The sequence below is a fragment of the Streptomyces sp. NRRL S-1022 genome (genome assembly GCF_000720135.1).
Lineage (GTDB): Bacteria > Actinomycetota > Actinomycetes > Streptomycetales > Streptomycetaceae > Streptomyces.
This window is the reverse complement of record NZ_JOIU01000012.1, coordinates 1-230,686: the sequence shown is the minus strand read 5'-3', so window position 1 is coordinate 230,686 and position 230,686 is coordinate 1. Positions and strand designations below refer to the sequence as shown.

Annotated in this window: 202 protein-coding genes, 7 tRNA genes, 2 pseudogenes and 1 riboswitch (1 of these 212 cut by a window edge); of the genes and pseudogenes, 149 read left to right on the top strand and 62 right to left on the bottom strand. The window is 72.7% G+C overall.

Going from position 1 to position 230,686, the window contains the following annotated elements; genetic code table 11:
• The 10 genes from IG05_RS0118845 to IG05_RS49985 all read left to right on the top strand — a co-directional run.
• A protein-coding gene (locus IG05_RS0118845) for a YfhO family protein (RefSeq protein WP_030344021.1) crosses the window boundary here: on the top strand, positions 1-1,744 show its 3' portion. 818 nt of this gene lie to the left of the window's left edge; the window shows 1,744 of its 2,562 coding nt (coding positions 819-2,562); the start codon falls outside the window, past its left edge; the stop codon is at positions 1,742-1,744.
• Positions 1,745-1,767: 23 nt separating this feature from the next.
• Complete coding sequence (locus IG05_RS0118840) at positions 1,768-2,718, top strand: glycosyltransferase family 2 protein (RefSeq protein WP_030344019.1); 951 nt, start codon at positions 1,768-1,770, stop codon at positions 2,716-2,718.
• The gene (locus IG05_RS0118835) at positions 2,718-3,086 is read left to right on the top strand and encodes a GtrA family protein (RefSeq protein WP_030344018.1); all 369 of its coding nucleotides are present in this window, start codon (positions 2,718-2,720) and stop codon (positions 3,084-3,086) included. Before IG05_RS0118840 ends, IG05_RS0118835 begins: the two co-directional genes overlap by 1 nt.
• 45 nt (positions 3,087-3,131) lie before the next feature.
• A complete protein-coding gene (gene argC, locus IG05_RS0118830; protein ID WP_030344016.1) occupies positions 3,132-4,160 on the top strand; it encodes an N-acetyl-gamma-glutamyl-phosphate reductase in 1,029 nt (342 codons plus the stop codon).
• A complete protein-coding gene (argJ, locus tag IG05_RS0118825) occupies positions 4,157-5,311 on the top strand; it encodes a bifunctional glutamate N-acetyltransferase/amino-acid acetyltransferase ArgJ (protein ID WP_030344015.1) in 1,155 nt (384 codons plus the stop codon). The genes argC and argJ overlap by 4 nt, the downstream gene beginning before the upstream one ends.
• Complete coding sequence (argB, locus tag IG05_RS0118820) at positions 5,308-6,213, top strand: acetylglutamate kinase (RefSeq protein WP_030344014.1); 906 nt, start codon at positions 5,308-5,310, stop codon at positions 6,211-6,213. Before argJ ends, argB begins: the two co-directional genes overlap by 4 nt.
• Positions 6,210-7,418: an acetylornithine transaminase gene (locus tag IG05_RS0118815; RefSeq protein WP_030344012.1), complete on the top strand. Its 1,209-nt coding sequence runs from the start codon at positions 6,210-6,212 to the stop codon at positions 7,416-7,418. Before argB ends, IG05_RS0118815 begins: the two co-directional genes overlap by 4 nt.
• A 7-nt stretch (positions 7,419-7,425) precedes the next feature.
• Complete coding sequence (locus IG05_RS0118810; RefSeq protein ID WP_030344011.1) at positions 7,426-7,971, top strand: arginine repressor; 546 nt, start codon at positions 7,426-7,428, stop codon at positions 7,969-7,971.
• Between the two features lie 108 nt (positions 7,972-8,079).
• Complete coding sequence (locus IG05_RS0118805) at positions 8,080-8,667, top strand: RNA polymerase sigma factor (RefSeq protein WP_030344009.1); 588 nt, start codon at positions 8,080-8,082, stop codon at positions 8,665-8,667.
• Positions 8,657-9,415 (top strand): hypothetical protein, encoded by a 759-nt coding sequence (locus tag IG05_RS49985; protein ID WP_030344007.1) that lies wholly within the window; start codon positions 8,657-8,659, stop codon positions 9,413-9,415. The genes IG05_RS0118805 and IG05_RS49985 overlap by 11 nt, the downstream gene beginning before the upstream one ends.
• Positions 9,416-9,426: 11 nt before the next feature.
• On the opposite strand, the gene IG05_RS0118795 is transcribed toward IG05_RS49985, so the two are convergent.
• The 8 genes from IG05_RS0118795 to IG05_RS0118760 all read right to left on the bottom strand — a co-directional run bounded on the left by IG05_RS0118795 (position 9,427) and on the right by IG05_RS0118760 (position 17,370).
• On the bottom strand, positions 9,427-10,335 hold the full coding sequence (locus IG05_RS0118795) for a serine/threonine-protein kinase (RefSeq protein ID WP_037814189.1): 909 nt from the start codon (positions 10,333-10,335) through the stop codon (positions 9,427-9,429).
• Positions 10,332-12,146: an ABC transporter ATP-binding protein gene (locus tag IG05_RS0118790; protein ID WP_030344004.1), complete on the bottom strand. Its 1,815-nt coding sequence runs from the start codon at positions 12,144-12,146 to the stop codon at positions 10,332-10,334. Before IG05_RS0118790 ends, IG05_RS0118795 begins: the two co-directional genes overlap by 4 nt.
• A gap of 72 nt (positions 12,147-12,218) precedes the next feature.
• Positions 12,219-12,398, bottom strand: coding sequence for a hypothetical protein (locus tag IG05_RS47875; RefSeq protein ID WP_030344002.1), 180 nt, complete (start codon positions 12,396-12,398; stop codon positions 12,219-12,221).
• A gap of 119 nt (positions 12,399-12,517) precedes the next feature.
• Positions 12,518-13,258: an FAD:protein FMN transferase gene (locus IG05_RS0118780; protein ID WP_199808344.1), complete on the bottom strand. Its 741-nt coding sequence runs from the start codon at positions 13,256-13,258 to the stop codon at positions 12,518-12,520.
• 52 nt (positions 13,259-13,310) lie between these two features.
• Positions 13,311-14,072, bottom strand: a complete 762-nt coding sequence (locus IG05_RS0118775) for an FMN-binding protein (protein ID WP_030343998.1) — start codon at positions 14,070-14,072, stop codon at positions 13,311-13,313.
• Positions 14,073-14,088: 16 nt separating this feature from the next.
• On the bottom strand, positions 14,089-15,471 hold the full coding sequence (locus IG05_RS0118770) for a ferric reductase-like transmembrane domain-containing protein (RefSeq protein WP_030343997.1): 1,383 nt from the start codon (positions 15,469-15,471) through the stop codon (positions 14,089-14,091).
• Positions 15,472-15,530: 59 nt separating this feature from the next.
• Complete coding sequence (locus tag IG05_RS0118765; RefSeq protein WP_030343996.1) at positions 15,531-15,983, bottom strand: FMN-binding protein; 453 nt, start codon at positions 15,981-15,983, stop codon at positions 15,531-15,533.
• Positions 15,984-16,011: 28 nt separating this feature from the next.
• Positions 16,012-17,370, bottom strand: a complete 1,359-nt coding sequence (locus IG05_RS0118760) for a ferric reductase-like transmembrane domain-containing protein (RefSeq protein WP_030343994.1) — start codon at positions 17,368-17,370, stop codon at positions 16,012-16,014.
• 154 nt (positions 17,371-17,524) lie between these two features.
• Between IG05_RS0118760 and IG05_RS0118755 the strand changes: the two genes are divergently transcribed.
• On the top strand, positions 17,525-18,265 hold the full coding sequence (locus IG05_RS0118755) for a response regulator transcription factor (protein WP_030343992.1): 741 nt from the start codon (positions 17,525-17,527) through the stop codon (positions 18,263-18,265).
• Positions 18,262-19,746 carry a sensor histidine kinase gene (locus tag IG05_RS0118750; protein WP_030343990.1) on the top strand — a complete coding sequence of 495 codons (1,485 nt, stop codon included), beginning with the start codon at positions 18,262-18,264 and terminating at the stop codon, positions 19,744-19,746. Before IG05_RS0118755 ends, IG05_RS0118750 begins: the two co-directional genes overlap by 4 nt.
• Here the strand turns inward: IG05_RS0118750 and IG05_RS0118745 are convergent.
• From IG05_RS0118745 to IG05_RS0118735, 3 genes are all read right to left on the bottom strand, one after another.
• Positions 19,733-20,437, bottom strand: a complete 705-nt coding sequence (locus IG05_RS0118745) for a L,D-transpeptidase family protein (protein ID WP_030343989.1) — start codon at positions 20,435-20,437, stop codon at positions 19,733-19,735. The genes IG05_RS0118750 and IG05_RS0118745 overlap by 14 nt on opposite strands.
• A gap of 3 nt (positions 20,438-20,440) precedes the next feature.
• The gene (locus IG05_RS0118740; RefSeq protein WP_030343987.1) at positions 20,441-21,028 is read right to left on the bottom strand and encodes a pyridoxamine 5'-phosphate oxidase family protein; all 588 of its coding nucleotides are present in this window, start codon (positions 21,026-21,028) and stop codon (positions 20,441-20,443) included.
• A 127-nt stretch (positions 21,029-21,155) separates the two neighbouring features.
• Entirely contained in the window at positions 21,156-22,013 is an 858-nt protein-coding gene (locus tag IG05_RS0118735) for a hypothetical protein (protein ID WP_030343982.1), read from the bottom strand.
• A 210-nt stretch (positions 22,014-22,223) separates the two neighbouring features.
• On the opposite strand from IG05_RS0118735, the gene IG05_RS0118730 reads away from it, so the two are divergent.
• From IG05_RS0118730 to IG05_RS0118710, 5 genes are all read left to right on the top strand, one after another.
• Positions 22,224-23,417: an argininosuccinate synthase gene (locus IG05_RS0118730; RefSeq protein WP_030343980.1), complete on the top strand. Its 1,194-nt coding sequence runs from the start codon at positions 22,224-22,226 to the stop codon at positions 23,415-23,417.
• Positions 23,418-23,517: 100 nt separating this feature from the next.
• Positions 23,518-24,945 carry an argininosuccinate lyase gene (gene argH, locus IG05_RS0118725; RefSeq protein ID WP_030343978.1) on the top strand — a complete coding sequence of 476 codons (1,428 nt, stop codon included), beginning with the start codon at positions 23,518-23,520 and terminating at the stop codon, positions 24,943-24,945.
• Positions 24,946-25,145: 200 nt separating this feature from the next.
• A complete protein-coding gene (locus IG05_RS0118720) occupies positions 25,146-26,117 on the top strand; it encodes an aldo/keto reductase (protein WP_030343977.1) in 972 nt (323 codons plus the stop codon).
• 84 nt (positions 26,118-26,201) lie between these two features.
• Entirely contained in the window at positions 26,202-26,753 is a 552-nt protein-coding gene (locus tag IG05_RS0118715) for a TetR/AcrR family transcriptional regulator (RefSeq protein ID WP_030343975.1), read from the top strand.
• A complete protein-coding gene (locus IG05_RS0118710) occupies positions 26,750-28,273 on the top strand; it encodes an MFS transporter (RefSeq protein WP_030343974.1) in 1,524 nt (507 codons plus the stop codon). The genes IG05_RS0118715 and IG05_RS0118710 overlap by 4 nt, the downstream gene beginning before the upstream one ends.
• 32 nt (positions 28,274-28,305) lie before the next feature.
• Here IG05_RS0118710 and IG05_RS0118705 read toward each other — a convergent pair whose 3' ends face one another.
• Together IG05_RS0118705 and IG05_RS0118700 are read right to left on the bottom strand one after the other, a co-directional pair.
• Complete coding sequence (locus IG05_RS0118705) at positions 28,306-29,934, bottom strand: multicopper oxidase family protein (protein ID WP_030343972.1); 1,629 nt, start codon at positions 29,932-29,934, stop codon at positions 28,306-28,308.
• Between the two features lie 124 nt (positions 29,935-30,058).
• Positions 30,059-30,748 carry a lysophospholipid acyltransferase family protein gene (locus IG05_RS0118700; protein WP_078894321.1) on the bottom strand — a complete coding sequence of 230 codons (690 nt, stop codon included), beginning with the start codon at positions 30,746-30,748 and terminating at the stop codon, positions 30,059-30,061.
• 327 nt (positions 30,749-31,075) lie between these two features.
• Here IG05_RS0118700 and IG05_RS0118695 point away from each other — a divergent pair, with 327 nt between their 5' ends.
• The 3 genes from IG05_RS0118695 (at position 31,076) to IG05_RS0118685 (ending at position 33,392) form a co-directional block, all read left to right on the top strand.
• The gene (locus IG05_RS0118695; protein ID WP_030343969.1) at positions 31,076-32,251 is read left to right on the top strand and encodes a glycerophosphodiester phosphodiesterase; all 1,176 of its coding nucleotides are present in this window, start codon (positions 31,076-31,078) and stop codon (positions 32,249-32,251) included.
• Between the two features lie 91 nt (positions 32,252-32,342).
• Positions 32,343-32,849 (top strand): sigma-70 family RNA polymerase sigma factor, encoded by a 507-nt coding sequence (locus IG05_RS0118690; protein WP_030343967.1) that lies wholly within the window; start codon positions 32,343-32,345, stop codon positions 32,847-32,849.
• 45 nt (positions 32,850-32,894) lie between these two features.
• Complete coding sequence (locus IG05_RS0118685; RefSeq protein ID WP_030343965.1) at positions 32,895-33,392, top strand: GNAT family N-acetyltransferase; 498 nt, start codon at positions 32,895-32,897, stop codon at positions 33,390-33,392.
• A gap of 16 nt (positions 33,393-33,408) precedes the next feature.
• Here the strand turns inward: IG05_RS0118685 and IG05_RS0118680 are convergent, their stop codons facing one another.
• Together IG05_RS0118680 and IG05_RS0118675 are read right to left on the bottom strand one after the other, a co-directional pair.
• Positions 33,409-33,828, bottom strand: coding sequence for a hypothetical protein (locus IG05_RS0118680; RefSeq protein WP_030343963.1), 420 nt, complete (start codon positions 33,826-33,828; stop codon positions 33,409-33,411).
• A gap of 1 nt (position 33,829) precedes the next feature.
• On the bottom strand, positions 33,830-34,189 hold the full coding sequence (locus IG05_RS0118675; RefSeq protein ID WP_030343961.1) for a hypothetical protein: 360 nt from the start codon (positions 34,187-34,189) through the stop codon (positions 33,830-33,832).
• Positions 34,190-34,258: 69 nt separating this feature from the next.
• Between IG05_RS0118675 and IG05_RS0118670 the strand changes: the two genes are divergently transcribed.
• The 9 genes from IG05_RS0118670 (at position 34,259) to IG05_RS0118630 (ending at position 47,137) form a co-directional block, all read left to right on the top strand.
• On the top strand, positions 34,259-34,909 hold the full coding sequence (locus IG05_RS0118670; RefSeq protein WP_030343959.1) for an HAD family hydrolase: 651 nt from the start codon (positions 34,259-34,261) through the stop codon (positions 34,907-34,909).
• Between the two features lie 298 nt (positions 34,910-35,207).
• Positions 35,208-36,299, top strand: a complete 1,092-nt coding sequence (locus tag IG05_RS0118665) for a methionine ABC transporter ATP-binding protein (RefSeq protein ID WP_078894319.1) — start codon at positions 35,208-35,210, stop codon at positions 36,297-36,299.
• Positions 36,296-37,033, top strand: a complete 738-nt coding sequence (locus IG05_RS0118660; protein ID WP_030343956.1) for a methionine ABC transporter permease — start codon at positions 36,296-36,298, stop codon at positions 37,031-37,033. The genes IG05_RS0118665 and IG05_RS0118660 overlap by 4 nt, the downstream gene beginning before the upstream one ends.
• 65 nt (positions 37,034-37,098) lie before the next feature.
• Positions 37,099-37,929 (top strand): MetQ/NlpA family ABC transporter substrate-binding protein, encoded by an 831-nt coding sequence (locus IG05_RS0118655; RefSeq protein WP_030343954.1) that lies wholly within the window; start codon positions 37,099-37,101, stop codon positions 37,927-37,929.
• A gap of 211 nt (positions 37,930-38,140) precedes the next feature.
• Complete coding sequence (locus IG05_RS0118650; RefSeq protein WP_030343953.1) at positions 38,141-38,779, top strand: GNAT family N-acetyltransferase; 639 nt, start codon at positions 38,141-38,143, stop codon at positions 38,777-38,779.
• 92 nt (positions 38,780-38,871) lie between these two features.
• Entirely contained in the window at positions 38,872-40,095 is a 1,224-nt protein-coding gene (gene cbiE / locus IG05_RS0118645) for a precorrin-6y C5,15-methyltransferase (decarboxylating) subunit CbiE (RefSeq protein ID WP_030343951.1), read from the top strand.
• Positions 40,096-40,438: 343 nt separating this feature from the next.
• Entirely contained in the window at positions 40,439-44,827 is a 4,389-nt protein-coding gene (gene cobT, locus IG05_RS43760; RefSeq protein WP_030343949.1) for a nicotinate-nucleotide--dimethylbenzimidazole phosphoribosyltransferase, read from the top strand.
• 141 nt (positions 44,828-44,968) lie between these two features.
• Positions 44,969-46,201 carry a uroporphyrinogen-III C-methyltransferase gene (gene cobA, locus IG05_RS0118635; protein ID WP_030343948.1) on the top strand — a complete coding sequence of 411 codons (1,233 nt, stop codon included), beginning with the start codon at positions 44,969-44,971 and terminating at the stop codon, positions 46,199-46,201.
• A 117-nt stretch (positions 46,202-46,318) separates the two neighbouring features.
• Positions 46,319-47,137 carry a TrmH family RNA methyltransferase gene (locus IG05_RS0118630; protein ID WP_030343946.1) on the top strand — a complete coding sequence of 273 codons (819 nt, stop codon included), beginning with the start codon at positions 46,319-46,321 and terminating at the stop codon, positions 47,135-47,137.
• Positions 47,138-47,367: 230 nt separating this feature from the next.
• Here the strand turns inward: IG05_RS0118630 and IG05_RS0118620 are convergent, their stop codons facing one another.
• Positions 47,368-48,846, bottom strand: a complete 1,479-nt coding sequence (locus IG05_RS0118620) for a serine/threonine-protein kinase (RefSeq protein WP_030343944.1) — start codon at positions 48,844-48,846, stop codon at positions 47,368-47,370.
• Between the two features lie 1,290 nt (positions 48,847-50,136).
• Between IG05_RS0118620 and IG05_RS0118610 the strand changes: the two genes are divergently transcribed.
• Together IG05_RS0118610 and IG05_RS0118605 are read left to right on the top strand one after the other, a co-directional pair.
• Entirely contained in the window at positions 50,137-51,129 is a 993-nt protein-coding gene (locus IG05_RS0118610) for a phosphotransferase family protein (protein ID WP_030343940.1), read from the top strand.
• Between the two features lie 80 nt (positions 51,130-51,209).
• Positions 51,210-51,491, top strand: a complete 282-nt coding sequence (locus tag IG05_RS0118605; protein ID WP_078894317.1) for a zf-TFIIB domain-containing protein — start codon at positions 51,210-51,212, stop codon at positions 51,489-51,491.
• A gap of 52 nt (positions 51,492-51,543) precedes the next feature.
• On the opposite strand, the gene IG05_RS0118600 is transcribed toward IG05_RS0118605, so the two are convergent.
• The 5 genes from IG05_RS0118600 to IG05_RS0118580 all read right to left on the bottom strand — a co-directional run bounded on the left by IG05_RS0118600 (position 51,544) and on the right by IG05_RS0118580 (position 52,012).
• A tRNA-Val gene (locus IG05_RS0118600) sits at positions 51,544-51,615 on the bottom strand.
• A 29-nt stretch (positions 51,616-51,644) separates the two neighbouring features.
• Positions 51,645-51,716: transfer RNA gene (locus tag IG05_RS0118595), tRNA-Val, on the bottom strand.
• A 38-nt stretch (positions 51,717-51,754) separates the two neighbouring features.
• Positions 51,755-51,826, bottom strand: a tRNA-Val gene (locus IG05_RS0118590).
• A 1-nt stretch (position 51,827) separates the two neighbouring features.
• A tRNA-Cys gene (locus IG05_RS0118585) sits at positions 51,828-51,901 on the bottom strand.
• A gap of 38 nt (positions 51,902-51,939) precedes the next feature.
• Positions 51,940-52,012, bottom strand: a tRNA-Gly gene (locus tag IG05_RS0118580).
• Positions 52,013-52,190: 178 nt separating this feature from the next.
• Here IG05_RS0118580 and IG05_RS0118575 point away from each other — a divergent pair.
• The 3 genes from IG05_RS0118575 to IG05_RS0118565 are packed head-to-tail and all read left to right on the top strand — an operon-like array spanning position 52,191 to position 54,926.
• Positions 52,191-53,234: a chorismate-binding protein gene (locus tag IG05_RS0118575; protein WP_030343936.1), complete on the top strand. Its 1,044-nt coding sequence runs from the start codon at positions 52,191-52,193 to the stop codon at positions 53,232-53,234.
• Entirely contained in the window at positions 53,231-54,052 is an 822-nt protein-coding gene (locus IG05_RS0118570; RefSeq protein WP_030343932.1) for an aminotransferase class IV, read from the top strand. Before IG05_RS0118575 ends, IG05_RS0118570 begins: the two co-directional genes overlap by 4 nt.
• Positions 54,053-54,101: 49 nt before the next feature.
• On the top strand, positions 54,102-54,926 hold the full coding sequence (locus tag IG05_RS0118565) for a GNAT family N-acetyltransferase (protein ID WP_030343930.1): 825 nt from the start codon (positions 54,102-54,104) through the stop codon (positions 54,924-54,926).
• Positions 54,927-55,031: 105 nt separating this feature from the next.
• Here IG05_RS0118565 and IG05_RS0118560 read toward each other — a convergent pair whose 3' ends face one another.
• Complete coding sequence (locus tag IG05_RS0118560) at positions 55,032-55,565, bottom strand: DsbA family protein (RefSeq protein ID WP_030343929.1); 534 nt, start codon at positions 55,563-55,565, stop codon at positions 55,032-55,034.
• Between the two features lie 193 nt (positions 55,566-55,758).
• On the opposite strand from IG05_RS0118560, the gene IG05_RS0118555 reads away from it, so the two are divergent.
• Positions 55,759-56,199, top strand: a complete 441-nt coding sequence (locus IG05_RS0118555) for a hypothetical protein (RefSeq protein ID WP_030343927.1) — start codon at positions 55,759-55,761, stop codon at positions 56,197-56,199.
• Positions 56,200-56,339: 140 nt separating this feature from the next.
• Positions 56,340-56,507, top strand: coding sequence for a hypothetical protein (locus IG05_RS47870; protein ID WP_158838957.1), 168 nt, complete (start codon positions 56,340-56,342; stop codon positions 56,505-56,507).
• Between the two features lie 104 nt (positions 56,508-56,611).
• Here the strand turns inward: IG05_RS47870 and IG05_RS0118545 are convergent, their stop codons facing one another.
• A complete protein-coding gene (locus IG05_RS0118545; protein WP_030343925.1) occupies positions 56,612-57,172 on the bottom strand; it encodes a CGNR zinc finger domain-containing protein in 561 nt (186 codons plus the stop codon).
• 398 nt (positions 57,173-57,570) lie between these two features.
• On the bottom strand, positions 57,571-57,984 hold the full coding sequence (locus IG05_RS0118540; protein ID WP_004002642.1) for an SsgA family sporulation/cell division regulator: 414 nt from the start codon (positions 57,982-57,984) through the stop codon (positions 57,571-57,573).
• A gap of 191 nt (positions 57,985-58,175) precedes the next feature.
• On the opposite strand from IG05_RS0118540, the gene IG05_RS0118535 reads away from it, so the two are divergent.
• The 10 genes from IG05_RS0118535 to IG05_RS0118490 all read left to right on the top strand — a co-directional run bounded on the left by IG05_RS0118535 (position 58,176) and on the right by IG05_RS0118490 (position 67,577).
• A complete protein-coding gene (locus IG05_RS0118535; protein WP_030343924.1) occupies positions 58,176-58,640 on the top strand; it encodes a TIGR02611 family protein in 465 nt (154 codons plus the stop codon).
• 84 nt (positions 58,641-58,724) lie between these two features.
• Positions 58,725-58,796, top strand: a tRNA-Val gene (locus IG05_RS0118530).
• Between the two features lie 123 nt (positions 58,797-58,919).
• Positions 58,920-59,228, top strand: coding sequence for a hypothetical protein (locus IG05_RS49365; RefSeq protein ID WP_030343918.1), 309 nt, complete (start codon positions 58,920-58,922; stop codon positions 59,226-59,228).
• Positions 59,229-60,325: 1,097 nt separating this feature from the next.
• On the top strand, positions 60,326-61,609 hold the full coding sequence (locus IG05_RS0118520) for an ABC transporter substrate-binding protein (protein ID WP_030343916.1): 1,284 nt from the start codon (positions 60,326-60,328) through the stop codon (positions 61,607-61,609).
• Between the two features lie 11 nt (positions 61,610-61,620).
• Complete coding sequence (locus tag IG05_RS0118515; protein ID WP_030343914.1) at positions 61,621-62,580, top strand: carbohydrate ABC transporter permease; 960 nt, start codon at positions 61,621-61,623, stop codon at positions 62,578-62,580.
• A complete protein-coding gene (locus IG05_RS0118510; RefSeq protein ID WP_030343912.1) occupies positions 62,577-63,455 on the top strand; it encodes a carbohydrate ABC transporter permease in 879 nt (292 codons plus the stop codon). Before IG05_RS0118515 ends, IG05_RS0118510 begins: the two co-directional genes overlap by 4 nt.
• Before the next feature lie 3 nt (positions 63,456-63,458).
• Entirely contained in the window at positions 63,459-64,049 is a 591-nt protein-coding gene (locus IG05_RS0118505) for a hypothetical protein (protein WP_030343911.1), read from the top strand.
• Positions 64,050-64,149: 100 nt separating this feature from the next.
• Positions 64,150-66,894, top strand: coding sequence for a hypothetical protein (locus tag IG05_RS0118500; RefSeq protein WP_030343909.1), 2,745 nt, complete (start codon positions 64,150-64,152; stop codon positions 66,892-66,894).
• A 125-nt stretch (positions 66,895-67,019) separates the two neighbouring features.
• Positions 67,020-67,466 carry an SRPBCC family protein gene (locus IG05_RS0118495; RefSeq protein WP_030343906.1) on the top strand — a complete coding sequence of 149 codons (447 nt, stop codon included), beginning with the start codon at positions 67,020-67,022 and terminating at the stop codon, positions 67,464-67,466.
• Between the two features lie 39 nt (positions 67,467-67,505).
• Positions 67,506-67,577: transfer RNA gene (locus IG05_RS0118490), tRNA-Val, on the top strand.
• 55 nt (positions 67,578-67,632) lie between these two features.
• On the opposite strand, the gene IG05_RS0118485 is transcribed toward IG05_RS0118490, so the two are convergent.
• Positions 67,633-68,358 (bottom strand): 3'-5' exonuclease, encoded by a 726-nt coding sequence (locus IG05_RS0118485; RefSeq protein ID WP_030343904.1) that lies wholly within the window; start codon positions 68,356-68,358, stop codon positions 67,633-67,635.
• 167 nt (positions 68,359-68,525) lie between these two features.
• Here IG05_RS0118485 and IG05_RS0118480 point away from each other — a divergent pair, with 167 nt between their 5' ends.
• The 3 genes from IG05_RS0118480 (at position 68,526) to thrS (ending at position 72,417) form a co-directional block, all read left to right on the top strand.
• Positions 68,526-69,092 (top strand): DUF4365 domain-containing protein, encoded by a 567-nt coding sequence (locus tag IG05_RS0118480; protein ID WP_030343903.1) that lies wholly within the window; start codon positions 68,526-68,528, stop codon positions 69,090-69,092.
• The gene (locus IG05_RS0118475) at positions 69,089-70,306 is read left to right on the top strand and encodes a hypothetical protein (protein WP_030343902.1); all 1,218 of its coding nucleotides are present in this window, start codon (positions 69,089-69,091) and stop codon (positions 70,304-70,306) included. The genes IG05_RS0118480 and IG05_RS0118475 overlap by 4 nt, the downstream gene beginning before the upstream one ends.
• A 134-nt stretch (positions 70,307-70,440) precedes the next feature.
• On the top strand, positions 70,441-72,417 hold the full coding sequence (thrS, locus tag IG05_RS0118470; protein WP_030343901.1) for a threonine--tRNA ligase: 1,977 nt from the start codon (positions 70,441-70,443) through the stop codon (positions 72,415-72,417).
• A gap of 28 nt (positions 72,418-72,445) precedes the next feature.
• Here thrS and IG05_RS0118465 read toward each other — a convergent pair whose 3' ends face one another.
• Complete coding sequence (locus IG05_RS0118465; protein WP_030343900.1) at positions 72,446-73,120, bottom strand: potassium channel family protein; 675 nt, start codon at positions 73,118-73,120, stop codon at positions 72,446-72,448.
• 67 nt (positions 73,121-73,187) lie between these two features.
• Here IG05_RS0118465 and IG05_RS0118460 point away from each other — a divergent pair, with 67 nt between their 5' ends.
• Entirely contained in the window at positions 73,188-73,745 is a 558-nt protein-coding gene (locus IG05_RS0118460) for an HIT family protein (RefSeq protein WP_030343899.1), read from the top strand.
• A gap of 29 nt (positions 73,746-73,774) precedes the next feature.
• Here the strand turns inward: IG05_RS0118460 and IG05_RS0118455 are convergent, their stop codons facing one another.
• Positions 73,775-75,421: a hypothetical protein gene (locus IG05_RS0118455; RefSeq protein WP_030343897.1), complete on the bottom strand. Its 1,647-nt coding sequence runs from the start codon at positions 75,419-75,421 to the stop codon at positions 73,775-73,777.
• A 200-nt stretch (positions 75,422-75,621) separates the two neighbouring features.
• On the bottom strand, positions 75,622-77,823 hold the full coding sequence (locus IG05_RS0118450; RefSeq protein ID WP_030343896.1) for an elongation factor G-like protein EF-G2: 2,202 nt from the start codon (positions 77,821-77,823) through the stop codon (positions 75,622-75,624).
• 250 nt (positions 77,824-78,073) lie between these two features.
• Here IG05_RS0118450 and pgsA point away from each other — a divergent pair.
• The 15 genes and pseudogenes from pgsA (at position 78,074) to IG05_RS0118375 (ending at position 93,557) form a co-directional block, all read left to right on the top strand.
• A pseudogene (gene pgsA / locus IG05_RS0118445) lies at positions 78,074-78,794 on the top strand (phosphatidylinositol phosphate synthase).
• A complete protein-coding gene (locus IG05_RS0118440; protein ID WP_030343893.1) occupies positions 78,791-79,699 on the top strand; it encodes a phosphatidylinositol mannoside acyltransferase in 909 nt (302 codons plus the stop codon). The pseudogene pgsA and the gene IG05_RS0118440 overlap by 4 nt, the downstream one beginning before the upstream one ends.
• On the top strand, positions 79,696-80,859 hold the full coding sequence (locus tag IG05_RS0118435; protein WP_030343891.1) for a glycosyltransferase family 4 protein: 1,164 nt from the start codon (positions 79,696-79,698) through the stop codon (positions 80,857-80,859). Before IG05_RS0118440 ends, IG05_RS0118435 begins: the two co-directional genes overlap by 4 nt.
• 335 nt (positions 80,860-81,194) lie before the next feature.
• Positions 81,195-81,737 carry a membrane protein gene (locus tag IG05_RS0118430; RefSeq protein WP_030343889.1) on the top strand — a complete coding sequence of 181 codons (543 nt, stop codon included), beginning with the start codon at positions 81,195-81,197 and terminating at the stop codon, positions 81,735-81,737.
• Positions 81,738-81,861: 124 nt separating this feature from the next.
• Complete coding sequence (gene pdxS, locus IG05_RS0118425) at positions 81,862-82,767, top strand: pyridoxal 5'-phosphate synthase lyase subunit PdxS (RefSeq protein WP_030343887.1); 906 nt, start codon at positions 81,862-81,864, stop codon at positions 82,765-82,767.
• 13 nt (positions 82,768-82,780) lie between these two features.
• Entirely contained in the window at positions 82,781-83,380 is a 600-nt protein-coding gene (pdxT, locus tag IG05_RS0118420) for a pyridoxal 5'-phosphate synthase glutaminase subunit PdxT (protein ID WP_030343886.1), read from the top strand.
• A gap of 65 nt (positions 83,381-83,445) precedes the next feature.
• A pseudogene (locus IG05_RS0118415) lies at positions 83,446-84,096 on the top strand (YebC/PmpR family DNA-binding transcriptional regulator); the annotation flags it as partial.
• Positions 84,097-84,188: 92 nt separating this feature from the next.
• Entirely contained in the window at positions 84,189-84,728 is a 540-nt protein-coding gene (gene ruvC / locus IG05_RS0118410) for a crossover junction endodeoxyribonuclease RuvC (protein ID WP_030343883.1), read from the top strand.
• Positions 84,725-85,330: a Holliday junction branch migration protein RuvA gene (gene ruvA / locus IG05_RS0118405; protein WP_030343881.1), complete on the top strand. Its 606-nt coding sequence runs from the start codon at positions 84,725-84,727 to the stop codon at positions 85,328-85,330. The genes ruvC and ruvA overlap by 4 nt, the downstream gene beginning before the upstream one ends.
• A 26-nt stretch (positions 85,331-85,356) precedes the next feature.
• Complete coding sequence (ruvB, locus tag IG05_RS0118400; RefSeq protein WP_030343879.1) at positions 85,357-86,451, top strand: Holliday junction branch migration DNA helicase RuvB; 1,095 nt, start codon at positions 85,357-85,359, stop codon at positions 86,449-86,451.
• Between the two features lie 178 nt (positions 86,452-86,629).
• A complete protein-coding gene (gene yajC / locus IG05_RS0118395) occupies positions 86,630-87,133 on the top strand; it encodes a preprotein translocase subunit YajC (protein WP_030343878.1) in 504 nt (167 codons plus the stop codon).
• 142 nt (positions 87,134-87,275) lie between these two features.
• The gene (secD, locus tag IG05_RS0118390; RefSeq protein WP_199808340.1) at positions 87,276-89,072 is read left to right on the top strand and encodes a protein translocase subunit SecD; all 1,797 of its coding nucleotides are present in this window, start codon (positions 87,276-87,278) and stop codon (positions 89,070-89,072) included.
• A gap of 2 nt (positions 89,073-89,074) precedes the next feature.
• Entirely contained in the window at positions 89,075-90,175 is a 1,101-nt protein-coding gene (secF, locus tag IG05_RS0118385) for a protein translocase subunit SecF (RefSeq protein ID WP_030343875.1), read from the top strand.
• Complete coding sequence (locus tag IG05_RS0118380; protein ID WP_030343873.1) at positions 90,172-90,711, top strand: adenine phosphoribosyltransferase; 540 nt, start codon at positions 90,172-90,174, stop codon at positions 90,709-90,711. Before secF ends, IG05_RS0118380 begins: the two co-directional genes overlap by 4 nt.
• Positions 90,712-91,022: 311 nt before the next feature.
• The gene (locus tag IG05_RS0118375) at positions 91,023-93,557 is read left to right on the top strand and encodes a RelA/SpoT family protein (RefSeq protein WP_030343872.1); all 2,535 of its coding nucleotides are present in this window, start codon (positions 91,023-91,025) and stop codon (positions 93,555-93,557) included.
• An 83-nt stretch (positions 93,558-93,640) separates the two neighbouring features.
• Here IG05_RS0118375 and IG05_RS0118370 read toward each other — a convergent pair whose 3' ends face one another.
• Together IG05_RS0118370 and IG05_RS0118365 are read right to left on the bottom strand one after the other, a co-directional pair.
• The gene (locus IG05_RS0118370) at positions 93,641-94,870 is read right to left on the bottom strand and encodes a DUF349 domain-containing protein (protein ID WP_030343870.1); all 1,230 of its coding nucleotides are present in this window, start codon (positions 94,868-94,870) and stop codon (positions 93,641-93,643) included.
• Positions 94,871-95,040: 170 nt separating this feature from the next.
• Positions 95,041-95,862 carry a peptidylprolyl isomerase gene (locus tag IG05_RS0118365; RefSeq protein ID WP_030343868.1) on the bottom strand — a complete coding sequence of 274 codons (822 nt, stop codon included), beginning with the start codon at positions 95,860-95,862 and terminating at the stop codon, positions 95,041-95,043.
• Positions 95,863-96,033: 171 nt separating this feature from the next.
• On the opposite strand from IG05_RS0118365, the gene IG05_RS0118360 reads away from it, so the two are divergent.
• From IG05_RS0118360 to rpsD, 5 genes are all read left to right on the top strand, one after another.
• Positions 96,034-96,738: an MBL fold metallo-hydrolase gene (locus IG05_RS0118360; RefSeq protein ID WP_030343866.1), complete on the top strand. Its 705-nt coding sequence runs from the start codon at positions 96,034-96,036 to the stop codon at positions 96,736-96,738.
• 13 nt (positions 96,739-96,751) lie between these two features.
• Entirely contained in the window at positions 96,752-98,014 is a 1,263-nt protein-coding gene (gene hisS / locus IG05_RS0118355; protein ID WP_030343864.1) for a histidine--tRNA ligase, read from the top strand.
• A 208-nt stretch (positions 98,015-98,222) separates the two neighbouring features.
• Positions 98,223-98,879, top strand: a complete 657-nt coding sequence (locus IG05_RS0118350) for a vitamin K epoxide reductase family protein (RefSeq protein WP_030343863.1) — start codon at positions 98,223-98,225, stop codon at positions 98,877-98,879.
• A gap of 66 nt (positions 98,880-98,945) precedes the next feature.
• Complete coding sequence (locus tag IG05_RS0118345) at positions 98,946-100,301, top strand: replication-associated recombination protein A (RefSeq protein WP_030343861.1); 1,356 nt, start codon at positions 98,946-98,948, stop codon at positions 100,299-100,301.
• Positions 100,302-100,601: 300 nt separating this feature from the next.
• On the top strand, positions 100,602-101,216 hold the full coding sequence (gene rpsD / locus IG05_RS0118340; protein ID WP_030343860.1) for a 30S ribosomal protein S4: 615 nt from the start codon (positions 100,602-100,604) through the stop codon (positions 101,214-101,216).
• A gap of 21 nt (positions 101,217-101,237) precedes the next feature.
• Here the strand turns inward: rpsD and IG05_RS0118335 are convergent, their stop codons facing one another.
• The gene (locus tag IG05_RS0118335) at positions 101,238-103,409 is read right to left on the bottom strand and encodes an ATP-binding protein (protein ID WP_030343858.1); all 2,172 of its coding nucleotides are present in this window, start codon (positions 103,407-103,409) and stop codon (positions 101,238-101,240) included.
• Between the two features lie 172 nt (positions 103,410-103,581).
• Here IG05_RS0118335 and IG05_RS0118330 point away from each other — a divergent pair, with 172 nt between their 5' ends.
• From IG05_RS0118330 to nusB, 13 genes are all read left to right on the top strand, one after another.
• A complete protein-coding gene (locus IG05_RS0118330; protein WP_030343856.1) occupies positions 103,582-104,007 on the top strand; it encodes a DUF948 domain-containing protein in 426 nt (141 codons plus the stop codon).
• 16 nt (positions 104,008-104,023) lie between these two features.
• Positions 104,024-104,371 carry a hypothetical protein gene (locus IG05_RS0118325; RefSeq protein WP_030343855.1) on the top strand — a complete coding sequence of 116 codons (348 nt, stop codon included), beginning with the start codon at positions 104,024-104,026 and terminating at the stop codon, positions 104,369-104,371.
• Entirely contained in the window at positions 104,371-107,043 is a 2,673-nt protein-coding gene (alaS, locus tag IG05_RS0118320) for an alanine--tRNA ligase (RefSeq protein ID WP_030343853.1), read from the top strand. The genes IG05_RS0118325 and alaS overlap by 1 nt, the downstream gene beginning before the upstream one ends.
• Positions 107,044-107,058: 15 nt before the next feature.
• The gene (gene ruvX / locus IG05_RS0118315) at positions 107,059-107,523 is read left to right on the top strand and encodes a Holliday junction resolvase RuvX (RefSeq protein WP_030343852.1); all 465 of its coding nucleotides are present in this window, start codon (positions 107,059-107,061) and stop codon (positions 107,521-107,523) included.
• 122 nt (positions 107,524-107,645) lie between these two features.
• Positions 107,646-109,304: an endolytic transglycosylase MltG gene (mltG, locus tag IG05_RS0118310; RefSeq protein WP_199808339.1), complete on the top strand. Its 1,659-nt coding sequence runs from the start codon at positions 107,646-107,648 to the stop codon at positions 109,302-109,304.
• 380 nt (positions 109,305-109,684) lie between these two features.
• Positions 109,685-110,524: a shikimate dehydrogenase gene (locus IG05_RS0118305; RefSeq protein ID WP_030343848.1), complete on the top strand. Its 840-nt coding sequence runs from the start codon at positions 109,685-109,687 to the stop codon at positions 110,522-110,524.
• A gap of 164 nt (positions 110,525-110,688) precedes the next feature.
• Positions 110,689-111,873 (top strand): chorismate synthase, encoded by a 1,185-nt coding sequence (gene aroC, locus IG05_RS0118300; RefSeq protein WP_030343846.1) that lies wholly within the window; start codon positions 110,689-110,691, stop codon positions 111,871-111,873.
• Between the two features lie 5 nt (positions 111,874-111,878).
• Positions 111,879-112,388, top strand: coding sequence for a shikimate kinase (locus IG05_RS0118295; protein WP_030343844.1), 510 nt, complete (start codon positions 111,879-111,881; stop codon positions 112,386-112,388).
• Complete coding sequence (gene aroB, locus IG05_RS0118290) at positions 112,385-113,476, top strand: 3-dehydroquinate synthase (RefSeq protein WP_030343843.1); 1,092 nt, start codon at positions 112,385-112,387, stop codon at positions 113,474-113,476. Before IG05_RS0118295 ends, aroB begins: the two co-directional genes overlap by 4 nt.
• 188 nt (positions 113,477-113,664) lie before the next feature.
• Positions 113,665-114,537 (top strand): Pro-rich N-terminal domain-containing protein, encoded by an 873-nt coding sequence (locus IG05_RS0118285; protein ID WP_030343841.1) that lies wholly within the window; start codon positions 113,665-113,667, stop codon positions 114,535-114,537.
• 488 nt (positions 114,538-115,025) lie between these two features.
• Positions 115,026-116,132: an aminopeptidase P family protein gene (locus IG05_RS0118280; protein ID WP_030343839.1), complete on the top strand. Its 1,107-nt coding sequence runs from the start codon at positions 115,026-115,028 to the stop codon at positions 116,130-116,132.
• A 50-nt stretch (positions 116,133-116,182) separates the two neighbouring features.
• Complete coding sequence (gene efp, locus IG05_RS0118275) at positions 116,183-116,749, top strand: elongation factor P (protein ID WP_009187601.1); 567 nt, start codon at positions 116,183-116,185, stop codon at positions 116,747-116,749.
• A 2-nt stretch (positions 116,750-116,751) separates the two neighbouring features.
• Positions 116,752-117,186, top strand: coding sequence for a transcription antitermination factor NusB (nusB, locus tag IG05_RS0118270; RefSeq protein ID WP_030343837.1), 435 nt, complete (start codon positions 116,752-116,754; stop codon positions 117,184-117,186).
• A gap of 168 nt (positions 117,187-117,354) precedes the next feature.
• On the opposite strand, the gene bldD is transcribed toward nusB, so the two are convergent.
• The gene (gene bldD / locus IG05_RS0118265; RefSeq protein WP_020938842.1) at positions 117,355-117,858 is read right to left on the bottom strand and encodes a transcriptional regulator BldD; all 504 of its coding nucleotides are present in this window, start codon (positions 117,856-117,858) and stop codon (positions 117,355-117,357) included.
• Between the two features lie 297 nt (positions 117,859-118,155).
• On the opposite strand from bldD, the gene pyrR reads away from it, so the two are divergent.
• The 14 genes from pyrR to IG05_RS0118195 all read left to right on the top strand — a co-directional run bounded on the left by pyrR (position 118,156) and on the right by IG05_RS0118195 (position 134,839).
• On the top strand, positions 118,156-118,737 hold the full coding sequence (pyrR, locus tag IG05_RS0118260) for a bifunctional pyr operon transcriptional regulator/uracil phosphoribosyltransferase PyrR (protein WP_030343835.1): 582 nt from the start codon (positions 118,156-118,158) through the stop codon (positions 118,735-118,737).
• Between the two features lie 109 nt (positions 118,738-118,846).
• Positions 118,847-119,824, top strand: a complete 978-nt coding sequence (locus IG05_RS0118255; protein ID WP_030343833.1) for an aspartate carbamoyltransferase catalytic subunit — start codon at positions 118,847-118,849, stop codon at positions 119,822-119,824.
• Between the two features lie 5 nt (positions 119,825-119,829).
• Positions 119,830-121,116 carry a dihydroorotase gene (locus IG05_RS0118250; RefSeq protein WP_030343832.1) on the top strand — a complete coding sequence of 429 codons (1,287 nt, stop codon included), beginning with the start codon at positions 119,830-119,832 and terminating at the stop codon, positions 121,114-121,116.
• Positions 121,113-121,673 carry a hypothetical protein gene (locus tag IG05_RS0118245; RefSeq protein ID WP_030343830.1) on the top strand — a complete coding sequence of 187 codons (561 nt, stop codon included), beginning with the start codon at positions 121,113-121,115 and terminating at the stop codon, positions 121,671-121,673. The genes IG05_RS0118250 and IG05_RS0118245 overlap by 4 nt, the downstream gene beginning before the upstream one ends.
• Positions 121,670-122,827 carry a glutamine-hydrolyzing carbamoyl-phosphate synthase small subunit gene (gene carA / locus IG05_RS0118240; RefSeq protein WP_030343829.1) on the top strand — a complete coding sequence of 386 codons (1,158 nt, stop codon included), beginning with the start codon at positions 121,670-121,672 and terminating at the stop codon, positions 122,825-122,827. Before IG05_RS0118245 ends, carA begins: the two co-directional genes overlap by 4 nt.
• Positions 122,820-126,128 (top strand): carbamoyl-phosphate synthase large subunit, encoded by a 3,309-nt coding sequence (carB, locus tag IG05_RS0118235; protein WP_030343827.1) that lies wholly within the window; start codon positions 122,820-122,822, stop codon positions 126,126-126,128. The genes carA and carB overlap by 8 nt, the downstream gene beginning before the upstream one ends.
• Before the next feature lie 51 nt (positions 126,129-126,179).
• A complete protein-coding gene (locus IG05_RS0118230) occupies positions 126,180-127,286 on the top strand; it encodes a quinone-dependent dihydroorotate dehydrogenase (RefSeq protein WP_030343825.1) in 1,107 nt (368 codons plus the stop codon).
• The gene (gene pyrF / locus IG05_RS0118225) at positions 127,283-128,128 is read left to right on the top strand and encodes an orotidine-5'-phosphate decarboxylase (RefSeq protein WP_030343824.1); all 846 of its coding nucleotides are present in this window, start codon (positions 127,283-127,285) and stop codon (positions 128,126-128,128) included. Before IG05_RS0118230 ends, pyrF begins: the two co-directional genes overlap by 4 nt.
• A 298-nt stretch (positions 128,129-128,426) precedes the next feature.
• Positions 128,427-128,750 carry an integration host factor gene (locus tag IG05_RS0118220; RefSeq protein ID WP_003977346.1) on the top strand — a complete coding sequence of 108 codons (324 nt, stop codon included), beginning with the start codon at positions 128,427-128,429 and terminating at the stop codon, positions 128,748-128,750.
• Positions 128,751-128,810: 60 nt separating this feature from the next.
• The gene (gene gmk, locus IG05_RS0118215; protein ID WP_051790040.1) at positions 128,811-129,404 is read left to right on the top strand and encodes a guanylate kinase; all 594 of its coding nucleotides are present in this window, start codon (positions 128,811-128,813) and stop codon (positions 129,402-129,404) included.
• 53 nt (positions 129,405-129,457) lie between these two features.
• On the top strand, positions 129,458-129,730 hold the full coding sequence (rpoZ, locus tag IG05_RS0118210) for a DNA-directed RNA polymerase subunit omega (protein ID WP_003982715.1): 273 nt from the start codon (positions 129,458-129,460) through the stop codon (positions 129,728-129,730).
• A gap of 126 nt (positions 129,731-129,856) precedes the next feature.
• Positions 129,857-131,059 (top strand): bifunctional phosphopantothenoylcysteine decarboxylase/phosphopantothenate--cysteine ligase CoaBC, encoded by a 1,203-nt coding sequence (gene coaBC / locus IG05_RS0118205; RefSeq protein WP_030343820.1) that lies wholly within the window; start codon positions 129,857-129,859, stop codon positions 131,057-131,059.
• Between the two features lie 250 nt (positions 131,060-131,309).
• Positions 131,310-132,518 (top strand): methionine adenosyltransferase, encoded by a 1,209-nt coding sequence (gene metK / locus IG05_RS0118200; RefSeq protein ID WP_030343818.1) that lies wholly within the window; start codon positions 131,310-131,312, stop codon positions 132,516-132,518.
• A gap of 155 nt (positions 132,519-132,673) precedes the next feature.
• Positions 132,674-134,839, top strand: coding sequence for a primosomal protein N' (locus IG05_RS0118195; protein ID WP_030343817.1), 2,166 nt, complete (start codon positions 132,674-132,676; stop codon positions 134,837-134,839).
• A 62-nt stretch (positions 134,840-134,901) separates the two neighbouring features.
• On the opposite strand, the gene IG05_RS0118190 is transcribed toward IG05_RS0118195, so the two are convergent.
• Positions 134,902-135,435: a hypothetical protein gene (locus IG05_RS0118190; protein WP_030343815.1), complete on the bottom strand. Its 534-nt coding sequence runs from the start codon at positions 135,433-135,435 to the stop codon at positions 134,902-134,904.
• Between the two features lie 216 nt (positions 135,436-135,651).
• Here IG05_RS0118190 and fmt point away from each other — a divergent pair, with 216 nt between their 5' ends.
• From fmt to IG05_RS0118135, 11 genes are all read left to right on the top strand, one after another.
• Complete coding sequence (gene fmt / locus IG05_RS0118185) at positions 135,652-136,584, top strand: methionyl-tRNA formyltransferase (protein ID WP_030343813.1); 933 nt, start codon at positions 135,652-135,654, stop codon at positions 136,582-136,584.
• A 389-nt stretch (positions 136,585-136,973) separates the two neighbouring features.
• Positions 136,974-138,392 carry an RsmB/NOP family class I SAM-dependent RNA methyltransferase gene (locus IG05_RS0118180; protein WP_030343812.1) on the top strand — a complete coding sequence of 473 codons (1,419 nt, stop codon included), beginning with the start codon at positions 136,974-136,976 and terminating at the stop codon, positions 138,390-138,392.
• Between the two features lie 129 nt (positions 138,393-138,521).
• A complete protein-coding gene (rpe, locus tag IG05_RS0118175; RefSeq protein WP_030343810.1) occupies positions 138,522-139,208 on the top strand; it encodes a ribulose-phosphate 3-epimerase in 687 nt (228 codons plus the stop codon).
• Between the two features lie 90 nt (positions 139,209-139,298).
• Positions 139,299-140,342, top strand: coding sequence for a sugar-binding transcriptional regulator (locus IG05_RS0118170; RefSeq protein ID WP_030343809.1), 1,044 nt, complete (start codon positions 139,299-139,301; stop codon positions 140,340-140,342).
• A gap of 40 nt (positions 140,343-140,382) precedes the next feature.
• Entirely contained in the window at positions 140,383-140,793 is a 411-nt protein-coding gene (locus IG05_RS0118165) for a ribonuclease domain-containing protein (protein ID WP_030343807.1), read from the top strand.
• Entirely contained in the window at positions 140,790-141,119 is a 330-nt protein-coding gene (locus IG05_RS0118160) for a barstar family protein (RefSeq protein ID WP_030343805.1), read from the top strand. The genes IG05_RS0118165 and IG05_RS0118160 overlap by 4 nt, the downstream gene beginning before the upstream one ends.
• Positions 141,120-141,251: 132 nt before the next feature.
• The gene (locus IG05_RS0118155; protein WP_030343803.1) at positions 141,252-142,694 is read left to right on the top strand and encodes a GuaB1 family IMP dehydrogenase-related protein; all 1,443 of its coding nucleotides are present in this window, start codon (positions 141,252-141,254) and stop codon (positions 142,692-142,694) included.
• Between the two features lie 384 nt (positions 142,695-143,078).
• On the top strand, positions 143,079-144,566 hold the full coding sequence (locus IG05_RS0118150) for an amino acid permease (protein WP_030343801.1): 1,488 nt from the start codon (positions 143,079-143,081) through the stop codon (positions 144,564-144,566).
• A gap of 28 nt (positions 144,567-144,594) precedes the next feature.
• Positions 144,595-145,047 (top strand): Lrp/AsnC family transcriptional regulator, encoded by a 453-nt coding sequence (locus tag IG05_RS0118145; protein ID WP_030343799.1) that lies wholly within the window; start codon positions 144,595-144,597, stop codon positions 145,045-145,047.
• 1,307 nt (positions 145,048-146,354) lie between these two features.
• The gene (locus IG05_RS0118140) at positions 146,355-147,143 is read left to right on the top strand and encodes a carbon-nitrogen hydrolase family protein (RefSeq protein ID WP_030343798.1); all 789 of its coding nucleotides are present in this window, start codon (positions 146,355-146,357) and stop codon (positions 147,141-147,143) included.
• Between the two features lie 61 nt (positions 147,144-147,204).
• Positions 147,205-148,902 carry a flavin monoamine oxidase family protein gene (locus IG05_RS0118135; protein WP_030343796.1) on the top strand — a complete coding sequence of 566 codons (1,698 nt, stop codon included), beginning with the start codon at positions 147,205-147,207 and terminating at the stop codon, positions 148,900-148,902.
• A gap of 75 nt (positions 148,903-148,977) precedes the next feature.
• On the opposite strand, the gene IG05_RS0118130 is transcribed toward IG05_RS0118135, so the two are convergent.
• Positions 148,978-149,664: a DUF5995 family protein gene (locus IG05_RS0118130; RefSeq protein WP_030343795.1), complete on the bottom strand. Its 687-nt coding sequence runs from the start codon at positions 149,662-149,664 to the stop codon at positions 148,978-148,980.
• Between the two features lie 77 nt (positions 149,665-149,741).
• The gene (locus tag IG05_RS0118125) at positions 149,742-151,157 is read right to left on the bottom strand and encodes a uracil-xanthine permease family protein (RefSeq protein ID WP_030343793.1); all 1,416 of its coding nucleotides are present in this window, start codon (positions 151,155-151,157) and stop codon (positions 149,742-149,744) included.
• 135 nt (positions 151,158-151,292) lie between these two features.
• Between IG05_RS0118125 and IG05_RS0118120 the strand changes: the two genes are divergently transcribed.
• Complete coding sequence (locus IG05_RS0118120) at positions 151,293-151,502, top strand: hypothetical protein (protein WP_030343792.1); 210 nt, start codon at positions 151,293-151,295, stop codon at positions 151,500-151,502.
• 68 nt (positions 151,503-151,570) lie between these two features.
• Complete coding sequence (locus tag IG05_RS0118115; RefSeq protein ID WP_030343790.1) at positions 151,571-152,029, top strand: acyl-CoA thioesterase; 459 nt, start codon at positions 151,571-151,573, stop codon at positions 152,027-152,029.
• On the opposite strand, the gene IG05_RS0118110 is transcribed toward IG05_RS0118115, so the two are convergent.
• Positions 151,989-153,203: an MFS transporter gene (locus IG05_RS0118110; RefSeq protein WP_030343789.1), complete on the bottom strand. Its 1,215-nt coding sequence runs from the start codon at positions 153,201-153,203 to the stop codon at positions 151,989-151,991. The genes IG05_RS0118115 and IG05_RS0118110 overlap by 41 nt on opposite strands.
• A gap of 116 nt (positions 153,204-153,319) precedes the next feature.
• Between IG05_RS0118110 and IG05_RS0118105 the strand changes: the two genes are divergently transcribed.
• Entirely contained in the window at positions 153,320-154,585 is a 1,266-nt protein-coding gene (locus IG05_RS0118105; RefSeq protein WP_030343787.1) for an ROK family transcriptional regulator, read from the top strand.
• A gap of 22 nt (positions 154,586-154,607) precedes the next feature.
• Here the strand turns inward: IG05_RS0118105 and IG05_RS0118100 are convergent, their stop codons facing one another.
• Complete coding sequence (locus tag IG05_RS0118100; protein ID WP_030343785.1) at positions 154,608-154,979, bottom strand: hypothetical protein; 372 nt, start codon at positions 154,977-154,979, stop codon at positions 154,608-154,610.
• Entirely contained in the window at positions 154,976-155,740 is a 765-nt protein-coding gene (locus IG05_RS0118095; RefSeq protein WP_030343784.1) for an SDR family oxidoreductase, read from the bottom strand. The genes IG05_RS0118100 and IG05_RS0118095 overlap by 4 nt, the downstream gene beginning before the upstream one ends.
• 343 nt (positions 155,741-156,083) lie before the next feature.
• Positions 156,084-156,214, top strand: a riboswitch (FMN riboswitch).
• A gap of 162 nt (positions 156,215-156,376) precedes the next feature.
• On the opposite strand from IG05_RS0118095, the gene IG05_RS0118090 reads away from it, so the two are divergent.
• The 9 genes from IG05_RS0118090 to IG05_RS0118050 all read left to right on the top strand — a co-directional run bounded on the left by IG05_RS0118090 (position 156,377) and on the right by IG05_RS0118050 (position 163,732).
• Positions 156,377-156,985, top strand: a complete 609-nt coding sequence (locus IG05_RS0118090; RefSeq protein WP_030343782.1) for a riboflavin synthase — start codon at positions 156,377-156,379, stop codon at positions 156,983-156,985.
• Complete coding sequence (locus IG05_RS0118085) at positions 156,982-157,623, top strand: nicotinamide mononucleotide transporter family protein (protein WP_030343780.1); 642 nt, start codon at positions 156,982-156,984, stop codon at positions 157,621-157,623. Before IG05_RS0118090 ends, IG05_RS0118085 begins: the two co-directional genes overlap by 4 nt.
• The gene (locus IG05_RS0118080; protein WP_030343779.1) at positions 157,620-158,933 is read left to right on the top strand and encodes a bifunctional 3,4-dihydroxy-2-butanone-4-phosphate synthase/GTP cyclohydrolase II; all 1,314 of its coding nucleotides are present in this window, start codon (positions 157,620-157,622) and stop codon (positions 158,931-158,933) included. The genes IG05_RS0118085 and IG05_RS0118080 overlap by 4 nt, the downstream gene beginning before the upstream one ends.
• 23 nt (positions 158,934-158,956) lie before the next feature.
• Positions 158,957-159,442 carry a 6,7-dimethyl-8-ribityllumazine synthase gene (ribH, locus tag IG05_RS0118075; RefSeq protein ID WP_030343777.1) on the top strand — a complete coding sequence of 162 codons (486 nt, stop codon included), beginning with the start codon at positions 158,957-158,959 and terminating at the stop codon, positions 159,440-159,442.
• A 34-nt stretch (positions 159,443-159,476) separates the two neighbouring features.
• Entirely contained in the window at positions 159,477-159,749 is a 273-nt protein-coding gene (locus IG05_RS0118070; protein WP_019983911.1) for a phosphoribosyl-ATP diphosphatase, read from the top strand.
• A gap of 49 nt (positions 159,750-159,798) precedes the next feature.
• A complete protein-coding gene (hisG, locus tag IG05_RS0118065; protein WP_030343774.1) occupies positions 159,799-160,647 on the top strand; it encodes an ATP phosphoribosyltransferase in 849 nt (282 codons plus the stop codon).
• A 15-nt stretch (positions 160,648-160,662) separates the two neighbouring features.
• On the top strand, positions 160,663-161,133 hold the full coding sequence (locus IG05_RS0118060) for a PH domain-containing protein (RefSeq protein ID WP_030343773.1): 471 nt from the start codon (positions 160,663-160,665) through the stop codon (positions 161,131-161,133).
• Between the two features lie 164 nt (positions 161,134-161,297).
• Positions 161,298-162,632 (top strand): hemolysin family protein, encoded by a 1,335-nt coding sequence (locus IG05_RS0118055; RefSeq protein WP_030343771.1) that lies wholly within the window; start codon positions 161,298-161,300, stop codon positions 162,630-162,632.
• Positions 162,629-163,732, top strand: coding sequence for a hemolysin family protein (locus IG05_RS0118050; RefSeq protein WP_030343770.1), 1,104 nt, complete (start codon positions 162,629-162,631; stop codon positions 163,730-163,732). Before IG05_RS0118055 ends, IG05_RS0118050 begins: the two co-directional genes overlap by 4 nt.
• On the opposite strand, the gene IG05_RS0118045 is transcribed toward IG05_RS0118050, so the two are convergent.
• Both IG05_RS0118045 and IG05_RS0118040 read right to left on the bottom strand, forming a co-directional pair.
• On the bottom strand, positions 163,729-165,603 hold the full coding sequence (locus tag IG05_RS0118045; RefSeq protein ID WP_030343768.1) for an AAA family ATPase: 1,875 nt from the start codon (positions 165,601-165,603) through the stop codon (positions 163,729-163,731). The two genes, IG05_RS0118050 and IG05_RS0118045, sit on opposite strands and share 4 nt — an antisense overlap.
• Positions 165,604-166,031: 428 nt before the next feature.
• Positions 166,032-166,652 (bottom strand): uridine kinase family protein, encoded by a 621-nt coding sequence (locus IG05_RS0118040; RefSeq protein ID WP_078894313.1) that lies wholly within the window; start codon positions 166,650-166,652, stop codon positions 166,032-166,034.
• A 247-nt stretch (positions 166,653-166,899) separates the two neighbouring features.
• On the opposite strand from IG05_RS0118040, the gene IG05_RS0118035 reads away from it, so the two are divergent.
• The 5 genes from IG05_RS0118035 (at position 166,900) to IG05_RS0118015 (ending at position 171,962) form a co-directional block, all read left to right on the top strand.
• Positions 166,900-167,856, top strand: coding sequence for a hypothetical protein (locus tag IG05_RS0118035; RefSeq protein WP_030343765.1), 957 nt, complete (start codon positions 166,900-166,902; stop codon positions 167,854-167,856).
• 40 nt (positions 167,857-167,896) lie between these two features.
• Positions 167,897-169,435 (top strand): amino acid permease, encoded by a 1,539-nt coding sequence (locus IG05_RS0118030; RefSeq protein ID WP_030343764.1) that lies wholly within the window; start codon positions 167,897-167,899, stop codon positions 169,433-169,435.
• 173 nt (positions 169,436-169,608) lie between these two features.
• The gene (locus IG05_RS0118025) at positions 169,609-170,976 is read left to right on the top strand and encodes a peptidase C39 family protein (protein WP_030343763.1); all 1,368 of its coding nucleotides are present in this window, start codon (positions 169,609-169,611) and stop codon (positions 170,974-170,976) included.
• Between the two features lie 119 nt (positions 170,977-171,095).
• A complete protein-coding gene (locus IG05_RS46975) occupies positions 171,096-171,236 on the top strand; it encodes an SCO1431 family membrane protein (protein WP_107051379.1) in 141 nt (46 codons plus the stop codon).
• Positions 171,237-171,308: 72 nt separating this feature from the next.
• Positions 171,309-171,962 (top strand): TetR family transcriptional regulator, encoded by a 654-nt coding sequence (locus tag IG05_RS0118015; protein WP_030343761.1) that lies wholly within the window; start codon positions 171,309-171,311, stop codon positions 171,960-171,962.
• Between the two features lie 19 nt (positions 171,963-171,981).
• Here the strand turns inward: IG05_RS0118015 and IG05_RS0118010 are convergent, their stop codons facing one another.
• Positions 171,982-173,214: a glycoside hydrolase family 18 protein gene (locus tag IG05_RS0118010; protein WP_030343759.1), complete on the bottom strand. Its 1,233-nt coding sequence runs from the start codon at positions 173,212-173,214 to the stop codon at positions 171,982-171,984.
• 331 nt (positions 173,215-173,545) lie between these two features.
• On the opposite strand from IG05_RS0118010, the gene IG05_RS0118005 reads away from it, so the two are divergent.
• The 3 genes from IG05_RS0118005 (at position 173,546) to IG05_RS0117990 (ending at position 177,273) form a co-directional block, all read left to right on the top strand.
• Positions 173,546-174,718 (top strand): acyl-CoA dehydrogenase family protein, encoded by a 1,173-nt coding sequence (locus tag IG05_RS0118005; protein WP_030343757.1) that lies wholly within the window; start codon positions 173,546-173,548, stop codon positions 174,716-174,718.
• Positions 174,719-175,060: 342 nt separating this feature from the next.
• On the top strand, positions 175,061-176,161 hold the full coding sequence (locus IG05_RS0117995; RefSeq protein ID WP_030343754.1) for a hypothetical protein: 1,101 nt from the start codon (positions 175,061-175,063) through the stop codon (positions 176,159-176,161).
• A gap of 14 nt (positions 176,162-176,175) precedes the next feature.
• Entirely contained in the window at positions 176,176-177,273 is a 1,098-nt protein-coding gene (locus IG05_RS0117990) for a phosphotransferase family protein (protein ID WP_030343753.1), read from the top strand.
• Between the two features lie 5 nt (positions 177,274-177,278).
• On the opposite strand, the gene IG05_RS0117985 is transcribed toward IG05_RS0117990, so the two are convergent.
• Positions 177,279-177,713 carry a hypothetical protein gene (locus tag IG05_RS0117985; RefSeq protein WP_030343747.1) on the bottom strand — a complete coding sequence of 145 codons (435 nt, stop codon included), beginning with the start codon at positions 177,711-177,713 and terminating at the stop codon, positions 177,279-177,281.
• 235 nt (positions 177,714-177,948) lie between these two features.
• Between IG05_RS0117985 and IG05_RS0117980 the strand changes: the two genes are divergently transcribed.
• The 4 genes from IG05_RS0117980 (at position 177,949) to fxsA (ending at position 182,098) form a co-directional block, all read left to right on the top strand.
• Entirely contained in the window at positions 177,949-178,389 is a 441-nt protein-coding gene (locus tag IG05_RS0117980; protein WP_030343745.1) for an Lrp/AsnC family transcriptional regulator, read from the top strand.
• 90 nt (positions 178,390-178,479) lie between these two features.
• Positions 178,480-180,087 (top strand): amidohydrolase, encoded by a 1,608-nt coding sequence (locus tag IG05_RS0117975; protein ID WP_030343741.1) that lies wholly within the window; start codon positions 178,480-178,482, stop codon positions 180,085-180,087.
• Between the two features lie 535 nt (positions 180,088-180,622).
• On the top strand, positions 180,623-181,417 hold the full coding sequence (locus IG05_RS0117970) for a polyprenol monophosphomannose synthase (protein ID WP_030343738.1): 795 nt from the start codon (positions 180,623-180,625) through the stop codon (positions 181,415-181,417).
• A gap of 126 nt (positions 181,418-181,543) precedes the next feature.
• Positions 181,544-182,098, top strand: coding sequence for an FxsA family membrane protein (gene fxsA / locus IG05_RS0117965; RefSeq protein ID WP_030343735.1), 555 nt, complete (start codon positions 181,544-181,546; stop codon positions 182,096-182,098).
• 105 nt (positions 182,099-182,203) lie between these two features.
• Here the strand turns inward: fxsA and IG05_RS0117960 are convergent, their stop codons facing one another.
• The 4 genes from IG05_RS0117960 to IG05_RS0117945 all read right to left on the bottom strand — a co-directional run bounded on the left by IG05_RS0117960 (position 182,204) and on the right by IG05_RS0117945 (position 185,715).
• Positions 182,204-182,578 (bottom strand): RNA polymerase-binding protein RbpA, encoded by a 375-nt coding sequence (locus IG05_RS0117960; protein ID WP_003977404.1) that lies wholly within the window; start codon positions 182,576-182,578, stop codon positions 182,204-182,206.
• Positions 182,579-182,856: 278 nt separating this feature from the next.
• On the bottom strand, positions 182,857-184,200 hold the full coding sequence (locus IG05_RS0117955; RefSeq protein WP_030343732.1) for an MFS transporter: 1,344 nt from the start codon (positions 184,198-184,200) through the stop codon (positions 182,857-182,859).
• A gap of 55 nt (positions 184,201-184,255) precedes the next feature.
• Positions 184,256-185,032 carry a glycerophosphodiester phosphodiesterase gene (locus tag IG05_RS0117950; protein WP_030343731.1) on the bottom strand — a complete coding sequence of 259 codons (777 nt, stop codon included), beginning with the start codon at positions 185,030-185,032 and terminating at the stop codon, positions 184,256-184,258.
• On the bottom strand, positions 185,029-185,715 hold the full coding sequence (locus IG05_RS0117945) for a YczE/YyaS/YitT family protein (RefSeq protein WP_051790038.1): 687 nt from the start codon (positions 185,713-185,715) through the stop codon (positions 185,029-185,031). The genes IG05_RS0117950 and IG05_RS0117945 overlap by 4 nt, the downstream gene beginning before the upstream one ends.
• 102 nt (positions 185,716-185,817) lie before the next feature.
• On the opposite strand from IG05_RS0117945, the gene IG05_RS0117940 reads away from it, so the two are divergent.
• Complete coding sequence (locus IG05_RS0117940) at positions 185,818-187,326, top strand: PLP-dependent aminotransferase family protein (protein ID WP_030343727.1); 1,509 nt, start codon at positions 185,818-185,820, stop codon at positions 187,324-187,326.
• A 232-nt stretch (positions 187,327-187,558) separates the two neighbouring features.
• Here the strand turns inward: IG05_RS0117940 and IG05_RS0117935 are convergent, their stop codons facing one another.
• Together IG05_RS0117935 and IG05_RS0117930 are read right to left on the bottom strand one after the other, a co-directional pair.
• The gene (locus IG05_RS0117935; RefSeq protein ID WP_030343726.1) at positions 187,559-189,163 is read right to left on the bottom strand and encodes a membrane protein; all 1,605 of its coding nucleotides are present in this window, start codon (positions 189,161-189,163) and stop codon (positions 187,559-187,561) included.
• 40 nt (positions 189,164-189,203) lie between these two features.
• Positions 189,204-189,398: a hypothetical protein gene (locus tag IG05_RS0117930; protein ID WP_014671463.1), complete on the bottom strand. Its 195-nt coding sequence runs from the start codon at positions 189,396-189,398 to the stop codon at positions 189,204-189,206.
• 283 nt (positions 189,399-189,681) lie between these two features.
• On the opposite strand from IG05_RS0117930, the gene IG05_RS0117925 reads away from it, so the two are divergent.
• From IG05_RS0117925 to IG05_RS0117910, 4 genes are all read left to right on the top strand, one after another.
• Positions 189,682-190,074, top strand: coding sequence for an ankyrin repeat domain-containing protein (locus IG05_RS0117925; RefSeq protein ID WP_030343723.1), 393 nt, complete (start codon positions 189,682-189,684; stop codon positions 190,072-190,074).
• A gap of 298 nt (positions 190,075-190,372) precedes the next feature.
• Positions 190,373-191,791 carry a hypothetical protein gene (locus IG05_RS0117920; RefSeq protein WP_030343721.1) on the top strand — a complete coding sequence of 473 codons (1,419 nt, stop codon included), beginning with the start codon at positions 190,373-190,375 and terminating at the stop codon, positions 191,789-191,791.
• Between the two features lie 291 nt (positions 191,792-192,082).
• Entirely contained in the window at positions 192,083-193,210 is a 1,128-nt protein-coding gene (locus IG05_RS0117915; protein WP_030343720.1) for a glycosyltransferase family 4 protein, read from the top strand.
• Positions 193,207-194,382, top strand: coding sequence for a glycosyltransferase (locus IG05_RS0117910; RefSeq protein ID WP_030343718.1), 1,176 nt, complete (start codon positions 193,207-193,209; stop codon positions 194,380-194,382). Before IG05_RS0117915 ends, IG05_RS0117910 begins: the two co-directional genes overlap by 4 nt.
• Positions 194,383-194,491: 109 nt before the next feature.
• On the opposite strand, the gene IG05_RS0117905 is transcribed toward IG05_RS0117910, so the two are convergent.
• The 4 genes from IG05_RS0117905 to IG05_RS0117890 form a co-directional block, all read right to left on the bottom strand.
• Positions 194,492-195,361 carry a biotin-dependent carboxyltransferase family protein gene (locus IG05_RS0117905; RefSeq protein WP_030343717.1) on the bottom strand — a complete coding sequence of 290 codons (870 nt, stop codon included), beginning with the start codon at positions 195,359-195,361 and terminating at the stop codon, positions 194,492-194,494.
• The gene (locus IG05_RS0117900) at positions 195,358-195,975 is read right to left on the bottom strand and encodes a 5-oxoprolinase subunit B family protein (RefSeq protein ID WP_030343716.1); all 618 of its coding nucleotides are present in this window, start codon (positions 195,973-195,975) and stop codon (positions 195,358-195,360) included. The genes IG05_RS0117905 and IG05_RS0117900 overlap by 4 nt, the downstream gene beginning before the upstream one ends.
• Positions 195,972-196,784 (bottom strand): LamB/YcsF family protein, encoded by an 813-nt coding sequence (locus IG05_RS0117895; protein WP_078894311.1) that lies wholly within the window; start codon positions 196,782-196,784, stop codon positions 195,972-195,974. The genes IG05_RS0117900 and IG05_RS0117895 overlap by 4 nt, the downstream gene beginning before the upstream one ends.
• Before the next feature lie 178 nt (positions 196,785-196,962).
• Positions 196,963-198,291: an MFS transporter gene (locus tag IG05_RS0117890; protein WP_030343712.1), complete on the bottom strand. Its 1,329-nt coding sequence runs from the start codon at positions 198,289-198,291 to the stop codon at positions 196,963-196,965.
• 127 nt (positions 198,292-198,418) lie between these two features.
• Between IG05_RS0117890 and IG05_RS0117885 the strand changes: the two genes are divergently transcribed.
• The 4 genes from IG05_RS0117885 (at position 198,419) to IG05_RS0117870 (ending at position 206,397) form a co-directional block, all read left to right on the top strand.
• Positions 198,419-199,126 (top strand): GntR family transcriptional regulator, encoded by a 708-nt coding sequence (locus IG05_RS0117885; RefSeq protein WP_030343710.1) that lies wholly within the window; start codon positions 198,419-198,421, stop codon positions 199,124-199,126.
• Between the two features lie 132 nt (positions 199,127-199,258).
• On the top strand, positions 199,259-200,788 hold the full coding sequence (locus IG05_RS0117880; protein WP_030343708.1) for a hypothetical protein: 1,530 nt from the start codon (positions 199,259-199,261) through the stop codon (positions 200,786-200,788).
• Positions 200,789-200,819: 31 nt separating this feature from the next.
• Positions 200,820-201,698, top strand: coding sequence for a hypothetical protein (locus IG05_RS0117875; RefSeq protein ID WP_030343705.1), 879 nt, complete (start codon positions 200,820-200,822; stop codon positions 201,696-201,698).
• Positions 201,699-201,768: 70 nt separating this feature from the next.
• On the top strand, positions 201,769-206,397 hold the full coding sequence (locus IG05_RS0117870; protein WP_030343702.1) for a hypothetical protein: 4,629 nt from the start codon (positions 201,769-201,771) through the stop codon (positions 206,395-206,397).
• A gap of 117 nt (positions 206,398-206,514) precedes the next feature.
• Here IG05_RS0117870 and IG05_RS0117865 read toward each other — a convergent pair whose 3' ends face one another.
• Positions 206,515-207,048 carry a hypothetical protein gene (locus tag IG05_RS0117865; RefSeq protein WP_030343700.1) on the bottom strand — a complete coding sequence of 178 codons (534 nt, stop codon included), beginning with the start codon at positions 207,046-207,048 and terminating at the stop codon, positions 206,515-206,517.
• A gap of 420 nt (positions 207,049-207,468) precedes the next feature.
• Here IG05_RS0117865 and IG05_RS0117860 point away from each other — a divergent pair, with 420 nt between their 5' ends.
• The 5 genes from IG05_RS0117860 to IG05_RS0117840 are packed head-to-tail and all read left to right on the top strand — an operon-like array spanning position 207,469 to position 215,397.
• Positions 207,469-210,276, top strand: a complete 2,808-nt coding sequence (locus IG05_RS0117860; RefSeq protein WP_030343698.1) for a nitrate- and nitrite sensing domain-containing protein — start codon at positions 207,469-207,471, stop codon at positions 210,274-210,276.
• Complete coding sequence (locus IG05_RS0117855; RefSeq protein WP_030343695.1) at positions 210,273-210,707, top strand: roadblock/LC7 domain-containing protein; 435 nt, start codon at positions 210,273-210,275, stop codon at positions 210,705-210,707. Before IG05_RS0117860 ends, IG05_RS0117855 begins: the two co-directional genes overlap by 4 nt.
• Before the next feature lie 9 nt (positions 210,708-210,716).
• Entirely contained in the window at positions 210,717-211,112 is a 396-nt protein-coding gene (locus tag IG05_RS0117850) for a DUF742 domain-containing protein (RefSeq protein WP_030343692.1), read from the top strand.
• A 24-nt stretch (positions 211,113-211,136) separates the two neighbouring features.
• Complete coding sequence (locus IG05_RS0117845; RefSeq protein WP_030343690.1) at positions 211,137-214,811, top strand: hydantoinase B/oxoprolinase family protein; 3,675 nt, start codon at positions 211,137-211,139, stop codon at positions 214,809-214,811.
• Positions 214,792-215,397, top strand: coding sequence for a GTP-binding protein (locus IG05_RS0117840; RefSeq protein ID WP_030343688.1), 606 nt, complete (start codon positions 214,792-214,794; stop codon positions 215,395-215,397). Before IG05_RS0117845 ends, IG05_RS0117840 begins: the two co-directional genes overlap by 20 nt.
• 81 nt (positions 215,398-215,478) lie before the next feature.
• Here IG05_RS0117840 and glpK read toward each other — a convergent pair whose 3' ends face one another.
• The 5 genes from glpK to IG05_RS0117815 form a co-directional block, all read right to left on the bottom strand.
• A complete protein-coding gene (gene glpK / locus IG05_RS0117835) occupies positions 215,479-217,008 on the bottom strand; it encodes a glycerol kinase GlpK (RefSeq protein ID WP_030343685.1) in 1,530 nt (509 codons plus the stop codon).
• A 63-nt stretch (positions 217,009-217,071) separates the two neighbouring features.
• Complete coding sequence (locus IG05_RS0117830) at positions 217,072-217,821, bottom strand: MIP/aquaporin family protein (RefSeq protein ID WP_030343683.1); 750 nt, start codon at positions 217,819-217,821, stop codon at positions 217,072-217,074.
• 345 nt (positions 217,822-218,166) lie between these two features.
• Complete coding sequence (locus IG05_RS0117825; protein ID WP_030343681.1) at positions 218,167-219,819, bottom strand: GGDEF domain-containing protein; 1,653 nt, start codon at positions 219,817-219,819, stop codon at positions 218,167-218,169.
• Between the two features lie 132 nt (positions 219,820-219,951).
• Positions 219,952-221,142: a lipid-transfer protein gene (locus IG05_RS0117820; protein WP_030343679.1), complete on the bottom strand. Its 1,191-nt coding sequence runs from the start codon at positions 221,140-221,142 to the stop codon at positions 219,952-219,954.
• A complete protein-coding gene (locus IG05_RS0117815; protein WP_199808338.1) occupies positions 221,139-221,591 on the bottom strand; it encodes a Zn-ribbon domain-containing OB-fold protein in 453 nt (150 codons plus the stop codon). Before IG05_RS0117815 ends, IG05_RS0117820 begins: the two co-directional genes overlap by 4 nt.
• Positions 221,592-221,815: 224 nt before the next feature.
• On the opposite strand from IG05_RS0117815, the gene IG05_RS0117810 reads away from it, so the two are divergent.
• Positions 221,816-222,352, top strand: coding sequence for an NUDIX domain-containing protein (locus tag IG05_RS0117810; RefSeq protein ID WP_030343675.1), 537 nt, complete (start codon positions 221,816-221,818; stop codon positions 222,350-222,352).
• A 10-nt stretch (positions 222,353-222,362) separates the two neighbouring features.
• On the opposite strand, the gene IG05_RS0117805 is transcribed toward IG05_RS0117810, so the two are convergent.
• Positions 222,363-224,723 (bottom strand): glycoside hydrolase family 31 protein, encoded by a 2,361-nt coding sequence (locus IG05_RS0117805; RefSeq protein ID WP_030343673.1) that lies wholly within the window; start codon positions 224,721-224,723, stop codon positions 222,363-222,365.
• Positions 224,724-224,938: 215 nt separating this feature from the next.
• Between IG05_RS0117805 and IG05_RS0117800 the strand changes: the two genes are divergently transcribed.
• Positions 224,939-226,915: an acetoacetate--CoA ligase gene (locus IG05_RS0117800; RefSeq protein WP_030343671.1), complete on the top strand. Its 1,977-nt coding sequence runs from the start codon at positions 224,939-224,941 to the stop codon at positions 226,913-226,915.
• Positions 226,916-227,081: 166 nt separating this feature from the next.
• Entirely contained in the window at positions 227,082-227,975 is an 894-nt protein-coding gene (locus IG05_RS0117795; RefSeq protein WP_030343669.1) for a hypothetical protein, read from the top strand.
• Positions 227,976-228,061: 86 nt separating this feature from the next.
• On the opposite strand, the gene ptsP is transcribed toward IG05_RS0117795, so the two are convergent.
• The 3 genes from ptsP to IG05_RS49360 form a co-directional block, all read right to left on the bottom strand.
• The gene (gene ptsP / locus IG05_RS0117790) at positions 228,062-229,732 is read right to left on the bottom strand and encodes a phosphoenolpyruvate--protein phosphotransferase (RefSeq protein ID WP_030343668.1); all 1,671 of its coding nucleotides are present in this window, start codon (positions 229,730-229,732) and stop codon (positions 228,062-228,064) included.
• Positions 229,733-229,809: 77 nt separating this feature from the next.
• A complete protein-coding gene (locus IG05_RS0117785; protein WP_030343665.1) occupies positions 229,810-230,259 on the bottom strand; it encodes a PTS sugar transporter subunit IIA in 450 nt (149 codons plus the stop codon).
• Positions 230,260-230,416: 157 nt separating this feature from the next.
• On the bottom strand, positions 230,417-230,686 hold a 270-nt coding region (locus tag IG05_RS49360; RefSeq protein ID WP_234335918.1), incomplete at its 5' end, for a hypothetical protein.

Here is a 230,686-nt window from a genome sequence, read left to right as displayed (position 1 = left end):
GCCCGCCGAGGACCTCGCCGCCCGGCTGCTGCCCGCGACCTACGGCTTCGGCTCCCCGGCCCTCTACGTCGGCCTGACCGCCCTGCTCCTGGCCCTCGCGCTGCCCTTCCACCGGGCGGTCCCGGCCCCGGTGCGCACCGGCTGGACGGCACTGGTGCTCACGGTGGCCCTGTCCCTCCAGTGGGGCCCCACCCACCTGGTCTGGCACGCCTTCGCCACCCCGCAGGGCAGCCCCTACCGGCAGGCGTTCGTGCTGTGCGGCCTGCTGGTCATCGCCGCCTGGCACGCCCTGGCGTACGGCGTCCCCGACCGGCGCGCGCTCGGCGCCGCGGCCGCGCTGCTGGCGCTGGCCGTCCTCGCCGCCGGCCGCAGCGCGCTGGTCGGCTGGTACACCTGGCCGGTCCTGCTGCCCGCCCTCGCGGGCGCCCTCGGCGGACTCGTCCTGCTGGGCCGCGCCGGGCGGCGCACCCGGCTCGCCGGACTGGCCGTCGTCCTGCTGCTCGGCGTGCAGGTGGGCGAGAGCGCCGCCACCTCCGCCCTGGCCACCCGGATGCGCCTCGCGCACATGGACGACTACGCGCCCTGGGGCGAGCGGCAGGCCGCGCAGGCGGCGGCGATCGCCGGCGCCGACGGCTGGCCCCGGTACCGCACCGACCCCGGCCGCGAGCAGACCGTCGGCAACGACCCGCTGCTGGTGGGCGGCGAGGGCGCCCAGTACTACAGCAGCCTGACCCCGGACGTCCTCAGCCGCACCCTCACCGCGCTGGGCGACGGCTGGACCTCGCGCGGCCGGAGCGTGCAGAGCCTGGACAACGCCGTCACGGACGTCGTCTTCTCGGTCGGCGCCCGGGTGCACTCCCCGCCCGACCCGCACCAGAAGCACGTGCCCCCGGGCGGCGGGCCGGTCACCGTCACCCGGCGGGCCGTACCGCCCCTGGTCACCGTCCGGGCCGCACCCGACGGCAGGCCCTTCGGGCCGTCGCCGTACCGCAACCAGGAGCTGCTGCTGGGCAGCCGCGTCTACACCCTGCCCCGGGTCACCGTGCACGACGACGGCGGGCGGCCGGTCCCGAGCCGCCGGGTCGGCACCGGGAACGCCCTGGCCCGGCCCGTGATCACCGCCCGGTGCCCGGCCGGCACCCAGGTCCACCTGTGGGCCCCGCACTTCTCCGGCACCGCACGGCTCGCGGGCGCCGGCGCACTTGCCCGGTACCGGTACGTGTTCCCGCGCAACCGCGCCGCCATGGAGCCGCTCGGCCCGGCCCCCGCATCCGGGCGGCTGCGCATCGAGCTGACCCCGGACCGGCCCGGCCGCATCCCGCCCGGCGCCGTCGGCTGCCTGGACACCGCGAGGCTGGACGCCGCCGCGGCCCGGCTGAAGACGACCGGAGCCACCCGGGTGACCGTTTCCGACGGCACCCTGCGGGCCCGGCTGCCCGCCGGCAGCAGGGGCACCGCGGTCGTCGCGGTGCCCCGGACCGCCGGCTGGCGGTGCGCCACCGGGGACGGGCCCGAGCGCCCCGCCGGGGACTTCCACGGTCTGATCGCCGTCCCCCTGGACGGCACCGCCACCACGCTGACCTGCACCTTCCATCCACCCGGCCTGCGTCTGGGCACGACCGTGGGGGCCGCCTCGCTGCTCGCCCTCGTCCTGCTCACCGCCGTCGGCGCCGTCCGTCGCCGGCGTGGCCCGGTGCCGCCCACGACCACATCACCGCGCGAGCGCGTGACCACCGCTTCCTGACCGCGCCCAGGGGGGATTTCCGCATGCTGATATCGATCGTCGCGCCCTGCTACAACGAGGAAGACGTCCTCACCCGCTTCCACCGGGAGGTCCAGAAGGTCGCCGAGGAACTGCTGCCCCTCGGCCACGACATGGAGTTCGTGTACGTGGACGACGGCAGCCGGGACCGTACCCTCGCCGTCCTGAAGGAGCTGGCGGACCTCGACTCCCGGGTGCGTTACGTCTCCTTCAGCCGCAACTTCGGCAAGGAGGCGGCCCTGCTGGCCGGCCTGCGGCACGCCTCGGGCGACTCGGTGATCGTCATGGACGCCGACCTCCAGCACCCGCCGGCGCTGATCAAGCGCATGGTCGAGCTGCGCGAACAGGGCCACGACCAGGTCATCGCCCGGCGCACCCGCACCGGTGACCGGCTCACCAGGACCTTCACCGCGCGCCTGTACTACCGGCTCGTCAACCGCCTGGTCGACGTCGAACTCGTCGACGGCGTCGGCGACTTCCGGCTGCTGTCGCGCCGGGTGGTGGACGCGGTGCTCGCCCTCACCGAGTACAACCGCTTCTCCAAGGGCCTGTTCGCGTGGGTGGGCTTCCCGAGCACCACCTTCGAGTACCGCAACGCCGCGCGCGAGGCCGGCCGCAGTTCCTGGAACCTGCGCGGCCTGCTCAACTACGGCCTCGACGGCCTGCTGTCCTTCAACAACCGCCCGCTGCGCGCCGCGCTCTGGCTCGGGGTGGGCCTGCTGCTGTGCGCCGGCCTCTACACCGCCTGGATCGTGGGCGCCGCGCTCGTGAACGGCGTCCAGACCCCCGGCTATGTGACCATCATCACCGCCGTGACCGCGCTCGCGGGCGTCCAGATGGTCATGCTGGGAGTCATCGGGGAGTACACCGGCCGCATCTACTACGAGGTGAAGGGGCGCCCGCACTTCCTGGTGAAGGCGACCAATGTGGAACGGACGAAAGATCTCATTCCCTGATGCGGCAGATCCTGACCTTCGCGGCGGTGGGCGTCGTCAACACGGCGGCCTATTACTGCCTCTACCTCCTCTTCCTGACCGGCCTTCCCTATCTCGCGGCGCACGTGCTGGCCTTTCTGCTCAGCATGGTCGGATCCTTCTTCCTGAACGCTCGCTTCACCTACCGGATCCGGCCCACCTGGCGGAAGTTCCTGCTGTTCCCGCTGACGAACGTGACCAACCTCGTGATCACCACGGCCGGGGTGTACCTGATCGTGGACGTCCTGCACGCCGGCAGCCGCTTCGCCCCGCTGCTCGCCTCGGCCGTGGCCGTCCCCGTCACCTTCGTCGTCTCCCGCTGGGTCATGCTCCCCAAACCCATTGCATAAACGTGCAGCGATACGTATAGTCATGCCATCCAGAGGAGGGTGGACATGGCGGTACGTGCGGCGGTGGCCGGAGCGAGCGGATACGCGGGCGGAGAGGTCCTGCGCCTGCTCCTCGCGCACCCCGAGGTCGAGATCGGTGCCCTGACCGGCAACTCCAACGCCGGACAGCGGCTCGGCGCGCTCCAGCCGCACCTGCTGCCGCTGGCCGACCGGGTGCTGGCCGAGACCACGCCGGAGGCGCTCGCCGGGCACGACGTGGTCTTCCTCGCGCTGCCGCACGGGCAGTCCGCCGCCGTCGCCGAGCGGCTCGGCCCCGACGTCCTCGTGATCGACATGGGCGCCGACTTCCGGCTGAAGGACCCGGCCGACTGGGAGAGCTTCTACGGCTCCCCGCACGCCGGCACCTGGCCCTACGGCCTCCCCGAACTTCCGGGCGCCCGCGCCGCGCTGGAGGGGTCCAAGCGCATCGCGGTGCCCGGTTGCTACCCGACCGCCGTCTCCCTCGCCCTGTACCCGGCCTACGCGGCCCACCTCGCCGGTCCCGAGGCGGTGGTCGTCGCCGCCTCCGGCACCTCCGGCGCGGGCAAGGCGCCCAAGCCGCACCTGCTCGGCAGCGAGGTCATGGGCTCCATGTCGCCGTACGGCGTCGGCGGCGGCCACCGGCACACCCCCGAGATGATCCAGAACCTGAGCGGGGTGGCGGGCGAGCGGATCGCGGTCTCCTTCACACCGACCCTCGCGCCGATGCCCCGCGGCATCCTCGCCACGTGCAGCGCCAGGGCCGTCGCGGGGGTCACGGCGGACACGGTCCGCGCCGCCTACGAGAAGGCCTACGCCGACGAGCCCTTCGTCCACCTGCTCCCCGAGGGCCGGTGGCCCGCGACGGCGTCCGTGCACGGTTCCAACGCCGTTCAGGTGCAGGTCGCGTACGACGCGTCCGTGGGCCGCATCATCGCGATCAGCGCCATCGACAACCTGACCAAGGGCACCGCGGGCGGTGCCGTCCAGAGCATGAACATCGCCCTGGGTCTCCCCGAGACCACCGGGCTTTCCACGATCGGAGTCGCACCGTGAGCGTCACGGCAGCCAAGGGATTCACGGCGGCGGGCATCGCCGCCGGGATCAAGGAGAACGGCAACCCCGACCTGGCCCTCGTGGTCAACAACGGGCCCCGCCGTGCCGCCGCGGGCGTCTTCACCTCCAACCGTGTGAAGGCCGCACCGGTGCTCTGGTCCGAGCAGGTGCTCAAGAGCGGCCAGGTCTCGGCCGTCGTCCTGAACTCGGGCGGTGCCAACGCCTGCACCGGCCCCAAGGGCTTCCAGGACACCCACGCCACCGCCGAGAAGGCCGCCGAGGCGCTCGGCCGCGGCGCCATCGAGGTCGCCGTCTGCTCCACCGGCCTGATCGGCGTGCCGCTGCCCATGGACAAGCTGCTCCCGGGCGTCGCGACGGCCGCCGCCCAGCTGTCCGAGCACGGCGGCGAGAAGGCCGCCATCGCCATCAAGACCACCGACACCGTCCACAAGACGTCCGTCGTCAGCAGCGGGGACGGCTGGACCGTCGGCGGCATGGCCAAGGGCGCCGGCATGCTCGCCCCGGGTCTCGCCACCATGCTCGTCGTCCTCACCACCGACGCCGACCTCGGCAACGAGGAGCTGGACAAGGCGCTGCGCGCGGCCACCAAGGTCACCTTCGACCGCGTCGACTCCGACGGCTGCATGTCCACCAACGACACGGTCCTGCTGCTCGCCTCCGGTGCCTGCGGCGTCACCCCCGGCTACGACGAGTTCGCCGAGGCCGTCCGGCAGGTCTGCGACGACCTCGGCCGGCAGCTCATCGGCGACGCCGAGGGTGCCAGCAAGGACATCAAGGTCGAGGTGGTCAACGCGGCGAGCGAGGAGGACGCGGTCGAGGTGGGCCGCTCCATCGCCCGCAACAACCTCCTGAAGTGCGCCATCCACGGCGAGGACCCCAACTGGGGCCGCGTGCTCTCCGCCATCGGCACCACGAAGGCCGCCTTCGAGCCGGACCGGCTGAACGTCGCCATCAACGGCGTCTGGGTGTGCAAGAACGGTTCTGTCGGCGAGGACAGGGAACGGGTGGACATGCGCTACCGCGAGGTCCACATCGTGGCCGACCTCGCGGCGGGCACCGAGACCGCGACCATCTGGACCAACGACCTGACCGCCGACTACGTCCACGAGAACAGCGCCTACTCCTCATGAGCACTCGCAAGCACACGGCCCTGCCGAAAGCCCAGATCCTCATCGAGGCGCTGCCCTGGCTGGTCAGGCACAACGGCCGGACGGTCGTCATCAAGTTCGGCGGCAACGCCATGGTCGACGAGGACCTGAAGGCCGCGTTCGCCCAGGACGTGGTGTTCCTACACCACGCCGGCCTCAAGCCGGTCGTCGTGCACGGCGGCGGCCCGCAGATCAGCGCCGCCCTCGACAAGCACGGCATCGTCAGCGAGTTCAAGGCGGGCCTGCGCGTCACCACCGAGGACGCCATGGACGTCGTACGGATGGTGCTCGCGGGGCAGGTCCAGCGCGAGCTGGTCGGCCTGCTCAACCGGCACGGCCCGCTCGCCGTCGGCCTCACCGGCGAGGACGCGCACACCATCACCGCCACCAAGCACCAGCCCCGGATCGACGGCGAACCGGTCGACATCGGCCGGGTCGGCGAGATCACCGCGATCGACACGGGCGCCATCGAGGCGCTGCTCGCCGACGGCCGCATCCCGGTCGTCTCCTCGATCGCCCGTTCCCAGGACGACGGACATGTCTACAACGTCAATGCTGATACGGCTGCTGCGGCACTCGCTGCGGCACTGGGCGCCGAAACCCTCATGGTCCTCACCGACGTCGAGGGCCTCTACGAGGACTGGCCGAACAGCGACGAGGTGATCAGCCGCCTCACCGCATCCCAGCTGGAGAAACTCCTGCCGGAGCTGAGCTCCGGCATGGCGCCGAAGATGGAGGGCTGCCTGCACGCCGTGCGCAACGGCGTGACGACCGCCCGCGTCATCGACGGCCGGGTCCAGCACTCGATCCTGCTGGAGATCTTCACCGACGAGGGCATCGGCACCATGGTCGTGCCCGACAAGCCTGAGGGGGACGCACAGTGACGGGCAATCAGGAGCTGACCCAGCGGTGGCAGGGCGCGCTCATGAACAACTACGGCACCCCGCGCCTGCCCCTCGTCCGCGGCGAGGGCACCCGGCTGTGGGACGCCGACGGCAAGCAGTACCTCGACTTCGTCGGCGGCATCGCCACCAACGCCCTCGGCCACGCGCACCCCGCGATCGTGGAGGCCGTGAGCGGTCAGATCGCCTCCCTCGGCCACATCTCCAACCTCTTCCTGGCCGAGCCCACCGTCGCCCTCGCCGAACGGCTGCTCCAGCTCTTCGGACGGGAGGGGCGGGTCTTCTTCTGCAACTCCGGCGCCGAGGCCAACGAGGCCGCGTTCAAAATCGGCCGGCTCACCGGGCGCACGCACATGGTCGCCGCCGACGGCGGCTTCCATGGGCGCACGATGGGCGCCCTCGCCCTCACCGGCCAGCCCGCCAAGCAGGAGCCCTTCCTGCCGCTGCCCGGCGAGGTCACCCACGTCCCCTACGGCGACGCCCAGGCGCTGGCCGCCGCGGTGACGGAGGAGACGGCCCTCGTCGTCATCGAGCCGATCCAGGGCGAGAACGGCGTCGTCGTGCCCCCGGCCGGCTACCTCAAGGCCGCCCGCGCGATCACCGCCGCCACCGGCGCCCTGCTGGTCCTGGACGAGGTGCAGACCGGCATCGGCCGGACCGGCACCTGGTTCGAGTACCAGGCCCACGAGGGCGTGCTGCCCGACGTCGTCACCCTCGCCAAGCAGCTCGGCGGCGGGCTGCCGCTCGGCGCGACCGTCGCCTTCGGCCGTGCCGCGGAACTGCTCCGGCCCGGCCAGCACGGCACCACCTTCGGCGGCAACCCGGTCGCCTGCGCCGCCGGACTCGCCGTGCTCGACACGATCGCCGGCGAGGACCTGCTCGACAACGTCAAGCGGCAGGGCGAGCGGCTGCGGGCGGGAATCGAGGCGCTGGACCACCCGTTGATCGATTATGTCCGGGGCGCGGGCCTGCTCCTGGGTATCGTGCTCACCGGGCCGCGCGCACCGCAGGTGCAGCAGGCGGCCCAGGAGGCCGGGTTCCTGGTGAACGCGCCCGCCCCCGACGTCGTACGGCTCATGCCGCCGCTCAATCTCCGCGACGACGAGGCGGGTGCGCTGCTCCGGGCGCTGCCCGGCATCCTCGACGCAGCTGGCCCTGTGGATGGGGACGGACGATCCGGAGAATGAGACGACGATGAGCCAGGCGCAGGACCACGAGCAGGCGGCAGGGGCCGGACCCGCCGTACCGCAGACCCGCACCGCACGGCACCGGCGGATCGTGGACATCCTCAACCGGCAGCCGGTGCGGTCGCAGAGCCAGCTGGCCAAGCTGCTCGCCGACGACGGGCTGAACGTCACGCAGGCGACGCTCAGCCGGGACCTCGACGAGCTGAACGCGGTGAAGATCCGCAACACCGACGGCGACCTGATCTACGCGGTGCCGAGCGAGGGCGGTTTCCGCACCCCGCGCGCCCCGCTGGGCGGGTCGGCCAAGGAGGAGCGGATGCGGCGGCTCTCCCAGGAGCTGCTGATCTCCGCGGAGGCCTCGGCGAACCTCGTGGTCCTGCGCACCCCGCCGGGGGCCGCGCAGTTCCTGGCCTCCGCCATCGACCAGGCGGAACTGCACGACATCCTGGGCACCATCGCCGGCGACGACACCCTGCTGCTGATCAGCCGGAACCCCACCGGGGGGCAGGCGCTGGCGGACCATCTGCTGCGGCTGGCGCAGAACGGCCACTGACCGCGTGCGGCGGCCGCCGGGCCGACGCAGAATGGGCATGTGATCTTCCGCGGCGAGCGGGCCGGGGGACGGGCAATCCCCTGGCGGCCGTCGACCGTATACAGAGGTGTGTCGGGAAACCGGTTCCCCGTCGGCCGCCTCCCGGACGAGGCTCTGCTGTCCGGGCTGGCCGCCGGAGATCCGCAGCTGGCCGTGCTCTTCGTACGGAGGTTCCAGCACCGGGTCTTCGGTGTGGCCATGGCGGTCACCAGGGACCAGCAACTCGCCGAGGACGTCGCCCAGCAGACGTTCGAGCGGGCGTGGCGTCACGCGCAGATCTACGACTCGCGCCGCGGCTCGGTCATGACCTGGCTGACGAGCATCGCGCACAACCTGGCCATCGACGTCGTCCGTGCCCGGCGGACACAGCCGATGGCACCCGAGGATCTCGAGGACCTGCTGGACGTGGTCACCGAGACCCCCGAGCGGTGGGCGCTGGCCGACGAGGCCTCCGCCCAGGTCCGGGCCGCCCTGGCACGGCTGCCACGGGAGCAGGCCAGGGCGCTGCTGCTGGCCGGGATCTACGGCATGACGGCCCGGCAGGTCGCCGACGCGGAACGGATCCCGCTGGGCACCGCCAAGACGCGGATCAGGACGGCGATGGCAAAGCTGCGCACCACCGTCGCGTCTGTGAAACGAGGCGACCATGTCCGGTGACATGCACTGCGAGAAGCTGCGGGAGATCGGCCCCGAGCTCGCGCTGGGCGTGCTGCCCGCCCGGGAGCGCGCCGAGGCGGTCGCCCACCTGGACCGGTGCGCGGACTGCCGGGAGTACGTCGGGCAGCTGACCCAGGTCGGTGACCGGCTGGTCGGCCTGCTGCCGGACCGCGAGCCGCCCCCCGGGTTCGAGAACCGCGTGGCGCGCAGCCTCGCCCGGCAGGCGACCGCGTCCGAGGCGCAGCGGCCCGCCCGCGCCCGCTCCCGCCCGGGCCCGCGCCGCGGCGCCCGGCGGATCCGGACCCGGGTCGCGGTGGCCGGGGCCACGCTCGCCGTCGCCGTCGGGTTCGCCGGCTGGGCGATCGGCACCGCCGTCGAGCAGGTCGTCGCCTCGCCGCCCGCCGTGGCGACCGAGCCGGTGATGGTCGGGGACATGACCCCGGCCGGGCGCGGCGGGCAGCCCGTCGGCGAGGTCTACGCCCACCCGGGCCCGCCCGGCTGGATCTTCGTGTCCGTCGCCCTCACCGGCACCCGGTACGACGGCACCGTCACCTGCTTCCTCGACCGCCCCGACGGCACGAGCCTGCGCGCCGGCGACTTCGCCCTGCGCAACGGGCACGGCAACTGGGGCGTGGCGGTGCCCGGTGACCTCACCCAGTACTCCAGCGCCCGCCTGACGTCTCCCGACGGCACCCTCCTCGCCACCGCCCAGCTGGAGAAGGGGCAGGTGACGACCCCGGTGACGTGAGCCGCCCGCGCTCACCGGCCGCGGCGCGGCACGGGCAGGACGGCCTCCAGGGCGGCGGCCAGTGCGGCGACGGTGGGCCGCGCGGCCGGATCGGGCCGCAGGCAGCCGTCGACGGCGGCGGCGAGCACGGGCGGCAGCCGCCGCCGGGAGCCGGCCGGCGGCGCGGTCCGCTCCGGCGGCGGACACCGGTCCTCCGGGGCACCGGTGCCGGTCCCGGTGCCCGGCTCGTCCCCGGCGTACGGCCGGCCGGCCGTCCCGCCGGTCGCGCGGCAGTCGAACGGCAGGTCACCGCAGGCGGCCTCGAACAGGGTGACGCCGATGCCCCACACGTCGGCGGCGGCCGTGAGCGGCCCGCCGCGGGCCTGCTCCGGGGCGAGGTAGCAGCAGGTGCCCACGCCCGCCGGGGCGGGGCCCGGCGGCCGGGCCACGCTCAGGTCCAGCACCTTCGCCAGCCCCCGCTCCACCACCACGTTCGACGGCTTGAGGTCCAGGTGCAGCAGGTCCCGGCCGTGCAGGTAGTGGGCCGCGGAGCACAGCTGCACCCCGAGGAGCGCCACGTCGGCCGCGGACGGCCGGTGCCGCAGCCGGTGCAGCAGGTGGGACAGCGTCTCACCGGTCAGGGTTTCCAGGACGACGAGCGGCTCGGGTTCCGTGCGGACGTCGTAGCCGCGGACCAGGTGGGGATGGGTGAAGTCGCGCAGCCACCGTCCCTCGCGCAGCAACCGCTCGCCCAGCCGCCGCTCGCCGCGCCGGTCGGCGCGCACCACCTTGATCACGCACCGGCAGTCCCGTTCCGCGCTCCAGGCGTCGTAGACGTCCAGCCAGCCGGTGCGGGCCAGGCCCGCGAGGATCTCGTAGCCCGGGGCCGGTTCCGTGCCCGGGGGCAGGGGCGGGGTGTCGGGTTCGGCGGGGGCGCTCACGACAGCACCGCTCCGGTGTGCAGCCGGTGCAGCCGGGCGTAGGTGCCGTCGTGTCCGAGCAGGTCGTCGTGGGCGCCGTGCTCCACGATCCGGCCGTGGTCGAGGACGGCGATGCGCGTGGCGTCGCGGACGGTCAGCAGGTTGTGGGAGATGACGACCGTGGTCCGCCCGGCCATGAGCCGCCGCAGCGGGTCCATGATCCGCCGGCCCGACCGGACGTCGAGCCCGGCGGTCGGCTCGTCCAGGAGCAGCACGGGTGCGTCCCGGATCATCGCGCGGGCGATCGCCAGCCGCTGGCACTGGCCGCCGGACAGGGTGCGGCCGCGCTGGCCGACCAGGGTGTCGTAGCCCTCGGGGAGCAGCTCGATGAACTCGTGCGCGTCCGCGGCCCGCGCCGCCGCGACGATGTCGGCGTCCGTGGCCCCCGGCCGGCCGTAGGCGATGTTGTCCCGGACGGTGCCGTGGAAGACGAGGGTCTCCTGGAGCACCACCGCCACGCTCTCCCGGACGTCGGACAGGCTCAGCTGCCGCAGATCGGTGCCGTCGAGGCGGACCGCGCCCCGGTCGGGGTCGTAGAAGCGCAGCTGGAGCTTGGCGACGGTCGACTTGCCCGCCCCGCTGGCCCCGACCAGCGCGAGCGTCTCCCCGGGCGCCACGTGGAAGGACACGTCCGACAGCGCCCAGGACGGGCCGCCGGGATAGCGGAACCACACCCCGTCGAACTCCAGCTCGCCCCGTGCGCGGCCGGTCCGCCGGGCGCCGGGTGCCTCGGTCACCTGGGGCCGCTGGTCCAGCAGCTCGATGATCCGTTCCGCCGAGGCGGAGGCCGCGTAGAAGGTGGTGCCGAGGCGGGACAGCCCGCGGACCGGGCCGTACAGCTTGCCGATCAGCGCCAGGAAGACCAGCAGTCCGCCGAGCGTGAGCTGGCCCTGGGCCAGTTTCCAGGTGCCCAGGCCCATCACCGTGAGACCGCCGGCCACCTCGATGGTCTCCACGACGGGTCCGTAGACGGCACGGATCCGTGCCGAGGCCATCGCCGCCCGGAACCGGCCGAGGTTCTCCCGGTCGAACCGGCGCTCCTCCCAGCCCTGCCGGTTGTACGCCTGCACCAGCACGACGTTGCCCAGCGACTCCTCGGCGACGGCGCTGAGCGAGCCGCTGCGCCTCCTGCGCTCCCGGGACGCCTCCTTGATCAGCCGCGAGAAGTGCCGGGCGGCGCCCCAGAACAGCGGCACGATGGCCAGGGCGAGCAGGGTCAGGTCCCAGCGCAGGTAGCACAGCAGGCCGAGGAAGACACCGAGGCGGACCACGTAGTAGAGGGCGTCCGCCACCCCGGAGAGCAGGAACGTCTCCACCGCGTCGACGTCGCCCGTGACCCGGGACAGCACGTCCCCGAGCCGCCGGCGCTCGAAGAAGCCGAGCGACAGCCCCTGGACGTGCCGGAAGACGTCGGAGCGCAGGGCGAGCAGGAAGCGCTCGCCGACCCAGGTGGAGGTGACGTCGTCGGCGAAGCCCAGGATGCCGGAGCAGAGGACCAGGCCCAGGTAGGCCGGCGCGATCCACAGGAAGGGGCGCAGATCGCGGGGGACGAGGACGTCGTCCACGACGATCTTGAAGAGCCACAGCTCGGCCGCGTCGACGAGGGGACCGGTCAGGCTGAACACGACGACGGGCACGAGCCAGCGCCGGCCGCCGCGGGTGTACGGCCAGAACCGCCGGAACACCTCGCGCGGGGGCAGCGGGGGAGCGGCCGCCACCACGGCGTCGGAGGCCTCGGCCGGCGGGAGCAGACGCCGCAGGACATGCGCCATGGCGTGCGTTCCTCGGGGGCCGGCCGAGCGGACCGGGTCCTTCGGCCTCCGGTCCGCTCAGCCGCGTGGGTGTCAGTAGTTGTCGTGGCCGTGGCCGTGACGGTCGCCGTGGCCGTGGTCGCCGTGGTCGCCGTGGTCGCCGTGACCGTGGTCGCCGTGGTCGTGCCCGTGCCCGTGTCCGGAGCGGTCGTGCCCGGACGAGTCGCCGCCGCGGTCATGCCGCGCCGGCATCAGGCTGCTGAAGATGGCCATGTCGTTGCCTCCTGAAACTTGTCTCACAGGAGATACGTCCCGAGGCCGGTATCGGATGGGGTCCCGGCGGAAAAAAACTGCATTTCGTGCGAAACACCGACATTCGCCGCCCGGGTGGATCAGCCCAGCCGCGCCGCCAGCCCCCCGGTGCACCGCACCTCGTCGCCCGCGGTGATCAGCAGGGCCTCCACGTCCGGCAGGGTCTCCAGCCAGGCCAGACCCGCCCGGGAACCCATCGCGAACGCGGCCGTGGCCCAGCAGTCCGCCCAGGTCAGCCGGGGTCCGACCACCGTCACCGCCACCAGGTCCGTCACCGCGGGACGCCCGGTGCGCGGATCCACGATGTGCGCCCCCCGCTCGGCCGTACCGGAGGTGGCCACCGCCAGTTCCGGCGTGCCGGCCGCCGAGATCACCGCCGCCAGGCCGCCGGGCCGCAGCGGATCGGCCACCCCCACCCGCCAGGCGCGCTGCGGCTCCGGCGCGCCCAGCAACTGCACGTCCCCGCCCCCGTTGACGCTCACCCCGCGCACCCCGGCCACCGCCGCCAGCACCCGGGCCGCCCGCTCGGCCGCCCAGCCCTTGACGATGCCGGTGGGATCCAGCGAGCCCTGGTAGCGCGGGCTGAACCAGCCCTCGCTCACCCGCTCCGCCTCGGCCGCCAGCTCCAGCACCTCGGCCACCTCGGGAGCGCACCGCGGGACGGTCAGCTCGCCCCGGGCCAGCCGGGACACCTCGCTGTCCTCGCAGTACGTGCTGAACAGCGCGTCCGCCCGGTGCAGCCCGGCGACGGCCTCGGTGAGCGCCGCCCGCACCGCGTCCGGTTCCCCGCCGCGGACGTCGAAGGAGAAGACCGTCCCCATGACCTCCTCGGCGTGACGCACCGCGGGCGCCTGAGCCTCCTCGGCCACGGTGTCAGCCACCGGCCTGGTCCAGCGCCGACTGCAGGGACTGCCGGTAGCCGGTGCTGGTGTAGGTGGCGCCGGAGACCGCGTCGATGTCCGCCGTTCCCGCCGCCACCGCTTCCTGGTTGAGCCGGGGGACGGCGAGCTGGGTCTTCTGGTCGCTCAGGCCGCCCTTGGGCGCCTGGACCGCCTCCGCCTTCGTGATCTTCCCACCGCTGACCGTGATCCGGACCTGCACCGGCCCGTACTGGGTCTGCACGGCCTTCCCGGTGACCGTCCGGGCCTGCGCCGAGCCGGCCGCGCCCGGGGTGCCCGACGACGCCGGCTTCATCCGGTCCAGCGCGGACTGCAGCGACTTCTTGTAGCCCTCGCTGGTGTAGGTGGCGCCGGAGACGGAGTCGATGTCCGCCGTTCCCGCGGCCACGGCCTCCTGGTTGAGCCGGGGGACGGCGAGCTGGGTCTTCTGGTCGCTCAGGCCGCCCTTGGGAGCCTGGACCGCCTCCGCTTTCGTGATCTTCCCGCCGCTGACGGTCAGCCGCACCTGCACGGCCCCGTACTGGGTCTGTGCCGCGTCACCGGTCACCGTGCCGGAGCCCGTCTGGGTGCCGCCCTGCGGCGACCGCTGCCCGGCCGCCGTCTGCTGCGGGGCCGCGCCCGCCGCCGACGCGGCGGCCGGGTCCGACGCCGGCTTCAGCGACAGCAGCAGCACGACACCGGACACGGTCGCGGCGGTGGCCAGCACGACCCGCCGCACGGGGTGGCTCTTCCTCATGGCTTCGCAGCTCCGCTCACATCTCGAACGACTCGTGGTGGATACGGCGGGCGGGCACCCCCGCCTCCCGCAGGGCCTCGTACACCGACTGCGCGAACCCGGGCGGGCCGCACATGAAGACGTCGTGCGTCTCGATGTCCGGGATCTTCCGCCGGAGGTTCTCCGCGGAGATGTCCGGCCGCTCGCCCTCCGGGCTGTTCACCGCGTACATCAGCCGCGCGTCCCGCTCGTCGGCGATCGCCGCCAGCTCGTCCCACAGCGCCAGGTCCTGGGTGGTGTTGGCCCGGTACAGCAGCGTGATGTCACCGGCGGCCCCGGGCAGCGTCTCGAACAGCGCCCGCATCGGCGTGATGCCGACCCCGCCCGCGACCAGCAGCACCTTGCCGCGGCTGCGGCGCTGCGCGGTGAGCGCGCCGTACGGGCCCTCCGCCCACACCTTCGTCCCGGGCTCCAGCTCGCGCAGCCGGGCGCTGTGGTCGCCGATCGCCTTCACCGTGATCCGCAGCAGGCCGGGGCGCGGGGCGGCCGACAGGGAGTACGGGTGCGAGCTGAACCGCATGCCGGGGGCGAGGAAGCGCCAGCGGAAGAACTGGCCGGCCTCGGCGCCCATCCGGTGCAGCCTCCGCCCGCCGATCAGCACCGACACGATGCCCGGCGTCTCCTCGACGACCGCCTCCACGCGCATGCGGTGGCGGAGGTTCAGCCGGATCGGGCTGAGGATCCGGTACCAGAGCACCAGCGCGGTGACGGCGCCGTACAGGCCGTACCAGAAGGTCTTGGCGGCCGGCTCCACCGCGAAGTCGTTGCCGGTGGTGATCTGGTGCCAGAACGTCAGGAACACCGCCGCGTACGTCAGCAGGTGGACGTGGTACCAGGCGTCGTACGGCAGCCGGCGGCGGACCGGGCCGACCGACGTCAGCCCGATGACCACGAACAGGCCCGTGCCGATGGCGGCCTTGCCCAGGTCCGGCAGCTGGTCGACGGAGTCGACGGTCTGCTGGACGATGTCGCCGAGGGACTTGCCGGCCTGCAGCGCGTACCCCCACATGGTGAGGAAGACGTGCGCGACGATCAGGCACAGCGTGTACCGGCCGCTCATCGCGTGCCAGCGGGCCACCCGGTCCGAGCCGACCCGCCGCTCCAGCGCCGGGACGCGTGCCATCTGGAGCACCACCAGAGCCATCAGATAGCCCGCCAGCAGGCCGGTGATCCGGCCCGCGCCCAGGACCTGGCCCGTCATGTCGGCGATGGCGGGGGTGTTGTGCCACCACAGCCACAGCACGGCCGCCGCGCCCGCCCAGACGGCGAGCAGCAGCGGGACGGCCGGGGAGCGGCGCGGACGGATGCGGCGCATCGTCTGTCGGCGGGCGGCGCGTCCGCCTGCGAGCGTGGTGGTCACGGTTCCTCCGTGGGGACTTGACCCTTGGCCCTCAGATACGTGCCGCACGCGCCGGGTGTTCAGAGGCCGGCCGAGTCCAGCGCGGACTGCAGCGACTGCCGGTATCCGTCACTGGTGTACGTCGCCCCGGAGACGGAGTCGATCTGCGCGCTCTGCGCCGCCAGCGCCTCCCGCCGCAGCTGGGGGAGGGCGTAGCCGTTGATCTCCCGGTCGCGCGGATTGTCCTCGGGGTAGGACACGGCCGTGACGTCGGTCAGCCGGCCGTCCTCCACCGTCACCCGCACCCGGACCGGACCCCAGCGGGTCTGGACGCTGTCCCCGGTGGCCGTCCGGCTCCCGCCGGCCCGGCCCGGCGCCGAACCGCCCGCCGCGGCGGGCGACTTGGTGCCCGCCGTCACCAGCGGGGGAGGCGTGTGCGGCTTCAGCGCCAGCAGCAGCACCATCCCGGAGACGGTCGCGGCACTCGCCAGCACGATCCGGCGCAGCGGGCGGCTCTTGTTCAACGCGTGCATGGTGCAGGCCTCTCTACGCCTCGGTGCGTCACAGCTCGAAGGACTCGTGGTGGATGCGGCGGTCGGGCACGCCGGCCGCCCGCAGCGCCCGGTACACGTCCCGCGCGAAGCCCGGCGGGCCGCAGACGAAGACGTCGTGCCCGGCCAGCCCGGGGAAGGTCGCGCGCAGCGCCTCCGCGGTCAGGGACGGGCGCTCCCCGCCGGGCCCGTTGAGCGCGTACAGCACCCGTGCGCCCCGCCGGCGGGCGATCGCCTCCAGCTCGCCGCCCAGGGCCAGGTCCTCGGCACCGCGCGCCCGGTACAGCAGCGTGACCTCGCCGGGCAGCGTCTCGAACAGCGCTCGCAGAGGGGTGACGCCGACGCCGGCCGCGATCAGCAGGGCGTGCCGGCCGGCGGCCCGGTCCGCGGTCAGGGCGCCGTAGGGGCCCTCCGCCCACACCCGGGTGCCGGGGCGCAGCAGGGACACGGCCGCGCTGTGGTCGCCGAGCGCCTTGACGGTGATGCGCAGCAGGTCGGGGCGCGGCGGCGCCGACAGCGAGTACGGCGTCGACGTCCAGGCCATGCCCTCGGTGAGGAACCGCCAGCGGAAGAACTGCCCCGGCCGTGCGGCCAGCTCCTCCAGCCGCCGCCCCCGTACGGCCACCGAGTACACCCCCGGTGCCTCCCGGTGGACCGAGTCCACGGTCAGCCGGTGGCGCCGGTTGAGCCGGACCGGGGCGAGGACCCGGAACCACAGCACCAGGGCGGCCACGCCCAGGTACAGCGCGTACCAGGCGGCGGTCGCCACCGCGTCGCCGTTGAACTGCTCGCCCAGCGCCAGCTGGTGCCCGAACGCCAGGAACACGGCCGCGTAGGTCATCAGGTGGACGTGGTACCAGAACTCGTGCCCGGTGCGGCGGCGCACGGCCCGGGCCGAGGTGATGCCGGCCGCGCACAGGATCACCGTGCCCGCGGTGGCCTTCAGCATCTCCGGGTAGTCGAGGACGACGGTGACCGCCTCGTGCCACAGCGAGGCCCGGTCCTGAGCCGCGTACCCGGCCAGGACCAGCACGACGTGCACCGGCAGCAGGCAGATCGTGTACCGGCCGGCCTGCGCGTGCCAGCGCGCCACCCGGTCCGAGCCGACCCGCGTCTCCAGCACCGGCACCCGCGCCATCAGTCCGACCAGCACGGCGCAGGCGTACCCGCACAGCAGCCCGGCGATCCGTCCGGCCCCGGTCAGCCAGCCCGCCGCCCCGACCACGGACCCGGTGTCCGCCCACCACAGCGCGAGGACGGCCGCCGCCCCCGCCCACAGCAGGGCCTGAACGAGTCCGGCGAGGGAGCGCCGGCCGGTCCCGGGCAGCGGCGGGACCGGGGCCGCCCGTCGCGCATCCACGGTGGTCATCAGTGATCCGTCCCTTCGTCCGTCGGCCCCGCCACTGTGCGGGGCGAACCTCTGAGGCAGCTCTGAGCGACCGCTCCGCCGGGCGGACTCAGAGGAAACTCACAGGTGCGCGGGGCACCCCGGGCCACCTGGACCGACGATGCTGGTAGACGCCATGAACACCACCCGCTCCGGCCGCCCCGCCCTCACCCGCCCCGACGGCACCCCGCTGCGCGTCCTCGTCGTCGACGACGACCCCGACCTCGCCGAAGTGCTCACCGGGGCCCTGCGCTACGAGGGCTGGCAGGTGCGCGCCGCCGGCGACGGCGCCGCCGCGCTCGCCGCCGCCCGGGAGCTGCTGCCGGACGCCGTCGTGCTGGACGTGATGCTCCCCGACACCGACGGCTTCGCGGTGCTGCGCCGGCTGCACGCCGTGCAGCCCGAGGTGTGTGTGCTCTTCCTCACCGCCCGGGACGCGGTCGAGGACCGCATCACCGGGATCACCGCGGGCGGCGACGACTACGTCACCAAGCCTTTCAGCCTGGAGGAGGTCGTCGCCCGGCTGCGCGGCCTGCTGCGCCGCGCCGGGATGGCCCGCGTGCAGGAGGAGGGCCCGCGGCTGACCGTCGGCGACCTGGTGATGGACGAGGACGCCCGGGAGGTGACCCGGGGTGGCGAACTGGTCGAACTCTCGCCGACCGAGTTCGAACTGCTCCGCTTCCTCATGCGCAACCCGCGCCGCGTGCTCAGCAAGGCGCAGATCCTCGACCGGGTCTGGTCGTACGACTTCGGCGGCCGGGCCCATGTGGTCGAGCTGTACATCTCCTACCTGCGCAAGAAGGTCGACGCGGGCCGCGAACCCATGATCCACACCGTGCGCGGGGCCGGGTACGTCCTGAAGCCGGTGCCCCGGTGAGGCCGCCGCGCCCCCGCACCCTGCGCGCCCGGCTCACCGTCGGGCTGGTGGCACTGCTGGCGGTGAGCTGCGCGGCCGTCGGCCTGGCCGCGGTCGTGGAGCTGAACGGCTTCCTCACCCAGCGCCTGGACGAACAGCTCGCCCAGGTCGGCACCCGGTTCCCGGAGAGCCTGGAACACGAGGGCCGGCTGCCCGACGACCACGACGGCGACGAGCACGCCGACACCCGCCGCACGGCCACCGGCACCTTCGGCGCCCGCCTGCTGCACGGCACGGTCACCCACAAGGGGCTGATCCGTTCCGGCGACCCCGCCGCCGACCTGGACGTGGACCTGACCGCGCGGGACGCGAGCCGGCTGACCCGGGTGCCGGTCGACGCCCGGCCCCACACCGTCGACCTGTCCGCCCTGCACGACTACCGGGTCGTCGCCTCCGCGGGCCGGGACGGCGACGTGCTGATCGTCGGCCTCCCGCTGGAGCCGGTGCAGGCCACCGTCCACCGCCTGGAACTGGTGGCCGGCGCCGTCTTCGGCCTCGCCCTGGTCGTCACCGGTGTCGCCGGCGCCTGCTGGGTCCGCTGGTCGCTCCGGCCGCTCAGCCGGGTCGCCGCCACCGCCACCCGGGTCAGCGAACTCCCGCTGGCCAGCGGCGAGGTCGTGCTGCCGCCGCGGGCCCCGGACACCGACCCGCACGGCGAGGTCGGCCAGGTGGCGGCCGCCTTCAACCGCATGCTGGGCCATGTCGAGGACGCCCTGACCAAGCGCCACGCCGGCGAGGAGCGGCTGCGCCGCTTCGCCGCCGACGCCAGCCACGAGCTGCGCACCCCGGTCGCCTCGGTCCGCGGCCACGCCGAACTGGCCCTCCTGCACCCGGGCCCGGTGCCCCCGGAGGTGACCCGCGCCCTGCACCGCATCACGGCCGAGTCCGCCCGCATGGGCGAGATGGTGGACGACCTGCTCCTGCTCGCCCGCCTGGACGCGGGCCGCCCGCTGGAGCGCCGCCCCGTGGACCTGACCCGCCTGGTCCTGGACGCGGTGACGGACGCCCGGGCCGCGGGCCCCGGCCACCGCTGGACCCTGGACCTGCCGGCGGAGCCGGTGACCGTGCCGGGGGACGCGCACCGCCTCCACCAGGTGGTGGCCAACCTGCTGGCCAACGCCCGTGTGCACACACCCGTGGGCACCGAGGTGACGGTCACCCTGGTCACCGGCCCCGGCGAGGCCCGCCTCACCGTCCACGACGACGGTCCCGGCGTCCCCGAGGACATCCGCCCGACCGTCTTCGAACGCTTCACCCGCGCCGAACACCGCCGCCTGGCCGGCGCCCCCGGCGGCGGAGCGGGCCTGGGCCTGTCGATCGTCGCGGCGGTGGCCGAGGCGCACGGGGGCGGCGTGTCCCTGGACAGCGGGCCGGGATCCACGGGCTTCACGGTGCGCCTGCCCGCCGTGGAGACCGCGCACGGCGCCCTCAGTACCGGGTGACCGCCGTGTCCCCGCCCACCGTGCCGATGGCCATGTGCGGCCGGGCCGCCGGATCGGTCCAGGCGAGGATCCGCCGCATGGCGTCCTCCGGCACCGACACACAGCCGGCCGTCGCCGCCTTCCCGTCGACGTGCAGGAAGATGCCGGCGCCGCGCCCCCGCACCGGCCGGTCGTAGTTGAAGCCGATGACCAGGCCGTGGGCGTACTGCGCCTGGTAGTCGACCAGGTGCTCGGACTCGGCGGCGCGGCAGTCGGCGGGCAGGGGGTCGACCCAGCGGTTGTAGGAGGCGGAGTCGTTGTCCTGGCACCACCAGGAACTCGCCTTCACCGCCCGGTACTCGACCGTCGTACCGGCCGGCGCCGCCTTGATCCCGAAGCCGAAGGGCAGGTCGTACAGCCCGGTCGGTGTCGTGTTCGTGCCCTGCGTGCGGGTGCCGCCCTCCACCAGCCCGCCGGCCCCGAACCGGGCCGGTGCGGATCCCGCCTGGACCCACTGCCCGTCCCGCAGGTCCCACCAGCCGACCGTGCCCGTCGTGGCGCCGGTGTCCGGGGCCCGGGCGACGATCAGCTGGCGGCCCCCGCCCGTGTCCGCCATCGTCGCGGGCAGCGGCACCGGTTCGGAGCCGGGCGCCGTGCCCAGCAGGGCGAGACAGGAGGCGGGGACGAGGGCGAGGACCACACCGGGGCGCATGGCTCAGACGGTAGACGGCGGCAGCGGCAGTGGCAGGCCGGGCAGTCCGTCCAGGCTGGTCGCGATGTGCTCCTTCTTGGTGAAGTACGCGTCCAGGGAGGCGTCGTCCTCCCGGGAGAAGCGCCTCGCGTGCAGATCGCGTTCCGCCTCGTACGCCATGTAGGGGATGGCGTACCCGCAGGTGTCCCGGACCAGTTCGGCGTGGACGACGATGACCGCGCGCAGCCCGTGCGGGGCCGGGTCGATGTCCGGGAAGCGGGCGAGCAGCTCCGGGAAGCGCGGGTCGTCACGGAAGACCGGCTCGCCCCGGCCGTGCACGCGCACGATGGTGGGCGGGCCCTGGAAGGCGCACCACATCAGCGTGATCCGCCCGTTCTCCCTGAGGTGGGCGACGGTCTCGGCGTTGGAGCCGGCGAAGTCCAGGTACGCCACGGTGCGGTCGTCCAGCACGGCGAAGGAGCCCTTGAGGCCCTTGGGGGAGAGGTTGACCGTGCCGTCACCGGAGAGCGGGGCGGTCGCGGTGAAGAAGAGGGGCTGTTCCTCGATGAACGTGCGCAGCCTGCCGGTTATGCGCTCATACGTCTTTCCCATGGCTAACGATTGTGGGTGACAACTACTTCGGCTGTCCGGGCAACGGCCGGATCGGGCCGGAACCGGCGGTGCCGTGGCCGCCCCCGAACCTGCGCGTCCCAGGGGGCGGCCACGGCGGTCCGTCACCTCACTTGGTGAGGGTGCAGGCGGCCAGCGAGTCCAGGCCCGTCGGCTTGGCCGCGGTGCGGCCGATGGAGATGGCGATGCGGTCGATGGTCGAGGCCCGCTTGTCCTTCAGGGGGCCGAGGATCGCGTTGTTCACGAAGTTGGGTCCGCCCTGGCCGACCGTGTCCCTCAGCCGCTTGTCGGCCTCCTGGACCTGGGTCTGGAGCAGTGTGAGGTTGCGGTCGACCTCGGCCTTCGCGGAGGCGGGCACGGCGGGCAGCTTGGAGGCGACGTCCGGGCAGCTGATCGTGCCCGCCGCGGTGCTCCCGCCCGCCGCCGCGCCGGCGCCCGACTGCTGGTTCGCGGCGCCGCCCGGGGCCGTCGTGGCGGAGGCCCGCCCGCCGCCCGCGTTCGCGCCGGTGCCCGCGGTCCCGCCGCCGAGCGTGCAGGGCGCCAGCGCGTCCAGCCCGGTCGGCTTGGCCGCCGTACGCCCGATCGCGGTGGCGATGCGGTTGACGGTGGCCACGCGCTTGTCCTTCAGGGGGCCGAGGATCGCGTTGTTCACGAAGTTGGGTCCGCCCTGGCCGACCGTGTCCCTCAGCCGCTTGTCGGCCTCCTGGATCTGGGTCCGGAGCAGTGCGAGGTTGCGGTCGACCTCGGCCTTCGCGGAGGCGGGCACGGCGGGCAGCTTGGAGGCGACGTCCGGGCAGCTGATCGTCCCGGGGCTCGCCAGCGTGCGGGCGCCGGCCGCGTCGTCGCTCTTGGCGGGGGTGCCGGCGAGGGCGGAGCCGGCGATCACCGCGCCGGACAGCACCACGGCGGCGGCACCGCCGATGATCGCCACGCGACGCTGGTTGTACTTCGGAAGAGCCCTGGACATGCGGATGCCTCACTTGGGTCAGGAGCGGATCTGGTCGACCCCGGTCGGGGGGTGGGCAACGCGGCGCCTGCGTTCGGGGAGGAGTACGCGAAAGCGGTTTCCCGTGTTCAGTGCCGCCGCGAATTTCCCGCCCGGCCGATGCTGATTGACGAATCATGCGGAACCCTGCATACTCATGCATGTCAGCGAATGCACTGTGAGGAGAAACCCGTGACCGAGCGCGTCGTACTCGCCTACTCAGGCGGTCTGGACACCTCCGTCGCCATCGGCTGGATCGCCGAGGAGACGGGCGCCGAGGTCATCGCCGTTGCGGTCGACGTCGGCCAGGGCGGCGAGGACCTGGACGTCATCCGCAAGCGCGCCCTCGCGTGCGGCGCCGTCGAGGCCGAGGTCGCGGACGCCAAGGACGAGTTCGCCGACGAGTACTGCCTCCCGGCGATCAAGGCCAACGCCCTCTACATGGACCGCTACCCGCTGGTCTCCGCGCTGTCCCGGCCGACGATCGTCAAGCACCTCGTCGCCGCCGCCGAGAAGCACGGCGCCACCACGGTCGCCCACGGCTGCACCGGCAAGGGCAACGACCAGGTCCGCTTCGAGGCCGGCATCGTCGCCCTCGCCCCCGACCTGAAGTGCATCGCCCCGGTCCGCGACTACGCGATGACCCGGGACAAGGCGATCGCTTTCTGCGAGGAGAAGCAGCTCCCGATCGCCACCACCAAGAAGTCCCCGTACTCCATCGACCAGAACGTCTTCGGGCGCGCGGTCGAGACGGGCTTCCTGGAGGACATCTGGAACGCCCCGATCGAGGACATCTACGAGTACACCTCCAACCCGGCCGTCCCCCGCGAGGCCGACGAGGTGGTCATCTCCTTCAAGGAGGGCGTCCCGGTCGCCATCGACGGCAGGCCCGTCACCGTCCTCCAGGCCATCCAGCAGCTCAACGAGCGCGCCGGCGCCCAGGGCATCGGCCGGATCGACATGGTCGAGGACCGCCTGGTCGGCATCAAGTCCCGCGAGGTCTACGAGGCTCCCGGCGCGATCGTCCTGATCACCGCCCACCAGGAGCTGGAGAACGTCACCGTCGAGCGCGAACTCGCCCGCTACAAGCGGCAGGTCGAGCAGCGCTGGGGCGAACTGGTCTACGACGGCCAGTGGTTCTCCCCGCTCAAGCGCGCCCTGGACGGCTTCGTCAACGAGGCCAACCAGCACGTCACCGGCGACATCCGGATGACCCTGCACGGCGGCCGCGCCGTCGTCACCGGCCGGCGCTCGACGGAGTCCCTGTACGACTTCAACCTCGCCACCTACGACACCGGCGACACGTTCGACCAGTCGGCTGCCAAGGGCTTCATCGACATCTACAGCCTGTCGTCCAAGATCGCGGCCAAGCGCGACCTCGCGTAACACGCGCGGGTCACCTCGCACGCAATGACCTGACAGCCGCCTCCTCACTCGACGAAAGTGGGGAGGCGGTCGCACATCCCCACCTCCGAGGAGCAACGCAGTGAGCAGCAACAGCGGTGACGTACGGCTCTGGGGCGGCCGTTTCGCCGACGGCCCGGCCGAGGCCCTGGCGAAGCTGTCCGCGTCCGTCCACTTCGACTGGCGGCTCGCGCCCTACGACATCGCCGGCTCGCGTGCCCACGCGCGCGTCCTGCACAAGGCGGGCCTGCTCACCGAGGACGAGCTGACGCGCATGATCGCGGGCCTGGACCGGCTCGAAGCCGACGTCGCCGACGGCTCCTTCGTGGGCACGATCGCCGACGAGGACGTGCACACCGCCCTGGAGCGGGGCCTGCTGGAGCGCCTCGGCCCCGACCTCGGCGGCAAGCTCCGCGCCGGCCGGTCCCGCAACGACCAGGTGGCCACGCTGTTCCGGATGTACCTGCGTGACCACGCCCGGATCGTCGGCGGACTGATCGCCGACCTCCAGGACGCCCTGATCGGCCTGGCCGAGGCCCACCCGGACGTGGCGATGCCCGGCCGCACCCACCTCCAGCACGCCCAGCCGGTGCTCTTCGCCCACCACGTGCTCGCCCACGTCCAGTCCCTGTCCCGGGACGCCGAGCGGCTGCGCCAGTGGGACGAGCGGACGGCCGTGTCGCCGTACGGCTCCGGCGCCCTCGCCGGCTCCTCCCTGGGCCTGGACCCGGAGGCGGTGGCCGAGGACCTCGGCTTCGAGCACGGCAGCGTCGGCAACTCCATCGACGGCACGGCCTCCCGGGACTTCGTCGCCGAGTTCGCCTTCATCACGGCGATGATCGGCGTCGACCTCTCCCGGATCGCCGAGGAGATCATCATCTGGAACACGAAGGAGTTCTCCTTCGTGACCCTGTACGACGCGTTCTCCACGGGCTCGTCGATCATGCCGCAGAAGAAGAACCCGGACATCGCCGAGCTGGCCCGGGGCAAGAGCGGGCGTCTCATCGGCAACCTCACCGGTCTGCTCGCCACCCTCAAGGCCCTCCCGCTCGCCTACAACCGCGACCTCCAGGAGGACAAGGAGCCGGTCTTCGACTCCTGCGACCAGCTGGAGGTGCTGCTCCCCGCCTTCACCGGCATGATCGCCACCCTCACCGTCCACCGCGAGCGCATGGAGGAACTGGCCCCGGCCGGCTTCTCGCTCGCCACCGACATCGCCGAGTGGCTGGTCAAGCAGGGTGTGCCGTTCCGCGTGGCGCACGAGGTCGCGGGGGAGTGCGTCAAGGTCGCCGAGGCCGAGGGCAAGGAGCTGGACGGCCTCACGGACGAGCAGTTCGCGAAGATCTCCCCCCACCTCACGCCCGAGGTCCGCTCGGTCCTCAACGTCCCCGGCGCCCTCGCCTCCCGCAACGGGCGGGGCGGTACGGCCCCGAGCGCGGTCGCGGTCCAGCTGGCGGAGGTCAAGGCCAACGTGGCGGCCCAGCACTCCTGGGCGACGGCCCGGCAGTAGGCCGCAGGGGGCGCGGGGCGTTGTCGGTGTACGGCTCCGCCGCGTGGGCGCGAGCCACCACGAAGCACCCGCACCCGCACTGGCACCCGCACCCGCACTCGCCGAACCGCCGGGCAGCGCGAGCCGTCGGTCGGACCCGAAGGTCATCGCGGGTTACGTTGGTCGAAAGCCGAACCGGAGCCGACCCGACGGAGCCCGTGATGCCCTTCGCCCGACTGGCAACAGCAACCACGCCCACCTGCCACATCGGCCTGGGCCTCGCCGCCGTCGGCCGCCCCGGCTACATCAACCTCGGCCGGGACGAAGACCTCGGAGCGGACCGCAGCGCGGACGCGCTGCGCACCCGCACCCACGAACTCCTCGACGCGGCCTACGCCCAGGGCGTCCGCTATTTCGACGCCGCCCGCTCCTACGGCCGCTCCGAGGAGTTCCTGGCCGACTGGCTGAAGGCCCACCCCGACCTGGACGACGTCGTCATCGGCAGCAAATGGGGCTACACCTACACCGCCGACTGGTCGGCGGACGCCGAGACGCACGAGGTCAAGGACCACGGCCTCGCCACCTACGAACGGCAGCGCGCCGAGACCGACGCCCTGCTCGGCGAACGGCTCGACCTCTACCAGATCCACTCGGTGACCCCGGACAGCCCGGCCCTCACCGACAAGGACCTCCACGCCAGGCTGGCGGAGGCCGCCGCCGGGGGCCTCACCATCGGCTTCTCCACCAGCGGCCCCGCCCAGGCCGACGCGATCCGCGCCGCCCTCGCCGTCACGGTCGACGGCGAGCCCCTCTTCCGTACCGTCCAGTCGACGTACAACGTCCTGGAGCCCTCCGCCGGCCCCGCGCTCGCCGAGGCGCACGACGCCGGGCTCACCGTGATCGTCAAGGAGGGCATGGCCAACGGCCGGCTGGCCGCACCGCACGCCCCGGACGCGGTGCGGGCCGTGGCCGCCGCGACCGGGCTCGGCTGCGACGCGGTCGCCCTCGCCTGGATCCTGAGCCGGCCCTGGGCCGGGGTCGTCCTCTCCGGCGCCGCGACCGTCCCCCAGCTCATGTCCAACCTGCACGCCCCCGCCGTCGACCTCGACGCGGACCGGATGACCCGCCTCGCCGCTCTCGCGGAGGAACCGCGCGCCTACTGGGAGCGGCGCGGGCAGCTGCCCTGGCACTGAGGCGTCACCCCGCACGACCAGCGGAAATGAGTCACTCATGCCTTCAATGAGACATCAATGTCTCATGTGGGCTATTCTTGTCTCATGGCTCTCGACCGTGACCACGTGCTGCGCAGCGCAGCCGCCCTGCTGACCCGCAGATCCACCGCGACCATGGACGAGGTCGCGAAGGCCGCCGGGATCAGCCGGGCCACCCTGCACCGGCACTTCGCCGGCCGGGACGCGCTCGTGCGTGCGCTGGAGCAGCTCGGCATCGCCGAGTGCGAGGCGGCGCTGGACCGGGCCCGGCCGGAGGAGGGGCCCGCCGCCGAGGCCGTACGCCGGCTGGTGCGCGAGCTCCAGCCGGCCGCCGGACTGCTCGCGTTCCTGTACGGCGAGAACCAGCTGTGGGAGGGCGACCGGCAGCACGAGGGCTGGCAGCGCCTGGACACCCGGATCGGCGCCCTGTTCCAGCGTGGACAGCGCGACGGCGCCTTCCGGATCGACCTCAGCCCGGTCTGGCTCACCGAGGCCCTGTACGGGCTGATCGCCTCGTGCGCCTGGGCCACCCTGGACGGCCGCGTGGCCGCCCGGGACTTCCCGACCATGATCGCCGAGCTGTTGCTCGGCGGCGCTCTGCGAAGAGAGGAACCATGACCCGCACCCTGCAGCCGGCACCGGCGACCGAGGCGGTGAAGCGCCCGGGCCGCTGGCTGGCGCTGTCCGTCCTCGTCCTGGCCGTGCTGCTGGTGGCCGTCGACGCCACCGTCCTCGGCCTGGCGACCCCCTACCTCAGCGAAGACCTCCACCCCTCCGGCACCCAGCTGCTGTGGATCGGCGACGTCTACTCCTTCGTCATCGCCGGTCTGCTCGTCTCCATGGGCAGCCTCGGCGACCGCATCGGGCGCAAGCGCATCCTGCTCGTCGGTGCCACGGCGTTCGCCGCGCTGTCCGTGCTGGGCGCCTACGCGACGACACCGGAACTGATGATCCTGGCCCGGGCGCTGCTCGGTGTCGCCGGCGCGACCCTGATGCCGGCCACCCTGGCCCTGATCCGCAACATCTTCCACGACGCGCGCGAGCGCAGCCTCGCCGTCGGCATCTGGGGCGCCACCGCCTCCGCCGGTATGGCCGTCGGCCCGATCGCCGGCGGATTCCTCCTGGAGCACTTCTGGTGGGGCTCGGTCTTCCTGATCAACCTGCCGGTGATGGCCGTCCTGGTCCTGGTCGGCATCCGCACGCTGCCCGAGTCCCGCAACCCCAGTCCGGGCCCCTGGGACCTGAGCAGCGTCCTGCTGTCGCTGGTCGGCATGATCGCCCTGGTCTACGGCGTCAAGGAGGCCGCGGCCCACGGCGTGGGCGCAACGAGCCTGGGCGCCGGACTGCTGGGCGCGGCGGCCCTGTACGGCTTCGTCCGCCGCCAGCTCACCATGCCGGTCCCGCTGCTGGACATGCGGCTGTTCCGGCGCCGCGGTTTCAGCGGAGCGGTCCTCGCCGACCTGCTGACCGTGCTCGGCATGTCCGGCCTGGTGTTCTTCCTCTCCCAGTACCTGCAACTCGTCCAGGGCCGACGCCCGTTCGAGGCGGGCCTGGCCGAACTGCCCGCGGCGGTGGGCGCGGTCGCGGCCGGCCTGGTCGCGGGCCGCGCCGCCCGGCGGTTCTCGGTCCGCGCGGTGGTCTCGGGCGGGCTGGCCGCGGTCGGCGTCGCCCTGGCCGCCCTGACGACGCTCGGCCAGTCCACCGGCTACCCTGTGCTCGGCGCCGCCCTGCTGGTCGTGGGCGTGGGCGCGGGCTTCTCCTTCACGGTGACCGCCGACGTCATCCTCTCCAGCGTCCCCAAGGACCAGGCGGGTGCGGCCTCCGCGGTCTCCGAGACGGCGTACGAACTGGGCGCCGCCCTGGGCATCGCCCTGCTCGGCTCCATCGTGACGGGCGCCTACCGTGACTTCACGGGCCCGGCGGGCACCCCGGCCGGCGCCCACGAGTCCCTGGGCGCGGCGGTGGAGACCGCGGCGGACATGCCCGCGCTCCAGGGGGAGGCACTCCTCGACGCGGCCCGCGACTCCTTCGTGCACGGCCTCCACCTGGCCTCGGCGGCAGGCTCGGCGGTCCTCCTGGCGGCCTCGGCGGTGGCCTGGTCCCTGCTGAAGAAGCAGGAACTGGACAGCACGGGCTGAGACGGCCGGGGCGAGCCGGACCGCCCCGCGTCTCAGCGCTTGTACCCCAGCACGGTCATCATCCCGCTCTCCGAGTGGTACTGGTTGTGGCAGTGCAGCATCCACAACCCGGGATTGTCCGCATCGAAGTCGATCACCAGCTTCCGGTGCGGCAGCACCAGCGCGGTGTCCTTGCGCGCCCCCACGGAGTCGAGACCGCCCAGCGAGAACGTGTGCCCGTGCAGGTGCATCGGGTGCCACATGCCCGTGGCGTTGATGAGCGTCAGCCGCACCCGTTCACCCGCGCGCACCGCGTGCCGCTGGGCCACGGAGTAGGGCTTGTGGTCGAACCCCCAGTCGAACTTCGCCATGGTCCCGGTGATCCTGATGCGCATCTCGCGGTCGGGGTGACGGTCCGCCAGGGCCACGGAGTCGTCGGGCAGCAGACGGCGCGCCGGGACGGTGTTGCCGTCCAGCTCGCGCGGGCGGACGTCGGCGGGCGGCAGCTTCCTGCCCCCCTTGGCGGTGCTCAGCACGGCGAGGGCCCGGCCCTTCTTCCCCTCGGCCAGGGCGACCAGGGGGAAGACCCCGTCCTTGACGGTGACGAGCACGTCGTAGCGTTCCGCCATGCCGACGAGCAGCGCGTCGGTCTTCTTGTGCTTCACCGGATAGCCGTCGGTGTGGGTGACGGTCATCGGGTGGTCGCCCAGCGCGACCCGGAAGGCGGTCTCGGAACCGGCGTTGATGATGCGCAGGCGCACCCGGTCGCCGGGACGGCAGCGGAACACCGAGGGATTGCCGGGCAGCCGCCCGTTGATCAGGTAGTGCGGGTAGGCGACGCTGCCGCCCTCCCCGTGCAGCATGCGGCTGTAGGAGTCGTGCAGCACCCGGACGGGGCCGGCGGACTTCCGGTGCGGTGACGGGTGCGCGGACGTCTGGCGGCCGGGGCTCGCACTCCCGTGGCCGGGACCCATGGCCATCGTCCCCATGTCCATGGCTCCGCCGGGCTTGAGCTGCTCCAGGACGTTCTCGGGGGTGGAGCCCTCCACGCCGTCCAGCCAGTCGTCGACGACGACGACCCATTCCTTGTCGTAGGAGAGGGGCTCCTTGGGGTCGTCCACGACGAGCGGTGCGTACAGGGCCCGGTCGGGCTGCATCCCCACGTGGGAGTGGAGCAGGTAGGTTCCCGGGTGCTTCGCGACGAAGTGGTAGCGGAAGTCGTCCCCCGAGGCGATGGCCCGCTGGGTCAGGTCCGGCACGCCGTCCATGTCGCAGCGCAGCCGCACCCCGTGGGAGTGCAGCGTGGTCGAGGCGGGCAGCCGGTTGGCGAGCGTGAGGTCGAGTACGTCACCGGCCGTGACCCGCACCAGCGGGCCCGGCACCTCCTCGTTGTACGCCCAGGTGCGGACCGATCTGCCGCCCAGGTCCAGCTTGGTTTCGGCTGCGGTGAACCGGAACGTGCGGACGTGCCCGGAGCCCCGTTTCCGCTCGGCCGCCAGGACCTCCGGATCCGACGGGTTGACGTACCCCCGGGGTCCGGCCGGCACGAACTTCCCGCCGCCGTCCGCGTGTTGCAGGCCGGAACTGGGGTCGGACCCCGAGCCGGTGCAGGCTGCCAGGAGTCCCGCGCCGGCGGCGGCGATCGGGGTACGGAGCAGAGTACGCCGAGAAGGTTTGTACATGTCTGAATCAGACATGTTGTGTGGTGATAAGGCCGCTTTCATACGGCCGAATGCCCGATGTGTCGGCGGAGATTCCACCGGCAGGCGGACGGACGGCCGCGGAGCGCCGGTCCGTCGGACGGCCCTAGGCGGCCTTCGCCTTGGTGGCGTACATGTCGACGTACTCCTGACCGGACAGCCGCATGACCTCGGCCATGACGGAGTCCGTGACCGCCCGCAGCACGTACCGGTCCCGGTCCATGCCCTCGTAGCGCGAGAACTCCATGGCCTCGCCGAACCGGACGGTGACCCGGCCGGGCCGCGGGATGCCCCGGCCGCCCGGCTGCAGCTTGTCCGTCCCGATCATGGCGAACGGCACCACCGGCGCGCCGGTCATCAGGGTCAGGCGGGCGATACCCGTACGGCCCCGGTACAGACGCCCGTCGGGCGACCGGGTGCCCTCGGGGTAGATCCCGAAGATCTTGCCCTCCTCCAGGATCCTCCGGCCCGTCATCAGCGCGGCCACGCCGCCGTTCGCCCCGTCCCGGTCCACCGGGATCATGCCGACGCCCGTGAAGAACCACGCCATCAGTCGGCCCTTGAACCCCTTGCCGGTGACGTACTCGTCCTTGCCGATGAAGCACACCTGCCGCTTGGTGACCACCGGCAGCACGATGGAGTCGATGAAGGTGAGGTGATTACCGGCCAGGATCACCGGGCCGTCCCCCGGGATGTTCTCCACGCCTTCCACCTGTGGGCGGAACATCAGGCGCATGATCGGTGCGAGCACTGCCTTGATGAGCGCGAAGCGGGACAACGGGTCCTCCGATGTCAAGGGGGGCGATATGAGTCTGTGCAGGTGAGGACATTACTCGCGGTGCCGGTCCGCGCGCACATCGGGGACGCCCGGTTCACCGAGGCCTTACGAAGTGTTGACGCGGGTTTACCTGCGGTGGTGTCCGCAGGACGGCCCGTAACAGCCTTGCGAGGGTGTGACGGACATCGCTCGGAACAGCCGCCCGCGCCCGACGAACCGTCACCTTCCGCCGTTCGCAGGACACCCGACCGCACCCGGGTGTTCGATCCGGGGCCTCCCGTCGGCCATGTGTACGACCCTACGATCGGGCCGCACCGACGAACGAACGCGGCAGGAGGGGCGCTCATGGACAGCGACCAGGGGAACGGGCAGGCGCAGACGACGGGACGGCGGGCGCTGCTCGGCGCCGCGGTGCTCGGTGCGGGCGGAGCGGTCCTCGGACTGCCCGGCGCGGCCCGGGCCGCCGGCACCCGGACGGCCGGACACGGCGGGCGCGGGCTGAAGAGCCTGCCGGTGCCGACGATCATCGGCCACCGGGGCGCCAGCGGCTACCGCCCCGAGCACACCTTCGGCTCGTACGACCTGGCCCTGGACCTCGGCGCCGACGTGGTCGAGGCCGGCGACCTGGTGCCCACCAGGGACGGCCACCTGGTCTGCCGGCACGAGCCGGAGATCGGCGGCACGACGGACGTCGCCTCCCGCCCGGAGTTCGCCGGCCGGAAGACCACCAAGGTCGTGGACGGCGTCGCCACCACCGGCTGGTTCACCGAGGACTTCACGCTCGCCGAGCTGAAGACGCTGCGCGCCGTCGAGCGCATCCCGGCCAACCGGCCGCACAACACCCTCTACAACGGCCGTTGGGAGATACCCACCTTCGAAGAGGTCCTCGCCTGGCAGGACGAGCAGACCCGCAAGCGCGGCCGGCAGGTCTGGATCTACCCGGAGACCAAGCACCCCACCTACTTCCGCAAGCTGGGCCTCGGCCTGGAGGAGCGGGTGGCCAAGCTGCTGCGCAAGCACGGCAAGGACGGCCGCGACGCACCGGTCATCCTGCAGTCCTTCGAGCCCACCAGCATCCAGCGGCTGAACCGGCTGGTCGACAACCCGCTCGTCGTCCTGCTTTCCTCGGCCGACAGCCGTCCGTACGACTTCGTCGAGGCGAAGGACCCGCGGACGGTCGCCGACCTCATCACGCCCAAGGGGCTGCGCGAGATCGCCGGCTACGCCCAGGGCATCGGCCCGACCCTGGACCTGGTCATCCCCAAGAAGGCGGACGGCACCCTCGCCGAGCCGACCACCCTGGTCGCCGACGCCCACAAGGTCGGCCTCGTCCTGCACCCTTACACGATGCGCAACGAGAACCCCTTCCTGCCGGCCGAGTACCGCAAGGGCGGCGCCGCCGACGCCTACGGTGACGTCTTCGGGGCCTTCAAGCGGTACTTCGCCACCGGGATCGACGGCGTCTTCACCGACAACGCCGACACCGGACTGCTCGCCCGCGCCGACTTCCTGAAGGGCTGACGGCGTCAACCACCGCGCCGCCCGGCACCCGTTCGGGGTGACTGTGCGCCGCCCCGGCAACCCCCCGCCGGGGCGGCTCGTCGTTCCGCATATGACGCACGACCTGGTGGCCACCCTGCATCCCCTGCTCACCGCCGAGGCCTCCGCCGAGGCATATGCCGCCGGAGGGGAGCCGGGTGATCTGGAGCAGGCCGTGTGGCTGCGGCTCCTGGAACGGCTGGAGACCGAGGGGCCACCGCTCGATCCCGAGGGCTGGCTGCGCAGGGCCGTGCGCGCCGAGGCCCGCCGCAGCCGCCGCACCAGCCGCCTGGAACGGCCGTACCAGGGTGAGCCGGCCGACGACCTCCGCCCCGGACCCGAGCAGCACGTCCTGACCGCCGCCCGGTACCGCGCGCTGCGGGACGCGGTCCGCCGGCTGCCCGGCCGCTGTCCCCGGCTCCTGGAGGCGCTGCTCTCGCCGAAGGACCTGACATACCGGGAGATCGCGGGGGAGTTGGGTATCTCACAGGGCAGTCTCGGCCCGGAACGCTCCAGATGTCTCGGATGTCTGCGCCGATTGCTCCCCCCGGAGGTTGCGGCCTGTGAAGCGCGGGGATAGGAGTAGGCGACGACAGGTGATCAGGTGAGCGGGAGGCGTGCGCACATGGGCATGAGCGTGACCATCTCGGTGGCGACCGAGCAGGACGCGGAGCAGATCTTCCGGCTCCAGTACCTGTGCTTCCAGAGCGAGGCGGCGCTGTACGGCAACTACCGCATCGACCCGCTCGTGCAGACCCTGGACTCCGTCCGCCAGGAGGTCGCCTCCGACTGCGTCTTCGTCGCCCGGCTCGGCGAGGAGGTGGTCGGCTCGGTGCGCGGCAAGGTCACCGAGGACGGCGCGGCGGCCATCGGCAAGCTCTGCGTCCACCCCCGCCTCCAGGGCCACGGCATCGGCGCGCGCCTGCTGCGCGCGGCGGAGACGGCGCTGGAGTCGGAGCGCGGCGCCAAGCGGTTCCGTCTCTTCACCGGTCACCGCAGCGAGGGCAACCTCCGCCTGTACCGCCGGGTCGGCTACCAGACGGTGGGCCGGGCCAAGGGCGACGACGGGGTGGAGCTGATCATCCTGGAGAAGCAGGCGGGGGCCTTCGTCCAGACGGCCTGACCGCAGCCGCAGGCCCTCAGGAGGACCGCTGGTCGCGCGCCTTCCGCAGCCAGTACACCGCGGAGAGCGGCAGCAGGACCGGAATGAAGACGTACCCGGCCCCGTAGTACGACCACACGGTCGCGTCCGGGAACGCCGACCGGTCGACCAGGGTCCAGGTACCGACGAGCAGCACACCCGCGAGCTCGGCGGCGCAGCAGAACAACGCCGCCCGCCGGGCCCTCTCCCCGCCGCGGACCAGCGTGTAGGTGATGAACGCATACACCAGCCCCGCCACCGCCGACAGCGAGTAGGCGAGCGGCGCCCGGTCGAACTCCGTGCTGATCTGGAACGCGGAACGCGACACCGCGCCGACCACCATCACGCCGTAGAACCAGACGAGCAGCATGCCCGGTCCGCTGATCAGCCGGGCCGGCTTCTCCTCCACCGCGGTCACCTCAGCCTCCCCAGATGTCGTAGAGCCGTACTTCCAGGACGGCCAGCACCACCCCGCCGGCGGCGACCGTCACCGAGCCCCAGCGGGTCCGCTCGGCCAGCGACATCAGGCCCGCCGCCGGCACGCACGCGAACGCGCCCAGCAGATACGCCACGAAGATCGTCGTGCCCTGCTCCGGCTTCTCGCCCCGCGCCAGCTGCACGATCCCGATCACCAGCTGGACGACGGCCAGCAGCGACACGACGGCCATGCCGATGAAGTGCCAGTCCTTCGTCGGCTGGTCGCGGTACGCGGCCCAGCCGCACCACGCGGCGAGCAACAGCGCGGCGACCCCGGTCACCAGCGTCAGGACGTTGAGCATGCCGCGACCTTATTACGGCGCAAACGGGCCGGAGCCGCCGCCCCCGCCGTACGCCGTAGGGTCTGGACCATGACGATCCACGCGCACGCCCTCCTGTTCGACAACGACGGCACCCTGGTCTCCTCCCTCGACTCCGTCGAGCGCTGCTGGTCCCGCTGGGCCCGGGAGTACGGGATCACCGCCGAGGAGTTCGCCCGCGTGGAACTGCACGGGCGGACCGCCGTCCAGATCGTCGGCGACCTGCTGCCCGCCCGTCTGGTGCCGGAGGCGGTGGCCCGGGTCGAGCAGCTGGAGGTCGAGGACGTGCCGAACGGCGGTGTCCGGCTGCTGCCCGGGACCCGCGCCCTCCTGGACGCCCTGCCCGCCGACCGCTGGGCCGTGGTCACCTCCGCCACCCGGCGCCTGGCCGAGGCGCGGCTGGGCGCCGTCGGGATATCCCCGAAGGCCCTGGTCTCGGCCGACGAGGTCACCCGCGGCAAGCCCGACCCCGAGCCCTACCTGCTCGCCGCCCGGCAGCTCGGCGTGGACCCCGCCCACTGCGTGGTCTTCGAGGACGCCCCCGCCGGACTGCGCGCCGGCCGCGCGGCCGGCATGACCACCGTGGCGTTGGCCACAACCCACCGGGCGCAGGAGCTGGACGCCGACCTGGTGGTGCGGGACCTGTCGGCCTTGTCGGTACTGGTCACCGAAGGGGGCCTGGAGATCGCCGTCCGCGGCTGAGCGCCCGCCCGGTCCCGTCCACCGCTGTCCGCCGCTGTCCACCATGCGGACAACGGCGGCCGGTCAGGACCGTCCGTCTGGTTTACTGATCGCATGACCACGACGAGCAGCCGCACCCGCGCGACCGAGGCGACCATGACGCCCGGTGCTCGTTGTATGTGTCGCCTGATGTGCCGAATGTGCGCCTTCTAGAGGGCCCCCGCATCAGCTGAGCCTCGCGCCCCGAAGCGAGACCCGTGGCATGTCCGTGCGCCGCAGACCGCACGAGGCGAAGACCCACCCTCCATGCCGGAACCGCATGCACCCGTGCCCGGGCACACCCACGCCCGCGCACTCGACAGTGACGGAAACCCACGTGATCACCACCTCGGGCCTGACCAAGGTCTACCGCTCCCGCGGCCGTGAGGTCACCGCCCTCGACGGCGTCGATCTCCACGTCCGCGAAGGCGAGGTCTACGGCGTCATCGGCCAGTCCGGCGCCGGCAAGTCCTCCCTGATCCGCTGCGTCAACCTGCTGGAGCGCCCCACCTCCGGGACCGTGACCGTCGCCGGGCAGGACCTCACCGCCCTGGCCGGCCGCGGCCCGCGCGCCGGCAAGGAACTGCGCCGGGCGCGCAGCCGGATCGGCATGGTCTTCCAGCACTTCAACCTGCTGTCCTCGCGGACCGTGCAGGACAACGTCGAGCTGCCGCTGGAGATCCTCGGCCAGGCGGGCCGGGCCCGCTCCCGCAAGGCGCTGGAACTGCTCGACCTGGTCGGCCTCGCCGACAAGGCCAAGGCATACCCCGCCCAGCTCTCCGGCGGCCAGAAGCAGCGCGTCGGCATCGCCCGCGCCCTCGCCGGCGACCCCAAGGTGCTGCTCTCCGACGAGGCCACCAGCGCCCTCGACCCCGAGACCACCCGCTCCATCCTGCAGCTGCTGCGCGACCTGAACCGGCAGCTGGGCCTGACCGTCCTGCTCATCACCCACGAGATGGACGTCGTGAAGTCGATCTGCGACTCGGCCGCCCTGATGGAGAAGGGCCGGATCGTGGAGTCCGGCACGGTCAGCGAGCTGCTCGCCACCCCCGGCTCCGAGCTGGCCGCCGCGCTGTTCCCGGTGAGCGGTGAGCGCACGGGCGCCGACCGGACCGTCCTCGACATCACCTTCCAGGGCGAGGCCGCCACCCAGCCGGTCATCTCCCAGCTCTCGCGCACCTACAACATCGACATCTCGATCCTGGGCGCGGCCATCGACACCGTCGGCGGCCTCCAGATCGGCCGCATGCGCATCGAACTGCCCGGCCGGTACGAGGACAACGTGGTGCCGGTCGGCTTCCTGCGCGAACAGGGCCTGCAGATCGACGTGGTGGGCCAGGAGAACCTGCTGGTGAAGGAAGGTGCCAAGTGACCTGGTCGGAGATGCAGCCGCTGCTGTCCCAGGCGTGTTGGGACACGCTCTACATGGTCGGCTGGTCCACCCTGATCGCCGTCCTCGGCGGCCTCCCGCTCGGCATCCTCCTGGTCCTCACGGACCGGGGCGGCCTGCTGCAGAACGTCGTCGCCAACAAGGTCATCGGGCAGGTCGTGAACGTCGCCCGCTCCATGCCGTTCATCATCCTGATGGTCGCGCTGATGGGTGTCACCCGCTCGATCACCGGGACGACCATCGGCCGCGAGGCCGCCATCGTGCCGCTCGCCATCGGCGCGATCCCCTTCTTCGCGCGCCTGGTCGAGACGGCCGTCCGTGAAGTGGACGGCGGGCTCGTCGAGGCCGTCCAGTCGATGGGCGGCAGCACCTGGACCATCGTGCGCAAGGTGCTCGTACCGGAGTCCCTGCCCTCGCTGATCGCCAGCACCACGACCACGATCGTCGCCCTCATCGGCTACTCGGCCATGGCGGGCACGGTCGGCGCCGGCGGCCTCGGCGACATCGCCATCCGCTACGGCTACCAGCGCTTCGAGACCCAGATGATGTGGATCACCGTCGGGATCCTCGCCGTCGTCATCTCGGTCATCCAGTTCGCCGGCGACTTCGCGGCCCGCTCCCTGCACCGCAGGGGAGGCCGGTCCGGCCCCGCGCCCAAGCTCCGCCTGCTGAAGGCCAAGGAGCCCGCGGCGGCCGACGTCGGCAAGGTCGCCTGAAGACACCCAGACTCCCCGTTTACCCGTACACGGGGTCGCACCACCCTTAAGGAAAGGCACTTTTCGTGCGTAACACCGCCAAGCTCACCACCGCCGTCCTCGCCACCGGAGCCCTCACCCTCGGGCTGACCGCCTGCGGCTCCGGCAAGGACTCCGGCTCCTCCGACGGCAACGGCCCGCTGGTCGTCGCCGCGAGCCCCACCCCGCACGCGGAGATCCTCGACTTCGTCAAGGACAAGCTGGCCAAGAAGGCGGGCCTCGACCTGGAGGTCAAGGAGTTCACCGACTACATCACGCCGAACACGGCGACCGAGGACGGCTCGGTGGACGCCAACTACTTCCAGAACCAGCCGTACCTGGACGACTTCAACAAGAAGCGCGGCACCCACATCGTGCCCGTCGTCACGGTGCACCTGGAGCCGCTCGGCCTCTACTCCCACAAGGTCAAGAAGGCCGACGCCCTCAAGAGCGGTGCGACCATCGCCGTCCCGAACGACGCCGTCAACGAGGCCCGCGCCCTGAAGCTGCTCGCCGCCAACGGGCTCATCACCCTCAAGGACGGCGCCGGCAACGAGGCCACCCCGCAGGACATCACCAAGAACCCCAGGAACCTCAAGTTCAAGGAGGTCGAGGCGGCCCAGACCGCCCGCTCCCTGGACGACGTGGACGCGGCCGTGATCAACGGCAACTACGCCATCTCGGCCGGCCTCAAGCCCGCCAAGGAGGCGCTGGTCCTGGAGTCCCCGAAGAACAGCCCCTACGGCAACTTCCTCGCCGTGAAGAAGGGCAACGAGTCGGACCCGCGGGTCAAGAAGCTCGCGAAGCTCCTCACCTCGCCCGAGGTCAAGAAGTTCATCGAGGACAAGTACCAGGGTTCCGTCATCCCCTCGTTCTGAGCCGCCAGGGGGAGTACCACGGGTCCGTCCCGCCGGTGACCGGCGGCTGACGGGCCGCACCCGGAGTTCCGCCACGCACGGGGTCCGCTCCCTCACCGGGAGTGGACCCCGTTGTGCGGTTCGGTGGTTTCATGCTGCATGCTGGGCAGTTCAGCAGGCCTGACGGCCCGTACGGTCTTTCGAGGAATCACCGAAGCTTACGGAGCGGCGCATGACGAGCACCTTCCCCAACATCTCCATCAGCACGGAGCGGTTGGTGCTGCGTCCCCTCGACGAGGACGACGTGCCCGCCCTGGCCGACATGATGAACGACGAGCAGGTCGTCGCCTGGACCACCGTCGCCCATCCCTACACCGAGGCCGACGCCCGCGAGTGGATCACCCGGCTCGCTCCCGGGGAACGCACCGCGGGCCGCGGCATCGTCCTCGCCGTCACCGAGTTCCTCACCCAGCGGCTCGTCGGCATCGTCCACCTGAGGAACACCGACTGGCGCGTCCGGTCCAGCGAGCTCGCCTACGTCGTCGCCCCCTGGGCCCGCGGCGAGGGCTACGCCTCGGAATCGGCCTTCGCCATCGCCCAGTGGCTCTTCCACGACCGGAAGTTCGAGCGGCTCGAACTGCGCACCGCCGCCGACAACACCGCCTCCCAGCAGGTCGCCCAGAAGATCGGCTGCATCAGCGAGGGCGTCCTGCGCAACGCCTGGATAGCGCGCACCAGAACCGAGGACGGCGCCTGGACCGAGGTGCGCACCGACGTCATCGTCTGGAGCCTGCTCCCGGAGGACCTCGCCGGGGTCGGCGAGCAGCTCGCCGACACGGGTGGTTTCACCTCGTACTCGGACTGGAACTGAGCCCTCCGGGCTCCACCAGGTACCCTCACGGAGCCCGCCTCGGGCCCCTTCGTTCCCGAAGACCCGCGCAGAACCCCAGGAGACTGACGACGATGGCCGACCGGGTCACGGTGATCGGCTGGGACGGCTCGCCGCTGACCGCCGCGGCACGCGCCGCCCTCGGCGCCGCCACCCTCGTGGCCGGTGCCGCCCACCACCTGGCGCTGCCCGAGGTGCCGCCCTCCGCCGAACGCATCCGCCTCGGCAGCCTCGCCCTGGCCGCCCGCCGCATCGCCGCCCACCGCGGCACCGCGGTCGTGCTCGCCGACGGCGACCCCGGCTTCTTCGGCGTGGTACGCACCCTGCGCGCGCCGGAGTTCGGCCTTGAGGTGGAGGTCGTCCCCGGCGTCTCCTCGGTCGCCGCCGCCTTCGCCCGCGCCGGCATGCCCTGGGACGACGCCCAGGTCGTCGTCGCCCACCCGCGCACCCTGCGCCGGGCCGTCAACGTCTGCCGCGCGCACACCAAGGTCGCCGTCCTCACCTCGCCGGGCGCGGGCCCCGCCGAACTCGGCCTGCTGCTGGAGGGCGTGCACCGCACCTTCGTCGTCTGCGAGGAGCTGGGCACCGAGCGGGAACAGGTCGGCATCGTCACCTCCGACAAGGCCGCCGACCACACCTGGCGCGACCCCAACCTCGTCATCGTCATCGGCGGACCCGCCGGCGCGGGCGAGAGCGGCGGCTGGATCGCCGGCCGCGACCCGGGCACCGGCCCGCGCGGCTGGGTACAGCCCGACGAGAGCTACGGCGCCGGACCGGGCGGCGGCCTCGGCGAGGGCGAGACGGAACTGCTGCGCGCCGCCCAACTCGCCCGCCTCGGGCCCCGGATCGGCGACCTCGTGTGGGACATCGGCTGCGGCAGCGGCGCGTTCGCCACCGAGGCCGCGCGCGCCGGCGCCGCCGTCATCGCCGTCGACCACGACCCCGCCGCCTGCGCCCGCACCGACGACGCCGCACGCCGCTTCGGGGTCCAGCTCCAGATCGTCCACGGCAGCGCCCCCCACGTCCTCGAAAGCCTGCCCGAACCGGACGTCGTACGGGTCGGCGGCGGGGGACCGGCCGTCGTCTCCGCGGTCGCCGACCGGCGCCCGCAGCGCATCGTCACGCACGCCGCGACCCGTGACGCCGCCGAACGCGTCGGCCGCGACCTGACCGAGCACGGGTACCGCGTCGAATGCGCCCTGCTCCAGTCCGTCGAACTCGACACCCGGGCCTGGACGGAGACCGAGCGGAACGTAGCGTTCCTGCTCAGCGGGGTACTACCGGATCGCGCCCCGTGATCCTGTTGTCGTACCGCGCGCGGTAGGCTGGCCGATCGTTGTACCGCACCGGTGGCCCGAACTTCGTTCGCCAATGTCCGGATCGCACGCCCGTTTTGGGGCGGGTGCGGTACTGCGGAACCGGAGGACGCGCAACGTGGCGCAGTCCACAGCGGGCTGTCGCGGATCATGCTGTCGTGACGGCGGAACGACCGGGACAATGCCACTGAATGGCTTTGTCGCCTTTTCCGGCGGGTCGTTCGTGCCGCTGGGCACGGACGCTCGTTCTTCACTGCGGGGCGGTCGGTGCGCCGTTCCGGGTGAGCTGGTCGTAGGAGCACAAACCGATGGGCGAGGGGTACGCATGACCGACACCGGCCAGGTCCCGGGCGAGGGGCAGCCGGAGAGCGCAGGCATGGTGGAGCAGCCGGGCGTTCCCACGCACGGTGCGTACACCTACCTCTCCGAGGCACCCGCCGAGGACGAAGACCTGCTGCTGCCGGGTGCCCAGGGCGCGTGGGGCAACGAGGTGCCGCCACCCGCTCCGGAGCCGGTGGTGGAAGCCGTCCACGAGCCGGGCCCGCACGAGACGGCCGGCCGCGACAGCGGCTCGGTCGACCTGAACGGTGTCCGACTGCCCGACTCGGGCCCCGTCTCCGTCACCCCGTCACCCATCCTCTCGGCACCGCACGACCCGGGGGCCGCCCCGCAGCCGCCGCGCCGGCCGCTGCACCTCGGCCCGCCGATCCCCGACGCCTCCGCGAGCCCGGTCCGCTCCCTCGCCGACCGCGGCCCCGCAGGAGCGCCGGTACGGCAGCCCGCCGGCCCCGAGTACCTCGACGCCCAGCCGCTGCGCGAGATGACTCCGCAGAGCGCGGCCCCCTGGGGCTCCGCCCCGGGCCAGGTCGGCGCCCAGGCACCGGCTGCCGAAACGGTTAGTCCGCCCGCGCCCGCCGAGCAGGCCGACGCCGCCCAGACCGACGCCGCCCAGGCCGCGATGGCCCGCCTCGCGAGCCAGGCGGCGGCCCAGGCCCCGGTCGGCGACACCGGCCAGGTGCCGGTCGTGCACGGCCACGACGGGGTCCAGCCGGTGCACGCCCATGACGGCGTGTACACCGCGCCGGGCACCGAGGGCGCTCCCGCCGCCGAGGCGCCGGCCGCACCGGTTGCCGTCGCCGCTCCCGAGGGGGCGCAGGTCGCCGAGGTGCCGGGCGGCGCGCAGGGAGCCGAGGCCGGCGCAGGCCAGGCCCAGCCGATGCCGGAGGCCGCCGCGGTGGAACAGTTCGTCCCGGTCGAGCCGGCGCCGGAGCGGGCCGTACCGGCCGGCGCACAGAGCGCGGAGACTCCTGAGGCCGCCGGTTCGGAGGCGGGTCCGGAGCCGGTCGTCACCCCCGTCGCGCCCGCAGGGCCGGTAGACGGCGCGCTCCCGGCCGAAGCCGTTCAGCTGGCCGAAGCCGTTCAGCCGGCCGAAGTGATGCAGCCCGACACCGCGCAGCCCGCCGAAGCGCCGGAGGCCGCCGCCGTGCAGGCCCCGGACGCTGCGCAGCCGGCCGGTGTCGCCCAGCCCGCCGAAGCGCCGGAGGCGACCGGTGCGGAGGCGGTTGCTGCCGCCGCGCAGGCCCCGGATGCCGTGCCGGCCCCGGCTGCGGAGCCCACCGGTGTTGTCCAGCCCGCCGAAGCGCCGTCGGCTGTGGTCCCCGCGCCGGCCCCGGACGCTGTGCAGCCGACCGGTGTCACTCAGCCTGTCGAGGCGCCGGAGGCGGTTGCCGTCGCCCCGCAGGCTGCTGATGCCGTGCAGGCCCCGGTTGCGGAGCCCACCGGTGTTGTCCAGCCCGCCGAAGCGCCGTCGGCTGTGGCTCCCGTGCAGGCCCCGGCTGCGGAGCCCACCGGTGTTGTCCAGCCCGCCGAAGCGCCGTCGGCTGTGGCTCCCGAGCCGGCCCCGGACGCCGCGCAGCCGCCCGGTGTCGCCCAGCCCGTCGAGGCGGCGGAGGCGACCGGTGCCGAGCCGGCTGCAGTCGCCCCGCAGACCGCCGACGCCGTGCCGGCCCCGGTCGCGGAGCCCACCGCTGCCGCCCAGCCCGTCGAGGCCCCGGAGGCTGCCGCCCCCGCGCAGGCCCCGGATGCCGCGCAGCCGGCCGGTGTGGCTCAGCCCCTCGAAGCACCGGAAGCTGCCGTCCCCGTGCAGCCCACCCCCGTTGCCCAGCCCCTCGAAGCGCCGCAGGCGACCGGTGCCGAGCCGGCCGCCGCCGTCGTGCCGCCCCAGGCTCCCGCCGAGGTTCAGCCTCCCGCCGGCCCTCAGGGCGCGCCCGAGGTCACCGAGCCGGCCGCCGCCCAGGGTGTGCCGCTGCCCGCCGAGGCAGCCGCCCCCCTCCCGGAGTCGGCCCGGCAGACCGACCCGGCTCCCGCCCCGGCGGCGGCCGACGTCGCCCAGCCGGCCGTCCAGGCCGCGGAGCCCGTCGCGCCTGAGGCCCCGGCCGTACCGACCGCCCCGGCCCAGCCGGCCCCCGACGCCGTACCGGCCGCCGCCCCCGTCACGGCGGAGCAGCCCGCCGTACCCGGTGCCGCGGAGGCGACCGAGGCCGCCGTGCTCCAGGCCGCCCAGGGTCCGCAGCTCGCCGAGGGCGCCGCGCAGCAGCCGGTGCCGGACGCCGCCGCGCCGGGGCAGGGCGCGGAGCAGCGACTGCCCTCCGGGCTGCCGGTGGAGCCGGACCCGGAGCAGCCGCTCGGTCAGTTCGTGCCGGTGGAGGGCCAGGTGCCCACCACGCCGCACCTCGCGCCCACCCCGCCCCAGCCCCTGATCCTGCCCTTGGAGGACCCGCAGGTCCCGCAGGGCCCGCAGGAGCAGCCGGAGGAGGTCGCCACGGTGCCCGCGCCGCGCGAGGGCGAGCCGGACCTCGTGCCGGCCGCGCCCGAGGCCGAGCCCGCCCCCGACGTCGTCCAGCACGCGGAGGACCTGCAGACCAGGGCCGCCGACCAGGAAGAGAGCACGGCCACCGTGGCGGAAGCACGACAGTCCACCGGTCCGGCCGCGCCCGGATACGCCGACGCCGAGCGTGAGGCCGTCCTGAAGGTCATGCGCGAGCGCCGCGACATCCGCAACGGCTTCCGCAGCGACCCCATCCCGCACGAGGTGCTGCTCAGAGTCCTGGAGGCCGCGCACACCGCGCCGTCCGTGGGCCACTCGCAGCCCTGGGACTTCGTCGTCATCCGGTCCGCCGAGACCCGGCGGACGATGCACGAACTGGCGATGCGGCAGCGCGAGGCGTACGCCAAGTCGCTGCCGAAGGGCCGGGCCAAGCAGTTCAAGGAACTGAAGATCGAGGCCATCCTCGACACCCCGGTCAACATCGTCGTCACCGCCGACCCCACCCGCGGCGGCCGGCACACCCTCGGCCGTCACACCCAGCCGCAGATGGCGCCCTACTCCTCGGCGCTCGCGGTGGAGAACCTCTGGCTCGCCGCCCGCGCCGAAGGCCTCGGCGTCGGCTGGGTCAGCTTCTTCGACGAGCGGGAGATGGTCCGCGCGCTCGGCCTGCCCGAGCACCTGGAGGTCGTCGCCTACCTGTGCGTCGGGTACGTCGACGAGTTCCCGGACGAGCCCGAGCTGATGCAGGCCGGCTGGTCCAAGCGACGCCCCCTGTCCTGGGTGGTGCACGAGGAGACGTACGGCCGCCGCGCCCTGCCCGGAGAGGAACCCCACGACCTGCTCGCCGAGACCGTCGCACAGATCCGCCCGCTCGACGCCAAGGCGCTCGGCGAGGCATGGGAGCGCCAGAAGCGCATGACCAAGCCGGCCGGCGCGCTCGGCATGCTGGAGATCATCTCCGCGCAGCTGTCCGGGCTGTCCCGGCAGTGCCCGCCGCCGATCCCGGAACCCGCCGCCGTCGCCATCTTCGCCGGCGACCACGGAGTGCACGCCCAGGGCGTCACCCCCTGGCCGCAGGAGGTCACCGCCCAGATGGTGGCCAACTTCCTCGGCGGGGGAGCCGTCTGCAACGCCTTCGCCGCCCAGGTCGGCGCCGAGGTGTGCGTCGTGGACGTGGGCGTGGCCGCCGACCTGCCGGCCACCCCCGGCCTGCTGCCGCGCAAGATCCGCGGCGGTACGTCCGACATGACCACCGGCCCCGCGATGACCCGCGAGGAGGCCAAGGCGGCCATCGAGGTCGGCATCGAGACCGCCCGCGACCTGGTGGCGGCCGGCAACAAGGCGCTGCTCACCGGTGAGATGGGCATCGCCAACACCACCTCGTCCGCCGCGCTGATCTCCGTCTTCACCGGCGCCGACCCGGCCGAGGTGACCGGGCGCGGCACGGGCATCAACGACGAGACGCTGGCCCGCAAGACCGAGGTGGTCCGCCGCGCGCTGGAACTGCACCAGCCGGACCCGGCCGACCCGATCGGTGTCCTCGCGGCGATCGGCGGCTTCGAGCACGCGGCCATCGTCGGACTGCTCCTCGGCGGGGCGTCGCTGCGTACGCCGGTGATCCTGGACGGCGTCAGCGCCGGTGCCGCGGCCCTGGTCGCCCGCGCCATCGCGCCCGAGGTGCTCGCGGCCTGCATCGCCGGCCACCGCAGCGCCGAGCCCGGCCACGTCGCCGCCCTGAACAAGCTGGGCCTGCGCCCCCTGGTCGACCTCGACCTGCGCCTCGGCGAGGGCACGGGCGCCCTGCTCGCCCTGCCGCTGGTGCAGAGCACCGCGCGGGCGATGCACGAGGTGGCCACGTTCGATTCGGCGGGGGTCACGGAGAAGTAGGTCCCGCGATACGGGTGGTCCGGTGTTCAGCTGTCGGACCACCCGTGTCCCGTGCCCTGCCCACCGCTTAAAATCTGCACGTCAGGGCCGCTCCGAAGGTGCAGCGCGCCCATCGCACAGCTGCACGAGGAGCCGCCCCTCATGGCCGAACACCCCGCCTACCCCGTAGGCCTCCGCCTCTCCGGCCGCCGCGTGGTCGTCCTCGGCGGCGGCCAGGTCGCCCAGCGCCGCCTCCCGGCGCTCATCGCGGCCGGCGCGGACATCGTCCTCGTCTCCCCGCATGCCACCCCCTCGGTCGAGGCCATGGCGGACGCGGGGGAGATCACCTGGGTGCGGCGCGCGTACCAGGACGGCGACCTCGCCGAGGCCTGGTACGCCCTCATCGCCACCAGCGACCCCGAGGCCAACGCCGCCGCCTCCGCGGAGGGGGAGCGCCACCGCGTCTGGTGCGTGCGCTCCGACGACGCCGACCAGGCGACCGCCTGGACCCCGGCGACCGGTCACAGCGAGGGCGTCACCGTCGCCGTACTCACCACGCACGCGCGGGGCCGCGACCCCCGGCACACAGCCGCCATCCGGGACGCGGTCGTGGAGGGCCTGCGCGACGGCACCCTCGTCGCCCCGCACCACCGCACCCGCACCCCCGGCGTGGCCCTGGTCGGCGGCGGCCCCGGCGACCCCGACCTGATCACGGTCCGCGGCCGGCGCCTGCTCGCCGAGGCGGACGTCGTCATCGCCGACCGGCTCGGCCCGCGCGACCTGCTCGCCGAACTCCCGCCGCACGTCGAGGTGATCGACGCGGCGAAGATCCCGTACGGGCGCTACATGGCCCAGGAGGCCATCAACAACGCGCTCGTCGAGCACGCCAGGCAGGGCAAGGCGGTGGTCCGGCTCAAGGGCGGCGACCCGTTCGTGTTCGGCCGGGGCATGGAGGAGGTGCAGGCGCTCGCCGAGGCCGGCATCCCGTGCACGGTGGTGCCGGGCATCTCCAGCTCGATCTCGGTGCCGGGCGCGGCCGGCATCCCGGTCACGCACCGGGGCGTCGCCCACGAGTTCACGGTCGTCAGCGGCCATGTCGCCCCGGACGACGCTCGCTCGCTGGTCGACTGGGCCTCCCTGGCGAAGCTCACCGGCACCCTCGTGATCCTGATGGGCGTCGACAAGATCGGGAAGATCGCCGAGACGCTCGTCGCGCACGGCAAGTCCCCGAAGACGCCGGTCGCCCTGGTGCAGGAGGGCACGACGGCCGCCCAGCGGCGCGTGGACGCCACCCTGGACACGGTCGCCGAGACGGTACGGACCGAGGACGTGAAGCCCCCGGCGGTCATCGTCGTCGGCGAGGTCGTCCGGGTCGGCCCCGAGACCTCGGCGTGAGACCGCGCACGAGCCCCGCGTGACCGCCGACGACCTTGGCTCGATCACGCGTAACCCGGGGTAACCCACCCCTTCCCAGCCGTTGGCACCACACCCAGGACAAGGCAGTATCACCCTGTGGCCGATCTCATCACCGTCGAGGATCCCGACGACCCGCGCCTGACCGACTACACGGGCCTGACCGACGTGGAGCTGCGCCGCAAACGCGAGCCCGCCGAGGGCCTGTTCATCGCCGAGGGCGAGAAGGTCATCCGCCGGGCCAAGGAGGCCGGCTACGAGATGCGGTCGATGCTGCTCTCGGCGAAGTGGGTCGACGTCATGCGCGACGTCATCGACGAACTCCCCGCCCCGGTCTACGCCGTCAGCCCGGAACTCGCCGAACGCGTCACCGGCTATCACGTGCACCGCGGCGCCCTCGCCTCGATGCAGCGCAAGCCGCTGCCGACGGCCGGCGAGCTGCTGCAGACCGCCCGCCGGGTCGTGATCATGGAGTCCGTCAACGATCACACGAACATCGGGGCCATCTTCCGGTCGGCGGCCGCCCTCGGCATGGACGCGGTGCTGCTGTCGCCCGACTGCGCCGACCCGCTGTACCGACGCAGCGTCAAGGTGTCCATGGGCGCGGTGTTCTCGGTGCCGTACGCCCGCCTGGAGAGCTGGCCCAAGGGCCTGGACTCGGTCCGCGAAGCCGGCTTCACCCTGCTCGCGCTCACCCCGGACGAGAAGGCCCGCCCCCTGGACGAGGCCGCCCCGCACCGGATGGACCGGGTCGCCCTGATGCTCGGCGCCGAGGGCGACGGCCTGTCCACGCAGGCGCTCGTCGCGGCCGACGAGTGGGTGCGCATCCCGATGTCCCACGGCGTCGACTCGCTCAACGTCGGCGCGGCGGCGGCGGTCGCCTTCTACGCGGTGACCTCGGGCCGGCCGGAAGCGTGACCGGGAGTCCGGGAGACAGGACGCCCGGTGCCGGAAGTGACGCCCGGTGCCGGGGACGAGGCTCTGTCCGTGCAGCCGCCGATCAGGGCCGGCGAATGTCCCACGGCGTCGACTCGCCCGACGCCGGCACGGTGGCAGCCGCCTTCTACGCGGTGACCACGGGCCGGCCGGAAGCCTGACCCGGACACTGCCGGGGGCTGGGACCGCCAGGGGCTGAGACCGCCGGGGGCTCAGTTCCCGGCGTCGTGGCTCATTGCCGACCCGTGCTGGTCGGACATGACCTTGCCGTCGACCGACGGCGGATAGCTCGGCTGGGTGAGCCGCTGCCGCTGGATCCCGCCATCGTCCCCGAGCCCGCGCGCCGGGCCCTGGCAGCCCTGGGCCACCGCGATACCGAGGGCGACCAGCAGCGTCACCACCACGAACACGAACAGCCGCTGCCGCAGCAGCCGCGGATTGGCCGGCCGCCGGATGATCCCCACCGCCCGCCGGACCGGCCGTCCGGCACCGCCGCGCGGAGCGGGACGGCCGTTGCCGGAGCGTGGACCGGCGCCGCGCGGTGCCGGGGTCGGGCGCGCGGCACCCGGTCTCGCGGCGCCGCCACCCCGGGGGCCACTGCCGCCGCGCGAGGCGACCCCGCCACGGGAGGGCGCCTCGCCCCGCGGGGACATCCCGCCGCGGCCCGGCACGTCACCGCGCGCGCCCTGACCGCCACGCGAGGGCGCACCGCCCCGGGCCGGCGTCCAGCCACGCGGCAGCGGCGTCCCCGGAGAGGTGCGCCGCTGGAGACGCTGCTGCTCGGGGTAGGTGTCGACGAGCCGCCCGGTGGGCCGGTCCGCCTCGGCCGCACGCGGCGCGGGCGGCCGTACGCCGTCCAGGCCCTGCGCCTCCCGGGCGGCGATCTCCTTGAGCCGCAGCGACAGCTGCAGCGTGCTCGGCCGCTCCTCGGGGTCCTTCGCCAGGCAGGCCCGGATCAGCGGGGCCAATGCGTCGGGTACCCCGTGCAACTGCGGCTCCTCGTGCACCACCCGGTACAGCATCACCTCGGAACTGCCCTGCCCGAAGGGCGAGTCGCCGGTCGAGGCGTACGCCAGGGTCGCGCCCAGGGAGAACACGTCGGTGGCCGGGGTGACCGCGGCGCCGCGCACCTGCTCCGGGGCGAGGAAGCCGGGGGAGCCGACCGCGGTGCCCACGTGGGTGAGCGTGGAGGCGCCGGTGGCCCAGGCGATGCCGAAGTCGATGATCCGCGGCCCCTTGGGGGACAGCAGGATGTTGGAGGGCTTCAGGTCCCGGTGCACGACTCCGGCCTCGTGCACGGCGACCAGCCCCTCGGACAGGGCCGCGCCGACCGCCGCGGTGTCCGCCGCGCCGAGAGCGCCCTCGTCGGCGACCTTGTCGTGCAGGGACGGCCCCGGCACGTACTGGGTGGCGAACCAGGGACGCTCGGCCTCCAGGTCCGCGGCGACCAGCCGGGCCGTGCAGCCACCGCGGATACGCCGGGCCGCCGACACCTCGCGCGCGAACCGCGACCGGAACTCCTGGTCCTCCGCCAGATCGGGCCGGATCACCTTCAGGGCGACCCGCTGCCCCTTCTTGTCGGAGCCGAGATAGACCACGCCCATCCCGCCCGCGCCGAGCCGTCGGTGAAGCCTGAACGAGCCGACGACGCGCGGGTCCTCGCGCCTCAGGCGCATCATCGCCATGTTCATCCCCGCTGCCCGGTCCCTGTGACGTGGCACAGCTTACGTTTCCACGGCCGCCTGCGCGCAGAGGCCGCGCCCTCTCGGGCGGACGGATTGTGTGGGCCGTCCGGGGGAGGTGAAACGCGGTCAGGAACCCACGGCATACGGCGACTTCCGGTCACCGGTACCGTCAACCGGCCAGCGCGGAAGGCAGGTTGGGCTTTTCGGTGGACCGGCCTGACCGGGCCGTACGCCCGTCGGCCGGCCGTCGGCGGCGGCCCGCGGCCCCGCCCGCCGCCCGGATCGCGATCCGCCCGTGGCACCCCTCCCGACCCCGTCCCCAGTGATCGAAGTCACTCGCCGAGACCCCTCGGACGCTTCCGAAATGACCGGACAGAGCGGGCGGCCCCTCAGGGAAGACCCCGAGACCCGGGCCCGCGTCTCCACCCAGGGGAGTACTTACCAGGTCATGGCTCATCCTCCGGGAGGCCCGGCAATCGGTACGAGGGCATGACGTCCGGTGTGCGCCGCGCGCCTAGATTTGAGGTCAAGCGGCGGGTGCAGCACTCGTCCCCCGAGGTCAGGCACCCGCCGCTGCCGATGACAACAGAACGGTCAGGAGAGGGACCATGGCCCACACGGCACCGCGACGCCCCGCGTTCGCCCCACGCCGGACGGGACGTCGCCACCCCTTGGTGGCGACGCTCATGGCCCTTCCCCTGGCGGCCCTGCTCCTGCTCGTCTTCGACGGCTGGGAGACGGTGGCCACACAAGCGTCGTCCGTGGGTGCGATGCTGGGGCGCTGAGCGGCGACCCCAGGCCCGGAAGAGCGGTCCGGGCGGGGACATCGATCCATGAAACCCCGTGGGGACGGGGGTGCGGCGGACGGCACCGATGCCGGCGCAGCTGGGGAGCTGCGCCGGCATTAGCCGTTTGGCCGCCGTGCGCGTACGGCCGCGCCGTGCCGGCCGTCAGGCGGCAGAGGGAACGCCCGCCGCTGGCCCGCGGTTGCCCGCGCCCGCCGGTCGCGCCGTGCGGCAGGTGGGACCGCAGCACTTCGGTCACCCGGACGCCGGGCACCCGGTGCCCCGCCGTCGAAGGGCCCGGGGACGAGGACTTATCCGGGGCCGGCAGCGCGGCGATCGCCTTGTTTCCAGGCGGGGCTGCGCACGATGGAGGCCGGCGGGGCGGTCGACAGCAGGGGGCCGGCCGGGGACCCCGCAGTGCCGTCGGCCGTGCGGCGCCGTCCCCGCCGCCGTCCCCGCCGGGCCGGCCCCGATACCCTCGGCCGGACAGCCCACCCCGCCCGAGGCAGCCTTGACCGCAGACACCGGTACCGACACCCCCGCCCGCTCCCTCGTGGCCGCGCTGGCCGCCGAGGCCAGGGCGGCCGCGCACCCCCGTACCCCCACCGCGCCCTGCACCTGCGACAGCACCCCCCTCGCCGACCGCGAGGACGCCACCGTGGTCCGGCACGCCGGCACCGTCGCCAAGGCCCACGCCCCGGACACCGACCCCGCCGCGCTGGCGCTGCGCACGGCCACCGCCGCCCGCCTCCCCGAGGTGCTCCTGCCCCCGCTCACCCGCGCCCCGGCCCCCCTGCACGGCCGCCTGGTGACCTGCTGGCCGTACGGCCTCCCCGTGGACCCGGACGACCCGGACGCCGCCCCCTGGGAGGCCGCCGCCACCCTCCTCGCCCGGCTGCACCGCACCCCCGTCCCCGCCGGCCTCCCCCCGATGCGCGGCCCCGCGAAAGCCGCCCGCGCCCTCGGCAGGCTCCGCACCGCCCTCCGCGGCGCGCCCCACGCGGCCGCGCGCCCGGTCCTGGACGCCTGGGCCACCCTGCCCGCCTGGGCCCGCGCCGAGGCGCCGATGCCCGGCCCGGCCCGCCTGTGCCACGGCGACCTCCACCTCGGTCAGCTCGTGCGGCACCCGGCGCCGGACGGCCCGTGGAAGCTGATCGACGTGGACGACCTCGGGGCCGGCGTCCCGGCGTGGGACCTGGCCCGCCCCGCCGCCTGGTACGCCTGCGGGCTCCTCCCGCCCGACGAGTGGACGCGGTTCCTGACCGCCTACCGGCAGGCCGGCGGCCCGGCCGTACCCGCCGACGGCGATCCCTGGCCCGCCCTGGACGTCCCGGCCCGCGCGCTCACCGTGCAGACGGCCGCGCTGGCGGTCGCCAAGGCGCTCGCCGCCGACCGCGCCCCGGACGAGGTGGAGCAGGCCGTGGTCGACGCCTGCGCACGGATGCCGTCCGTCCCGCACCAGGCCTCCCGCCCCCCTCGGCCCGCGCCCGGATTCCCGGACTAGGCTGCAACCGCCCGGGGCCGGACGGAGTCTGTCCTGGGGAAACACGAAGCAGGACCGACCGGCGAGGAGTTGAGCCGAGCATGCAGTGTCCGAAGTGCCATGCACCGATGCACACCTACAACCGCAACGGCGTACAGATCGAGCAGTGCAGCGGCTGCCGCGGCATCTTCCTCGACTACGGCGAGCTGGAGGCGCTGACCCGTCTGGAGTCCCAGTGGTCGCAGCCGGCCCCGCCGCCTCCCGCGGCCCCGCAGGCCTACCCGGCCCCGCCGGCGCCCGCCTGGGGCGCCCCGCACGGCGGCCACGGTCACCACGGCCACCACCGCCACAAGAGCTTCGGCCACATGCTCTTCTCCAGCTGAGCCCACGAAGAAGCCCCCGGCCGTACGAGACGGCCGGGGGCTCCTTGCTGTGTGGACGATACTGGGATTGAACCAGTGACCTCTTCCGTGTCAGGGAAGCGCTCTCCCGCTGAGCTAATCGTCCGCGGACCGTGACCCACGGGTCACAGGCAGTGCGCGATACTGGGATTGAACCAGTGACCTCTTCCGTGTCAGGGAAGCGCTCTCCCGCTGAGCTAATCGCGCGAGGGATCTTCGAGAAGACCCAGGATCCGAGGATCCGGTGGACGATACTGGGATTGAACCAGTGACCTCTTCCGTGTCAGGGAAGCGCTCTCCCGCTGAGCTAATCGTCCTTGGAGGTGGAGACGGGATTTGAACCCGTGTAGACGGCTTTGCAGGCCGTTGCCTCGCCTCTCGGCCACTCCACCAGGAGTGTAGGGGATCGGGACGACCCCTTCTTCCTTCGAGCGGACGACGAGGCTCGAACTCGCGACCTCAACCTTGGCAAGGTTGCGCTCTACCAACTGAGCTACGTCCGCCTGTCGTTTCGGTCCGCTTCCGCGTCCCGGCGACGTGTTGAACTCTAGCGGATTCCCGGGCCAGCACAAAAACGCGTTTGCGCAGCGTGCTGCGGTGCACCCGGCGGACCCGGTGGCCGGGGCCCGCTCCGGGACATCCCGGAGCCACCTCCCGGACACCCGCCCTAGACTCGACCACGTGCTCCACCATGCTCCTCTCGCCCGCTTCGGCGACCGCGTCGCCACCGGTCTCCTCGACGTCACCAGTGATCCGGCCGCGCTGGACTCGACCGGCTTCTGGGCCGTCTGCGCGGACTTCGAGGGCCGGCTGACCTGCGCCCGCTTCGCCGACGTGCGCGAGGAGCCGGTGCCCGCGCCGGTGCCCGGCGCCTGGCGGGGCCCGGAGCCGGAGGACTGGACCTCGTCCCTGGACCGCGCCGCGTACACCGCGGCCGTCCGCCGCATCCGCGCGTACATAGCGGCCGGCGACGTCTACCAGGCCAACCTCTGCCGGGTGCTGAGCGCGCCCGTCGCCCCCGGCGCCGACGTGGACGCCCTCACCGCCCTGCTGGCCCGGGGCAACCCGGCCCCGTACGCGGGAACGATCCGGCTGCCGGAGCACGGCGTGGAGATCGCCACCGCCTCGCCCGAGCTGTTCCTGCGCCGGGACGGCCGTACCGTCGAATCGGGTCCGATCAAGGGCACCGGGCGCACCGAGGCGGACCTCCTGGAGAAGGACTACGCCGAGAACGTGATGATCGTGGACCTGGTCCGCAACGACATCGGCCGCGTCTGCGCGACCGGCAGTGTGACGGTCCCCGACCTGTGCGTCGTGGAGAAGCACCCGGGGCTCGTCCACCTCGTGTCCACCGTCCGCGGCGAGCTGCGCGCGGACGCCGGCTGGCCGGAGCTGCTGGCCGCGGCCTTCCCGCCCGGCTCGGTCACCGGCGCCCCCAAGTCCAGCGCCCTCAGGATCATCGAGGCGCTGGAGACGGCACCGCGCGGCCCCTACTGCGGCGGCATCGGCTGGGTCGACGCCGACCGGGGCACCGCCGAGCTGGCCGTGGGCATCCGTACCTTCTGGATCGACCGCGCCGCGGGCGCCCTGCGCTTCGGCACCGGCGCCGGCATCACCTGGGGGTCCGACCCCGAGGGGGAGTGGCGCGAGACCGAGCTGAAGGCGTCCCGGCTGCTCGCCGTGGCGTCGGGAGCGTACGAGGCGACCGAAGGGGCGCTCACATGAGGATCTGGCTGGACGGCGAGCTGCGGGACCTGCGATCCGCCCGGGTCTCCGCCCTCGACCACGGACTGACCGTCGGCGACGGCGTCTTCGAGACCGTCAAGGCGGTCGACGGCGCGCCGTTCGCGCTCACCCGGCACCTCGACCGGCTGACCCGCTCGGCCCGCGGCCTCGGCCTGCCCGACCCCGACCACGACGAGGTGCGCCGCGCCTGTACGGCCGTCCTGGCGGCCGACCCGGTGCTGCTGGGCCGGCTGCGGATCACCTACACCGGTGGCCACGGCCCGCTCGGCACCGGCCGCGGCGAGAACGGCCCCACCCTCATGGTCGCCGTCGGCGAGACCAGCCGCCGCCCGGACTCCACCGCGGTGATCACCGTCCCGTGGACCCGCAACGAACGCGGTGCCCTCGCCGGCGTCAAGAGCACCTCGTACGCCGAGAACATCGTGGCCCTCGCCCGCGCCCACCAGAACGGCGCCTCCGAGGCCCTGTTCGGCAACACGGTCGGGCGGCTCTGCGAGGGCACCGGGTCCAACGTCTTCGTCGTCCTGGACGGCGAGGTCCACACCCCGCCGGTCACCTCCGGCTGCCTGCCCGGCGTCACCCGGGCCCTGGTGATCGAGTGGACGGGCGCCAAGGAGACCGACCTGCCGCTGGACGTCCTGCGGCGCGCCGACGAGATCTTCCTGACCTCCACCCTGCGGGACGTCCAGGCCGTGCACCAGGCCGACGACCGCGAACTGCCCGGCGCCCCGGGCCCGGTGACCGCCGAGACCATGCGGATCTTCGACGAGCGCTCCGGACAGCACCTCGACCCCTGAGCCGGAAAACAGGCTGACGCGGGCGGCCGCCCTGGGTAGAACACCTGTGATGACCACGACCCTGCGGCCGGCCGAGCCGCTCCAGCAGCACCCCGACGGAACCCGTTCCCGCCGCTACGCGGTCTGCGTGAACAGCCGTCCCGTCGGCGAGGTGCACCTCGGCACCTCCCCGTCGCTCGGCGACTCGGTGGCCCGCGTCATCGACCTCACGATCGCCGAGCCGGACCGGCGGCGCGGCCGGGGCACCGTCGCCGCGCTCGCCGCGGAGGAGGTGGCCCGCGGCTGGGGCTGTGTCCAGATGGAGACCGTGGTGCCCACCGCCGCGGCCGCCGCGCTGCGCCTGTTCGGCGCCCTCGGCTACACCGTGCGCAACCGCGGCATGGAGAAACACCTCGGCGGCACACCGCCCGCGCTGCCGGCGGACAGCCGGGCACGGCCCATGACTCCGGCCGAGTTCGACACCTGGCAGGAGAAGGAGAGCGAGCGGTACGCGCGCTCCTGGACCGAGCGGGGCCTGTCCGAGACCGCGGCCCGTGCCAAGGCCCGCAACGACCACGCCCGGCTGCTGCCGGACGGGCTCGCCACCGACGGCATGCTCTTCAGCGTGCTGGAGCACGCGGGCGGCCCGGTGGGCACCCTGTGGCTGGCCTTGGAGGAGACCCGGGCGTACGTGTTCGACGTGGAGACCGGCGCGGCCCACCGCGGACGCGGGCACGGCCGTACGCTCATGCTGCTGGCGGAACGCCAGGCGATCGAGGCCGGCCGCCCGGTGCTCGGCCTCAACGTGTTCGCGGGCAACACCCCGGCCGAGCGGCTCTACACCTCACTCGGGTACGAGGCGGTGACCCACTCGCTGACCAAGCCCCTGCTGTGAGGCAGCCGGCCCGTCTCGTCCTCAGGCCGGCCGGCCGCACCCTCAGGCCGGCCGGCCGCGTCCTCAGGCCTGCCGGTCGCGTCCTCAGGCCTGCCGGTCGCGTCCTCAGGCCTGCCGGTCGCCCTGGCCGGCCAGCAGGCGGTCCGCGATCTCCTCGATGCGCGCGCGCAGCCCCTCCTGGCTCTTGCCGCCGTCGAGGCGCTCGCCCCCGATGACGTACGTCGGGGTGCCCGTCACCCCGATCGCCTTGCCCTCGGCCTGGTCGGCGTCCACGATCAGGATGTGCCGGCCGTCGATCAGCGCGGTGTCGAACTCCTCGGCGTCCAGGCCGAGTTCGCGGGCCACCTCGACCAGGAAGGGTTCGCCCGCCCGGTCCAGCTCCTCGACCCGCTCCAGCACGGCCTCCACGTACGGCCAGCCGTTGCCCTGTTCCAGCGCCTCCTCGACGGCCTGCGCGGCGGCGAAGGCGTGCTTGTGCTTCTCCAGCGGGAAGTGCCGCAGCCGCAGCTCCAGCCGGTCGCCGTAGCGGGCGCGCAGGGCGCGGACGTCGTCCAGGGCGGTGCGGCAGTCGGGGCACTGCAGCTCGCACCAGACGTCGAGGACGAGGGCATCGGTGCGTGCGGGAGAGGTGTCGCTCATGCCCACCAGTCTTCCAGGCCGGACGCGGGCGGACCCAATCGGGATCTCGCGGGCGCCGGAGCCCGGGGCGGGTGGCGAGGGCCCCGAGACGACCCGGAGATGTCCCTGATGTCCGGCCGGATCATGGCATCGCGGGGCGTCGGCGGTGCACGATGGAAGCGACGAGATCGAGCCCGCCCGCCAGGAGGACCGGATGATTGCCGAGACAGTCTGCTCCGCCGTGTCCGCGGCGGGCCTGGGTATCGCAGTGGTCACGGCCTACCGCAGGCGTTTCCTGGCGGCGGCCCGCCTCGCGGCCTACTCGCTGGTGCCGGTCGGTCTGGTGATGACCGGAGTCGTCGGCTGGCTCGCCGACACCGCCCTGAGCCCCACCGCCTGGGCGGGCTTCGGGGTGCTGGGCGCGGCCTGGCTGCTGTTCGCCGGCACCCGTGCCGTGGAGCGCCGGCGGGCCGGCGCCGGTGCGGGGGACAGGGCGGCCGGGCGGGACGCGGTGGCGCCCGCCGCCCCGGCCCCGTCCCTCGGCGGGACGGCGGCCCGTCCCGCAGCCGCCCCGCGGGCGGCCTCGTCCCGGGGGACCGACCCGGCCGAGGACTTCAGCGACATCGAGGCCATCCTCAAGAAGCACGGCATATGACAGTCACATGACTGACTGAAACGACACAGTGGGTCCGTAGGCGTCCGGAATCGTTCACCAGCCGGACGAGACCTCACGGTATTCGGCGAACTAGCGCAAGATCCCTGTGCGTTGATCGCGGACGGGGTGCCGGGTGCGTCATGATCTGCGACGAGATGCTGGACACGTCACAGAGCGAGGCCGCGCCGCCGAAGGACAAGCCGCGCGGGTGCCTCTTCGCCCTTTCCCAGCCACCGCTGATGATCTTCCTGGCGGTGATCGGGTGCCTGATCCTCATGGCTGCGCTGCACGACCTGCTGTTGCTGTGAGCCGTACACGTCCGTCCCGGCGCCACCCGCCGGGACCGACGTCGCACCCAGGCGAGCGCTGTCGCTCCGGACGAGCGCCGCCGCTCCGGACGAGCGCCGCCGCCTCAGCCCGCCGCTTCCTTGCGCCGGGCCCGGTACGCGGCGACGTGCAGCCGGTTCCCGCAGGTGCGGCTGTCGCAGTAGCGGCGCGAGCGGTTGCGCGACAGGTCCACGAAGGCGCGCCGGCAGTCCGGGGCCTCGCAGCGCCGCAGCCGTTCCTGCTCGCCGGCCACCACGAAGAAGGCGAGCGCCATCCCGCAGTCGGCGGCGAGGTGGTCGGCCACCGAGGCGCCCGGCGCGAAGTAGTGCACATGCCAGTCGTAGCCGTCGTGGTCCGTCAGGCGGGGCGTGGTGCCCGCCGCGGCGACCAGCTCGTTGATCATCATGGCGGCGGACCGGGGGTCCGGGGCCGCGAAGATCGCAGCGAACCGTCCCCGGACCCGGCGGACGGCCGAGAGGTCGAACTCGGACAGCACACCGACGTCGCTCATCTTGTGGCTTCGCACGAAATCCGCGAGAGCCGGGACATCGGACAGTCCGTCCGCCTCCGCGTCGTCTTCCGGCGCGGTGTTCACCAGATCCACCACGGTGTCGAGGGCGCACCGGGTGTCGTGGGTGATCAGCACAGTTCGCTCCCTGGCCTGGGGGTCGGGCGGGCGCCCGCCGATGCTGGCCGATGGTAGCGACAACAGCGCCCGCCGCACCCGTCCGCGACCGACCTCACTTGCCGGGAGAACGCCACGGAACCGCCGGCGGTTCCCGGGCCCCACGCCCGGAGCCCACCCCGGCGTCCCGCTCGCGCGTCGGGCCGACCGCTCCCCGGCCCACCCGTCACGGACGCGCTCCGGCAGGCGTCCGTCACCCGGCGGCGGACGCCCGTCAGTCGGCGCAGTGGGACGGCGCAGCTCGACGCCGTCTCCGTGAGCACTCACGGTGACGGCGTGGAGCTGCGCCGTAGGCGGTTGTCCTGGCCCGAGCCGTCTCCCCGAGTGGACGGCGCCGGGCTGCTTCGAAGGGCGGCGACCTAGCTCTCCGCCAGAATGTGCGACAGCTCCTGATCCAGATCGAAGTGCCGGTGTTCCGTGCCGGGCGGCACGGCGGCGTCCGTCCGCTTCAGGAAGGACTCCAGGGCCCGCGCAGGGGCCTCCAGCAGCGCCTCCCCCTCCGGGGAGCTGAGGGCGATGCAGACGACGCCCTGACCATGACTGCGCGACGGCCAGACGCGGACGTCGCCGGTGCCGGTGGGCCGGTGAAGCCCCTCGGCCAGGAGGTCGCGGGCGAACACCCACTCGACGGTCTCTTCGGCTCCGGTGTGGAAGGTGGCGTGCACGGCGTAGGGGTCGGCCGTGTCGTACCGCAGGCCTGCGGGGACAGGCAGGGAGGACTCGCTCGACACAACGAGGCGCAGGTGCAGCTCGCAGCTGACCGTGGTGTTCATAAGCGCCAGGGCCTTTCGCTCAGTGTGCGCTCGGGGATTCGCACGTCGGCGAAATCGACATGCCACCTACGGTGCCGTTGTAAACCCCTCTGAGGGTTTTGCGTGTCTTTACGTACCTCTTCCGGCCGAGAACTCGTACCAGTCCTGCCGCCATTCCGGTGACTGGATTCACTCCGGTAGGGTTTGTCTGTATGAATACGGGGAGTGACGAGCCGGGCGAGGTCGCCGTGGCAGCGGACGAGGCGAGGACCGAGGAACCCGAGACGGGCCGGGAGGCCGAGCGCGGGCTCGGCTCGCGGGCGCCGGAATTCATCAAGTCCCGCCGGCTCCTGCACCTGAGCTGGCAGGTCGGCGTCTTCGTGGTCGGCCTCGCGGTGGTCGGGGCGGGCATCGTCATGCTGCCCCTGCCCGGACCCGGCTGGGTGGTGATCTTCGGCGGCATGGCGATCTGGGCGACCGAGTTCGTCTGGGCCCAGCTCGTGCTCCGCTGGACCAAGCGCAAGGTCACCGAGGCGGCCCAGCGGGCCCTCGACCCCAGGGTGCGCCGCCGCAACATCACCCTGACCGCGATCGGGCTGGTGATCATCGGCGTCCTCGTCGGGATCTACCTGTGGAAGTTCGGCCTCGTCATGCCCTGGAAGATCAAGGACCAGTGACGCGGCCCGCGGGGCCGGGGGCTCGCGCCGCCCGGCCCTGGTCGGAAGCACCGCCTGACATGGGGTAATGTTCTTCCTGCGTCCGGGCGATTAGCTCAGTGGGAGAGCGCTTCGTTCACACCGAAGAGGTCACTGGTTCGAACCCAGTATCGCCCACCCGGACCGACGGCCCATCTGCGATCAGCAGGTGGGCCGTCGTCGTGCGAGCGAGGCTACGGCTGCGGATGGGGCAGACCCGGCCCCCTCGCCCGCACCGGCCTGCTCGCCCTCTCCGCCTGCGTGTCCGCCTGCGAGTTCGCCGGCGGACACGGCCCCGGCGACGAGGGCCGCCGCCTCGACATGTTGAAGTCGTTCCCGCTGAACGCCCACGTTCCCGACGCGACGACCCGCGACGGCAGGGTGGTCGGCATGGCGCAGTGGATCCTCGCCGGGAGGTGCATGGTCCGGCTCGGCGGCCGCCGAGTACCCACCCGCCTGTCACCCGGACCGGTGGGGCGGCCGGGCGCCACCGCGTCCCGCCCGGCCGCCTTGCTGCCGAACCGGCACCCCCCTCGGTGCCTCCCGGCCACCCACCGGATCATCGCCTGAGGCCCCCGGCCGGTCCCTCCCGCACCGAGCCTCACCAGCGGTTCCGGGCGCCGGGGCCTTCCGGTTCGGTCCCGGGAGGGACCGCCGGACTGTGGTGCCTCAGCATGCGTGTGGCCCTGGAGGCGGCCCGGCGAGGCGTGAGGCCGCACTCCGTCGATGGAGCTCCCAAGGCCCCCGACGGCACACCCGCCCGACAGCCCGCCCGCCGCGGCGCAGCACTCGCCTCACCGCCGGACCCCACGCGTACCCGGCCCTCGCCCACGCGGCCTCTACGCCCCTCCGCGCCCCTCTGGGCGCCCTGTCACCCGAGTAGGCCCGCCCACCCGCACCGGGCACGCCTCCGGCCCCATCAGCCGCCATCCCGGGCCCACCGGGCAGCGAGGGCCGGCGCGAAGACGCCGAGCGCGACGAGAAACGCCTGGCACCGGCCGAGCAGGTCGCCGGTCCGGCCACCGAGGAGGCAACAGGCCGCCGAGCCCCCGGGAAGTCGCCGGATCCGCGTCCGTCCGCAGGCCCCCGCCGGCCCTGCCCCGGTTCGTAGCCTCCTGCCGCTCGCCCCGGCCCCCATGCACCCCAGGCCTCCGCCCGCCCCCGCACCCCACCACCACCTCCGCCCCACCCCGGCCACATCCGCGTCGTGGTCACGCAGCCCTCGCCGGGAGGTGCGGGACGCACCCCTCCGCGCCTGGCCGGCCCACGCCACGAAGGCTGCGCCGGCCCCGTTGCCGGAGCCTGCGCGGCTCGCGTGCCCTGGTCGGTTGCGGGCACTTCGTCCAGCCGGAACGCCCGGAGGAGACGAACCGATCCCGTCCAGCCGGCTGGCGTCCCTGCCGGCGTGACGCCCTGTCCGGCCGGTTCGCCTGTCCGCCTGCTCGGGCTGTTCGGCCCGTTCGGCGTATTCGGCCTGTTCGGCCTGTCGGTCGCGGCCCCTCCGACCAGGGGGAACGGTCGGCAGGCCGGTCCGTCGCCCGGGCGCCCCGCAAGAAAATCCTGTCCGAATCATTGACGCACCCCGGACCCCTCCGTACCTTGTGCCAGCAAGCGCTTACTTGAAACGATTCATGGCGCGGCGACGGCACCGCGGGGAGGGCCCGACTGTGGGAACCAGGAATCTTGACAGGCGTACGATCCTGAAGGCTGCGGGGGCCTCGGCGGCCACGCTCGGGCTCGCCGCGACGACCGGCTGCGGGGGTGAAAGCGGTTCCGGGAACGGAACGGTGACGATCCGTTATTCATGGTGGGGTGCCGAGGAGCGGGCCAAGAAGATCAACCGGTCCATCGCGCTCTTCGAGGAGAAGTTCCCGAAGATCAAGGTCAAGACGGACTTCCAGACGTACCAATCCTTCTGGGAGAAGTTCCAGACGCAGGCGGCCGGCGGAAATCCCCCGGACGTTTTCCAAAACGCCGTCACTTTCCTTAGGAAATACGACAAGCGCGGAATTCTCCTCGACCTGAAGCCCCAGGTTCAGGCCGGAAATCTGAGCCTGGACCACTTCCGTGCGGGCGTCACGAAGGTCGGCGAGGTCGACGGCAAGCAGCTGGGCGTTCCCGTCGGCTCCAACACCATGGCGCTCGTCATCGACAAGAAGGTCTTCCGGAGGGCGGGCGTCGAGCCGCGGCCGGGCTGGACCTGGGACGAGTACTTCAAGGCACTGAAGACCATCCACGACAGGACGAAGGTCCCCGGGGACACCGGCTACTTCGCCATCATGTACCTGTACGACCTCTACCTCCGGCAGAACGGCAAGGCGTTCTTCACCGACGACGGACTCGGCTTCGACCAGGGCGACCTGACGGAGTGGTGGACCGACGGCTACAACCGCGTCAAGGCCGGCATCGTCACCGACCCGAAGGTCGTCTCCCAGGACCAGCCCAAGTCCTCCCTCTCCGCCGGTCACGGCGCCTCGGAGTTCACCTGGGACAACTTCACGGTCCGCTACTCGGCCGAGGGCGACAGCGAGTACGGCCTTGCGCCGATCCCCACCACCGACGGCAAGCACACCGGCCAGTACCTCGCCTCCCTGATGCTGAGCGCCTCCGCCCGCACCTCCCACCCCGAGGAGGTCGCCCAGTTCATCGACTTCATGGTCCACGACCCCCGGGTCGGCAAGATCATGGGCTACGACCGGGGCATCCTCGCCGGCACCGAGCAGTACGAGGCCTACCGGCCGGCCGACGGGATCAACAAGGAGATCGCGCAGTACGAGGAGGACACCGCCAAGTCCGGCGTCCTCGGCACCATCACCCCGCACCCCTCCGGCGCCGACACCATCGAGGCCGCCTTCCTGCGCCTCGGCGGCGACCTCGGACAGGGCAAGACCAAGGTCACGGACGCGGTGAAGCAGTTCTTCACCGAGGCCGAGAGCGCCTTCCAGGCGTGAGGGGAACCGCCGTGACGCTCGTCAAGGACTCCGTGCCCGCGACCCGCACCGCTCGCCCGGCCGCCACCGGCAGGACGGGGCGGCCGGGCCGACGGCGGGAGAACCTCGCCGGCTACCTCTTCATGTCCCCGTGGGTCGCCGGTTTCCTGCTGCTGACCGCGGGCCCGATGATCGCCTCGCTGTACTTCGCGTTCACCGACTACAACCTGTTCACCGCCCCGAAGTGGGTCGGGTTCGACAACTTCACCCGGATGTTCGACGACCCGCGCTGGCAGAAGTCGGTGGAGGTGACGGCCACGTACGTCGTCATCGGCACCCCGCTGAAGCTGCTGCTCGCGCTGGGCGTCGCCCTGCTGCTCGCGCAGAGCCGCCGCGGCCAGGCCTTCTACCGGGCCGCCTTCTACGCCCCCTCGCTCATCGGGGCGAGCGTCTCGGTCGGCTTCGTGTGGCGGTCGCTGTTCTCCGACGGCGCCGTCGTGGACCGTACGCAGAGCTTCCTCGGCTTCCACGTCGGCGGCTGGGTCGGCAACGCCGACTGGGTGCTGTACTGCCTGGTCGCGCTGACCGTCTGGCAGTTCGGCGCGCCCATGGTGATCTTCCTGGCCGGGCTCAAGCAGGTGCCGAGGGAGCTGTACGAGGCGGCCGAGATGGACGGCGCCGGACCCTTCCGCAGGTTCTGGAGCATCACCCTGCCGATGATCTCCCCGGTGCTCTTCTTCAACGTCCTGCTGGAGACCATCCACTCCTTCCAGATCTTCGGCTCGGCGTACGTCGTCTCCAACACCTACTGCGGACCGGCCGACGCCACGCTCGTCTACACCTGCTACCTCTACCAGCAGGGCTTCAAGAACTCCCAGATGGGCTTCGCCTCCGCCATGGCCTGGATGCTGCTGCTCGCCGTGGCCCTGGTGACGGCCGTCCTCTTCTGGTCCCAGAAGAAGTGGGTGCACTACGAGGAGGACGCCCGATGAGCGCGACCACCCCCGAACCGCTCGGCGGCGGACTCGCCCGCAAGCGCACCGGCTCGCTCGGCTGGCACCTCGGCGCGCTGCTGATCCTGGCCGTCATCCTCTACCCGGTCGTCTGGGTGATCGGTGCCTCGTTCAAGCCGAGCAGGGACATCGTCAACAGCCTCACGCTGGTCCCGTCCCACCCGATCCTGTCCAACTTCAAGGGACTCGCCGACGGCATCGCGGACATCTCGATCTGGACGTTCTTCCAGAACTCGCTCGTCTACGCGGCCGGGGCGGTCGTCGGCGTCCTGGTCTCCTGCTCGCTCACCGCGTACGCCTTCGCGCGCATCAGGTTCGCCGGGCGCAACCTGCTGTTCTCCCTGATGATCGGCACGCTCCTGCTGCCGTACCACGTGCTGCTGATCCCGCAGTACGTGATGTTCCAGAAGCTGGGCCTGGTCAACACCTACGTGCCGCTGCTGCTTGGCAAGTACCTCGCCACGGAGGCGTTCTTCGTCTTCCTCATGGTGCAGTTCATGCGGAACCTGCCCCGCGAACTGGACGAGGCGGCCCGTCTCGACGGCTGCGGGCACCTGCGCATCTACTGGTCGATCGTGCTGCCGCTGTGCCGGCCCGCGCTCATCACCAGCGCCATCTTCACCTTCATCAACGCCTGGAACGACTTCATGGGCCCGCTGATCTACCTCAACGAGCCCGGCAAGTACACCGTCTCCCTGGGCCTGATGATGTTCCGCGACTCCGACGGCGTGGCCGCCAACTACGGCGGCATGATCGCCATGTCGCTCGTCGCGCTGCTGCCCGTGCTGCTGTTCTTCCTCGCCTTCCAGCGCTATCTCATCGACGGCATGGCGACCTCCGGACTGAAGGGCTGAACGATGTCCCCAGCACGGGTGAGGCAGCGCCGGGAACCGCTGCTCGCCGAGCGGTTCGGGCTCTTCGCCGAGTGCCTGCTGACCGGGGTGTGGATCGCGGTCGCCTCCCTCGGCGTCGTCACCTGCCCGGCCGCGTTCGCCGCCGGCGCCCGGCACCTGCGCCGGCGCACGGCCCACCAGGGCGGCGGCCTGCGGGAGTTCACCGCCGACTTCCGCTCCGCGCTGCGCGGGGGCTGGGCGGTCGGGGTCGCCGGGTGGATCATCGTGCTGCTCGCCTGGGTGGACGTCCGGGCCGTGCGGGCCGGGCTGCCCGGCGGCCCGCCGGCCGGGGCCGTGGGACTGCTCGCGCTGATCGGGCTCGCCGTGGCCGGACTGCGGGCGGCGGCGGTCTGGGCGCCGGGGGAGCGCTGGCGGGCGCTGCTCGCCGGCGCGGGCCGCCGTACCGTCCAGGACCCCGCCGGATCCTTCCTGCTCGTCGGCGGAGCCGTGCTGACCTGCTGCTCCGCCCTCCTCATCGCTCCGCTGGCGGTCCCCGTGCTGGGAGCCGTCGCCGCGGCGGCCGTCGCCGTCGAGGAGCGCTACGGGCGCCGCTGAACCGGCGGCGCCCCGTCACACGAGCCCGGCGCCCCGGGCGCCGCACCTCTTTCTGTCATGTCCCTGACAGAACCCGTACGGAAGGAAGGCCGCACCGCTCATGTCTCCCATCCCCCGCAGGTCCCTCCTCAAGGCCGCCGCCGTCGCCGGAGCCGCCGCCCGGTTCAGCTGGGCCCTCGGCACCCGGAGCGCCGAGGCCGCACCCGGCGCCGCCACCGACGGCGCCGACCCGGTCACCCTCGACTGGCTGGAGGACGGCGGCCTCGGCGCCGCCCCCGGGGCCACCCTCGGCGTGCCCTGGCCGATGGGCGCCCACCAGGAGGACCAGACCTTCGCCGTCACGGACGCCGGCGGCAAGGCCGTCCCCGTCCAGACCTGGCCGCTCGCCTACTGGCCCGACGGCTCCCTCAAGTGGACCGCCCACGCCGTCGGTCCGGGCAGCGGCGGCGGCAAGCTCACGCTCACGGCGGGCACACCCGCCGAGCCCGCCAGGAAGGTGACCGTCGACCGCGGCGGCGGCACCGTCGACGTCTCCACCGGCGTCATCACCGCGAAGATCGGCAAGAACGGGTCCACGCTGATCAAGTCCGTCACCCGCGGCTCGGCCGAGATCGCCAGGAACGGCAGGCTCGTCCTCATCCGGCAGCCCGAGATCGAGGACGGGGACCAGGGCACCGTCAAGACCGAGCGGTTCGACGGCGTGATCTCCGAGGTCACCGTCGAACAGGACGGGCCGGTCCGGGCCGTCGTCCGCATCGACGGCAAGCACCGCAAGGGCGACCGCGGCCGGCTGCCGTTCTCCCTCCGCCTGTACTTCTACGCCGGCTCCGACTCCTTCCGCATGGTGCACACCCTCACCTACGACGGCACCCAGGAACCCGGCAAGGCCTCCGGCGACTTCATCCGCGGCCTCGGCGTCCGCTTCGGCGTGCCCCTGCGCGACGCGGCCTACGACCGGCACGTCCGCCTCGGCGGCGAGGGCACCGGCCTGCTCCGCGAGGCCGTCCAGGGCATCACCGGCCTGCGCCGCGACCCGGGCGCGGCCGTCCAGGCCGCCCAGTACGAGGGCAGGAAGCTGCCCGACCCGGCCACCTGGGACCAGCGGGTCACCACCCGCCTCCCGTACATCCCGCACTGGGGCGACTACACCCTCGCCCAGCTCTCCGCCGACGGCTTCACCGTCCGCAAGCGCACCAAGAAGGGCCACGGCTGGATCGCCGCCGGCGGCGGCCGGCGCGCCTCCGGTTTCGGCTACGTCGGCGGCGCGAGCGGCGGCCTCTCCTTCGGCCTGAGGGACTTCTGGGAGAAGTTCCCCGCCCAGATCGACATCCGCGACGCCCACACCGACGAGGCCACCGTCACCCTCTGGCTCTGGTCGCCCGAGGCCCAGCCCATGGACCTGCGCTTCTACCACGACGGCATGGGCCAGGACACCTACGCCGAACAGCTCGAAGGCCTCAACATCACCTATGAGGACTACGAGCCCGGGTTCGGCACCCCCTACGGGATCGCCCGCACCTCCGAACTGCTCTTCTGGGCCAACGACTCCACCCCGGCCGCCGAGACCCTCGCCGGGCAGGCCCAGGCCGTCCGGGTGCTGCCCCAGCTCGCCGCCCCGCCCCGGCAGCTCATCAAGGCCAAGGTCTTCGGTCCCGGCCTGTACTCCGAGCCGGACCGCTCCACCCCGGCCAAGGCGAAGATCGAGGACCACCTCGACTTCCTCTTCACCTACTACAAGGACCAGGTGGAGACGCGCCGCTGGTACGGCTTCTGGGACTACGGCGACATCATGCACACCTACGACTCCGCCCGGCACGTGTGGCGGTACGACATCGGCGGCTACGCCTGGGACAACTCCGAGCTGTCGCCCGACCTGTGGCTCTGGTACGCGTACCTCAGAAGCGGCCGGTCCGACATCTTCCGGTTCGCCGAGGCGATGACCCGGCACACCGGCGAGGTCGACGTCTACCACCTCGGCGAGTGGGCGGGCCTCGGCACCCGGCACGGCGTGCAGCACTTCGCCGACAGCGCCAAGCAGCAGCGCATCGCCAACACGACGTACCGGCGCTTCTACTACTTCCTCACCGCCGACGAACGCGTGGGCGACCTCATGCACGCCAACGTCGACTCCGACGAGACCTTCCTCGTCCTCGACCCCCAGCGCAAGGTCCGCACCGATCCCTACACACCCGACCGGCACGCCCTGTCCATCGGCTTCGGCACCGACTGGAGCGGCCTGGTGTCGGCCTGGCTGACCGAGTGGGAGCGCAGGGGCCCCAAGTGGCAGAAGGCCAAGGCGCGCGTGCTGTCCACCATGGAGGGCATCGCCGCCCAGCCCAACGGCTTCGTCCAGGGCAGCGGGCTGTACGACCTCGACACCGGGAAGTTCGCCGTCGCCGACAAGCCGGCCGTCTCCGTCTCCCACCTCTCCGCGGTCTTCGGCCTCAACGAACTGTGCGCCGAACTCGTCCACCTGGTCGACATGCCGGACTTCAAGGAGGCATACCTGGACTACTGCCGCTACTTCAACGCCACCAAGGCGGAGCAGGCGGCACGCTACGGCTCGGACTTCGGCACCCTGCTGCTCTTCCAGGGCCACTCGCGTCTGGACGCCTATGCCGCCGTGCAGACCGGGGACGCCGCGCTCGCCAAGCGGGCCTGGGCCAAGTTCTACGGCTCCGACGGCTACACCGAGTCCTCCCCGTGGAAGACCGAGAAGCTGACCGGACCGGCCACGCTCGTCGCCGGCAGCGAGGCGGCCTGGGTGTCCACCAACGACACCGCCCTCTACGGCCTCGCCGCCATCGAGAACCTGGCCCTCCTCGGCGACAGGATGCCGGCCTGACCGGGACCGGGGGAGCGCCGTCGCACGGGCGGCGGCGCTCGCGCCCCCAGAGTGACGCCGGCCACGATCCGCCGCATGAGTACGCGTACTCAGGTTCATGCACCGGTTCGCGCCACACTGGTCCCATGGACTGGAACCACTACCGCTTCCGCAGCCTGTGGCCCCTGCCCGCCCCGCCGGCCGCCGTCTACGCGGCGCTGGAGCGGGCCGAGGACTATCCCCGCTGGTGGCCGCAGGTACGGGCGGTGGCCCGCCGGGACGACGGCACCGGCGTGATCACCATCCGGTCCGCGCTGCCGTACCGCCTCACCTCCACCGTGCGGGAGACCCGCCGCGACCCCGCCGCCGGCGTCCTGGAGGTCACCCTGTCCGGCGACCTCGACGGCTGGGCACGCTGGACGGTCACCCCCGGCGGCCCCGGCACGCTCGCCCGGTACGACCAGGACGTCCGCGTACGCAAGCCCCTGCTCAGGCGGCTCGCCGTACCCGGACGGCCGGTCTTCCGCCTCAACCACCGCCTGATGATGCGGGCCGGCCGGCGCGGACTGCTGCGCCGGCTCGAAGCGGTTTGAAGGAACCCCGCCGGGACCTGTATTGTTCAGTGCGTTCCCGGGCGATTAGCTCAGTGGGAGAGCGCTTCGTTCACACCGAAGAGGTCACTGGTTCGAACCCAGTATCGCCCACCGGGAAAGGCCGGTCCGCAGCAGCGGACCGGCCTTCTTCATGCCGCCGAGGGCTTCACGCGGCCGCCGGCAGCTCCGGCCTGAGCGGCCACTCCGTGCTCACGATCTCCTCCGAGCCGCTGCGCGCGAACCACGCCTGAAGGCCCCGCGCTTGCGCCGCGTGCCAGTTCGCCTGCAGCGCGTGCAGCTCGGCGGGGGACAGCCGCTCCAGCCGGGCCGCGAACCGCCGGCCCACCGCCCGTACGACATCCAGCGCGGCCAGCGCGTCCGCGGCCGCGTCGTGCGCGTCCGCCAGCGTCACGCCGTAGTGCTCGCACAGATCGGTCAGCGTGCGCCGGCCCTTGCGGTACCGGTCCAGATGCTTGTCCAGCACCCGCGGGTCCAGCACCCTGAGCGGCGCCGGCTCGAACCAGCGGTCCAGCGCCGACGCCCGGTGCCGGCGCAACTCCCGGTCCAGCAACGTCAGATCGAACGGCGCGTTCATCACCACCAGCGGCCGGCCCAGCGCCGCGTGCTCGGCCAGCTGCTCGGCTATCTCGTACATCACCGGAGCCGGCCAGCGCCCGTTGTGCTGCAGGTGCTCCTCCGTCAGCCCGTGCACCGCCGTCGCCGCCTCCGGCACCGGCACACCCGGGTTCACCAGCCACCGGCTGACCCGGGGCCGGGTGCCCGGCGCGTCCTGGACGACGACGGCGGCCGACACGATCCGGTCGGTCTCGACGTCCACGCCCGTCGTCTCCGTGTCGAAGGCGGCCAGCGGCCCCTCGTACCAGGTCGTCATCCAACCCAACTCCTCGCTCACCCACGGCAGGTGACGTACCGTCTTCTGCCCGTTTGGTGATACCCGGGCCGTTTGCGCCGTACGCCGGACGGAGACAACAGGTATACGGGTCTTTGCAGTTCAGCGGCCCGCAGCAGGGAATCACCTGTCGGGGAAGGCTGTTGGCCATGGCCATTGCGCAGCCCGAGCGGGGCGGGCTGCTGCCCGAACGTCCGGACACCCACCGCGGCACGCTCGCCACCACCGCCTGCATGGAGACACTGCAGGTCGGCTATCTGCACGCGGTCGCCGCCGCGGCCGGCTGCTCGCTGTCCCAGCCCTTCCCGGACAACGGCATCGACTGGCACGTCAGCCACAGCGCGCCCGGACACACCGTCGACGACGAGGTCACCGTCAAGGTGCAGCTGAAGGCCACCTACCAGATCGCGCCCAACCCGCCGGGGAGCACCTTCTCCTTCACCCTCGACAACGACCACCTGCGCAAACTCGCCCGGACCCCCGTCTCGGTGCACAAGATCCTGGTCGTGATGCTCGTCCCGCGCTCCCAGGACGACTGGCTGCGCGCCGGCCACGACCGGCTCGACCTGAGGCACTGCTGCTACTGGACCAACCTCGCCGGCCACCCCGTCACCGGCCGGCACCGGACCACCGTGCGGATACCCACCTCGCGCATCTTCGACGACCGGGCCCTCTGCGAGATCATGACGCGGGTCGGGACGGGAGGCAGACCATGACGAACCGTCCCTACGAGGAGCCGGTGGGGCGGCTCCGGTCGCACCCCGGCGACCTGCCCTGGAACCGGCCGCCCCGGCCCGCCGATGTCGACCCGGCCGTCCTCGGCGCCCTGCTGCGCCGGCACGGCTGGCAGCGGCGCGGCGGAGCGGCCGGACGCTACGGCCGCTGGACCCCGCCGGGCCCGGGCGGCGCCGGGACCAGCCTGCTCGTCCCCGAGAACCGGGCCTTCCCCGACAGCGACGACCTGCTCGGCGAGGCCCTCGACGCGCTCACCCGCAACCCCACGCCCGCCGCGCGCGAGGTGCTGATCTCCCTCGCCGTCCCCAGCGACGAGATCCGCTGGTGGCGTGACACCCCGGCCGGACCCGCCGGCGCCGCCCCCTGGGACGCCGACGGCCGGCTGCGCGCCGCCGCCCGGCAGACGCTGCTCGCCGCCGCGCTCGCCACCCGCGCGCGTGCCGGCTACCACGGCGCCCGCCACCGCCGTCCCGCCGCCGCCCTCCTCGCGGACGTCCTCGTCGGCCCCGCCGCCGAGGGCCGCACCCTCACCGCCTTCGTGCCCGTGCCCACCGGCCGCCCCCTCGCCGTCCGCCTCCACCAGGCCCTGCACGCCGCCCGCGAGGCCATCGACTACCGGCGGGCCACCGGCGGCATGGACGCCTTCGACGGAGCTGTCGAGGCCGGCGTCAGCCGCGAGCTGACCGAGGCGCTCGGCGTGCTCGTCCGCGGCACCGAGGGCGCCCGCATCGCCGTCGCCTGGGCACCCGGCGCCGGCGTTCCCGAGGGCTGCGCCCCCTCCGCCGAACCCGTCGAGTTCTCCCCGGGCGACCTGCCCGCGCTGCGCGAGGCCGCCGCCCGCTACCTGCGCGCGGAACCCTCCGTCCCGGTCCGGGTCACCGGCGCCGTGGTCCGCATGCGCCGCTCCGGGCCCGGCGGCGAGGGCACCGTCCGCCTGCGCGTCCTCGCCGGCGCCGACGTACCGCACCTGCGCGTCACCCTGGACGAGGAGGACTACCGCATCGCCGGCCACGCCCACCTCGTCGGGCTGCCCGTCCGTGTGCACGGCCGGCTGGAGAGCCGGGGCGGCTTCCGCAGGCTCACCGGCGCCTCCGGTGTCGTACCCGTGCAGGTGGACGAGGGCGAGCGGGAGCGGCTGATGAAGTCCCTCCAGGAGAACCTCGACTTCTTCGAGGAGGCCTGCGGGGAGGAGTGAAGGGAGGTGAGAGGCGAGTGAGCAGAGGGCGACCGAGGGTAACCGTTTCGCGGTCGGCGCCGTCGGGTCGGTACGATCGCCTCTGCGCGCGCTCCTGGTATGGCGCCGCACCCACCTTCAGTCAGGAGAGACCGGTGTCAGACGTCCGTGTGATCATCCAACGCGATTCCGAGCGGGAAGAACGCGTGGTGACGACGGGCACTACGGCCGCCGACCTCTTCGCGGGCGAGCGCTCGATCATCGCCGCACGCGTGGGCGGCGAGCTGAAGGACCTCGCGTACGAGCTGTCCGACGGCGACGAGGTCGAAGGCGTCGAGATCAGCTCCGAGGACGGCCTGAACATCCTGCGCCACTCCACCGCGCACGTCATGGCGCAGGCCGTGCAGGAGCTGTTCCCCGAGGCCAAGCTGGGCATCGGCCCGCCCGTCAAGGACGGCTTCTACTACGACTTCGACGTCGAGAAGCCGTTCACGCCCGAGGATCTCAAGGCCATCGAGAAGAAGATGCAGGAGATCCAGAAGCGCGGGCAGAAGTTCGCCCGCCGTGTCGTCACCGACGAGGCCGCCCGCGAGGAGCTGGCGGGCGAGCCGTACAAGCTGGAGCTGATCGGCCTCAAGGGCTCCGCGTCCAGCGACGACGGCGCGGACGTCGAGGTCGGCGCCGGTGAGCTGACGATCTACGACAACCTGGACGCCAAGACCGGCGAGCTGTGCTGGAAGGACCTGTGCCGCGGTCCGCACCTGCCCTCCACCCGCCTCATCCCGGCGTTCAAGCTGATGCGCAACGCGGCCGCCTACTGGCGCGGCAGCGAGAAGAACCCGATGCTCCAGCGCATCTACGGCACCGCCTGGCCGTCCAAGGACGAGCTGAAGGCGTACCTGGACTTCCTCGCCGAGGCCGAGAAGCGCGACCACCGCAAGCTCGGCTCCGAGCTGGACCTGTTCTCCATCCCGGAGCAGATCGGCTCCGGGCTGGCGGTCTTCCACCCCAAGGGCGGCATCGTCCGCCGCGTGATGGAGGACTACTCGCGCCGCCGGCACGAGGAGGAGGGCTACGAGTTCGTCTACACCCCGCACGCGACGAAGGGGAAGCTCTTCGAGACCTCGGGCCACCTGGACTGGTACGCCGACGGCATGTACCCGCCCATGCAGCTCGACGAGGGCGTGGACTACTACCTCAAGCCCATGAACTGCCCGATGCACAACCTGATCTTCGACGCGCGCGGCCGCTCCTACCGCGAACTTCCGCTGCGCCTCTTCGAGTTCGGGACCGTGTACCGGTACGAGAAGTCGGGCGTCGTGCACGGCCTGACCCGCGCCCGCGGCTTCACCCAGGACGACGCGCACATCTACTGCACCCGTGAGCAGATGTCCGACGAGCTGGACAAGACGCTCACCTTCGTGCTGAACCTGCTGCGCGACTACGGTCTGACCGACTTCTACCTGGAGCTGTCCACCAAGGACCCGGAGAAGTTCGTCGGCACCGACGAGGTCTGGGAGGAGGCGACCGAGACCCTGCGCCAGGTCGCCGAGAAGCAGGGCCTGCCCCTCGTGCCCGACCCGGGCGGCGCCGCCTTCTACGGCCCGAAGATCTCCGTCCAGGCCAAGGACGCCATCGGCCGTACCTGGCAGATGTCGACCATCCAGCTCGACTTCAACCTGCCCGAGCGGTTCAACCTGGAGTACACCGGCCCGGACGGCTCCAAGCAGCGCCCGGTCATGATCCACCGCGCGCTGTTCGGTTCCATCGAGCGCTTCTTCGCCGTCCTGCTGGAGCACTACGCGGGCGCCTTCCCGGCGTGGCTGGCCCCCGTCCAGGCGATCGGCATCCCGATCGGCGACGCGCACGTGGAGTACCTGGGGAAGTTCGCGGCGGCGGCCAGGAAGCAGGGCCTGCGCGTCGAGGTGGACTCCTCCTCGGACCGCATGCAGAAGAAGATCCGCAACGCCCAGAAGCAGAAGGTCCCCTTCATGGTCATCGCGGGCGACGAGGACATGTCGAACGGCTCGGTGTCCTTCCGCTACCGCGACGGCTCGCAGGAGAACGGCATCCCGTTCGACGAGGCCATCGCGAAGATCGCGAAGGTGGTCGGGGAGCGGACCCAGGTCTGAACGGCCTGAGCGCGGAGGGCCCCCGGGATCACGGTCCCGGGGGCCTTTCCCTGTCCTCGTCCTCCTCCAGGGAGAACCGCTGGAGGAACAGCGACGAGGCCGACCCCGTCACCGCGCCGAGCAGGGCGAGGCCGCAGACCATGAGGCCGACGGCGATCGTGCGGCCCCCGGGTGTGATGGGGGTGACGTCGCCGTACCCGACGGTCGACAGGGTCGAGGCGGCCCACCACAGCGAGTCGCCGAAGGTACGGATCGTGGCGTGCGGGGCCCCGCGCTCCTGCTGGTACACGGCGAGCGCGCCGGAGAACCCCAGCAGCAGTGCGGACAGCCCGGCGTAGAGCACCACGCGCGCGTGCAGCCTGAGACGGGCACGGCCGCGCCTGCGCTGGACCACGTCGTACAGCCGCACGATGCGCAGCGGCCACAGCAGCGGCAGCAGCATGACCAGCGTGTCCAGCCAGTGACGGGTCACGAAGCCCAGCCCCCGGCCGCTCAGCCGCCAGTGCACCGCGTAGTCGACGATGAACACCGCCCAGGAAGCCCCCATGACCGCCCACAGGACGTCGTGTGAGGCCGGGGGCAGGTCCGCCGCCAGCACGTGCGTCGCGTAGCCGGCCAGGTAGAGCAGCGACGCGATGCCGAGCGGCAGCGCGGCGCGCCCCTGCCAGCGTTCCCAGTACCGCGTACGGCTGTCGTCGTCCACCGGCCAAGCTTGGCCGGAGAGCGTCCACCGGCCGCCCCGGCGACACGCCGGGAAGGGGTGAAGCCATATGCTGCCTAGCATGACGAGTGAGCCGGAGCAGCAGATCGGAGTGGGGACGCAGGACGCGTTCCAGCGCCTGTGGACGCCCCACCGGATGGCCTACATCCAGGGCGAGAACAAGCCGACCGGTCCTGGGGCCGACGACGGCTGCCCCTTCTGCGCGATCCCGGCCATGTCCGACGAGGACGGGCTGATCGTCCGGCGGGGCGAGCACGTGTACGCCGTGCTCAACCTCTACCCGTACAACGGCGGTCACCTGATGACCGTGCCGTACCGGCATGTGGCCGACTACACGGAGCTGACCGGGCCGGAGACCGCCGAGCTGGCGGAGCTGACCAAGCAGGCCATGACGGCGCTGCGCGGCGCGTCCGGCGCGCACGGCTTCAACATCGGGATGAACCAGGGCGGCGTCGCGGGTGCCGGCATCGCCGCCCACCTGCACCAGCACATCGTCCCGCGCTGGGGCGGCGACACGAACTTCATGCCGGTCGTGGGCCACACCCGGGTGCTGCCCCAGCTGCTGGCGGACACCCGGAAGATGCTCGCGGAGGCCTGGCCCGCGTAGACCCGCGGTGCCCCCGCCGCGGGCAGCGCTCACGCGTCGTACAGGTCGGCCTTCCGGGGCGTCGGGTCCTGGACGTTGCCGCTCAGGAACGCCGAGCGGGCACCGAACTTCTCCGTGGCCACGCCGTTCTCCTCCAGGACCCGTATCGCCGCCGAGTGCACCACCCGCAGCACCGGGGTGGCGGCGCGCAGCGCGTCGTCGGCCATGAAACGGTGCCGCCACGGCTGGTCGGCCCAGGCGTGCCGCAGGCCGAACGGCTCGGGCAGGCCCAGCGAGCCGCCCAGCCAGTTCAGCAGCGGCGGGTACCAGGTCAGCGGGGCGCGCGCGGCGAGCCGTACCACCTCGTCGGCGGTGACCAGCGGCAGCTTGATCGTGCGGTTCTCCCAGGGCTTCAGGGACTTCGCGACCTCCTTGGTCGGCGCCTCCGGCTTGCTGGTGAACAGCGGGTTCACCGGTCCCAGCGCGTGCCCGGTGACCTCGATGCGCAGCGTCTCGTGCAGCACGGTGACGGTGATCAGCATGGTGATGACCAGCTGCCCGTCCCAGAGGGTCCACTGCACGCCCAGGTAGTGCCGGTCACCGCTGCCGAACTGCTGCTTGTTGCAGATGTCCTGTATGGCGTGCGGCTTGACCTGGAAGGCCTCCACATCGGTGCCCTCCGGCCGGGACACCGCCGTGGCCTTCTCACCGATCGGGGTGACGATCCAGTGCCGTATCGACGGCTTGGGGAAGCCGCCGGTGTTCAGCGGGCCGCGCTCCAGCAGGGACAGCTGGTCGTGGATCGCGCGCACGACGTCCCAGCTGCGGAAGGGGTGGATCTCCCGGCCGGGGTCGGCGGACACGAGGTCTTCCGCGAGCTGCCAGGCGCCCCAGCGGGTGCCCATGCCGAGTATGCCCTTGGGACCGGCGTAGAAGACGGAGTTGGACTGCTGCTCGGCGCTCAGCCGGGCCAGGGACTGGCGCAGCTCCTCGGCGGCGGTCTGGCCGGGGCCGCGCGGCACGGCCTCCGGCACCTTGGCGCCGACGCTGGTGCCCGAGAGCAGGCCGTCCCAGCGGGCCCGCAGATCCCTCGCGGTGCTCTCACAGACCTGCTTGGCCCAGAACCAGCCGAGCACGGGGACGACGACCGACGCGCGCGCGTACCACGCCCAGAAGCCGGTGAACGGCATCTTGATCAGGAACAGCGCGGCGAGCAGGCCGACGCCCAGGAGCAGCGCGGTGGCCAGGGCGCCTGCCCGCTTGTCGTCGCGCCGGGTGACGAGCGTGCGCAGCTGGAAGACGAGCAGCCAGCCGAGCAGCCCGGGCAGGAAGAGCAGGCCGCACACGACGGTGATGGCCGTCAGCCGGTTGTCGCGCTCCCGGCGGATGTTGTTGGCGGCAAGGGCGTGCTCGACGACGAACTGCGGTTCGGAGCCGAAGGACTGGATGAGCGGCTTGCGGCCGGGTGCGAGCATCCGGTCCACCAGGGCCCGGGAGAACGCCTCGCCGAGATTGGGCCTGAACAGCTTCAGCCGGCCGGGCTTGACGGCCGACTGGTGCCACTCGTTGTCGGCCTTCTTGATGTCCGCGAGCGGGCTGTCCCGGTACGCGGCGGAGGCCAGCGCGGAGGTCGCCGCCTGCCCCTCGTCACCCGAGACGGGTACCTGGGGCCCGTCCCACTCCGTTCCAAACGACATTCCCGCCCCCATCGCCGCCGGTGCCGTGCCTGCGGCCTTCCCGACTTCCCTGCTCCGCACACCTGTTGACCGCCCCGCCGTGCCGGTACCGGCCGGTGACCGGCCGGCTGCGGCACGCCGTGATCAGGTGATCAGCGTATCCGCCGGCACCGACAGCGCGGGGGCGGACGGCCGAAGCCGCCCGCCCGTGCGCCGGCGTACTACCCCTCGTCCCCGGCCTGTTCGCGGATGCGTTCGGCGATCTGCGGGGGCATCGGCTCGTGCCGGGCGTAGCGCCGGTCGAAGCGGGCCGTGCCGTGCGAGAGCGAGCGCAGGTCGACGGCGTACCGGCCGATCTCGAACTCGGGGACCTCGGCCCGGATCAGCGTCCGTCCGGTGCCCACCTGTTCGGTGCCTAGCAACCGGCCGCGGCGGCCGGACAGGTCGCTCATCACGGCGCCCACGTACTCGTCGCCGACCAGCACGGTCACCTCGGCGACCGGCTCCAGCAGATGGATCCTGGCGTCCGCCGCGGCCTCGCGCAGCGCGAGCGCGCCCGCCGTCTGGAAGGCGGCGTCGGAGGAGTCCACCGAGTGCGCCTTGCCGTCCAGCAGCGTGATCCGCACGTCCACCAGGGGGTAGCCGGCGGCGACACCCTTGGCGGCCTGGACCCGGACGCCCTTCTCGACGGACGGGATGAACTGGCGGGGCACCGCGCCGCCGACCACCTTGTCCACGAACTCGATGCCCGAGCCGCCCGGCAGCGGCTCGACCTCGATCTCGCAGATGGCGTACTGGCCGTGCCCGCCGGACTGCTTGACGTGCCGGCCGCGCCCGCCGGCCTTCGTCGCGAAGGTCTCCCGGAGCGAGACCCGGTGCGGGACGACGTCGACCTGGACGCCGTAGCGGTGGCGCAGCCGTTCCAGGGCCACGTCCGCGTGGGCCTCGCCCAGGCACCACAGGACGACCTGGTGGGTGTCCTGGTTCTGCTCCAGGCGCATGGTCGGGTCCTCGGCGACCAGCCGGGACAGGCCCTGGGAGAGCTTGTCCTCGTCGGCCTTGCTGTGCGCCTGGATGGCGAGCGGCAGCAGCGGATCGGGCATCTGCCAGGGCTCCATCAGGAGCGGGTCGTCCTTGGCGGAGAGGGTGTCGCCGGTCTCGGCGCGGCTCAGCTTGGCCACGCAGACCAGGTCGCCGGCGACGGCGTGGGTGACCGGGCGCTGCTGTTTGCCGAAGGGCATGGACAGGGCGCCGATCTTCTCGTCGACGTCGTGGTCCTCGTGCCCGCGGTCGGCGAGGCCGTGCCCGGAGACGTGCACCGTCCGGTCGGGGCGCAGCGTGCCGGAGAAGACGCGGACCAGCGAGATCCGGCCGACATAGGGGTCGGAGGAGGTCTTGACGACCTCGGCGACCAGCGGGCCGTCCGTGTCGCACGGCTTCAGCTCGCGCGGCGCCCCGTCGACGGTGGTGACCCCGGGCAGGGGGTGCTCGAACGGAGTGGGGAAGCCGCCGGTGATCAGCTCCAGCAGCTCGACCGTGCCGAGGCCCTGCCTGGCGCCCTCGGCGGCGGGGGCGGCGGCCAGCACGGGGAAGAAGGATCCGCGGGCCACGGCCCGTTCCAGGTCCTCGACCAGCGTCTTGATGTCGACAGTCTCGCCGCCCAGGTAGCGGTCCATGAGGGTCTCGTCCTCGCTCTCGGCGATGATGCCCTCGATGAGCCGGTTGCGGGCCTCCTCGATGTCCGGCAGCTGGTCCTCGCCGGGCTCGGACTCCTTGCGCTCCCCGGTCGAGTAGTCGAACAGCTTCTGTGAGAGCAGGCCGACCAGGCCGGTCACGGGCGCGTGCCCGTCCGGGCCCTCGGGGCCGCGCAGCGGCAGGTACAGGGGCAGGACGGCGTCCGGGTCGTCGCCGCCGAAGGCCTCGGCGCAGGTCCGGGTCATCTCCTCGAAGTCGGAGCGCGCGGCCTCCAGGTGTGTGATGACGATCGCGCGGGGCATGCCGACGGCCGCGCACTCCTCCCACACCATCCGGGTCGAGCCGTCGACCCCGTCCGAGGCCGAGACGACGAACAGGGCGGCGTCCGCGGCCCGCAGACCGGCCCGCAGCTCCCCGACGAAGTCGGCGTAGCCGGGGGTGTCCAGAAGGTTGACCTTGATGCCGTCCCATTCGACCGGCACCAGGGAGAGCTGCACCGAGCGCTGCTGCCGGTGCTCGATGTCGTCGTAGTCGGAGACGGTGCCGCCGTCCTCGACCCGGCCCGCCCGGTTCACCGCCCCCGCGGTCAGCGCGAGGGCCTCCACGAGGGTCGTCTTTCCCGATCCGGAGTGGCCGACCAGCACCACGTTCCGTACGGACGCGGGTCGGTCGGCCGTCAGAGCCCTGCCGGCGGCTCCGGGGTGGTGTGACTGTGCCTTGTCGCCCATGATCCTGCCTCCCGTGCACGGTGAGGTCACTGTGGGCGCGGGACACGCGCAAGCCGCGTGCTGGCGGCTCCGGCGACGCCCGCGGTTATTCGAGCTTTCCACTCCCGTCACGTGTCGTCCATACGAAGGACTACGAAGGGTGCTCACGGGACACCCTCCGTGTCACGCACGCTCCGCGCGCGGGGGTGCGCGCCGGTTCACGGCGCGGCTGCGGGTGCCCGCCCGTCACGTGCACGCGCGCGTGGCTACGATGGGCCAGCCGGCGGCCACCACGGGCCGCGGCGACACCGACCGTCGGGAAGGCCATGCTGAACAAGTACGCGCGTGCATTTTTCACGCGTGTCCTCACACCGTTCGCCGCGTTTCTCATCCGCCGGGGCGTGAGCCCCGACACGGTCACACTCCTCGGCACGGCCGGTGTGGTCGCGGGCGCGCTGGTCTTCTACCCCCGGGGCGAGTTCTTCTGGGGCACGATCGTGATCACCCTGTTCGTCTTCTCCGACCTGGTCGACGGGAACATGGCCCGTCAGCTGGGCCGCTCCAGCCGCTGGGGCGCCTTCCTTGACTCCACCCTGGACCGGGTCGCCGACGGCGCGATCTTCGGCGGCTTCGCGCTCTGGTACGCCGGGCGCGGCGACGACAACGTGCTGTGCGCCGTCTCGATCTTCTGCCTGGCCAGCGGCCAGGTGGTGTCGTACACCAAGGCGCGCGGCGAGTCGATCGGGCTGCCGGTCGCCGTCAACGGGCTCGTCGAGCGCGCCGAGCGGCTGGTCATCTCGCTGGTCGCGGCCGGTTTCGCGGGCCTGCACAAGTTCGGCGTCCCGGGCATCCAGTGGCTGCTGCCGATCGCGCTGTGGATCGTCGCCGTGGGCAGCCTGGTCACCCTGGTCCAGCGGGTCGTCACCGTCCGCCGCGAGTCCGCCGAGGCGGAGGCGGCGGCCCGGGCCGCCGCCGGCGAGGTGGCCCAGTGAGCACCGCCGACCGGCTCACCGACGCGCTGTACGGACTCGGCTGGAGCACCGTCAAGAAGCTCCCCGAGCCGGCCGCGGTGCGCCTCGGCCGGACCATCGCCGACCTCGCGTGGAAGCGGCGCGGCAAGGGCGTGCTGCGCCTGGAGGCGAACTACGCGCGCGTGGTGCCCGACGCCGGTCCGGAGCGGCTCGCCGAGCTGTCCCGCGCGGGCATGCGCTCGTACCTGCGCTACTGGATGGAGTCCTTCCGGCTGCCGGCCTGGAGCGCCGAGCGCGTCAGGGGCGGCTTCGATCCCAAGGACGTCCACCATCTGACCGACGGGCTCGCCTCCGGCCGGGGCGTGATCCTCGCCCTGCCCCACCTGGCCAACTGGGACCTGGCCGGCGCCTGGGTCACCACCGAGCTGGAGACGCCGTTCACGACGGTCGCCGAGCGCCTGAAGCCCGAGACGCTCTACGACCGCTTCGTCGCCTACCGCGAGGGCCTCGGCATGGAGGTCCTGCCGCACAGCGGCGGCTCCGCTTTCGGCACGCTCGCCCGCAGGCTGCGCGACGGCGGCCTGGTCTGCCTGGTCGCCGACCGCGACCTGTCCGCCTCCGGCGTCGAGGTCGGCTTCTTCGGAGAGACGGCCCGCATGCCCGCGGGACCGGCCCTGCTCGCCCAGCAGACCGGCGCGCTGCTGCTGCCCGTCACCCTCTGGTACGACGACTCGCCCGTCATGAAGGGCCGCGTGCATCCCCCGGTCGAGGTCCCCGCGTCAGGTACGCGGGCCGAGAAGACGTCTGTCATGACACAGGCCCTGGCCGACGCCTTCGCCTCCGGGATCGCCGAGCATCCCGAGGACTGGCACATGCTGCAACGGCTGTGGCTCGCCGACCTCGACCCCGCGAAGGGACCCGCGTGAGAATCGGGATCGTCTGCCCGTACTCCTGGGACGTGCCCGGTGGCGTCCAGTTCCACATCCGCGACCTCGCCGAGTACTTCCTCCGCCTCGGCCACGAGGTGTCCGTCCTCGCCCCGGCCGACGACGACACCCCGCTGCCGCCGTACGTCGTCTCCGCCGGCCGCGCGGTCCCGGTGCCGTACAACGGCTCGGTGGCCCGGCTGAACTTCGGCTTCCTGTCGGCCGCGCGGGTGCGGCGCTGGCTGCACGAGGGCGGCTTCGACGTGGTGCACATCCACGAGCCGACCTCGCCCTCGCTGGGCCTGCTGACCTGCTGGGCGGCGTCCGGCCCGATCGTGGCCACCTTCCACACCTCCAACCCGCGCTCGCGCGCGATGATCGCCGCGTACGCGATCCTCCAGGCCGCGCTGGAGAAGATCAGCGCGCGGATCGCGGTCAGCGAGTACGCCCGCCGCACACTGGTCGAGCACCTCGGCGGGGACGCGGTGGTCATCCCCAACGGCGTGGACGTGGACTTCTTCGCCAAGGCCGAGCCCAGGCCGGAGTGGCAGGGCGACACCATCGGCTTCATCGGCCGCATCGACGAGCCCCGCAAGGGCCTGCCGGTCCTCATGAAGGCGCTGCCCGGGATCCTCGCCGCCCGTCCGCAGACCCGGCTGCTGGTCGCGGGGCGCGGCGACGACGAGGCGGCCGTCGAGGACCTGCCCAAGGAGCTGCGCTCCCGCGTGGAGTTCCTCGGCATGATCAGCGACGAGGACAAGGCCCGGTTGCTGCGCAGCGTCGACCTGTACGTCGCGCCGAACACCGGCGGCGAGAGCTTCGGCATCATCCTGGTCGAGGCGATGTCGGCGGGTGCCCCCGTGCTCGCCGCCGACCTGGACGCCTTCGTGCAGGTCCTCGACCAGGGCGAGGCCGGCGAGGTGTTCGCCAACGAGGACGCCGACGCGCTGGCCGAGGCGGCCGTACGCCTGCTGGAGGACCCGGCGCGCCGCACGGAGCTGCGCGAGCGCGGCAGCGCCCATGTACGGCGGTTCGACTGGTCGACGGTCGGCGCGGACATCCTCTCCGTCTACGAGACGGTGACGGCCGGCGCGGCCGCGGTCGCCGCGGACGAACGGACGACGGGCCTGCGGGCCCGCTTCGGACTGGCCCGGGACTGAGGCGGGGCCCGGTCGGTCCGTCCTGCCCGGCGGGGGCGTGCCCGGGCGCTCCCGGTGCGGCCAGGCGGGGCCTTGTGGTCCCGCGCGGGCCGCATGCCCGGGGCCGCTCGGGTCGGTGGGGGACGGGCGCGCGGGCCTTCGCGGCGGACCGGGGGCCGGGCGGCTCCGCACGGTGCCGGGCCGACGGCACGGCGGTCGGTGCAGGCAGGGCGGTCGGTGCCGGTGCCGGGGCCTGGCGGACAGGGCGGTCGGTGCAGGGCAGGGTGGCCGGTGCCGGGGCCGTCGGCGCCGGGCTGGCGCGTGGGGGCCGGTGGGGCAGCCGATAGCCTTCGCCCGTGACCGCAACCCTCATCTGGATCCTCGTCGCGCTCTTCGCCGTCGGCGTGTACCTCAGCTGGACGGCCGGGCGGCTGGACCGGCTGCACGTGCGGATGGACGCCGCGCGGGCCGCGCTCGACGCCCAGCTGCTGCGGCGGGCCTCCGTGGCGCAGGAGCTGGCCACCTCGGGCGTGCTGGACCCGGCCGCCTCGATCGTGCTGTACGAGGCCGCGCACGCGGCCCGGCAGGCCGAGGAGGAGCAGCGGGAGGTCGCCGAGAGCGAGCTGAGCCAGGCGCTGCGCGCGGTCTTCGAGGACCCCGCGCAGGTGGAGGCCGTCCGCGAGGCCCCGGGCGGCGAGGAGGCGGCCCGTGAGCTGGCCGAGGCGGTCCGCCGGGTGCCGATGGCCCGCCGCTTCCACAACGACACCGTGGGCGCCGCCCGCCGGCTCCGCGAGCACCGCAAGGTCCGCTGGTTCCGGCTGGCCGGCCATGCCCCCTTCCCGCTGGCCTTCGAGATGGACGACGAGCCGCCGGCCGCCCTGGTGGAGCGGGTCTCCTGACCGCACGCCGGGCGCCGGTGAGCGAAAAGGATCCACCGGCTTGCCATTGGCCCTTGCTGTGGCCTGGTCCACTCGCGTTTCCTCGGTGAAGCATCAACCACCTTTCACTTCAGTGAGGTCACCCGTGTCCACCATCGAGAACCAGGCTCCCGAGACCGGCACCGCCCGCGTGAAGCGCGGCATGGCCGAGCAGCTCAAGGGCGGCGTGATCATGGACGTCGTCACGCCGGAGCAGGCGAAGATCGCCGAGGACGCGGGCGCCGTCGCCGTCATGGCGCTGGAGCGGGTCCCGGCCGACATCCGCAAGGACGGCGGCGTGGCCCGCATGTCCGACCCGGACATGATCGAGGGCATCATCGACGCCGTCTCGATCCCGGTCATGGCCAAGTCCCGCATCGGCCACTTCGTCGAGGCCCAGGTGCTCCAGTCCCTCGGCGTCGACTACATCGACGAGTCCGAGGTGCTCACCCCGGCCGACGAGGTCAACCACTCCGACAAGTGGGCCTTCACCACCCCGTTCGTGTGTGGCGCGACCAACCTGGGCGAGGCCCTGCGCCGCATCGCCGAGGGCGCCGCGATGATCCGCTCCAAGGGCGAGGCCGGCACCGGCAACGTCGTCGAGGCCGTCCGCCACCTGCGCCAGATCAAGAACGAGATCGCCCGCCTGCGCGGCTACGACAACAACGAGCTGTACGCCGCCGCCAAGGAGCTGCGCGCCCCGTACGAGCTGGTCAAGGAGGTCGCCGAGCTGGGCAAGCTCCCGGTGGTCCTCTTCTCCGCCGGCGGCGTCGCCACCCCGGCCGACGCGGCCCTGATGCGCCAGCTCGGCGCCGAGGGCGTGTTCGTCGGCTCCGGCATCTTCAAGTCCGGCGACCCGGCCAAGCGTGCCGCCGCCATCGTGAAGGCCACCACCTTCTACGACGACCCGAAGATCATCGCGGACGCGTCCCGCAACCTCGGCGAGGCCATGGTCGGCATCAACTGCGACACCCTCCCCGAGACCGAGCGCTACGCCAACCGCGGCTGGTAAGGCACCGGATCACATGAACACCCCCGTCATAGGCGTCCTGGCTCTCCAGGGCGACGTACGGGAGCACCTCATCGCCCTGGCCGCGGCCGACGCCGTGGCCAGGCCGGTGCGGCGCCCCGAGGAACTCGCCGAGGTGGACGGTCTCGTGCTGCCCGGCGGCGAGTCCACCACCATCTCCAAGCTGGCCCACCTGTTCGGCCTGATGGAGCCCCTCCGCGCGCGCGTGCGGGCCGGCATGCCCGTCTACGGCACCTGCGCGGGCATGATCATGCTCGCCGACAAGATCCTCGACCCTCGCTCGGGCCAGGAGACCGTCGGCGGCATCGACATGATCGTGCGCCGCAACGCCTTCGGGCGGCAGAACGAGTCGTTCGAGGCCGCACTCGACGTCCAGGGCATCCCGGGCGATCCTGTGGAGGGCGTCTTCATCCGCGCCCCCTGGGTGGAGTCCGTGGGCGCCGGGACCGAGGTGCTCGCGGAGCACGACGGCCACATCGTCGCCGTACGCCAGGGCAACGCGCTCGCCACGTCGTTCCATCCCGAACTGACCGGCGACCACCGCGTGCACTCCCTGTTCGTCGACATGGTGCGCGCGCACCGGACACCGGAGTAGGACGCGAGTCCCGGTAGGATCTCTGGCGTTCGTATCTGGATGGGTTACGCGAAGGAGACAGGCAGATGTCCGGCCACTCTAAATGGGCCACGACGAAGCACAAGAAGGCCGTGATCGACGCCAAGCGCGGCAAGCTCTTCGCGAAGCTCATCAAGAACATCGAGGTCGCGGCGCGAATGGGCGGCGCGGACCCCGAGGGCAACCCGACGCTGTACGACGCCATCCAGAAGGCGAAGAAGTCGTCGGTCCCGAACAAGAACATCGACTCCGCGGTCAAGCGCGGCGCGGGCCTGGAGGCCGGCGGCGCCGACTACGAGACGATCATGTACGAGGGCTACGGCCCGAACGGTGTCGCGGTGCTCATCGAGTGCCTCACCGACAACCGCAACCGCGCCGCCTCCGAGGTCCGCGTCGCCATGACCCGCAACGGCGGCTCGATGGCCGACCCGGGCTCGGTGTCGTACCTGTTCAACCGCAAGGGCGTCGTCATCGTCCCCAAGGGTGAGCTGACCGAGGACGAGGTCCTCATGGCGGTCCTGGACGCGGGCGCCGAGGAGGTCAACGACCTCGGCGAGACCTTCGAGGTCATCAGCGAGGCCACCGACCTGGTCGCGGTCCGCACCGCCCTCCAGGAGGCCGGCATCGACTACGACTCCGCCGAGGCCAACTTCGTCCCGACCATGCAGGTCGAGCTGGACGAGGAGGGCGCGAAGAAGGGTGGGACACGTCCCACCGGCCCGCCGTCATTGTCAGTGGGACCCGATAGCCTGCACAAACAGGTGATCGAGGGATCCGAGGGAGGGGCGCGGTGCGCGTACTGGGGGTGGACCCCGGGCTGACCCGGTGCGGTGTCGGCGTGGTCGAGGGGGTCGCGGGCCGCCCGCTCACGATGATCGGCGTCGGAGTCGTCCGCACGCCCGTGGACGCCGACCTCGGCCACCGGCTGCTCGCCGTCGAACAGGGCATCGAGCAGTGGCTGGACGAGCACCGGCCGGAGTGCGTCGCGGTGGAACGCGTCTTCAGCCAGCACAACGTGCGCACGGTGATGGGCACCGCCCAGGCCAGCGCCGTCGCCATGCTGTGCGCCGCCCGGCGCGGCATCCCGGTCGCCCTGCACACCCCCAGCGAGGTCAAGGCCGCCGTCACCGGCAGCGGTCGCGCCGACAAGGCGCAGGTCGGCGCCATGGTGACCCGGCTGCTCCGGCTCGCCGCGCCGCCGAAACCGGCCGACGCCGCCGACGCCCTCGCGCTCGCCATCTGCCACATCTGGCGGGCCCCCGCCCAGAACCGGCTCCAGCAGGCCGTCGCCCGGCAGGCAGCCCACGCAACGAAAGGCCGTACGGCATGATCGCCTTCGTCAGCGGCACGGTCGCCGCGCTCGCCCCCGACACAGCGGTCGTCGAGGTCGGCGGTGTCGGCATGGCCGTCCAGTGCACGCCGAACACGCTGTCGACGCTCCGGACCGGCCAGCCGGCCAAGCTGCACACCTCCCTCGTCGTCCGCGAGGACTCGCTCACCCTGTACGGCTTCGCGGACGACGACGAACGCCAGGTCTTCGAGCTGCTGCAGACCGCGAGCGGCGTCGGACCGCGCCTGGCGCAGGCGATGCTCGCCGTGCACACCCCGGACGCGCTGCGCCGCGCGGTCGCCACCGGTGACGAGAAGGCCCTCACCGCCGTCCCCGGCATCGGCAAGAAGGGCGCCCAGAAGCTGCTGCTGGAACTGAAGGACCGGCTCGGCGAGCCCGTCGGCGCCCCCGCCGTCGGCGCGCCGGTCAGCCAGGGCTGGCGCGACCAGCTGCACGCGGCCCTGCTCGGCCTCGGCTACGCCACCCGCGAGGCCGACGAGGCGGTGGCCGCCGTCGCGCCCCAGGCCGCGGAGGCCGGCGGCACACCCCAGGTGGGACAGCTGCTCAAGGCCGCCCTGCAGACCCTGAACCGCGCCCGCTGACCCGCGCCACCCGCTAGGAGAACTTCGTGAACTGGGACGACACGGCCGGCACCCCCGGCGAGGAGGGGCTCGCCGGGCCCGCCGGCGAGCGGCTGGTGGGCCCGGTCGCCGACCGGGAGGACCAGGCCGTCGAGGCCGCCCTGCGCCCCAAGGACCTCGGCGAGTTCATCGGCCAGGAGAAGGTCCGCGAACAGCTCGACCTGGTGCTGCGCGCCGCCCGAGCGCGGGGCGCCACCGCCGACCACGTGCTGCTCTCGGGCGCGCCCGGCCTCGGCAAGACCACGCTGTCGATGATCATCGCGGCCGAGATGGGCGCCCCCATCCGCATCACCTCCGGCCCCGCCATCCAGCACGCCGGCGACCTGGCCGCGATCCTCTCCTCCCTCCAGGAGGGCGAGGTCCTCTTCCTGGACGAGATCCACCGCATGTCCCGGCCCGCCGAGGAGATGCTGTACATGGCGATGGAGGACTTCCGCGTCGACGTGATCGTCGGCAAGGGCCCCGGCGCCACCGCGATCCCGCTGGAGCTGCCGCCGTTCACCCTGGTCGGCGCCACCACGCGCGCGGGCCTGCTGCCCCCGCCGCTGCGCGACCGCTTCGGCTTCACCGCGCACATGGAGTTCTACGAGCCGCACGAGCTGGAGCGGGTCGTCCACCGCTCGGCGGCCCTGCTGGACGTCGGGATCGAGCCGGACGGCGCCGCCGAGATCGCCGGCCGCTCCCGCGGCACGCCCCGCATCGCCAACCGCCTGCTGCGCCGCGTCCGCGACTACGCGCAGGTCAAGGCCGACGGGCTGATCACCCGCGACATCGCCGCCGCCGCCCTGGCCGTGTACGAGGTCGACGCGCGCGGACTGGACCGGCTCGACCGCGCGGTCCTGGAGGCCCTGCTGAAGCTGTTCGGCGGCGGACCGGTCGGCCTGTCCACGCTGGCCGTCGCGGTGGGGGAGGAGCGGGAGACCGTCGAGGAGGTCGCCGAACCGTTCCTGGTCCGGGAGGGTCTGCTGGCCCGTACCCCCCGGGGCCGGGTGGCCACGCCGGCGGCCTGGGCGCACCTCGGCCTCACCCCGCCGCGCCCCGCGGCCACGGGAAACGGACAACAGGACCTGTTCGGGGCGTGATGGCGGCGGCCCGGCGAGGGCTATGGCCCGGGCAGGAACCCAGGTGCCATGCTGAGCGTTGTTCCATGCAAGCGGACTCGCTTAGACTCCGCCGATGCCGCCCTTGTGGGCGGCGCCGACCACACCCCCATCCAACTGGCCGCTCACCCGCGCGGTCGCGCGAAGGAAATTCCGTCCCGTGAATGCCTATACCCTTCTCCCGTTCATCGTGCTCATCGCGGCGATGTTCCTGATGACGCGTTCGGCCAAGAAGAAGCAGCAGCAGGCCGCCCAGATGCGGAACGAGATGCAGCCCGGCTCCGGTGTCCGCACGATCGGGGGCATGTACGCGACGGTCAAGGAGGTCAACGAGGACACGGTCCTCCTCGACGCCGGGCCGGGCGTCGACCTCCTCTTCGCCAAGAACGCCATCGGCGCCGTCCTCACCGACGACGAGTACAACCGCATCGTCCACGGCATCGAGCACGATCTGAAGTCCGACGCCGGCCTCGTCCCGGACGACGCCTCCTCCCTCACCGAGACCGACGAGACCGACGGGCCTGCCGCCGCTGCCGCCGCCTCCGACGACAAGATCGACCTCGGTAAGAAGGACGCCGTCGAGGACGCCGACGCGGCCGGTGCCGCCGAGGCGAAGGCGCAGGACGAGCCGAAGAAGACCGACGGCGACTCCGACGCGAAGTAGTCACGCCCCGGGAGGCGCGACGGCGGCATGATGGCGCCCCGCGTATCCCGGGCGCGTCTGTTTCCCGCAGGGGAGCCCGACACCATGTCATGGCCGACCGCGCCGACCGGGCGCGGGGCGGCCCGAGAGGGAGTACGAGAAGGTGGCAGCACCTAAGAGGGGCCGAAGCGCGAGCGCCCAGAGCAAGCCAGGGCGCTCGCTGGCCCTCATCCTGATCGCCATCGTGGCGCTCACCGGAGGGATGTTCCTCTCCGGGCACACCACTCCGCGTCTCGGTATCGACCTCGCCGGTGGTACGAGCATCACGCTCAAGGCGAAGGCCGACCAGGGGTCCGCGATCAACAAGGCCAACATGGACACCGCGGTCGACATCATGAACCGCCGTGTCAACGGCCTGGGTGTCTCCGAGTCGGAGGTGCAGACCCAGGGGAACGACAACATCATCGTCAACATCCCCAAGGGCACCAACTCCAAGGAGGCGCAGGAGCAGGTCGGCACCACCGCAAAGCTGTACTTCCGGCCGGTCCTGGCCAGCGAGCCCAGCGGCGCCGCCGCGAAGACGCCCTCGCCGAGCGCGTCCTCCAGCGGCAGCTCCTCGCCCAAGCCGGGCACCAGCCCGTCGCCGGCCGCCTCCTCCAAGGAGAAGGCGTCGTCGTCCGGCTCCACGTCCCCCACGGCCTCGGCGACCTCCCAGGGCCGCGCCGTCAGCGACGCGCTGAAGGCCGACTCCACTCCCTCGCCGAGCGCCTCCGGCAGCGGCAAGCCCTCGGGCAGCCCCTCGGCCACCCCGTCGGCCTCGGCGAGCGGCGGCTCCAACACGGCGGCCAAGCTCCAGGCCCAGTACGCGGCCCTGGACTGCACCAAGGCCTCCGACCGCGCCAACGCCGGGAAGAACGCCAAGCCCGGCGACTCCACCGTGGCCTGCGGCCAGATCAACAACGCCTGGTACAAGTACCTCCTCGGCCCGGCCGCCGTGGACGGCACCGAGGTGAAGAAGGCGCAGGCCGTCTTCGACACCCAGGGCGCCGCCGGCTGGCAGGTCCAGATGACCTTCACGGGCGGCGGGGCCAAGAAGTTCGCCGACATCACCGGCGAGCTGGCCAAGAACCAGCCCCCGCAGAACGAGTTCGGCATCGTCCTGGACGGCGAGGTCGTCTCCAGCCCGTACGTGAGCACCGCCATCACCGGCGGCCAGGCGGAGATCTCCGGCAGCTTCAAGCAGGAGGAGGCGCAGAGCCTCGCCAACATGCTGTCGTACGGCGCCCTGCCGCTGTCCTTCCAGGAGCAGTCCGTCACCACCGTCACCGCCGCGCTCGGCGGTGAGCAGCTGCGCGCCGGTCTGCTCGCCGGCGCCATCGGCCTCGCGCTGGTCGTGATCTACCTGGTGGTCTACTACCGCGGCCTGTCGATCGTCGCCATGGCGTCCCTGCTGGTCTCCGCGATCCTCACGTACGTGATCATGGCGCTGCTCGGCCCGGCCATCCACTTCGCGCTGAACCTGCCGGCCGTCTGCGGTGCCATCGTCGCCATCGGTATCACCGCGGACTCGTTCATCGTGTACTTCGAACGCATCCGGGACGAGATCCGTGAGGGCCGCTCCCTGCGCCCCGCCGTGGAGCGGGCCTGGCCGCGCGCCCGGCGCACCATCCTGGTCTCGGACTTCGTGTCGTTCCTGGCCGCCGCGGTGCTGTTCATCGTCACGGTCGGCAAGGTCCAGGGCTTCGCGTTCACGCTGGGTCTGACCACCGTCCTCGACGTCGTCGTCGTCTTCTTCTTCACCAAGCCGCTGATGACGCTCCTGGCCCGCCGCCGGTTCTTCGCGGACGGCCACAAGTGGTCCGGCCTCGACCCGAAGAGCCTGGGTGCCAAGCCGCCGCTGCGCCGCACCCGCCGTCCCGCCGGTCCCGTCGCCGGCCCTGCCGACCCGAAGGAGGCGTGAACATGTCGAAACTCGGCAGCCTCGGCGCTCGACTGCACCGCGGCGAGATCTCGTACGACTTCGTCGGCAAGCGCAAGATCTGGTACGGCGTCTCGATCCTGATCACCATCACGGCCATCCTCGGCCTGGCGGTGCGCGGCCTGAACATGGGCATCGAGTTCCAGGGCGGCGCGGTCTTCACGACGCCGACCAAGATGAGCACCTCGGTGGCCAAGGCCGAGGAGTACGCCAACGAGGCCTCGGGCCACCAGTCGGTCGTACAGAAGCTGGGCAACGGCAGCCTGCGCATCCAGATCGCGGGCATCGACACCGGCCAGTCCGACCGGATCAAGCAGGAGCTGGCCAAGGACCTGAACCTCGACCCTGAGAAGCTCGCCGCCGACCTGGTCGGCCCGAGCTGGGGCGAGCAGATCGCCAACAAGGCCTGGGAGGGCCTGGCGATCTTCATGGTCCTGGTCGTGATCTACCTGGCCATCGCGTTCGAGTGGCGCATGGCCATCGCGGCCCTGGTGGCGCTGATCCACGACATCACCATCACCACGGGTATCTACGCCCTGGTCGGCTTCGAGGTCACGCCCGGTACGGTCATCGGTCTGCTGACCATCCTCGGTTACTCGCTCTACGACACGGTCGTCGTCTTCGACAGCCTGAAGGAGCAGACGAAGGACATCACCAAGCAGACCCGCTGGACGTACAGCGACATCGCCAACCGGTCGATCAACGGCACCCTGGTCCGCTCCATCAACACCACGGTCGTCGCCCTGCTGCCGGTCGCCGGTCTGCTCTTCATCGGCGGCGGCTTCCTCGGCGCGGGCACGCTCAACGACATCTCCCTGTCGCTGTTCGTGGGTCTCGCGGCCGGTGCCTACTCGTCGATCTTCATCGCCACGCCGCTCGTCGCCGATCTCAAGGAGCGCGAGCCGGCGATGAAGGCCCTCACCAAGCGGGTCCTGGCCAAGCGCGCCCAGGCCGGTGCGGAGGAGGACCTCACGGAGGCCCACGGCGCCGGTGCCGACGCCGGCGAGCCCGCCGTGGTGGGCCCGCGCAGCCAGTCCGCGGCCCGCGGCCGCGGCCGTGGCCGCACCCCGGGGAAGCGCGGATGACCGACATCCAGGAACTGCTGCTCAGCCGCATCCGTGACGTCGCCGACTACCCGGAGCCGGGCGTGATGTTCAAGGACATCACCCCGCTCCTGGCCGACCCGGCGGCCTTCACCGCGCTCACCGACGCGCTGGCCGAGATCGCCGCCAACACCGGCGCCACCAAGATCGTCGGCCTGGAGGCCCGGGGCTTCATCCTCGGCGCCCCGGTCGCCGTCCGCGCGGGCCTGGGATTCATCCCGGTCCGCAAGGCGGGCAAGCTGCCCGGAGCCACCCTGCGCCAGGCGTACGACCTGGAGTACGGCTCGGCGGAGATCGAGGTGCACGCGGAGGACCTGGCCGCCGGCGACCGCGTGCTGATCGTGGACGACGTCCTGGCCACCGGCGGCACCGCCGAGGCCGCGATCCAGCTCATCCGGCGCGCGGGCGCCGAGGTGTCCGGCCTCGCGGTCCTCATGGAACTGGGCTTCCTCGACGGCCGCGCCCGCCTGGAACCGGCCCTGGAAGGCGCCCCGCTGGAGGCGCTCCTCCAGGTCTGAGCCACACCCGCGGACGGCCGCCCCGGCATCGCCGGGGCGGCCGTCCGCGTTCCCGGCACCCGCCGGCACACCGAGGGGAGAACCGCCCGGCACGGGGCACCCGGAAGCCACCAGCCGGACACGCCCCGCACCCTCCGGGACCACCCCCGCACCACCCGCCCGTCACCTCCCCGGAATCCCGCGACGGCCCCCGGTGTTCCACGGACAGACGGTCCTCACAGCCGCCTGCAGGCGATGACCGGGCGCAGGATCGATACCATGGGGTCTCCGGAGCCTGACCGGGGGACCCGGAACGCGCACGAGGAGCCCTCTTGCCAGACGAGGCCCAGCACCTGACCGCCGCCAAGCCCGAGCCCGGCTCGGCGCCCGCGGCGAAGCCCGCGCCGAGCACTTCGCAGGTGAAGAACGACACCCGCGGGACGGTCGAGCACGCCCAGTCCGCGCCCGTCGAGAAGAGCGCCGAGTCCTCGCGCCCCAAGCCGGCCCCGCCCGAGCGCCCGGTCCAGCCCCCCGTGGTGCGCCAGCCGGCCGCGCAGCCCGCCCGCACCGGCTCCTCCAACCGCGTCCGGGCCCGCCTCGCCCGCCTCGGTGTCCAGCGCGCCAACCCGTACAACCCGGTCCTGGAGCCGCTGCTGCGGATAGTGCGCAGCAACGACCCGAAGATCGAGAACTCCACGCTGCGCCAGATCGAGCGCGCCTACCAGGTCGCCGAGCGCTGGCACCGCGGCCAGAAGCGCAAGAGCGGCGACCCGTACATCACGCACCCGCTCGCCGTCACCACCATCCTCGCCGAGCTGGGCATGGACCCGGCCACGCTGATGGCCGGGCTGCTGCACGACACCGTCGAGGACACCGAGTACGGGCTGGACCAGCTCCGCCGCGACTTCGGCGACACCGTCGCCCTCCTCGTCGACGGCGTCACGAAGCTGGACAAGGTCAAGTTCGGCGAGGCCGCGCAGGCCGAGACCGTGCGCAAGATGGTCGTCGCCATGGCCAAGGACCCGCGGGTCCTGGTCATCAAGCTCGCCGACCGCCTGCACAACATGCGCACCATGCGCTACCTCAAGCGCGAGAAGCAGGAGAAGAAGGCGCGCGAGACGCTGGAGATCTACGCCCCGCTCGCCCACCGCCTCGGCATGAACACCATCAAGTGGGAGCTGGAGGACCTCGCCTTCGCGATCCTCTACCCCAAGATGTACGACGAGATCGTACGGCTGGTGGCCGAGCGCGCCCCGAAGCGGGACGAGTACCTCGCCATAGTGACCGACGAGGTCCAGGCCGACCTGCGCGCCGCCCGCATCAAGGCGACCGTCACCGGCCGCCCCAAGCACTACTACAGCGTCTACCAGAAGATGATCGTCCGCGGCCGTGACTTCGCGGAGATCTACGACCTGGTGGGCATCCGCGTCCTGGTCGACACCGTGCGCGACTGCTACGCCGCCCTCGGCACCGTGCACGCGCGATGGAACCCGGTCCCCGGCCGGTTCAAGGACTACATCGCGATGCCCAAGTTCAACATGTACCAGTCGCTGCACACGACGGTCATCGGCCCCAACGGCAAGCCGGTCGAGCTGCAGATCCGCACGTTCGACATGCACCGCCGCGCCGAGTACGGCATCGCCGCGCACTGGAAGTACAAGCAGGAGGCCGTCGCCGGCGCCTCCAAGGTCCGCACCGACGTGCCCAGGGCCGGCAAGAAGGACGACCACCTCAACGACATGGCGTGGCTGCGCCAGCTGCTGGACTGGCAGAAGGAGACCGAGGACCCGGGCGAGTTCCTGGAGTCCCTGCGCTTCGACCTGTCCCGCAACGAGGTCTTCGTCTTCACGCCCAAGGGTGACGTCATCGCGTTGCCGGCGGGTGCCACCCCGGTGGACTTCGCGTACGCCGTCCACACCGAGGTCGGCCACCGCACCATAGGAGCGCGGGTCAACGGCCGTCTCGTACCGCTCGAATCCACCCTGGACAACGGCGACCTGGTGGAGGTCTTCACCTCCAAGGCGGCCGGCGCCGGGCCGTCCCGGGACTGGCTCGGCTTCGTCAAGTCACCGCGGGCCCGCAACAAGATCCGCGCCTGGTTCTCCAAGGAGCGCCGGGACGAGGCCATCGAGCAGGGCAAGGACGCCATCGTGCGGGCCATGCGCAAGCAGAATCTGCCGATCCAGCGGATCCTGACCGGCGACTCGCTGGTCACGCTCGCCCACGAGATGCGCTACTCCGACATCTCCGCGCTGTACGCGGCGATCGGCGAGGGCCATGTCTCGGCGCAGAACATCGTGCAGAAGCTCGTCCAGGCCCTCGGCGGCGAGGAGGCGGCCACCGAGGAGATCGACGAGGCGGTCCCGCCGTCGCGCACCCGCGGGCGCAAGCGCCGCTCCAGCGCCGACCCGGGCGTGGTGGTCAAGGGCGTCGAGGACGTGTGGGTCAAGCTGGCCCGGTGCTGTACGCCGGTGCCCGGCGACCCGATCATCGGCTTCGTCACCCGCGGCAGCGGGGTGTCGGTGCACCGCAGCGACTGCGTCAACGTCGAGTCGCTGTCCCGGGAGCCGGAGCGCATCCTCGACGTCGAGTGGGCGCCCACCCAGTCCTCGGTCTTCCTGGTCGCCATCCAGGTCGAGGCGCTGGACCGCTCGCGCCTGCTCTCGGACGTCACCCGGGTGCTGTCCGACCAGCACGTCAACATCCTCTCGGCGGCCGTGCAGACCTCCCGCGACCGGGTGGCCACCTCCCGGTTCACCTTCGAGATGGGCGACCCCAAGCACCTCGGCCACGTCCTGAAGGCCGTGCGGGGCGTGGAGGGCGTGTACGACGTGTACCGCGTGACCTCCGGACGCACCCGGTCGTAGCACCCGCCCGCCGGGCCGGACCGCCCATGCGGAAGGGCCCCGTACGCGCGTACGGGGCCCTTCCGGCTGCTCGGGGGAGTGTGTCAGCCGCCGAACTCCTGGAGGCCCTTCAGAGCCTGCTCCAGCAGCGCCTCACGGCCTTCCAGCTCCTTCTGCAGCTTGTCGGCCCTGGCGTTGTTGCCCTGGGCGCGCGCCTGCTCGATCTGCGCCTTCAGCTTGTCCACGGCTGCCTGCAGCTGACCGGTCAGTCCCTCGGCACGCGCGCGCGCCTCCGGGTTGGTCCGGCGCCACTCGGCCTCCTCGGCCTCCTGGATCGCCCGCTCGACGGTGTGCATCCGGCCCTCGACCTTGGGCCGGGCGTCCCGCGGGACGTGACCGATGGCCTCCCAGCGCTCGTTGATCGAGCGGAACGCGGCGCGCGTGGCCTTGAGGTCGCCGACCGGCAGGAGCTTCTCGGCCTCCTCGGCCAGCTCCTCCTTCAGCTTCAGGTTCTCCGTCTGCTCCGCGTCCCGTTCGGCGAACACCGAGCTGCGGGCGGCGAAGAACACGTCCTGGGCGCCGCGGAAGCGGTTCCACAGGTCGTCCTCGTGCTCGCGCTGGGCGCGGCCCGCGGCCTTCCACTCCGCCATCAGCTCGCGGTACCGGGCGGCCGTGGGGCCCCAGTCCGTCGAACCGGACAGCGCCTCGGCCTCGCCGACCAGCCGCTCCTTGACGCGGCGGGCCTCCTCGCGCTGCGCGTCCAGCTGCGCGAAGTGAGCCTTGCGGCGCTTGGAGAACGCCGAGCGGGCGTGCGAGAAGCGGTGCCACAGCTCGTCGTCGGACTTGCGGTCCAGGCGGGGCAGGCCCTTCCAGGTGTCCACCAGAGCGCGCAGCCGCTCACCGGCCGCTCGCCACTGGTCGGACCGGGCGAGCTGCTCCGCCTCGGTGACCAGGTCCTCCTTGGCCTTGCGGGCCTCGTCGGACTGCTTGGCCCGCTGCGCCTTGCGCTCCTCGCGGCGCGCCTCGACGGTCTCGACGAGCTTGTCCAGCCGCGTCCGCAGCGCGGCCAGGTCACCGACCGCGTGGTGGGCGTCCACCTGCTCCCGCAAGTGGTCGATGGCGGCCTGGGCGTCCTTCGTCGACAGGTCGGTGGTCCGTACGCGCTTTTCGAGGAGGCCGATCTCGACAACCAGGCCCTCGTACTTGCGCTCGAAGTAGGCCAGCGCCTCCTCGGGGGAGCCGGCCTGCCAGGAACCGACGACCTGCTCGCCGTCGGCCGTACGCACGTACACGGTCCCCGTCTCGTCGACGCGGCCCCACGGGTCGCTGCTCACAGCGCCTCCTCCACATGATGCCTGCGGGGGGCCTCAGCACCCCCGGGCATCGTCCACAGTTTCGTCACCGCCAACATAGGCGACCAGCGGGTTGCCTGTCCGCATCCAGCGCGACCGAAATTCCGCAGTCGGCGCTTCCCGGCCCTCCGGCCGCTCCGGCACCGGTGACCTCAGGACTTGCCGACCGTCGCCTTGTTGATCACGACCGTCGCGTTCGGCGCCCCGTCGCCGTTGCCGGTGCTCTCGCCGGCCGCGGCGATCTTGTTCAGCACCTTCATGCCGGCCGTGCCGATGGTCCCGAACGGGGCGTAGTTCGGCGGCAGCGGGCTGTCCTTGTAGACGAGGAAGAACTGGCTGCCGCCGGTGTGCTTCTGGCCGGTGTTGGCCATCGCCACCGTGCCCGCCGGGTACGTGTTGTTCTTCAGGCTCTTGTCCTTGAGGTTCTCGTCCGGGAGCGTGTAGCCCGGACCGCCCATGCCGGTGCCCTGCGGGTCGCCGCACTGCAGGACGTAGATGTCCCGGGTGGTGAGGCGGTGGCACTTGGTGTGGTCGAAGTAGCCCTTCCCGGCGAGGAAGTCGAACGAGTTGACCGTGTGCGGGGCCGCCGACGCCTTCAGCGCCACGTCGATGTCGCCGCACGTCGTCGCGAGAGTCAGCGTGTACTTCGCCGACGTGTCGATCGTCATCGCCGGCTCCTTCTTCCAGCTCTGCTTCTTCACCGAGCCGGCCGCCGGCTTCGCGCACGGGTCCGGCGCCTTGCTCGTCGGCGGTGCGCTCGGGGTGACCTCGGCGCTCGCGTTGGTCTTCTTGTCGTCGTTCTTCAGCACCCCGGTCGTGTACAGGGCGACACTGCCGATCACGACCACGCCGAGTACCGACGCGATCACGGAGTTGCGCACGCGGGACTTGCGCCGCGCCTGGGTGCGCCGCTGCTGCTGCCGCAAGAACTTCTCCCGGGCGAGCTGACGCCGCCGCTGCTCCTGGCTGACCACCGGGTTCTCTCCTCATGCGTGTCGTGTGTCGGGCGGTACGCGTACGTCCTCGTGAGCCGACCGCTGCGTGTAGCCCCGTACCGTATATGGGTTCGCTGAGGAAACGGCAGCGCCGGTAGGCTCTGACAGCAGCTGAAGCCGCCTGTGAAACCGACACAACGAAGGACGATCGTGCTCATTGCCGGGTTCCCCGCCGGGGCCTGGGGGACGAACTGTTATCTCGTCGCCCCCGCCGCCGGTGAGGAGTGCGTGATCATCGACCCCGGCCACCAGGCCGCCCCAGGAGTCGAGGAAGCGCTGGAGAAGCATCGGCTCAAGCCCGTGGCCGTCGTCCTCACCCACGGCCACATCGACCACGTGGCCTCGGTCGTCCCCGTCTGCGGGGCGCACGACGTGCCGGCCTGGATCCACCCCGAGGACCGGTACATGATGAGCGACCCCGAGAAGGCGCTCGGCCGGTCCATCGGCATGCCGCTGATGGGCGAGCTGACCGTGGGGGAGCCGGACGACGTCAGGGAGCTGACCGACGGCACCTCCCTGCGGCTGGCCGGACTGGAGTTCTCCGTCGCGCACGCGCCGGGCCATACCAAGGGGTCGGTGACCTTCCGGATGCCCGAGACCGCCGACGTCCCGTCGGTGTTCTTCTCCGGGGATCTGCTGTTCGCCGGCTCCATCGGACGCACCGATCTGCCGGGCGGATCCATGACGGACATGCTCGGCTCGCTGGCCCGCGTGTGCCTGCCGCTCGAGGACTCCACCGTGGTGCTGTCCGGACACGGCCCCCAGACGACCATCGGCCAGGAGCGCGCCACCAACCCCTACCTGCGGCAGGTGGCCGCCGGCCAGGGAGCCGAGGCTCCCCGACGAGGAATGTGACGAGAGACCTTCCGTGAGCACCTTCAAGGCCCCCAAGGGCACCTACGACCTGATCCCGCCGGACTCCGCCAAGTACCTCGCGGTACGCGACGCGATCGCGGCCCCGCTGCGCAACTCCGGCTACGGCTACATCGAGACCCCCGGCTTCGAGAACGTCGAACTCTTCGCGCGCGGGGTCGGCGAGTCCACCGACATCGTGACCAAGGAGATGTACGCCTTCGAGACCAAGGGCGGCGACCAGCTGGCCCTGCGCCCCGAGGGCACCGCGTCCGTGCTGCGCGCGGCCCTGGAGGCCAGCCTGCACAAGTCGGGCAACCTCCCGGTCAAGCTCTGGTACTCCGGCTCCTACTACCGTTACGAGCGCCCCCAGAAGGGCCGTTACCGGCACTTCTCCCAGGTCGGCGCCGAGGCGATCGGCGCGGAGGACCCGGCGCTGGACGCCGAGCTGATCATCCTGGCCGACCAGGCCTACCGCTCGCTGGGCCTCAGGAACTTCCGCATCCTGCTCAACAGCCTGGGCGACAAGGAGTGCCGCCCGGTGTACCGGTCCGCGCTCCAGGAGTTCCTGCACGGCCTGGACCTGGACGAGGACACGCGCCGGCGCGTCGACATCAACCCGCTGCGGGTCCTCGACGACAAGCGCGAGTCGGTCCAGAAGCAGCTCACGGGCGCCCCGCTGCTGCGCGACTACCTGTGCGACGCGTGCAAGGCGTACCACGAGGAGGTCCGCGAGCTGATCACGGCGGCCGGTGTCTCCTTCGAGGACGACCCGAAGCTGGTGCGCGGCCTGGACTACTACACCCGCACCACCTTCGAGTTCGTGCACGACGGTCTCGGCTCGCAGTCCGCAGTGGGCGGCGGCGGCCGGTACGACGGCCTGTCCGAGATGATCGGCGGCCCCGCGCTGCCCTCCGTCGGCTGGGCCCTAGGTGTCGACCGTACGGTCCTCGCGCTGGAGGCCGAAGGGGTCGAGCTGGACATCCCGTCCGCCACCTCGGTCTACGCGGTCCCGCTCGGCGAGGAGGCCCGCCGGGTGCTGTTCGGCAAGATCACCGACCTGCGCAAGGTGGGCATCGCGGCGGACTTCGCGTACGGCGGCAAGGGCCTGAAGGGCGCCATGAAGAACGCCAACCGCTCGGGCGCCCGCTACGCGATCGTCGCCGGCGAGCGCGAGCTCGCCGAGGGTGTCGTCCAGCTCAAGGACATGGAGTCCGGCGAGCAGACGGCGATCGGCGTCAACGAGATCGTGGCGGAGCTGGAGTCCCGGCTCGGCTGACCTCCGCACGCGCGCGAAGGCGCCGGACGCTCCTCAAGGGGGCGTCCGGCGCCTTCGTCTCCCGCCCGCCGGGGCTGTCCGGAACCGAGCGGACGGCACTTGTCGTACGTACATCCTTATGGGAAGCGAACGGTGCGCACACAGGCGTGTGCGGCACAATGACCCGTGCCCGAAGATGGTCCCATCCTCAAGTGACGGAATCGGCGTGATGAGCAAGACGACAGTCAAGGACGTCTCCGCGGAACCCGGTCCGGAGCGCGCCGCCGACGCCCCGCGCGCGGTGGGCGGCAGCCGTGCCTTCGCCATCCTGCTGGTGATCACCGGCGCGGCCGGGCTGCTGGCCGCCTGGGTCATCACGATCGACAAGTTCAAGCTGCTGGAAGCCAAGGTCGCCGGCACGACGTTCACCCCCGGGTGCAGCCTGAACCCGGTGGTCTCCTGCGGCAGCGTCATGGAGAGCAAGCAGGCCGCCGCCTTCGGGTTCCCCAACCCGATGCTCGGCCTGGTCGCCTACGGCATCGTCGTCTGCGTCGGCATGAGCCTGCTGGCCCGCGCCCGCTTCCCGCGCTGGTACTGGCTGACCTTCAACTTCGGCACGCTGTTCGGCGTCGCCTTCTGCACCTGGCTGCAGTTCCAGTCGCTGTACCGGATCAACGCGCTGTGCCTGTGGTGCTCGCTGGCCTGGGTCGCCACGATCACCATGTTCTGGTACGTCACCTCGTTCAACATCCGCAACGACTTCCTGCCGTCCCCGCGCTGGCTGAAGTCGTTCTTCGGCGAGTTCACCTGGGTGCTGCCGGTCCTGCACGTCGGGATCATCGGCATGCTGGTCCTCACCCGCTGGTGGGACTTCTGGACCAGCTGACCTTCCCGGAGCGGGCCGGCTGAGGGGCCCGGCCCGATTGTCGGTGCGGTGTTCTAGGGTTTCAGCGTGGAACCCGACCTCTTCACCGCAGCAGCAGAAGAACGCCAGGAGAAGGACCCGGCGGCCAGCCCCCTGGCGGTGCGCATGCGCCCGCGCACGCTCGACGAGGTCGTGGGCCAGCAGCACCTGCTCAAACCCGGCGCCCCGCTGCGCCGGCTGGTCGGCGAGGGCAACGGCGGCCCCGCCGGCCCCTCCTCGGTGATCCTGTGGGGCCCGCCCGGCACCGGCAAGACCACCCTGGCGTACGTCGTGTCCAAGGCGACGAACAAGCGGTTCGTGGAGCTGTCCGCGATCACCGCGGGCGTCAAGGAGGTCCGCGCGGTCATCGACGGCGCCCGCCGCGCCACCGGCGGCTTCGGCAAGGAGACCGTCCTCTTCCTGGACGAGATCCACCGCTTCAGCAAGGCACAGCAGGACTCCCTGCTCCCGGCCGTGGAGAACCGCTGGGTCACCCTGATCGCCGCCACCACGGAGAACCCGTACTTCTCGGTGATCTCCCCGCTGCTCTCCCGCTCCCTGCTGCTCACCCTGGAACCGCTCACCGACGACGACGTCCGCGGCCTGCTCCGGCGCGCGCTCAGCGACGAACGCGGCCTGAAGGACGCCGTCACCCTCCCCGAGGACACCGAGGAGCACCTGCTGCGCATCGCCGGCGGCGACGCCCGGCGTGCCCTGACCGCCCTGGAGGCCGCCGCAGGGGCCGCACTCGACCAGGGCGAGAGCGAGATCAGCCTGGCGACGCTGGAGCAGACCGTCGACCGGGCCGCGGTGAAGTACGACCGCGACGGCGACCAGCACTACGACGTCGCCAGCGCCCTCATCAAGTCCATCCGGGGCTCCGACGTCGACGCGGCCCTGCACTACCTGGCCCGCATGATCGAGGCCGGCGAGGACCCCCGGTTCATCGCCCGCCGCCTGATGATCTCCGCCAGCGAGGACATCGGCCTGGCCGATCCGGGCGCCCTGCCGATCGCGGTCGCCGCCGCCCAGGCCGTCGCCATGATCGGTTTTCCGGAGGCCGCCCTCACCCTCAGCCACGCCACGATCGCCCTGGCCCTCGCCCCCAAGTCCAACTCCGCGACCACCGCGATCGGCGCCGCGCTGCACGACGTACGCAAGGGCCTGGCCGGGCCGGTGCCGCCGCATCTGCGCGACGGGCACTACCAGGGCGCCGCCAAGCTCGGCCACGCCCAGGGGTACGTGTACCCGCACGACCTGGCCGAGGGCATCGCCGAGCAGCAGTACGCCCCGGACGCGCTGAAGGCCCGCGAGTACTACGCGCCGAGCCGGCACGGGGTCGAGGCCAGGTACGCGGACGCCGTGGAATGGACCCGTAAACACCTCGGTCGCAAGCGGTCCTGAGCACCCTGTAGACTGCTCCGAAGTGCTGAGTCCCGTGCTGTCAGAACGGGACGACCAGCCGGAGGCCGGTCCCCAGCGGACTGGCTCCAGGAGCGTCGCGCACCGTCGAACGGTGTCGCGGGCAGCCCACCACCACCCGCGGTTCCGGGACGGTCGGTGGGCCACTCGCGTGCTGCACGTATGTGCCCAGACCAGGGAAGCGGCTGCCCGGCAGGTCCCCTGCGGACCCGGCGGGTTTTCCCGGCTGCGGATGCGACCTCTCTAATCCTGACGAGCCGGAAACTAGGAAATGAGATAAGAGTGGCGAACCAGTCCCGCCCCAAGGTCAAGAAGTCGCGTGCCCTCGGTATCGCGCTGACCCCGAAGGCCGTCAAGTACTTCGAGGCCCGCCCCTACCCGCCGGGTGAGCACGGCCGTGGCCGCAAGCAGAACTCGGACTACAAGGTCCGTCTGCTGGAGAAGCAGCGCCTGCGCGCTCAGTACGACATCTCCGAGCGCCAGCTGGTCCGCGCCTACGAGCGTGCGTCCAAGGTCCAGGGCAAGACCGGTGAGGCCCTGATCGTCGAGCTGGAGCGCCGCCTCGACGCGCTGGTCCTGCGTTCGGGCATCGCCCGCACGATCTACCAGGCCCGCCAGATGGTCGTCCACGGCCACATCCAGGTCAACGGCCAGAAGGTCGACAAGCCGTCCTTCCGTGTCCGCCCGGACGACGTCGTGCAGGTCCGCGACCGCTCCAAGGAGAAGACGCTCTTCACGATCGCCCGTGAGGGTGGCTTCGCCCCCGACGGCGAGACCCCGCGCTACCTGCAGGTGAACCTCAAGGCCCTGGCGTTCCGCCTGGACCGTGAGCCGAACCGCAAGGAGATCCCGGTGATCTGCGACGAGCAGCTCGTCGTCGAGTACTACGCCCGCTGACCCCAGCTCCGGCGCAGGACCTCAGCCCGCCGTCTCCCCGCCCTTCCGGGTGGGCGAGGCGGCGGGTTCGCGCTGTCCGGAGCGGGTGCGCGCAACCGGCCCCCGGGGCGTGGGCAGCGCCGGCAGCGGCCGGACGTCGTCGCTGAGCGCCCGGGCCACCGCCGTCTCCCGGTCCAGCCGCGCCCCCCGGCGCACCCACTCCTCGTACCGCTCGTCGCCCAGCGCCCTGCGGGCCGTCGCCTCGCACAGCTCGTGCGGGGCGTTGTAGTAGGCCGAGCCGAACAGCGGCAGGCCGACCGAGGGCCACATCCGCCCGGCGGCGCCCTGGAGCACCGCCGCCTCCACCGCATCGCCCTGCGTCACCGTCACCAGGGCCAGCAGCTCGATCGTCAGCACCGTCCCGAGCAGGTCGCGGAAGGTGTGCGCGTTGTCCAGGCACTCCGCCAGCAGCTCCCGCGCGCGGGCCGGGTCGCCGTCCTGCCAGGCCGCGTACGCCAGCACGTACAGCGCGTACGACCGCGCCCAGCGCTCCCCGTGGTCCTCGCACACCCGGCGCACGTCCTCGCACAGCCGCACCGCGTCCGGCAGGTCGCCCTGGAACGCCCGCACCATCGCCAGTTCCACCTGGCCCATCAGGACGTTGCTGTTCAGCTCGCCGATCTCCTGGTAGCGGTCCAGCGCCGACCGCAGCAGCGTTTCTGCGCGGGCCATGTCGTCCGAGACCAGCGCCAGACAGCCGGTGCGGTGCTCGGCGTACGCCACCGCCGTCGGATCGGCCGACCGCTCCGCCTGCTCCCGGCAGGCCTGGAGCGCCTGGAGGGCCGGCACGGTGTCGCCCTGCAGGATCGCCACGTAGCCGAGCACCCACAGCGCCTTCAGCCGGGACTGCTCGTACTCCGAGTCCAGCTCCACGCTGCGCTCCAGCCAGCGCCTGCCCTCCGCGAGCCGGCCGCAGCCCACCCAGCAGAACCACAGCGAACCCGCCAGGTGCTGGCCGAGGTGTGCCTCCTCCGGCTCGGTCAGACAGAACTCCAGCGCGGTCCGCAGATTCGGCAGCTCGGCGTCGACCCGCGCGGCCACCTCCCGCTGCCGGGGCGAGAACCACTCCAGTTCGCACCAGGTCGCCAGACCCAGGTACCAGTCCCGGTGCCGTCTGCGCAGCCGGTCCGCGTCCCCCATCGCCTCCAGCCACCCGGCGCCGTAGGCCCGGACGGTGTCCAGCATCCGGTAGCGGGGGCCCGCCGGCGTCTCCTCGCGGGAGACGACCGACTGGGCGAGCAGCTCCGACAGCACGTCCAGGACGTCCTCGGCGGCCAGCCCGTCACCGCTGCACACGTACTCGGCCGCCTCCAGGTCGAAGGTCTGCGCGAACACCGACAGCCGTGCCCACAGGAGCCGTTCGGCCGGCGTGCACAGCTCGTGGCTCCAGCCGATCGCCGTGCGCAGCGTCTGGTGCCGGGGGAGGGCGTCCCGGTCGCCGCCGGTCAGCAGCCGGAACCGGTCGTCGAGCCGCTGCAGCAGCTGCGCCGGGGACAGTGCCCTCAGCCGCCCGGCCGCCAGCTCCAGCGCCAGCGGGATCCCCTCCAGCCGCCGGCACAGCTCCCGCACCTCGGTGCCGTCGGCCACCGGCACCCCGTGGGTCCGGGCCCGGTCCGCGAACAGCTCCACGCCCTCGTCCTCATCGAGCGGCGCCAGCGGGAACAGCCGCTCGCCCGCGAGGCCGAGGGGACGCCGGCCCACGGCCAGCACGCGCAGCTCCGGCAGGGCGCGCAGCAGCTCCGCCGTCAGATCGGCGCAGACCGGCACCAGATGCTCGAACCCGTCCAGCACCAGCAGGGCCGGGCGGCCGGCCAGGTGCTCCAGCAGCGTCTCCCGGGGCATGCGGGCGGTGTGGTCGGTCAGCCCCAGGGCCTCCACGACCGCGTACTCCACGAACTGCGGGTCCCGTACCGGTGACAGCTCCACCCGGCCCCAGCCCGGCCCGCCCGCCGCGGCACCGGAGGCCCACCGGGCCGCCGCCCGCACGGCCAGCCGGGACTTGCCGACCCCGCCCACCCCGGTCACGGTCACCAGCCGCGCCTGACCGAGCGCCGCCGCCAGCTCGGCCAGCTCGGCCGAGCGCCCGACGAAGGCGGTGAGTTCGACGGGCGGATCGCCGCCCGCCTTGGAGCCGGAACTGTGAGGACCTCGCATGGGACACGGAGCGTACTGAACCGTGTTCACTCCGTACAATCGCTTCCCGTGACTCCGCCCGCCCCGCCCGGTAATCGGGTGCGGAGCCGCGGCCCCGGCGCGATAGGCTCGGGGCACTGCTTTTTTCATGGTTCAGATGTTCAGAGCACGTTTCAGGGAGCGGGTGCGCACAGTGTCCGGTGGAGAGGTGGCCGGGATCCTGGTGGCCGTCTTCTGGGCGATCCTGGTCTCCTTCCTCGCGGTCGCACTGGCGAGGCTGGCCCAGACGCTCAAGGCGACCACCAAGCTCGTCGCGGACGTGACCGACCAGGCGGTGCCGCTGCTCGCCGACGCCTCCGAGGCCGTGCGCTCGGCGCAGACCCAGATCGACCGGGTCGACGCGATCGCCTCGGACGTCCAGGAGGTCACGTCGAACGCCTCCGCGCTGTCCTCCACCGTCGCCTCCACCTTCGGCGGCCCGCTGGTGAAGGTCGCGGCCTTCGGCTACGGCGTCCGCCGGGCACTCGGCGGCCGCAAGGAGGACGTGCCTGGGAAGTCGCCCCGGCGTACCGTGATCCTGGGCCGGACGGTCCCCGCCGCGCGACGCAAGCGGAAGTAAGGACTGAGACCGAGCGATGTTCCGCCGTACCTTCTGGTTCACCACAGGTGTCGCCGCCGGTGTGTGGGCCACCACCAAGGTCAACCGCAAGCTCAAGCAGCTGACCCCGGAGAGCCTCGCCGCCACCGCGGCGAACAAGGCCCTGGAGACCGGTCAGCGCCTGAAGGACCGCGCGGTCGGCTTCGCGCTGGACGTCCGCGACAACATGGCCCAGCGGGAGGCCGAGCTGGAGGAAGCCCTCGGCCTCCAGGACAGCCCGGAACTCCCGGCGCCCCGGCGGTACGCCGCCATCGAGAACGACCGCAGCAACCCGAAGTACATCGAGAACACGACGTACTCGTACAACCGGAATGAGGACCACTGATGGAGTCGGCCGAGATTCGCCGCCGCTGGCTGAGCTTCTTCGAGGAGCGCGGGCACACCGTCGTCCCTTCGGCGTCGCTCATCGCGGACGACCCGACTCTGCTGCTCGTCCCCGCCGGCATGGTGCCCTTCAAGCCCTACTTCCTGGGTGAGGTCAAGCCGCCGTTCCCGCGCGCCACCAGCGTGCAGAAGTGCGTGCGCACGCCCGACATCGAAGAGGTCGGCAAGACCACCCGGCACGGCACCTTCTTCCAGATGTGCGGCAACTTCTCCTTCGGCGACTACTTCAAGGAAGGCGCCATCACGTACGCCTGGGAGCTGCTCACCACGCCCCAGGACAAGGGCGGTTACGGCCTCGACCCCGAGCGCCTGTGGATCACCGTCTACCAGGACGACGACGAGGCCGAGCGCATCTGGCACGAGGTCGTGGGGGTGCCGAAGGAGCGCATCCAGCGCCTCGGCATGAAGGACAACTACTGGTCCATGGGCGTCCCCGGTCCGTGCGGCCCCTGCTCCGAGATCAACTACGACCGCGGCCCCGAGTTCGGCGTCGAGGGCGGCCCCGCCGTCAACGACGAGCGGTACGTGGAGATCTGGAACCTCGTCTTCATGCAGTTCGAGCGGGGCGAGGGCATCGGCAAGGACAACTTCGAGATCCTCGGGGAACTGCCGAGCAAGAACATCGACACCGGGCTCGGCCTGGAGCGGCTCGCCATGATTCTGCAGGGCGTGCAGAACATGTACGAGATCGACACCTCCATGGCCGTCATCGACAAGGCCACCGAGCTGACCGGCGTCCGCTACGGCGACGCCCACGCCTCGGACGTCTCCCTGCGCGTGGTCACCGACCACATGCGCACCGCCACCATGCTCATCGGCGACGGTGTCACCCCCGGCAACGAGGGCCGCGGCTACGTGCTGCGCCGCATCATGCGCCGCGCCATCCGCAACATGCGTCTGCTCGGCGCCACCGGCCCGGTCGTCAGGGAACTGATCGACACCGTCATCCGGATGATGGGCCAGCAGTACCCGGAGCTGATCACCGACCGCGAGCGCATCGAGAAGGTCGCCCTCGCCGAGGAGAACGCCTTCCTGAAGACGCTGAAGGCCGGCACCAACATCCTCGACACCGCCGTCACCGAGACCAAGGCCTCGGGCTCGAAGGTGCTGCCCGGCGACAAGGCGTTCCTGCTCCACGACACCTGGGGCTTCCCGATCGACCTCACCCTTGAGATGGCCGCCGAGCAGGGGCTGTCCGTGGACGAGGACGGCTTCCGCCGCCTGATGAAGGAGCAGCGGGAGCGCGCCAAGGCCGACGCCCAGGCCAAGAAGACCGGCCACGCGGACATGGGCGCCTACCGCGAGATCGCCGACTCCGCCGGTGCCACCGACTTCATCGGTTACACGGACACCGAGGGGGAGACCACGGTCGTCGGCATCCTGGTCGACGGCGTCTCCTCCCCGGCCGCCACCGAGGGCGACGAGGTCGAGATCGTCCTGGACCGCACCCCGTTCTACGCCGAGGGCGGCGGCCAGATCGGCGACACCGGCAAGATCAGGATCGACTCCGGTGCCGTCATCGAGGTCCGCGACTGCCAGAAGCCGGTCCCGGGTGTGTACGTCCACAAGGGCGTCGTCCAGGTCGGCGAGGTGACCGTGGGCGCCAAGGCCCACGCCTCCATCGACGCCCGCCGCCGCACGGCCATCGCCCGCGCCCACTCGGCCACCCACCTCACCCACCAGGCCCTGCGCGACGCCCTCGGCCCGACGGCCGCCCAGGCCGGTTCCGAGAACCAGCCGGGCCGCTTCCGCTTCGACTTCGGATCCCCGTCCGCCGTGCCGACGGCCGTGATGACCGACGTCGAGCAGAAGATCAACGAGGTGCTGGCCCGCGACCTCGACGTGCGCGCCGAGGTCATGGGCATCGACGAGGCCAAGAAGCAGGGCGCCATCGCCGAGTTCGGCGAGAAGTACGGCGAGCGGGTGCGCGTCGTGACCATCGGCGACTTCTCCAAGGAGCTGTGCGGCGGCACGCACGTGCACAACACCGCCCAGCTGGGCCTGGTGAAGCTGCTCGGCGAGTCCTCCATCGGCTCGGGTGTCCGCCGTATCGAGGCCCTCGTCGGTATGGACGCCTACAACTTCCTCGCCCGCGAGCACACGGTCGTCAACCAGCTGACCGAGCTGCTCAAGGGCCGCTCGGAGGAGCTGCCGGAGAAGGTCTCCGCGATGCTCGGCAAGCTGAAGGACGCCGAGAAGGAGATCGAGAAGTTCCGCGCCGAGAAGGTGCTCCAGGCCGCCGCCGGTCTCGCCGAGTCCGCCAAGGACGTCCGCGGCGTGGCCGTCGTCACCGGTCGGGTCCCGGACGGCACCACCCCGGACGACCTGCGCAGGCTGGTCCTCGACGTGCGCGGCCGGATCCAGGGAGGCCGTGCCGTCGTCGTGGCCCTCTTCACGGTGAACAACGGCAAGCCGCTCACGGTCATCGCCACCAACGACGCCGCCCGCGACCGCGGACTGAAGGCCGGTGACCTGGTCCGTACGGCCGCCAAGACGCTCGGCGGCGGCGGTGGCGGCAAGCCGGACGTCGCCCAGGGCGGCGGCCAGAACCCGGCCGCCGTCGGCGAGGCCGCCGAGGCCGTCGAACGCCTGGTCGCCGACACCGCCAAGTAGAAGACGGTCACGGACATGCGCAGAGGACGTCGGCTCGCGATCGACGTCGGGGACGCCCGGATCGGGGTCGCCTCGTGCGACCCCGACGGGATCCTCGCCACCCCGGTGGAGACCGTCCCCGGCCGGGACATCCCCGCCGCCCACCGCCGGTTGCGTCAACTGGTGGCGGAGTACGAACCGATCGAGGTCGTCGTCGGCCTGCCTCGCTCCCTCAAGGGGGGCGAGGGCCCGGCCGCGGTCAAGGTCCGCGCGTTCGCCCAGGAGCTGGCCAAGGGCATCGAGCCGGTGTCGGTGCGGCTGGTGGACGAGCGGATGACGACGGTGACGGCCAGTCAGGGGCTTCGCGCCTCGGGCGTGCGGTCGAAGAAGGGCCGCGCGGTCATCGACCAGGCCGCCGCCGTCATCATTTTGCAGCAGGCCCTGGAATCCGAACGGGTGTCAGGCAATCCACCCGGCGAAGGCGTCGAAGTGGTCATCTGATCGCGATACGGTAACGTTCCGCGCGATGCGCCGGTGTTCGAACAGCCGGGGCACAGCAAGAGGCGGAGCGGAAGCCGGCCCACCGGCCGCGCGACCGTCGGCCTCGCGGCTCTAGGGGATCGATGACTGAGTATGGCCGGGGCCAAGGCTCCGAATCGTGGCATCCGGAGGACCCGTTGTACGGGGACGGCGGATGGGGAGGACAGCAGGCCCACGCGGGCCGGCAGTCCCCTTACGACGGCCAGCCCCAGCAGCATCCGCAGGCGTCGCAGTACGGCGACTGGAGCCAGGAGCAGCAGCCCGGTTACGAGGGGCAGCAGCACGCGTACCCGGACGGATCCGGCCGGCAGCAATTCGACCAGCAGTTTCACGGCCAGCCTCAGCAGCAGTTCCATCAGGGTGGCTGGGACGCGACCGGCACCCACGGCCAGGTGCCGTACGCGGCCGACCCGGGCGACCCGTACGGCCAGCAGCCCGTGGCCTACGGAACCGAGCAGCCCGACTTCTACGGCACCGAGGACGCCTATCCGCCGCCGGAGCCGCCCGGCCGCAGGCGCCCCGAGCCGGAGCCCGGGCCGGAGACGGCGGGCGACGAGGAGCACGCCGTGCTCGCGGGGGACGGCGCGGAGGGCGACGAGGAGCACGAGCTCCAGAGCCGGCGGGAGCGGCGCGGCAAGGGAAAGAAGCCCGTCAAGAGCAAGAAGCGGCGCACCGGCTGCGCCTGCATGGTGGTCGTCCTGGTGTTCGGCGGCGGCCTGGCCGGAGTCGGGTACTTCGGCTACCAGTTCTACCAAAATCGTTTCGGCACGGCTCCGGACTACGCGGGCGACGGCAACGGGGAGCAGGTCACAGTCGAGATCCCCAAGGGCGCAGGGGGTTGGGAGATCGGCCAGAAGCTGAAGGACGCGGGTGTCATCGAGAGCGCCGCCGCGTTCGTCTCCGCACTGCAGGCCAACCCTGACGGTAAATCGCTCCAGGACGGGGTCTACACCCTGGAGAAGGAGATGTCCGCCGCGAGCGCGGTGGAACTGATGCTGAGCCCGAAGAGCCGCAGCAACCTGATCATCGCCGAGGGCCTCCGCAACACAGCGGTGTACGCCCTGATCGACAAGCGCCTCGGAGTCAAGGCGGGTACCACGGCACGTGTTGCGAAGAAGGAGTACAAGCACCTTGGGCTGCCCGCTTGGGCGACGGATCACCCGAACCTGAAGGACCCGCTGGAAGGCTTCCTCTACCCCTCAAGCTACGCGGTCACCAAGGGGCAAAAGCCTGCGGCCGTTCTCAGGAAGATGGTGGCTCAGTCCACTGCAGAGTTCAAAGCGTTGGGTCTGGAAAACAAGGCACAAGCGCTTGGCCTCGAAAGTCCTTGGCAACTGCTCACAGTGGCGAGCTTGGTGCAGGCCGAGGGCACCAGTCACGATGATTTCCGCAAGATGGCGGAGGTCGTATACAACCGACTCAAGGTTGATAACCCTCAGACCTACGGTCGACTGGAGTTCGACTCCACCTACAACTACGTGAAGAATCAGAGCAAGCTCGATCTGAGCATCGCCGAGCTGCGTAGGTACGGCAACCCCTACAACACCTACTTCTCGAAGGGGTTGCCGCCGGGGCCTATCGACAACCCTGGCGAGGAGGCGCTCAGGGGTGCGCTCAACCCGACTCACGACGGCTGGTACTACTTCATCTCGATGGACGGCAAGACCAGCAAGTTCACGAAGACGCTCGCGGACCACGAGAAGCTAGTCGACGAGTGGAACGCGGCGAGGAACAAGAACTGATGGCAGCGCGCGGCCACTCGCTGCACTGAGGGACGGGCTGTGTGAACGGCCAGGAGGAAGCTGGTACAGGCCGGCCTCGCTCTCTTGTAAGCGGCCGAGCGGGCCGCACCGGTTCCCGGCCGCGGCCTGTAGCTGGACGACGTGTGGGTCGTGGACTCCCTGATCGTGTTGTGCGGTCAGGTGTCCTGCCAAGCGGCAGACAGGACTTTCTGGTGGATAAACTCACCAGTCCGTCGCTGGCGCCTCACCTCATCCGTAAGACCGACGTGCTCCTGCGCAGGGCACTCGCCAACTGATGGGCGCGACTCACCCGCCTGCGGCAGGAGGGGCGGAAGGTCGGTCAGGTAGCCTGAATCCGTGGAATTCGAGGGCAGCTCTCCATGACATCGAAGGCAGTTGACGGCCGTCGTGCCGCGGTGCTCGGTTCGCCGATCGCCCACTCCCTCTCCCCGGCGCTGCACCGGGCCGCGTACGAGGCGGCCGGACTCGCCGGCTGGTCGTACGACAGTTTCGACGTCGACGAGGCCGCCCTGCCCGGGTTCCTGGACCGGCTCGGCCCGGAGTGGGCCGGGCTGTCGCTGACCATGCCGCTGAAGCGGGCGGTCATCCCGCTGCTCGACGAGATCAGCGACACGGCCGCCTCGGTCGACGCCGTCAACACGCTGGTCCTCACCGAGGACGGACGCCGGCTCGGCGACAACACCGACATCCCCGGCATGGTGGCCGCCCTGCGCGAGCACGGCATCGAACAGGTCGACTCCGCCGCGATCCTCGGCGCCGGCGCCACCGCGTCCTCCGCGCTCGCCGCGCTGGCCCGGGTCTGCACCGGCGAGGTCGTCGCCTACGTCCGCAGCGAGGCCCGCGCCGCCGAGATGCGGCAGTGGGGCGAACGGCTCGACGTGGAGGTCCGTACGGCGGACTGGTCGCACGCGGCCGAGGCGCTGCGCGCCCCGCTGGTGATCGCCACCACGCCCGCCGGCACCACCGACGCCCTCGCCGCCGCCGTACCCGAACGCCCCGCCACCCTCTTCGACGTGCTCTACGAGCCCTGGCCCACCGAGCTGGCGGCCCGCTGGTCCATGTTCGGCGGCGCCGTGGTCAGCGGACTGGACCTGCTGGTCCACCAGGCCGTACTCCAGTTCGAGCAGATGACCGGGCGCGCCCCGGGCCCGCTGGAGGCCATGCGGCACGCCGGCGAGAAGGCGCTCGCGGCCCGCTGACGCCCACGCGCGCGTCCGCCTGCTGGACCGGCGGCCGGTCCCCGCCCCCGGACGTGGGAGGATCGGAGGTGGCGAACCGGGGTCGCGCACCCGGTGGCGCCGTCACCGCACGCCAGGACGCGCGTGCGCAGGGCAGTACCGGGCGCGAGCACTGAGGAGCACCGTTGAGCAGGCTGCGTTGGCTGACCGCGGGGGAGTCCCACGGTCCCGCACTTGTCGCGACGCTGGAGGGTCTTCCCGCCGGCGTGCCGATCACCACGGACATGGTGGCGGACCACCTGGCGCGGCGGCGGCTCGGCTATGGCCGCGGTGCGCGCATGAAGTTCGAGCGTGACGAGGTCACCTTCCTCGGCGGCGTCCGGCACGGGCTGACCCTCGGCTCGCCGGTGGCGATCATGGTCGGCAACACCGAGTGGCCGAAGTGGGAACAGGTCATGGCGGCCGACCCGGTCGACCCGGAGATCCTCGCCGGCCTCGCCCGGAACGCTCCGCTGACCCGCCCCCGCCCCGGCCACGCCGACCTCGCCGGCATGCAGAAGTACGGCTTCGACGAGGCCCGCCCGATCCTGGAGCGCGCCTCGGCGCGGGAGACGGCGGCCCGGGTCGCGCTCGGCGCGGTCGCCCGGTCGTACCTCAAGGAGACCGCCGGCATCGAGATCGTCTCCCACGTGGTCGAGCTGTGCTCCGTGAAGGCCCCGCAGGGCGTCCACCCCACCCCGGCCGATGTCGAGAAGCTCGACGCGGACCCGGTGCGCTGCCTCGACGCGGACACCTCGAAGGCGATGGTCGCCGAGATCGACCAGGCCCACAAGGACGGCGACACCCTGGGCGGCGTGGTCGAGGTGCTGGCCTACGGCGTCCCGGTCGGCCTCGGCTCGCACGTGCACTGGGACCGCAAGCTGGACGCCCGCCTCGCCGGCGCGCTCATGGGCATCCAGGCGATCAAGGGCGTCGAGGTCGGCGACGGCTTCGAGCTGGCCCGCGTGCCCGGCTCCCAGGCACACGACGAGATCGTCAGCACGCCGGAGGGCATCCGGCGCGTCTCCGGCCGCTCGGGCGGCACCGAGGGCGGCCTCAGCACGGGTGAGCTGCTGCGGGTGCGTGCCGCGATGAAGCCGATCGCCACCGTGCCGCGCGCGCTGCGGACCGTGGACGTCACCACCGGCGAGCCCGCCCAGGCGCACCACCAGCGCTCCGACGTCTCCGCCGTCCCGGCGGCCGGCATCGTCGCCGAGGCCATGGTGGCGCTCGTCCTCGCGGACGCGGTCGCGGAGAAGTTCGGCGGTGACTCCGTGCCGGAGACCCGCCGCAACGTGACGTCGTACCTCGACAGCCTGGCCATCAGGTGAGCGGCATGCCCGCGGTCGTGCTGGTCGGTCCGATGGGCGTGGGCAAGTCCACCGTCGGACAGCTGCTCGCCGAGCGTCTCGGCGTCGGCTACCGGGACACCGACGAGGACATCGTGGCGGCCCAGGGCCGCACGATCGCCGAGATCTTCGTGGACGAGGGCGAGGCGGCCTTCCGCGCGCTGGAGAAGGCCGCCGTACGGACCGCGCTCGCCGAGCACCCGGGTGTCGTGGCACTCGGCGGCGGGGCGGTCCTCGACCCGGACACCCGGGCGCTGCTGGCCGGGCACCGGGTGGTCTACCTGTCGATGGAGGTCGAGGAGGCCGTCAGGCGCACCGGCCTGAACGTGGCCCGCCCGCTGCTCGCGGTCAACCCGCGCAAGCAGTGGCGCGAGCTGATGGAGGCGCGCCGGCACCTGTACGAGGAGGTCGCCACCGCCGTCGTGGCGACGGACGGCCGCACGCCCGAAGAAGTCACGCAGGCGGCATGGGAAGCACTGGAGTTGAAGCAGGTATGAGCGAGGCACTCACCCGGATCCCGGTCGCCGGCACCGCGGGCACCGACCCGTACGAGGTGCTGGTGGGCCGGCAGCTGCTGGGCGAGCTGACCGGGCTGATCGGCGATCAGGCCAAGCGGGTCGCCGTGATCCACCCCGAGGCGCTGGCCGAGACCGGTGAGGCACTGCGCGCCGATCTGGCCGACCAGGGCTACGAGGCCGTCGCCATCCAGGTGCCCAACGCCGAGGAGGCCAAGACCGCCGAGGTCGCCGCCTACTGCTGGAAGGCGCTCGGCCAGTGCGGCTTCACCCGCACCGACGCCATCGTCGGGGTCGGCGGCGGCTCGACCACGGACCTGGCCGGGTTCGTGGCCGCGACCTGGCTGCGCGGGGTGCGCTGGATCGCCGTCCCGACCACCGTGCTGGCCATGGTGGACGCGGCGGTCGGCGGCAAGACCGGCATCAACACCGCCGAGGGCAAGAACCTGGTCGGCTCCTTCCACCCGCCGGCCGGCGTGCTGTGCGACCTGGCGGCGCTGGACTCCCTGGCCGTGAACGACTACGTCTCCGGTCTCGCCGAGGTCATCAAGGCGGGGTTCATCGCCGACCCGGTGATCCTGGACCTGATCGAGGCCGACCCGGAGGCCGCCCGCACCCCTGCGGGCCCGCACACGGCCGAGCTGATCGAGCGGTCCATCCGGGTCAAGGCGGAGGTCGTCTCCTCGGACCTGAAGGAGTCGGGCCTGCGGGAGATCCTCAACTACGGCCACACGCTCGGCCACGCGATCGAGAAGAACGAGCGGTACAAGTGGCGGCACGGGGCGGCCGTCGCGGTCGGCATGCACTTCGCCGCCGAACTGGGCCGCCTGGCGGGGCGTCTTGACGATGCGACGGCCGACCGCCACCGCACCGTCCTGGAGTCCGTCGGCCTCCCGCTGCACTACCGCTACGACCAGTGGCCCAAGCTGCTGGAGACGATGAAGGTCGACAAGAAGTCCCGCGGCGACCTGCTGCGCTTCATCGTCCTGGACGGCCTGGCCAGGCCGACCGTCCTGGAGGGCCCGGACCCGGCCGTGCTCCTCGCCGCCTACGGCGAGGTCGGCCAGTAACTTAGGGTCCGTCCCGGTCCGTTCCGCCGAGCTGTTCCCCCCGCGTCCGATTTCCCTCGCCCACCGGGCACTTCGGGCCGCCCCCGGCCGTTTCACCAAACGACGGCCGGGGACGGTACCGTTCGGCAAGAAGCGGGGTACGCCCCGCTGCCGGCACGCATCGCCTGTACGAGACGGAGTGGCAACGGATGCAGCACGCAGTGGGGTCACCGCTGCCGCCGCCCCACCAGCAGGGGCAGGGACCGCACGCCGGCTGGGCGCCGGCCGCGCACCACCCGGGCACCTCCCAGGGACCCGCGCCCGTCCCCCCGCCGCCGGGGCCGGGGTTCCCGGTCCCGCCGGGCCCCGTGCCGCCCGCCCCGCAGCAGCCCCCGGCCCCCTCCGGGCCGGTGCCGCCGCAGCACACCTCGGGAGCGCCGGCCCCCGATACCACCGGGCACGTGCAACTGCCACCCGGCGGCCCGGTCGGCGCGCCCGCGGCGGCCACCGCGACGGACCCGACGGCCACCACCCTCGCCGTCCTGCTCATCGGCCCGGCCGGCGCGGGCAAGACCAGCGTCGCCAAGTACTGGGCGGACCACCGCCGTGTCCCCACGGCCCACATCAGCCTGGACGACGTCCGCGAATGGGTCCGCTCGGGCTTCGCCGACCCCCAGTCCGGCTGGAACGACCACTCCGAGGCGCAGTACCGCCTGGCCCGCCGCACCTGCGGCTTCGCCGCCCGCAACTTCCTCGCCAACGGCATCTCCTGCATCCTGGACGACGCCGTCTTTCCGGACCGCCCGGTCGTGGGTCTGGGCGGCTGGAAGCGGCACGTGGGACCCGGCCTGCTCCCGGTGGTCCTCCTGCCGGGCCTGGACGTCGTCCTGGAGCGCAACGCCGAACGCACCGGCAACCGTCGCCTCACCGACGAGGAGGTGGCCCGCATCCACGGCCGCATGGCCGGCTGGTACGGCTCGGGCCTGCCGATCATCGACAACTCCCAGCTGGACGTCCCCGGCACGGCCCGCGTGCTGGACGAGGTCCTGGCCCGGGCGATCGCGAGCCCGCCTAACTGGTGACCGCACCGGGCCGGGCCGGCCGCCGTCGGCGGCTCCCCGCGCCAGGCCAACGGCTGACCGCACTACGCCGGGCCGACTGTCAGCGGCTGGCCGCACCATGCCGGGCCGACCGTCGGCGGCTGGCTGCACCGCACAGGGCCGACCGTCGGCGGCTGGCTGCACCGCACAGGGCCGACCGTCGACGGCTCGCCGCACAGCGCCGGGCCGACCGCTGACGGCCGGCCGCACCGCACCGCGCCGGGCCGGCGGCTGGCCGCATCGCACCGGGCCGACCGTCGGCGGCTGGCCGCATCGCACCGGGCCGACCGTCGGCGGCTCGCCCCACCGCGCCGGGCCGACCGCTGACGGCCGCACCGCGCCGGGCCGACCGCTGACGGCCGGCCGCACCGCCCCCCGCCAGGCCGGCCGCACCGCCCGCCACCTGCCCGGGAGCCCCACTCGGCCCCCACGAATCGGCACAACCCGCACAAAACTCCTACGCTCATCTCATGTCAGAGGTGTACGCGAACCGCCGATCCCGGCTGAGGGACCACGTCAACGCGGCCGGCACCGCGGCAGCGCTCGTCACCCGCCCGGCCAACGTCCGCTACCTCGCCGCCGCAGCCCCGCAGGGCGCCGTCCTGCTGCTCGGCAGACGCGAGGATCTCCTGGTCTGCGCCGGCCCGCCGGACGACCGCCCCCACGAAGGCCGGCCGGACGAGAACCTGCGCCTGCACGTCCTCCCGACGAGCGACGGTGACGCCGCCGTCGCGGCGGCCGGCATCGCCGCCGGTCAGGACGCAGACTCCCTGGCGGTCGAGGAACACCACCTCACCGTCGCCCGGCACCGGGCCATCGGCTCCGTGGCCCCCAGGCTCCGCCTCGCCGACCTCGGCGGAGCCGTCGAACAGCTCAGGGTGGTCAAGGACGAGGAGGAGATCTCCTGCCTGCGCATCGGCGCCGAGATCGCCGACCAGGCCCTCGGCGAGCTGCTGGAGTCCATCCTGGTCGGCCGCACCGAACGGCACCTCGCCCTGGAGCTGGAGCGGCGCCTGGTCGACCACGGTGCCGACGGGCCGGCCTTCTCCACCTCCGTGGCCACCGGACCGCACGCCGGCCGCCGCGGCCACCGCCCCACCGACCGGCGGGTGGAGGAGGGCGACTTCCTCTCCGTGTGCCTGGGCGCCACCTACCGCGGCTACCGCTGCGAGATCGGCCGCACCTTCGTCATCGGCACCTCGCCCGCGGACTGGCAGATCCAGCTCTACGACCTCGTCTTCGCCGCTCAGCGTGCCGGACGCGAGGCCCTGGCACCCGGCGCCGCCTACCGTGACGTCGACCGCGCGGCCCGCCAGGTGCTGGACTCCGCGGGCTATGCGGAGGCCCTGCCACCGCTGACCGGCCACGGTGTCGGACTGGAAATCGACGAGGACCCGCAGTTGGCCCCCTCGGCCATGGGTAAACTGGACGCTTGCGTGCCGGTCACCGTCGAACCGGGGGTCCACCTCCCGGGCCGGGGCGGCGTCCGGATCGATGACACGCTCGTCGTGCGCCCTGAGGCGGACGGCGGACCCGAGCTACTCACCATCACGACCAAGGAGCTGCTCGCGCTGTAGGAGTGCGTGCCCCCGGGGTCGTCCACGTCAGTCCAGGAGATTCCGCAACCGTGGCTTCCACGAACGACCTCAAGAACGGCCTGGTGCTCAAGCTCGAAGGCGGCCAGCTCTGGTCCGTCGTCGAGTTCCAGCACGTCAAGCCCGGCAAGGGCCCCGCCTTCGTGCGCACCAAGCTCAAGAACGTGCTCTCCGGCAAGGTCGTCGACAAGACCTTCAACGCCGGTGTCAAGGTCGAGACGGCCACTGTCGACAAGCGCGACATGCAGTTCTCGTACATGGACGGCGAGTACTTCGTCTTCATGGACATGGAGACCTACGACCAGCTGATGGTCGACCGTAAGGCCGTCGGCGACGCCGCCAACTTCCTCATCGAGGGCTTCACGGCCACCGTCGCGCAGCACGAGGGCGAGGTGCTCTTCGTCGAGCTGCCGGCCGCCGTCGAGCTGACCGTCCAGGAGACCGAGCCGGGCGTCCAGGGCGACCGCTCCACCGGTGGCACCAAGCCCGCCACCCTGGAGACCGGCCACCAGATCCAGGTCCCGCTCTTCATCACCACCGGTGAGAAGATCAAGGTCGACACCCGCACCAGCGACTACCTCGGCCGGGTGAACAGCTAACCGTGGCTGCCCGCAACACGGCCCGCAAGCGCGCCTTCCAGATCCTCTTCGAGGGCGACCAGCGCGGCGCCGACGTCCTGACGGTCCTCGCGGACTGGATCCGGCTCTCCCGGTCCGACACCCGGCAGCCACCGGTCAGCGAGTACACGATGCAGCTGGTCGAGGGCTACGCCGTGCGCGCCAGGCGGATCGACGAGCTGATCGCCCAGTACGCGGTCGGCTGGACGCTCGACCGTATGCCGGTCGTGGACCGCAACATCCTGCGGCTGGGCGCGTACGAGCTGATCTGGGTCGACGAGACCCCGGACGCCGTCGTCCTGGACGAGATGGTGCAGCTGGCGAAGGAGTTCTCGACCGACGAGTCGCCCTCGTTCGTCAACGGACTGCTGGGCCGCCTGAAGGAGCTCAAGCCGTCCCTGCGCCGGGACGAGGCCTGACCGCCCCGCACGCCACCACCGGAGGGCCCGCAGCACGCCTGTGCTGCGGGCCCTCCGGCGTTCCGGCGAAGATGCGGACGCCCGGACGCCCGAACGCCGCCGGGGTGGCCGGAACCGCATGGTTCCGGCCACCCCGGGCGGCACGTTTCTGCTGAGGCTGTGGAGTGCTTACGCGTCTTCGTGGGTGGCGACCGCGCGACGCGCGTCCGCGTCCAGAACGCCCCAGCTGATCAGCTGCTCGGTGAGGACCGAGGGGGACTGGTCGTAGATGACGGCGAGTGTGCGCAGGTCGTCCTGGCGGATGGAGAGCACCTTGCCGTTGTAGTCGCCGCGCTGGGACTGGATCGTCGCCGCGTAGCGCTGCAGGGGGCCCGCCTTCTCGGCCGGCACGGTGGCCAGCCGCTCCAGGTCGAGGACCAGCTTCGGCGGCGGCTCGGCGGCGCCGCCCGGCGTGGTGCCCGGCAGGAGCTCCTGCACCGGAACGCCATAGAAATCGGCCAGCTCGGCGAGTCGCTGCACGGTCACGGCGCGGTCGCCGCGCTCGTACGAACCGACCACCACGGCCTTCCAGCGACCCTGGGACTTCTCCTCGACACCGTGGAGGGAAAGGCCCTGCTGGGTGCGGATGGCCCGGAGCTTGGCCCCGAGCTGTTTGGCGTATTCGCTGGACATATAGCTCCCCGGACACTGTGTCGACGCGACCGGACTGTCTTCCCGCCGCGCGGCTGGTAACTCACTGTGAGGTTACGCAGCGTGACTCTCCTGCGTCAAGCCGAATGGTCCACACCGACTCTTCCGTGGTAGTGGCGGCGGGTTGGGCCAACCGGGTGAAATCGGGGTGACGCAAGGGTGCCGCACGCGTGCCCGAGGGGTGGCGGAGGCCTGCCCGGTGACCTGCTACCGTAGATGGCGCAATTCCGACGTCCTTTAAGATCCGTCCCGTGAGGCGGAGAAGGAGGTCCGTTTCTTATGGACAAGCACGACTCGCCTGCGCAGCCGCACGCGTCCGATGCCCGGCCCGTCCTTGAGGGCCCCGACATCGCGCGGGTACTGACCCGCATCGCCCACGAGATCGTCGAGCGCGCCAAGGGCGCCGACGACGTGGTGCTCCTCGGCATCCCGACCCGGGGCGTCTTCCTCGCCCAGCGGCTCGCCGCCAAGCTGGAGCAGATCACCGACCGCAAGATCCCGGTCGGCTCGCTCGACATCACCATGTACCGCGACGACCTGCGCATGCACCCCCCGCGTGCGCTGGCCCGCACCGAGATCCCCGGTGACGGCATCGACGGCAAGCTGGTCGTCCTCGTCGACGACGTGCTCTTCTCCGGCCGCACCATCCGCGCCGCCCTCGACGCCCTGAACGACATCGGGCGCCCGCGCGCGGTGCAGCTCGCGGTCCTGGTCGACCGCGGCCACCGCGAACTGCCCATCCGCGCCGACTACGTCGGCAAGAACCTCCCCACGTCGCTGCGGGAGACGGTCAAGGTCCAGCTCGCCGAGGAGGACGGTCGCGACACCGTGCTGCTCGGCGCGAAGCCGACCGCGCAGTAGCAATCCGGGTGCTCGGCCACGCCGAGCGATGTGCCCGCTTGCCCGGCTGTGCCCTGTGGGGACACCCCCACACCCCCGCCTTCCCGAATTGCCTTACGGAGCCTGACAGATGCAGCGTCATCTCATCTCGGCCGCCGACCTCACCCGCGACGACGCCGTCCTGATCCTCGACACCGCCGAGGAGATGGCCCGGGTGGCCGACCGGCCGATCAAGAAGCTGCCGACCCTGCGCGGCCGCACGATCGTCAACCTCTTCTTCGAGGACTCCACGCGCACGCGTATCTCCTTCGAAGCCGCCGAGAAGCGCCTCTCGGCCGACGTCATCAACTTCACCGCCAAGGGGTCGAGCGTCTCCAAGGGCGAGTCCCTGAAGGACACCGCGCAGACCCTGGAGGCCATGGGCGTCGACGCCGTGGTCATCCGGCACGGCGCCTCCGGGGCCCCGTACCGCCTGGCCAACTCCGGCTGGATCGACGCCGCCGTCATCAACGCCGGCGACGGCACCCACCAGCACCCCACCCAGGCGCTGCTGGACGCCTTCACCATGCGACGCCGGCTGATCGGCCGCGACGCCGGGCTCGGCCAGGACCTGTCCGGCAAGCGGATCACCGTCGTCGGCGACGTCCTGCACAGCCGGGTCGCCCGCTCCAACGTCGACCTGCTGCACACCCTCGGCGCCGAGGTCACCCTGGTCGCCCCGCCCACCCTGGTGCCGGTCGGCGTCGAGTCCTGGCCGTGCGCGGTCTCGTACGACCTCGACAGCGTGCTCCCCAAGAGCGACGCCGTGATGATGCTCCGCGTCCAGCGCGAGCGCATGAACGCGGCCTTCTTCCCCACCGAGCGCGAGTACGCGCGGCGCTACGGCCTCGACGGCGACCGGATGGCCAAGCTGCCCGAGCACGCCGTCGTGATGCACCCCGGCCCGATGGTGCGCGGCATGGAGATCACCGCCGAGGTCGCCGACTCCGACCGCTGCACCGCCGTCGAGCAGGTCGCCAACGGCGTCTCCATCCGGATGGCCGTCCTGTACCTGCTGCTGGGCGGCAACGAGCCGGCCGTCACCCACTCTCGTACCGAGGAGAAGTAAGACACATGAGCAAGATCCTGATCCGCGGTGCGAAGGTGCTCGGCGGCGAGCCGCAGGACGTCCTGATCGACGGCGAGGTCATCGAGGCGGTCGGCGCCGGCCTGTCCGCCGAGGGTGCCGAGGTCGTGGAGGCGGCTGGCAAGGTGCTGCTCCCCGGCCTGGTCGACCTGCACACCCACCTGCGCGAGCCGGGCCGCGAGGACTCCGAGACCGTCCTCACCGGCACCCGCGCGGCGGCGAGCGGCGGGTACACGGCCGTGTTCGCCATGGCCAACACCTTCCCGGTCGCCGACACCGCCGGCGTGGTCGAGCAGGTCTGGCGGCTCGGCAGGGAGCACGGCTACTGCGACGTGCAGCCCATCGGCGCGGTCACCGTCGGCCTGGAGGGCAGGAAGCTCGCCGAGCTGGGCGCCATGCACGAGTCCGCCGCCGGCGTCACCGTCTTCTCCGACGACGGCAAGTGCGTGGACGACGCGGTGATCATGCGGCGCGCGCTGGAGTACGTGAAGGCCTTCGGCGGGGTCGTCGCCCAGCACGCGCAGGAGCCGCGCCTCACCGAGGGCGCCCAGATGAACGAGGGCGTCGTCTCCGCCGAGCTGGGCCTGGGCGGCTGGCCGGCCGTCGCCGAGGAGTCGATCATCGCGCGGGACGTGCTGCTCGCCGACCACGTCGGCTCCCGCGTCCACATCTGCCACCTCTCGACCGCCGGCAGCGTCGAGATCGTCCGCTGGGCCAAGTCCCGGGGCATCCAGGTCACCGCCGAGGTCACCCCGCACCACCTGCTCCTCACGGATGAGCTGGTGCGCACCTACAACCCCGTCTACAAGGTCAACCCGCCGCTGCGCACCGAGCGCGACGTGCTGGCCCTGCGCGAGGCGCTCGCCGACGGCACGATCGACATCGTCGCCACCGACCACGCCCCGCACCCGCACGAGGACAAGGACTGCGAGTGGGCCGCCGCCGCCATGGGCATGGTCGGCCTGGAGACCGCGCTGTCGGTGGTCCAGGAGACCATGGTCGACACGGGCCTGCTGGACTGGGCCGGCGTCGCCGACCGCATGTCCGCCAGGCCCGCGCAGATCGGACAGGCCACCGGGCACGGCCGTCCCGTCTCGGCTGGTGAGCCCGCCAACCTCACCCTCGTCGACACGGCATACCGTGGCCAGGTGGACCCCGCGGGCTTCGCCTCGCGCAGCCGCAACACCCCCTACCAGGGGCGTGAGCTGCCGGGCCGTGTGACGCACACGTGGCTGCGGGGCAAGGCCACGCTCGTCGACGGGAAGCTCACGTGACACCTGTAATCCTGCTGGCCGAGGCGAAGAAGTCGGCCGAGGTCACCGACTGGGGGGCCCGCATCGGCTGGCTCGTCGGACTGGCCCTCTTCATCGCGCTGGTCTACTGGCTGATGCGTGAGGGCTGGAAGTGGCGCGGCACCCTCCAGGGCGACCTCCCGGCGCTGCCCACCGCGCCGGAGCGGCCCGGTGAGGCGAGACTGACGATGAGCGGCCGCTACCACGGCTCCACCACCGCCGGGCAGTGGCTGGACCGCATCGTGGCCCACGGCCTGGGCACCCGCAGCCGGGCCGAGCTCACCCTGACCGACGCGGGCCTGGAGGTCGAGCGCCCCGGAGCGACCGACTTCTTCGTCCCCACGGCCGCCCTGCGCGGCGCCCGTCTGGACAAGGGCATCGCCGGCAAGGTCCTCACCGAGGGCGGACTGCTGGTGGTGACCTGGGCACTGGGCGACAAACTGATCGACTCCGGCTTCCGCTCCGACCGCGCGGCGGAGCACACCGAGTGGGTCGACACCCTGAACCACATGATTACCGACACGGAAGGCGCACGATGACGACCTCCACCAGGGGAAGCTCCTCTCAGAGGAACCAGGCGCTTCCCGCCGTACTCGTCCTGGAGGACGGCCGCACCTTCCGCGGCCGTGCCTACGGGGCCGTGGGGGAGACCTTCGGCGAGGCCGTGTTCTCCACCGGCATGACCGGCTACCAGGAGACCCTCACCGACCCGTCGTACGACCGCCAGATCGTCGTCGCGACCGCGCCGCAGATCGGCAACACCGGCTGGAACGACGAGGACGACGAGTCGGGCCGCATCTGGGTCTCCGGCTACGTCGTGCGCGACCCCGCGCGCGTGCCGTCCAACTGGCGGGCCAAGCGCTCCCTCGACGACGAGCTGGAGCGGCAGGGCGTCGTCGGGATCTCCGGCATCGACACCCGGGCCCTGACCCGCCACCTGCGCGAGCGCGGCTCCATGCGCGCCGGCGTCTTCTCCGGTGAGGCGATCGCCCCGGAGGCGGAGCTGCTGGAGCGCGTGCAGGCCCAGCCGCACATGAAGGGCGCGAGCCTCTACGAGGAGGTCGCGACCAAGGAGGCGTACGTCGTCCCGGCCGTCGGCGAGAAGCGGTTCACGGTCGCGGCCATCGACCTCGGCATCAAGGGCATGACCCCGCACCGCATGGCCGAGCGCGGCATCGAGGTGCACGTCCTGCCCGCCACCGCCACGGCCGACGAGGTCTACGCCGTCGACCCGGACGGCGTGTTCTTCTCCAACGGCCCGGGCGACCCGGCCACCGCCGACGGTCCGGTCGCGCTGATGACCGCCGTCCTGGAGCGCAGGACGCCCCTGTTCGGCATCTGCTTCGGCAACCAGATCCTCGGCCGCGCCCTCGGCTTCGGCACCTACAAGCTGAAGTACGGCCACCGGGGCATCAACCAGCCGGTCCAGGACCGTACGACCGGCAAGGTCGAGGTCACCGCGCACAACCACGGGTTCGCCGTGGACGCGCCGCTCGACAAGGTCAGCGAGACGAAGTTCGGCCGTGCCGAGGTCTCCCACGTCTGCCTGAACGACGACGTCGTGGAGGGGCTGCAGCTGCTCGACCAGCCGGCCTTCTCCGTCCAGTACCACCCCGAAGCGGCAGCCGGTCCGCACGACGCCGCCTACCTGTTCGACCGCTTCGTTTCCCTGATGGAGGGCCAGCGTGCCTAAGCGCACCGATATCCAGTCCGTCCTGGTCATCGGCTCCGGCCCGATCGTCATCGGCCAGGCCGCCGAGTTCGACTACTCCGGCACCCAGGCGTGCCGCGTGCTCAAGGCCGAGGGCCTGCGCGTCGTCCTGGTCAACTCCAACCCGGCGACGATCATGACCGACCCGGAGATCGCCGACGCCACCTACGTCGAGCCGATCACCCCCGAGTTCGTCGAGAAGATCATCGCCAAGGAGCGCCCCGACGCCCTGCTGCCCACCCTGGGCGGCCAGACGGCCCTGAACACCGCCATCTCGCTGCACGAGAACGGTGTCCTGGAGAAGTACGGCGTCGAGCTGATCGGCGCCAAGCCCGAGGCGATCCACAAGGGCGAGGACCGCGACCTGTTCAAGGACGTCGTGGAGGAGGTCCGCAAGAAGATCGGGCACGGCGAGTCCGCCCGCTCGGTGATCTGTCACTCCATGGACGACGTCCTCAAGGGCGTCGAGACCCTCGGCGGCTACCCGGTCGTCGTCCGCCCGTCCTTCACCATGGGCGGCGCCGGCTCGGGCTTCGCGCACGACGAGGAGGAGCTGCGCCGCATCGCCGGCCAGGGCCTCACGCTCTCCCCGACCACCGAGGTGCTCCTGGAGGAGTCCATCCTCGGCTGGAAGGAGTACGAGCTGGAGCTGATGCGCGACAAGCACGACAACGTCGTGGTCGTCTGCTCCATCGAGAACTTCGACCCGATGGGCGTGCACACCGGCGACTCGATCACCGTCGCCCCGGCGATGACGCTGACCGACCGCGAGTACCAGGTGCTGCGCGACGTCGGCATCGCGATCATCCGCGAGGTCGGCGTCGACACCGGCGGCTGCAACATCCAGTTCGCGGTGAACCCCGAGGACGGCCGCGTGATCGTCATCGAGATGAACCCGCGCGTGTCCCGGTCCTCCGCGCTCGCCTCCAAGGCCACCGGCTTCCCGATCGCCAAGATCGCCGCGAAGCTGGCCGTCGGCTACACGCTGGACGAGATCCCGAACGACATCACGCAGGAGACCCCGGCCTCCTTCGAGCCCACGCTCGACTACGTGGTCGTCAAGGCCCCGCGGTTCGCCTTCGAGAAGTTCCCGCAGGCCGACTCCACGCTGACCACCACCATGAAGTCGGTCGGCGAGGCCATGGCCATCGGCCGCAACTTCCCCGAGGCCTTCCAGAAGGCCCTGCGCTCCCTGGAGAAGAAGGGCAGCCAGTTCGCCTTCACCGGCGAGCCCGGCGACAAGGAGACCCTGCTGCGCGAGGCCGTACGGCCCACCGACGGCCGGATCAACACGGTCATGCAGGCCATCCGCGCGGGTGCCACCCCCGAGGAGGTCTTCGAGTACACGAAGATCGACCCGTGGTTCGTCGACCAGCTCTTCCTGATCAAGGAGATCGCGGACGAGCTGGCCGAGGCGCCCGAGCTGACCCGCGAGCTGCTCGCCGAGGCCAAGCGGCACGGCTTCTCCGACCAGCAGGTCGCCGAGATCCGCGGCCTGCGCGAGGACGTCGTCCGCGAGGTCCGGCACGCGCTCGGCGTCCGCCCGGTCTACAAGACGGTCGACACCTGTGCCGCCGAGTTCGCCGCGAGGACGCCGTACTTCTACTCCTCCTACGACGAGGAGACCGAGGTCGCGCCGCGCGAGAAGCCCGCGGTGATCATCCTGGGCTCCGGCCCGAACCGCATCGGCCAGGGCATCGAGTTCGACTACTCCTGCGTCCACGCCTCCTTCGCGCTGTCCGACGCCGGGTACGAGACCGTGATGGTCAACTGCAACCCGGAGACCGTCTCCACGGACTACGACACCTCCGACCGCCTGTACTTCGAGCCGCTGACGCTGGAAGACGTGCTGGAGATCGTCCACGCCGAGCAGCAGGCCGGCCCGATCGCGGGCGTGATCGTGCAGCTGGGCGGCCAGACCCCGCTGGGCCTCTCGCAGGCCCTGAAGGACAACGGCGTGCCGATCGTGGGTACGTCCCCCGAGGCCATCCACGCGGCCGAGGACCGGGGCGCCTTCGGCCGGGTCCTCGCGGAGGCGGGCCTGCCGGCGCCCAAGCACGGCACGGCCACCACCTTCGAGGAGGCCAAGGCCATCGCCGACGAGATCGGCTACCCGGTCCTGGTGCGGCCCTCGTACGTCCTCGGCGGCCGCGGCATGGAGATCGTCTACGACGAGACCCGCCTCGCCTCCTACATCGCCGAGTCGACCGAGATCAGCCCCTCCCGGCCGGTCCTCGTCGACCGCTTCCTGGACGACGCGATCGAGATCGACGTCGACGCCCTCTACGACGGCGAGGAGCTGTACCTCGGCGGCGTCATGGAGCACATCGAGGAGGCCGGCATCCACTCCGGCGACTCGGCGTGCGCCCTGCCCCCGATCACCCTCGGCGGCTTCGACATCAAGCGGCTGCGCGTCTCCACGGAGGCCATCGCCAAGGGTGTCGGCGTGCGCGGCCTGATCAACATCCAGTTCGCGATGGCCGGCGACATCCTCTACGTCCTGGAGGCCAACCCGCGCGCCTCCCGCACGGTCCCCTTCACCTCCAAGGCGACCGCGGTGCCGCTCGCGAAGGCCGCCGCCCGCATCTCGCTGGGCTCGACCATCGCCGAACTGCGCGCCGAGGGGCTGCTGCCGCAGAACGGCGACGGCGGCGAGCTGCCGCTGGACGCGCCGATCTCCGTCAAGGAGGCCGTCATGCCGTGGTCGCGCTTCCGCGACATCCACGGCCGCGGTGTGGACACCGTCCTCGGCCCGGAGATGCGCTCGACCGGCGAGGTCATGGGCATCGACTCCGTCTTCGGCACGGCGTACGCCAAGTCGCAGGCCGGTGCCTACGGCCCGCTGCCCACCAAGGGCCGCGCGTTCATCTCGGTCGCCAACCGCGACAAGCGCTCGATGATCTTCCCGGCGCGCGAGCTGGTCGCCCACGGCTTCGAGCTGCTGGCCACCTCCGGCACCGCCGAGGTCCTCAAGCGCAACGGCATCAACGCCACGGTCGTGCGCAAGCAGTCCGAGGGCACCGGCCCGAACGGCGAGCGGACCATCGTCCAGCTGATCCACGACGGCGAGGTCGACCTCATCGTCAACACCCCGTACGGCACCGGCGGCCGCCTCGACGGCTACGACATCCGTACGGCCGCGGTGGCCCGCTCCGTGCCGTGCCTGACGACCGTCCAGGCGCTCGCGGCGGCGGTCCAGGGCATCGACGCCCTCAACCACGGGGACGTGGGCGTCCGTTCGCTCCAGGAACACGCGGCCCACCTGACCGCGGCCCGCGACTAGCAGCCCCGAGGGGGACACCGGAAACGGTGTCCCCCTCTTCACGAGGACACCATGTACACCATCTTCTTCAAGCTGGTCTTCCAGCGTATGGACCCCGAGAAGGCCCACTACCTGGCCTTCCGCTGGATCCGCCTCGCCGCCCGCGTCCCCGTGCTGCGCACCTTCGTCGCGGCCGCCCTGGCGCCCCGCCACAAGGAGCTGCGCACGGAGGCCTTCGGGCTGCGCATGCACGGCCCCTTCGGGCTCGCCGCCGGCTTCGACAAGAACGCCGTGGCCATCGACGGCATGTCGATGCTGGGCTTCGACCACGTCGAGATCGGCACCGTGACGGGCGAGCCGCAGCCCGGCAACCCCAGGAAGCGCCTGTTCCGCCTGGTCGCGGACCGCGCCCTGATCAACCGCATGGGCTTCAACAACGACGGTTCCCTCACCGTGGCGGCCCGCCTGGCCACCCGCGAGCCGGTCTTCAGGACCGTGGTCGGCGTCAACATCGGCAAGACCAAGGTCGTCCCGGAGGCGGAGGCCGTCGCCGACTACGTGAAGTCCGCCGAGCGCCTCGCGCCGTACGCCGACTACCTGGTCGTCAACGTCTCCTCCCCGAACACCCCCGGCCTGCGCGACCTCCAGGCGGTGGACCACCTGCGCCCGCTGCTCACCGCCGTGCGCGAGGCCGCCGACCGCACGGTCGCGAACCGCCGCGTCCCGCTCCTGGTGAAGATCGCCCCCGACCTCGCCGACGAGGACGTCGACGCGGTCGCCGACCTCGCCGTGGAGCTGGGCCTGGACGGCATCATCGCCACCAACACCACCATCGCGCGCGAGGGCCTCGGCCTGCGGTCCTCCGCCGCGCTGGTCAAGGAGACCGGCGGCCTGTCCGGCGCGCCGCTCAAGGAGCGCTCCCTGGAGGTCCTGCGGCGCCTGTACGCGCGCGTGGGCGACCGGATCACCCTGGTGGGCGTCGGCGGCATCGAGACCGCCGAGGACGCCTGGCAGCGCATCCTGGCCGGTGCCACGCTGGTCCAGGGCTACAGCGCCTTCATTTATGAGGGCCCCTTCTGGTGCCGGGCCGTCCACAAGGGGCTTGCCGCCCGCCTGCGCACCAGCCCGTACGCCACCCTCGCCGACGCGGTCGGCGCCGACGTGAGGAAGCCCGCATGAGCCCGTTGGAGCCGTTCGGCGCCCGGCTGCGCCGCGCCATGGACGAGCGCGGCCCGCTGTGCGTGGGCATCGACCCGCACGCCTCCCTGCTCGCCGAGTGGGGCCTGGACGACGACGTGGCCGGCCTGGAGCGGTTCAGCCGCACGGTCGTCGAGGCCGTGGCCGGCCGGGTGGCGGTCCTGAAGCCGCAGAGCGCCTTCTTCGAGCGGTTCGGCTCGCGCGGCCTCGCCGTCCTGGAGAAGTCGGTCCAGGAGGCGCGGGCGGCCGGCGCCCTGGTCGTGATGGACGCCAAGCGCGGCGACATCGGCTCGACCATGGCGGCCTACGCCGAGTCGTTCCTGCACCCGGACGCCCCGCTGTTCTCCGACGCCCTGACCGTCTCGCCGTACCTCGGCTACGGCTCGCTCAGCCCGGCCGTCGCGCTGGCCCGGGAGAGCGGCGCCGGCCTGTTCGTGCTGGCGCTGACCTCGAACCCGGAGGGGGGCGAGGTGCAGCACGCCGTGCGCGCCGACGGGCGGAGCGTCGGGGCGACCATGCTGGCCCACCTGGCGGCCGAGAACGCGGGGGAGAAGCCGCTGGGCTCCTTCGGCGCGGTCGTCGGCGCCACGCTCGGCGACCTGTCCGTGTACGACCTGGACATCAACGGGCCGCTCCTCGCGCCCGGCATCGGGGCGCAGGGCGCGACGCCGGCCGACCTTCCCTCGGTCTTCGGACCGGCCGTCCGGAACGTCGTGCCGAACGTCAGCCGGGGTGTTCTGCGTCACGGTCCCGACGTCAGCGCGCTGCGCGGGGCGGCCGAGCGGTTCGCGACCGAGATCCAGGCGGCCGTCGCCGGGGTCTGAGCCCCGGCGAGGTGCTCCGTGGAGCGGGATCGCGCCGACTTGAGTGTGAATACATCCTCAAATCGAGGGCATTATGTCTGAAATGTCCGGCCTGACGGAGGCTGACCAGGACTTTTCCGCTGTTCTCGCTGACTCTGGCGGACTTGCCCGCTAGTCTCCGAGCAGTGGGGACACCTCCCACGCCCTTCAGGCAGTGGGGGAGAACGGGCAGCGTGTTGCTCGTGGCTCCCCAGGTGTGGGGCGACTAGGTTCCTCACCGGTCCGTATCCGACAGTTCGACATCCGAGGTGACGTAGGCGTGGCTCTTCCGCCCCTTACCCCTGAACAGCGCGCAGCCGCGCTCGAAAAGGCCGCCGCGGCTCGCCGGGAGCGGGCCGAGGTCAAGAATCGACTCAAGCACTCCGGCGCCTCCCTGCACGAGGTCATCAAGCAGGGCCAGGAAAACGACGTCATCGGCAAGATGAAGGTCTCCGCCCTCCTTGAGTCGCTGCCCGGCGTGGGCAAGGTCCGCGCCAAGCAGATCATGGAGCGTCTGGGTATCTCCGAGAGCCGCCGCGTGCGGGGTCTCGGTTCGAACCAGATCGCTTCCCTGGAGCGTGAGTTCGGCAGCACCGGCTCCTGAGTCCGCCTCCCGGCGGACAGGGAGTCCCGGGCACTCCGGGATTGCTGGAATAATCGCTGCATGGCTGCAACATTCCGGGGGACGACCCCCGAGCCCCCGGACGTACGTCCGCGGCTGACCGTGCTCTCCGGCCCCTCGGGGGTCGGCAAGAGCACGGTCGTCGCCCATATGCGCAAGGAACACCCCGAGGTCTGGCTCTCGGTGTCGGCGACCACCCGCAAGCCGCGCCCCGGCGAGCAGCATGGAGTCCACTATTTCTTCGTCACCGACGAGGAGATGGACAAGCTGATCGCCAACGGCGAGCTGCTTGAATGGGCCGAGTTCGCCGGCAACCGCTACGGCACGCCCCGCGCGGCCGTGCAGGAGCGGCTGGAGAACGGCGAGCCGGTCCTGCTGGAGATCGACCTCCAGGGCGCCCGGCAGGTCCGCGAGTCGCTGTCCGACGCCCAGCTGGTGTTCCTGGCTCCGCCCTCCTGGGAGGAGCTCGTGCGCAGGCTTACCGGCCGGGGAACCGAGCCGCCGGAGGTCATCGAGCGCCGCCTGGCGGCCGCGAGGACCGAGCTGGCGGCCGAGCCGGAGTTCGATGTGACCCTGGTCAACACCTCCGTCGAGGACGTGGCCCGCGAGCTGCTAGCCTTGATGGACGTTGTGTGATCGTGATTGTGATCACGATGTCTGATTCTTTTCCATCCATCGGAAGGTAGAGCGTGTCCTCTTCCATCACCGCGCCCGAGGGCATCATCAACCCGCCGATCGACGAGCTTCTCGAGGCGACCGACTCGAAGTACAGCCTCGTGATCTACGCGGCCAAGCGTGCCCGCCAGATCAACGCGTACTACTCGCAGCTCGGTGAGGGCCTCCTTGAGTACGTCGGTCCGCTCGTCGACACCCACGTCCACGAGAAGCCGCTGTCGATCGCCCTGCGCGAGATCAACGCCGGTCTGCTGACCTCCGAGGCCGTCGAGGGCCCGGCGCAGTAGTACTCGCCGCAGTACTCGCAGTCGTATCTTCTGATTGCGATCGACTTGTCCACAGGCCCGGCAGTCATGCTGCCGGGCCTGTGGTGTGTCATGGGTGTTGCAGATTCTCGAAGGCGAGGAGCCATGGTGGACAAGCCGAAGGTCGTGCTGGGGGTCAGCGGTGGCATTGCCGCCTACAAGGCCTGTGAGCTGCTGAGAAGGTTCACGGAGTCGGGCCACGACGTCCGCGTGGTGCCCACCGCCTCCGCGCTGCACTTCGTCGGCGCCGCCACCTGGTCCGCCCTCTCCGGCAACCCGGTCTCGACCGAGGTCTGGGACGACGTCCACGAGGTTCCGCACGTCCGCATCGGCCAGCACGCCGACCTGGTGGTGGTGGCCCCGGCCACCGCCGACATGCTCGCCAAGGCCGCCCACGGTCTCGCCGACGACCTGCTGACCAACACCCTGCTCACCGCCCGCTGCCCGGTCGTCTTCGCCCCGGCGATGCACACCGAGATGTGGGAGCACCCGGCCACCCAGGAGAACGTGGCCACGCTGCGCCGCCGCGGCGCCGTCGTCGTCGAGCCGGCCGTCGGCCGCCTCACCGGTGTCGACACCGGCAAGGGCCGGCTGCCCGACCCGGCGGAGATCTTCGAGGTGTGCCGCCGGGTGCTGGCCCGGGGCGCCGCCGAGCCCGACCTCGCGGGCCGGCACGTGGTGGTCTCCGCCGGCGGTACCCGCGAGCCCCTGGACCCGGTCCGTTTCCTCGGCAACCGCTCCTCCGGCAAGCAGGGCTACGCGCTCGCCCGCACCGCCGCCGCCCGCGGCGCCCGGGTGACACTTGTCTCGGCCAACACCGGGCTGCCCGACCCGGCGGGGGTGGACGTGGTCCGCGTCGGCACCGCCGTCCAGCTGCGCGAGGCCGTCCTGAAGGCCGCCGCGGACGCGGACGCCGTGGTCATGGCCGCCGCCGTCGCCGACTTCCGCCCGGCCGCCTACGCCGCCGGGAAGATCAAGAAGAAGGACGGCCAGGACCCCGACCCGATCGTCCTGGTGCGGAATCCGGACATCCTCGCGGAGATCTCCGCCGACCGCGCCCGCCCCGGACAGGTGGTCGTCGGCTTCGCCGCCGAGACCGACGACGTCCTCGCCAACGGCCGCACCAAGCTCGCCCGCAAGGGCTGCGACCTCCTCGTGGTCAACGAGGTGGGGGAGCGCAAGACCTTCGGCGCCGAGGAGAACGAGGCCGTCGTCCTGGGCGCCGACGGCAGCGAGACCCCGGTGCCGCACGGCCCCAAGGAGGCCCTCGCCGACACCGTCTGGGACCTGGTCGTACGCCGACTGGGCTAAACCCGGCACTGGCGAACGGGGGAACTCGGGATCGAGTTCACGCCACGCCCGGATCGGGTGTGGCGACCCTGGCCAAGGCCGCTCGCCATTGTGCAGAATGCCCGTGCCGCAGGTCACAGCGCTCCCGAGAGGCGAGACGGTGGCCAGCCGACCGGGTGTGCCCGATAAACTGTTCACGGTCGGCGCCAGGCGCAGCCCAGCGCCGACCGCAAATGATCAGCCAGCAGCCGCTGCAACCACAGGGAGCGTTGTGTCCCGTCGCCTGTTCACCTCGGAGTCCGTGACCGAGGGTCACCCCGACAAGATCGCTGACCAGATCAGCGACACCATTCTCGACGCGCTCCTGCGCGAGGACCCGACCTCCCGGGTCGCCGTCGAGACGCTGATCACCACCGGCCTGGTGCACGTGGCCGGCGAGGTGACGACCAAGGCCTACGCGGACATCGCGACCCTCGTCCGCAGCAAGATCCTGGAGATCGGCTACGACTCCTCCAAGAAGGGCTTCGACGGCGCCTCCTGCGGTGTCTCGGTGTCCATCGGCGCGCAGTCCCCGGACATCGCGCAGGGTGTCGACGCGGCGTACGAGGCCCGGGTCGAGGGCGACGAGGACGAACTCGACAAGCAGGGCGCGGGCGACCAGGGCCTGATGTTCGGCTACGCGTCCGACGAGACGCCCACCCTGATGCCGCTGCCGATCTTCCTGGCGCACCGGCTGTCCAAGCGCCTGTCCGAGGTCCGCAAGAACGGCACCATCCCCTACCTGCGCCCCGACGGCAAGACGCAGGTCACCATCGAGTACGACGGCGACAAGGCCGTCCGCCTCGACACGGTGGTCGTCTCCTCCCAGCACGCCTCCGACATCGACCTGGAGTCGCTGCTCGCCCCCGACATCCGCGAGTTCGTCGTGGAGCCGGAGCTGAAGGCGCTCCTGGACGAGGGCATCAAGCTGGAGACCGAGGGCTACCGCCTGCTGGTCAACCCGACCGGCCGTTTCGAGATCGGCGGCCCGATGGGCGACGCCGGCCTCACCGGCCGCAAGATCATCATCGACACCTACGGCGGCATGGCCCGTCACGGCGGCGGCGCCTTCTCCGGCAAGGACCCGTCCAAGGTCGACCGCTCGGCGGCCTACGCCATGCGCTGGGTGGCCAAGAACGTCGTGGCGGCCGGCCTGGCCGCCCGCTGCGAGGTCCAGGTCGCCTACGCGATTGGCAAGGCCGAGCCCGTCGGTCTCTTCGTGGAGACCTTCGGCACCCACAAGATCGACCCCGAGAAGATCGAGAAGGCGATCGACGAGGTCTTCGACCTCCGTCCGGCCGCGATCATCCGTGACCTCGACCTGCTCCGCCCGATCTACTCCCAGACGGCGGCCTACGGCCACTTCGGCCGCGAGCTGCCCGACTTCACCTGGGAGCGCACGGACCGCGTGGACGCTCTGCGTGCCGCCGCGGGCCTGTAACCCGCGCCCGCCCGTCCGCCGAGGCCCGGCCCCCCGAGGGGGAGCCGGGCCTCGGCGCGTTCCCGGGGGACCGCCTCGGAATCGCACCGCGGCGGGCGCTGGCGGGAAGCGGGCGTCCGGGGTCGTTGTCAGTGGCGTTTGGTAAGAATGCAAGCGTGAGCAGCGAGAACGGGGTGCCCCGGGCGGACGGGGACGGCGGGGCCGAGGGGGCGCCGCCGGAGCAGCTCGCGCTCATCCGGGAGAGCGTCCGCCGGGCCAAGGCGCCCCGGGCCAAGCCGCGGACCTGGCGCGGGGCCGCGCTCGCCAAGGAACTGCCCGTCGCGCGGGTGCTGGTCGACAAGGGCGTCCTCCACCTGGACCGGTACTTCGACTACGCCGTGCCCGAGGAGATGGACGCGCAGGCGCAGCCCGGCGTGCGGGTGCGGGTGCGGTTCGGGGCCGGGCGGCACCGGGTGCGGGAGGGCCGCCGCGAGGGCGGCGGCCTCATCGACGGCTTCCTCGTCGAGCGGCGCGCCGAGTCCGACTACTCCGGGCCGCTGGCCGCGCTCGCCCAGGTGGTGTCGCCCGAGCCGGTGCTGAGCGAGGAGCTGCTCGGCCTCGCCCGCGCCGTCGCCGACCGGTACGCCGGCAGCCTCGCCGACGTCCTCCAGCTGGCCGTGCCGCCGCGCAACGCCCGCGCCGAACAGCGGCCGTCGCCCGACCCGCTGCCCCCGCCCCGGACGCCGGACACCGGCTCCTGGGAGCGCTACGAGCACGGGGGTGCCTTCCTGGACGCGCTGGCCTCCGGCGGGGCGCCCAGGGCCGTGTGGAACGCGCTGCCGGGACCGCGCTGGAGCGAGGAGCTGGCCCGGGCCGTCGCCGCCACCCTCGCCTCCGGGCGCGGCGCCCTCGTCGTCGTACCGGACGGGCGGGCCGCCGCGCGCGTGGACACCGCGCTGACCGCGCTGCTCGGCCCGGGCCGGCACGCGCTGCTCACCGCCGACGCCGGCCCTGAGAAGCGGTACGCGCAGTGGCTCGCGGTGCGACGGGGTTCCGTGCGGGCCGTCGTGGGGACGAGGGCGGCGATGTTCGCGCCGGTACGGGACCTGGGACTCGTCGCCGTCTGGGACGACGGGGACGACAGCCACAGCGAACAGCACGCCCCGCAGCCGCACGCCCGCGACGTGCTCCTGCTCCGTGCCGCGCTGGACAAGTGCGCCTTCCTGCTGGGGGGCTGGAGCTGCACGGTGGAGGCCGCCCAGCTCGTCGAGAGCGGCTGGGCCCGGCCGCTGGTCGCCGGTCGGGAGCAGGTGCGCCGGACCGCGCCCCTGGTCCGCACGGTCGGCGACGGAGACCTCGCGCGCGACGAGGCCGCCCGGGCCGCCCGCCTGCCCACCCTCGCCTGGCAGGCCGCCCGCGAGGGGCTGCGGCACGGGCCGGTGCTGGTCCAGGTGCCCAGGCGCGGTTACGCGCCCCGCATGGCCTGCGACCGGTGCCGGGCGCCCGCCCGGTGCCGGCACTGCTCCGGACCGCTCCAGGGGCAGGACGCGGGCGTGCTGCGGTGCGGCTGGTGCGGGCGCGAGGAAGGCGCCTGGCACTGCCCGGAGTGCGGTGGCTTCCGGCTCCGCGCCCAGGTCGTCGGGGCGCGCCGCACCGCCGAGGAACTGGGGCGGGCCTTCCCCGCCGTCCCGGTGCGCACCTCCGGCCGCGAGCACGTGCTGGACACCGTCCCGGACACACCCGCGCTGGTCGTCAGCACCCCCGGCGCCGAACCGGTCGCCGAGGGCGGCTACGCGGCGGCCCTGCTGCTGGACGGCTGGGCCATGCTCGTGCGGCCCGACCTGCGGGCCGGTGAGGACGCGCTGCGCCGGTGGATCGCGGCCGGCGCGCTGGTGCGGCCCCAGAGCGAGGGCGGCACCGTGGTCGTCGTGGCCGAGCCGACCCTGCGCCCCGTGCAGGCGCTGGTGCGCTGGGACCCGGTCGGGCACGCCGTGCGGGAACTGGCCGAGCGGGCCGAGCTGGGCTTCCCGCCGGTGTCCCGGATGGCGGCCGTGTCCGGTCCGCCCGCGGCCCTCGCCGAGTTCCTGGCCGCGGCCGGTCTGCCGCCGGACGCCGAGCTGCTGGGGCCGGTGCCGCTGCCGCCCCCGCCGCCCGGCCGGCCGCGCCGGCCCGGCGCTCCGCCACCCGGCGAGCACTGGGAGCGGGTTCTCGTCCGCGTCCCCCCGGGCAGCGGAGCCGCGCTGGCCACCGCCCTGAAGACGGCCCAGGCCGCGCGCATGGCGCGGGGCGGCGCGGAGGCGGTACGGGTACGGGTACGGATCGATCCGCCGGACATCGGCTGACGCCCGGGCCCCGCACACGGTTGCCCTCCCGGGGAGGGTCCGGGAGGGCGGGGCGGGGGAGTTCAGCCGTTGCGGGGGCCGGGGAAGGCGGTCGGGCGGGCGTCGTCGCGCAGCGTCGGGCTGCCCGCGGTCGGCTGGGTGGGCATGGAGCGGGCCGCGGGAACCGTCGGCAGGCCCGTGTTCACGTTGAGCGTGCGGGTGCCGGCCGGCTCCGCCGTCCGCTCCGCATCGGCCGCCGCCTGCGCCGCGGCGCGGCGGGCGCCGTAGCGGCGGTGCACGGCCTGCTTGGTGACCCCGAGCGCCGAGCCCACCGCGTCCCACGAGAAGCCGAGCGAGCGGTCGAAGTCCACGGCGGCCGTGACCAGGGTTTCGACACTGTCCCGGAGTTCCTGGGCGAGGCGGACCGTCGGTGCGGGGGCGCGTCCGTAGACGACGAAGCCCGTGGACGGGCCGGTGCGGCGCGGGCGGTAGACGTTGCCCAGCTGGGCGGTGAGCGTGCGCAGCGCGTCCACCTGCCGGCGGACCCGCTCGATGTCCCGCACCAGCAAGTGCAGGCTGGCCCGGGCCTGGGCGTCGTGGGTTGCGTGGTCGGCCATGAACAAGCCTCTCGAACCGGCGTTGAAAGGAACTGGGCCGAGACAGCGGCCCGATGTGGTCAACTCTTTCTTGACCAACGCGCTGAAGCTCCGCTGGTCACGGGGTGGGGGCGTACGGGCATCTGCGTACGCCCGCCCATCCACTCCTGCGCCGTTCATGGTCATAGACTGGTGTGCTGCCCGCCCGACCCCCGCCCGAGAGGCCCGATCCCGCCCATGAAGCTCGTCTTCGCCGGTACCCCTGAGGTCGCCGTTCCCGCTCTGGACGCTCTGCTCGCCTCCGGGCGGCACGAGGTGGCCGCCGTCGTCACGCGGCCCGACGCGCCGGCCGGGCGCGGGCGCCGGCTGGTCGCGTCGCCCGTGGCCGAGCGGGCGGAGGAGGCCGGGATCGAGGTGCTGAAGCCGCTGAAGCCGCGGGACCCGGATTTCCTCGGGCGGCTGACGGAGATCGCGCCGGACTGCTGTCCCGTCGTCGCCTACGGCGCCCTGCTGCCGAAGGCCGCCCTCGACATCCCCGCGCACGGCTGGGTCAACCTGCACTTCTCGCTGCTGCCGGCCTGGCGCGGCGCGGCGCCGGTGCAGCACGCCATCATGGCGGGCGACGAGATCACCGGGGCGTCCACCTTCCTCATCGAGGAGGGACTGGACTCCGGGCCGGTCTACGGCACCGTGACCGAGGAGGTCCGCCCCAGCGACACCAGCGGCGACCTGCTCACCCGGCTCGCGTTCGCGGGCGCGGGGCTGCTCGCCGCGACCATGGACGGCATCGAGGACGGCACGCTGAAGGCCGTACCGCAGCCCGGCGAGGGCATCTCCCTCGCGCCGAAGATCACTGTCGAGGACGCCCAGGTGGACTGGGCGGCGCCCGCGCTGCGCGTCGACCGGGTGGTGCGCGGCTGCACCCCGGCGCCCGGTGCGTGGACCGTCTTCCGCGGCGAGCGGCTCAAGCTGATCCAGGTCACGCCGGTGCCCGAGCGCACCGACCTCGCGCCGGGCCGCCTCGCGGTCGGCAAGAACAGCGTGCACGTGGGCACCGGTTCGTACGCCGTCGAACTCGTGTGGGTCCAGGCGCAGGGCAAGAAGCCGATGCGCGCGGCCGACTGGGCACGCGGGGTCCGCATCGCGGACGGCGAGACCGTCGGCGGCTGACGCCTGCCCGGCGGGCCGGGCCGGCCGGTGCACGAGGACGAGACCGGGTCCCTCGCGGGGCGAGCCGGCCGGTGTCCTGACCACCTCGGAGGCCGAGTGCTGGCCGAGTGCTCGTCAGCGCCCGGCTCGGTGCCCCGGGGCACCGGTGCGTGCCACCGTGCGCCGATGCCCCCTCCCCGTCGTTCCCGGTGGGGGCATCGGCCTGTCCCCCGCCGCACGTTCCTACCGCCGCACCTCACCCGGGCGCTGAGTCCGTCGCAGCCCGCGGGTCAGGCCCGGCCTCGCGCAGGTGTGCCCCGGTGGTGAAGTGAGGCCGGGCGGCCAGGGGGGCGGTGGTGCGACGTAGGCTGGAGGCGCATCCTCTTCATCACACCCGGAGCACCTTTTTCGTGAGCGAGCAGTCCCGGCGGCCGCGCAAGCCCGCCAAGCCCTACCGCCGTCCCCAGAAGGACCCCGTCCGCTTCCTCGCCTTCGAGGCGCTGCGCGCGGTGGACGAGCGGGACGCGTACGCCAACCTCGTGCTGCCCCCGCTGCTCCGCAAGGCCCGCGCGAAGGGCGACTTCGACACCCGGGACGCCGCCCTCGCCACCGAGCTGGTGTACGGCACGCTGCGCCGGCAGGGCACCTACGACGCCGTCATCGCCGCCTGCGTCGACCGGCCGCTGCGCGAGGTCGACCCGCCGGTGCTGGACGTGCTGAGCCTGGGCGCGCACCAGCTGCTCGGCACGCGGATCCCCACGCACGCCGCCGTCTCCTCAGCCGTCGAGCTGGCCCGGGTGGTGCTCGGGGACGGGCGGGCCAAGTTCGTCAACGCGGTGCTGCGCAAGATCGCCCAGCACGATCTCGACGGGTGGACCGAGAAGGTCGCGCCGCCCTACGACGACGACCCCGAGGACCACCTCGCCGTCGTGCACTCGCACCCCCGCTGGGTCGTCTCCGCACTGTGGGACTCCCTCGGCGGCGGCCGGGCCGGCATCGAGGAGCTGCTCGCGGCCGACAACGAGCGGCCCGAGGTGACGCTGGTCGCCCGGCCGGGACGGGCCACCACCGAGGAGCTGCTGCGCGAGGACGCCGCCGTACCCGGGCGCTGGTCGCCGTACGCCGTGCGGCTCGCCGAGGGCGGTGAGCCCGGCGCGGTCGAGGCCGTCCGCGAGGGACGCGCCGGTGTCCAGGACGAGGGCAGCCAGCTGGTCGCCCTCGCGCTGGCCAACGCCCCGCTGGAGGGGCCCGACGGGAAGTGGCTCGACGGGTGCGCCGGTCCGGGCGGCAAGGCCGCGCTGCTCGGCGCGCTGGCCGCCGCGCGCGGGGCCACGCTGCTCGCCTCGGAGAAGCAGCCGCACCGGGCGGGGCTGGTCGCCAAGGCACTGCACGGCAATCCCGGCCCGTACCAGGTCATCGCCGCCGACGGCACCCGTCCGCCCTGGCGGCCCGGCACCTTCGACCGGGTGCTGGTCGACGTCCCCTGCACCGGCCTGGGCGCCCTCCGCCGCCGCCCCGAGGCCCGCTGGCGCCGCCGCCCCGAGGACCTGGACGACTTCGCCCCGCTCCAGCGCGGACTGCTGCGCAGCGCCCTGGACTCCGTGCGCGTCGGCGGAGTCGTCGGCTACGCCACCTGCTCCCCGCACCTCGCCGAGACCCGCGCGGTGGTGGCCGACGTCCTCAAGCAGCACCCGGACACGGAGCTGATCGACGCCCGCCCCCTCCTGCCCGGCGTACCCCACCTGGGCGAGGGCCCCGACATCCAGCTCTGGCCCCACCTCCACGGCACGGACGCGATGTACCTGTCCCTGATCCGCAGAACGGCATGACGCCGCCGGGGGCAGCGCCCCGACAGGGGCGCGGGGAACCGCGCGACCGGCCCCCACCGGCCCGCCGGCCGGAACTCAACCCGTGGACCGCCGCTACAGCCCGGCCCAGCGACGTGGCAGGCTTGGGTCATGGCCGCGCAGATCAACCCCAGCATCCTGTCCGCCGACTTCGCCCGCCTCGCGGAGGAGGCCAAGGCGGTCCAAGGCGCCGACTGGCTCCACGTCGACGTCATGGACAACCACTTCGTCCCCAACCTCACGCTCGGCGTGCCGGTGGTGGAGTCCTTGGCGCGTGCGACGGACACCCCGCTGGACTGCCACCTCATGATCGAGGACCCCGACCGGTGGGCGCCCCGGTACGTCGAGGCGGGGGCCTCCTCCGTCACCTTCCACGTGGAGGCGGCCGCCGCACCCGTGCGGCTCGCCCGGGAGATCCGCGCCAAGGGTGCCCGCGCCTCCATGGCGCTCAAGCCCGCCACGCCGATCGAGCCGTACGAGGACCTGCTCCCGGAACTCGACATGCTGCTCGTCATGACGGTGGAGCCGGGCTTCGGCGGCCAGGCCTTCCTCGACATCATGCTGCCGAAGATCCGCCGCACCCGTGAGCTGATCAACAAGCACGGTCTGCAGCTGTGGCTGCAGGTGGACGGGGGTGTCTCGGCCTCGACGATCGAGCAGTGCGCGGACGCGGGAGCGGACGTGTTCGTCGCCGGCTCGGCCGTCTACGGGGCGAACGACCCGGCAGAGGCCGTACGCGCCCTGCGCACGCAGGCGGAAGCGGCCACCGCCAAGGCGTCCTGGGCATGCGACCACTGAGCCACGGCGAAGTGAACGCTTGAATGAACGCCGCCCATCAGGGCGGATCAGCCGCGCCGAATCTGCGAGGATGAACGGCGAATCCAGAGTGTGAACAGCAGTGAGGAGATCGCCGTGTCGGGTATGTCGGCGGGCCGGTCAGCCATGCGGATGGGACCCGCTGAGCTGGTGCAGGCGGCGGCCATGGCCCGCCGCTTCTACCTTGAGGGCAAGTCCAAGATCCAGATCGCGGAGGAGTTCGGCGTCAGCCGCTTCAAGGTGGCCCGGGTCCTGGAGACGGCCCTCGAACGGGATCTCGTGCGCATCGAGATCCGCGTCCCGGCCGAACTGGACGCCGAGCGCTCCGACGCGCTCCGCGCCCGTTACGGCCTGCGGCACGCCGTCGTGGTCGAGTCCCCGGCCGAGGCCGAGGAGACCCCCGACCCCGAGAACCTCGGGGAGGTCGCCGCCGACCTGCTCGGCGAACTCGTCAACGAGGGGGACGTCCTCGGGCTGGCCTGGGGCCGGTCCACCATCCACATGGCGGCGGCGCTCGACCGGCTGCCGCCGTGCACGGTGGTGCAGCTGACGGGCGTGTACGACGCCGGGACCGCCGAGCGCGGCTCGGTGGAGGCGGTCCGCCGGGCCGCCCAGGTGTCCGGCGGCGACGCCCACCCCATCTACGCGCCGATGCTGCTGCCGGACGCGGCCACCGCGGCGGCACTGCGCAACCAGACCGGGATCGCCCGGGCCTTCGAGTACTTCGACAAGGTCACGGTCGCCTGCGTCTCCATCGGTTCCTGGGAGCCGGGCATCTCGACCGTGCACGACATGCTGAGCGACGAGGAGCGCGCGCACTACGCCTCGCTCGGTGTCGCCGCCGAGATGTCGGCGCACCTCTTCGACGCCGAGGGACGCCGCATCGGACGGGACCTGGGGGAGCGGTGCATCACGGTCAAGACCGACCAGCTCCGCCGTATCCCGGAGGTCGTGGCGATCGCGGGCGGGCAGCGCAAGGCGTCCGCGATCGACGCGGTGCTGCGCTCCGGGCTGGTCACCAGCCTGGTGACGGACACCTCGGCCGCCGACTACCTGATGACGGCGGGGCCCACGCCGAAGCCGGCGCTCAACCGTCAGGACCCCGACGGGGTCTGACAGCGGGTCGTGCCGGGGCGGCCGTGGCAGCATCGTCCGCATGCTGCCACGGTTCGTCCCCCGCGCCCTCGCCGGGCTGCTCGTCTGTCTCGCCGTCCTCCTGACGGGGTGCGCCGGCGGCTCCGCCCCGGCCCCGCCGGGCACGGGCACCGCCACCCCGCCCTGGGCCCGGGGCATGGCCGCCGTCCAGGAGTCCCGGCTCCCGGCCGAGGCCCGCAGGACACTCGTCCTCGTCGACGAGGGCGGCCCCTTCCCCTACGCCAAGGACGGCACCGTCTTCGGGAACTTCGAGGGACGGCTGCCGAAGCACCGGCGCGGCTACTACCACGAGTACACCGTGCCGACCCCCGGCTCACGCGACCGCGGGGCCCGGCGCCTGGTCACCCGGCAGGACGGGGAGATCTACTACACCGATGATCACTACGAGTCGTTCCGGGCGGTACTGAGATGAGCGAAGACCTGACCGGCCGTTTCGTGGTCGCCCTCGACCTCGACGGCGTCACCGACAAGGCCGGGCTGATGGACCGCGCCGCCCGGGCCCTGTCGCTGCCCGGCTGGTTCGGCCGCAACTGGGACGCGCTGGCCGACTCCCTGTCCGACCTGTCCGTGTGGCCGCAGGAGGCCGAGGGCAGGGGACTCCTGGTCGTCGTACGCGGCTGGGAGGGCTACGCGCGGCAGCGGCCCCAGGAGTGGGAGACCGCCCAGGAGGTCTTCACGCATGCCATGCGCGTGATGCCGTCGCTGACCGTCGCCCTCGCCCTTGGAGGAAGCTCCTAGGCGATCCGCGGCGACCCTGGATGTTCCGTCGGGGCATGACACCGCACCCGACATGGGAGAATGAAGTACGTGCTCTTTCCCCCTGGCACACCTGTCCGGGGGCCACCTCTGATCGACTGGGATGTGCAGCACGTGCGTTTCCTCAATGACATCCAGCCCGCGTACGACCTGACGTACGACGACGTGTTCATGGTGCCGAGCCGCTCCGCGGTCGGCTCGCGTCAGGGCGTGGACCTCAGCTCGCCGGACGGCACGGGCACCACCATCCCGCTCGTCGTCGCCAACATGACCGCCGTCGCCGGCCGCCGGATGGCCGAGACGACGGCCCGCCGGGGCGGCCTCGTGGTCATCCCGCAGGACATCCCGATCGACGTCGTCACCGACGTGATCTCCTGGGTGAAGAGCCGCCACCTGGTGCTGGACACCCCGATCATCCTGGCCCCGCACCAGACCGTCGCCGACGCGCTCGCGCTGCTGCCCAAGCGGGCGCACAACGCCGGTGTGGTCGTGGACGGGAACCACCGGCCCGTCGGCGTCGTCACCGACGCCGACCTGTCCGGCGTCGACCGCTTCACCCAGCTCGAAGTGGTCATGTCCAAGGACCTGCTCCTGCTGGACGCGGACATAGACCCGCGCGATGCCTTCAACATCCTCGACCAGCACAACCGCCGCTACGCCCCGGCCGTCGACAAGGACGGCAAGCTGGCCGGCATCCTCACCCGCAAGGGCGCGCTGCGCGCCACGCTGTACACGCCCGCCGTGGACGCGAACGGCAGGCTGCGCATCGCCGCCGCCGTCGGCATCAACGGCGATGTGGCGGGCAAGGCCAAGCAGCTGCTCGACGCGGGCGTGGACACGCTCGTCATCGACACCGCGCACGGCCACCAGGAGTCGATGATCAGCGCCATCAAGGTGGTGCGCGCGCTCGACCCGCAGGTGCCGATCGCCGCGGGCAACATCGTCTCCGCAGAGGGCGTCAAGGACCTCGTCGACGCCGGCGCGGACATCATCAAGGTCGGTGTCGGCCCCGGCGCCATGTGCACCACCCGCATGATGACCGGCGTGGGCCGGCCGCAGTTCTCCGCCGTCCTGGAGTGCGCCGCCGAGGCCAGGAAGTACGGCAAGCACGTGTGGGCCGACGGCGGTGTCCGCCACCCGCGCGATGTCGCCATGGCCCTCGCGGCCGGCGCGTCCAACGTGATGGTCGGCTCCTGGTTCGCGGGCACCTACGAGTCCCCGGGCGACCTCCAGCACGACGCCAACGGCCGTGCGTACAAGGAGTCGTTCGGCATGGCCTCCGCGCGTGCCGTGGCCAACCGCACGTCCGACGAGTCCGCCTACGACCGGGCCCGCAAGGCGCTGTTCGAGGAGGGCATCTCCACCTCCCGCATGTTCCTCGACCCGGCCCGCCCGGGCGTCGAGGACCTGATCGACTCGATCATCGCGGGCGTCCGCTCCTCGTGCACCTACGCCGGCGCCGGCTCCCTGGAGGAGTTCGCCGAGAAGGCCATCGTGGGCATCCAGAGCGCGGCCGGCTACGCCGAGGGCAAGCCGCTGCACGCCAGCTGGAGCTAGCCCCGGGCACCGTCCCGACGGCCCCCGTCGTTCCCGCGCCCGGGAACGGCGGGGGCCGTCGGCGTCCCGGCGCCGGACGGCCGGCATCACCGCGCCAAAGCGCTCCGGAAACTGGCCTCCGAGATCGTCGTGCAACGGTCGACAGCGTGTGCGCAACGATTTGTCATTCCGGCCGCATGAACGCAATGATCATGCGGGGATGCGCAAGGTTGCTGCATTACGCCCGTGAAGGCCCGCCTCATAGGGTGCTGCGCTAGTACGTGCGTGGTGGGTACCCCGCTCGGTCGGTTCCTGCCTGCGCAGGCGCCCCCCGGTCCCCATCACGACGGCCGGCGGCCAGCCGGTCAGTACCCCAACCGACGGCAGCGAACAAGGAGCCAACGCGTGCTCGACCAAGGCGCACCCCCGCAGAACCCCAGACCGGCCGCCCCCGCGTCCCCGGGCGTCGCCGCGCGCCTCATGCGTCGCAAGCCGGTGGAACGCCTGGTCGCAGAGGGCGGCCAGGGCGAGGGAGGGCAGCTTCGGCGCTCCCTCGGGCTGTGGCAGCTGACCATGATCAGCATCGGTGCCACGCTCGGCACCGGCATCTTCGTCGTCCTCGGCGACGCCGTCCCGGAGGCCGGCCCCGCGGTCACCCTGTCCTTCGTGATCGCCGGCCTCACGGCCCTCTTCTCGGCCCTGTCCTACGCCGAGCTGGCGGGCAGCATCCCGGTCGCCGGCTCCTCCTACTCGTATGCGTACGCAACGCTGGGCGAGCTGGTCGCCTGGGTCTGCGGCTGGTGCCTGGTCCTGGAGTACGGCGTGTCGGTGGCCGCCGTCGCCGTCGGCTGGGGCGAGTACCTCAACGAGCTGCTCGACGGCACCATCGGCGTCACCATCCCGAGCGCCCTGTCCTCGGCACCGGGCGAGGGCGGCATCATCAACCTGCCCGCCCTCATCGTCGTCCTGCTGGCGATGGTGTTCCTGCTCGGCGGTGCGCGGGAGTCCGCCCGCGCCAACACGATCATGGTCAGTGTGAAGATCGCCGCGCTGGTGCTGTTCTGCGCGATCGGCGTCATGGGCTTCAAGTCCGGCAACTACGCCGACTTCATGCCGCTCGGCATGACCGGGGTCAGCGCCGCCGGCGCCACGCTGTTCTTCTCGTACATCGGCTTCGACGCCGCCTCCACCGCCGGTGAGGAGGCGAAGGACCCCAAGCGGGACCTGCCGCGGGCGATCATGCTGTCGCTGATCATCGTGACCGCGCTGTACGTGCTCGTCGCGGGCGTCGCCGTCGGCGCCTGGAACTGGAAGAAGTTCGACGGTTCGGAGGCGACCCTCGCCGCGATCATGAACGATGTCAGCGGCCAGACCTTCTGGGGCACCCTGCTCGCCCTGGGCGCGGTCATCTCCATCGCCAGCGTGGTGCTCACCGTGCTCTACGGCCAGACCCGCATCCTCTTCGCGATGGCCCGCGACGGCCTGATGCCGAAGGCGCTCGGCAAGATCCACCCGAAGACCGGCGCGCCCCGCCTCAACACGGTGATCGTCTCGCTCTTCTGCGGGGTGCTCGCCGCGCTCATCCCGCTCGGCAAGCTCGTCGACGCCACCAGCATCGGCACGCTGTTCGCCTTCGCCCTGGTCAACATCGCGGTGATCGTGCTGCGCTACAAGCGGCCGGGTCTGGAGCGGGCGTTCCGGGTGCCGTTCGGGCCGGTCCTGCCGGTGCTGGGCTTCCTGTTCTGCGCCTACAACATGTCCAGCCTCGACACCGTCACCTGGGTGGTCTTCGGATGCTGGATGGCCGCCGGGCTCGTGTTCTACTTCCTCTACGGCTATCGCCGTTCCCGTCTCGCGACCGGTGAGGAACTCGCGGTGACGGCAGAGAAGTGACCCGAACCGAAGAAGTGAACCACCCCCTGTGCTGAACGATCTCGACGAACGCATCGTGCACGCCCTCGCCGAGGACGCCCGCCGCTCCTATGCGGACATCGGGCAGATGGTCGGCCTGTCCGCGCCCGCGGTGAAGCGGCGCGTGGACCGGCTGCGGGCCACCGGAGCCATCACCGGGTTCACCGTCCGGGTGGACCCGGCGGCGCTCGGCTGGGAGACCGAGGGGTACATCGAGATCTACTGCCGGCGCAACACCTCGCCGGAGACCATCCAGCGGGGGCTGGAGCGCTACCAGGAGGTCGTGGCCGCGTCGACCGTCACAGGCGACGCGGACGCGATCGCCCAGGTCTTCGCCTCCGACATGCGCCACTTCGAGCGGGTGCTGGAGCGGATCGCCGGCGAGCCGTTCGTGGAGCGGACCAAGTCGGTCCTGGTCCTGTCCCCGCTGCTGCGCCGCTTCTCGTCGGGCGCCCCGGGCTAGGCCCGCGGGCGGGGCCGGGGCGCCGCCCGGACGCGCAGCGACCGCCGGCTCCAGCAGGCACGCTCACGCCGGCGACTCAGCCCGCACCGTCGCCGTCCGCAGCCGGACCGGCGGCGCCGGGGCCGCGGCCTCACCGCCGGTCAAACGCCCCGCCTTGTGACGCGGTCCCCGCCGAGCGGGGCCGGCACCGAGACCGGCCGGCTCGGCTACGGGACGGCCCTCCCTCGGGCGGGTACCACCACGGGTCGGTGCGGCGGCCGGCCCACCCGGGACCCGATGTCCCAGGTCACCGCGCACACCGGCGAACCGGCCGCCGCCTTGGACCACGCCCCGGCCGCCCTGCCGGTCTTGTTCTGGCGTCGGCGGGGATCGCGTGCCGGCCGCGCTTGTGGGTCCTGACCCTCCGCCGCCTGGGGCACGCGCCGGCCGCTCTGCCGGTCTTGTTCTGGCGTCGGCGGGGACCGCGCGCCGGCCGCGCTTGTGGACCTTGATCCACCGCCGCTCTGGGGCATGCGCCGGCTGCTCTGCCGGTCCTGTTCTGCCGCCGGCGGGGACCGTGTGCCGGCCGCGCTTGTGGATCCTGACCCTCCGCCGCCTGGGGCACGCCCCGGCTGCTCTGCCGGTCTTGTTCTGGCGTCGGCGGGGATCGCGTGGCGGCCGCGCTTGTGGACCTTGATCCACCGCCGCTCTGGGGCATGCGCCGGCTGCTCTGCCGGTCTTGTTCTGCCGCCGGCGGGGACCGCGTGCCGGCCGCGCTTGCGGATCTGACCCTCCGCCGCCTGGGGCACGCCCCGGCCGCCCTGCCGGTCCTGTTCTGGCGTCGGCCGGGACCGCGTGCCGGCCGCTCCTGCGGTCCCTCATCCACCGCCGCCTTGGACGCGCGCCGGCTGCCCTGCCGGCCCTGTTCCGCTGCCGCCCTGGACCCTGCCCCGGCCGCGCCCTCTCGCCCCCCTGACCCGTCGCCCTGGATCACGGTCGGTCGGCCGCGTTCCGTCGCCCCGTGGCGCGCCCGGCCGAGCCGGTCGTGGGATGCCGGCCTGTCCCCGGCCGGGGGCCGCGTCCCCCCTCGGCGTGCTGCCGCCCCCGGTCGGCGGGTGGGGACCGGCCCCCCAAAGTGGCAGGTCAGCCGCGTCAGCCACGGGGCGGCCCCGACCGGTGGGCGTGGGGACGCAACGAATCGCCGTTCGACCCCCGCTGCACGCAACGAACCTCGCACGGGCGCGCAACGGCTCCTGCTTGTCCGGCCGAGCGCGCCGACCGTACCGTCTTTCTGACCCCCCAGACTTCCCGTTCGGTGAGGATGCCCCATGCGCACCGCCCTGCTCCAGAGCTCCGGCCGCCCCGGTTCCGTCGTCGAGAACCTCAAGGTGCTCGACGAGGCCGCGGGCCGGGCCGCCGCCGCGGGCGCGGGGCTGCTGGCCGCGCCGGAGATGTTCCTCACCGGGTACGCGATCGGCGACGACATCGCCCGCCTCGCCGAGCCCGCCGACGGCCGCTCCGCAGACGCGATCGCCGAGATCGCCTCCCGGCACGGGCTGGCCCTCGTCTACGGCTACCCGGAGCGGGACGGCGAGACCGTCTACAACTCCGCCCAGCTGGTCTCCGCCGACGGCACCCGGCTCGCGAACTACCGCAAGACCCACCTCTTCGGCTGTGCCGAGCGCGACCACTTCACCCCGGGCGAGCAGTCGCTGGTCCAGGCCCGGCTGGGCGGCCTGACCGTCGGCCTCATGATCTGCTACGACGTCGAGTTCCCGGAGAACGCCCGCGCCCACGCCCTGGCCGGCACCGACCTGCTCGTCGTGCCGACGGCGAACATGCACCCGTTCCAGTTCGTCGCCGAGGCCATGGTGCCGGTGCGGGCCTGGGAGAACCAGATGTACGTCGCGTACGTCAACCGGGTCGGCCCGGAGGGCGAGTTCGAGTTCTTCGGGCTCTCCGCCCTCGCCGGTCCCGACGGGATCGCCCGCAGCCGCGCCGGCCGGGGCGAGGAGCTGATCGTCGCCGACGTCGACCCCGCCTTCCTCGCCGCCTCCCGCGAGGCCAACCCGTACCTGAAGGACCGCCGCCCCGGTCTGTACGGGTCCCTCGTCTGAACCCCCTGAGCCTCCCCCCGAACTTCCCCCCGAGTTCTTTCGTGCAAGGAGTCCGTACCCCATGACGTCCACGGTGCCCAACGCCGTCGAGCACACCGACGAGCAGCAGCCGCCGATCACCATGTTCGGCCCGGACTTCCCGTACGCCTACGACGACTACCTCGCCCACCCGGCGGGCCTCGGCCAGATCCCGGCGACGGAGCACGGCACCGAGATCGCGGTCATCGGCGGCGGCCTGTCCGGCATCGTGGCCGCCTACGAGCTGATGAAGATGGGCCTCAAGCCCGTCGTCTACGAGGCCGACCAGATCGGCGGCCGGCTCCGCACGGTCGGCTTCGAGGGCTGCGACGACTCGCTGACCGCCGAGATGGGCGCGATGCGCTTCCCGCCCTCCTCCACCGCCCTCCAGCACTACATCGACATGGTCGGCCTGGAGACCAGGCCCTTCCCGAACCCGCTCGCCGAGGCGACCCCCTCGACGGTCGTGGACCTCAAGGGCGAGTCGCACTACGCCGAGACCATCGACGACCTGCCGCAGGTGTACCGGGACGTCGCCGCGGCCTGGGGCAAGTGCCTCGAAGAGGGCGCCGACTTCTCCGACATGAACCGTGCGATGCGCGAGCGGGACGTGCCGCGCATCCGCGAGATCTGGGCCCAGCTGGTCGAGAAGCTCGACAACCAGACCTTCTACGGTTTCCTCTGCGACTCGGAGGCCTTCAAGTCCTTCCGGCACCGGGAGATCTTCGGCCAGGTCGGCTTCGGCACCGGCGGCTGGGACACCGACTTCCCGAACTCCATCCTGGAGATCCTCCGCGTCGTCTACACCGAGGCCGACGACCACCACCGCGGCATCGTCGGCGGCTCGCAGCAGCTGCCGCTGCGCCTGTGGGAGCGCGAGCCGGAGAAGATCGTCCACTGGCCGTACGGCACCTCGCTCGCCACGCTGCACGAGGGCGGCAAGCCGCTGCCGGCCGTGACCCGGCTGCACCGCACCGCCGGCAACCGGATCACCGTGACCGACGCCGACGGCGACATCCGCACCTACCAGGCGGCGATCTTCACCGCCCAGTCCTGGATGCTGCTGTCCAAGATCGCCTGCGACGATTCGCTGTTCCCGATCGACCACTGGACCGCCATCGAGCGCACCCACTACATGGAGTCCAGCAAGCTCTTCGTGCCCGTGGACCGGCCGTTCTGGCTGGACAAGGACGAGGAAACCGGCCGGGACGTCATGTCGATGACGCTCACCGACCGCATGACCCGCGGCACCTACCTGCTGGACGACGGCCCGGACAAGCCCGCCGTGATCTGCCTGTCCTACACCTGGTGCGACGACAGCCTGAAGTGGCTGCCGCTGTCCGCGAACGAGCGGATGGAGGTCATGCTGAAGTCCCTCGGCGAGATCTACCCGAAGGTCGACATCAGGAAGCACATCATCGGCAACCCGGTGACGGTCTCCTGGGAGAACGAGCCCTACTTCATGGGCGCGTTCAAGGCCAACCTGCCCGGCCACTACCGCTACCAGCGGCGCCTGTTCACGCACTTCATGCAGGACCGGCTGCCCGAGGACAAGCGGGGCATCTTCCTCGCCGGTGACGACATCTCCTGGACGGCCGGCTGGGCCGAGGGTGCCGTCCAGACCGCGCTGAACGCGGTGTGGGGCGTGATGCACCACTTCGGCGGCACGACCGACGCGTCGAACCCGGGTCCGGGTGACGTCTACGACGAGATCGCGCCGGTGGAGCTTCCCGAGGACTGACCCGGGACATCGACCAAGGCGCGGGCGGCCGGCCACGGAATCCGGCCGCCCGCGCCTCTTCCATGCCCCGGGCGCTCAGTCGGCCAGCGGCGTCAGCAGCATCCGGCCGGCGAACCCGACCGCCGCGTCCAGCCCTTCGGTGAACTCCTCGGCCACGTCGGCGCAGTGCCGCAGTGCCCACAGCGCCCGGGCCGCGGCCCACGTCGCGTCCCGCGCCCGCTCCAGGCTCCACGAGCCCAGCAGATGGGTGAGCGGGTCGGCGATCTGGAGCAGGTCGGGGCCCGGCATCAGCTCCTCCCGGATGCGTTCCTCCAGCGAGACGAGGAGATCGCCCACGCGGTCGAACTCGTCCTCCAGCTCGGCCGGTTCGCAGCCGAGCGTGCGGCAGGCGTCGACCACGGCCAGCGCCAGGTCGTGCCCGATGTGGGCGTTGATGCCGGCCAGTGCGAACTGCAGCGGACGTACCCCCGGATGGCGGCGGAGCTGGAACAGCGGCCGCCAGCAGGCGGGCGGACGGCGGTCCGCGGCCGCCGCGTCGACCGCGGCCAGGTACCGCTCGGCGAACCGCACGTCCAGCGCGGCCGCCGCGCGCGGGTCCGGGAACCGCCCGGCGTCCAGGCGGCGGTCGATCTCCTCGGTGACGGCGAGGTAGACGCGGTTGAACACGGCGACACCGTCCCGTGCGGGCAGGGCCGCGTCGAGTGCGCGCATCCGCGCGACGACGGCGTCTACGGGGGTGGTGAGCTGTTCCGACCGGACCATGGGGGAAGGGTCCCAGCCCGGGGCCGGCCGGCGTGCCGACCGGCCCGGTGCTTCGCCGGAACGGGGGACCCCCGGGCCTACGGCTCGGCGCGCGGCGCCCGTGTGCCCGGCTCCGCGCCCGCCTCCTCGTCGTAGGCGGAGGTGCCCTCGTCCAGCAGCGGTTGCTGCTGCTTGAGATGGGCCGGGGCGAAGGCGCGCAGCGCGTGGTAGCCGGTGATGACGACCAGGGTGCCCAGGGCGATGCCGCTGAGCGAGAAGGTGTCGGTGAACTTCATGGTGACGTTGCCGACGCCGATGATGATGCCCGCGGCGGCCGGCACCAGGTTCAGCGGGTTGCGCAGGTCCACCCCGGCGTGCAGCCAGATCTGCGCGCCGAGCAGGCCGATCATGCCGTAGAGGATCACGGTGATGCCGCCGAGGACACCGCCCGGGATCGCGGCGACGACCGCGCCGAACTTCGGGCAGACACCGAAGAGCAGCGCGAAACCGGCGGCGGCCCAGTAGGCGGCGGTGGAGTAGACGCGGGTCGCGGCCATCACGCCGATGTTCTCCGAGTAGGTGGTGTTCGGCGGTCCGCCGACGGCCGTCGACAGCACGGAGGCGACGCCGTCCGCCGAGATCGCCGTACCGAGCTTGTCGTCCAGCGGGTCGCCGGTCATCTCGCCGACCGCCTTGACGTGGCCGGCGTTCTCGGCGACCAGGGCGATGACCACCGGCAGCGCGACCAGGACCGCCGACCACTGGAAGGACGGTCCGTGGAAATGCGGCAGGCCGATCCAGTCGGCCTTGGAGACGCCGGAGAGGTCGAGGCGCCAGTGGTCGGTGACCTTGCCGCCCGGGCCCGTCGAGTGGATCCGGCCGAAGATCCGGTCGAACGCCCAGGAGATGCCGTAGCCGAAGACCAGGCCGAGGAAGATCGCGACCCGGGACCAGAACCCGCGCAGGCAGACCACCGCCAGGCCCGTGAAGAGCATGACGAGCAGGGCCGTCCACTGGTCCTGCGGCCAGTAGGTGGAGGCGGTCACCGGGGCCAGGTTGAAGCCGATCAGCATGACGACCGCGCCGGTGACGATCGGCGGCATGGCGGCGTGGATGATCCGCGCGCCGAAGCGCTGCACGGCGAGGCCCACCAGGAACAGCACGACGCCGACGACGAGGACGGCGCCGGTCACGGTCGCGCTGGTGCCGCCCTGGGCGCGGATGACGGCGGCCACGCCCACGAACGACAGGGAGCAGCCGAGGTAGCTCGGCACCCGGCCGCGGGTGGCGAGCAGGAAGATCACGGTCGCCACGCCCGACATCATGATGGCCAGGTTCGGGTCCAGGCCCATGAGAACCGGGGCCACGAAGGACGCGCCGAACATGGCGACCACGTGCTGGGCGCCCAGGCCGACGGTGCGGGGCCAGGAGAGCCGTTCGTCGGGGCGTACCACCGCTCCGGGTGCGGGCGTGCGCCCGTCACCGTGCAGTTTCCAGCGCACGCCGAGGTCCATGGTGGGGTTTCGCTTTCTTTGTACGTGAAGAGGTCCGAACCATTGTCAGGGGTATCGAGCGCCTTCACGCCCGAAGGGTCCACAGGGTGAATCAGGTTCATGTACCTGATAGGGCTCGGTCGCCCGCGAGCCCACGTGGGCGTACACCTCCGGGACCACGCGGGCCCGGTCGGGCAGAGCCTGTCCGGGGCGGTCGGCTGCCTGCCGCCGGCCGCGACCGGCGCCGCCGGCTGCCCCCGCCCCGGGCTGGAGTTCCACCGGTACGGGGCGACCGGCGTCGTACCCGCGGCGGCCGACGATCGCCGGCCGAGTCCCCGCCCGCCCACCGCCGGGCCGGGCTCCTGAGCGGTCGCTTAGTATGATCCTGTACGGGGGTGTCACCACCCCGCCAGCGCTGCTCAGGAGCCCGTCCCGTGACCGCCGAAGCCCCGACCGCCCCCGCCGTCTCCCACGGCCGGCTGATCCCCGTCACCGTCCACTTCGACGACCTCGACGCGCTCGGGCTGCTGCACAACGCCCGCTACCCCCTGATGGTCGAGCGCGCCTGGACCGAGCTGTGGCACGAGCACGGCGTCCGCTTCGACGGCGACTGGGCGGCGGCCGGCGACGCCTGCAACGCCGTCAAGGAACTGCGCATCACCTACGAGGCCCCGGTCACCAGCCCGGGCGGCTACGCCGTCCACCTCTGGCTGGAACGGCTCGGCACCACCGGGCTCACCTACGGCTTCCGCTTCTGCTCGGCCGACGGGACCCGCACCTACGCCCACGGCACCCGGGTGCTGGTCCGGCTGGACGCGACGACCATGCGCCCCGCGCCCTGGACCGAGACCTTCAGGGCCGCGGGTCGGGAACTGCTGCGGCCCGCGGACTGACCTCCCCGCCGCCCGCGCGCTCGGCGGTGCGCAGCACGCCCGCGAACACCGCGAGCCCGCAGGCCAGCACCGTCACCACCGCGAAGGACACCACCAGGCTGGTCGCCTGCGCCACCCCGCCGATCAGGCTCGGCGCGACCAGGCCCGAGGTGTAGGTGATGGTCGCCACGCCCGCGATGGCCTGGCTCGGGTTGGGGCCGGCGTGCCCGGCCGCCGCGAAGCAGAGCGGGACGACCACCGCGATGCCGAGACCCATCAACGCGAACCCGGCCATCGCCACCGCCGGATGCCCGGCGAGCACGACCAGCAGCCCGCCCAGCCCGGCCAGGACACCGCCGGCCCGCACGGTGCGGACCGCGCCGAAGCGGTTCACCACCGCGTCCCCGGCGATCCGGGCCACCGCCATGGTCAGCATGAACCCGGTCGTGGAGGCCGCCGCCAGCCCTGCCGAACCCGCCAGCCGGTCCCGCAGGTACACCGCCGACCAGTCGAGGCTGGCGCCCTCGGCGAACACCGCGCAGAAGCCGATGGCGCCGATCAGCAGCGCCGAGCGCGGGGGCAGCGCGAACCGTGGCGGCGGCTCCTCGTCCTCGGCGGGCTTCAGGTCCGGCACCCAGGCGCAGACCACGAACCCGAGCACGGTGAGGACGGCCGCCGCCAGCGCGAAGTGCAGGCGCGCGTCCGCACCGAGGTGCGCGGCGAGGGTGCCGGCCGCCGAGCCGGTCAGGGCGCCCGCGCTCCACATGCCGTGCAGCCCCGACATGATCGACTTGCCGAGCCGCCGCTCGACCTCCACGCCGAGCGCGTTCATCGCGACGTCGGCCATGCCCGCGGACGCGCCGTAGGCGAACATCGCCAGGCACAGGGTGAGCAGGTTCGGCGCGACCGACGGCAGCACCAGGGACAGCGTCCACAGCGCGAGCAGGCCGCGCAGTGCCGTACGGCTGCCGAAGCGGTGGCTGATCCGGCCGGCCAGCGGCATCGCGCAGGAGGCGCCGAACGCCGTGAACGCCAGCGCGAAGCCGAGCTGGCCCGCGCTGAGCGAGGCGTGGTCCTGGACCCACGGCACGCGGGTCGCGAAGGAGCCGGTCACGGCGCCGTGCACGGCGAACACGGCCGCCACGGCGTACCGGGCGCGTCTGACCTCGTCGGGTGCGTACGTCACGTCACTCACGATCCTGCCCCTCCCCGGGCTGCCCGGACCCACTCCACTGCGACGCGCCGTAAACTATCAGGGACCCTGCCTGATAGATAGCGGTCGCAGCGCAGGCGATCTGGGAGGATCCCGTCATGCCCGCATCACCCAGTACCGCCCGGGCCATCAACGACCGGCTGGCCCTGCGGCTGCTGCAACAGGAAGGCCCGCTCACGGCAGGGCAGTTGAAGCAGCTCACCGGCCTGTCCCGGCCCACGGTCGCCGACCTGGTCGACCGGCTCGCCGCCGCCGGGCTGATCACGGTGGTCGGCGAGTCCGGCGCCCAGCGCAGGGGTCCCAACGCCCGGCTCTACGGCATCGTCGCCGACCGCGCCCACCTCGCCGCGCTCGACGTCCGCACCCAGGGCGTCCTCGTCCTCGTCTCCGACCTGCTCGGGCGGGTGCTCGGCGAGGCGTCCGTACCGATCGGCGGGGAGACCGGGACCGGGCCGGCCGTGGAGCAGGCGGTGGCCGCCGTGGAACGGGCCCTGAAGGAGGCGGGAGCCGACCAGCTGCACACCGTCGGCATCGGCGCGCCCGGCCTCATCGACCCCGCCACCGGTGACCTGCGCGACTCCGCCGGGCTGCCCGCCTGGCACCGCAGCCTGGCCGCCGCCCTCCAGGACCGGCTGTCCGGCGCCCGGGTCACCGTGGAGAACGAGACCAATCTGGCCGCCCTCGCCGAACAGCGCGAGGGCGCCGCCCGGGACCGGGACACCTTCGTCCTGCTCTGGCTCGGCCACGGCGTCGGCGCCGCGGTCGTCCTGGACGGCACGCTGCGCCGCGGGGCCTCCGGCGGCACCGGTGAGATCGGCTTCCTCCCGGTCCCGGGCACGGACGCCCTCCCCGAGGCGGCCGACTGCGCCGGCGGCTTCCACTCCCTGACCGGCGCCGCGGCGATCACCGCCCTGGCGGCCCGGCACGCCCTCCCGGCCGCACCCTCGCCGGACGGCCCGGGGGCGGCCGAGGTGGTACGGGCGGCGGTGGCGGAGGCGACGGGAGCGCCGGAGGCCGTGCGCGCTGAGGCTCCTCCGGCATCGGCCGCCCCCCGCGCCGTGACCGGCGACGGTCCCGCGGCCCGCTTCCTGCGGGCCCTGGCCGACCGGGTCGCCGTCGGCGTCGCCTCCGTGGTGGCCGTCCTGGACCCCGGTTGCGTGGTGCTCGGCGGGGAGGTCGGACAGGCCGGGGGAGCGGTGCTCGCCGGCCTGGTGGAGGAACGGCTGCGCCGGATGTCGCCGCTGGCCACCGAGGTGCGCGCGAGCAGCCTCGGCGGGACGGCCGTACTCCGCGGAGCCCTCCTCACCGCCCGGGAGCACGCCCAGGACGAACTGTTCGCACCACCGGAGCGGGCGGGCGGCTGACCGGCCCGTCAGCCGGGGGAGGTCAGGGACGCGGGGGGACCCGGGACGGCCACGGGGTCCAGGGAAGTGCCTCCCGCCGGCCCGGTCGGCCGAAGGCCCAGGCCTGCACCACCTCGGCCACGGGCTCCACGGCGGCCGTGTCGCTCTCGCGGGGCACCCGGGCCTGGAAGTGCCGGTCCGGGCCGCCCTCGCGGTACTCCACCCGGCAGCCGAGGTCGTCCTCCAGGTACACCTGCATGTAGTGCTGGCCGGCGGGCTCCCGGTCGAGCCGTTCCACGATGACGAACCGCCAGGTCGGGCTCATGTCGGCCGGCAGGTCGTGGAGTTGGTCCGCGGTGGGGTCGGCCCAGGCCGTCCCGTCCCGCTCGATCGAGCGGATCACCGGTGCCGTCACGCGGGCGACTGTACCGGCCCCCGCCCGAACCGCCGCTCCAGGTACTCCTCGAAGGTCACCTCGCCCACCGCCCGCTCCGGCGCCAGGTGCCAGCCCGCGCGGAAGGCCCGGTACGTCTTGCCGGCCAGCGGCACCCGGACCACCGGCCGGCGCCGGCCCGTCGCCCGCAGGTACGCGCGGGCCAGCGAGTCGAACGTGCGGACCTGCGGGCCCGCCAGGTCCGGCACCCGCCCGGCCGGCGCCCCGAGCGCCAGCTCCGCCAGCCGGCCGGCCACCTCGGCCACCTCGACCGGCTGGTCCGCCACCCCCGCCGGGACCGCCAGCACCGGTGCCTTGGCCAGGCCCCGGAGCAGCGTGACGACCAGGTCGTGGAACTGGGTCGCCCGCAGCACGGTCCAGCCGAGCCCGGATTCCTCGACCAGCCGCTCCACGGCGAGCTTGCTCCGGTAGTAGCCGAACGGCACCCGGTCCACGCCGACGATCGAGACGTACACCAGATGGCCCACCCCCGCTCCCCGGGCCGCGGCGAGCAGATTGCGGGCGGCCTGCTCGTCGCCGCCCCGGGGCGAGCTCGCGCAGTGCACGACCGTCTCCGCGCCGGCCAGCGCCGCGTCCAGGCCCGCACCGCCCGCGCGCAGGTCGACGGCGTACGGCCGGCTGTGCCGGCTGAGCACCCGCACCTCGTGCCCGTCCGCCCGCAGCCGCTGTGTGACGAGCCGGCCGAGCGTTCCGGTTCCACCGGTCACCAGGATCGTGGTCATGCCGTTCTCCGTCCCCTAGGACACCGGGGCACTCCCGTGCGGAGTGCCCTTCGTCGCCCAGGACGGGCCGGAGCCCGGAAATGTGACACGGGCCGCCAGGGGTGGCTGGCGGCCCGGCGGCGGGCAAGGGCCGTCGTCACCGCCGCCGGGCCCGTCCGCACCCTAAAAGGACTAGACCAGTACGGTCAATGGGTCCGGACCAAGCTCAACACTCCACCGGTTCCGGCCAGTTGACCAGCACGGTTGCGCCACGCGAAACGAGCGGTACGCACTGTGAGCGAGCCCACACCGATCACCTGTCTGGACGAGTACCGGTCGTGGCACACTGGCCCTGTACCAGAAGCAGCGCACTCCGGGGTCGGTGAAAGTCCGAACCGGCGGTTACAGTCCGCGACCCGGCCGCTTCCAGCGGCCGGTTGACCAGGTGAAATTCCTGGACCGACGGTTAAAGTCCGGATGGGAGGCAGTGCGCGGCGGGCGGGCATGCGTCTTCCGTGTGCGCGCCGCCGTATCGGGACTCGTCCATGTCCGGACGTGTCCGTTCCGGCGACGCCCCCGGTGTGTGTTCACCCGTACATGCTGTCGTCATCGACAGGCCCCGGAGTCCGTGCCCGAAGAGGCAGGAGGACCCGGGAAGTGTTCACCGGAATCGTCGAAGAGCTGGGTGAGGTCACCGCCGTCGAGAACCTCGGCGACGCCTCCCGCTTCCGGCTCCGCGGCCCCGTCGTGACCGAGGGCGCGCAGCATGGCGACTCCATCGCCGTGAACGGGGTCTGTCTCACCGTCGTGGAGCACGAGGGCGACGAGTTCACCGCCGACGTCATGGCCGAGACCCTGAAGCGCTCCAGCCTCGGCGTGCTCACCACCGGTTCCCGCGTCAACCTGGAACGCCCCACCGCCGTCGGCGCCCGCCTCGGCGGCCACATCGTGCAGGGGCACGTGGACGGCACCGGCCGGATCCTGGACCGCACGCCCTCGGAGAACTGGGAGATCGTCAAGATCTCGCTCCCCGCGGAACTCTCCCGGTACGTCGTCGAGAAGGGCTCCATCACCGTCGACGGCATCAGCCTCACCGTGGTCGACGCCGGCCCGGACCACTTCACCGTCAGCCTCATCCCGACCACCCTCGCCCTCACCACGCTCGGCGTGAAGCAGCCCGGCGACCCGGTCAACCTCGAAGTGGACGTCATCGCCAAGTACGTCGAGCGGCTCCTCGGCGACCGTGCGCAGGGGGACACGAAGTGAACTGGATGAACTCCGAGGCGTTCACCCTCTTCGGCCAGCACATCATCTGGTCCGACATGATCGGCAACATCCTGGGCCTGATCACCCTCGCCCTCGGCTGGCGCCGCTCCCTGTGGACCTGGCCCGTCCAGTTCCTGTCCGGCCTCGTCCTCTTCGCCGCCTTCTACGGCCACCTGACCGGCAGCGCCGGCAAGCAGGCCGTCGTCATGGCCGTCGCGCTGTACGGCTGGTGGCAGTGGCGGCGCACGAAGGACCGGTCCGCGGACGGCCACATCACGCCCCGGTTCGCCACCTGGCCCGAGCGCGCGTCGATGCTCGCCGCGGCCGCCGCCGGCACGGTCGCCGTCGCCCTGCTCTTCACGGCCTACCCGAAGCTGTCCTGGGACCCCTGGCCCGACGCCTACATCTTCGTCGGCACCATCGTCGCGATGTACGCCCAGGCCAAGGGCATGGTCGAGTTCTGGTTCGCCTGGCTCCTCGTCGACCTCGTCGGCGTCCCCCTCAACTTCGCCAACGGCTACGCCTTCTCGGGCTTCGTCTACGTCATCTACGGCGCACTCGTCCTGTGGGGCATGCGCGACTGGTGGCTGCGCTCCCGCCGGGGCCCGCAGCCCGCACTGGAAGGAGCGCCGGCATGACCTCGGCACCGCTGCTGTACGACGGCAACGACCTGGAGAACTTCGCGCTCGACCCGGTCGAGCAGGCCATCGCGGACATCGCGGCCGGCCGCCCGGTGGTCGTCGTGGACGACGAGGACCGGGAGAACGAGGGCGACCTCGTCATCGCCGCCGAGAAGGCCACCCCCGAGATCGTCGCGTTCATGATGAGCGAGTGCCGGGGCCTGATCTGCGCGCCCATGGAGGCCGAGGAGCTGGACCGGCTCCGGCTGCCGCAGATGGTCGAGGACAACACCGAGTCCATGAAGACCGCCTTCACCGTCTCGGTGGACGCCTCCGCCGCGCACGGTGTGACCACCGGCATCTCCGCCGCCGACCGCGCCACCACCCTCCAGCTCCTGGCGAGCGGCACCGCCGAACCCGGCGACCTCGTCCGTCCCGGCCACGTCTTCCCGCTGCGCGCCAGGGAGGGCGGCGTCCTGGTCCGCAACGGCCACACCGAGGCCGCCGTCGACCTCGCCCGGCTCGCGGGCCTGCGCCCGGCCGGCGCCATCGTGGAGATCGCCGGCGAGGACGGCCGGATGCTGCGCCTGCCCGAGCTGATCCCGTTCGCCCGCAAGCACGGTCTGACGATCATCTCGATCGAGGACCTGATCGCGCACCGCCGCGGCAGCGAGCCCACCGTCCGCCGCGAGGCCGAGACCCGCCTGCCCACCCGGCACGGCACCTTCACCGCCTACGGCTACCGGTCCACCGTCGACGGCGTCGAGCACGTCGCCCTCGTCCACGGCGAGATCGGCGACGGCGAGGACGTCCTCGTCCGCGTCCACTCCGAATGCCTCACCGGCGACGTCTTCGCCTCCCTGCGCTGCGACTGCGGCCCCCAGCTGGACACCGCCCTGGAACGCATCCAGGCCGAGGGCCGCGGCGTCGTCGTCTACCTGCGCGGACACGAGGGACGCGGCATCGGCCTGCTGTCCAAGCTGCGCGCCTACGAACTCCAGGAGCAGGGCCGCGACACCCTGGACGCCAACCTGGAACTCGGCCTGCCCGCCGACGCCCGCGACTACGGCGCCGGCGCGCAGATCCTCGCCGACCTCGGCGTGCGCGGGGTCCGGCTGATGACCAACAACCCCGAGAAGACCGACGCGCTGCTCAGCCACGGCCTGAAGGTCACCGGCCGCGAGCCGATGCCGGTCCAGGCCGGCGAGCACAACCTCCGCTACCTGCGCACCAAGCGGGACCGGATGGGTCACGACCTGCCCTGGCTCGACACGCCCGCCGTGTCGGCGTCCGTGGCCGCGTCCGCGGCCACCTGTGGCAACCAGTAAGCAAGAAAGCACTGAGGAGAGACGTGAGCGGCAAGGGTGCACCGGAACTGTCCGTACGCAACGTGAGCGACCTGCGGGTCGCCGTCATCGCGGCGCAGTGGCACGAGAAGGTGATGGACGGTCTGGTCGACGGCGCCCTGCGCGCCCTGCGCGACCTGGGCATCGACGAGCCGACCCTGATCCGGGTCCCCGGCAGCTTCGAGCTGCCCGTCGCCGCCAAGGTCCTGGCGGGCCGCGGCTACGACGCGGTGGTCGCCCTCGGTGTCGTCATCCGGGGCGGCACCCCCCACTTCGACTACGTGTGCCAGGGCGTCACCCAGGGCCTCACCCAGGTCTCCGTCGAGACCGGCGTCCCCGTCGGCTTCGGGGTGCTCACCTGCGACACCGAGGAGCAGGCCCTGGACCGGGCCGGCCTGGAGGGCTCGAACGAGGACAAGGGCCACGAGGCGGTGACGGCCGCCGTGTCGACGGCGGCCACCCTCCGCTCAGTATCCGAACCCTGGCACTAGGGAGTCGGCCGTACCGCGTAGGGTGGGGCTCACCATGTCCAAGAAGACGTTCGAGGAGCTCTTCACCGAGCTCCAGCACAAGGCCGCGCAGGGCGATCCCGCCACCTCCCGCACCGCCGAGCTGGTCGGCAAGGGCGTCCATGCCATCGGCAAGAAGGTCGTCGAGGAGGCCGCCGAGGTCTGGATGGCCGCCGAGTACGAGGGCAAGGAGGCAGCCGCCGAGGAGATCTCGCAGCTGCTGTACCACGTCCAGGTGATGATGGTCGCCCGCGGCATCAGCCTGGACGACGTCTACGCCCACCTGTAAGCCGCACCCCGCCCCCTCCCGTACAGAACGAGCAAAGGAAGCCGACCTCATGCTGCGCATCGCCGTCCCCAACAAGGGTTCACTGTCCGGCCCTGCGGCGGAGATGCTGCATGAGGCCGGCTACCAGCAGCGCCGCGAGTCCAAGGAACTGCGCATCGTCGACCCGGAGAACGAGGTCGAGTTCTTCTACCTCCGCCCCCGCGACATCGCGATCTACGTCTCCTCCGGCCGCCTCGACATCGGCATCACCGGCCGCGACCTGCTGATCGACTCCGGCGCCGACGCCGAGGAGATCCTGCCGCTGGGCTTCGCCCGCTCCACGTTCCGCTTCGCCGCCAAGCCGGGCACCGCCGAGGGCCTCGCGGACCTCAAGGGCAGGACCGTCGCCACCTCCTACGAGGGCATCGTCCAGAAGCACCTCGCCGACGGCGGCGTCGACGCCTCCGTCGTCCACCTGGACGGCGCCGTCGAGACCGCGATCGAGCTGGGCGTGGCCGAGGTCATCGCCGACGTCGTGGAGACCGGCACCAGCCTGCGCAACGCGGGCCTTGAGGTCTTCGGCGAGCCGATCATGAAGTCCGAGGCGATCGTCGTCCGCCGTACCGGCGCCGACGCCGAGGAGCCCAAGGTCCAGCAGTTCCTGCGCCGCCTCCAGGGCGTCCTGGTCGCCCGGACGTACGTGATGATGGACTACGACTGCCGGGTCGAGCAGCTGGAGAAGGCCGTCGCGCTCACCCCCGGCCTGGAGTCCCCGACCGTCTCCCCGCTGCACAACGAGGGCTGGGTCGCGGTCCGCGCCATGGTCCCGGCCAAGGAGGCCCAGCGGATCATGGACGACCTCTACGCCATCGGCGCCCGCGCCATCCTGACCACGGCCATCCACGCCTGCCGCCTGTAAGGGGTGCGCCGACCGATGTCCGAACCGACCTCTCTGCCCGACCTCCCGGTCACCTTCCGGCCGGGCCACACCCGGGTGATCCTGCTCACCGCCGGTGTCGTGATCTTCCTGGTGATATCCGGGATCGCGATGCTGCTGGAGCAGCTCGGCCCGGGGGAGCGGCTCAGCTTCGTCGTCACCGGCGCGCTGATCTTCTGGGTGCTGGCCCAGCTGGCCCGGGTGAAGGTGGTCGCCGACGAGTCCGGCGTCACCGTGGTGAACATCGCGAGCAAGCGGCGCCTGGCCTGGGCGGAGATCCTGCGGGTGAACCTCCGGCCGGGTGACCCCTGGGTGTTCCTCGACCTGAGCGACGGCACCAGTCTGCCCGCGCTCGGCATACAGCCTGGCGTCGCCAAGCAGCGGGCCATCGCCGACGCCAGGACCCTGCGCGCGCTGGCCGAGGCCCACTCGGCGTCGTCCGCCCTGCCGCCCGAGCCCAGATCTTGATTAATCTGGAGGGCGGAGGCCGTCCCGCTACGCCTCCGCCCCTGCGCGCCGCCCGGTGCCCAGGGGTTCCTGCTACCCGAGGAGTGACCCTCTCCGGCGATGGACGGATCGTCCTGTAGTACCTGCGCCACCCCTGCCCGACAGAGCGGGAAGGCGGTGGCAGCGTGACCATCTCCCTGCTGCTCCTCGCAGCCGCGTTCCTGCTGATCCTCGCCAACGGCTTCTTCGTGGCCGCCGAGTTCGGCCTGGTGACGGTCGAGCGCCCGGAGGCCGAGCAGGCCGCCGCCGACGGCGACGCCCGTGCCCGTACGGTCGTGGAGTCGCTGAAGGAGCTGTCCTTCCAGCTCTCCGGCACCCAGCTCGGCATCACCATCACCTCGCTGGTCGTCGGCATGCTCGCCGAACCGGCCCTGGCCGGGCTGCTGCGCGGCCCGTTCGCCGCGCTCGGCATCCCCGAGGGCGCCGCCTCCGGCATCGCCGTGGTCGTCGGCATGCTGCTGGCCTCCGCGATCCAGATGGTGATCGGCGAGCTCGTGCCCAAGAACTGGGCGGTCTCCCGGCCGCTGCAGGTCGCGCGCTTCGTGGCCGGCCCCCAGCACCGTTTCGCCCGCCTGTTCCGCCCGGTGATCTCCGCGCTGAACACGGTCGCCAACCGGCTGGTCCGCGCCCTCGGCGTCGAACCCGCCGAGGAGCTGGCCTCCGCCCGCACCCCCGGCGAGCTGGTCTCGCTGGCCCGGCACTCCGCGCAGGCCGGCGCCCTGGAGCAGGACACGGCCGACCTGTTCGTGCGCACCCTGTCCCTGGGCGAGCTGACCGCGCAGCACGTCATGACCCCGCGCGTGAGGGTGAGCGCGCTGCAGGACTCGGCCACCGCCGAGGACGTCGTCAACCTCACCCGGGCCACCGGCCTGTCCCGCTTCCCCGTCTACCGGGAGAAGATCGACGAGATCGTCGGCATGGCCCACCTCAAGGACGCGCTGGCGGTCCCCGTGCACGACCGGCTGCGCACGCCGGTCAGCCGGATCGCCCGCAAGGCGCTCCTCGTCCCCGAGACCCTGCCCGTCCAGCCGCTGCTCGCGCGGCTGCGCAGCGAGCAGCCCATCGCGGTCGTCGTGGACGAGTACGGCGGCACGGCCGGCGTGGTCACCCTGGAGGACATCGTCGAGGAACTCGTCGGCGAGGTCCGCGACGAGCACGACGCCAAGGACACACCCGAGCTGGCCCCGGCCCCGCCCGAGGACGGCAGGCCCGCCTGGGACGCGGACGGCAGCTGCCGCGTGGACGTCCTGCTGCGCATAGGCCTGGACGTGCCCGAGGGGCCGTACGAGACCGTCGCCGGACTCGTCGCCGACCTGCTCGGCCGGATCCCGGCCCCCGGCGACCGGGCCGAGCTGCCCGGCTGGCGGCTCTCGGTCCGCCAGGTCGGCCACTACCGGGCCGAACGGGTTCGCCTGGTCAGGACGGTCCCGGCCGTGAACGCGATGGAGGCCGCCCGATGAGCGTCCTCCAACTGGTCTTCGCGGGCCTGCTGGTGCTCGCGAACGGCTTCTTCGTCGGCGCCGAGTTCGCGCTCGTCTCCGTCCGCCGCAGCCAGATCGAACCGCTCGGCACCGCCCGGGCCCGCCAGGTGCTGTACGGCCTCGAACGCCTGCCGCAGATGATGGCCGCCGCACAGTTCGGCATCACCGTCTGCTCCCTGACGCTCGGCGCGGTCGCCGAGCCGACGGTGGCGCACCTGCTGGAACCGGTGTTCGAGTGGATCCACTTCCCGCAGGGCGTGATCCATCCGCTGGGCTACGTCATCGCGCTGGCCGCGGTGGTCTTCTTCCACCTGGTGATCGGCGAGATGGTCCCGAAGAACCTCGCGATGGCCGCCCCGGAGAAGGCCGCGCTGTGGCTCAGCCCCGGCCTCGTCTACTTCGCGCGCCTGTGCAGGCCGATCACGGTGGCCCTCGGCGCGTGCGCCCAGGGCATCCTGCGGTTGTTCCGGGTCGAGCCGAAGGACGAGGTCGAGGCGGTCGTCACCACCGAGCAGCTCAACCGGCTGCTGGAGGACTCCGGCCAGGCGGGTCTCCTCGACCCCGAGGAGCAGGAGCGCCTGGAGGACGCCCTGGAACTGGGCTCCCGCCCGGTGACGGACGTCCTGCTGCGCCGGGAGTCCCTGGTCACGGTGGCGCCCTCGGTCACCCCGGGCGAGATCGTGGAGCTGACCGCCCGCACCGGTTACTCCCGCTTCCCGGTCGCGGCGACCGAGAAGGGCCCCTTCATGGGGTACGTGCACGTGAAGGACGTCCTCGACCTGGAGGACTCCGAGCGGGCCGTCCCGCAGCAGGTGTGGCGCCCGATGGCCACGCTCCGCGCCGAGCTGCCGCTGGACGACGCCCTCACCGTCATGCGCCGCGCGGCCACCCACCTGGCCCAGGTGGCCGACGCCTCCGGCCGGGTCCTCGGCCTGGTGGCCCTGGAGGACGTCCTGGAGATGCTGGTGGGAGAGGTACGGGACCCGGCGCACCGGGAGGCGCCCGAGGTGCGGCTGACCGAACCCAGGGCGAGCGGGGAGCCGGAGGAGGCCGGAGCGATGGCCTGGGGCCGGCCCTAGCTGTAGGACGACGGATCCTGCGGCCCCCGGCCCGACAGCACCTCTCCGTAGGCCTGCATCAGGTCGGGCAGCCGCAGGGTCGCCAGGTCGTCCCGGGACAGCGAACCGGGGTACACCGACAGGCGCAGATCCCGGTAGGCGCAGCTCTTCTCGTACAGCGTCCGCAGGAACCGCCCGTTCCCCAGCTCGTCGATCCACCCCTGGTCGACCACGTGCCCGGCGATGGAGAGCAGCTCCTCCAGCGCCTCGTCGTCCCACCGGTCCCCGTTCTCCGCCGCGAGCACCTTGCCGATCTCGGTGAGTTCCGGCGGGCGGTAGGAGGGGAAGTCGACCCGGGTGGTGAAGCGGGAGGACAGGCCGGGGTTGGCGGCGAGCAGACGGTCCATGCCCTCCGGGTAGCCGGCCAGGATCACCACCAGGTGGTCCCGGTTGTCCTCGGCCCGCTTCAGCAGCACCTGCAGCGCCTCGTCGCCGTACGCGTCGCCCTTGCCGTACCCGGAGTTGGACAGCGCGTACGCCTCGTCGACGAAGAGCACCCCGCCGATCGCGGAGTCGATCAGCTCGTTGGCCTTCACGGCCGTCTGGCCCAGGTACTCGCCGACCAGGTCGGCCCGCTGGGCCTCCACGAGGTGGTCACCGCCGAGGAGTCCCAGCGCGTAGAACACCCGCCCGAGGATGCGCGCGACCGTGGTCTTGCCCGTGCCGGACGGCCCCGAGAAGACGAAGTGCCGTTTGGGCGGCTGCACCGGCAGTCCCTGCCCGGCCCGCAGCCGGGCCATGTTCAGCTGCGCCGACAACGCCTTGACCTGGCGCTTGACCGGTTCCAGCCCGACCATGCGCTCCAGTTCGGCGAGCGCCTCCTCCAGCAGCGCGGGGTCCGTGGGGCCGGCCGGGACCGGCGATCCGGACACCGCGGACACCCCGGTCTTCGTGCGCACCGAGGGGTCGGTCACCGACGGCAGCGGCCCGGTCGGCAGCTCGGGCTCCGGCAGCCGCAGGTCCCGGCCGTCCAGGCCGAACAGCGGGTCGAACCCGTCCGGCCCGTCCACCGTGTCCTGCCCGGCGCCGGTCAGCGTGATGGCGGCGAGGCCGGCCGCCTCGTCGTACCCGTCGCCCTCGGAGATCGCGGCGAGCCGGGCGGAGGTGTCCATGAAGGCGGGGTCGACGCGGTGCACCGCCCGGTACAGGGGGAGCGCGGCGGCCGAGCGTCCCGTTCCCTCGTGCGCCCGCGCCAGCCAGTAGCGCAGTTCCTTGCGCTGCGGCTGTTCGCTGCGGCACCGCATCAGCGCCGCCGCCAGCAGTGGCTCGGCCTGGCCGTACATCTCCAGCCGGACCCGGGCCATGCCGCCGAACAGGCCGGCCTCGATGCCGAGCAGCGGATCGTCCAGCAGCGGGTCGGTGTGCCGGACCAGCTGCTCCCAGTCCTTGACCAGGTAGGCGCGGCAGGCGTGCAGGAAGCGGACCTGCGGGTCGGCGTCGACCGGGGGCAGTCCGGCGAGGGCACGGTCCAGCTCGGGCACGTGCCGGCCGTCCAGCCAGTGGGAGGCGTGGGCCAGCAGCAGGTCGCGCGGGCTCTCCAGCACCGGCTGCACCCACCAGCCCAGCCAGTACCAGGAGTTCAGGGCGCGGCGGTGCCGGGTGCGCTGTTCGCCGAAGCGGTCGCGGTGCCGGAACATCCGCAGCAGCGCGGTGGTCGTGTCGACCCGGAGCGCGTGCAGTCCGAGCCAGGCGTCGGCCATGCCCGTGTCCATCCGCACCGCGGTGCGGAACTCCTCCTCCGCCTGCGGGTAGGCGCCCATCGTGTAGGCGTCCACACCCCGCAGCCAGGCGAGGTCGGCCGGGGCCTCGGGGCCCTGCGTGCCGAAGTCCATCACGTCCCCCCACAAACCGTGCCCCCGTGGTTCACCACCGGGCAGGCGCCCGACGGCCGCCGCGGTCGAACCGCTGTGCCGCGGACCGGAGTTGCAGGTGCGAGGCAGCCGCTCGAAGGTCGCACCGAGGGCATCGTACCCGCGGTACCTGCGCGGGCCGAAGGGTGCCGCACGGGACGTTCGGCGAGGTGGGAGCAGACGGGGCGCACGGCGTTTCGTGACCCAGGGTGAGAGGACCGGTGTGTGGGGCGGCCGGAAAAGGGTGCCGCGGGCAGAACGAAGCCCCCGGTCACGGGGGAACAACCGGGGGCTTCGCGTCGGCGGGCGGCTCCGAAAGCCGCACATTGAGAACGTAAGACCTGTACGGCCCCCGGGTCAAGCAGTGTCGAGGCGCTCGGAGAAGTTGTCCCGCAGGGGTCTTCACCAGTTCACCACATCCGTGATGGTCCATCACGCAGCGTCACGCCGGGCTCGGCGCCGGGAGCGGTCGCCGGCCCCGGCAGCACCTCGTACCCCTCCTGCTGCTGCAGCACCAGAAGATCGGCATGGGGGCGTGAGGGGTCGGCGGCGAAGTGCGCTCGCTCCGCCGCGACCCAGCCCTCCCAGAACTCCCGCTGCTCCGCGCCGTCCCGTTGCCGGCCACGCGCCCAGGAGTCCTCCCGGGGCAGCTCCATCCACAGCAGCCGGGCCAGGTGCGGCCGCAGTGCCCTGCGGCCGGCGCCGACGCCCTCGATCAGGACCACGGGCGCGGCCGGCAGCGGGCGGGGGGCGCCGAAGGTGCGGGCCCGCCAGTCGTAGGGGGTGTAGTGCGCGCTCTCGCCGCGGGACAGGGGCTCGATCACCTGGGTCAGGAGCCGGCCGGTCCAGGCGAACAGCTGCTCGTGGCTGGCGATGTCGTCGAGGTGGAGCACGGGCGCCCCGCCCAGTGCGTGCGCCAGCCGGCCGGCGAAGGTGGACTTCCCGGAGCCGGCGTGCCCGTCGACGGCGATCAGCCGGACCGGTCCCAGCGAGGGAGGGAGTCCGTGCAGCCGGGCGGCGAGGTCGTGAATGGTGATTCCCCCGGGTGATGGTGGCGGTGGTGTCCGTGGGTCCTGTGGTGCGGTGTGTGGGTTTTCCGTGAAACAGTCTAGTAGTAGTCGCCCTTTGAACCATCGGCTGGCGGCCAGTCAATGGCCCCGATAAACATTCCGAATCCCCTGACCGATATGTCGAATTCGGCGTTCCTGATGTGGCCGACGCTGAGTAAGGTGCCTCCTGCGCACCGTGATGCGTCGAACGGGGATGGGGCAGGGGGACATGGCCGCGGAGTTATTCGACGGGCACTATGTATGGCATCCGGCGGCCGACGACCGCGTGCTGGCGAGCGTATGCGTCGATGTACGCGCCGGCCGCTACCGGTACGCCCAGGAGGCGCTCACCGAGACGCGTTCCGACTTCGCCCTGCGCGCCCACCGCTCGCTGGTCCTCGCCTCCGAGGCGGCCGGCACCGACCTGGTGGAACGCTGGCTGGCCGAGGAGCCCACGCCCGAGGCCTCGCTGATGTGGGCCCGGGTCGCGGTGCAGCGCGCGCTGCGAGCCGCCGACGAGCGCGACGACCGCGCCGAGGCGCTGGAGCGGATCGCCCTGACCGCCTGCGACCGGGCCGCTGCGGCGGCCCCCGCGGACCCCACCCCCTGGGTGGCCCGGCTCGCCATGGCCCGGCTGCACCGGCTGCGCGACCCCGCCCCGCACGGCCTGCTCACCGCTCCGCCCGGCCCCTGGCGGCTGTTCGCGCACATCCTCTCCCGCGACCCCTGGCACCGCGAGGCCCACCACCGCTTCCTTTCCTTCTTCTTCACCCGGCACGGCGGCTCGGTGACCGCGGCCTGGGACGTGGCCGCCTTCCTCAGCCAGCGGGCGCCCGCCGACTCCGCCCTCCGGCTGCTGCCCCTGGTGGCGCTGGTGGAGAGCTACAACCCCACCCAGCTGCTCGCCGACCGGGTCTGGGAACAGCCCCAGTGGCGCGCCACCGCGCTGGCGATCTACCAGCACTGGCTGCCCGCGGTGGCCGGATACCGCTTCACCCCGGTGCTCGACCTGGCCTACCTCGCGCACGCGCTGGTCATGGGCCGGCGCGAGTTCGAGGCCCGTGCGGTCTTCACCGAGATGGGCCCGTACGCCTCCCGCATGCCCTGGAGCGCCTTCGGCGACCCCGCCGAGCAGCTCTCCCGGGCCCGGCGCGCCTGCGGCCTGCCCGTCCCGGGACCCGCCTGACCCGCTCGTCCCCACCCCCCACCGAGAGAAAGGCCGATCTGTGTCGGAACGGATGTCGACTCCGCGGTCGCGGGCCCGTGCCGCGGACCCCGTCGTGCTCGACGACGACGCCACCCTGCACGCGATGGGTTATCCGCGAAAACTGACCCGGCGCTTCGAGGCGTTCGACAACTTCGCTATCTCGTTCACCATCATCAATATCCTCTCGGGTATTTTCTCGTCGTTCGGATTCGGTATGAACGCCGGCGGCCCGCGCATTCTCGTGTTCGGCTGGATCGGCGTCTCGCTCATGGTGCTGCTCATCGGCGCGTCCATGGCGGAAGTCGCCTCCGCCTATCCGACGAGCGGTGCCCTCTATTTCTCCGCGGGCAAACTCGCCAAGCGGCACAAAGGCGCCTGGTCGTGGTTCACCGGCTGGCTGAACTTCGTGGGCCAGATCGGCGGCACCGCCGCCACCGGCTACGCCGCCGCCACCTTCATCCAGGTGTTCGTGCAGCTGCAGTGGCCCTCCTACCGGCCGACCGCGCACCAGACGGTCCTCATCACGGCCCTCGTCATCGTGCTCCAGGGACTCGCCAACACCTACACCGTGCAGCTCGTCGCCCTGCTGAACCGCATTTCCGTGTGGTGGCTCCTGATCGGACTCGTCGTGATCGTGGGGGCACTGGTAGTGATGCCCGACCATCACCGGTCCGCGTCCTTCGTGACGCATTTCGAGAACAGCACCGGCTTCACGAGCGGCCTTTACGGCGGCATGCTCGGCCTGCTGGTGACCAGCTGGACCTTCACCGGGTTCGACGGCAGCTTCCACATGTCCGAGGAAACGGTCCGCGCGACGGTCAGCGCCCCCAAGGGCATCACCCGCGCCATCGGCTGGTCCGCGGTCGCCGGCCTGGTCCTGATGCTGGCGCTGGTCTACAGCATCGGCGACTACGCCGGGGTGGCCGGTGCGCCCGCGCCGCCGGTCCGGATCCTGATCGACGGCCTCGGCCTGCGCACCGCCAAGGTGATGCTGCTCGTCGTCATCGGCGCGATGCTCTTCTGCGGCCTCGCCAACCTCACCAGCAACACCCGGCAGATCTTCGCCTTCTCCCGGGACGGCGCCATGCCCGGCTCCCGCTGGTGGCACTCGGTCTCGCCGCGCACCCGCACACCGGTGAAGGCCGTCTGGTTCGCGGTCGCCTGCTCGCTGGCCCTGGTGGTGCCCGGCTGGTGGTCGCACACGGCGTTCACCGCCATCGTCAGCGTCAACGTGGTCGGGCTCTTCCTTGCCTACGCCGTGCCGATCTTCCTGCGGCTGCGGCTCGGTGACGCCTTCCAGCCCGGGCCCTGGCACCTGGGCCGCTGGGGCAGGCCGATCGGCTGGCTCGCGGTGGTCTGGATCCTGCTCAGCAGTGTCCTGTTCATGCTGCCGCAGGCCTCGCCGATCACCGTCGACTCCTTCAACTACGCGCCGATCGCGCTGGCCGTGGTCCTGCTGGTGGCCACGGTGTGGTGGTTCGCCACGGCCCGCCGCCGCTTCCAGGGACCGGTCAGCTACGGGCGCCCCGACGAGGTCGCCGCGATGGACCTCGTCTGACAGGGCCGTCCGGGCCGGGCGTCGAGGCCGGGCGCGGGCGCGCCCCCTTCCAGTGGCGCAGACCAATATTCCTGGCGCGGCATGTGCGGAAGTGCTGGCAGCGTCATCCGGCCTCCTTCATAGTTACCGCACCGGACCAGCCCGCCTCGGACACCCTGGGGGTCATCGCGCCCATGAGCAGAGCCCGACAGCCGTCCCGCAGAACCGTTCTGGCCGTGGCCGTCGCCGCCGCGGTGACCGGCACGGCGGCGCCCGCCGCCGCCGGAACGCGCCCCGCCGCCGACACCGACGACCCCGGCCAGGCACCGGGCCGCCCGATCGACTACCACGCCTGGACGACGTACCGGGACTGGCGCTGCGGCACCGCCCAGGGTGCCCGGGCGGTGCCCGGCCGGCGTCCCGGCGTCGTGATCGGCGCCCCCGCCGGCCGTACCGACTACACCGACCCGCACACCGGCACCACCGCCACCTGGGAGTACGCGACCTGGACCTCCCCGGAGCACCGGCTGACCGTGCCCGCGACCGAGGCCGTCGCCTCCTGGAACGCGGACACCCCCGACGGCACCTGGCTCCAGGTCGAGCTGCACGGCACGTACTCCGACGGCACCGAGACGCCCTGGTACGTGATGGGCCGCTGGGCGGCCGGCGACCAGGACATCAAGCGGACCTCGGTGGACGGCCAGACCGACGGCAAGAGCACCGTCTGGACCGACACCTTCGCCGTCGACGACGCGAGCACCGGCCTGCGCCTGACGTCGTACCGGCTGCGCCTGACCCTGTACCGCCGGCCCGGCACGCGTCTCACGCCGACCGTGTGGCGGCTCGGCGCGATGGGCTCCGACATCCCCGACCGCTTCACCGTCCCGGCCTCCACCCCCGGCCTCGCCCAGGAGCTGGCCGTCCCGCGTTACTCGCAGGAGATCCACAAGGGGCAGTACCCCGAGTACGACAACGGTGGCGAGGCCTGGTGCAGCCCCACCTCCTCGCAGATGATCATCGAGTACTGGGGCGGCCGGCTCACCCCCGAGCAGCTGTCCTGGGTGGACCCCTCCTACGCCGACCCGCAGGTGTGCCACGCGGCCCGCTCCACCTACGACCACCAGTACCAGGGCTGCGGCAACTGGCCCTTCAACGCCGCCTACGCGGCCACCTTCGAGGGCCTCCAGGGCGTCGTCACCCGGCTCGCCTCGCTCACCGACCTGGAGACGCTGATCGCGGCCGGCATCCCGGCCATAACGTCCCAGTCGTTCCGCAAGGAGGAGCTGACGGGGGCCGGTTACGGCACCTCCGGGCACCTGATGACCGTCATCGGCTTCACCGCCGAGGGGGACGTGATCGCGGGCGACCCGGCCTCGCCGGACGACGATGCGGTGCGGCGCGTCTACAAGCGGCGCGAGTGGGAGAACATCTGGCTCAGGACCAAGCGGTACAACGCCTCCGGCAAGGTCGTCTCCGGCACCGGCGGGGTCTGCTACCTCTACTTCCCGGCCCATCCGACCCCGCACCAGCGCAAGGCGCTCGCCGCCGTCGGCGTGTACTGAGGACCGGTGTCCCGCGGCCTGTGACCAAGCTCATCGCCGCGGACCGGGGCGCGGGTGGCATGGTGGACGAAAGGGGTGGGGGATTCCGCCGTACACGTCCGACCTCTGCGAGTACCACCATGACCGCACACCAGGCCACCGCCACCCGCGCCCTCACCGGAGGCCCCGGGGAAGACGGGCCGAAGATCCTCGAACACGCCCTGGGCTGGGTCCTCGTGGCGGTGTTCGCCATGCTCGTGACCCAGCTCGGCCTGCTCTGAACCGACCGCTCACGTGTGCGGCTTGTTCTGACATACTGCGGATGTCCCGCCGCGCCTAGTCCGGGGTCGATCGTGAACTTGCCGCAGCAGCGTGCCGCCACCCGGGTGCGCGGCACCGAGCGCTCCATGGCGCGCCGCGCCGAACTCATCGCCATCGGGCGGAAGTTGTTCGCCGACACGTCCTACGACGCGCTGTCCATGGACGACATCGCCCGCCAGGCGCGGGTCGCCAAGGGACTGATCTACTACTACTTCGGGTCCAAGCGCGGCTACTACTTGGCGATCATCCAGGACTCCGTCGTGGACCTGGTCGCCTCCGCCGCGGGCAGCCTCCAGCTGCCCGCCGTGGACCGCGTGCACCGCACGATCGACGGCTATCTGCGCTACGCCGAACACCACCAGGCCGCCTACCGCACCATCGTCAGCGGCGGTGTCGGCTTCGACACCGAGGTGCACGCGATCCGGGACGGCGTGCGCGAGGCGATCGTCACCGCGATCGCCGAGGGGGCCTACGGCCGCGGTGACATCTCCCCGCTGGCCCGGATGGGCCTGCTGTCCTGGGTGTGCGGCGTGGAGGGCGCCACCCTGGACTGGATCGACCGCCCCCGGCTGTCCCGCGACACCATGCGCCAGCTGCTGGTGAAGACGCTCGGCGGGGCCCTGCGCGCCGTCGAGGAGCTGGACCCCGCCCACCCGGCCCCGCCGCCGGCCCGCCGGGACGGCTGACCGGGGCCGGCCGCCCGGGCTAGTTGATCGCCTTGATCAGCTCACCGTTCGCGGTGTCGCCGCTCAGCTCCCAGAAGAAGGTGCCGCCGAGGCCCTGCTGGTTCTTGTACGTCATCTTCGTGGCGATCGTCGACGGAGTGTCGTAGCTCCACCAGTCGCTGCCGCACTTGGCGTAGGCGGTGCCGCCCACGGTGCCGGTCGCCGGGCACTTGGTCTTGAGCACCTTGTAGTCGTCGATGCCCTGCTCGTACGTGCCCGCCGCCGGGCCGGTGGCCGTGCCGCCGGGCGCCGCCTGGGTGACGCCGGTCCAGCCGCGGCCGTAGAAACCGATGCCGAGCAGCAGCTTCGAGGCCGGGACGCCGAGGCCCTTGAGCTTGGCGATGGTGGCCGAGGTGTAGTAGTTCGCCTTGGGGATGCCCGAGTAGGAGTTCAGCGGGGAGTGCGGGGCGGTCGGGCCGGTCGTGTCCCAGGCGCCGAAGTAGTCGTACGTCATCGGGTTGTACCAGTCGACGTACTGGGCGGCCCCGGCGTAGTCCGCCGCGTCGATCTTGCCGCCGCTGGTGGCGTCCGCGGTGATCGCCGCGGTGACCAGGTTCCCGGAGCCGAACTTCGAGCGCAGGGCGCCCATCAGGTTCTTGAAGGCCTCGCGCCCGCTGGTGTCACAGGTGTTGCCGCAGGCGTTCGGGTACTCCCAGTCGATGTCGATGCCGTCGAAGACGCCCGCCCACTTCGAGTTCTTCACCAGGTCGTAGCAGGACTGGGCGAAGGCGGCCGGGTTCTTCGCGGCCTCGCCGAAACCGCCGGACCAGGTCCAGCCGCCGAAGGACCACAGGATCTTCAGGCCCGGGTGCTTCTTCTTCAGCTTCAGCAGCTGGTTGAAGTTGCCGCGCAGCGGCTGGTCCCAGGTGTCGGCCACGCCGTCGACGGACTCGGCGGCCGTGTAGGCCCGGTCGGTGGCCGCGTAGGAGTCGCCCATGGCGCACTTGCCGCCGGTGACGTTGCCGAAGGCGTAGTTGACGTGGGTCAGCTTGGCCCCGGAGCCCGAGGTCTCGATGTTCTTGACGTAGTACTTGCGGTCGTAGGTGCCCCATTCGGTGAAGTAGCCGACGACCTTGGAGCCGGCCGTCAGCTGCGGGGCGCTCGGGGCCGCCGCGGTCGCCGTGCCCGTGCCGGCCAGCAGGCCGGCACCGAGGGCGGCGGTACACGCGGCCGAGACGAGCGCCCGGACGAGGGAGCGGTGGGATGTGTGCATCGGGTGTCTCCTCGTGGGGGAGAGGGGATCGCGCGCCGATTGGCATGAACGCGGTAAAGCGTTGGTCATGCACAGTAGGAGGACTAGACCATTTGGTCAATGGTTCGGACCAGTCTCCGCCCGGCGGGACCCGGCGCCCGGGCTCTTGAAGTAAGCGGTCGTTAACTGGTGACGGGAGGTCGCCGATCGGGCATACTCACAGCGCATGCCGCAGGTCAGCAGCTTCCGAGACCCGGGAGCCGGCGCCTTCGGCCCAGCGCAACGATCAGGCGGAGCCGCCCCCCAACCCCGGGCCGGACCGCCGGTGCCCGAACAGGGAGGAGCCGACGCCATGTCCGACCGCGACCCGCAGCCGGTGGAGCGTCAACTGCCCACGGAAGAGGCGAGGGATCTGCTCGCCCTCGTCCGGGACATCGCCCAGCGCGAGATCGCGCCGAGGGCCGCGGAGGAGGAGGACGCGGGACGCTTCCCGCGCGAGATCTTCACCCTGTTGTCCGAGTCAGGCCTGCTGGGTCTGCCGTACGACTCGGAGTACGGCGGCGGCGACCAGCCGTACGAGGTGTATCTCCAGGTCCTCGAAGAGCTGGCCGCGGCCCGGCTCACCGTCGGCCTCGGGGTCAGCGTCCACACGCTCGCCTCCTATGCCCTCGCCACCTACGGCACCAAGCAGCAGCAGGTCGAGCACCTGCCCGCGATGCTGGGCGGCGGCCTGCTCGGCGCCTACTGCCTGTCCGAGCCGTCCTCCGGCTCCGACGCGGCCTCCCTGCGCACCAGGGCCGTCCGGGACGGCGACTCCTGGGTGATCAACGGGACCAAGGCCTGGATCACGCACGGCGGGATCGCCGACTTCTACACCGTGATGGCCCGCACCGGCGAGGACGGCCCGCGCGGGATCACCGCCTTCCTGGTGCCCGGCGACGCGCCCGGCCTGAGCGGTGCGGCCCCCGAGAAGAAGATGGGCATGAAGGGCTCGCCCACCGCCCAGGTGCACCTCGACGGCGTCCGCGTCCCGGACGACCGGCGCATCGGCGAGGAGGGCCAGGGCTTCTCCATCGCCCTGGCGGCGCTCGACTCCGGCCGGCTCGGCATCGCCGCCTGCGCCGTCGGCCTCGCCCAGGCCGCGCTGGACGAGGCGGTCCGCTACGCGACCCAGCGCCGCCAGTTCGGCCGGGCCATCGCCGACTTCCAGGGGCTGCGCTTCATGCTCGCCGACATGGCCACCCAGATCGAGGCGGGCCGCGCGCTGTACCTCGCCGCGGCCCGGCTGCGCGACGCAGGCCGGCCGTTCGCCAAGCAGGCGGCCATGGCCAAGCTGCACTGCACCGACGCGGCCATGAAGGTCACCACGGACGCGGTGCAGATACTGGGCGGCTACGGCTACACCGCCGACTTCCCGGCCGAGCGCTACATGCGCGAGGCCAAGGTCCTGCAGATCGTCGAGGGCACCAACCAGATCCAGCGGATGGTCATCGCCCGTCACCTGGCGGGCCCGGAAGGCCGCTGAACTGGCCCGTGCGGACCGTGGGGGCCGCCAGCCTGACCCACTCCGGGTCGTGGCGGCCCGGCAGGGTGCGGCCCCGGTCGGCCCAGGTCCGCAGCAGGTCGCGGTAGATGGGCGGGTCCGGCGGCGAAGGCGGCGGAACCGATCCCGCCGGGAGGGGGACGAACATGCGGCGCTGACGCCCGGCCGTCGTGTACGTGGGGGTCATACCCGGGCAACGCGGCGACGGGCGGGCAGGTCACGCCCGGCGCAATCGAGCGTCAGTTCACGGCCCGCCCGGTTCACCCTCTGGTCTCCCGCAGTCGGCTGACGTACCGTCAGCTGACCATCGCCCAGGGGGTGTCCGTGGCCGACGACCGTCCCGTACCGCTCGACGAGTACCCCGTGCACCAGGTGCCGCTCTCCATGAAGCACGTGGCCACCGGCGACCGGAACGCCTACGACCGCTGCATCTTCCACGTCTTCGACCACACCGGCCGCGCCCTGCTCATCCTGGGCCTCGGCGTCTACCCCAACCTGGGCGTCACCGACGCCTACGCCACTTTGCGCACCGGCGACACGCTGTACGCCGTGCGCGCCTGCGACGCCCTCGGCGAGGACCGGACGCGGCTCGCCGTCGGCCCGCTGCGCATCGAGGTGGTACGGCCGCTCCAGCGTCTCCGCCTGGTCTGCACCGACGACCACCTGGCGTACGACCTCACCTGGACCGCCGCCTTCCCGGCCCTGTGGGAACCGCACCACCTCCAGCGCCGGGGCGACCGGCTCACCCTGGAGGGCCGCCGCTTCGTCCAGGCGGGGCGGGCCGAGGGCGTGATCCGGGCGGCCGGGACGGAGTTCGCGGTCTCGGCGGAGGACTGGACCGGCACCCGGGACCGCAGCTGGGGCGTGCGCCCGCTGCCCGGCGAGGACGGCGGCCGGCTCGCCGCCGACCACCCCACCGAGGGCTTCCACTGGATCTGGTGCCCGGTCCGCTTCGCGGACCGCTTCCTGATGGTCGTCGTCCAGGAGGACGCCGACGGCTACCGCTCCCTGAACGACGCCACCCTGGTCCGGCCCGGCCACCGCGACCGCCAACTCGGCTGGCCGCAGGCCGAGATCGGCTACCGCTCCGGCACCCGGCACCCCGAGCGCGCCGTCGTCCGCCTCGGCGACGCGCGCAAGCCGCAGGACCTGAAGGTGGAGATCCTCGCCTCCTCACCGCTGGCCGTCGGCGCCGGCTACCCGCCGGCCGAGGACTGGCAGCACGGCACCTGGCGGGGCGCCGGCTGGGTGGACCGCCGCACCTACGACATGTCGGCACCGCACCCGCTCGCCGCGTACGGCGTCACCGACCACTCCGCGCGCTTCCGCATGGACGGGCGGACCGGGTACGGCATCTTCGAGCACGGCTCGTTCGGCCGGCACGACCCGAGCGGGTTCACCGACTTCACCTCCACAGCGCCGTAAGGAGGGCTTCGCCCATGGCCACGGCACCTCGTCCCCGCACCACCACCCGGGACCCCGCAGAACTGACCCGGCGCCTCACCGCCTGGCTCGGTACCCGGCTCCCGGGCGCCACGGCCACCGGCGTCTCCGTCCCGGCCTCCAACGGCATGTCCAGCGAGACGTTGCTGTTCGACATCGGCCACCCGCGGCCCCCGGTGCGCTCCTGCGCGCTGCGGATGGCCGCCGACCCGGCGGCGTACACCGTCTTCCCGGAGTACGACATGGCCCGGCAGTACCGCACCCTCAAGCTCGTGGCCGAGCACACGGACGTGCCCGTGCCCCGCGTCCTGTGGCTGGAGGAGGACCCGGCCCCGCTCGGGGCGCCGTTCTTCGTCATGGAACGGGTGACCGGGCGCGTGCCGCCGGACGTCATGCCGTACACCTACGAGGGTAGTTGGCTGCACGCGGCGAGCGACGCCGAACGCGAGCGCCTGGAAGCGGCCACGATCGGGCTGCTGGCCCGGCTGCACGACCAAGCACCCCTGTCCGCGGCCCCGTTCCTCGCCCTGCCCGGGCAGGGGGACGCGCTGCACCGGCACGTGGCGGCCCAACGCGCCTATTACGCCTGGGTGGTCGACGGCCGCGCCCGCTCACCCCTCATCGAGGCCGCGTTCGACCGGCTGGCCGAGCTGTGGCCGGGCGAGCCCGGCGACCCCGTCCTCAGCTGGGGGGACGCCCGCATCGGGAACGTCGTCTACGACGGCTTCGCACCCGTCGCCGTGCTGGACTGGGAGATGGCGGCGCCCGCCCCGCGCGAGGTCGACCTCGGCTGGACGATCTACCTGCACCGGTTCTTCCAGGACCTCGCGACCGGCTCGGGCCGGCCCGGGCTGCCCGGACTGCTGCGCCGCGACCGGGTCGAGGCCCGCTACGCGCGGCTGACCGGGCACACCCCGCGGGACATGGACTTCCATCTCCTGTACGCCGCCCTGCGGCACGCGATCGTCATGCTGCGCATCGCCTACCGCCGGGTGCACTTCGGGGAGGCCGCCGTCCCCGCGGACCCGGACACGCTGATCCTGCACCACGGCAGTCTGCGCGCCATGGTGCAGGGCACGTACGGGAAGCGGTGAGCGGCTCAGGCGGCCTGGCGGCGCATCGCCGGCACGCGCATCGGGCGCGAACCCGGGCCGCCGACGTGCGAGAACGGCTGCGTCCGCCAGTCCAGACCCTGGGGGAGCGTCAGCAGCAGGGCCGTGTCCTGCTCCTGCGGTTCGAAGGACTCGTCCGCGGGGCGGGCGTCGGCCGCCGAACGGCCCGTACCCGCGCACACCGTGAGCCCGAAGGGGTTCCACGGCGAGGCGCACAGCGCGTGCTCCGGCAGGACCTCCTCGTCCGCCAGCAGTGCGATCGGCTGCGCGCAGTCCGGGCAGATCACCCGGTACATCTCGAAGGTGTCGTAGGCGTCCAGTTCCTCGTCGAAGGCGTCGGGTTCGACGCCCTCCGGCTCGGGCTCGGCGACCGGCTGCCGGTGCGTGGACGTGGACCGACCAGGGCGGTGGGTACTCTGCATGGGATTCTCCCCCTAAGGCTGGGCCGTGAAGGCGCTGCGGCCTCGACCACAGCAAGCACTTCCCGTCCGGTCTCGGCGGTAATCACGAGAACATCACGGAGCCTGTTCGAGCTGTGTGGCGTTCGTCACATGCCGCGAGCAGGTGCCCGTGCCGGTGGTTTTTCTGCCGAACAGGGAATGACCTGCGTCTCTCAAGGTATCCGTGGAGATCATGCGCCCTGTAGGTTGTGGCGGCATGGAGGAGCTGGACCGTCAGATCGTGCAGCTGCTCGTCGAGGACGGGCGGATGAGCTACACAGACCTGGGCAAGGCCACGGGCCTGTCCACGTCGGCCGTGCACCAGCGGGTGCGCCGGCTCGAACAGCGTGGCGTCATCCGCGGCTACGCCGCGGTCGTCGACCCCGAGGCCGTCGGGCTGCCGCTGACCGCCTTCATCTCGGTGAAACCGTTCGACCCCAGCGCCCCCGACGACATCGCGGAGCGCCTCGCCGGCGTCCCCGAGATCGAGGCCTGCCACAGCGTGGCCGGTGACGAGAACTACATCCTCAAGGTCCGCGTCTCCACGCCGCACGAACTGGAGGAACTCCTGGCCCGGCTGCGCTCGCTGGCAGGGGTCTCGACGCGCACGACGGTGGTCCTCTCGACCCCGTACGAGGCCCGGCCGCCGAAGATCTGACAGCCGCCGGACGCCCGCCGCCCGCCACAGGGGCTCATCCGAGGCGCCCCAGGTGCACCTCCCGCCCGGCGCCGGGAGAAACTGTCGGCCATGAGCAACAGCAGCACCGAGCCCCCCAAGACCGTCCTGCTCCGCCGCGGCGAGGTGCACAGCCCCGCGGACCCCTTCGCCACCGCGATGGTCGTGGAGCGCGGCCAGGTCGCCTGGGTCGGCTCCGAGGGTGCCGCCGACGCCTTCGCCGACGGCGTGGACGAGGTGGTCGACCTCGACGGCGCCCTGGTCACCCCGGCCTTCACCGACGCCCATGTGCACACCACCGCCACCGGCCTCGCCCTGACCGGCCTCGACCTGTCCGGCACCCCCTCCCTGGAGGCGGCCCTCGTCCGCATCCGCGAGTTCGCCGCCGCCCGCCCCGACGACCGGGTGCTGCTGGGCCACGGCTGGGACGCCGCCCGCTGGCCCGGCGGCCGGCCCCCCACCCGCGCGGAACTGGACGCGGCCACCGGCGGACGGCCCCTGTACCTGAGCCGCATCGACGTGCACTCCGCGGTCGTCACCACCGCCCTGCTCGACCTCGTGGCCGCCGACGTCCCGCGCGCGGACGCCCCGCTCACCGGGGACGCCCACCACGCCGTCCGCGAGGCCGCCTTCGCCGCCGTCACGCCCGCCCAGCGCGCCGAGGCCCAGCGCACCGCCCTGGCGCACGCCGCCTCCCTCGGTATCGGCACCCTGCACGAGTGCGGCGGCCCGCAGATCTCCTCCGAGGACGACTTCACCGGCCTGCTGCGGCTCGCCGCCGGGCTGCCGGGCCCCCGCGTGGTCGGCTACTGGGCGGAGGCGGACACCGCGAAGGCCCGCGACCTCGGCGCGGCCGGCGCCGCGGGCGACCTCTTCGCCGACGGCGCCCTCGGTTCGCACACCGCCTGCCTGCACGAGCCGTACGCCGACGCCGGCCACACCGGCACCGCCTACCTGGACGCCGACGCCGTCGCCGCCCACGTCGCGGCCTGCACCGAGGCGGGCCTGCAGGCCGGCTTCCACGCCATCGGGGACGCCGCCGTGACCGCGGTGGTCGAGGGCGTCCGCGCCGCCGCCGACAAGCTCGGCCTCGCCCGCGTCCGCGCCGCCCGGCACCGCGTCGAGCACGCCGAGATGCTCACCCCCGAGACCGTCGCCGGCTTCGCCGAGCTGGGTCTGATCGCCTCCGTCCAGCCCGCCTTCGACGCGCTGTGGGGCGGCGAGGACGGCATGTACGCCCGGCGGCTGGGCGTGGCGCGGGCCCGCACCCTCAACCCGTTCGCCGCGCTGCTGCGCGCCGGGGTGCCGCTCGCGTTCGGCTCCGACAGCCCGGTCACCCCGCTCGACCCGTGGGGCACGGTCCGCGCCGCCGCCTTCCACCGCACGCCCGAGCACCGGATCTCCGTCCGCGCCGCTTTCACCGCGCACACGCGCGGCGGCTGGCGCGCCGTCGGGCGCGACGACGCGGGCGTCCTGGTCCCGGGCGCGCCCGCCGACTATGCCGTCTGGCGCACCGACGAGCTGGTCGTCCAGGCCCCCGACGACCGGGTCGCCCGCTGGTCCACCGACCCGCGCTCCGGCACCCCCGGCCTGCCCGATCTCACCCCCGGCCGCGACCTGCCGGTCTGCCTGCGCACGGTGGTGGGCGGGCGGACGGTGTTCGTACGGCCGGGCGAGTGATCTCCCGGGGTGGCGCGGCGGCCGGTGGCCGCCGCGGCCCCGCCGCCCGACCTGCGCATCCTCCCCACCGGCCGCGACGAGGAGACTGTCTTCCCAGCTCAGGCGACTGTTGACAGTCGGCGGCCAGGGGCCGGTAGGTTCGTCCGAGTCCACCACCGGACGCCCGATCGGGGGACGTTCAGCCGACTCGCCGCAGCGCCGCTGGGTCAGGGACGGTGTGCCGCACCGGGGCACCGTCGCTGGGAGCCAGGCTCAGCGCCCGCGCCGACGAGGGAACGTTCAAGCTGGTCGGCCAGGTGTGACCCGGGTGGGGCCCGGGCGTTCAGTAGACAACGGCTTTCGGTCGATCCGCAGCCAGCGGGTCCCAGGTCGGCCCGAAGGGCGCCGGGCCCCCATCCGCCGAGACAGGGCGGCCGAAAAAGATCAGTCTTACCCCGTTCTTGTGGAATCGACACCACGACAGGCACGCGTCGGCACGTCTTCGCAGGCCCTGCCCACTATGGTGGACCTCTGCGTACAACATGAAGGGGCAGCAGTGAACGACGGCGACGGGACCCTCGCGGCCAAGGCCCAGGGGAGGCAGTTCGGCCCGCTCGGCACGGCCTTGGTGATCATTCCGACCTACAACGAGGCGGAGAACATCAAGTCCATCGTCGGCCGGGTGCGCAAGGCCGTCCCCGAGGCGCACGTACTGATCGCGGACGACAACAGTCCCGACGGCACCGGCAAGCTCGCCGACGAGCTCGCTGCCGACGACGACCACGTCCACGTCCTGCACCGCAAGGGCAAGGAGGGCCTCGGCGCCGCCTACCTCGCGGGCTTCCGCTGGGGCCTGGAGCGGGACTACGGCGTGCTGATCGAGATGGACGCCGACGGCTCCCACCAGCCCGAGGAACTGCCCCGGCTGCTGACCGCCCTCAAGGGCGCCGACCTGGTCCTCGGCTCCCGCTGGGTGCCGGGCGGCCGGGTGGTGAACTGGCCCAAGTCCCGGGAGTTCCTCTCGCGGGGCGGCTCCACCTACTCGCGGCTCATGCTCGACGTGCCGATCCGGGACGTCACCGGCGGCTTCCGGGCCTTCCGCCGCGCGACCCTGGAGGGCCTCGGCCTCGGCGAGGTCGCCTCGCAGGGCTACTGCTTCCAGGTCGACCTGGCCCGCCGCGCCGTGAAGGCCGGCTACCACGTCGTCGAGGTCCCCATCACCTTCGTCGAGCGCGCGCTGGGCGACTCCAAGATGAGCCGGGACATCGTGGTCGAGGCGCTGTGGCGGGTCACCGCCTGGGGCGTCGGCGACCGCCTGGGCAAGCTCACCGGCAAGGACAAGCAGGCGTAGGGCCTGTCGTTCGGGTCATGCCGGGCTCGCGGGCCCTGATCCGGGCGAAAGGCCCGGCACACCGGTTTCCGGTCCCGCGATCACTCCCTTATCCGGTGCTGAGCCGCGCCCAGGCACACTGGGAGCATGACGACTGGCACTCCGACCTCCCCGTACACCCGCCGCCGGCCCTCCCGGCTGCGCAGGTATCTGCCGCTGGGTCTCGCCGCGTGGCTGGTGCTGGAGATCTGGCTGCTGACCCTGGTCGCCGGCGCGGCCGGCGGGCTCACCGTGTTCCTGCTGCTCGTCGCGGGATCCGTGGCCGGCTCCGTGGTCATCAAGCGGGCGGGCCGCCGCGCCTTCCGGAACCTGAACGAGGCCCTGCGCGAGGGCGGCTCCCCGGCGCGCGGCGGCGGCAACGGCCTGATGATGCTCGGCGGCCTGCTGCTGATCATCCCCGGCCTGCTCTCGGACGCGGCCGGACTGCTCCTGCTGCTCCCGCCGGTCCAGAAGGCGGTGAGCCGCCTGGCGGAGAACGCCCTGGAGCGGGGACTGCGCAAGGCCGCCCCGGGCACCCTGGGCGACGCCTTCCAGCAGGTCCGCATGCACCGGCCCGACGGCAGGGTGGTCCAGGGCGAGGTCATCACGACCGACGACCCGTCCCACGCCCCGCAGGAGCCCCGCCCGCCGCTGACGCGCTGAGCGCCCGCACCCGCACAACGGCCGCGGGCGCCGTACGTGGAATCACGTACGGCGCCCGCGGTCGGTTGCGTTGCGCTGTTCGAAGCAGCCGAGTCCCGGCGGGGACTAGGCGCTCTTGCGGCTGTCCCGGGGGTGAACCGCGATGTTCATCGCCCCCGAACGCAGAACCGCCAGGCGCTCCTCAAGGACCTCTTCGAGCTCCTCACGGGTGCGCCGCTCCATCAGCATGTCCCAATGGGTACGCGCGGGCTTGGCCTTCTTCTCCTCAGGGCCGTCGCCGTCGACCAGGAGTGCCTGGGCTCCGCAGACCTTGCACTCCCACTCCGGCGGGATCTCCGCCTCGACCGAGAAGGGCATCTCGAAACGATGCCCCTTCTCGCATGCGTACTCCACGGCCTGGCGCGGGGCCAGGTCGATACCGCGGTCCGTCTCGTAGCTGGTCACCACGAGGCGCGTACCGCGAAGAGCTCGCTCACTCATGAATCGTGCCTCCCGGGCTTGTCGCCCACAGGACAGGTGTCGCTGTCGTCGTCATCCGGTCAACGTCCGGTCGGCGGTAAAGATTCCCGTTCCGGGTCCCGTTCCGGGTCATGCGTCGCCGTCGTAGCCGCCCCTTGTTCTACCCACAGGCGCCCGGTTTGTCACATCTGCTAGCAGATGTCACCCAGCGTTTCGGCATCTTTGACGCGCAGTAACGGTACGCCTGGCAGGCCAAACGCGTACACTACCGCCCTTTCACGCCGAGTGCTAAATCGGCGCTAGATCTTCTCCGGAACCGGGTTGCCCGCCTCGCGGATCGCCCGGCGCACCGGTACCCGCGCGAGCAGGACGAAACCCACCACGAAGAAGGCCACCAGCGAGAAGATCGCCGACCGGTAGCTTCCGGTCAGCTGGTAGGTCATGCCGAACAGCAGCGGGCCGAGCCAGCTCATCCCGCGGTCGCTCATCTCGTACGCGGAGAAGTACTCGGCCTCCTTGCCCGGCGGCACCAGATGGGAGAACAGCGACCGGGACAGCGCCTGGCTGCCGCCGAGGACCAGGCCGATCCCGGCGGCCAGCACGAAGAACCACACCGGTGCCCGCGCGGGCAGGAACCAGCCCGCCGCGAGGGTGAGCGTCCACGCCACCAGCGAGCCGAGGATCGTGCGCTGCGCGCCGTACGTCCGGGCCAGCCGGCCCATCGCCAGCGCGCCCGCCACGGCCAGCACCTGCACCAGCAGCACGGCCACGATGAGCGTCGACTGGCCGAGCCCCAGCTCCTCCGAGCCGTACACCGAAGCCTGGGTGATCACCGTCTGGATGCCGTCGTTGTAGACGAGGTACGCCAGCAGGAACGCCAGGGTCAGCGGATGCCGGCGCATGTCCCGGACCGTCGCCGCGAGCTGCCGCGGCCCCGGTGCCGTGGCGTTCGCCACGCGCGCGTGCCGGTCGCGCAGCCTGCGCAGTGGCACGAGCGTGAACGCCCCCCACCAGAGCCCGGCCGAGGCCAGGCAGACGCGGACCGCGGCCGTCTCGGACAGGCCGAAGGAGCCGTGCGCCGAGTAGAGCACCAGGTTCCCGACGAGGACCAGGGAGCCCGCCGCGTAGCCGAAGGCCCAGCCCCGGGAGGAGACCGCGTCCCGCTGGTCCGGCGGCGCGATCTGCGGCAGGTAGGAGTTGTAGAGCATCATCCCGACGGACTGGGCCGCGTTGGCCACGATCAGCAGCACCCCGCCGAGCAGGTACCGGTCGCCGTCCAGGAGGAACATCCCGGTGGTGGCCGCCGCGCCGGTGTAGGCCGCCGCCGCGAGCAGCGGCTTCTTGCGGCCCGTGCGGTCGGCGGCGCTGCCCACCAGCGGCATCAGGACCACCGCCACGATCACCGACAGGGAGACCGAGTAGGCGAAGAAGGAGCCCGCGCGGACCGGCAGGCCCAGCGGGTGCACATAGCCGTCGCCGTCCGCGGCCCGCTCGGCGACCGAGGTGAGGTAGGGGCCCAGGAACACCGTCAGGACGCTCGTCGAATAGACCGAGCACGCCCAGTCGTAGACGTACCAGCCGCGCTGCTCGCGCTGGAGGCCGGCGGTCTCGTCCTCCGCCGTCCGCACGGTGTCGGTGCTCACCCGTGCCCTCGCTTCCCCGTGCTCCTGCGAAGGCTCGGGCCGGTGCGGCGGGCGGTCAGGCCCAGACGCCGCGGTCCTCCATGACCTTGCGCAACATGTCGATGTGGTCGGTCATGATGCCATCGACACCCAGGTCCAGGAGCCGGTGCATCCGCTCCGGCCGGTTGACGGTCCACACGTGCACCTGCAGCCCGCGCGCGTGGGCGGCGCGGACGAAGCGGTGGTCGACCACGGGAACGCCCGACTGGGCCTCCGGCACCTGCGCGGCCACGGCCGACCGGCGCACCGCGGCCGGCAGCCCCCAGGAGCGCAGCCGCAGGCTCAGCACCCCGCGGGTGCCGAACGAGGTGGCCAGCCGGGGCCCGGCCAGCCGCTGGGCACGCAGCACGCGCGCCTCGGAGAAGGAACCCGCGCAGACCCGGTCCCAGGCGTTCGTGCGCTCGATCAGCTCCAGCAGGGGCCGCAGCGCGGGCTCCGCCTTGATGTCGACGTTCCAGCGCACCTCGGGGAAGGTCTCCAGCAGCTCCTCGAAGAGCGGCACCGGTTCACGGCCGCCCACGCGCGCGTGCCGTATCTCCGCCCAGGGCAGGTCGGCGATCCGGCCCGCGCCGTCGGTGACCCGGTCCAGTTTCGTGTCGTGGAAGGCGACCAGCCGGCCGTCCGCCGTGGCGTGGACATCGGTCTCGATGTACCGGTAGCCCAGCTCCACCGCGCGCCGGAACTGCGCCACGGTGTTCTCCAGGCCGTCGGCCGCCCCGCCCCGGTGGGCGAACGGGATCGGCCCCGGGTGGTCCAGGTACGGGTGGCGCAGAGGCGGCGTCGCGAGGGTCACGGACGCAGTATCGCGCGCCCGGGTGTCGTGCCGGCAACGACCGTGCTGCCCGACGGTGCCGACGGGAGGGCGAACACCCGCAGGAACGCCTGCGCCAGCGGGCCGATGGACACGGCGTACAGCACGGTGCCCACCCCGATGGTGCCGCCCAGCAGGAACCCGGTGACCACCACCGCCACCTCGACGGCCGTGCGCATCAGCCGGATCGACCGGCCGGTGCGCCGGTGCAGGCCCGTCATCAGCCCGTCGCGCGGCCCCGGCCCGAAGCGCGCCGCGATGTACAGGCCGGTCGCCGCGCCGTTCAGCACGATGCCCGCGAGGAGCAGCGGGACGCGCACGGCGAGGGAACGGGCGTCCGGGAGCAGGGCGAGCGTGCCGTCCATCGCCAGACCGACCACGAAGACGTTGGACACCGTGCCGAGCCCGGGCCGCTGGCGCAGCGGGATCCACAGGAGCAGCACGGCCGCGCCCACGATGATCGAAACCACCCCGATGCTCAGGCCGGTCAGCTCCGCGAGCCCCTGGTGCAGCACGTTCCACGGCTCCAGGCCCAGCCCCGCCGCGACCAGCAGCGCGGAACTCGCGCCGTAGAGCGCGAGCCCGCAGTACAGCTGGACCAGCCGGAGGCCGAGGTGGCGGCCGCGTGCGGCCGGGCCTGGTGTGGTGGTGCCGGCAGTGGACACGGGAGTACCCCCTGGGTGGTGAATGTGGCCTGACGCATGACACTCTGTGGCTTGGGATGGATCGCCATCCATGGCCAATCCGGGGAAGGTGGACTGATCTTCATGGCGCAGTGGACCTCGGCGGTGGGGGCCGCGCAGCTCGCCCGGCTCCTCAACTCTCAGCAGGACCGCCCGGCCGGCCCCGGCACCCGCCGCCCGCCCGCCTACCGCGCCCTCGCCGACGGCATCCGGCTGCTCGTGCTGGAGGGCCGCGTACCGGTGGCCGCGCGGCTGCCCGCGGAACGCGAACTGGCCATGGCCCTCTCCGTCAGCCGCACCACCGTCGCCGCCGCCTACGAGGCGCTGCGCGGCGAGGGCTTCCTGGAGTCCCGGCGCGGAGCGGGCAGCTGGACCGCGGTACCGGCCGGCAACCCGATCCCGGCCCGCGGCCTCGAACCCCTGCCTCCCGAGTCCCTCGGCTCCGTCATCGACCTGGGCTGCGCCTCGCTCCCGGCGCCCGAGCCCTGGCTCACCCGGGCCGTGCGCGGCGCCCTGGAGGAGCTGCCGCCGTACGCCCACACCCACGGCGACTACCCGGCCGGGCTGCCCGCCCTGCGCTCGATGATCGCCGAGCGCTACACCGCGCGCGGGATCCCCACCATGCCGGAGCAGATCATGGTGACGACCGGGGCGATGGGCGCCATCGACGCGATCTGCCATCTCTTCGCCGGCCGCGGCGAGCGGATCGCCGTGGAGTCGCCGTCCTACGCCAACATCCTCCAGCTGATGCGCGAGACGGGCGCCCGGCTGGTCCCCGTCGCCATGGCCGAGGGCCTGTCCGGCTGGGACATGGACCGCTGGCGGCAGGTCCTGCGCGAGGCCGCGCCGCGGATCGCCTATGTGGTCGCCGACTTCCACAACCCCACCGGGGCGCTCGCCGACGAGGACCAGCGGCGCCGGCTGGTGGACGCGGCCCGCTCGGCCGGCACGGTGCTCGTGGCCGACGAGACGATGTCCGAGCTGTGGCTCGACGAGGAGTTCCGGGACGGCGGCATGCCCCGGCCGGTGTGCGGGTTCGATCCGGCCGGCTCCACGGTGATCACGGTCGGCTCGGCCAGCAAGGCGTTCTGGGCGGGGATGCGCATCGGCTGGGTGCGGGCGGCGCCGGACGTCATCCGCAGCCTGGTCGCCGCGCGGGCGTACGCCGACCTGGGCACGCCGGTGCTGGAGCAGCTGGCCGTGAACTGGCTGTTCAGCACCGGTGGCTGGGCGCAGGCGGTCGAGCTGCGCCGGGTCCAGGCCAGGGAGAACCGGGACGCCCTGGTGGCGGCGGTGCGCCGGGAACTGCCCGACTGGGAGTTCGAGGTTCCGCGCGGCGGGCTGACCCTCTGGGTCCGCGCCGGCGGCCTCTCCGGCTCCCGTCTCGCGGAGGCCGGCGAGCGGACCGGCGTCCGGGTGCCGTCCGGGCCCCGCTTCGGCGTCGACGGCGCCTTCGAGGGGTACGTACGGCTCCCGTTCACCGTCGGGGGAGCGGTCGCGGACGAGGCGGCGGCCCGGCTCGCCGCCGCGGCCCGGCTGGTGGAATCCGGAGCGTCGGGCAGCACGGAGGCCCCGCGCACGTTCGTGGCCTAGGCCGGATCCTGGCTGGGTGTGCAGCGCGGGGCGGCTGTGTCAGCTCTCGGCAGCCACGGTCACCGTGTGTGCGTCGGGCAGCACGAGGCTTCGCGCACGGTGGTGGCTTGGGCCGGGTTCCCGTGCGGCTGCGGGCAGTCGTGCCGCTGGGGCGGCGCGGGCTGGGTGCGCAGCCGGCACCGCTGCGGCGTGCCGGCGGGTGTCTCACTGGGCTGCGGCGCGGGGCGGCCGGTCAGCTCTCGGCCGCCACGGCCTCCGCGGCCACCGTGTGTGCGTCGGGCTTCGTGAGGTCCGGCGGCTCCGCCTCCACGGCGGTGCCCCGGGGCGGCAGCAGGTCCAGCACCGCCTGCCGGTCGGCGTCGCTCGTGGCGTCGTCGTACGGGTCGGGCGTACGCGGCACCTGGAGCCGGTGCACCGGACCGGCCCCCAGCCGGGCGTACCCCCGCCCGGGCGGCACCTGCGCCATCGGCGTGGTGTGCGGCGGCACCCCGAGCACCGCCTCCACCTGCTCCGGCGCGGCCGGCCCGAGCACGACACGCGCGCGCGTGTGCTGCCGTACCGCGTCCGTCAGCGCCTCCGCGCTGTCGAACTGCTCAGCCACCACCACGGTCACGTTCGCCGCGCGCCCGTGCCGCAGGGGCACGGAGAGCAGCGCCTGTGGGTCCTTGCGGCCGTCCGCCGCGGCGAGGTGCGCGAAGACGCTCGGCCGGTCCAGCACGATCCACAGCGGGCGCCGGGTGTCCGCGGGCGGCGGGTCGCCCGCCTGCCGCGCCAGGTTGATCGCGATGAGCCGCCGCTCGGTCTCCTGCGCGGCCCACTCCAGGCTGGCCAGTGCCCCGGGCAGTGCGCACTCCACGGCCAGCACCCCGGCCCGCCCGGTCAGGCAGGCGTACTCGCCGGTGCCGCCGCCGTCGACGATCAGCACGTCGCCGTACTGGAGGGTCTGCAGGACGACGGACCGCAGCAGGGTGGACGTACCGCTGCCGGGGTGGCCGAGGGCCAGCAGGTGCGGCTCGGTGGAGCGGATGCCGGTGCGCCAGACGACCGGCGGGATGTCGATCTTCTCTTCGCCGTAGGAGAGGGGGAGTGTGCGCGGGACTTCGCTGGGGTCGGTGAAGCCGAGCACGGTCTCGCCCGGCGCGGTGACGAACCGCTGGGCGGGGACGTCGGCGGGCAGCGGGGCGAGGGCGGTGACGGTGAGCTGGTTGCCCGCCTCGTCCCACCCGAAGTGGTACTCGCGGCTGCGCCCGGCCTTCGCGGTTAGCAGCTGCTCGATCCGCGCGCGGGCCTCGGCCTCCCCGTCCGGGAAGTAGGCGGGGTAGCGGATCACGAGGTGGGCGACGCGCCCGGCGTCGTCGAACTCGTGCAGGGCGAAGGCCTTCTCCCACTCGCCGCCGTGCGCGTACAGCGGCGCCGGGTCGTCCGCCCCGGAGAAGTAGGGCACCAGGGCCTCGTACAGCGACTGGAGACGCTGGGCCTGCGACTCGTCGGGCCCTTCGGGCGCCGGTGGCGTGCGGTCCCGGCCGTGCCAGGCCGCTGCCGCCATCACGGCGATGACGGCGAGCAGCGGACCGTACGGCATCAGCGCGACGAGCATGACCAGGGACGCCACGAAGAACAGCAGTGGCCCGCGCTTGTCCTTGGGCGTGTCCGTCCACCTGCGCCCGCCGGCCGAGGCCAGCAGGCGCAGTCCGCGCGTGACGGTGATCAGCGGGTGGAGGATGTCGGTGGCGCTGTCGGCCGCCGTCCGGGCCAGCTCCCTGCTCCGGGCGATCTGCGTCCGGGCGATCTGGGCGCTGTCCTTGCTCAGGATGCGGGGGAGGGGGCGCCGGGCCACTGCTGACTCCTGTGGGTGCGTACGGGCGGGACGGGCAGGGTCAGAACTTGATGCCGCCCAGGAGGCTGGCCAGGCTCTCTCCTCCGGCTTTGATGCTCGGGGCGATGCCCGTGGTCGACAGGTAGAAGCCGAACAGGGCCGACACCGTGGCGTGCGAGCCCTTCAGGCCGTCCTTGCGGAAGAACAGGAAAACGACGACGCCGAGCAGCAGCACGCCTGAGAGCGAGAGGATCATTTGGGGCCTCCTGGTGTCGAAGGTGGGGGACAGTCACCATGAGTTCTTCCAGGATCACAGGATGTATCCATACGATTAAAGGTGCAACTGGATGAAAATCGGTTGATTTACCCCACTCGGAGGAGCCTGTCGGCGCCCGGTTGCCCAGGTGGATCGCCCGGGACGGCTGCTGCTGCTGATCTTTACCTCGGGCACATCGGGTCATGTGCCGCGCGAGCCAGTACGCTGGCGATTCACTCGTACGAAGCAGTCCCCGCATCAGCAAGGAGAGGTGGTCCGGCCGATGAGCGAAGCCCCCGACCCCGAGGTCGTGGAGCTGGCGACCAAGATCTTCGATCTGGCCCGGCAGGGGCAGACCGAGGCGCTCGTGGCGTACGTCGACGCGGGTGTTCCGGCCAACCTCACCAACGACCGCGGCGACTCCCTCGTGATGCTCGCCGCCTACCACGGCCACGCCGACGCGGTGCGCGCGCTGCTCGCCCGCGGCGCGGCGGCGGACCAGATCAACGACCGGGGCCAGACCCCGCTCGCCGGTGCCGTCTTCAAGGGGGAGACGGACGTGATCAAAGCCCTCCTGGAGGGCGGAGCCGACCCTTCCGCAGGCACGCCGTCGGCCGTCGACACGGCCCGGATGTTCGCCAGGACGGAGCTGCTGGAACTGTTCGGCGTCCACTGACGTCGACGCACTGACCAGGTACGACACGGAAAACGGGGGAGGCGGTACAGGGCCGCCGGAAATACGGTCGCGGCAGCACACACCGCGGGTCATCATGACGTCGTGATTCACGGACGCGATGGCTGGGCAGGTGTTGCCGCACCGCGCGGGCCGTGATGCGGTCCGCATGGGCCACCGACGAGAGGCAGAGAGATGGTCTACAGCAAGCAAGAGACGGCGGGCGCTCCGACGTTGTGTCACGTGGCCAGGTAATGCGTGTTCCCCGGTTGCGTCGACGCTTGATGTGAGGCTGTTTCCCATGTTCGATCCGGTCATAGCGCCCAGCGGTACGCTGCTCGGGCTGCTCCAGCGCGGCCGTGGCGACGGCACGCTGCACGCGCTCACGGCCCCGCGCCCCGAAGCGCTCGCGGCCCTGAACCACTGTGTCCTGCGCGACCCCCGCCACGACTGGCAGCTGGAGAACCGCTCCCTGTACTACGCCCGGCTCTTCCTCGACCTGAACGGCGAGCTGGACGCCGTGGAGACACACCTCTTCGAGGCCGAGGACGTGCTCGACACCGACGAGTCCCGCACCGGCCTGGCCCTGGCCGTCCTCGGCCACCTCGCCTCCTACGGCCGGCGGGACGCCCTGGAACTGCTGCGCAGGTACGCCGCACACGGCTCCAACTGGGCCTGGGCCCTGGACGAGCTGGCCCTCCGGGACGACGACGCGGGCCTGCGCGCCCTCGCCGCCCCCGTCCTGGCCCGCTTCGGCACCGATGCCGAGGGCGAGGCCGAGCTGGCCGCCGCCGTACGCGACGCCTTCGAGCCGCGGCCCTGGCGGCTGTGGGCCGAGGATCCGCGCGCATCGATCGCCACGCGCGTGCGTTCCGCCCACGAGGCCGGCTGCTTCGACCGCTGGCAGCGGCAGATGCGCCCCACCGGGCCCCGCCCGGGGTGGAGCGTGCGCGCCGTCTTCGAGTGGGCCCAGCAGGGCATGGACCGCGGCGCCGCCCTCCATGTGCCCGCCGCCCGCTGCCTGGTCGCCGTGGCCGGCCCCGAGGACCGGCCCGAGATCGTCCAGGCCGCCCGGACCGGCACCGACGGAGCGCGCTGCACGGCACTGCGCTACCTCGCCGACGGCAACGACCGGGACGCGCTCGATCTGATCGAGGGCGCGGTCACCGACGGGACGGCGCTCGTCGTGGAGGCCGCCGTCGACGCCTTCGAACGGATGCGCAGCGTCGCCGCCGTCGACCGCGCGCGCCGCTGGGCCCAGCGCCCCGACGCGCTCGGCGCCGCCGCCGGCCGCATGCTCGCCGCCCGCGGCGGCACCCGGGACCGCGACCTCGTCCTCGGCGCCCTCCGCGAGGCCGTGCGCGGCGAGGGACCGGACACGCCCGCCCTGGGGACCCTCGTCGACGGCGCCGGACGCCTCGGCATCGCCTGCGCGGCCCCCGTCCTGCGCCACGTGTACCGCGAGACCGCCTCCTCGCACCTGCGCGGCCGCGCCGCCCGTGCGCTGGCCGCCACCGACCCCTCCTTCGCCACCGGTTTCGCCGTCGAATGCCTGTGGGACTGCGAGGAGACCACCCGCGAACTCGCCGCCCGGCACGCCGAGACCGGCGACACCCGGGTCGTGGAGCGCCTGCGCCGCCTGGCCGCCGATCCGGCCGAGGAGGCCGAGGTGCAGACCGCGGTGCGCAGCCGCTTCGGCCCGGACGCGACCCTCGGCTGAGCCCCGTCGGCCCACCCCACCGGGGCCTGTTCACCCGGCGGACGAGCGCCCGCCGGGTGAACACCGGATGACCCGCGGGCCAGGCGGCCGTGACGGCCGCCTGACCCGCTCGGGTGCGCCTGCCAAGGCGCACTCGGGTACGCCCCGAGGCTCACGCGGATGCACGCCCAAGGCCACGCGGATGCACCGCCCAATGCTCGTTCGGGTGCACCGCCCAACGCTCATGGGACGTTCCCCGCGCCGAAAGATCGAAGTTGACGCGGCCACGTCCAGCGGGGCGACAACACCCGTATGCGTGTCGTCATCGTGACCGAATCCTTTCCCCCCGATGTGAACGGCGTGGCCCACAGCGCGTTCCAGACCGCCCGGCACCTCGTGGATCGCGGTCACCGCCCGCTCGTCGTCGCCCCTGCCCCCGCCCCCGGCAGCGACCCGGACCGGGACGCCCCGTGCCCGGTCGTCCGGGTCCCCTCCCTGCCGCTCCCCGGCTACCCCGAGGTCCGCGTCGCCCTGCCCAGCCGGCGTCCTGCCGCCGCCCTGGCCGCCCACCGCCCCGACGTGGTCCACCTGGCCGGCCCGTTCATCCTCGGCGTCCGCGGCATGGCCGCCGCCGTCCGGCTCGGTGTCCCCGCCGTCGCCGTCTACCAGACCGACCTCGCCGGGTACGCCCGTACCTACCTGGGTGCCGGAGAGACCGCCGCCTGGCGGCGGATCCGTTCCGTGCACGCCGCCGCCGACCGCACCCTGGCCCCGTCCAGCGCCGCACAGGCCGCCCTGGAGGAGCACGGCGTACCGCGGGTGCGGCTGTGGCCGCGCGGCGTGGACACCATACGTTTTCGGCCACAGCACCGTGACGAGGCGCTGCGCCGCGCCCTCGCCCCGAACGGCGAACCGATCGTCGGTTACGTCGGCCGGCTCGCCCCCGAGAAGCACGTCGAACTCCTCTCCGGCGTCTGCGGGCACACCGGCGTGCGGGTCGTGGTCGTCGGTGACGGGCCCAGCCGGGAACACCTGACCGAGGCCCTGCCCGGCGCCGTCTTCCTGGGCCGCCGCACCGGCGACGACCTGGCCCGGATCTTCGCCTCCCTGGACGTGTTCGTGCACACCGGCCCCTTCGAGACGTTCTGCCAGACCGTCCAGGAGGCCATGGCCAGCGGTGTCCCGGTCGTCGCGCCCGCCGCCGGCGGCCCGCTCGACCTGGTCGACCACGGCCGTACCGGCCTGCTGGTCCCGCCGCGCGACGCCGGCGCCGTACAGGAGGCCGTGCGTGCCTTGGCCGCGGAGCCCGCGCGGCGGGCCGCGTACGGCGCCGCCGCCCGCGCGACCGTCGAGGGCCGCACCTGGGCCGCCGTCGGCGACCAGCTGCTCGCCCACTACGACGCCGTCCTCGCGGCCCGGAGAACGGCGGTGGCGGCATGACCGGTCAGCCCCTGCGCATCGTCCGCCTCGCCAACTTCGTCACCCCCGCCTCCGGCGGCCTGCGCACCGCCCTGCGGGAACTCGGCAGGGGTTTCCGGGCCGCGGGCCACGAGCCGGTCCTGATCGTGCCGGGCGAACGGCACACCGACCGAGACACCGAACAGGGCCGGGTCGTCACCCTGCCCGGCCCGCTGCTGCCCGGCACCGGCGGCTACCGCGTCCTCACCGACCGGCGGCGGGTGGCCGCCCTCCTGGCGGAGCTGGCCCCGGACCGCCTGGAGGTCTCCGACCGCACCACCTTGCGCTGGACCGGCCGCTGGGCCCGTCGCGCGCGCGTGCCGGCGGTGATGGTCTCCCACGAGACCGCCGACGGCGTGCTGCGCACCTGGGGCCTGCCCGAGCACCTCGCCCGGCGCGCCGCCGACTCCCTCAACACCCGGACCGCGCATGCCTACGCGCGCGTGGTGTGCACCACCGCATTCGCCGAGCGCGAGTTCGTGCGCATCGGCGCGCGCAACGTCGTACGCGCCCCGCTGGGCGTCGACCTGATGGAGCGACACCCCGCGCTGCGCGACCCCGGGCTGCGTGCCCACTACGCGCGCGGGGACGAGGTGCTGCTCGTGATGGCCTCCCGGCTGTCCGTGGAGAAACGTCCCGGCGCGGCCCTGGACACCCTGGAGGCGCTGCTGCGGCGCGGGCGGCGGGCGGCTCTCGTGGTCGCCGGGGACGGGCCGCTGCGGGCCCGGCTGGAGCAGCGCGCGCGGGACCGTGGACTGCCGGTGAGCTTCCTCGGGCACGTCCGCGACCGGGCCGCCCTCGGCGCGCTCCAGGCCTGCGCCGACGTGTGCCTCGCGCCCGGGCCCGCGGAGACCTTCGGCCTCGCCGCGCTGGAGGCCATGGCGTGCGGCACCCCGGTGGTGGCGAGCGCGGCGTCGGCGCTGCCGGAGATCATCGGGTCCGCCGGGGCCACCGCCGCCGGCGGGGCGGAGACCTTCGCGGACGCCGTGGAACTGCTCCTGGAGCGCGGCGAGCGCGAGCGGCGCGACGCGGCACGCGCGCGTGCGGAGTGCTTCGGCTGGGGAGCGGCCGTGGAGGCATTCCTGGCGGCCCACGACGCCGAGGTCCTTGGTCGCCCCGGCCCCCGGCCCGCCGTGCCGCAGGGCGTGGCATGACGGCCGCCGCACGGCAGTGCAGCGGCCCCGACCGGCGGCTGCACGGCGGCCAGGCCGAAGGCGCCGTACCCGGGCCCGGGACGGCCGTGGACGCCGGGGCCGCCCGTGCTCAGCGGCGCCGCACCGACAGGAACCGGACCGGGGTGCCCGGCAGCGCCTGCGCGGCGGCCGGCAGATCGGCGGCGCGGACCACCGCGATCACCGGGTAGCCCCCGGTGGTCGGATGGTCCGCGAGGAAGACCACCGGGCGCCCGTCCGGCGGGACCTGCACCGCGCCGAGGACCATGCCCTCGCTGGGCAGTTCACCGGTCCGGGCCCGCTCCAGCGCGGGCCCCTCGGTGCGCAGGCCGATGCGGTTGCTCGCCGCGGACACCCGGTACGCGCGCGTGGTCAGGTCCCGCACCGCCCGCGCCGTGAACCAGTCCGCGCGTGGCCCAGGGGTCACCCGGAGCACGAGCTCGGCCGGCGGCGCCGGCTGCGGCGCGCCGTCCACGCGCGCGGGAGCGCCGGCCGGGGCGCCCAGCGGCAGTACCGCGCCGTCCGCCAGCGGGGCCGGACCCAGTCCGGACAGAAGGTCGGTGGCGCGGCTGCCGAGGACCGGCTCCACGGCGATCCCGCCGCCGACCGCGAGGTAGCTGCGGACACCGGCCGTGGCCGCGCCCACCTCCAGCAGCGTGCCCGCCGGCACCACGACCGGCGCACCCCACGCGGCCGGACGGCCGCCCACCGCCACCGGGCACGGCGCGCCCGCGACCGCCACCGTGACGGTCGAACGCGCGCGCAGCGCACAGCCGTCGAGGGTGGTCTCCAGGACGGCGGCGTCCGGCGGATTGCCGACGAGCCGGTTCCCCAGCGCCGCCGCGGCCGGGTCGAGCGCGCCGGAACGGGGCACGCCGAGGTGTGCGTGTCCCGGCCGCCCGCGGTCCTGCACGGTGGTCAGCGCCCCGGCGCGCACCACGACGAGCGCACGGTCGCTCATGCCCCCTCCACCGGTACGAACCGCACGCGCGTCCCCGGGGCCAGCAGCGCGGCCGGTACCCGCGTGTGGTCCCACAGCACCGCGTCCGTCGTCCCTATCAGCTGCCAGCCGCCCGGTGAGGAACGCGGGTACACGCCCGTGTACGGCCCGGCCAGCGCCACCGCACCGGCCGGGACGGACGTGCGCGGGGTCGCGTGGCGCGGGACGTGGTAGCGGTCCGGGAGCCCGGTGAGGTAACCGAAGCCGGGGGCGAAACCGCAGAAGGCCACCGTGAACTCGGTGCCCGCGTGGACGCGGGCCGCCTCGCGCGCACTCACCCCCCAGCGCTCGGCGACCGCCGCCAGGTCCGGGCCGTCGTAGCGCACGGGCAGTGCGATCGGCTCGCGCGCGTGGGCGGCCACGGCCGGTACCCGCGCGGTGGCCAGCTCCGCCGCCCAGCGGGCCGGCTCGGCCAGTCCGTCGAGCAGCACCGTACGGGCCGCCGGGACGATCTCGCGGACGCGCAGCGTGCCCTCCGCGCGGCGCCGCAGCAGCTCCGCGTGCAGGGCCTGCGCCTCCTCCCCGGAGGACACCTCGACGAGCAGCGCGTCGTCGCCGACGGGAAGCGTCCTCACGCGAACGCCTTCAGCCGCACCCCCGCGGCCACCAGCCGCTCCCGCACCCGCCGGGCCAGGCCGACCGCACCGGGCGTGTCGCCGTGCAGGCACAGCGAACGGGCGCGCACCCCGATCCGTGCGCCGGAGTGCGCGATCACCGCGCCGGAGAGTGCCAGGCTCACCGAGCGCTCCACGACGGCGTCCGGGTCGGTCACCACGGCGCCGTCCCGGCCGCGCGGCACCAGCGTGCCCTCGTCGGTGTACGCGCGGTCCGCGAAGGCCTCCGTGACCGCCGGCAGCCCCGCCTCGGCGGCCAGGGCCAGCAGCCGGGAGCCGGGCAGGCCCAGCACCGGCAGCGAGGCGTCCGCCAGCCGCACGCCGTCGATCACCGCCCGGGCCTGCTCCTCGTCGTGCACGACCCGGTTGTAGAGCGCGCCGTGCGGCTTGACGTACGCCACGCGTGACCCCGCGGCCCGCGCGAACACCTCCAGGGCGCCGATCTGGTAGGCCACTTCGGCCGCCAGCTCGGCGGGCGGCACCTCCATCGCGCGCCGCCCGAAACCGGCCAGGTCCCGGTAGGAGACCTGCGCGCCGATCGTCACCCCGCGCTCGGCCGCCTGTTCGCACACCCGGCGCATGGTGGCCGCGTCCCCGGCGTGGAAGCCGCAGGCCACGTTGGCGCTGGTGACGACGGACAGCAGCTGTTCGTCATCGGTCAGCCGCCAGCGGCCGAAGCCCTCGCCGAGGTCGGCGTTCAGATCGATCGTGGCGCTCGCGGTCTTGGTGCTCGCGGTCAAAGTGCTCGCGGTCTTGGTGCTCGCGGTCATGGTGTTCTCGTGTCTCCGGTCGTCGTGGAGTCTTGTCTGTGACGCGGGTTCCGGTCCGGCGTGTACGAGCTCGCGCACGGCGGCCGCGGGAAACGGGCCCGCGCCGCTGTCGGACGCCACGCGTGCGCGTGCGGGCCGGCCGTGACGACGGGACGGACCCCGCTACGCTTCACCCGCGTCACGCCAGCTCCCTCCCGCGGGTCTCCGGCAGCCCGAGCAGCGCCAGCGCGGCGAGGCCGTAGCCGATCGCGCCGAAGACCAGCGCACCGCCCACGCCCCAGCTGTCCGCGAGGAAGCCCACCAGGGTCGGGAACACCGCGCCCACCGCGCGGCCCGTGTTGTACGTGAAGCCCTGCCCGGTGCCGCGCACCGCGGTCGGGTACAGCTCGCTCAGGTAGGAACCGAAGCCGCTGAAGATGGCCGACATGCAGAAGCCGAGCGGGAAACCGAGCACCAGCAGCAGGGTGCCGGCGCCGTGCGGGATGTTCGCGTACGCCACGATGCACAGCGCCGACAGCAGCGCGAACAGCCAGATGTTGTTCCGCCGGCCGAGCCGGTCGGTGAGCCGGCCACCCGTCAGGTAGCCGAGGAAGGCGCCGGAGATCAGGAACGTCAGGTAGCCGCCGGTGCCGACGACCGACAGACCCCGCTCGGACTTCAGGTACGTCGGCACCCAGGTCGCCAGCGTGTAGTAGCCGCCCTGCACGCCGGTGGACAGCAGGCACGCGAAGACCGTGGTGCGCAGCAGGCCCGGGGCGCCGTCCCGGCCGGGCCGGAAGATCGCCGTGAACGAGCCCCGCCGCGGGTCCTGTTCGCGGGCCGCCGTCGCCGTGGGCGCGTCGTGCACCCCGCGGCGCAGCCACACCACGAGCAGCGCCGGCAGCGCGCCGGTCCAGAACATCACCCGCCAGGCCAGGTCGTCGCCGGCGAAGGAGAAGACCAGCGTGTAGACGGCCGCCGCCAGGCCCCAGCCGATCGCCCAGGAACTCTGGACCGCGCCGAGCGTACGGCCCCGGTGGCGGGCGCCCGCGTACTCGGCGACCAGGATCGCGCCCACCGCCCACTCGCCGCCGAAGCCGAGGCCCTGGAGGGCGCGGAAGACCAGCAGCGTCTCGTAGGTGGGCGCGAAGCCGCAGGCGACCGTGAAGACGGCGTAGGTGATCACCGTGATCATCAGGGCCCGGACCCGGCCCAGCCGGTCCGCGAGGACGCCCGCCGCCGCGCCGCCGACCGCCGAGACCACCAGCGTGATCGTGGTGAACAGGCCGGTCTGGCCGCTGTCGAGACCGAAGTACGCCGCGAGCGCCACCATGCTGAGGGGCAGGGTGAAGTAGTCATAGGAATCCAGGGCATAGCCGCCGAAAGCGCCGGCGAAGGCGCGCCGGCCGCTCGGGCCGAGGGCGCGCAGCCAGTCGAACGCGCCGTCCTCGTCGGTGCGTTCGGCCGGCGACGGGTGTGCGGCGGTGGAGGGCGCGGAGGGCGAGCGGGGCGGTGGGGTCGTGCTCATGGGCACCTCGCAGAAGGAAGACGGAGGGTGCGGAGAAGTGAGCCGTGCGGAGCACCGTAGAGGATCGTTCAACGATCCCTCAATACCCACGTTGTCTCGTTCCGGGGTCTGCGATTGAATTCCGGGCATGGCAGAGCAGCTGACGGGACTGGCCGGCGACCGTGTCCTCCTGGGCCGTACGAGCACCGCGGAACGGGTTTCGGACATCCTCAGGAGCCGCATCTCCGAGGGCTACTTCCCGCCCGGCACCCGGCTGTCGGAGGACGGCATCGGAGGGGCGCTCGGTGTCTCCCGCAACACGCTGCGCGAGGCGTTCCGGCTGCTCACCCACGAGCGCCTGCTGGTCCACGAGCTCAACCGCGGGGTGTTCGTGCGGGTCCTGACCGTCGAGGACGTGGAGGACATCTACCGCACACGCTCCCTGGTCGAGTGCGCCGTCGTACGCGGGCTGGGCGCACCGCCGTACCGGCTCGGCGGACTGGTCGCCGCGGTCGAGGACGGGCGGACGGCGGCCGCGGAGAACGACTGGAAAGAGCTGGGTACGGCCAACATCCACTTCCACCGGGAACTGGTGGCCCTGGCCGGCAGCGAGCGCACCGACGAGCTGATGCGCAGCGTCTTCGCCGAGCTGCGCCTCGCCTTCCACGTCGTGGACGACCCGCGCCGCCTGCACGAGCCCTACCTCGCCCGCAACGCCCGGATCCTGCAGGCCCTGCAGGCGGGCGACCGGCGCGGCGCGGAACGGCAGCTGGAGACGTACCTCACGGACTCCCTGGAGCGGGTCGTCGAGGTGTACCGGCGCCGGGTCGGCGAGGATCCGGCGGGCACCTCCTGAGCTTCGGCGGGGCCTCCTGCGCTTCGGCGGCGCCTCCTGTGAGCTTCGGCGGGCACCTCTAGAGCTTCTGTGACGGCCGTCGCTTCTGAGCCGTTTGGGCCGATGTCAGACCCAGGACCTAGTCTGTGCACCGTGACTTCGCCTGCATCGACGGACCGCGTTCCGCCCCAGCTCAGCGCGGGGCCGCGCCCGGCTCCGGGTCCGGCCGCCGACGAGGGGCTGGCGCGCCGGCTGCGCGCGCTCGCCTGCACCGCGCCGCTGCACGACCTGGACGCCCGCAAGGCCAACCTGGCCGGCGAGTACTCGGTGTACGGGATGGCCGAGGTGGCGCTGGCCGCCATCGACCTGGTCACGCTGAACATGGACTTCGACACCGGCGCCGACCACGAGCAGATCGTGGCCCGGCTGATCCCGCGCATCGCCGCCCAGGCCCCGCACCGGCCCACCGCCGAACACGAGCGGGTGGCCCGCTGGGTCCTGGAGAACCTCATCAACGTCGGCAGCGTGGACCGCGGCTTCCGCGCGGTGTACGGCACCTTCGCGCCGGACGGCACCTACGTCCGCCGTGACTACGACTTCAAGCTGATCGAGGAGGTACCCGGCCCCGGCGGCACGGTGTACCTGCGCACGACCGACGAGGCGGTCAACGTCCTGGTCGGCGCCCTGGACACCGACGTCACCAGCGCCCAGATCGCCGCCGAGGTCAAGCTGGAGGTGCTGATCAGCCGCGGCCGGCTCGCCGACGCCCAGCTCGCCGCCGAGCAGGCCCGCTACCGCACGGTGCAGTACTCCGAGACGCTCCGCCGCGCCCTGGACGCCACCCGGCGCAACGTCCGCGCGGTCGACTGGCTCAACGCCGTCCCCGACATGATCGCCGAGGCCCTGGACCACGTCGCCGAGCGGTACCGCCACGAGAACGCCATCCTCACCAACATCCGCAAGGCCCGCGACGAGACCGAGGAGCCCGAGCACAAGCGCCGCGCCGCCGAACTGGTCGACATCGTCAAGGACTGCATCCGGCGCCACACCCAGCTCCAGTCCCGCCTGCTGGAGGCCGGCCCGCTGTTCCGCGCCGAGCAGGACCGGCAGGCCTTCGCCACACCCGCGACCACCTCCGGGATAGACCTCTACGGCCATCTCGTCGCCCCCGTCCTGCCGCTGCCCCTGGAGCAGGCGATCCGGGTGACGGACGCCTTCTTCGCGCGCGGCACGGGACTGCGCACACCGGTGTCCGTCCGGGTCGGGGACCTCGTCGACATCCTGCTGACCCCGCCCGTCGAGCGCGAGCACCTGGGCGCCGAGATGCCCGAACCCGACCTGATCGCCACGCCGGACGACAGCCGGTTCAGCGAGGAGCAGCTGGCCGCCGCGACGGAGCTGCTCGACCTGCCGGCTGACGCCCCGCGCAGACTGTCCGGGCTGCTCGCCGAGGCCCGGCGGACCGGTGACCCGGACCTGGCGTACCTGGTGGCGCTGCTGGCCGTCCACGCGGCCAGCCCGGCCGTCGGCACCGCCTACCGGCAGGGCGAGGGGAAGCTGCTGTTCGCCGTGGACGACGGCACCGAACTGGACGATCCCGAGTTCGGCGGGGCGGACCTGATCGTGGGGACCGCCCTGCTGGACGCGGCCGGCATGGCCGCGGACCGGACGGAAGCAGCATGAGTGGACCACAGCACGACAAGGAGCCCAGCCCGTGACCGAGCACGTCGACCGGAGTGAACCCGAGCCTGCCGCCGCGCCGGCGGGCTCCGCCGTCACCCCCGCCGACGCCGCCGACGCGGCGCGGCTCGTCGCCTTCGGACTCCAGCCCAAGCTGGCGCCCGCGCGCGACCAGGAGTACACCGAACTGCTGCGCCGCTACCGCGAGAACCCGGCGTTCGCCCGGCTCGCGGACGCCGTCGCCGCCGGCCTCGGGCTCGTCGTGCTGGAGGTGTCCCCCCGCGCGGGCATGGCCGTGACCGCGGCCGAGGACTCCGTCTTCGCGGTCCGTATGGGGGACTACGCGCGTCGCACCGCCGCCGACTCCGCCGACCGCTTCCTGCACGGACTGGCTCATCTGGCGGTCGCCGCGCTGGCGTTCCCGCGCCCCGAGGACCTCGCCGACGACTCCTACATCGGCCGGGTCACCGTCAACGGCGTCGACGCCTTCGTGCGGCAGGCCTGCCGCCGCCTGGAGGAGCGCGCCGAGGAACAGGGCGAGAACACCGACCCGGCGACCGACGCGCCCGGCCTGGAGGCCGCCTGGCGGATCTGGGCCAGACGCAGCGCCACCGGCGCCACCAAGGACGCCCGCCGGCCGGCCGCCTCCACCACCGGCATCGTGGCGAAGGCCCTCGCCTTCCTCACCGACTCCGGCTTCCTGCAGCGCACCGGCGACGACAGCGGCGGCACGTACCGCACCACCGCCCGCTACCAGCTCCAGGTCCGCGACATGGCCGGCAGCGCCGCCCTGGCCGAGCTGCTGGAGCTGGGCGTCGTCCCGGTCACCGACGGCACGGCCACCCTGCTGCCCGCCGAGGACACCGACGACCTGGACCTGGTGGCCGACGCCGGGCTGCCGTTCCACTCCTGACGCCTGGAGCCCCGCAGCTCCAGGAACCCCTGAACCACCGCACTTTTCACCAGACTTACGAGAGTCCGCCATGTACGAGCTGTCCCGGGTCCGCCTCTACTCCATCGGTCCCGCCGGTGCGCGCTACGCCGACACCGTGCTGGACCTGCGGGGAGTCGGCCAGCCCGTGCCCGACCCGGCGCCCACGCAGGCGGAGTTCTTCGAGGACGAGCCGTCCGGTCCGCCGCGCCGGCCCGCGCCCGCGGGCGTGCTGTTCCTGGAGAACGGCGGCGGCAAGTCCGTCCTGCTCAAGCTGATCTTCTCGGTGATGCTGCCGGGCCACCGCAACACCCTCGGCGGCGCCAGCTCCGGCGTGCTGCGCAAGTTCCTGCTCGCCGACGACTGCGGCCACGTGGCCCTGGAATGGCAGCACGTGCTGACCGGCGAGTGCGTCGTCGTCGGCAAGGTCAGCGAGTGGCGCGGACGGCAGGTCTCCAACGACCCGCGCAAGTTCGCCGAGGCCTGGTACTCCTTCCGCCCCGGCCCCGGCCTCAGCCTGGACAACCTGCCCGTCGCCGAGTCCACCGCCGTACGGCCGCCCGTCGAGGGCTCCTCGGGCGCGCAGGGCCGCCGCCGCACCATGAAGGGCTTCCGCGACGCCCTCATGGAGGCCGGCAAGGCCTACCCGCACCTGGAGGTGCACTGGGAGGAGATCCACGAGCGCTGGACCGAGCACCTCGGCGACCTCGGCCTCGACCCCGAACTCTTCCGCTACCAGCGCGAGATGAACGCCGACGAGGGCGAGGCGGCCGGCCTCTTCGCGGTCAAGAAGGACTCCGACTTCACCGACCTGCTGCTGCGCGCGGTCACCGACACCCGCGACACCGACGGCCTCGCCGACCTCGTCAGCGGCTTCGGCAGCAAACTCGGCCGGCGCGCCGAGCTGATCGCCGAACGGGACTTCACCGCCGGCTCCGTCGACCTGCTCGGCCGCATCGTGGAGGCCGCCGAAGCGCGTGCACGCGCGCGTGACATCCACGCGGGCGCCGAGCGCCGCACCCGCACGCTGGCCCGGCGGCTGTCCGCGCGGGCCGTGCGGGAGCGGATCCGGGCCGCCGACCTCGCCCAGCGCGTGACGGCCGCCGCGTACGCCGTCACGCACTCCGAGGGCGCCCGCGAGCGCAGCTCCCTCATCGCCGCCGAACTCGCCTACCGGCACGCCTCCCTCGCGCTCGCCGCCGCCGAGAAGTCCGCCGCCGCGCAGAAGCGCGAGCTGGCCGACGCCCGCACCCTGCACTCCGCCTGGCAGGCCGCCGAGGCCGTGCTGCGCCACCGCGCCGCCGCCGACCGCGTCGCGCGCGTGTCCGCCGCCATCCAGGAGGCCGAACGGGACGCGGCGCCCGCGCTCGCCGCCCGCGCCAAGGCCGCCGTGGACCTCGTACGGGCCCTGCACGCCGCCGCGGGCAGTGCCGAGTCCCTCGCCAACGAGGAGGAGGAGCGCTCCGCCGCCCTCCAGGAGGTCAGCGACTCCGCCTACCGCGACTCCACCGCCGCCGCCACCGAGGCGCAGCGGGCCCGCAGCGAGGCCGGGCACCTGCGCCAGCGGCTGGCCGAGGTCGAGCAGGAGACCGCCGAGGCCGTCCGCGCGGGCTGGCTGGACGACAGCGCCCCGGACGCCGACCCGGCGCGGGCCGCGCTCGCCGCCAGCGACGCCGAGAAGACCGCCGTCGCCGCCTGGGACGCGGCCCGCGAGGCCGCCCGCAAGGCCACCGAGCACGCGCGCGAGGCGGCCTCCGCCGAGTCCCGCGCGGAACTGACCGCGGCCCGCGCCGCGGACGCGGCGACCGCCGCCGAGCGCGCCCACGAGGCCGAGCGGCGCCTCGCGGAGTCGCTGGCCGCCGAGGAACGGCTCGCGGAGCTGCTCAGCCTGCCGGGCGCGCCCGGCACGGCACGGGTGCCCGCGCCCCGGACGGAAGGGTCCGACGGCACGCGCGCACCGGCCTCCGGCAGCGCCCAGGGCGTCCTCACCTCCGAGGAACTCGACCGCTTCGCCGACGAGTTGCGCGAACTCCTCGACGCGGCCGTGTCGAGCGCCGAACGGCACCTGTTCGACCTGCGGACGGCCGCCGCCGACGACGCCCGCATCCTCGGCGCCCTCGGTGACGGCGGACTGCTGCCGCCCGGCCCGGACGTGCTGGCCACCGTCGAGTTCCTCGGCGAGCACGGCATCCCGGCCCTGCCCGGCTGGCGCTACCTCGCGCAGGCCGTCGACCCCGCCGACCACGCGCGCGTGCTCGCGGCCCGCCCCGAACTGGTCGACGGTGTGATCATCACCGACCCGGACACACACGCGCGGGCCCGCGAGGCCCTCGGTGACGCCGCCCTGCTGCCCCGTTCCGCCGTCGCCGTCGGCACCGCCGCGGCGCTGCTCGCCCCGCCCCCGGCCGCGGGCACCGCCGCCGGTGACGTGTTCCTGGTGCCGCCGAACCCGGCCATGCACGACGAGCACGCCGCCGACGAGGAACGCCAGGCGCTGCGCGCGCGGGCCACCGAGCGCGACGACGAGATCCGCGCCCTCGCCGCCCGCCTCGGCAAGGACCGCGAACTCGCCGCACGGCTCACCTCCTGGCGCACCGGCTGCCCCGCCGGCCGCCTCACCGAGCTGGCCCGGGCCGCCGAGGAGGCCCGCGTCTTCGCCCAGGAGGCCGAGGCGGAACTCGCCGAGGCCCGCACCACGCGCGTGGAGACCGACGAGGCCGCCGCCGAGGCCACGCAGATCCGCGACGAACGGCAGGAGACCGCGCAGAAGGCCCGGCGCGCCGCCGACGCCCTCGCCGGCCTCGCCTTCCGGCTGCGCGAGCGCGCCGCCTGGCAGGTGAAGCTCCGCGAACTCGCCGACGAGGCCGCCGAGTCCGAGGCCCGCGCCCAGACCTGCCTGGAACGCGCCCGCGCCGCCGACGAGGACCGCCGCGCCGCCCAGCGCGCCGCCGACGACGCCCGCCGCACCGCCCGGGCCCTGCGCGCCGAGCGCGCCGAGATCGCCGGCGCCCCCGACGACGTACCCGCCGCCGACGACGCCCCGAAGGCGTCCCTGCCCGCCCTCCGCGAGGCATACCGGGCCGCCTCCCAGGTGTACGAGAAGGTCGGTGTCGGCGCCGACCTGCGCGCCGAGCAGGCCCGCGCGGAGAGCGACGAGAGCGCCGCCCGCGCCGAACTGGACCGGCTCAGCAACAAGGTCCGCACCCGCGCCGAGCAGCTGCTCCAGTCGCCCGACGGCTCCGACGGGCCTTCCCGGCAGGCCGCCGCCGCGCGCGCGGAGGAGCTGGTGCAGCTCCTGGAGACCCGGGTGTCGACCGCGAGCGAGCAGCTCGGCCGGCTGCGCGGCGAGGCCGAGCGGCACGCGCCCGAGGACGGCGAGGCCCACACCGAGCTGTCCGAGGACCTCGTCCCGCGCGACGCCGAGCACGCCCAGGCGCTGCTGCGCACCGCCACGGCCGAACTCACCGCCCGCACCGAGGCGCTGGCCGAGGCCCGCGAGGCGCACGCCGAACTGCTGGACGCCCACCGCGCGGCCGAGGAAGCGGCCGGCGGCTTCGACGAGATCGCCGCGATGCTCCGCGACCTGCTGCGCGAACACACCGCCGAGGAGGAGCAGGAGGAGACGGAGCCGTACCCGGGCACCCTGGAGGAGGCCCGGCACTCCGCCGCCGAGGCCCGCCGCTCGCTGCGCGGCTGCGCCGCCGACCTGTCCGCCGCCGAGACGGCCGTACGCGAGGCGAGCGACGTCCTGGTCCGGCACGCCAACTCCACGCGCTACGAGCAGGTGCGCACCCCGGCCCGGCAGCAGATCCGCGAACTGCCCGCCTCCGCGCTGCCCGAGCACGCCCAGAAGTGGGCGGACGCGTTCGCGCCCCGGCTGCGGGTCCTGACCGACGAGCTGGCCCAGCTGGAGCGCAACCGCGACTCGATCGTGGACCGGCTGCGCGGACTCGTGGAGTCGGCGCTCGCCACCCTGCGCTCCGCCCAGCGGCTCTCCCGGCTGCCCGAGGGGCTCGGCGAGTGGTCCGGGCAGGAGTTCCTGCGCATCCGCTTCGAGGAGCCCGACCAGGCCACGCTGACCGAACGGCTCGGCGAGGTCATCGACGAGGCCACGCGCGCGGCCGTCAAGAAGAACTCCGACCTGCGCCGCGACGGCATGTCCCTGCTGCTGCGGGGCGTCGCGGCGGCCCTGCAGCCGAAGGGCGTGGCCGTCGAGATCCTCAAGCCCGACGCCGTCCTGCGGGCCGAGCGTGTGCCCGTCGGGCAGATGGGCGATGTGTTCTCTGGCGGTCAGCTGCTCACCGCCGCCATCGCCCTGTACTGCACGATGGCCTCGCTGCGCTCGAACGACCGGGGGCGGGACAAGCACCGGTACGCCGGCACGCTGTTCCTGGACAACCCGATCGGCCGCGCCAACGCGACCTACCTGCTGGAACTCCAGCGGGCCGTCTCCGACGCGCTGGGCGTCCAGCTGCTGTACACCACCGGCCTGTTCGACACCACCGCCCTCGCCGAGTTCCCGCTGGTCATCCGCCTGCGCAACGACGCCGACCTGCGGGCGGGCCTGAAGTACATCAGCGTGGAGGAACACCTCAGGCCCGGACTGCCCCAGCCGCCCCGGGCCGGAGAGACGGTGCACAGCGAGATCACGGCGACGAGGATGTACAAGAAGCCGGCGTAGTTCCCGGGCCTCTCCTGCGGATGGCCGTCAGGAGGGTGACGCCGGCGGTGCCGTGACGCGCCGGAGCGTCCGTGACCGGCGGCGGCCGGCCAGGGTCGGGCCGGAGGCAGGTCGGGGTCAGGAGTGCGACAGCTGACCGGCGCCGCCCCTGCGGCGTATCCGCTCCTGTTCCCGCACGCTCGCCCGGTCCTGCCGCCGACGGGCCCGCCGCTCCCGGCGGAGGGCCCGGGCCGTGCTGCTCGGCTCGGAGACCACGCCGTACCGCTGGCTCCACACCTGGCGGGTCACCCACACGTCGACCACGGCCCAGGTGGCCGCCACCGTGCTCGCCACGCTGCTGATCACCATGGGGAACGCCAGCCAGGACCCGGCCAGCGTGCACAGGAACGCGACCATCGCCTGGATCAGCGTCACCGCTATGACAAGGACCGCCCGCACCGCCGCTGTACGCACCGGATCGGGCATCGGGTGCCGCCGCGCGGGCTCTTCCACCCACAACGGCTGGTAGTCCTGCCGCTGTTCGTCACCGACGGACATCCCCCTGTGCCTGTGCACCGGAATGTCGTGATCCGGCGCCCTCCGGCCCCGCCCCGCCTGCGAGCGTTCCGCCACGCTCTCCTCGGGCGCCTTGCGCCGCTCCGCCGTGCCCATCACCGTGTCACTCCCCACCGCCAGCAGACCGCTCGCCCCCGGCATCCGAAGACCCCGTCTCCCCAGTGGCTGCCCGGCTTGCGCTGCTTTACGCCGCCGGGGTGCGGGATACGGCTCCTGTGGCCCGTTCCGCCCCCATTTCCCGTAGAGAAGGACGCACGGGAGCCGGCAAAGATTCCCAACCGGCGAAAATTTCCAGCCATCCGCTGTCTGTGACGTCACCGTCGTGCCGGGTACGGCTGTCCGTATCGCGGTGGCAATCTCCCGCAATGGCCGGACAACTCGCCATGTCTCGCCGTCAGAGCGGAAGTTCGCCCTCCGGACATGTCTTCGAGTTAACTGTGAGGCGGTAGTAGGCTCGCGCCGTTTGTAGACGGACATGAGCACCCCCGGCCGGCGGGGGTCGAGCTGGGGGAGGCCATGCGCTTTCGCGGGAAGTCGATCCGCCGGAAGATCGTGGCGCTGCTTCTCGTGCCGCTGGTGTCCCTGACCGCTGTCTGGGGCTTCGCCACGGTGCTCACGGGCCGCGAGGTCGCCCGGCTGTTCCGCGTGACCGACGTGGTCCAGGACATCGGCTACCCGGCCGAGGATACCGTCCGCGTCCTGCAGCAGGAGCGCAGGCAGACCCTCGTCTACCTCGCCGACCGGCGGGCCTCCGAGGCCCTCTCGGCACTGCACCGCACCCGCACCGCCACCGACCGGGCGATCACCGCCTTCCGCGCGAACGCCAAGGACGGTGACCTCCGGTCGGGCATGGACGGGGACGACAACGAGCACCTGACCGCCGTGCTGGACGCCCTCGGCGGCCTCGACTCGCTGCGCCGCGGCGTCGAGCAGGGCACCGTCACCCGGGCCCAGGCGTTCTACCAGTACAACCGCCTCGTCGACCCCTGCTTCGCGCTCCTCGCGTCCCTCGACGGTATCGACGACGTCGAGATCGACAAGCAGGCCCGCGCCCTGGTCAGCATCACCCGTGCCCGCGAGCTGCTCTCGCGCGAGGACGCCCTGCTCGGCTCCTCCCTCGTCGTCGGCCGGCTCACCCGCGACGAGACCCGCGAGATCTCCGACCTCGTCGCCCAGCGCACCCTGCTGTACGACATCAGCCTGCCGCTGCTGCCCGCGGGGGAGCGCGAACGCTACGACCACTTCTGGAAGAACGCCACCACGGCGCCGCTGCGGGTGGCCGAACGCTCCGTCACCTCGTGGGAGTCCGGCACGCCCCGCGGTGTCACCGCGCAGAGCTGGGACTCCGCCGCGGCGTCCGTCCTGAAGGAACTCGGCACCCTGGACGACCAGGTGGGCGACCGTTTCCAGGACCACATGCGTCCCGTCGCCGTGGAGGTCATCGCGGAGGCCGCCGTCGCGGGCGTCCTCGGACTGGTCGCGCTGCTGCTGTCCGTCGTGCTCTCCATCCGGGTCGGCCGCACCCTGATCCGCGACCTGCGCCAGCTGCGGCTGGAGGCCCACGAGGCGTCCGGCGTCCGGCTGCCCAGCGTGATGCGCCGGCTGTCCGCGGGGGAACAGGTCGACGTCGAGACCGAGGTACCGCGCCTGGAGTACGACAAGAACGAGATCGGCGAGGTCGGGCAGGCCCTCAACACCCTCCAGCGCGCCGCGGTCGAGGCCGCCGTCAAGCAGGCCGAGCTGCGCGCCGGTGTCTCCGAGGTCTTCGTCAACCTCGCCCGCCGCAGCCAGGTCCTGCTGCACAAGCAGCTGACGCTGCTGGACAGCATGGAGCGCCGCACCGAGGACACCGACGAACTCGCCGACCTGTTCCGCCTGGACCACCTCACCACCCGTATGCGCCGGCACGCGGAGGGCCTGGTGATCCTCTCCGGTGCCGCGCCCTCCCGGCAGTGGCGCCGGCCCGTGCAGTTGATGGACATCGTCCGCGCCGCCGTCGCCGAGGTCGAGGACTACGAGCGCATCGAGGTCCGGCGTCTGCCGCGGGTCGCCGTCACCGGGCCCGCCGTCGCCGACCTGACCCATCTCGTGGCCGAACTCCTTGAGAACGCCACCGTCTTCTCGCCGCCGCACACCGCCGTCCAGGTCCTCGGCGAGCGCGTGGCCAACGGCTTCACCCTGGAGATCCACGACCGGGGTCTCGGCATGACGGCCGAGGCTCTCCTCGACGCCAACCTGCGCCTCGCCGAGACCCCCGAGTTCGAACTCTCCGACACCGACCGGCTCGGTCTGTTCGTGGTCAGCCGTCTCGCCCAGCGCCAGAACGTGCGGGTGTCCCTCCAGCCGTCGCCGTACGGCGGCACCACCGCCGTGGTGTTCATCCCCGACGCGCTGCTGACCGACGACGTCCCGGACACCAACGGCATCGGCTTCCGGCTCGACCGGGACCGCTCGGCGAAGGGCACCGAGACCGTGGGCCGCGCCGGCGGACGGTCCCCGGCACCGCTGCAGCTGCCCGGCGTGCCTACCTCCCTGCTGGACGGCCCGGTCGAGCTGGAGGCGCCCGTCGACCTCGACGCGCTGGACGGCTTCCCCGGCGCCCTCCCGGACGAGGACAGCGAGCGGGGCGGTCTGTTCCGCCCCCGCCGGCCCCAGCCGGAGGACGAGGGACAGGAAGCCACCGGGGCGGCCGACCGGCTGTCGCGCGAAGGGACCGGCGACCTCGGACCCGTATCCCTGCCGCGGCGGCAGACGCCCAAGCTGGTCAGCTCGCACGGCAAGCCCGTCAGCGACCAGCGGCCCCGCCGCGGCGAACCGGACCCCGGCCCCTCCGCCGGACCGCGCCGCTCCGACCCGGGCGGACTGGCCCCGCTGCCCGCCCGCCGTCGCGGGGGCGCCTCCCGGCGTCCCACCGAACGCACCGACCGGGCCGAGGACCGCGCCGCGACCCCGGTGGAGAGCGCCGGGGCGGCACCCGGGACGCCGGTACTGCCCAGGCGCACCCGTCCCGGGGCGCCCGACGCCACCGGTCCGGCGGACATGCCTCGCGGCGACACCACGGCACCTGCCGGTGACGCCCCCGAACCGGGCGTCGGGCCGCTGCCCCGGCGGGTACGCCAGGCGAACCTGGCCCCCCAGCTCAAGCAGGACAACGCCCGGCGCGCCGGGCGAGCGGAGACGCCCGCCGACCGCGATGCCGAGGAGGTCCGCAGCCGGATGGCCTCGCTCCAGCGCGGCTGGCAGCGCGGCCGGGAGGAGAACGCCGAGGGCGACGGGGCCCGTAACGGCACAGCACGAGGAACGACTAAGGGGGACGGTCGATGACCGCACCGAAGGCGACCGGCCACACGGCGACGAACAACGGCGAGCTGAACTGGCTCCTGGACGACCTGGTCGACCGGGTCGCCAGCATCCGCAAGGCCGTCATCCTGTCCGGCGACGGACTGCCGACGGGGGTGTCCAAGGACCTGACCAGGGAGGACAGCGAGCATCTGGCCGCAGTGGCGTCCGGCTTCCACAGCCTGGCCAAGGGTGTGGGCCGCCATTTCGAGGCGGGCAGCGTCCGCCAGACGGTGGTCGAACTGGACGACGCCTTCCTCTTCGTCACCGCCGCCGGGGACGGCAGCTGCCTCGCCGTCCTCTCGGACGCAGACTCCGACGTCGGACAGGTCGCCTACGAGATGACGCTCCTGGTCAAGCGGGTCGGCGTGCATCTGGGCACCGCCCCGCGCACCGATCTGCCCGCAGGCGGGTAGTGGGATGGCATGAGCGCAGACGGTCAGACAAGAAACCACTGGTTCGACGACGAAGCCGGGCCGGTCGTCCGTCCGTACGCCATGACGCGGGGCCGCACCACGAGTGCGGGCCAGCACCGCCTCGACCTGATCGCGGTGGTGGTCGCGGAGCCCGGCACCGGCGACCCGGAGTCGGACCCGACACTGTCCCCGGAACACGTGGAGATCGTCGGGCTGTGCCGGGACGCCCCGCAGTCGGTCGCCGAACTCGCCGCGGAACTCGACCTGCCGATCGGCGTGGTCCGCGTCCTCATCGGCGACCTGGTGCACGCGGAACTCGTCCATGTGACGCGGCCGGTCCCCCCGGCCGAGCTCCCGGACGAGAGTATTCTGCGCGACGTGATCAACGGCCTCCGGGCGCTGTGACCGGCGCGGAAGCGGGGTAGTGACGTGACTGGCTGGCAGTTCTGGGTCGACCGAGGCGGCACCTTCACCGACATCGTCGCGCGTCGTCCGGACGGCCGGCTGCTCATGCACAAGGTCCTGTCCGACAGTCCCGCTCGCTCGGGCTCCCGGCCGGGCCAGAGCGGGGGGACCGCTGTCGCGGACGCCGCCGTCGCGGGCGTACGAGAACTCCTCGGCGCCTCCCGGGAGCCCGTCGAGGCCGTCCGCATGGGCACCACGGTCGCCACCAACGCCCTGCTGGAACGCAAGGGCGAACGGACCCTCCTCGTCGTCACCCGCGGCTTCCGCGACGCGTTGCGCATCGCCTACCAGAACCGCCCCCGCATCTTCGCCCGCCGCATCGAGCTGCCCGAGCTGCTCCACGAACGGGTCGTGGAGGTGGACGAACGCGTCGCCGCCGACGGCACCGTCCTGCGCGCCCCCGACCTGGACGCCCTGGCCGGCCCGCTCCAGGAGGCCTACGACGACGGCATCCGCGCCATCGCCGTCGTCTGCCTGCACAGCCACCTCCACCCCGGCCACGAACGCGCCGTCGGCGAACTCGCCGCCCGCATCGGCTTCCCGCAGATCTCGCTGTCCAGCGAGGTCAGCCCGCTGATGAGGCTCGTCCCGCGCGGGGACACCGCCGTCGTGGACGCCTACCTCTCGCCCGTGCTGCGCCGGTACGTACGGCACATCGCCGACGAACTGCGGGGCGTACGGCTGATGTTCATGCAGTCCAACGGCGGGCTGACCGAGGCCGGACAGTTCCGCGGCAAGGACGCCGTCCTCTCCGGACCGGCCGGCGGCATCGTCGGCATGGCCCGCATGTCCCAGCGCGCCGGCTTCGACCGCGTCATCGGCTTCGACATGGGCGGCACCTCCACCGACGTCTCGCACTTCGCCGGCGAGTACGAACGGGTCTTCACCACGCGGATCGCGGGCGTCCGGCTGCGCGCCCCCATGCTGGACATCCACACCGTCGCCGCCGGCGGCGGCTCCGTCCTGCACTTCGACGGCTCCCGTTATCGCGTCGGCCCCGACTCGGCAGGCGCCGACCCCGGCCCCGCCTGCTACCGCGCCGGCGGCCCGCTCACCGTCACCGACGCCAACGTGATGCTCGGCCGTATCCAGGCCGCCCACTTCCCCGCCGTGTTCGGGCCCGAGGGCGACCAGCCACTGGACGCCGGCCTCGTCCGTGACCGGTTCACCGCCCTCGCGCACGACATCCACGAGCGCACCGGCGACGACCGCACCCCCGAGCAGGTGGCCGAGGGCTACCTGCAGATCGCCGTCGCCGACATCGCCAACGCCGTGAAGCGGATCTCCGTCCAGAAGGGCCACGACGTCACCCGCTACGCCCTGACCACCTTCGGCGGCGCGGGCGGCCAGCACGCGTGCGGGGTCGCCGACGCGCTCGGCATCCGCGCCGTCCTCGTGCCCCCCATGGCCGGCGTGCTCTCCGCGCTCGGCATCGGCCTCGCCGACACCACGGCCATGCGCGAGCAGTCCGTGGAGGCGCCCCTGGAAGCCGCCGCCATGCCGGGCATCCGCACGACGGCCGACGACCTGGAGACCGCCGCCCGCGCCGAACTCGCCGCCGAGGACGTCCCCGAGGACCGCATCCAGGTCACCCGCCGCGCCCAGCTCCGCTACGACGGCACCGACACCACCCTCACCGTCGAGCTGGGCGAGCCCGACGCCATGAGACACGCCTTCGAAGAGCGTCATCGCGCCACGTACTCCTTCACACTCGACCGGCCCGTCGTCGTGGAAGCCCTCTCCGTCGAAGCCACCGGCATCACCGCACCCCCCGATCTGTCCGCCCTCGCCCCGTACGAGGGCCGCTGCGATGCGCCCGGCACCGTCCGTCTCCACACCGGCGGCGCCTGGCGTGACGTACCCCTCCACCGCCGGGAGGCCCTCCCTCCAGGCGAGACCGTCACAGGCCCCGCGATCATCACCGAGGCCGGCGCGACGACCGTCGTCGACGACGGCTGGCGGGCCGCCGCGACCGATGACGGGCATCTGCTCATGGAACGCGCGGTGATTACGCAGAGTTCCGACCTCGACACGGAAATCGATCCGGTTCTCCTTGAGGTCTTCAACAACCTCTTCATGTCCATCGCCGAACAGATGGGCGCCCGGCTGGAGTCCACGGCCCAGTCCGTGAACATCAAGGAGCGGCTGGACTTCTCCTGCGCCCTGTTCGACCCGGACGGGAACCTGGTGGCCAACGCCCCCCACATCCCCGTCCACCTGGGCTCCATGGGCACCAGCGTGAAGGAGGTCATCCGCCGTCGCGGCGCCGCCATGCGACCGGGCGACACCTACGCCGTCAACGACCCGTACCACGGCGGCACGCACCTGCCGGACGTCACCGTGATCACCCCCGTCTTCGACACCGACCGGGGCACGGACACGGGGAGTGAGCCGCGGATCCTCTTCCATGTCGCCTCACGCGGTCACCACGCCGAGATCGGCGGCATCGCCCCCGGCTCCATGCCCGCCCACAGCGGCACCATCGAAGAGGAGGGCGTCCTCTTCGACAACTGGCTCCTCACCGAGAACGGCCGCTTCCGCGAGGAGGAGACCCGCCGGCTGCTCACCGAGGCGCCGTACCCGTCCCGCAATCCGCGCACCAACCTCGCCGACCTGCGCGCCCAGATCGCCGCCAACCAGAAGGGCGTCGACGAGGTCCGCCGCATGATCGAGGAGTTCGGCCTCGACGTCGTACAGGCCTACATGCGGCACGTGCAGGACAACGCCGAGGAGGCCGTGCGCCGCGTCATCGACGCCCTGGACGACGGTGAGTACGCCTACGAGACCGATTCGGGTGCCGTCATCCGGGTCCGGATCCGTGTCGACCGCGCCGAGCGCCGGGCGACCATCGACTTCACCGGCACCTCCCCACAGCTCGCCACCAACTTCAACGCACCCCTGGCGGTGGTCGACGCCGCCGTCCTGTACGTCTTCCGCACGCTGGTCGCCGACGACATCCCGCTCAACGACGGGTGCCTGCGCCCCCTCGACATCATCGTGCCGGCCGGTTCGATGCTCGCCCCCGAGCCACCCGCCGCCGTCGTCGCGGGCAACGTCGAGACCTCGCAGGCCATCACCGGCGCGCTCTACGCGGCGCTCGGCGTCCAGGCCGAGGGCTCGGGCACCATGAACAACGTCACCTTCGGCAACGACCGGCACCAGTACTACGAAACCATCGCTTCCGGATCCGGTGCCGGCGACGGTTTCCCCGGCGCCGACGTGGTCCAGACGCACATGACCAACTCCCGGCTCACCGACCCGGAAGTCCTGGAGTGGCGGCTTCCGGTCCGGCTGGAGGAGTTCGCCGTACGGCGGGGCAGCGGCGGCGCCGGGCGGTGGCGCGGCGGTGACGGAGCCGTCCGCCGCATCCGGTTCCTCGAACCGATGACCGTCTCCACGCTCTCCCAGCACCGCCGCGTCCCCCCGTACGGCATGGCCGGCGGCGCCCCCGGAGCGCTCGGCGCCAACCGGGTGGAGCGAGCCGACGGCACGGTCACCGACCTCGGCGCGAGCGGCTCGGCCGGCGTCGGGCCCGGCGACGTACTCGTCATCGAAACCCCCGGTGGCGGCGGCTACGGCCGACCGTCGCCCGCACCCGATCAAGCAGGAGAAGAGACCGATGATCTTCGGGCGTTCTGAGCGCGGCAAGCCTCCGGTCGAGCCCGTCACGCTCAAGATCCTGGTGGCCGGCGGCTTCGGCGTGGGCAAGACGACCCTCGTCGGCGCGGTCAGCGAGATCAGGCCGTTGCGCACCGAGGAACTGCTCACCGAGGCCGGGCGACCCGTCGACGACACCAGCGGTGTGGAGGGCAAGCACACCACCACGGTGGCCATGGACTTCGGCCGCATCACCCTGCGCGAGGACCTGGTGCTCTACCTCTTCGGCACGCCCGGGCAGGAACGGTTCTGGTTCATGTGGGACGAGCTGTCCGAGGGGGCGCTCGGCGCCGTCGTGCTCGCCGACACGCGCCGCCTGGAGGACTGCTTCGCCGCCGTCGACTACTTCGAACGGCGATCCATCCCCTTCCTCGTGGCGGTCAACTGCTTCGAGGGAGCGGCCCGTTACCCCGTCGAGTCCGTCCGGCAGGCACTCGACCTGGACGACGACGCGCCCGTCCTGCTGTGTGACGCCCGCGACCGGGAGTCGGTCAAGGATGTACTCATCGGCGTCGTCCAGCACGCGATGGAGTACGCGGCCGACCGCCGCCAGGCCGTGCTCGGCTGACCGGGCACGGCCCGTACCCCCGCCGACCGGGGTACGGGCCGCGCGCTTGTGCGCAGCACCCACCCGCGCGTGCGCCTGCTCCTACACCTCCGAGTCCCCGTCCTGCGCCAGCCAGCCGAAGCTCTTCTCCACGGCCCTGCGCCAGTTGCGGTACTCGCGGTCGCGGACGGGCGCCGCCATGGCGGGCGTCCATTCGGCGTCCTTCTGCCAGTGCGACTTCAGCTCGTCCAGGCCGTTCCACACCCCCGTGGCCAGCCCGGCGGCGTAGGCGGCGCCCAGACAGGTCGTCTCCGACACGCGCGGCCGGATCACCGGCACGCCGAGAACGTCCGCCTGGTGCTGCATGAGCAGGTCGTTCCTGGTCATGCCGCCGTCCACCTTCAAGGTGGTGATCCGCACCCCGGAGTCCTGGTGCATCGCGTCCACGACCTCGCGGGTCTGCCAGCTCGTCGCCTCCAGCACCGCGCGCGCGAGGTGCGCCTTCGTGACGTACCGGGTGAGGCCGGTGACGACCCCGCGCGCGTCGGAACGCCAGTACGGCGCGAACAGGCCCGAGAACGCCGGCACGATGTAGGCGCCGCCGTTGTCGTCGACGCTCGCCGCCAGCGTCTCGATCTCGTCGGCGTTCCGGATGATCCCGAGCTGATCGCGGAACCACTGGACCAGCGCGCCCGTTATCGCTATGGACCCCTCCAGGCAGTACACCGGCGCCTCCCCGCCGATCTTGTAGCCCATCGTCGTCAGCAGCCCGCTCTTGGACGCCACCGGCCGGTGGCCGGTGTTCAGGAGCAGGAAGCTGCCGGTGCCGTAGGTGTTCTTCGCGGTGCCGACGTCGTAGCAGGCCTGCCCGAACAGGGCGGCCTGCTGGTCGCCCAGCGCCGAGGCCACGGGCACTCCGGACAGCTGCCCGACCGCGGTGCCGTACACCTCGGCGGAGGACCGGATCTCGGGGAGCACGGCCTCCGGCACGTTCATCGCCGACAGGATGGAGGGGTCCCACTGGAGGGTGTCCAGGTTCATCAGCATGGTGCGGCCGGCGTTGGTGACGTCGGTGACGTGACGGCCGCCGTCGGTGCCGCCCGTGAGGTTCCAGATCAGCCAGGCGTCGATGGTTCCGAACGCGATCTCACCGCGTTCGGCCCGCTGCCGCAGGCCGGGCACGTGGTCCAGCAGCCAGGCCGCCTTGGGCCCGGAGAAGTAGCTGGCCAGCGGCAGCCCGGTCCGTTCGCGGAAGCGGTCCTGGCCGTCCGTGCCGCCCAGTTCGCCGCACAGGGCCGCCGTACGGGTGTCCTGCCAGACGATCGCGTTGTGCACGGGCTTGCCGGTGGCGCGGTCCCACAGGACCGTGGTCTCCCGCTGGTTGGTGATCCCGAGGGCGCTCAGCTGGTCGGCGCGCAGCCCGGCCTTGGCGAGCGCCCCGGCCACCACGGCCTGCACCTTGGACCAGATCTCGGTGGCGTCGTGCTCCACCCAGCCGGGCTTGGGGAAGATCTGCCGGTGCTCGCGCTGGTCGACGGCGACGATCGCGCCGCCGTGGTCGAACACGATGCAGCGGCTGGACGTGGTGCCCTGGTCGATGGCGGCGACATACGTGCCGGCGGTGTCCGTCATGGCTGCCCCTGGGTCGCTGGGTCGGATCGCTGGAAGGCCGTGCGGGGATCGGGAGCCGGTGGATCAGAAGGCCACGTTGTAGACCAGGCCGGCCAGTGCTCCGCCGATGAGCGGGCCGACGACCGGTATCCAGGCGTAACCCCAGTCGGAGCCGCCCTTGTTGGGGATCGGCAGGAAGGCGTGCACGAGGCGCGGGCCGAGGTCGCGGGCCGGGTTGATGGCATAGCCGGTGGGGCCGCCGAGGGAGAGGCCGATGCCGACGACGAGCAGGGAGACGATCAGGACGGTGATGCCGGATTCACCGAGCCCCTTGGTCAGACCGAAGGCGAGGACCGGCAGGACCAGCGCGACGGTCGCGATGACCTCGGTGACGAGATTGGCGACGGGGTTCCGGATCTCCGGGATGGTGGAGAAGACGCCCAGCGTCGGCACGGGTCCGCCGGCGGTGCCGTCGGTGGTGCCTTCCGTGCGGACGTTGGCCTGGAACTGGGCGAGGTACACCAGATACGCCAGCACGGCGCCGAGCATCGCGCCGACGATCTGTCCGAGCAGGTACACCCAGACCTTGCCCCACTTGCCGGTGTCCACGGCGATGCCGATGGTGACCGCAGGATTGAGCTGACCGCCGGAGAGGGGAGCGGCGGTGTACGCGCCCGCGAGCACGCCGAAGCCCCAGCCGAAGGCGATCACGATCCACCCCGAGGCCCGCGCCTTGGAGTGCCTGAGGGTGACGGCGGCGCAGACGCCGGCGCCGAACAGGATCAGGATCGCGGTACCGATGACCTCGCCGACGAAGATGTCTCCGTTGCTCATGGCGGCTCCCTTGGCGCCGGTACGGGGCGACCGGCCCCGGCCCTTGCAGGACGGTTCCCTTGGCGACTTCAGCCGAAGGCAGGGAGGGCCCCGCGCCCCGCCCGGCGTCCGTGACGAGCGTGCCGTCGCAGCCGGATCGCCCTGGGAGGCCGGGCCGTGGAGCAGGACAGACCTGTTCCGCTGTGCCTGATAACGCCGAGAATGTACGGCGATGTCGGCTGCCACCGGGAAGTGTTCACCGGCTCCGAGGGGGCGTCAAGGCTGTCGGCGACGACGGTGACACCGGGTGTTCCCCGGCTCGGGCGCCAACGGATCCGCCGCAAGGGGCGCCTGCTAGGGGGCCGTTCACCACCGTGGCTCGGCGGCCACGTATCCGGCCCGCGCCGAGGTCTGGCCGGAGCCGCCGCGCAGGACCTCGTGGCCCGGTGCCCCGGCGCGCCCGAGGACCCAGCTCGCGCCGTCGAGCGCCTTGGCGGCCTTCTTGAGCGGAGCGAGCTGGGCGGCGGCCTGGTGATGGTCGCCCACGCTGCCGGGGCCGCAGACGACGGTCGCCAGGGAGAGGGTCACCGGTCGCCCGCCCGCCGCCCAAGCAACGTCCAGCACGGCGGCCGCAAGCGGACCGAGCGCCTCCTCGTCGGCCAGGACCAGGAAGTCGTCACCGCCGATGTGCCCCACGCGCGCGTGCCCCGCGACCGCCTGCTGGAGGGCGCGGCCCACCGCGCGGATCAGCTCGTCGCCCGCGGCGAATCCGGCACCGTCGTTGACCTGCTTGAAGTGATCGATGTCCAGCCAGCTGAGGGCGAACGGCCGCCCCTCGGAGATCCGCCGGTCCACCTCACCCAGGATCGCGTCCGAACCGGGCAGCCGGGTCAGCGGGTTGAGCCCCGCGGCCTCCTCGACCCGGCTCTCGGCCAGTGCCCGCACCAGATCCGCCAGCCGTACGACCCCCACGCACCGGCCGTGTGCGTCGACCACCGCCACGTCGTCCGAGGTGCGGTCCCGGCCCCCGACCGCCACGACGTCCAGCACCTCCCAGGCCGTCGCGTCGACACCGACCGTGCGGGGCGCGTCGCCCAGCTTGAAGGCCGGCCGGTCGGCGTACAGGGCGTGTCCGTAGCGGCCCGACATCGACAGCAGGAAGCGGGAGCGGTGCACCGACCGGACGGGCCGGCCGGACGCGTCCACCAGGAGCACCCCCGAGACGTCCGGGGAACCGGTCAGCAGTGCCCGGACCTGCCCTGCGGAGGCGGTCCGCGGCAGCAGGGCGGCGGGCCGCACGAACTCCCGCACCGAGGGCCCGGAGCGGGGCGCGGCGACGACATCGGGGACCAGCGGCGGAACGTATACGTCCGCCGCGGGGATCCGGGCCGGGGGCGCGAGCAGCTCGCCCTGGGCCAGCTGCGCGCCGGCCGACACGGCCGCCGCACACTGGAGTTCCGTCTCCACGCCCTCCACCACGAGCAGGGCGCCCAGTTCCTCGCACAGGGTCCGCATCGCCCGCACCGCGGCCGGCCGGGCCAGCAGCGAGGCGTCGAGCTTGACCAGGTCGGGGGAGAGGTCGGTGAGCAGCCTGAGCGGTACGTCGCCGTCGCCGATGCCGTCCGCGCTGATCCGGAAGCCCTGCTCGCGCAGCGTGGCCACCGCCTCCAGCAGGGCCCGCTGGGGCACGTGCGTGTAGGGCGGCACGATGTCGAGCGTCACCTCCCAGGCCATGCGCCCCGCCGCGCGCACGGCGTCGTGCAGTGGTGTGAGGCCGCCGAGGTCGGCGAGCGTGGCCGCGAACACGTTCAGGTGCAGCGGCAGCAGCGTCTCCTTGCGGGCCGCCGCCCGGAGCGCCAGCACGGCCAGCCGGGCGTCCAGCTCGGGATCCCGGCGGGCTTCGGCCAGGACGTCGCCGGTCTCCGGGCGGGCGAGTGTCTCCAGTGCGGCGACCGCGCCCGTCCTCAGGTTGACCACCGGCTGGAAGGCGAAGCGGAGAGTATCCGTCCAGGACTGCACGGGAGCATGATTGCGCTGCCCGCCCACGCCCAGGCCCAGTTCATGAGACGTTCACACAGGATTCCCGGGTGCTCACCCAGCGTGAAAGCCTTGCGCATCCCTCGCGGCGCACACGGCCCCGCCCGGCTGCCCTCACCGCACGGCGACCACCGAGGAACCGTGTCCGAACAGCCCTTGGTTGGCGGTGATGCCCACCCGCGCCCCGGCGACCTGACGATCACCCGCCACGCCTCTCAACTGCCAGGTCAGCTCGCACACCTGGGCGATGGCCTGGGCCGGCACCGCCTCACCGAAGGAGGCCAGCCCGCCGCTGGTGTTCACGGGTATCCGGCCGCCCGGGGCGGTCGCGCCTTCTCGGAGCAGCTTGGCACCCTCGCCCTCGCCGCACAGCCCCAGATCCTCGTACCACTGCAACTCCAGTGCGGTGGACAGGTCGTACACCTCTGCCAGGGACAGGTCCTCGGGGCCGATGCCCGCCTCCTCGTACGCGGACTCGGCGATGGACGCCCGGAAGGTCCCTTCTGGGGGCGCCACCGCCACCGCGGAGTCCGTGGCGATGTCCGGCAGGTCCAGCACCGTGTTCGGGAAGCGGGGGGTGACCGTCGACACCGCCCGGATCCGCACCGGCCTGGCGACACCGTGCCGGTGCGCGAAATCAAGGCTGGACAGCACCAGGGCGGCCCCGCCGTCGGAGGTGGCGCAGATGTCCAGCAGCCGCAGCGGATCCGCGACCACGGCGGAGGCGGCCACCTCCTCGGCGGTGACCCGCTTGCGGTACCGGGCGTACGGGTTGAGCGCCCCCAGCGCGGCGTTCTTCACCTTGACCCGCGCGAAATCCTCCGGGGTGTCTCCGTGGACCGCCATCCGCCGTCGCGCGTACAGCCCGAAGTAAGCCGGGTTCGTCGCGCCCAGCAGGCGAAAACGCAGCCAGTCCGGATCGTCGGGCCGGTCCCCGCCCGCGGGCCGGAAGAATCCCTTGGGCGCGGCGTCCGCACCGACCACGAGCACGACGTCCGCGAGACCGGCGAGGATCTGCGCGCGCGCCGCGGCAACGGCCTGGGCCCCGGACGCGCACGCCGCGTACACGCTGGTCACCGTGGCTCCCTGCCAGCCCAGGGCCTTGGCGAACGTGGCCCCCGCGACATGCCCCGGATACCCGCCGCGCACCGTGTCCGCGCCCACCACGGAACCGACGTCCCGCCAGTCGAGGCCGGCGTCCACGAGCGCCGCGCGGGCCGCCGCCGTCCCGTACTCCACGAAGCCGCGGCCCCACTTGCCCCACGGGTGCATGCCCGCGCCGAGCACCGCCACGTCCTTCGTCATGCCGCCACCCCCGTCGGCCGCCAGTGCCAGATCGTCCAGGCCGTCTCCGTGTCCTCGTCCTCGTGCAGCACCCCCGGGACGACCTGTACCTCCATGCCCACCGTCAGATCGGCGACGGTGACCCCGAGAGCAGCCTGCCCCAGCACCACGACCCGCTCGGCCTCCAGCTCCACCGCGATCAACGCGTACGGCTCCCACGGAAGTTCCCGGTTGCTCACATAGGGTGACGGTGGACGGTACCGGGTGTCGGTGTACGACCAGATCCGCCCCCTTCGTGACAGGGGAGTCTCCTCCAGGGCGCCGCCAGGACAGTTCGGGTTGCGGCAGCGGACGTCCTCGCGCGGGAAGAACACCGTGGCGCACGCCGTGCAGCGAGTGCCCAGGAGCCGGAAGTCATCACCCTCACCGGTGAACCATCCGGCGATCGCCGGCCTGTGTGTGTACGGCAACGTTCCTCCCGACTAAGGTGTCTGACGGATCGTCAGAAGTGTGTCACGGGCCCCCGGAAATGGGCAGGGCGATTCTGTGAACCGAACGGCCCCGAACGGCGTCGTGATACAGGAGGGGTGGCCGGGATCGACGGGGGTGATTCCGGCCGCCCCTTCCCGATTCGCCCGTTCCTGGCAGGTCACAGCCGGAACACGTTCCTCTTCTGATCGGATACAGTCCGCGCGTGTCCGAAACTCAGCACCCCACTGCCAATTCCGCGCCGGACTCCCACTGTTCGAGCTGCGGAGCGCCCTATGGGGAGGGCGTTTCCGGATGGCCGCGCGCCTGTCCGTCCTGCGGCACCGTCGCCTACCGCAACCCGCTGCCGGTCGCGATCGCACTCCAGCCCGTGTACGACACCAAGGGCACGGCCCTGGTCGTCATCACCCGGACCGTCGCCCCCGCGCGCGGGGGCACCGCCCTGCCCGGCGGTTACATCGACGACCGCGAGGACTGGAAGCAGGCCGTCGTACGCGAACTCGAGGAAGAGACCGGCATCGACGCGGCCGCCCGCGACGTGCGGCTCGTGGACGCCATGAGCTCACCCGACGGACACCTGCTGCTGTTCGGACTGCTCCCGGAACGCCCGGCCGACGCACTGCCGTCCTCCGCCCCCACGGACGAGACCGAGGGCTGGCGGCTGCTGCGCAGGCCCGAGGAACTCGCCTTCCCGCTGCACACCGTGGCCGTCAGGGCATGGTTCGAGGGCCGCTACGTGTGAACCGGGCGCTTCAGCCCAGCCCCCGCACGCGCACCGGGTAGGGCGGTTCGGCCACACCGTCCTCCCGGTCCCGGGTGACCACCACCCGGCCGCCGTGCCGACGCGCGACGTAACGTTCGATCTCCGGCTCGTCCCAGCCGTCGCCCGCGTCCGGCACCACGATGCCGCCCCCGGTGCGCCCGCGCGCGGGCGCCCACACCTCCAGCTCCAGGCCGCCGCCGGCACCCCGCACCGGGATCACCGCTCCCGCGCGCGCGAGCACCGGTATCCGGGACAGGGGAGCGTCCAGAAGGACCTGGGCCGGCCCCTCGTAGGCCTCCTCGGTCACCGTGTCGTACCAGCGGCCCCGCGGCAGGCGCACCGCGCGCCGCTCGGCACCCGGGTCCAGCACCGGGGCCACCAGGAGCCCGTCGCCCAGCAGAAACGTGTCCTCGCAGTCGCGCAGCGCCCGGTCCTCCGGCGCCCCCCACCACAGCGGCCGGACATAGGGCGCACCGGTCCGCCGGGCCAGATGCGCCAGCGTCAGGAAGTACGGCAGCAGCCGACGGCGTTCCAGCAGCGCCCCGCGCGCGTGCTCCAGCACCTCGGCACCGAACTCCCAGGGCTCCCGGCGCCCCGCCCGCAGACCCGCGTGGGTGCGGAACAGCGGCAGGTACGCGCCCAGCTGGAACCACCGCAGATACAGCTCCGGCGACGGACTGCCGTCGAAACCGCCCACATCCGGACCCGAGTACGGCACCCCGCACAGCCCGAGCCCCAGCACCAGCGACAGCGACGCCCGCAACCCCGGCCAGCCCGTGGCCACGTCCCCCGACCACGTGCCCCCGTACCGCTGCAGCCCCGCCCAGCCCGAGCGGGAGAACAGGAAGGGCCGCTCCTGGGGCGCCAGCTCGCGCAGCCCCTCGTAGGCGGCCCGGGCCATGCACAGGGCGTACACGTTGTGCGCTTCCCGGTGGTCGCCGCCGCGCCCCTCCAGGGCGTGCCGCGCCGAACGCGGCAGCGTCGGCTCGCCGAAGGCGCTGAACGACGTCGGCTCGTTCATGTCGTGCCAGAACCCCGCGAAGCCCTGCGCCAGCCGCTCCTCGTACAACCCGCCCCACCACGCACGCACGCGCGGGTGCGTGAAATCCGGGAACACCGCCTCACCGGCCCACCCGACACCCTCTACCGTGCGGCCCTGCCCGTCCCGCACGAACGCGTCCACCGCCGCACCGCTCTCGTACACCGCGCCGCCCGGTTCCGCCCGCACCGCCGGATCGACGATCGACACCAGCCGGATCCCGTCCCGGCGCAGTTCCTCCGCCAGCACCGGCAGCTTCGGGAAACGCTCCTGGTCGACCGTGAACACCTGGTGGTCGTCGTAGTGATCGATGTCGAGGTGCACGGCGTCCAGCGGCAGCCCGTGCTCCTGATAGCCCGCGACGATCCGGCGCACCTCCTGCTCGCTGCCGAATCCCCACCGCGCGTGATGATGGCCCAGCGCCCACGCCGGCGGCAGCGCGGGCGCGCCGGTCAGCGCGGCCCATGTGAGCAGTACGCGCGCGGGAGTCCCCACCATCACCCAGCAGCGCAGCGGACCGCCGTCCATCCGCACCTCGCAAGCGCCCGTCCGGTCGTGCCCGGACCCGGCACCCTCCTCACCCTCCCGCAGGACGACCGTGCCGTCCCAGGTGGTGTCGTGGAACACCAGGTGCGTACCGGCATCCGCCACCACCAGCTGCACCGGCATCGTCAGGTACAGCGGATCCTCGCCGGGCCCGAACGCACGGCCGGGATCGGTGTTCCACAGCCGGTACCCGCCGTTCCGCAGCCGGGGACCGGACGCACGCCCGCCCAGCCCGAAGAACCGGGCGTCCGCCGGCACCTCCGACCGCTGCATCCACCGCGCCGCACCCCCGCCGACCGGCTCCCACCAGCGCGGCGGATGCTCCCGCCGCAGCGTCACCCCGCCCGGCGTGCACACCTCGACCGCGCCGTGCCGCGACACGACGACCGTCACGCGCTCCGCCACCACCCGCCAGCCGCCGTCCTTGTCCGGCTCCAGCACCGCCCGCGGGTCCGGCTCCGGACCGCTCCCCGCGAGCGCGTACGACGGCTGCGGGCCCGCCCCGTCCCACCCCCAGAAGACCGCCCCGTTCGCCGCCACGACGATCCGCAGCTCGGAGCGGCCGAACCGGATCAGACCGCCCCCGGGAGCCGGCTCCACTTCCCGCACCTGCCCCGGCACACGGGCCCGCTCGGGTCTCCGCCGTGGCAGCCCGGCGGCGTCGATACGCCTCCGGCGCCAGGCCGCCCGCACGGTCCGCAACCCCCGAGCCGCCCGCCCCGAACCGACCACACTCACCGAACGCACCAGGTCACGACCGTCCATGCTGCTCACCCTGCCATTGAGCGCCCCACGCGCGCGTGTCGTTCAACTGCCGTTCACCCGTGCCTGCGCCACATCTTCATGACACGGACTATGTGGGGCGCACCCTGGTGCAGAAGTCGATCACATGGCATCGTCCCTGTCAGCCGCGTCACGCGCACACCCCAGCCCGTGCGCGGACCGACGCACACGACGCGCACAGCCCGGGAGCCGCACCAATGTCGACCGCGAACCCCCAGCCGCTCTGGCAGCCCGATCCCCAGCGGATCGCCCAGGCCCGCATCACCCGGTTCCAGGCGTGGGCCGCCGAACACCACGGCGCCCCGGCCGAGGGCGGGTACCCGGCCCTGCACCGGTGGTCCGTGGACCAGCTGGAGACCTTCTGGAAGGCCCTCACCGAGTGGTTCGACGTGCGGTTCTCGACGCCCTACGCGCGCGTGCTCGGCGACCGCGCCATGCCCGGCGCCCAGTGGTTCCCCGGAGCCACCCTCAACTACGCCGAACACGCCCTGCGCGCCGCGGCCGACCGTGCCCACGAACCCGCCCTCCTCCACGTGGACGAGACGCACGAACCGCGTCCGGTGACCTGGTCCGAACTGCGCCGCCAGGTGGGCTCCCTCGCCGCCGAGCTCCGCGCCCTCGGCGTACGCCCCGGCGACCGCGTCAGCGGCTATCTCCCGAACATCCCCCAGGCCGTCGTCGCCCTCCTGGCCTCGGCCGCCGTGGGCGCCGTCTGGACCTCGTGCGCCCCCGACTTCGGCGCCCGCAGCGTCCTCGACCGCTTCCAGCAGGTCGAACCCGTCGTCCTGTTCACCGTCGACGGCTACCGCTACGGCGGCAAGGAGCACGACCGCCGCGAGACCGTCGCCGAGCTGCGCCGCGAGCTGCCCACCCTGCGCGCCGTCGTCCACATCCCGCTGCTGGGCACCGAGACCCCCGAGGGCGCCCTGGAGTGGTCGGCGCTGACGGCGGGGGACACCGAGCCGGTCTTCGAACAGGTCCCGTTCGACCACCCGCTGTGGGTGCTGTACTCCTCGGGCACGACCGGCCTGCCCAAGGCCATCGTCCAGTCGCAGGGCGGCATCCTGGTCGAACACCTCAAGCAGCTCGGCCTGCACTGCGACCTCGGCCCCGAGGACCGTTTCTTCTGGTACACCTCGACCGGCTGGATGATGTGGAACTTCCTGGTCTCCGGACTGCTCACGGGGACCACGATCGTCCTGTACGACGGCAGCCCCGGCTACCCGGACACCGGGGCCCAGTGGCGGGTCGCCGAACGCACCCGAGCCACCCTCTACGGCACCTCCGCCGCCTACGTCATGGCCTGCCGCAAGGCCGGCGTCCACCCCGCCCGGGACTACGACCTGTCCACGGTGAAGTGCGTCGCCACCACCGGCTCCCCGCTGCCGCCCGACGGCTTCCGCTGGCTGCACGACGAGTTCGCCGAGAGGGGGGCCGCCCTGTGGATCGCCTCCGTCAGCGGCGGCACGGACGTCTGCTCCTGCTTCGCCGGCGCCGTACCCACCCTCCCGGTGTACACCGGCGAGCTCCAGGCCCCCGGCCTCGGCACCGACCTGCAGTCCTGGGACCCGAGCGGCAAGCCCCTCGTCGACGAGGTGGGCGAGCTGGTCGTCACCAACCCCATGCCGTCCATGCCCGTCCACTTCTGGAACGATCCCGACGGCCGCCGCTACCACGACAGCTACTTCGACACCTATCCCGGCGTCTGGCGCCACGGCGACTGGATCACCGTCACCTCACGGGGCACCGTCGTCATCCACGGTCGCTCCGACTCCACCCTCAACCGGCAGGGTGTCCGCATGGGCTCCGCCGACATCTACGAGGTCGTCGAGCGCCTGCCCGAGATCAGGGAATCCCTCGTCATCGGCATCGAACAGCCCGACGGCGGCTACTGGATGCCGCTGTTCGTGCACCTGGCGCCCGGCGCCGTCCTGGACGAGCCACTCCTGGACCGCGTCAAGCAGGCCATCCGCACACAGCTCTCACCGCGCCACATCCCCGACGAGATCATCGAGGTGCCCGGCATCCCGCACACCCTCACCGGCAAGCGCATCGAGGTCCCGGTCAAGCGCCTGCTCCAGGGCACCCCCCTGGACAAGGCCGTCAACCCCGGTTCCATCGACAACCTCGCCCTGCTGGGCTTCTACGAGGAACTCGCCCGCAAACGCGCCTGAGCCGAGCGGACGATCACCGTCCGCACCCACCTCCCCGAACTGCAGCATCGGCGGTGACCTGCACAAACACCCCCGCCGCTCGATCCACGACCACCGGCGGCGCGGCCATTGTCAGTGCCGCCGGTTACGGTGAGTGAGCACTGATCGACTGCGCATTGGGGGAATCATGGCGCACACCGACCACCAGACCATGCGACGCGTCCTGCGCCGCGAGATCGCCGGCACCGTCGGCGTACTCACCGACGACCACGACTTCCGCGCCATGCGGCGCTACCGCAGCTTCACCTTCGACGACCACACGACCTACCTCCGGCAACTGGAGGCCGTACTCAAGGCCCGGGCCGCCCAGGGCGCCCACACCACACTCGCCCTGTTCGACCCCGAGGACTACGCCGCCTACTGCGCCGACACCGGCCTCGACCCCGACGCCCCGGCCAGCCGCAGCCGGTTCACCGCGGAACTCGCCGCCAGCGGCCCCACCGTCCCCTACGACGGCCGCCCGCTCGCCGACCTCCTGCCCGCCCTCGTCGACGAAGCCGTCCGCCAGGCCACCTGGGAGTACGCCACCACGCTCCTGACCCGCCTCGGCCCCTGCCCGACCTGCGGCGAGGACATCGGCAGGGCCGCCTTCACCCGCGCCTCCGAACTCCTGGTCCGCATCCTCGACACCGCACCGCCCGGCGACCGCCACCTCGTCTGCACCGTCTCCGGACCACCGGACACCCTCGTCTCCGTCCTGCACGGCGACCAGGACCCCCACGGCGCGACCCGCCTGGACGAGGCCGAAGCCCTGGAATTCACCAGCGTCCTCGCCCTCGGCCTCGCGACCCGCAGCCCCGGCGGACTCGTCATGCGCACCAGCACGGCCGGCACCGCCGACCGCGTCTACGGCTGGCGACTGCGTGGCGGCGCCCTCGAACCGCTGACGGCGTCCGAAGTGTTCGACGCCTACTGCACCGACGTCGAAACCGGCGACCCCATCCCGCCCGAGTCCGGCGTCGACTACCGCGAGCCCCCCGCCCTCGGAGAGGAGAACACGGCACCCGGCCACCGCCACTGAGGGCGGGTCGGATACGAAAACGCCAGGGGCGTCCCGCCCGAAGGCAGGACGCCCCTGAACCGGCACACCCGAGGCGCCGCTACGGACTACTCGCCCGACAGCACCGCCTGCGCCGCACTGCGCGCCTCCCCGGCGCTGTCCGTCGCACGCGCCGCGGCCGCCGCCCGCTCGCACTGCGCCAGCGTGTACTTCGCCAGCGTGGCACGCACATAAGGAATCGACGCCGAACCCATGGACAGGGAGGTGACACCCAGACCGGTCAGCACACAGGCCAGCAGGGGATCGGACGCGGCCTCGCCGCACACCCCGCAGCTCTTGCCCTCGGCCTTGGCCGCCTCGGCGGACAGCGCCACCAGGTCCAGCAGCGCCGGCTGCCACGGGTCCTGCAGGCGTGACACCGCACCCACCTGCCGGTCCGCGGCGAACGTGTACTGCGCGAGGTCATTGGTCCCCAGCGACAGGAACTCGACCTCCTGCAGGATCGAACGCGCCCGCAGCGCGGCCGACGGGATCTCGACCATGGCACCGAACTTCGCCCGCAGCCCCGCCTCCCGGCAGGCGTCCGCGAAGGCCTTCGCGTCGCTGCGGTCCGCCACCATCGGCGCCATGACCTCAAGGTAGACGGGCAGCCCCTCGGCAGCCCTAGCCAGCGCCGTCAGCTGGGTGCGCAGAACCTCGGGGTGGTCGAGCAGCGTCCGCAGCCCCCGCACGCCCAGCGCCGGGTTCGGCTCGTCAGCCGGCGTCAGGAAGTCCAGCGGCTTGTCCGCGCCCGCGTCGAGCACACGCACGACCACCCGGCCTTCGGGGAACGCCTCCAGCACCTGCCGGTAGGCCTCCACCTGCTTCTCCTCGGAAGGAGCGTTCTTGCTGTCGTCCAGGAACAGGAACTCGGTACGGAACAGACCGACACCCTCGGCCCCGGCCTCCACGGCCGCCGGTACGTCCGCCGGCCCGCCCACGTTGGCGAGCAGCGGAACCTTGTGCCCGTCCGCGGTCGCACCGGGGCCCGTCGAAGCGGCCAGCGCGGCCTTGCGCTCGGCAGCCGCGGCCTCCAGCTCCGCCTTCTTCTCCTCGGTGGGGTTCACGAACACGTCACCGGTGCTGCCGTCGACAGCGATCACCGTGCCCTCGGCCAGCTCACCGGCACCGGGCAGGGCCACCACCGCGGGCACACCGAGCGCCCGCGCCAGGATGGCACTGTGACTGGTGGGACCGCCCTCCTCGGTCACGAAACCGAGGACCAGAGACGGGTCCAGCAGCGCCGTGTCGGCCGGAGCCAGGTCGCGGGCCACGAGAACGTAGGGCTGGTCGCTGTCCGGCACACCCGGCATCGGAACGCCCAGCAGCCGGGCGACGATACGATTCCGCACGTCATCCAGGTCGGCCACGCGCCCAGCGAGGTACTCTCCGGCACCGGCCAGCAGCTCCCGGTACGCCGCGAAGGCGTCGTACACGGCACGCTCGGCGGTGCTGCCGACGGCGATCCGCCGGTCCACGTCCGCCATCAGCTCCGGGTCCTGGGCCATCATGGCCTGCGCTTCCAGCACGGCCTGGGCCTCGCCCCCCGCCAGGTTGCCGCGCGCCATCAGGTCGGCGGCAACGGCGTCCACGGCCTGGCGGGCACGCCCCTGCTCCCGCTCCGCGTCCTCGGCGGGGATCTGCTTCGCCGGCGGCTCCAGCACCGCCGTACCCATGTGCCGTACCTCGCCGATCGCCACGCCATGGCTCACGCCGACGCCTCGCAGCGTTGTCTCCATCTCACCGTCTCCGATAGTGCGGCGGGTCCCGCCGCCGCGATGGTTGTCCTGTTCACCGTCTTACGACGGCACTGCCGTCAGTTCCAGGAGAAGAGGCTGTCGCCGGCCTTCACGTCACCGCTGTCACGGAGGTCGGCGAGAGCCTCGGCGGTGGCCTCCAGCGCGACGACCGGGCACACCGGGGACTTGCCAGCGGCCTCCACGGCGGCGGGGTTCCAGCGCACGACGGCCTGGCCGCGCGTCACGGTGTCGCCCTTGTTGACGAGCAGCTCGAAGCCCTCGCCGTTGAGCTGAACCGTGTCGATGCCGAGGTGGGTGAGCACACCGTGGCCGCTCTCGTCGACCACGACGAACGCGTGCGGGTGCAGGGAGACGATGACGCCGTCCACGGGCGCCACGGCCTCGGAGACCTCACGCACGGGGTCGATCGCGGTTCCCGGGCCGACCATGGCCCCGGAGAAGACCGGATCCGGCACTGCGGCCAGTCCGATGGCACGCCCGGCAAGAGGGGACGTCACGGTGGTCATGGGAAGCCTCCCAAGGAAGTGGAGCTGAATTATGGGCCGCCACTGGCAGTCCCGGACGGCGCTCTGAGCAGCAGCGTATGGCATGTGAAGCGGCCGTTCCGTACGGAAGCTACCACCTAGTGGTCTAGACCACCAGCCCAACGGATTTGCACCGCCTTCAAGGCCCCGTGTACAGTCGTACTCCTGCTGGGGGCGACGAGGTGTGCGACAGGGCCCTTGCTCCGGCAGCACCCAAACTTGTCAGATCCTTTCTCTGGATCTCCTTCTGCATGTTCGCAGGAGGGTGGTCAGAGAGACGGAAAAACCCTGATAGAGTTTGAAACACCGAAAGGGAAGCGCCCGGAGGAAAGCCCGAGAGGGTGAGTACAAAGGAAGCGACCGTTCCTTGAGAACTCAACAGCGTGCCAAAAATCAACGCCAGATATGT

What these genes read in the sequence shown, in the direction of transcription:
- IG05_RS0118335 (WP_030343858.1), bottom strand. Translation starts at nt 103,409, where the DNA reads ATGCGAGGTCCTCACAGTTCCGGCTCCAAGGCGGGCGGCGATCCGCCC.
- IG05_RS0118105 (WP_030343787.1), top strand. Translation starts at nt 153,320, where the DNA reads ATGCCCGCATCACCCAGTACCGCCCGGGCCATCAACGACCGGCTGGCC.
- IG05_RS0117980 (WP_030343745.1), top strand. Translation starts at nt 177,949, where the DNA reads ATGGAGGAGCTGGACCGTCAGATCGTGCAGCTGCTCGTCGAGGACGGG.
- IG05_RS0117850 (WP_030343692.1), top strand. Translation starts at nt 210,717, where the DNA reads ATGAGCGCAGACGGTCAGACAAGAAACCACTGGTTCGACGACGAAGCC.
- IG05_RS46975 (WP_107051379.1), top strand. Translation starts at nt 171,096, where the DNA reads ATGACCGCACACCAGGCCACCGCCACCCGCGCCCTCACCGGAGGCCCC.
- IG05_RS0117785 (WP_030343665.1), bottom strand. Translation starts at nt 230,259, where the DNA reads ATGACCACCGTGACGTCCCCTCTTGCCGGGCGTGCCATCGGACTGGCC.
- IG05_RS0118280 (WP_030343839.1), top strand. Translation starts at nt 115,026, where the DNA reads ATGTCAGAGGTGTACGCGAACCGCCGATCCCGGCTGAGGGACCACGTC.
- IG05_RS0118715 (WP_030343975.1), top strand. Translation starts at nt 26,202, where the DNA reads ATGGCTCTCGACCGTGACCACGTGCTGCGCAGCGCAGCCGCCCTGCTG.
- IG05_RS0117805 (WP_030343673.1), bottom strand. Translation starts at nt 224,723, where the DNA reads ATGGACGGTCGTGACCTGGTGCGTTCGGTGAGTGTGGTCGGTTCGGGG.
- IG05_RS0118505 (WP_030343911.1), top strand. Translation starts at nt 63,459, where the DNA reads ATGTCCCCAGCACGGGTGAGGCAGCGCCGGGAACCGCTGCTCGCCGAG.
- IG05_RS0117905 (WP_030343717.1), bottom strand. Translation starts at nt 195,361, where the DNA reads ATGAGCGACCGTGCGCTCGTCGTGGTGCGCGCCGGGGCGCTGACCACC.
- IG05_RS0118560 (WP_030343929.1), bottom strand. Translation starts at nt 55,565, where the DNA reads ATGAGCGACACCTCTCCCGCACGCACCGATGCCCTCGTCCTCGACGTC.
- IG05_RS0117920 (WP_030343721.1), top strand. Translation starts at nt 190,373, where the DNA reads ATGTTCGATCCGGTCATAGCGCCCAGCGGTACGCTGCTCGGGCTGCTC.
- IG05_RS0117860 (WP_030343698.1), top strand. Translation starts at nt 207,469, where the DNA reads ATGCGCTTTCGCGGGAAGTCGATCCGCCGGAAGATCGTGGCGCTGCTT.
- IG05_RS0117800 (WP_030343671.1), top strand. Translation starts at nt 224,939, where the DNA reads ATGTCGACCGCGAACCCCCAGCCGCTCTGGCAGCCCGATCCCCAGCGG.
- argB (WP_030344014.1), top strand. Translation starts at nt 5,308, where the DNA reads ATGAGCACTCGCAAGCACACGGCCCTGCCGAAAGCCCAGATCCTCATC.
- mltG (WP_199808339.1), top strand. Translation starts at nt 107,646, where the DNA reads ATGACTGAGTATGGCCGGGGCCAAGGCTCCGAATCGTGGCATCCGGAG.
- IG05_RS0118565 (WP_030343930.1), top strand. Translation starts at nt 54,102, where the DNA reads ATGACCACGACCCTGCGGCCGGCCGAGCCGCTCCAGCAGCACCCCGAC.
- IG05_RS0117830 (WP_030343683.1), bottom strand. Translation starts at nt 217,821, where the DNA reads ATGAGCAACGGAGACATCTTCGTCGGCGAGGTCATCGGTACCGCGATC.
- IG05_RS0118250 (WP_030343832.1), top strand. Translation starts at nt 119,830, where the DNA reads ATGAGCAAGATCCTGATCCGCGGTGCGAAGGTGCTCGGCGGCGAGCCG.
- IG05_RS0118570 (WP_030343932.1), top strand. Translation starts at nt 53,231, where the DNA reads ATGAGGATCTGGCTGGACGGCGAGCTGCGGGACCTGCGATCCGCCCGG.
- IG05_RS0117925 (WP_030343723.1), top strand. Translation starts at nt 189,682, where the DNA reads ATGAGCGAAGCCCCCGACCCCGAGGTCGTGGAGCTGGCGACCAAGATC.
- IG05_RS0117985 (WP_030343747.1), bottom strand. Translation starts at nt 177,713, where the DNA reads ATGCAGAGTACCCACCGCCCTGGTCGGTCCACGTCCACGCACCGGCAG.
- IG05_RS0118690 (WP_030343967.1), top strand. Translation starts at nt 32,343, where the DNA reads ATGACGCACGACCTGGTGGCCACCCTGCATCCCCTGCTCACCGCCGAG.
- pyrR (WP_030343835.1), top strand. Translation starts at nt 118,156, where the DNA reads ATGGACAAGCACGACTCGCCTGCGCAGCCGCACGCGTCCGATGCCCGG.
- IG05_RS0118755 (WP_030343992.1), top strand. Translation starts at nt 17,525, where the DNA reads ATGAACACCACCCGCTCCGGCCGCCCCGCCCTCACCCGCCCCGACGGC.
- pyrF (WP_030343824.1), top strand. Translation starts at nt 127,283, where the DNA reads ATGAGCCCGTTGGAGCCGTTCGGCGCCCGGCTGCGCCGCGCCATGGAC.
- IG05_RS0118295 (WP_030343844.1), top strand. Translation starts at nt 111,879, where the DNA reads ATGCCCGCGGTCGTGCTGGTCGGTCCGATGGGCGTGGGCAAGTCCACC.
- IG05_RS0118685 (WP_030343965.1), top strand. Translation starts at nt 32,895, where the DNA reads ATGGGCATGAGCGTGACCATCTCGGTGGCGACCGAGCAGGACGCGGAG.
- IG05_RS0118230 (WP_030343825.1), top strand. Translation starts at nt 126,180, where the DNA reads ATGTACACCATCTTCTTCAAGCTGGTCTTCCAGCGTATGGACCCCGAG.
- IG05_RS0118450 (WP_030343896.1), bottom strand. Translation starts at nt 77,823, where the DNA reads ATGGGCGACAAGGCACAGTCACACCACCCCGGAGCCGCCGGCAGGGCT.
- IG05_RS0117940 (WP_030343727.1), top strand. Translation starts at nt 185,818, where the DNA reads ATGGCGCAGTGGACCTCGGCGGTGGGGGCCGCGCAGCTCGCCCGGCTC.
- IG05_RS0118535 (WP_030343924.1), top strand. Translation starts at nt 58,176, where the DNA reads ATGAATACGGGGAGTGACGAGCCGGGCGAGGTCGCCGTGGCAGCGGAC.
- fxsA (WP_030343735.1), top strand. Translation starts at nt 181,544, where the DNA reads ATGACGACTGGCACTCCGACCTCCCCGTACACCCGCCGCCGGCCCTCC.
- IG05_RS0118710 (WP_030343974.1), top strand. Translation starts at nt 26,750, where the DNA reads ATGACCCGCACCCTGCAGCCGGCACCGGCGACCGAGGCGGTGAAGCGC.
- IG05_RS0118255 (WP_030343833.1), top strand. Translation starts at nt 118,847, where the DNA reads ATGCAGCGTCATCTCATCTCGGCCGCCGACCTCACCCGCGACGACGCC.
- IG05_RS0118495 (WP_030343906.1), top strand. Translation starts at nt 67,020, where the DNA reads ATGGACTGGAACCACTACCGCTTCCGCAGCCTGTGGCCCCTGCCCGCC.
- IG05_RS0118675 (WP_030343961.1), bottom strand. Translation starts at nt 34,189, where the DNA reads ATGCTCAACGTCCTGACGCTGGTGACCGGGGTCGCCGCGCTGTTGCTC.
- IG05_RS47875 (WP_030344002.1), bottom strand. Translation starts at nt 12,398, where the DNA reads ATGGCCATCTTCAGCAGCCTGATGCCGGCGCGGCATGACCGCGGCGGC.
- IG05_RS0118500 (WP_030343909.1), top strand. Translation starts at nt 64,150, where the DNA reads ATGTCTCCCATCCCCCGCAGGTCCCTCCTCAAGGCCGCCGCCGTCGCC.
- IG05_RS0117915 (WP_030343720.1), top strand. Translation starts at nt 192,083, where the DNA reads ATGCGTGTCGTCATCGTGACCGAATCCTTTCCCCCCGATGTGAACGGC.
- IG05_RS0118605 (WP_078894317.1), top strand. Translation starts at nt 51,210, where the DNA reads ATGCAGTGTCCGAAGTGCCATGCACCGATGCACACCTACAACCGCAAC.
- IG05_RS0118780 (WP_199808344.1), bottom strand. Translation starts at nt 13,258, where the DNA reads ATGGGGACGGTCTTCTCCTTCGACGTCCGCGGCGGGGAACCGGACGCG.
- IG05_RS0118670 (WP_030343959.1), top strand. Translation starts at nt 34,259, where the DNA reads ATGACGATCCACGCGCACGCCCTCCTGTTCGACAACGACGGCACCCTG.
- IG05_RS0118135 (WP_030343796.1), top strand. Translation starts at nt 147,205, where the DNA reads ATGACGTCCACGGTGCCCAACGCCGTCGAGCACACCGACGAGCAGCAG.
- IG05_RS0117910 (WP_030343718.1), top strand. Translation starts at nt 193,207, where the DNA reads ATGACCGGTCAGCCCCTGCGCATCGTCCGCCTCGCCAACTTCGTCACC.
- IG05_RS0118060 (WP_030343773.1), top strand. Translation starts at nt 160,663, where the DNA reads ATGTCCGAACCGACCTCTCTGCCCGACCTCCCGGTCACCTTCCGGCCG.
- IG05_RS0118025 (WP_030343763.1), top strand. Translation starts at nt 169,609, where the DNA reads ATGAGCAGAGCCCGACAGCCGTCCCGCAGAACCGTTCTGGCCGTGGCC.
- IG05_RS0117975 (WP_030343741.1), top strand. Translation starts at nt 178,480, where the DNA reads ATGAGCAACAGCAGCACCGAGCCCCCCAAGACCGTCCTGCTCCGCCGC.
- IG05_RS0117895 (WP_078894311.1), bottom strand. Translation starts at nt 196,784, where the DNA reads ATGACCGCGAGCACCAAGACCGCGAGCACTTTGACCGCGAGCACCAAG.
- IG05_RS0118130 (WP_030343795.1), bottom strand. Translation starts at nt 149,664, where the DNA reads ATGGTCCGGTCGGAACAGCTCACCACCCCCGTAGACGCCGTCGTCGCG.
- pdxT (WP_030343886.1), top strand. Translation starts at nt 82,781, where the DNA reads ATGAACACCCCCGTCATAGGCGTCCTGGCTCTCCAGGGCGACGTACGG.
- IG05_RS0118480 (WP_030343903.1), top strand. Translation starts at nt 68,526, where the DNA reads ATGGCCATTGCGCAGCCCGAGCGGGGCGGGCTGCTGCCCGAACGTCCG.
- cobT (WP_030343949.1), top strand. Translation starts at nt 40,439, where the DNA reads ATGACCGACACCGGCCAGGTCCCGGGCGAGGGGCAGCCGGAGAGCGCA.
- IG05_RS0117885 (WP_030343710.1), top strand. Translation starts at nt 198,419, where the DNA reads ATGGCAGAGCAGCTGACGGGACTGGCCGGCGACCGTGTCCTCCTGGGC.
- IG05_RS0117795 (WP_030343669.1), top strand. Translation starts at nt 227,082, where the DNA reads ATGGCGCACACCGACCACCAGACCATGCGACGCGTCCTGCGCCGCGAG.
- IG05_RS0118125 (WP_030343793.1), bottom strand. Translation starts at nt 151,157, where the DNA reads ATGGACCTCGGCGTGCGCTGGAAACTGCACGGTGACGGGCGCACGCCC.
- cobA (WP_030343948.1), top strand. Translation starts at nt 44,969, where the DNA reads ATGGCCGAACACCCCGCCTACCCCGTAGGCCTCCGCCTCTCCGGCCGC.
- bldD (WP_020938842.1), bottom strand. Translation starts at nt 117,858, where the DNA reads ATGTCCAGCGAATACGCCAAACAGCTCGGGGCCAAGCTCCGGGCCATC.
- IG05_RS0118790 (WP_030344004.1), bottom strand. Translation starts at nt 12,146, where the DNA reads ATGGCGCATGTCCTGCGGCGTCTGCTCCCGCCGGCCGAGGCCTCCGAC.
- IG05_RS0118050 (WP_030343770.1), top strand. Translation starts at nt 162,629, where the DNA reads ATGAGCGTCCTCCAACTGGTCTTCGCGGGCCTGCTGGTGCTCGCGAAC.
- IG05_RS0118740 (WP_030343987.1), bottom strand. Translation starts at nt 21,028, where the DNA reads ATGGGAAAGACGTATGAGCGCATAACCGGCAGGCTGCGCACGTTCATC.
- IG05_RS0118720 (WP_030343977.1), top strand. Translation starts at nt 25,146, where the DNA reads ATGCCCTTCGCCCGACTGGCAACAGCAACCACGCCCACCTGCCACATC.
- glpK (WP_030343685.1), bottom strand. Translation starts at nt 217,008, where the DNA reads ATGACGGACACCGCCGGCACGTATGTCGCCGCCATCGACCAGGGCACC.
- IG05_RS0118840 (WP_030344019.1), top strand. Translation starts at nt 1,768, where the DNA reads ATGCTGATATCGATCGTCGCGCCCTGCTACAACGAGGAAGACGTCCTC.
- IG05_RS0118705 (WP_030343972.1), bottom strand. Translation starts at nt 29,934, where the DNA reads ATGTACAAACCTTCTCGGCGTACTCTGCTCCGTACCCCGATCGCCGCC.
- IG05_RS0118080 (WP_030343779.1), top strand. Translation starts at nt 157,620, where the DNA reads ATGACCTCGGCACCGCTGCTGTACGACGGCAACGACCTGGAGAACTTC.
- aroB (WP_030343843.1), top strand. Translation starts at nt 112,385, where the DNA reads ATGAGCGAGGCACTCACCCGGATCCCGGTCGCCGGCACCGCGGGCACC.
- argC (WP_030344016.1), top strand. Translation starts at nt 3,132, where the DNA reads ATGGCGGTACGTGCGGCGGTGGCCGGAGCGAGCGGATACGCGGGCGGA.
- IG05_RS0117865 (WP_030343700.1), bottom strand. Translation starts at nt 207,048, where the DNA reads ATGGGCACGGCGGAGCGGCGCAAGGCGCCCGAGGAGAGCGTGGCGGAA.
- IG05_RS0118765 (WP_030343996.1), bottom strand. Translation starts at nt 15,983, where the DNA reads ATGCACGCGTTGAACAAGAGCCGCCCGCTGCGCCGGATCGTGCTGGCG.
- IG05_RS0118475 (WP_030343902.1), top strand. Translation starts at nt 69,089, where the DNA reads ATGACGAACCGTCCCTACGAGGAGCCGGTGGGGCGGCTCCGGTCGCAC.
- IG05_RS0118760 (WP_030343994.1), bottom strand. Translation starts at nt 17,370, where the DNA reads ATGACCACCGTGGATGCGCGACGGGCGGCCCCGGTCCCGCCGCTGCCC.
- IG05_RS0118745 (WP_030343989.1), bottom strand. Translation starts at nt 20,437, where the DNA reads ATGCGCCCCGGTGTGGTCCTCGCCCTCGTCCCCGCCTCCTGTCTCGCC.
- IG05_RS0118035 (WP_030343765.1), top strand. Translation starts at nt 166,900, where the DNA reads ATGGCCGCGGAGTTATTCGACGGGCACTATGTATGGCATCCGGCGGCC.
- IG05_RS47870 (WP_158838957.1), top strand. Translation starts at nt 56,340, where the DNA reads ATGATCTGCGACGAGATGCTGGACACGTCACAGAGCGAGGCCGCGCCG.
- IG05_RS0117990 (WP_030343753.1), top strand. Translation starts at nt 176,176, where the DNA reads ATGGCCACGGCACCTCGTCCCCGCACCACCACCCGGGACCCCGCAGAA.
- IG05_RS0118140 (WP_030343798.1), top strand. Translation starts at nt 146,355, where the DNA reads ATGCGCACCGCCCTGCTCCAGAGCTCCGGCCGCCCCGGTTCCGTCGTC.
- IG05_RS0117870 (WP_030343702.1), top strand. Translation starts at nt 201,769, where the DNA reads ATGTACGAGCTGTCCCGGGTCCGCCTCTACTCCATCGGTCCCGCCGGT.
- IG05_RS0117930 (WP_014671463.1), bottom strand. Translation starts at nt 189,398, where the DNA reads ATGATCCTCTCGCTCTCAGGCGTGCTGCTGCTCGGCGTCGTCGTTTTC.
- IG05_RS0118455 (WP_030343897.1), bottom strand. Translation starts at nt 75,421, where the DNA reads ATGTCGTTTGGAACGGAGTGGGACGGGCCCCAGGTACCCGTCTCGGGT.
- rpe (WP_030343810.1), top strand. Translation starts at nt 138,522, where the DNA reads ATGGCCGCGCAGATCAACCCCAGCATCCTGTCCGCCGACTTCGCCCGC.
- IG05_RS0118305 (WP_030343848.1), top strand. Translation starts at nt 109,685, where the DNA reads ATGACATCGAAGGCAGTTGACGGCCGTCGTGCCGCGGTGCTCGGTTCG.
- cbiE (WP_030343951.1), top strand. Translation starts at nt 38,872, where the DNA reads ATGGCCGACCGGGTCACGGTGATCGGCTGGGACGGCTCGCCGCTGACC.
- fmt (WP_030343813.1), top strand. Translation starts at nt 135,652, where the DNA reads ATGAAGCTCGTCTTCGCCGGTACCCCTGAGGTCGCCGTTCCCGCTCTG.
- IG05_RS0118510 (WP_030343912.1), top strand. Translation starts at nt 62,577, where the DNA reads ATGAGCGCGACCACCCCCGAACCGCTCGGCGGCGGACTCGCCCGCAAG.
- IG05_RS49985 (WP_030344007.1), top strand. Translation starts at nt 8,657, where the DNA reads ATGTCCGGTGACATGCACTGCGAGAAGCTGCGGGAGATCGGCCCCGAG.
- IG05_RS0118010 (WP_030343759.1), bottom strand. Translation starts at nt 173,214, where the DNA reads ATGCACACATCCCACCGCTCCCTCGTCCGGGCGCTCGTCTCGGCCGCG.
- IG05_RS0117960 (WP_003977404.1), bottom strand. Translation starts at nt 182,578, where the DNA reads ATGAGTGAGCGAGCTCTTCGCGGTACGCGCCTCGTGGTGACCAGCTAC.
- IG05_RS0117820 (WP_030343679.1), bottom strand. Translation starts at nt 221,142, where the DNA reads ATGACGAAGGACGTGGCGGTGCTCGGCGCGGGCATGCACCCGTGGGGC.
- IG05_RS0118665 (WP_078894319.1), top strand. Translation starts at nt 35,208, where the DNA reads ATGCACCCGTGCCCGGGCACACCCACGCCCGCGCACTCGACAGTGACG.
- IG05_RS0118070 (WP_019983911.1), top strand. Translation starts at nt 159,477, where the DNA reads ATGTCCAAGAAGACGTTCGAGGAGCTCTTCACCGAGCTCCAGCACAAG.
- IG05_RS0118835 (WP_030344018.1), top strand. Translation starts at nt 2,718, where the DNA reads ATGCGGCAGATCCTGACCTTCGCGGCGGTGGGCGTCGTCAACACGGCG.
- hisG (WP_030343774.1), top strand. Translation starts at nt 159,799, where the DNA reads ATGCTGCGCATCGCCGTCCCCAACAAGGGTTCACTGTCCGGCCCTGCG.
- IG05_RS0118350 (WP_030343863.1), top strand. Translation starts at nt 98,223, where the DNA reads ATGAGCAAGACGACAGTCAAGGACGTCTCCGCGGAACCCGGTCCGGAG.
- IG05_RS0118460 (WP_030343899.1), top strand. Translation starts at nt 73,188, where the DNA reads ATGCTGCCTAGCATGACGAGTGAGCCGGAGCAGCAGATCGGAGTGGGG.
- alaS (WP_030343853.1), top strand. Translation starts at nt 104,371, where the DNA reads ATGGAGTCGGCCGAGATTCGCCGCCGCTGGCTGAGCTTCTTCGAGGAG.
- IG05_RS0118775 (WP_030343998.1), bottom strand. Translation starts at nt 14,072, where the DNA reads ATGAGGAAGAGCCACCCCGTGCGGCGGGTCGTGCTGGCCACCGCCGCG.
- IG05_RS0118095 (WP_030343784.1), bottom strand. Translation starts at nt 155,740, where the DNA reads ATGACCACGATCCTGGTGACCGGTGGAACCGGAACGCTCGGCCGGCTC.
- IG05_RS0118650 (WP_030343953.1), top strand. Translation starts at nt 38,141, where the DNA reads ATGACGAGCACCTTCCCCAACATCTCCATCAGCACGGAGCGGTTGGTG.
- ruvX (WP_030343852.1), top strand. Translation starts at nt 107,059, where the DNA reads ATGCGCAGAGGACGTCGGCTCGCGATCGACGTCGGGGACGCCCGGATC.
- IG05_RS0118810 (WP_030344011.1), top strand. Translation starts at nt 7,426, where the DNA reads ATGAGCCAGGCGCAGGACCACGAGCAGGCGGCAGGGGCCGGACCCGCC.
- IG05_RS0118325 (WP_030343855.1), top strand. Translation starts at nt 104,024, where the DNA reads ATGTTCCGCCGTACCTTCTGGTTCACCACAGGTGTCGCCGCCGGTGTG.
- IG05_RS0118045 (WP_030343768.1), bottom strand. Translation starts at nt 165,603, where the DNA reads ATGGACTTCGGCACGCAGGGCCCCGAGGCCCCGGCCGACCTCGCCTGG.
- IG05_RS0118285 (WP_030343841.1), top strand. Translation starts at nt 113,665, where the DNA reads ATGCAGCACGCAGTGGGGTCACCGCTGCCGCCGCCCCACCAGCAGGGG.
- IG05_RS0117890 (WP_030343712.1), bottom strand. Translation starts at nt 198,291, where the DNA reads ATGAGCACGACCCCACCGCCCCGCTCGCCCTCCGCGCCCTCCACCGCC.
- IG05_RS0118695 (WP_030343969.1), top strand. Translation starts at nt 31,076, where the DNA reads ATGGACAGCGACCAGGGGAACGGGCAGGCGCAGACGACGGGACGGCGG.
- IG05_RS0118190 (WP_030343815.1), bottom strand. Translation starts at nt 135,435, where the DNA reads ATGGCCGACCACGCAACCCACGACGCCCAGGCCCGGGCCAGCCTGCAC.
- IG05_RS0118380 (WP_030343873.1), top strand. Translation starts at nt 90,172, where the DNA reads ATGACCGACATCCAGGAACTGCTGCTCAGCCGCATCCGTGACGTCGCC.
- gmk (WP_051790040.1), top strand. Translation starts at nt 128,811, where the DNA reads ATGGCTGCAACATTCCGGGGGACGACCCCCGAGCCCCCGGACGTACGT.
- IG05_RS0118485 (WP_030343904.1), bottom strand. Translation starts at nt 68,358, where the DNA reads ATGACGACCTGGTACGAGGGGCCGCTGGCCGCCTTCGACACGGAGACG.
- IG05_RS0118165 (WP_030343807.1), top strand. Translation starts at nt 140,383, where the DNA reads ATGCTGCCACGGTTCGTCCCCCGCGCCCTCGCCGGGCTGCTCGTCTGT.
- secF (WP_030343875.1), top strand. Translation starts at nt 89,075, where the DNA reads ATGTCGAAACTCGGCAGCCTCGGCGCTCGACTGCACCGCGGCGAGATC.
- IG05_RS0118540 (WP_004002642.1), bottom strand. Translation starts at nt 57,984, where the DNA reads ATGAACACCACGGTCAGCTGCGAGCTGCACCTGCGCCTCGTTGTGTCG.
- ruvA (WP_030343881.1), top strand. Translation starts at nt 84,725, where the DNA reads ATGATCGCCTTCGTCAGCGGCACGGTCGCCGCGCTCGCCCCCGACACA.
- IG05_RS0118005 (WP_030343757.1), top strand. Translation starts at nt 173,546, where the DNA reads ATGTCCGACCGCGACCCGCAGCCGGTGGAGCGTCAACTGCCCACGGAA.
- IG05_RS0117855 (WP_030343695.1), top strand. Translation starts at nt 210,273, where the DNA reads ATGACCGCACCGAAGGCGACCGGCCACACGGCGACGAACAACGGCGAG.
- IG05_RS0118160 (WP_030343805.1), top strand. Translation starts at nt 140,790, where the DNA reads ATGAGCGAAGACCTGACCGGCCGTTTCGTGGTCGCCCTCGACCTCGAC.
- IG05_RS0118735 (WP_030343982.1), bottom strand. Translation starts at nt 22,013, where the DNA reads ATGTCCAGGGCTCTTCCGAAGTACAACCAGCGTCGCGTGGCGATCATC.
- IG05_RS0118620 (WP_030343944.1), bottom strand. Translation starts at nt 48,846, where the DNA reads ATGAACATGGCGATGATGCGCCTGAGGCGCGAGGACCCGCGCGTCGTC.
- IG05_RS0117840 (WP_030343688.1), top strand. Translation starts at nt 214,792, where the DNA reads ATGATCTTCGGGCGTTCTGAGCGCGGCAAGCCTCCGGTCGAGCCCGTC.
- ptsP (WP_030343668.1), bottom strand. Translation starts at nt 229,732, where the DNA reads ATGGAGACAACGCTGCGAGGCGTCGGCGTGAGCCATGGCGTGGCGATC.
- IG05_RS0118555 (WP_030343927.1), top strand. Translation starts at nt 55,759, where the DNA reads ATGATTGCCGAGACAGTCTGCTCCGCCGTGTCCGCGGCGGGCCTGGGT.
- carA (WP_030343829.1), top strand. Translation starts at nt 121,670, where the DNA reads ATGACGACCTCCACCAGGGGAAGCTCCTCTCAGAGGAACCAGGCGCTT.